The sequence below is a fragment of the Nocardia sp. NBC_01388 genome (assembly GCF_045040085.1).
GTDB lineage: Bacteria > Actinomycetota > Actinomycetes > Mycobacteriales > Mycobacteriaceae > Nocardia.
In genome coordinates this window covers 2,284,632-2,506,589 of the sequence record NZ_CP109553.1, presented here as the reverse complement: position 1 = coordinate 2,506,589, position 221,958 = coordinate 2,284,632, and the positions used below count along the sequence as shown (strand labels likewise).

At 65.7% G+C, this 221,958-nt stretch carries 260 protein-coding genes, 2 tRNA genes, 3 pseudogenes and 1 riboswitch (1 of these 266 cut by a window edge); of the genes and pseudogenes, 148 read left to right on the top strand and 117 right to left on the bottom strand.

What is annotated here, in order from left to right:
- Positions 1–62: 62 nt before the first annotated feature.
- A complete protein-coding gene (locus OG716_RS12215) occupies positions 63–992 on the bottom strand; it encodes a LysR family transcriptional regulator (RefSeq protein WP_405137746.1) in 930 nt (309 codons plus the stop codon).
- A 130-nt stretch (positions 993–1,122) separates the two neighbouring features.
- Here OG716_RS12215 and OG716_RS12210 point away from each other — a divergent pair, with 130 nt between their 5' ends.
- Positions 1,123–2,115, top strand: a complete 993-nt coding sequence (locus tag OG716_RS12210; protein ID WP_405137745.1) for a YeiH family protein — start codon at positions 1,123–1,125, stop codon at positions 2,113–2,115.
- A gap of 714 nt (positions 2,116–2,829) precedes the next feature.
- Here the strand turns inward: OG716_RS12210 and OG716_RS12205 are convergent.
- The 4 genes from OG716_RS12205 to OG716_RS12190 form a co-directional block, all read right to left on the bottom strand.
- Positions 2,830–3,207 carry a DUF2784 domain-containing protein gene (locus tag OG716_RS12205; RefSeq protein ID WP_405137744.1) on the bottom strand — a complete coding sequence of 126 codons (378 nt, stop codon included), beginning with the start codon at positions 3,205–3,207 and terminating at the stop codon, positions 2,830–2,832.
- A 355-nt stretch (positions 3,208–3,562) separates the two neighbouring features.
- Positions 3,563–5,023 carry an SDR family NAD(P)-dependent oxidoreductase gene (locus tag OG716_RS12200; protein ID WP_405137743.1) on the bottom strand — a complete coding sequence of 487 codons (1,461 nt, stop codon included), beginning with the start codon at positions 5,021–5,023 and terminating at the stop codon, positions 3,563–3,565.
- Positions 5,024–5,198: 175 nt separating this feature from the next.
- Positions 5,199–6,731, bottom strand: coding sequence for a hypothetical protein (locus OG716_RS12195; protein ID WP_405137742.1), 1,533 nt, complete (start codon positions 6,729–6,731; stop codon positions 5,199–5,201).
- Entirely contained in the window at positions 6,728–6,943 is a 216-nt protein-coding gene (locus OG716_RS12190) for a hypothetical protein (protein ID WP_405137741.1), read from the bottom strand. The genes OG716_RS12195 and OG716_RS12190 overlap by 4 nt, the downstream gene beginning before the upstream one ends.
- A gap of 250 nt (positions 6,944–7,193) precedes the next feature.
- Between OG716_RS12190 and OG716_RS12185 the strand changes: the two genes are divergently transcribed.
- The 3 genes from OG716_RS12185 to OG716_RS12175 all read left to right on the top strand — a co-directional run bounded on the left by OG716_RS12185 (position 7,194) and on the right by OG716_RS12175 (position 9,787).
- The gene (locus OG716_RS12185) at positions 7,194–7,883 is read left to right on the top strand and encodes a TetR/AcrR family transcriptional regulator (RefSeq protein WP_405139647.1); all 690 of its coding nucleotides are present in this window, start codon (positions 7,194–7,196) and stop codon (positions 7,881–7,883) included.
- An 82-nt stretch (positions 7,884–7,965) separates the two neighbouring features.
- A complete protein-coding gene (locus OG716_RS12180; protein WP_405137740.1) occupies positions 7,966–9,111 on the top strand; it encodes an acyl-CoA dehydrogenase family protein in 1,146 nt (381 codons plus the stop codon).
- 52 nt (positions 9,112–9,163) lie between these two features.
- The gene (locus OG716_RS12175; protein WP_405137739.1) at positions 9,164–9,787 is read left to right on the top strand and encodes a TetR/AcrR family transcriptional regulator; all 624 of its coding nucleotides are present in this window, start codon (positions 9,164–9,166) and stop codon (positions 9,785–9,787) included.
- A gap of 57 nt (positions 9,788–9,844) precedes the next feature.
- On the opposite strand, the gene OG716_RS12170 is transcribed toward OG716_RS12175, so the two are convergent.
- Entirely contained in the window at positions 9,845–10,762 is a 918-nt protein-coding gene (locus OG716_RS12170) for an NADP-dependent oxidoreductase (RefSeq protein WP_405137738.1), read from the bottom strand.
- Positions 10,763–10,921: 159 nt separating this feature from the next.
- On the opposite strand from OG716_RS12170, the gene OG716_RS12165 reads away from it, so the two are divergent.
- Positions 10,922–11,323 (top strand): winged helix-turn-helix transcriptional regulator, encoded by a 402-nt coding sequence (locus OG716_RS12165; protein WP_405137737.1) that lies wholly within the window; start codon positions 10,922–10,924, stop codon positions 11,321–11,323.
- Here OG716_RS12165 and OG716_RS12160 read toward each other — a convergent pair.
- Positions 11,320–11,529 (bottom strand): hypothetical protein, encoded by a 210-nt coding sequence (locus OG716_RS12160; RefSeq protein WP_405137736.1) that lies wholly within the window; start codon positions 11,527–11,529, stop codon positions 11,320–11,322. The genes OG716_RS12165 and OG716_RS12160 overlap by 4 nt on opposite strands.
- 34 nt (positions 11,530–11,563) lie before the next feature.
- On the opposite strand from OG716_RS12160, the gene OG716_RS12155 reads away from it, so the two are divergent.
- Positions 11,564–12,433, top strand: a complete 870-nt coding sequence (locus tag OG716_RS12155) for an LLM class F420-dependent oxidoreductase (protein ID WP_405137735.1) — start codon at positions 11,564–11,566, stop codon at positions 12,431–12,433.
- Positions 12,434–12,794: 361 nt separating this feature from the next.
- Here OG716_RS12155 and OG716_RS12150 read toward each other — a convergent pair whose 3' ends face one another.
- The 6 genes from OG716_RS12150 to OG716_RS12125 all read right to left on the bottom strand — a co-directional run bounded on the left by OG716_RS12150 (position 12,795) and on the right by OG716_RS12125 (position 17,181).
- On the bottom strand, positions 12,795–13,046 hold the full coding sequence (locus tag OG716_RS12150) for a hypothetical protein (RefSeq protein ID WP_405137734.1): 252 nt from the start codon (positions 13,044–13,046) through the stop codon (positions 12,795–12,797).
- Between the two features lie 39 nt (positions 13,047–13,085).
- A complete protein-coding gene (locus tag OG716_RS12145) occupies positions 13,086–14,159 on the bottom strand; it encodes a DNA polymerase domain-containing protein (RefSeq protein ID WP_405137733.1) in 1,074 nt (357 codons plus the stop codon).
- Entirely contained in the window at positions 14,156–15,271 is a 1,116-nt protein-coding gene (locus OG716_RS12140; RefSeq protein ID WP_405137732.1) for an ATP-dependent DNA ligase, read from the bottom strand. Before OG716_RS12140 ends, OG716_RS12145 begins: the two co-directional genes overlap by 4 nt.
- Positions 15,272–15,385: 114 nt before the next feature.
- Positions 15,386–15,784: a cold shock domain-containing protein gene (locus tag OG716_RS12135; protein WP_327139086.1), complete on the bottom strand. Its 399-nt coding sequence runs from the start codon at positions 15,782–15,784 to the stop codon at positions 15,386–15,388.
- A gap of 43 nt (positions 15,785–15,827) precedes the next feature.
- Entirely contained in the window at positions 15,828–16,928 is a 1,101-nt protein-coding gene (locus tag OG716_RS12130) for an SPFH domain-containing protein (protein ID WP_405137731.1), read from the bottom strand.
- Between the two features lie 19 nt (positions 16,929–16,947).
- On the bottom strand, positions 16,948–17,181 hold the full coding sequence (locus tag OG716_RS12125) for a hypothetical protein (protein WP_405137730.1): 234 nt from the start codon (positions 17,179–17,181) through the stop codon (positions 16,948–16,950).
- A 236-nt stretch (positions 17,182–17,417) separates the two neighbouring features.
- Between OG716_RS12125 and OG716_RS12120 the strand changes: the two genes are divergently transcribed.
- On the top strand, positions 17,418–18,950 hold the full coding sequence (locus tag OG716_RS12120; protein ID WP_405137729.1) for a DHA2 family efflux MFS transporter permease subunit: 1,533 nt from the start codon (positions 17,418–17,420) through the stop codon (positions 18,948–18,950).
- Between the two features lie 125 nt (positions 18,951–19,075).
- Here the strand turns inward: OG716_RS12120 and OG716_RS12115 are convergent, their stop codons facing one another.
- The 4 genes from OG716_RS12115 to OG716_RS12100 all read right to left on the bottom strand — a co-directional run bounded on the left by OG716_RS12115 (position 19,076) and on the right by OG716_RS12100 (position 23,431).
- On the bottom strand, positions 19,076–19,597 hold the full coding sequence (locus tag OG716_RS12115; RefSeq protein WP_405137728.1) for a nuclear transport factor 2 family protein: 522 nt from the start codon (positions 19,595–19,597) through the stop codon (positions 19,076–19,078).
- Positions 19,598–19,674: 77 nt separating this feature from the next.
- Entirely contained in the window at positions 19,675–20,991 is a 1,317-nt protein-coding gene (locus OG716_RS12110) for a nitrate/sulfonate/bicarbonate ABC transporter ATP-binding protein (protein WP_405137727.1), read from the bottom strand.
- A gap of 11 nt (positions 20,992–21,002) precedes the next feature.
- Positions 21,003–22,733, bottom strand: coding sequence for an ABC transporter permease (locus OG716_RS12105; protein ID WP_405137726.1), 1,731 nt, complete (start codon positions 22,731–22,733; stop codon positions 21,003–21,005).
- The gene (locus OG716_RS12100; RefSeq protein WP_297625519.1) at positions 22,730–23,431 is read right to left on the bottom strand and encodes an MgtC/SapB family protein; all 702 of its coding nucleotides are present in this window, start codon (positions 23,429–23,431) and stop codon (positions 22,730–22,732) included. Before OG716_RS12100 ends, OG716_RS12105 begins: the two co-directional genes overlap by 4 nt.
- Before the next feature lie 197 nt (positions 23,432–23,628).
- Positions 23,629–23,802, bottom strand: a riboswitch (M-box (ykoK) riboswitch).
- A gap of 94 nt (positions 23,803–23,896) precedes the next feature.
- Between OG716_RS12100 and OG716_RS12095 the strand changes: the two genes are divergently transcribed.
- Positions 23,897–24,304 carry a helix-turn-helix domain-containing protein gene (locus OG716_RS12095; protein WP_405137725.1) on the top strand — a complete coding sequence of 136 codons (408 nt, stop codon included), beginning with the start codon at positions 23,897–23,899 and terminating at the stop codon, positions 24,302–24,304.
- A gap of 103 nt (positions 24,305–24,407) precedes the next feature.
- Here OG716_RS12095 and OG716_RS12090 read toward each other — a convergent pair whose 3' ends face one another.
- Positions 24,408–25,763, bottom strand: coding sequence for an MFS transporter (locus tag OG716_RS12090; RefSeq protein ID WP_405137724.1), 1,356 nt, complete (start codon positions 25,761–25,763; stop codon positions 24,408–24,410).
- A 310-nt stretch (positions 25,764–26,073) separates the two neighbouring features.
- On the opposite strand from OG716_RS12090, the gene OG716_RS12085 reads away from it, so the two are divergent.
- On the top strand, positions 26,074–26,496 hold the full coding sequence (locus OG716_RS12085) for a VOC family protein (protein WP_405139645.1): 423 nt from the start codon (positions 26,074–26,076) through the stop codon (positions 26,494–26,496).
- Between the two features lie 127 nt (positions 26,497–26,623).
- On the opposite strand, the gene OG716_RS12080 is transcribed toward OG716_RS12085, so the two are convergent.
- Positions 26,624–27,109 (bottom strand): carboxymuconolactone decarboxylase family protein, encoded by a 486-nt coding sequence (locus OG716_RS12080; RefSeq protein WP_405137723.1) that lies wholly within the window; start codon positions 27,107–27,109, stop codon positions 26,624–26,626.
- Positions 27,110–27,194: 85 nt separating this feature from the next.
- Here OG716_RS12080 and OG716_RS12075 point away from each other — a divergent pair, with 85 nt between their 5' ends.
- Together OG716_RS12075 and OG716_RS12070 are read left to right on the top strand one after the other, a co-directional pair.
- Positions 27,195–27,491 (top strand): FAD-dependent monooxygenase, encoded by a 297-nt coding sequence (locus OG716_RS12075; protein ID WP_405137722.1) that lies wholly within the window; start codon positions 27,195–27,197, stop codon positions 27,489–27,491.
- A gap of 146 nt (positions 27,492–27,637) precedes the next feature.
- Positions 27,638–27,934 (top strand): hypothetical protein, encoded by a 297-nt coding sequence (locus OG716_RS12070; RefSeq protein WP_405137721.1) that lies wholly within the window; start codon positions 27,638–27,640, stop codon positions 27,932–27,934.
- Positions 27,935–27,945: 11 nt separating this feature from the next.
- Here the strand turns inward: OG716_RS12070 and OG716_RS12065 are convergent, their stop codons facing one another.
- From OG716_RS12065 to OG716_RS12050, 4 genes are all read right to left on the bottom strand, one after another.
- On the bottom strand, positions 27,946–28,569 hold the full coding sequence (locus OG716_RS12065; protein WP_355127915.1) for a TetR/AcrR family transcriptional regulator: 624 nt from the start codon (positions 28,567–28,569) through the stop codon (positions 27,946–27,948).
- Positions 28,570–28,646: 77 nt separating this feature from the next.
- A complete protein-coding gene (locus OG716_RS12060; protein ID WP_405137720.1) occupies positions 28,647–28,829 on the bottom strand; it encodes a hypothetical protein in 183 nt (60 codons plus the stop codon).
- On the bottom strand, positions 28,829–29,110 hold the full coding sequence (locus tag OG716_RS12055; RefSeq protein ID WP_405137719.1) for an alpha/beta fold hydrolase: 282 nt from the start codon (positions 29,108–29,110) through the stop codon (positions 28,829–28,831). The genes OG716_RS12060 and OG716_RS12055 overlap by 1 nt, the downstream gene beginning before the upstream one ends.
- Positions 29,111–29,240: 130 nt before the next feature.
- Positions 29,241–30,254, bottom strand: coding sequence for a YdcF family protein (locus tag OG716_RS12050; RefSeq protein ID WP_405137718.1), 1,014 nt, complete (start codon positions 30,252–30,254; stop codon positions 29,241–29,243).
- A 272-nt stretch (positions 30,255–30,526) separates the two neighbouring features.
- Here OG716_RS12050 and ilvD point away from each other — a divergent pair, with 272 nt between their 5' ends.
- Positions 30,527–32,206 carry a dihydroxy-acid dehydratase gene (gene ilvD, locus OG716_RS12045; RefSeq protein WP_405139643.1) on the top strand — a complete coding sequence of 560 codons (1,680 nt, stop codon included), beginning with the start codon at positions 30,527–30,529 and terminating at the stop codon, positions 32,204–32,206.
- A 150-nt stretch (positions 32,207–32,356) separates the two neighbouring features.
- On the opposite strand, the gene OG716_RS12040 is transcribed toward ilvD, so the two are convergent.
- Complete coding sequence (locus tag OG716_RS12040) at positions 32,357–32,983, bottom strand: TetR/AcrR family transcriptional regulator (RefSeq protein ID WP_405137717.1); 627 nt, start codon at positions 32,981–32,983, stop codon at positions 32,357–32,359.
- 240 nt (positions 32,984–33,223) lie between these two features.
- Between OG716_RS12040 and OG716_RS12035 the strand changes: the two genes are divergently transcribed.
- A complete protein-coding gene (locus OG716_RS12035; protein ID WP_405137716.1) occupies positions 33,224–34,129 on the top strand; it encodes an SDR family NAD(P)-dependent oxidoreductase in 906 nt (301 codons plus the stop codon).
- A 19-nt stretch (positions 34,130–34,148) separates the two neighbouring features.
- Here OG716_RS12035 and OG716_RS12030 read toward each other — a convergent pair whose 3' ends face one another.
- From OG716_RS12030 to OG716_RS12015, 4 genes are all read right to left on the bottom strand, one after another.
- Positions 34,149–36,008 carry a Na+/H+ antiporter gene (locus tag OG716_RS12030; protein ID WP_405137715.1) on the bottom strand — a complete coding sequence of 620 codons (1,860 nt, stop codon included), beginning with the start codon at positions 36,006–36,008 and terminating at the stop codon, positions 34,149–34,151.
- Positions 36,009–36,134: 126 nt separating this feature from the next.
- Entirely contained in the window at positions 36,135–36,470 is a 336-nt protein-coding gene (locus OG716_RS12025) for a winged helix-turn-helix transcriptional regulator (protein WP_405137714.1), read from the bottom strand.
- Positions 36,471–36,478: 8 nt separating this feature from the next.
- Complete coding sequence (locus OG716_RS12020; RefSeq protein ID WP_405137713.1) at positions 36,479–37,816, bottom strand: pyridoxal-phosphate dependent enzyme; 1,338 nt, start codon at positions 37,814–37,816, stop codon at positions 36,479–36,481.
- Between the two features lies 1 nt (position 37,817).
- Positions 37,818–39,308, bottom strand: a complete 1,491-nt coding sequence (locus OG716_RS12015; protein ID WP_405137712.1) for an alanine racemase — start codon at positions 39,306–39,308, stop codon at positions 37,818–37,820.
- An 87-nt stretch (positions 39,309–39,395) separates the two neighbouring features.
- On the opposite strand from OG716_RS12015, the gene OG716_RS12010 reads away from it, so the two are divergent.
- Entirely contained in the window at positions 39,396–40,547 is a 1,152-nt protein-coding gene (locus tag OG716_RS12010) for an RNA-guided endonuclease InsQ/TnpB family protein (RefSeq protein WP_405137711.1), read from the top strand.
- Positions 40,548–40,580: 33 nt separating this feature from the next.
- Here the strand turns inward: OG716_RS12010 and OG716_RS12005 are convergent, their stop codons facing one another.
- From OG716_RS12005 to OG716_RS11995, 3 genes are all read right to left on the bottom strand, one after another.
- Positions 40,581–41,843, bottom strand: coding sequence for a heavy-metal-associated domain-containing protein (locus tag OG716_RS12005; RefSeq protein ID WP_405137710.1), 1,263 nt, complete (start codon positions 41,841–41,843; stop codon positions 40,581–40,583).
- Entirely contained in the window at positions 41,840–43,099 is a 1,260-nt protein-coding gene (locus OG716_RS12000) for an aminotransferase class V-fold PLP-dependent enzyme (RefSeq protein ID WP_405137709.1), read from the bottom strand. Before OG716_RS12000 ends, OG716_RS12005 begins: the two co-directional genes overlap by 4 nt.
- A gap of 128 nt (positions 43,100–43,227) precedes the next feature.
- Complete coding sequence (locus OG716_RS11995; RefSeq protein ID WP_405137708.1) at positions 43,228–43,749, bottom strand: DUF2599 domain-containing protein; 522 nt, start codon at positions 43,747–43,749, stop codon at positions 43,228–43,230.
- Positions 43,750–44,051: 302 nt separating this feature from the next.
- On the opposite strand from OG716_RS11995, the gene OG716_RS11990 reads away from it, so the two are divergent.
- Together OG716_RS11990 and OG716_RS11985 are read left to right on the top strand one after the other, a co-directional pair.
- Entirely contained in the window at positions 44,052–44,495 is a 444-nt protein-coding gene (locus tag OG716_RS11990; RefSeq protein ID WP_405137707.1) for a hypothetical protein, read from the top strand.
- Positions 44,496–44,836: 341 nt separating this feature from the next.
- Positions 44,837–46,297, top strand: a complete 1,461-nt coding sequence (locus OG716_RS11985; RefSeq protein WP_405137706.1) for an MDR family MFS transporter — start codon at positions 44,837–44,839, stop codon at positions 46,295–46,297.
- A 93-nt stretch (positions 46,298–46,390) separates the two neighbouring features.
- On the opposite strand, the gene OG716_RS11980 is transcribed toward OG716_RS11985, so the two are convergent.
- Positions 46,391–48,115, bottom strand: coding sequence for a GMC oxidoreductase (locus OG716_RS11980; protein WP_405137705.1), 1,725 nt, complete (start codon positions 48,113–48,115; stop codon positions 46,391–46,393).
- 101 nt (positions 48,116–48,216) lie between these two features.
- Here OG716_RS11980 and OG716_RS11975 point away from each other — a divergent pair, with 101 nt between their 5' ends.
- A complete protein-coding gene (locus OG716_RS11975; protein ID WP_405137704.1) occupies positions 48,217–48,903 on the top strand; it encodes a MerR family transcriptional regulator in 687 nt (228 codons plus the stop codon).
- 84 nt (positions 48,904–48,987) lie between these two features.
- On the opposite strand, the gene OG716_RS11970 is transcribed toward OG716_RS11975, so the two are convergent.
- Positions 48,988–49,644, bottom strand: a complete 657-nt coding sequence (locus OG716_RS11970) for a GNAT family N-acetyltransferase (protein WP_405137703.1) — start codon at positions 49,642–49,644, stop codon at positions 48,988–48,990.
- Positions 49,645–49,861: 217 nt separating this feature from the next.
- Between OG716_RS11970 and OG716_RS11965 the strand changes: the two genes are divergently transcribed.
- Complete coding sequence (locus OG716_RS11965; protein ID WP_405137702.1) at positions 49,862–50,530, top strand: lysophospholipid acyltransferase family protein; 669 nt, start codon at positions 49,862–49,864, stop codon at positions 50,528–50,530.
- A gap of 10 nt (positions 50,531–50,540) precedes the next feature.
- Here the strand turns inward: OG716_RS11965 and OG716_RS11960 are convergent, their stop codons facing one another.
- The 6 genes from OG716_RS11960 to OG716_RS11935 form a co-directional block, all read right to left on the bottom strand.
- Positions 50,541–51,281: a hypothetical protein gene (locus OG716_RS11960; RefSeq protein ID WP_405137701.1), complete on the bottom strand. Its 741-nt coding sequence runs from the start codon at positions 51,279–51,281 to the stop codon at positions 50,541–50,543.
- A 147-nt stretch (positions 51,282–51,428) separates the two neighbouring features.
- Positions 51,429–52,763 (bottom strand): family 1 glycosylhydrolase, encoded by a 1,335-nt coding sequence (locus OG716_RS11955; RefSeq protein WP_405137700.1) that lies wholly within the window; start codon positions 52,761–52,763, stop codon positions 51,429–51,431.
- 158 nt (positions 52,764–52,921) lie between these two features.
- Positions 52,922–54,247 carry a glycoside hydrolase family 1 protein gene (locus OG716_RS11950; protein WP_405137699.1) on the bottom strand — a complete coding sequence of 442 codons (1,326 nt, stop codon included), beginning with the start codon at positions 54,245–54,247 and terminating at the stop codon, positions 52,922–52,924.
- 249 nt (positions 54,248–54,496) lie between these two features.
- Positions 54,497–55,015 (bottom strand): hypothetical protein, encoded by a 519-nt coding sequence (locus OG716_RS11945; protein WP_405137698.1) that lies wholly within the window; start codon positions 55,013–55,015, stop codon positions 54,497–54,499.
- Positions 55,016–55,094: 79 nt separating this feature from the next.
- Positions 55,095–55,358 carry an SDR family NAD(P)-dependent oxidoreductase gene (locus tag OG716_RS11940; protein WP_405137697.1) on the bottom strand — a complete coding sequence of 88 codons (264 nt, stop codon included), beginning with the start codon at positions 55,356–55,358 and terminating at the stop codon, positions 55,095–55,097.
- 14 nt (positions 55,359–55,372) lie between these two features.
- The gene (locus OG716_RS11935) at positions 55,373–56,239 is read right to left on the bottom strand and encodes a hypothetical protein (protein ID WP_297625422.1); all 867 of its coding nucleotides are present in this window, start codon (positions 56,237–56,239) and stop codon (positions 55,373–55,375) included.
- A 368-nt stretch (positions 56,240–56,607) separates the two neighbouring features.
- Between OG716_RS11935 and OG716_RS11930 the strand changes: the two genes are divergently transcribed.
- The 4 genes from OG716_RS11930 (at position 56,608) to OG716_RS11915 (ending at position 60,157) form a co-directional block, all read left to right on the top strand.
- The gene (locus OG716_RS11930; RefSeq protein WP_405137696.1) at positions 56,608–57,399 is read left to right on the top strand and encodes a hypothetical protein; all 792 of its coding nucleotides are present in this window, start codon (positions 56,608–56,610) and stop codon (positions 57,397–57,399) included.
- A 180-nt stretch (positions 57,400–57,579) separates the two neighbouring features.
- Positions 57,580–58,092: a peptide-methionine (S)-S-oxide reductase MsrA gene (gene msrA / locus OG716_RS11925; protein ID WP_355127886.1), complete on the top strand. Its 513-nt coding sequence runs from the start codon at positions 57,580–57,582 to the stop codon at positions 58,090–58,092.
- 77 nt (positions 58,093–58,169) lie between these two features.
- On the top strand, positions 58,170–59,006 hold the full coding sequence (locus tag OG716_RS11920; protein ID WP_405137695.1) for a thioesterase family protein: 837 nt from the start codon (positions 58,170–58,172) through the stop codon (positions 59,004–59,006).
- Positions 59,003–60,157, top strand: coding sequence for a DUF5925 domain-containing protein (locus tag OG716_RS11915; RefSeq protein WP_405137694.1), 1,155 nt, complete (start codon positions 59,003–59,005; stop codon positions 60,155–60,157). Before OG716_RS11920 ends, OG716_RS11915 begins: the two co-directional genes overlap by 4 nt.
- A 336-nt stretch (positions 60,158–60,493) precedes the next feature.
- Here the strand turns inward: OG716_RS11915 and OG716_RS11910 are convergent, their stop codons facing one another.
- Positions 60,494–60,943 (bottom strand): helix-turn-helix domain-containing protein, encoded by a 450-nt coding sequence (locus tag OG716_RS11910; protein WP_355127883.1) that lies wholly within the window; start codon positions 60,941–60,943, stop codon positions 60,494–60,496.
- Positions 60,944–60,989: 46 nt separating this feature from the next.
- On the opposite strand from OG716_RS11910, the gene OG716_RS11905 reads away from it, so the two are divergent.
- The 3 genes from OG716_RS11905 (at position 60,990) to OG716_RS11895 (ending at position 64,760) form a co-directional block, all read left to right on the top strand.
- The gene (locus OG716_RS11905) at positions 60,990–61,856 is read left to right on the top strand and encodes an SDR family NAD(P)-dependent oxidoreductase (protein WP_405137693.1); all 867 of its coding nucleotides are present in this window, start codon (positions 60,990–60,992) and stop codon (positions 61,854–61,856) included.
- A 135-nt stretch (positions 61,857–61,991) separates the two neighbouring features.
- Positions 61,992–64,145, top strand: coding sequence for an RNA polymerase recycling motor ATPase HelR (gene helR / locus OG716_RS11900; RefSeq protein WP_405137692.1), 2,154 nt, complete (start codon positions 61,992–61,994; stop codon positions 64,143–64,145).
- Between the two features lie 75 nt (positions 64,146–64,220).
- On the top strand, positions 64,221–64,760 hold the full coding sequence (locus tag OG716_RS11895; RefSeq protein ID WP_405137691.1) for an SRPBCC family protein: 540 nt from the start codon (positions 64,221–64,223) through the stop codon (positions 64,758–64,760).
- A gap of 24 nt (positions 64,761–64,784) precedes the next feature.
- On the opposite strand, the gene OG716_RS11890 is transcribed toward OG716_RS11895, so the two are convergent.
- A complete protein-coding gene (locus OG716_RS11890) occupies positions 64,785–65,378 on the bottom strand; it encodes a TetR/AcrR family transcriptional regulator (RefSeq protein WP_405137690.1) in 594 nt (197 codons plus the stop codon).
- A 96-nt stretch (positions 65,379–65,474) separates the two neighbouring features.
- Here OG716_RS11890 and OG716_RS11885 point away from each other — a divergent pair, with 96 nt between their 5' ends.
- From OG716_RS11885 to OG716_RS11875, 3 genes and pseudogenes are all read left to right on the top strand, one after another.
- Positions 65,475–66,398: a hypothetical protein gene (locus OG716_RS11885; protein WP_405139641.1), complete on the top strand. Its 924-nt coding sequence runs from the start codon at positions 65,475–65,477 to the stop codon at positions 66,396–66,398.
- 60 nt (positions 66,399–66,458) lie between these two features.
- A complete protein-coding gene (locus tag OG716_RS11880) occupies positions 66,459–66,572 on the top strand; it encodes a MerR family DNA-binding transcriptional regulator (RefSeq protein ID WP_405139639.1) in 114 nt (37 codons plus the stop codon).
- Positions 66,569–66,844, top strand: a pseudogene (locus OG716_RS11875) (alcohol dehydrogenase catalytic domain-containing protein); the annotation flags it as partial. The gene OG716_RS11880 and the pseudogene OG716_RS11875, both read left to right, overlap by 4 nt.
- A 60-nt stretch (positions 66,845–66,904) precedes the next feature.
- On the opposite strand, the gene OG716_RS11870 reads toward OG716_RS11875, so the two are convergent.
- Positions 66,905–68,146, bottom strand: a complete 1,242-nt coding sequence (locus OG716_RS11870) for a site-specific integrase (RefSeq protein WP_405137689.1) — start codon at positions 68,144–68,146, stop codon at positions 66,905–66,907.
- Positions 68,147–68,238: 92 nt separating this feature from the next.
- Between OG716_RS11870 and OG716_RS11865 the strand changes: the two genes are divergently transcribed.
- On the top strand, positions 68,239–69,483 hold the full coding sequence (locus OG716_RS11865) for an epoxide hydrolase family protein (protein WP_405137688.1): 1,245 nt from the start codon (positions 68,239–68,241) through the stop codon (positions 69,481–69,483).
- Between the two features lie 33 nt (positions 69,484–69,516).
- Here OG716_RS11865 and OG716_RS11860 read toward each other — a convergent pair whose 3' ends face one another.
- Complete coding sequence (locus OG716_RS11860) at positions 69,517–69,987, bottom strand: ester cyclase (protein WP_405137687.1); 471 nt, start codon at positions 69,985–69,987, stop codon at positions 69,517–69,519.
- 257 nt (positions 69,988–70,244) lie between these two features.
- On the opposite strand from OG716_RS11860, the gene OG716_RS11855 reads away from it, so the two are divergent.
- Both OG716_RS11855 and OG716_RS11850 read left to right on the top strand, forming a co-directional pair.
- Positions 70,245–70,766, top strand: a complete 522-nt coding sequence (locus tag OG716_RS11855; protein WP_405137686.1) for a DinB family protein — start codon at positions 70,245–70,247, stop codon at positions 70,764–70,766.
- A 141-nt stretch (positions 70,767–70,907) separates the two neighbouring features.
- Positions 70,908–71,615, top strand: a complete 708-nt coding sequence (locus OG716_RS11850) for a hypothetical protein (protein ID WP_405137685.1) — start codon at positions 70,908–70,910, stop codon at positions 71,613–71,615.
- Positions 71,616–71,924: 309 nt separating this feature from the next.
- Here the strand turns inward: OG716_RS11850 and OG716_RS11845 are convergent, their stop codons facing one another.
- On the bottom strand, positions 71,925–72,164 hold the full coding sequence (locus OG716_RS11845; protein WP_405137684.1) for a hypothetical protein: 240 nt from the start codon (positions 72,162–72,164) through the stop codon (positions 71,925–71,927).
- A gap of 352 nt (positions 72,165–72,516) precedes the next feature.
- Here OG716_RS11845 and OG716_RS11840 point away from each other — a divergent pair, with 352 nt between their 5' ends.
- On the top strand, positions 72,517–73,041 hold the full coding sequence (locus tag OG716_RS11840) for a hypothetical protein (RefSeq protein ID WP_405137683.1): 525 nt from the start codon (positions 72,517–72,519) through the stop codon (positions 73,039–73,041).
- 13 nt (positions 73,042–73,054) lie between these two features.
- Here the strand turns inward: OG716_RS11840 and OG716_RS11835 are convergent, their stop codons facing one another.
- Both OG716_RS11835 and OG716_RS11830 read right to left on the bottom strand, forming a co-directional pair.
- Entirely contained in the window at positions 73,055–73,693 is a 639-nt protein-coding gene (locus tag OG716_RS11835; protein ID WP_405137682.1) for a histone deacetylase, read from the bottom strand.
- A complete protein-coding gene (locus tag OG716_RS11830; protein ID WP_405137681.1) occupies positions 73,690–73,956 on the bottom strand; it encodes a TetR-like C-terminal domain-containing protein in 267 nt (88 codons plus the stop codon). Before OG716_RS11830 ends, OG716_RS11835 begins: the two co-directional genes overlap by 4 nt.
- Between OG716_RS11830 and OG716_RS11825 the strand changes: the two genes are divergently transcribed.
- The 4 genes and pseudogenes from OG716_RS11825 to OG716_RS11810 all read left to right on the top strand — a co-directional run.
- Positions 73,925–74,164, top strand: a complete 240-nt coding sequence (locus OG716_RS11825) for a hypothetical protein (protein WP_405140314.1) — start codon at positions 73,925–73,927, stop codon at positions 74,162–74,164. The genes OG716_RS11830 and OG716_RS11825 overlap by 32 nt on opposite strands.
- A gap of 31 nt (positions 74,165–74,195) precedes the next feature.
- Complete coding sequence (locus OG716_RS11820) at positions 74,196–74,390, top strand: ferredoxin (RefSeq protein ID WP_405137680.1); 195 nt, start codon at positions 74,196–74,198, stop codon at positions 74,388–74,390.
- Positions 74,391–74,472: 82 nt separating this feature from the next.
- Positions 74,473–74,766 (top strand): hypothetical protein, encoded by a 294-nt coding sequence (locus OG716_RS11815; protein ID WP_405137679.1) that lies wholly within the window; start codon positions 74,473–74,475, stop codon positions 74,764–74,766.
- Positions 74,767–75,112: 346 nt separating this feature from the next.
- A pseudogene (locus OG716_RS11810) lies at positions 75,113–75,343 on the top strand (WhiB family transcriptional regulator); the annotation flags it as partial.
- Positions 75,344–75,361: 18 nt separating this feature from the next.
- On the opposite strand, the gene OG716_RS11805 reads toward OG716_RS11810, so the two are convergent.
- Positions 75,362–78,454: an RND family transporter gene (locus OG716_RS11805; protein ID WP_405137678.1), complete on the bottom strand. Its 3,093-nt coding sequence runs from the start codon at positions 78,452–78,454 to the stop codon at positions 75,362–75,364.
- An 855-nt stretch (positions 78,455–79,309) separates the two neighbouring features.
- On the opposite strand from OG716_RS11805, the gene OG716_RS11800 reads away from it, so the two are divergent.
- From OG716_RS11800 to OG716_RS11740, 13 genes are all read left to right on the top strand, one after another.
- Positions 79,310–80,365 carry a polyprenyl synthetase family protein gene (locus tag OG716_RS11800; RefSeq protein WP_405137677.1) on the top strand — a complete coding sequence of 352 codons (1,056 nt, stop codon included), beginning with the start codon at positions 79,310–79,312 and terminating at the stop codon, positions 80,363–80,365.
- Positions 80,362–81,624, top strand: coding sequence for a hypothetical protein (locus OG716_RS11795; RefSeq protein WP_405137676.1), 1,263 nt, complete (start codon positions 80,362–80,364; stop codon positions 81,622–81,624). Before OG716_RS11800 ends, OG716_RS11795 begins: the two co-directional genes overlap by 4 nt.
- Positions 81,625–81,676: 52 nt before the next feature.
- Positions 81,677–82,693 carry a fatty acid desaturase gene (locus OG716_RS11790; protein ID WP_405137675.1) on the top strand — a complete coding sequence of 339 codons (1,017 nt, stop codon included), beginning with the start codon at positions 81,677–81,679 and terminating at the stop codon, positions 82,691–82,693.
- The gene (locus OG716_RS11785; protein ID WP_405137674.1) at positions 82,684–83,493 is read left to right on the top strand and encodes a methyltransferase family protein; all 810 of its coding nucleotides are present in this window, start codon (positions 82,684–82,686) and stop codon (positions 83,491–83,493) included. The genes OG716_RS11790 and OG716_RS11785 overlap by 10 nt, the downstream gene beginning before the upstream one ends.
- Before the next feature lie 75 nt (positions 83,494–83,568).
- A complete protein-coding gene (gene mvk, locus OG716_RS11780; protein WP_405137673.1) occupies positions 83,569–84,624 on the top strand; it encodes a mevalonate kinase in 1,056 nt (351 codons plus the stop codon).
- Positions 84,621–85,664 (top strand): diphosphomevalonate decarboxylase, encoded by a 1,044-nt coding sequence (gene mvaD / locus OG716_RS11775; RefSeq protein WP_405137672.1) that lies wholly within the window; start codon positions 84,621–84,623, stop codon positions 85,662–85,664. The genes mvk and mvaD overlap by 4 nt, the downstream gene beginning before the upstream one ends.
- On the top strand, positions 85,661–86,761 hold the full coding sequence (locus OG716_RS11770; protein ID WP_405137671.1) for a phosphomevalonate kinase: 1,101 nt from the start codon (positions 85,661–85,663) through the stop codon (positions 86,759–86,761). The genes mvaD and OG716_RS11770 overlap by 4 nt, the downstream gene beginning before the upstream one ends.
- The gene (gene fni / locus OG716_RS11765) at positions 86,758–87,852 is read left to right on the top strand and encodes a type 2 isopentenyl-diphosphate Delta-isomerase (RefSeq protein ID WP_405137670.1); all 1,095 of its coding nucleotides are present in this window, start codon (positions 86,758–86,760) and stop codon (positions 87,850–87,852) included. Before OG716_RS11770 ends, fni begins: the two co-directional genes overlap by 4 nt.
- Complete coding sequence (locus tag OG716_RS11760; RefSeq protein ID WP_405137669.1) at positions 87,849–88,907, top strand: hydroxymethylglutaryl-CoA reductase; 1,059 nt, start codon at positions 87,849–87,851, stop codon at positions 88,905–88,907. Before fni ends, OG716_RS11760 begins: the two co-directional genes overlap by 4 nt.
- A complete protein-coding gene (locus tag OG716_RS11755; RefSeq protein ID WP_405137668.1) occupies positions 88,904–90,076 on the top strand; it encodes a hydroxymethylglutaryl-CoA synthase in 1,173 nt (390 codons plus the stop codon). The genes OG716_RS11760 and OG716_RS11755 overlap by 4 nt, the downstream gene beginning before the upstream one ends.
- An 8-nt stretch (positions 90,077–90,084) precedes the next feature.
- Positions 90,085–91,563, top strand: a complete 1,479-nt coding sequence (locus OG716_RS11750) for a flavin-containing monooxygenase (protein ID WP_405137667.1) — start codon at positions 90,085–90,087, stop codon at positions 91,561–91,563.
- 90 nt (positions 91,564–91,653) lie between these two features.
- Complete coding sequence (locus tag OG716_RS11745; protein WP_405137666.1) at positions 91,654–92,217, top strand: hypothetical protein; 564 nt, start codon at positions 91,654–91,656, stop codon at positions 92,215–92,217.
- Positions 92,218–92,384: 167 nt separating this feature from the next.
- The gene (locus tag OG716_RS11740) at positions 92,385–93,068 is read left to right on the top strand and encodes a class I SAM-dependent methyltransferase (RefSeq protein WP_405137665.1); all 684 of its coding nucleotides are present in this window, start codon (positions 92,385–92,387) and stop codon (positions 93,066–93,068) included.
- A gap of 14 nt (positions 93,069–93,082) precedes the next feature.
- On the opposite strand, the gene OG716_RS11735 is transcribed toward OG716_RS11740, so the two are convergent.
- Positions 93,083–94,048, bottom strand: a complete 966-nt coding sequence (locus OG716_RS11735; protein ID WP_405137664.1) for a hypothetical protein — start codon at positions 94,046–94,048, stop codon at positions 93,083–93,085.
- Positions 94,049–94,262: 214 nt separating this feature from the next.
- Here OG716_RS11735 and OG716_RS11730 point away from each other — a divergent pair, with 214 nt between their 5' ends.
- Together OG716_RS11730 and OG716_RS11725 are read left to right on the top strand one after the other, a co-directional pair.
- Positions 94,263–94,637 (top strand): hypothetical protein, encoded by a 375-nt coding sequence (locus OG716_RS11730; RefSeq protein ID WP_405137663.1) that lies wholly within the window; start codon positions 94,263–94,265, stop codon positions 94,635–94,637.
- A 135-nt stretch (positions 94,638–94,772) separates the two neighbouring features.
- Positions 94,773–95,762, top strand: coding sequence for a diiron oxygenase (locus OG716_RS11725; RefSeq protein WP_405137662.1), 990 nt, complete (start codon positions 94,773–94,775; stop codon positions 95,760–95,762).
- 4 nt (positions 95,763–95,766) lie between these two features.
- On the opposite strand, the gene OG716_RS11720 is transcribed toward OG716_RS11725, so the two are convergent.
- Entirely contained in the window at positions 95,767–96,501 is a 735-nt protein-coding gene (locus OG716_RS11720; protein ID WP_405137661.1) for a TetR/AcrR family transcriptional regulator, read from the bottom strand.
- A gap of 99 nt (positions 96,502–96,600) precedes the next feature.
- Between OG716_RS11720 and OG716_RS11715 the strand changes: the two genes are divergently transcribed.
- Positions 96,601–96,849, top strand: coding sequence for a hypothetical protein (locus OG716_RS11715; RefSeq protein ID WP_405137660.1), 249 nt, complete (start codon positions 96,601–96,603; stop codon positions 96,847–96,849).
- Between the two features lie 215 nt (positions 96,850–97,064).
- On the opposite strand, the gene OG716_RS11710 is transcribed toward OG716_RS11715, so the two are convergent.
- On the bottom strand, positions 97,065–97,256 hold the full coding sequence (locus OG716_RS11710) for a hypothetical protein (protein ID WP_405137659.1): 192 nt from the start codon (positions 97,254–97,256) through the stop codon (positions 97,065–97,067).
- Positions 97,257–97,403: 147 nt separating this feature from the next.
- Here OG716_RS11710 and OG716_RS11705 point away from each other — a divergent pair, with 147 nt between their 5' ends.
- Positions 97,404–98,606: a helix-turn-helix domain-containing protein gene (locus tag OG716_RS11705; protein ID WP_405137658.1), complete on the top strand. Its 1,203-nt coding sequence runs from the start codon at positions 97,404–97,406 to the stop codon at positions 98,604–98,606.
- A gap of 4 nt (positions 98,607–98,610) precedes the next feature.
- Here the strand turns inward: OG716_RS11705 and OG716_RS11700 are convergent, their stop codons facing one another.
- Both OG716_RS11700 and OG716_RS11695 read right to left on the bottom strand, forming a co-directional pair.
- Entirely contained in the window at positions 98,611–99,012 is a 402-nt protein-coding gene (locus tag OG716_RS11700) for a hypothetical protein (protein WP_405137657.1), read from the bottom strand.
- 97 nt (positions 99,013–99,109) lie between these two features.
- Positions 99,110–99,769, bottom strand: coding sequence for a hypothetical protein (locus OG716_RS11695; RefSeq protein WP_405137656.1), 660 nt, complete (start codon positions 99,767–99,769; stop codon positions 99,110–99,112).
- Positions 99,770–99,998: 229 nt separating this feature from the next.
- Between OG716_RS11695 and OG716_RS11690 the strand changes: the two genes are divergently transcribed.
- Positions 99,999–100,454: an SRPBCC domain-containing protein gene (locus tag OG716_RS11690; RefSeq protein WP_405137655.1), complete on the top strand. Its 456-nt coding sequence runs from the start codon at positions 99,999–100,001 to the stop codon at positions 100,452–100,454.
- Between the two features lie 13 nt (positions 100,455–100,467).
- Here OG716_RS11690 and OG716_RS11685 read toward each other — a convergent pair whose 3' ends face one another.
- The 7 genes from OG716_RS11685 to OG716_RS11655 form a co-directional block, all read right to left on the bottom strand.
- Positions 100,468–101,475, bottom strand: a complete 1,008-nt coding sequence (locus OG716_RS11685) for a fatty acid desaturase family protein (RefSeq protein WP_405137654.1) — start codon at positions 101,473–101,475, stop codon at positions 100,468–100,470.
- 268 nt (positions 101,476–101,743) lie between these two features.
- Positions 101,744–102,589, bottom strand: a complete 846-nt coding sequence (locus tag OG716_RS11680; protein WP_405137653.1) for a MerR family transcriptional regulator — start codon at positions 102,587–102,589, stop codon at positions 101,744–101,746.
- A 138-nt stretch (positions 102,590–102,727) separates the two neighbouring features.
- A tRNA-Gln gene (locus OG716_RS11675) sits at positions 102,728–102,799 on the bottom strand.
- Between the two features lie 50 nt (positions 102,800–102,849).
- On the bottom strand, positions 102,850–104,064 hold the full coding sequence (locus OG716_RS11670; protein ID WP_405137652.1) for an ABC transporter permease: 1,215 nt from the start codon (positions 104,062–104,064) through the stop codon (positions 102,850–102,852).
- Entirely contained in the window at positions 104,061–104,939 is an 879-nt protein-coding gene (locus OG716_RS11665; protein WP_405137651.1) for an ABC transporter ATP-binding protein, read from the bottom strand. Before OG716_RS11665 ends, OG716_RS11670 begins: the two co-directional genes overlap by 4 nt.
- A gap of 58 nt (positions 104,940–104,997) precedes the next feature.
- Positions 104,998–106,407: an FAD-binding protein gene (locus OG716_RS11660; RefSeq protein ID WP_405137650.1), complete on the bottom strand. Its 1,410-nt coding sequence runs from the start codon at positions 106,405–106,407 to the stop codon at positions 104,998–105,000.
- 248 nt (positions 106,408–106,655) lie between these two features.
- On the bottom strand, positions 106,656–106,853 hold the full coding sequence (locus OG716_RS11655) for a hypothetical protein (protein WP_405137649.1): 198 nt from the start codon (positions 106,851–106,853) through the stop codon (positions 106,656–106,658).
- A 372-nt stretch (positions 106,854–107,225) separates the two neighbouring features.
- Between OG716_RS11655 and OG716_RS11650 the strand changes: the two genes are divergently transcribed.
- Positions 107,226–108,053 carry an acyl-CoA thioesterase domain-containing protein gene (locus OG716_RS11650; RefSeq protein ID WP_405137648.1) on the top strand — a complete coding sequence of 276 codons (828 nt, stop codon included), beginning with the start codon at positions 107,226–107,228 and terminating at the stop codon, positions 108,051–108,053.
- Positions 108,054–108,253: 200 nt separating this feature from the next.
- Here the strand turns inward: OG716_RS11650 and OG716_RS11645 are convergent, their stop codons facing one another.
- A complete protein-coding gene (locus OG716_RS11645) occupies positions 108,254–108,565 on the bottom strand; it encodes a hypothetical protein (protein WP_405137647.1) in 312 nt (103 codons plus the stop codon).
- A gap of 20 nt (positions 108,566–108,585) precedes the next feature.
- Here OG716_RS11645 and OG716_RS11640 point away from each other — a divergent pair, with 20 nt between their 5' ends.
- Positions 108,586–109,248, top strand: a complete 663-nt coding sequence (locus tag OG716_RS11640) for a DUF5753 domain-containing protein (protein WP_405137646.1) — start codon at positions 108,586–108,588, stop codon at positions 109,246–109,248.
- A 32-nt stretch (positions 109,249–109,280) separates the two neighbouring features.
- Here the strand turns inward: OG716_RS11640 and OG716_RS11635 are convergent, their stop codons facing one another.
- Positions 109,281–109,721: a nitroreductase/quinone reductase family protein gene (locus tag OG716_RS11635; RefSeq protein WP_405137645.1), complete on the bottom strand. Its 441-nt coding sequence runs from the start codon at positions 109,719–109,721 to the stop codon at positions 109,281–109,283.
- A gap of 64 nt (positions 109,722–109,785) precedes the next feature.
- On the opposite strand from OG716_RS11635, the gene OG716_RS11630 reads away from it, so the two are divergent.
- Positions 109,786–110,196 carry a cupin domain-containing protein gene (locus OG716_RS11630; protein ID WP_405137644.1) on the top strand — a complete coding sequence of 137 codons (411 nt, stop codon included), beginning with the start codon at positions 109,786–109,788 and terminating at the stop codon, positions 110,194–110,196.
- Between the two features lie 50 nt (positions 110,197–110,246).
- On the opposite strand, the gene OG716_RS11625 is transcribed toward OG716_RS11630, so the two are convergent.
- The gene (locus OG716_RS11625) at positions 110,247–111,206 is read right to left on the bottom strand and encodes a zinc-binding alcohol dehydrogenase family protein (RefSeq protein WP_405137643.1); all 960 of its coding nucleotides are present in this window, start codon (positions 111,204–111,206) and stop codon (positions 110,247–110,249) included.
- Between the two features lie 133 nt (positions 111,207–111,339).
- Between OG716_RS11625 and OG716_RS11620 the strand changes: the two genes are divergently transcribed.
- A complete protein-coding gene (locus tag OG716_RS11620; RefSeq protein WP_405137642.1) occupies positions 111,340–111,807 on the top strand; it encodes a MarR family winged helix-turn-helix transcriptional regulator in 468 nt (155 codons plus the stop codon).
- Position 111,808: 1 nt separating this feature from the next.
- Here OG716_RS11620 and OG716_RS11615 read toward each other — a convergent pair whose 3' ends face one another.
- Positions 111,809–112,996 carry an FAD-dependent monooxygenase gene (locus OG716_RS11615; protein ID WP_405137641.1) on the bottom strand — a complete coding sequence of 396 codons (1,188 nt, stop codon included), beginning with the start codon at positions 112,994–112,996 and terminating at the stop codon, positions 111,809–111,811.
- A 427-nt stretch (positions 112,997–113,423) separates the two neighbouring features.
- Between OG716_RS11615 and OG716_RS11610 the strand changes: the two genes are divergently transcribed.
- Both OG716_RS11610 and OG716_RS11605 read left to right on the top strand, forming a co-directional pair.
- On the top strand, positions 113,424–114,491 hold the full coding sequence (locus OG716_RS11610) for an FAD-dependent oxidoreductase (RefSeq protein WP_405137640.1): 1,068 nt from the start codon (positions 113,424–113,426) through the stop codon (positions 114,489–114,491).
- Positions 114,492–114,510: 19 nt separating this feature from the next.
- On the top strand, positions 114,511–115,365 hold the full coding sequence (locus OG716_RS11605; RefSeq protein ID WP_405137639.1) for a class II glutamine amidotransferase: 855 nt from the start codon (positions 114,511–114,513) through the stop codon (positions 115,363–115,365).
- Between the two features lie 13 nt (positions 115,366–115,378).
- Here OG716_RS11605 and OG716_RS11600 read toward each other — a convergent pair whose 3' ends face one another.
- On the bottom strand, positions 115,379–116,632 hold the full coding sequence (locus OG716_RS11600) for an FAD-dependent monooxygenase (protein ID WP_405137638.1): 1,254 nt from the start codon (positions 116,630–116,632) through the stop codon (positions 115,379–115,381).
- 104 nt (positions 116,633–116,736) lie between these two features.
- Between OG716_RS11600 and OG716_RS11595 the strand changes: the two genes are divergently transcribed.
- Positions 116,737–117,333, top strand: a complete 597-nt coding sequence (locus tag OG716_RS11595) for a TetR/AcrR family transcriptional regulator (RefSeq protein WP_405137637.1) — start codon at positions 116,737–116,739, stop codon at positions 117,331–117,333.
- A gap of 15 nt (positions 117,334–117,348) precedes the next feature.
- On the opposite strand, the gene OG716_RS11590 is transcribed toward OG716_RS11595, so the two are convergent.
- Positions 117,349–117,708 carry an Rv2640c family ArsR-like transcriptional regulator gene (locus tag OG716_RS11590; RefSeq protein ID WP_405137636.1) on the bottom strand — a complete coding sequence of 120 codons (360 nt, stop codon included), beginning with the start codon at positions 117,706–117,708 and terminating at the stop codon, positions 117,349–117,351.
- 97 nt (positions 117,709–117,805) lie between these two features.
- On the opposite strand from OG716_RS11590, the gene OG716_RS11585 reads away from it, so the two are divergent.
- The 4 genes from OG716_RS11585 to OG716_RS11570 all read left to right on the top strand — a co-directional run bounded on the left by OG716_RS11585 (position 117,806) and on the right by OG716_RS11570 (position 120,557).
- Entirely contained in the window at positions 117,806–118,324 is a 519-nt protein-coding gene (locus OG716_RS11585) for an ArsI/CadI family heavy metal resistance metalloenzyme (protein WP_405137635.1), read from the top strand.
- Positions 118,325–118,332: 8 nt separating this feature from the next.
- A complete protein-coding gene (locus OG716_RS11580) occupies positions 118,333–119,067 on the top strand; it encodes an aquaporin (protein ID WP_405137634.1) in 735 nt (244 codons plus the stop codon).
- On the top strand, positions 119,064–119,495 hold the full coding sequence (locus OG716_RS11575) for an arsenate reductase ArsC (protein ID WP_405137633.1): 432 nt from the start codon (positions 119,064–119,066) through the stop codon (positions 119,493–119,495). The genes OG716_RS11580 and OG716_RS11575 overlap by 4 nt, the downstream gene beginning before the upstream one ends.
- A gap of 141 nt (positions 119,496–119,636) precedes the next feature.
- Positions 119,637–120,557: an aminoglycoside phosphotransferase family protein gene (locus OG716_RS11570; protein ID WP_405137632.1), complete on the top strand. Its 921-nt coding sequence runs from the start codon at positions 119,637–119,639 to the stop codon at positions 120,555–120,557.
- Positions 120,558–120,804: 247 nt separating this feature from the next.
- Here OG716_RS11570 and OG716_RS11565 read toward each other — a convergent pair whose 3' ends face one another.
- Positions 120,805–120,945: a hypothetical protein gene (locus OG716_RS11565; protein ID WP_405137631.1), complete on the bottom strand. Its 141-nt coding sequence runs from the start codon at positions 120,943–120,945 to the stop codon at positions 120,805–120,807.
- 62 nt (positions 120,946–121,007) lie between these two features.
- Between OG716_RS11565 and OG716_RS11560 the strand changes: the two genes are divergently transcribed.
- The gene (locus tag OG716_RS11560) at positions 121,008–121,346 is read left to right on the top strand and encodes a nuclear transport factor 2 family protein (protein ID WP_405139637.1); all 339 of its coding nucleotides are present in this window, start codon (positions 121,008–121,010) and stop codon (positions 121,344–121,346) included.
- A 77-nt stretch (positions 121,347–121,423) separates the two neighbouring features.
- Here the strand turns inward: OG716_RS11560 and OG716_RS11555 are convergent, their stop codons facing one another.
- Complete coding sequence (locus OG716_RS11555) at positions 121,424–123,460, bottom strand: glycosyltransferase family 39 protein (RefSeq protein WP_405137630.1); 2,037 nt, start codon at positions 123,458–123,460, stop codon at positions 121,424–121,426.
- A 201-nt stretch (positions 123,461–123,661) separates the two neighbouring features.
- Between OG716_RS11555 and OG716_RS11550 the strand changes: the two genes are divergently transcribed.
- Both OG716_RS11550 and OG716_RS11545 read left to right on the top strand, forming a co-directional pair.
- Positions 123,662–124,615 (top strand): alpha/beta hydrolase, encoded by a 954-nt coding sequence (locus OG716_RS11550; RefSeq protein WP_405137629.1) that lies wholly within the window; start codon positions 123,662–123,664, stop codon positions 124,613–124,615.
- Between the two features lie 39 nt (positions 124,616–124,654).
- Complete coding sequence (locus OG716_RS11545) at positions 124,655–126,127, top strand: glycoside hydrolase family 76 protein (protein ID WP_405137628.1); 1,473 nt, start codon at positions 124,655–124,657, stop codon at positions 126,125–126,127.
- 11 nt (positions 126,128–126,138) lie between these two features.
- Here the strand turns inward: OG716_RS11545 and OG716_RS11540 are convergent, their stop codons facing one another.
- The 9 genes from OG716_RS11540 to OG716_RS11500 all read right to left on the bottom strand — a co-directional run bounded on the left by OG716_RS11540 (position 126,139) and on the right by OG716_RS11500 (position 132,847).
- Positions 126,139–126,783 carry a TMEM175 family protein gene (locus OG716_RS11540; RefSeq protein WP_405137627.1) on the bottom strand — a complete coding sequence of 215 codons (645 nt, stop codon included), beginning with the start codon at positions 126,781–126,783 and terminating at the stop codon, positions 126,139–126,141.
- Between the two features lie 58 nt (positions 126,784–126,841).
- On the bottom strand, positions 126,842–127,855 hold the full coding sequence (gene murJ / locus OG716_RS11535) for a murein biosynthesis integral membrane protein MurJ (protein WP_405137626.1): 1,014 nt from the start codon (positions 127,853–127,855) through the stop codon (positions 126,842–126,844).
- A gap of 210 nt (positions 127,856–128,065) precedes the next feature.
- Complete coding sequence (locus OG716_RS11530; RefSeq protein ID WP_405137625.1) at positions 128,066–128,968, bottom strand: IS5 family transposase; 903 nt, start codon at positions 128,966–128,968, stop codon at positions 128,066–128,068.
- A 228-nt stretch (positions 128,969–129,196) separates the two neighbouring features.
- Entirely contained in the window at positions 129,197–130,045 is an 849-nt protein-coding gene (locus OG716_RS11525) for a class I SAM-dependent methyltransferase (protein ID WP_405137624.1), read from the bottom strand.
- Between the two features lie 2 nt (positions 130,046–130,047).
- Positions 130,048–130,392: a VOC family protein gene (locus tag OG716_RS11520; RefSeq protein WP_405139635.1), complete on the bottom strand. Its 345-nt coding sequence runs from the start codon at positions 130,390–130,392 to the stop codon at positions 130,048–130,050.
- Between the two features lies 1 nt (position 130,393).
- Positions 130,394–130,570 (bottom strand): CopG family transcriptional regulator, encoded by a 177-nt coding sequence (locus OG716_RS11515; RefSeq protein ID WP_405139633.1) that lies wholly within the window; start codon positions 130,568–130,570, stop codon positions 130,394–130,396.
- Positions 130,570–131,838 (bottom strand): RNA polymerase sigma factor, encoded by a 1,269-nt coding sequence (locus OG716_RS11510; protein ID WP_405137623.1) that lies wholly within the window; start codon positions 131,836–131,838, stop codon positions 130,570–130,572. Before OG716_RS11510 ends, OG716_RS11515 begins: the two co-directional genes overlap by 1 nt.
- A 4-nt stretch (positions 131,839–131,842) precedes the next feature.
- Positions 131,843–132,190 carry a YciI family protein gene (locus tag OG716_RS11505; RefSeq protein WP_327139217.1) on the bottom strand — a complete coding sequence of 116 codons (348 nt, stop codon included), beginning with the start codon at positions 132,188–132,190 and terminating at the stop codon, positions 131,843–131,845.
- Between the two features lie 405 nt (positions 132,191–132,595).
- On the bottom strand, positions 132,596–132,847 hold the full coding sequence (locus OG716_RS11500) for a hypothetical protein (protein ID WP_405137622.1): 252 nt from the start codon (positions 132,845–132,847) through the stop codon (positions 132,596–132,598).
- Between the two features lie 201 nt (positions 132,848–133,048).
- Here OG716_RS11500 and OG716_RS11495 point away from each other — a divergent pair, with 201 nt between their 5' ends.
- The gene (locus OG716_RS11495; RefSeq protein ID WP_405137621.1) at positions 133,049–134,269 is read left to right on the top strand and encodes a serine hydrolase; all 1,221 of its coding nucleotides are present in this window, start codon (positions 133,049–133,051) and stop codon (positions 134,267–134,269) included.
- Positions 134,270–134,340: 71 nt separating this feature from the next.
- On the opposite strand, the gene dinB is transcribed toward OG716_RS11495, so the two are convergent.
- Positions 134,341–135,567, bottom strand: coding sequence for a DNA polymerase IV (gene dinB, locus OG716_RS11490; RefSeq protein ID WP_405137620.1), 1,227 nt, complete (start codon positions 135,565–135,567; stop codon positions 134,341–134,343).
- A gap of 419 nt (positions 135,568–135,986) precedes the next feature.
- Here dinB and OG716_RS11485 point away from each other — a divergent pair, with 419 nt between their 5' ends.
- A complete protein-coding gene (locus tag OG716_RS11485) occupies positions 135,987–137,168 on the top strand; it encodes a cytochrome P450 (RefSeq protein ID WP_405137619.1) in 1,182 nt (393 codons plus the stop codon).
- A 79-nt stretch (positions 137,169–137,247) separates the two neighbouring features.
- Here the strand turns inward: OG716_RS11485 and OG716_RS11480 are convergent, their stop codons facing one another.
- From OG716_RS11480 to OG716_RS11465, 4 genes are read right to left on the bottom strand one after another with little or no spacing between them, the layout of a single operon-like run.
- On the bottom strand, positions 137,248–138,270 hold the full coding sequence (locus OG716_RS11480) for a hypothetical protein (protein WP_405137618.1): 1,023 nt from the start codon (positions 138,268–138,270) through the stop codon (positions 137,248–137,250).
- Positions 138,267–139,100: a hypothetical protein gene (locus OG716_RS11475; protein WP_405137617.1), complete on the bottom strand. Its 834-nt coding sequence runs from the start codon at positions 139,098–139,100 to the stop codon at positions 138,267–138,269. The genes OG716_RS11480 and OG716_RS11475 overlap by 4 nt, the downstream gene beginning before the upstream one ends.
- Entirely contained in the window at positions 139,097–140,149 is a 1,053-nt protein-coding gene (locus tag OG716_RS11470) for a hypothetical protein (RefSeq protein ID WP_405137616.1), read from the bottom strand. Before OG716_RS11470 ends, OG716_RS11475 begins: the two co-directional genes overlap by 4 nt.
- Positions 140,146–141,153 (bottom strand): hypothetical protein, encoded by a 1,008-nt coding sequence (locus tag OG716_RS11465; RefSeq protein WP_405137615.1) that lies wholly within the window; start codon positions 141,151–141,153, stop codon positions 140,146–140,148. Before OG716_RS11465 ends, OG716_RS11470 begins: the two co-directional genes overlap by 4 nt.
- Before the next feature lie 354 nt (positions 141,154–141,507).
- Here OG716_RS11465 and OG716_RS11460 point away from each other — a divergent pair, with 354 nt between their 5' ends.
- From OG716_RS11460 to OG716_RS11450, 3 genes are all read left to right on the top strand, one after another.
- Entirely contained in the window at positions 141,508–142,908 is a 1,401-nt protein-coding gene (locus tag OG716_RS11460) for an FAD-binding protein (RefSeq protein ID WP_405137614.1), read from the top strand.
- Positions 142,909–143,038: 130 nt separating this feature from the next.
- Complete coding sequence (locus OG716_RS11455; protein ID WP_405137613.1) at positions 143,039–144,778, top strand: amidohydrolase family protein; 1,740 nt, start codon at positions 143,039–143,041, stop codon at positions 144,776–144,778.
- Positions 144,779–145,390, top strand: a complete 612-nt coding sequence (locus OG716_RS11450; RefSeq protein WP_405137612.1) for a TetR/AcrR family transcriptional regulator — start codon at positions 144,779–144,781, stop codon at positions 145,388–145,390.
- 31 nt (positions 145,391–145,421) lie between these two features.
- Here the strand turns inward: OG716_RS11450 and OG716_RS11445 are convergent, their stop codons facing one another.
- The 7 genes from OG716_RS11445 to OG716_RS11415 all read right to left on the bottom strand — a co-directional run bounded on the left by OG716_RS11445 (position 145,422) and on the right by OG716_RS11415 (position 153,208).
- Complete coding sequence (locus tag OG716_RS11445; RefSeq protein WP_405137611.1) at positions 145,422–146,918, bottom strand: MutS-related protein; 1,497 nt, start codon at positions 146,916–146,918, stop codon at positions 145,422–145,424.
- Complete coding sequence (locus OG716_RS11440; protein WP_405137610.1) at positions 146,915–148,390, bottom strand: MutS-related protein; 1,476 nt, start codon at positions 148,388–148,390, stop codon at positions 146,915–146,917. Before OG716_RS11440 ends, OG716_RS11445 begins: the two co-directional genes overlap by 4 nt.
- Before the next feature lie 310 nt (positions 148,391–148,700).
- A complete protein-coding gene (locus OG716_RS11435) occupies positions 148,701–149,813 on the bottom strand; it encodes a serine hydrolase domain-containing protein (RefSeq protein WP_405137609.1) in 1,113 nt (370 codons plus the stop codon).
- 7 nt (positions 149,814–149,820) lie between these two features.
- Positions 149,821–150,693, bottom strand: coding sequence for a helix-turn-helix domain-containing protein (locus OG716_RS11430; protein ID WP_405137608.1), 873 nt, complete (start codon positions 150,691–150,693; stop codon positions 149,821–149,823).
- A gap of 29 nt (positions 150,694–150,722) precedes the next feature.
- Positions 150,723–151,196: an NUDIX hydrolase gene (locus OG716_RS11425; protein WP_405137607.1), complete on the bottom strand. Its 474-nt coding sequence runs from the start codon at positions 151,194–151,196 to the stop codon at positions 150,723–150,725.
- A complete protein-coding gene (locus tag OG716_RS11420) occupies positions 151,193–151,801 on the bottom strand; it encodes a hypothetical protein (protein WP_405137606.1) in 609 nt (202 codons plus the stop codon). The genes OG716_RS11425 and OG716_RS11420 overlap by 4 nt, the downstream gene beginning before the upstream one ends.
- 114 nt (positions 151,802–151,915) lie before the next feature.
- Positions 151,916–153,208 (bottom strand): lipase family protein, encoded by a 1,293-nt coding sequence (locus OG716_RS11415; RefSeq protein ID WP_405137605.1) that lies wholly within the window; start codon positions 153,206–153,208, stop codon positions 151,916–151,918.
- A gap of 194 nt (positions 153,209–153,402) precedes the next feature.
- Between OG716_RS11415 and OG716_RS11410 the strand changes: the two genes are divergently transcribed.
- Complete coding sequence (locus OG716_RS11410; protein WP_405137604.1) at positions 153,403–153,675, top strand: hypothetical protein; 273 nt, start codon at positions 153,403–153,405, stop codon at positions 153,673–153,675.
- A 218-nt stretch (positions 153,676–153,893) separates the two neighbouring features.
- Positions 153,894–154,034 (top strand): hypothetical protein, encoded by a 141-nt coding sequence (locus tag OG716_RS11405; protein WP_405137603.1) that lies wholly within the window; start codon positions 153,894–153,896, stop codon positions 154,032–154,034.
- A 155-nt stretch (positions 154,035–154,189) separates the two neighbouring features.
- Here the strand turns inward: OG716_RS11405 and OG716_RS11400 are convergent, their stop codons facing one another.
- Complete coding sequence (locus OG716_RS11400) at positions 154,190–154,618, bottom strand: hypothetical protein (RefSeq protein ID WP_405137602.1); 429 nt, start codon at positions 154,616–154,618, stop codon at positions 154,190–154,192.
- Positions 154,619–155,166: 548 nt separating this feature from the next.
- Between OG716_RS11400 and OG716_RS11395 the strand changes: the two genes are divergently transcribed.
- On the top strand, positions 155,167–155,346 hold the full coding sequence (locus OG716_RS11395; RefSeq protein WP_405140312.1) for a hypothetical protein: 180 nt from the start codon (positions 155,167–155,169) through the stop codon (positions 155,344–155,346).
- 74 nt (positions 155,347–155,420) lie between these two features.
- On the opposite strand, the pseudogene OG716_RS11390 reads toward OG716_RS11395, so the two are convergent.
- Positions 155,421–155,531 (bottom strand): annotated as a pseudogene (locus OG716_RS11390) (LysR family transcriptional regulator); the annotation flags it as partial.
- A gap of 154 nt (positions 155,532–155,685) precedes the next feature.
- Between OG716_RS11390 and OG716_RS11385 the strand changes: the two are divergent.
- From OG716_RS11385 to OG716_RS11370, 4 genes are read left to right on the top strand one after another with little or no spacing between them, the layout of a single operon-like run.
- A complete protein-coding gene (locus OG716_RS11385; protein WP_405137601.1) occupies positions 155,686–156,282 on the top strand; it encodes a hypothetical protein in 597 nt (198 codons plus the stop codon).
- Positions 156,269–156,799 carry a DUF6879 family protein gene (locus OG716_RS11380; RefSeq protein ID WP_405137600.1) on the top strand — a complete coding sequence of 177 codons (531 nt, stop codon included), beginning with the start codon at positions 156,269–156,271 and terminating at the stop codon, positions 156,797–156,799. Before OG716_RS11385 ends, OG716_RS11380 begins: the two co-directional genes overlap by 14 nt.
- 18 nt (positions 156,800–156,817) lie before the next feature.
- On the top strand, positions 156,818–157,054 hold the full coding sequence (locus OG716_RS11375; RefSeq protein WP_405137599.1) for a helix-turn-helix domain-containing protein: 237 nt from the start codon (positions 156,818–156,820) through the stop codon (positions 157,052–157,054).
- Between the two features lie 13 nt (positions 157,055–157,067).
- Positions 157,068–157,457: a Scr1 family TA system antitoxin-like transcriptional regulator gene (locus tag OG716_RS11370; RefSeq protein WP_405137598.1), complete on the top strand. Its 390-nt coding sequence runs from the start codon at positions 157,068–157,070 to the stop codon at positions 157,455–157,457.
- Between the two features lie 75 nt (positions 157,458–157,532).
- Here the strand turns inward: OG716_RS11370 and OG716_RS11365 are convergent, their stop codons facing one another.
- From OG716_RS11365 to rox, 3 genes are all read right to left on the bottom strand, one after another.
- Positions 157,533–158,678, bottom strand: a complete 1,146-nt coding sequence (locus OG716_RS11365; RefSeq protein WP_405139631.1) for an RNA polymerase sigma factor — start codon at positions 158,676–158,678, stop codon at positions 157,533–157,535.
- Positions 158,679–158,704: 26 nt separating this feature from the next.
- The gene (locus tag OG716_RS11360; RefSeq protein WP_355127786.1) at positions 158,705–159,112 is read right to left on the bottom strand and encodes a YciI family protein; all 408 of its coding nucleotides are present in this window, start codon (positions 159,110–159,112) and stop codon (positions 158,705–158,707) included.
- Between the two features lie 155 nt (positions 159,113–159,267).
- Positions 159,268–160,695 carry a rifampin monooxygenase gene (gene rox / locus OG716_RS11355; RefSeq protein WP_405137597.1) on the bottom strand — a complete coding sequence of 476 codons (1,428 nt, stop codon included), beginning with the start codon at positions 160,693–160,695 and terminating at the stop codon, positions 159,268–159,270.
- 119 nt (positions 160,696–160,814) lie between these two features.
- On the opposite strand from rox, the gene OG716_RS11350 reads away from it, so the two are divergent.
- Positions 160,815–161,393, top strand: a complete 579-nt coding sequence (locus OG716_RS11350) for a GNAT family N-acetyltransferase (RefSeq protein WP_405137596.1) — start codon at positions 160,815–160,817, stop codon at positions 161,391–161,393.
- On the opposite strand, the gene OG716_RS11345 is transcribed toward OG716_RS11350, so the two are convergent.
- The gene (locus tag OG716_RS11345) at positions 161,374–162,126 is read right to left on the bottom strand and encodes a hypothetical protein (RefSeq protein ID WP_405137595.1); all 753 of its coding nucleotides are present in this window, start codon (positions 162,124–162,126) and stop codon (positions 161,374–161,376) included. The genes OG716_RS11350 and OG716_RS11345 overlap by 20 nt on opposite strands.
- Positions 162,127–162,466: 340 nt before the next feature.
- Positions 162,467–162,964, bottom strand: a complete 498-nt coding sequence (locus OG716_RS11340; protein ID WP_405137594.1) for a heme-binding protein — start codon at positions 162,962–162,964, stop codon at positions 162,467–162,469.
- A 49-nt stretch (positions 162,965–163,013) separates the two neighbouring features.
- Here OG716_RS11340 and OG716_RS11335 point away from each other — a divergent pair, with 49 nt between their 5' ends.
- Complete coding sequence (locus OG716_RS11335) at positions 163,014–163,466, top strand: MarR family winged helix-turn-helix transcriptional regulator (RefSeq protein ID WP_405137593.1); 453 nt, start codon at positions 163,014–163,016, stop codon at positions 163,464–163,466.
- A gap of 31 nt (positions 163,467–163,497) precedes the next feature.
- On the opposite strand, the gene OG716_RS11330 is transcribed toward OG716_RS11335, so the two are convergent.
- Complete coding sequence (locus OG716_RS11330; protein ID WP_405137592.1) at positions 163,498–163,851, bottom strand: hypothetical protein; 354 nt, start codon at positions 163,849–163,851, stop codon at positions 163,498–163,500.
- A 144-nt stretch (positions 163,852–163,995) separates the two neighbouring features.
- On the opposite strand from OG716_RS11330, the gene OG716_RS11325 reads away from it, so the two are divergent.
- The 3 genes from OG716_RS11325 (at position 163,996) to OG716_RS11315 (ending at position 167,075) form a co-directional block, all read left to right on the top strand.
- Complete coding sequence (locus OG716_RS11325) at positions 163,996–164,304, top strand: hypothetical protein (protein ID WP_405137591.1); 309 nt, start codon at positions 163,996–163,998, stop codon at positions 164,302–164,304.
- Between the two features lie 811 nt (positions 164,305–165,115).
- On the top strand, positions 165,116–166,021 hold the full coding sequence (locus OG716_RS11320) for a hypothetical protein (protein ID WP_405137590.1): 906 nt from the start codon (positions 165,116–165,118) through the stop codon (positions 166,019–166,021).
- A gap of 271 nt (positions 166,022–166,292) precedes the next feature.
- Positions 166,293–167,075, top strand: coding sequence for an SAM-dependent methyltransferase (locus OG716_RS11315; RefSeq protein ID WP_405137589.1), 783 nt, complete (start codon positions 166,293–166,295; stop codon positions 167,073–167,075).
- An 83-nt stretch (positions 167,076–167,158) separates the two neighbouring features.
- Here the strand turns inward: OG716_RS11315 and OG716_RS11310 are convergent, their stop codons facing one another.
- Together OG716_RS11310 and OG716_RS11305 are read right to left on the bottom strand one after the other, a co-directional pair.
- Complete coding sequence (locus OG716_RS11310; RefSeq protein WP_355127776.1) at positions 167,159–167,434, bottom strand: YggT family protein; 276 nt, start codon at positions 167,432–167,434, stop codon at positions 167,159–167,161.
- A 225-nt stretch (positions 167,435–167,659) separates the two neighbouring features.
- Positions 167,660–168,274 (bottom strand): GNAT family N-acetyltransferase, encoded by a 615-nt coding sequence (locus OG716_RS11305; RefSeq protein ID WP_405137588.1) that lies wholly within the window; start codon positions 168,272–168,274, stop codon positions 167,660–167,662.
- A 32-nt stretch (positions 168,275–168,306) separates the two neighbouring features.
- Between OG716_RS11305 and OG716_RS11300 the strand changes: the two genes are divergently transcribed.
- Together OG716_RS11300 and OG716_RS11295 are read left to right on the top strand one after the other, a co-directional pair.
- Complete coding sequence (locus OG716_RS11300) at positions 168,307–168,720, top strand: hypothetical protein (RefSeq protein ID WP_405137587.1); 414 nt, start codon at positions 168,307–168,309, stop codon at positions 168,718–168,720.
- Between the two features lie 200 nt (positions 168,721–168,920).
- On the top strand, positions 168,921–170,606 hold the full coding sequence (locus OG716_RS11295; RefSeq protein WP_405137586.1) for a hypothetical protein: 1,686 nt from the start codon (positions 168,921–168,923) through the stop codon (positions 170,604–170,606).
- An 88-nt stretch (positions 170,607–170,694) separates the two neighbouring features.
- On the opposite strand, the gene OG716_RS11290 is transcribed toward OG716_RS11295, so the two are convergent.
- Together OG716_RS11290 and OG716_RS11285 are read right to left on the bottom strand one after the other, a co-directional pair.
- Positions 170,695–171,162 (bottom strand): YbaB/EbfC family nucleoid-associated protein, encoded by a 468-nt coding sequence (locus tag OG716_RS11290; protein ID WP_405137585.1) that lies wholly within the window; start codon positions 171,160–171,162, stop codon positions 170,695–170,697.
- Positions 171,159–174,125, bottom strand: a complete 2,967-nt coding sequence (locus OG716_RS11285; RefSeq protein WP_405137584.1) for an alpha/beta fold hydrolase — start codon at positions 174,123–174,125, stop codon at positions 171,159–171,161. Before OG716_RS11285 ends, OG716_RS11290 begins: the two co-directional genes overlap by 4 nt.
- A gap of 285 nt (positions 174,126–174,410) precedes the next feature.
- Between OG716_RS11285 and OG716_RS11280 the strand changes: the two genes are divergently transcribed.
- Both OG716_RS11280 and OG716_RS11275 read left to right on the top strand, forming a co-directional pair.
- Positions 174,411–174,896, top strand: a complete 486-nt coding sequence (locus OG716_RS11280; RefSeq protein WP_405137583.1) for a DUF4232 domain-containing protein — start codon at positions 174,411–174,413, stop codon at positions 174,894–174,896.
- Between the two features lie 190 nt (positions 174,897–175,086).
- Positions 175,087–175,554, top strand: coding sequence for a hypothetical protein (locus OG716_RS11275; RefSeq protein WP_405137582.1), 468 nt, complete (start codon positions 175,087–175,089; stop codon positions 175,552–175,554).
- Between the two features lie 67 nt (positions 175,555–175,621).
- Here OG716_RS11275 and OG716_RS11270 read toward each other — a convergent pair whose 3' ends face one another.
- On the bottom strand, positions 175,622–176,572 hold the full coding sequence (locus OG716_RS11270; RefSeq protein WP_405137581.1) for an MBL fold metallo-hydrolase: 951 nt from the start codon (positions 176,570–176,572) through the stop codon (positions 175,622–175,624).
- Positions 176,573–176,678: 106 nt separating this feature from the next.
- On the opposite strand from OG716_RS11270, the gene OG716_RS11265 reads away from it, so the two are divergent.
- Positions 176,679–177,077 carry a MerR family transcriptional regulator gene (locus tag OG716_RS11265; protein ID WP_405139629.1) on the top strand — a complete coding sequence of 133 codons (399 nt, stop codon included), beginning with the start codon at positions 176,679–176,681 and terminating at the stop codon, positions 177,075–177,077.
- A gap of 6 nt (positions 177,078–177,083) precedes the next feature.
- On the opposite strand, the gene OG716_RS11260 is transcribed toward OG716_RS11265, so the two are convergent.
- The 10 genes from OG716_RS11260 to OG716_RS11215 form a co-directional block, all read right to left on the bottom strand.
- Positions 177,084–177,881: a cytochrome P450 gene (locus OG716_RS11260; RefSeq protein WP_405137580.1), complete on the bottom strand. Its 798-nt coding sequence runs from the start codon at positions 177,879–177,881 to the stop codon at positions 177,084–177,086.
- A gap of 1,318 nt (positions 177,882–179,199) precedes the next feature.
- A complete protein-coding gene (locus tag OG716_RS11255; RefSeq protein ID WP_405137579.1) occupies positions 179,200–179,421 on the bottom strand; it encodes a hypothetical protein in 222 nt (73 codons plus the stop codon).
- Complete coding sequence (locus tag OG716_RS11250) at positions 179,418–179,561, bottom strand: hypothetical protein (protein ID WP_405137578.1); 144 nt, start codon at positions 179,559–179,561, stop codon at positions 179,418–179,420. Before OG716_RS11250 ends, OG716_RS11255 begins: the two co-directional genes overlap by 4 nt.
- A 412-nt stretch (positions 179,562–179,973) precedes the next feature.
- Entirely contained in the window at positions 179,974–180,402 is a 429-nt protein-coding gene (locus OG716_RS11245) for a DUF6283 family protein (RefSeq protein ID WP_405137577.1), read from the bottom strand.
- A 230-nt stretch (positions 180,403–180,632) separates the two neighbouring features.
- Positions 180,633–181,097, bottom strand: coding sequence for a hypothetical protein (locus tag OG716_RS11240; protein ID WP_405137576.1), 465 nt, complete (start codon positions 181,095–181,097; stop codon positions 180,633–180,635).
- Between the two features lie 426 nt (positions 181,098–181,523).
- The gene (locus OG716_RS11235; protein ID WP_405137575.1) at positions 181,524–181,928 is read right to left on the bottom strand and encodes a hypothetical protein; all 405 of its coding nucleotides are present in this window, start codon (positions 181,926–181,928) and stop codon (positions 181,524–181,526) included.
- Positions 181,928–182,137 carry a hypothetical protein gene (locus OG716_RS11230; protein WP_405137574.1) on the bottom strand — a complete coding sequence of 70 codons (210 nt, stop codon included), beginning with the start codon at positions 182,135–182,137 and terminating at the stop codon, positions 181,928–181,930. Before OG716_RS11230 ends, OG716_RS11235 begins: the two co-directional genes overlap by 1 nt.
- Before the next feature lie 35 nt (positions 182,138–182,172).
- Positions 182,173–182,427, bottom strand: a complete 255-nt coding sequence (locus tag OG716_RS11225; RefSeq protein ID WP_405137573.1) for a hypothetical protein — start codon at positions 182,425–182,427, stop codon at positions 182,173–182,175.
- Between the two features lie 26 nt (positions 182,428–182,453).
- Complete coding sequence (locus OG716_RS11220) at positions 182,454–182,636, bottom strand: hypothetical protein (RefSeq protein WP_405137572.1); 183 nt, start codon at positions 182,634–182,636, stop codon at positions 182,454–182,456.
- A gap of 73 nt (positions 182,637–182,709) precedes the next feature.
- Positions 182,710–182,868 (bottom strand): hypothetical protein, encoded by a 159-nt coding sequence (locus OG716_RS11215; RefSeq protein ID WP_405137571.1) that lies wholly within the window; start codon positions 182,866–182,868, stop codon positions 182,710–182,712.
- A 96-nt stretch (positions 182,869–182,964) separates the two neighbouring features.
- Here OG716_RS11215 and OG716_RS11210 point away from each other — a divergent pair, with 96 nt between their 5' ends.
- The 10 genes from OG716_RS11210 (at position 182,965) to OG716_RS11165 (ending at position 186,867) form a co-directional block, all read left to right on the top strand.
- Positions 182,965–183,180 (top strand): hypothetical protein, encoded by a 216-nt coding sequence (locus OG716_RS11210; protein ID WP_405137570.1) that lies wholly within the window; start codon positions 182,965–182,967, stop codon positions 183,178–183,180.
- A 54-nt stretch (positions 183,181–183,234) separates the two neighbouring features.
- Positions 183,235–183,411: a hypothetical protein gene (locus OG716_RS11205; RefSeq protein ID WP_405137569.1), complete on the top strand. Its 177-nt coding sequence runs from the start codon at positions 183,235–183,237 to the stop codon at positions 183,409–183,411.
- Complete coding sequence (locus OG716_RS11200; RefSeq protein ID WP_405137568.1) at positions 183,408–183,809, top strand: DUF6221 family protein; 402 nt, start codon at positions 183,408–183,410, stop codon at positions 183,807–183,809. The genes OG716_RS11205 and OG716_RS11200 overlap by 4 nt, the downstream gene beginning before the upstream one ends.
- Positions 183,806–184,327: a hypothetical protein gene (locus tag OG716_RS11195; RefSeq protein WP_405137567.1), complete on the top strand. Its 522-nt coding sequence runs from the start codon at positions 183,806–183,808 to the stop codon at positions 184,325–184,327. Before OG716_RS11200 ends, OG716_RS11195 begins: the two co-directional genes overlap by 4 nt.
- Positions 184,324–184,581 carry a hypothetical protein gene (locus OG716_RS11190; RefSeq protein ID WP_405137566.1) on the top strand — a complete coding sequence of 86 codons (258 nt, stop codon included), beginning with the start codon at positions 184,324–184,326 and terminating at the stop codon, positions 184,579–184,581. Before OG716_RS11195 ends, OG716_RS11190 begins: the two co-directional genes overlap by 4 nt.
- Positions 184,571–184,804, top strand: a complete 234-nt coding sequence (locus tag OG716_RS11185; RefSeq protein ID WP_405137565.1) for a helix-turn-helix domain-containing protein — start codon at positions 184,571–184,573, stop codon at positions 184,802–184,804. Before OG716_RS11190 ends, OG716_RS11185 begins: the two co-directional genes overlap by 11 nt.
- A complete protein-coding gene (locus OG716_RS11180) occupies positions 184,801–185,073 on the top strand; it encodes a hypothetical protein (RefSeq protein ID WP_405137564.1) in 273 nt (90 codons plus the stop codon). Before OG716_RS11185 ends, OG716_RS11180 begins: the two co-directional genes overlap by 4 nt.
- Positions 185,070–185,495 (top strand): hypothetical protein, encoded by a 426-nt coding sequence (locus tag OG716_RS11175; protein WP_405137563.1) that lies wholly within the window; start codon positions 185,070–185,072, stop codon positions 185,493–185,495. Before OG716_RS11180 ends, OG716_RS11175 begins: the two co-directional genes overlap by 4 nt.
- A 256-nt stretch (positions 185,496–185,751) precedes the next feature.
- Entirely contained in the window at positions 185,752–186,045 is a 294-nt protein-coding gene (locus OG716_RS11170; protein WP_405137562.1) for a hypothetical protein, read from the top strand.
- A 528-nt stretch (positions 186,046–186,573) separates the two neighbouring features.
- The gene (locus OG716_RS11165) at positions 186,574–186,867 is read left to right on the top strand and encodes a hypothetical protein (RefSeq protein ID WP_405137561.1); all 294 of its coding nucleotides are present in this window, start codon (positions 186,574–186,576) and stop codon (positions 186,865–186,867) included.
- On the opposite strand, the gene OG716_RS11160 is transcribed toward OG716_RS11165, so the two are convergent.
- The gene (locus tag OG716_RS11160; protein ID WP_405137560.1) at positions 186,861–187,016 is read right to left on the bottom strand and encodes a hypothetical protein; all 156 of its coding nucleotides are present in this window, start codon (positions 187,014–187,016) and stop codon (positions 186,861–186,863) included. The genes OG716_RS11165 and OG716_RS11160 overlap by 7 nt on opposite strands.
- 209 nt (positions 187,017–187,225) lie before the next feature.
- Between OG716_RS11160 and OG716_RS11155 the strand changes: the two genes are divergently transcribed.
- The 5 genes from OG716_RS11155 (at position 187,226) to OG716_RS11135 (ending at position 191,704) form a co-directional block, all read left to right on the top strand.
- Positions 187,226–187,453, top strand: a complete 228-nt coding sequence (locus OG716_RS11155; RefSeq protein WP_405137559.1) for a hypothetical protein — start codon at positions 187,226–187,228, stop codon at positions 187,451–187,453.
- Between the two features lie 652 nt (positions 187,454–188,105).
- Positions 188,106–189,707 (top strand): TROVE domain-containing protein, encoded by a 1,602-nt coding sequence (locus tag OG716_RS11150; RefSeq protein ID WP_405137558.1) that lies wholly within the window; start codon positions 188,106–188,108, stop codon positions 189,705–189,707.
- A 283-nt stretch (positions 189,708–189,990) separates the two neighbouring features.
- Positions 189,991–190,620, top strand: coding sequence for a vWA domain-containing protein (locus OG716_RS11145; RefSeq protein WP_405137557.1), 630 nt, complete (start codon positions 189,991–189,993; stop codon positions 190,618–190,620).
- Positions 190,621–190,720: 100 nt separating this feature from the next.
- Positions 190,721–191,371 carry a hypothetical protein gene (locus OG716_RS11140; RefSeq protein ID WP_405137556.1) on the top strand — a complete coding sequence of 217 codons (651 nt, stop codon included), beginning with the start codon at positions 190,721–190,723 and terminating at the stop codon, positions 191,369–191,371.
- Positions 191,372–191,470: 99 nt separating this feature from the next.
- Positions 191,471–191,704: a hypothetical protein gene (locus OG716_RS11135; RefSeq protein ID WP_405137555.1), complete on the top strand. Its 234-nt coding sequence runs from the start codon at positions 191,471–191,473 to the stop codon at positions 191,702–191,704.
- A gap of 111 nt (positions 191,705–191,815) precedes the next feature.
- Here OG716_RS11135 and OG716_RS11130 read toward each other — a convergent pair whose 3' ends face one another.
- The 3 genes from OG716_RS11130 to OG716_RS11120 are packed head-to-tail and all read right to left on the bottom strand — an operon-like array spanning position 191,816 to position 192,814.
- Positions 191,816–192,025 carry a hypothetical protein gene (locus OG716_RS11130; RefSeq protein ID WP_405137554.1) on the bottom strand — a complete coding sequence of 70 codons (210 nt, stop codon included), beginning with the start codon at positions 192,023–192,025 and terminating at the stop codon, positions 191,816–191,818.
- A complete protein-coding gene (locus tag OG716_RS11125; protein ID WP_405137553.1) occupies positions 192,012–192,200 on the bottom strand; it encodes a hypothetical protein in 189 nt (62 codons plus the stop codon). The genes OG716_RS11130 and OG716_RS11125 overlap by 14 nt, the downstream gene beginning before the upstream one ends.
- Entirely contained in the window at positions 192,197–192,814 is a 618-nt protein-coding gene (locus OG716_RS11120) for a hypothetical protein (RefSeq protein ID WP_405137552.1), read from the bottom strand. Before OG716_RS11120 ends, OG716_RS11125 begins: the two co-directional genes overlap by 4 nt.
- A gap of 110 nt (positions 192,815–192,924) precedes the next feature.
- On the opposite strand from OG716_RS11120, the gene OG716_RS11115 reads away from it, so the two are divergent.
- The 41 genes from OG716_RS11115 (at position 192,925) to OG716_RS10915 (ending at position 214,243) form a co-directional block, all read left to right on the top strand.
- Positions 192,925–193,170, top strand: coding sequence for a hypothetical protein (locus OG716_RS11115; protein ID WP_405137551.1), 246 nt, complete (start codon positions 192,925–192,927; stop codon positions 193,168–193,170).
- Between the two features lie 338 nt (positions 193,171–193,508).
- The gene (locus OG716_RS11110) at positions 193,509–193,823 is read left to right on the top strand and encodes a hypothetical protein (RefSeq protein ID WP_405137550.1); all 315 of its coding nucleotides are present in this window, start codon (positions 193,509–193,511) and stop codon (positions 193,821–193,823) included.
- Between the two features lie 204 nt (positions 193,824–194,027).
- The gene (locus OG716_RS11105; protein ID WP_405137549.1) at positions 194,028–194,441 is read left to right on the top strand and encodes a hypothetical protein; all 414 of its coding nucleotides are present in this window, start codon (positions 194,028–194,030) and stop codon (positions 194,439–194,441) included.
- On the top strand, positions 194,441–194,626 hold the full coding sequence (locus OG716_RS11100) for a hypothetical protein (protein WP_405137548.1): 186 nt from the start codon (positions 194,441–194,443) through the stop codon (positions 194,624–194,626). Before OG716_RS11105 ends, OG716_RS11100 begins: the two co-directional genes overlap by 1 nt.
- Complete coding sequence (locus OG716_RS11095) at positions 194,626–194,874, top strand: hypothetical protein (RefSeq protein WP_405137547.1); 249 nt, start codon at positions 194,626–194,628, stop codon at positions 194,872–194,874. Before OG716_RS11100 ends, OG716_RS11095 begins: the two co-directional genes overlap by 1 nt.
- 76 nt (positions 194,875–194,950) lie before the next feature.
- Positions 194,951–195,199: a hypothetical protein gene (locus OG716_RS11090; RefSeq protein ID WP_405137546.1), complete on the top strand. Its 249-nt coding sequence runs from the start codon at positions 194,951–194,953 to the stop codon at positions 195,197–195,199.
- A 78-nt stretch (positions 195,200–195,277) separates the two neighbouring features.
- A complete protein-coding gene (locus tag OG716_RS11085; RefSeq protein ID WP_405137545.1) occupies positions 195,278–195,583 on the top strand; it encodes a hypothetical protein in 306 nt (101 codons plus the stop codon).
- A gap of 338 nt (positions 195,584–195,921) precedes the next feature.
- Positions 195,922–196,158: a hypothetical protein gene (locus tag OG716_RS11080; protein WP_405137544.1), complete on the top strand. Its 237-nt coding sequence runs from the start codon at positions 195,922–195,924 to the stop codon at positions 196,156–196,158.
- Positions 196,159–196,527: 369 nt separating this feature from the next.
- On the top strand, positions 196,528–196,890 hold the full coding sequence (locus OG716_RS11075) for a hypothetical protein (RefSeq protein WP_405137543.1): 363 nt from the start codon (positions 196,528–196,530) through the stop codon (positions 196,888–196,890).
- Between the two features lie 17 nt (positions 196,891–196,907).
- Positions 196,908–197,297, top strand: coding sequence for a hypothetical protein (locus OG716_RS11070; protein WP_405137542.1), 390 nt, complete (start codon positions 196,908–196,910; stop codon positions 197,295–197,297).
- Positions 197,297–197,590, top strand: a complete 294-nt coding sequence (locus OG716_RS11065) for a hypothetical protein (protein ID WP_405137541.1) — start codon at positions 197,297–197,299, stop codon at positions 197,588–197,590. The genes OG716_RS11070 and OG716_RS11065 overlap by 1 nt, the downstream gene beginning before the upstream one ends.
- Before the next feature lie 142 nt (positions 197,591–197,732).
- Positions 197,733–197,948 (top strand): hypothetical protein, encoded by a 216-nt coding sequence (locus tag OG716_RS11060; RefSeq protein WP_405137540.1) that lies wholly within the window; start codon positions 197,733–197,735, stop codon positions 197,946–197,948.
- A complete protein-coding gene (locus tag OG716_RS11055) occupies positions 197,945–198,301 on the top strand; it encodes a hypothetical protein (RefSeq protein WP_405137539.1) in 357 nt (118 codons plus the stop codon). The genes OG716_RS11060 and OG716_RS11055 overlap by 4 nt, the downstream gene beginning before the upstream one ends.
- Positions 198,302–198,448: 147 nt before the next feature.
- Entirely contained in the window at positions 198,449–198,685 is a 237-nt protein-coding gene (locus OG716_RS11050; protein WP_405137538.1) for a hypothetical protein, read from the top strand.
- A complete protein-coding gene (locus OG716_RS11045; RefSeq protein WP_405137537.1) occupies positions 198,682–198,990 on the top strand; it encodes a hypothetical protein in 309 nt (102 codons plus the stop codon). The genes OG716_RS11050 and OG716_RS11045 overlap by 4 nt, the downstream gene beginning before the upstream one ends.
- Positions 198,991–199,111: 121 nt before the next feature.
- The gene (locus OG716_RS11040) at positions 199,112–199,303 is read left to right on the top strand and encodes a hypothetical protein (protein WP_405137536.1); all 192 of its coding nucleotides are present in this window, start codon (positions 199,112–199,114) and stop codon (positions 199,301–199,303) included.
- Between the two features lie 175 nt (positions 199,304–199,478).
- Complete coding sequence (locus OG716_RS11035; RefSeq protein ID WP_327139313.1) at positions 199,479–199,931, top strand: helix-turn-helix domain-containing protein; 453 nt, start codon at positions 199,479–199,481, stop codon at positions 199,929–199,931.
- Entirely contained in the window at positions 199,928–201,262 is a 1,335-nt protein-coding gene (locus OG716_RS11030; protein WP_405137535.1) for a PBSX family phage terminase large subunit, read from the top strand. The genes OG716_RS11035 and OG716_RS11030 overlap by 4 nt, the downstream gene beginning before the upstream one ends.
- A 116-nt stretch (positions 201,263–201,378) precedes the next feature.
- Positions 201,379–201,648 (top strand): hypothetical protein, encoded by a 270-nt coding sequence (locus tag OG716_RS11025; protein ID WP_405137534.1) that lies wholly within the window; start codon positions 201,379–201,381, stop codon positions 201,646–201,648.
- Positions 201,649–201,799: 151 nt separating this feature from the next.
- Positions 201,800–201,874 (top strand) — tRNA-Met (locus tag OG716_RS11020).
- 40 nt (positions 201,875–201,914) lie between these two features.
- Positions 201,915–202,280, top strand: a complete 366-nt coding sequence (locus tag OG716_RS11015) for a hypothetical protein (protein WP_405137533.1) — start codon at positions 201,915–201,917, stop codon at positions 202,278–202,280.
- 48 nt (positions 202,281–202,328) lie between these two features.
- Positions 202,329–202,586 carry a hypothetical protein gene (locus tag OG716_RS11010; RefSeq protein ID WP_327139316.1) on the top strand — a complete coding sequence of 86 codons (258 nt, stop codon included), beginning with the start codon at positions 202,329–202,331 and terminating at the stop codon, positions 202,584–202,586.
- Entirely contained in the window at positions 202,583–202,987 is a 405-nt protein-coding gene (locus OG716_RS11005; protein WP_405137532.1) for a DUF1003 domain-containing protein, read from the top strand. Before OG716_RS11010 ends, OG716_RS11005 begins: the two co-directional genes overlap by 4 nt.
- Positions 202,984–203,508: a VIT1/CCC1 transporter family protein gene (locus OG716_RS11000; protein ID WP_405137531.1), complete on the top strand. Its 525-nt coding sequence runs from the start codon at positions 202,984–202,986 to the stop codon at positions 203,506–203,508. The genes OG716_RS11005 and OG716_RS11000 overlap by 4 nt, the downstream gene beginning before the upstream one ends.
- Positions 203,509–203,614: 106 nt before the next feature.
- A complete protein-coding gene (locus OG716_RS10995) occupies positions 203,615–204,058 on the top strand; it encodes a hypothetical protein (RefSeq protein WP_405137530.1) in 444 nt (147 codons plus the stop codon).
- The gene (locus tag OG716_RS10990) at positions 204,051–204,587 is read left to right on the top strand and encodes a P22 phage major capsid protein family protein (protein WP_405137529.1); all 537 of its coding nucleotides are present in this window, start codon (positions 204,051–204,053) and stop codon (positions 204,585–204,587) included. Before OG716_RS10995 ends, OG716_RS10990 begins: the two co-directional genes overlap by 8 nt.
- A 176-nt stretch (positions 204,588–204,763) precedes the next feature.
- Entirely contained in the window at positions 204,764–206,476 is a 1,713-nt protein-coding gene (locus OG716_RS10985; protein ID WP_405137528.1) for a phage portal protein, read from the top strand.
- Complete coding sequence (locus OG716_RS10980) at positions 206,476–207,507, top strand: phage minor capsid protein (protein WP_405137527.1); 1,032 nt, start codon at positions 206,476–206,478, stop codon at positions 207,505–207,507. Before OG716_RS10985 ends, OG716_RS10980 begins: the two co-directional genes overlap by 1 nt.
- Positions 207,508–207,627: 120 nt before the next feature.
- Complete coding sequence (locus OG716_RS10975; RefSeq protein ID WP_405137526.1) at positions 207,628–208,425, top strand: hypothetical protein; 798 nt, start codon at positions 207,628–207,630, stop codon at positions 208,423–208,425.
- Positions 208,426–208,488: 63 nt separating this feature from the next.
- Positions 208,489–209,409: a P22 phage major capsid protein family protein gene (locus OG716_RS10970; RefSeq protein ID WP_327139323.1), complete on the top strand. Its 921-nt coding sequence runs from the start codon at positions 208,489–208,491 to the stop codon at positions 209,407–209,409.
- 12 nt (positions 209,410–209,421) lie between these two features.
- A complete protein-coding gene (locus tag OG716_RS10965; protein ID WP_405137525.1) occupies positions 209,422–209,700 on the top strand; it encodes a hypothetical protein in 279 nt (92 codons plus the stop codon).
- Positions 209,701–209,712: 12 nt separating this feature from the next.
- Positions 209,713–210,234, top strand: a complete 522-nt coding sequence (locus OG716_RS10960) for a hypothetical protein (protein ID WP_405137524.1) — start codon at positions 209,713–209,715, stop codon at positions 210,232–210,234.
- 44 nt (positions 210,235–210,278) lie between these two features.
- The gene (locus tag OG716_RS10955; protein ID WP_405137523.1) at positions 210,279–210,458 is read left to right on the top strand and encodes a hypothetical protein; all 180 of its coding nucleotides are present in this window, start codon (positions 210,279–210,281) and stop codon (positions 210,456–210,458) included.
- 79 nt (positions 210,459–210,537) lie between these two features.
- The gene (locus OG716_RS10950) at positions 210,538–210,885 is read left to right on the top strand and encodes a hypothetical protein (RefSeq protein ID WP_405137522.1); all 348 of its coding nucleotides are present in this window, start codon (positions 210,538–210,540) and stop codon (positions 210,883–210,885) included.
- Positions 210,885–211,193, top strand: coding sequence for a hypothetical protein (locus OG716_RS10945; protein WP_327139328.1), 309 nt, complete (start codon positions 210,885–210,887; stop codon positions 211,191–211,193). Before OG716_RS10950 ends, OG716_RS10945 begins: the two co-directional genes overlap by 1 nt.
- Positions 211,190–211,738, top strand: a complete 549-nt coding sequence (locus OG716_RS10940; protein WP_405137521.1) for a hypothetical protein — start codon at positions 211,190–211,192, stop codon at positions 211,736–211,738. Before OG716_RS10945 ends, OG716_RS10940 begins: the two co-directional genes overlap by 4 nt.
- Positions 211,739–211,780: 42 nt before the next feature.
- A complete protein-coding gene (locus OG716_RS10935) occupies positions 211,781–212,698 on the top strand; it encodes an Ig-like domain-containing protein (RefSeq protein WP_405137520.1) in 918 nt (305 codons plus the stop codon).
- A gap of 85 nt (positions 212,699–212,783) precedes the next feature.
- Positions 212,784–213,014: a hypothetical protein gene (locus OG716_RS10930; protein WP_405137519.1), complete on the top strand. Its 231-nt coding sequence runs from the start codon at positions 212,784–212,786 to the stop codon at positions 213,012–213,014.
- Between the two features lie 48 nt (positions 213,015–213,062).
- Entirely contained in the window at positions 213,063–213,398 is a 336-nt protein-coding gene (locus tag OG716_RS10925; RefSeq protein WP_405137518.1) for a hypothetical protein, read from the top strand.
- A gap of 167 nt (positions 213,399–213,565) precedes the next feature.
- The gene (locus OG716_RS10920; protein WP_405137517.1) at positions 213,566–213,844 is read left to right on the top strand and encodes a hypothetical protein; all 279 of its coding nucleotides are present in this window, start codon (positions 213,566–213,568) and stop codon (positions 213,842–213,844) included.
- 18 nt (positions 213,845–213,862) lie between these two features.
- Complete coding sequence (locus OG716_RS10915; RefSeq protein WP_405137516.1) at positions 213,863–214,243, top strand: hypothetical protein; 381 nt, start codon at positions 213,863–213,865, stop codon at positions 214,241–214,243.
- 60 nt (positions 214,244–214,303) lie between these two features.
- Here the strand turns inward: OG716_RS10915 and OG716_RS10910 are convergent, their stop codons facing one another.
- Positions 214,304–214,648 (bottom strand): hypothetical protein, encoded by a 345-nt coding sequence (locus OG716_RS10910; RefSeq protein WP_405137515.1) that lies wholly within the window; start codon positions 214,646–214,648, stop codon positions 214,304–214,306.
- Positions 214,649–214,915: 267 nt separating this feature from the next.
- On the opposite strand from OG716_RS10910, the gene OG716_RS10905 reads away from it, so the two are divergent.
- Positions 214,916–220,468, top strand: a complete 5,553-nt coding sequence (locus OG716_RS10905) for a transglycosylase SLT domain-containing protein (RefSeq protein WP_405137514.1) — start codon at positions 214,916–214,918, stop codon at positions 220,466–220,468.
- Between the two features lies 1 nt (position 220,469).
- Here OG716_RS10905 and OG716_RS10900 read toward each other — a convergent pair whose 3' ends face one another.
- The gene (locus tag OG716_RS10900) at positions 220,470–220,823 is read right to left on the bottom strand and encodes a hypothetical protein (protein ID WP_405137513.1); all 354 of its coding nucleotides are present in this window, start codon (positions 220,821–220,823) and stop codon (positions 220,470–220,472) included.
- A gap of 272 nt (positions 220,824–221,095) precedes the next feature.
- On the opposite strand from OG716_RS10900, the gene OG716_RS10895 reads away from it, so the two are divergent.
- Positions 221,096–221,958 carry the 5' portion of a phage tail protein gene (locus OG716_RS10895; protein ID WP_405137512.1) on the top strand. It continues 34 nt past the right edge of the window, so 863 of the gene's 897 nt are visible here — the first part of the coding sequence; it begins with the start codon at positions 221,096–221,098; its stop codon lies beyond the right edge, outside the window.

Here is a 221,958-nt window from a genome sequence, read left to right as displayed (position 1 = left end):
CGCCAGTTACGAACCGGGTCGAAAGTCCTCTACCTGCGCGAATTCCGCACAAGATCGGAGTATCACCAGTTGTTCGGGCTTGCGGACTCCACGCGCAGCGCAATTTCGACCAGAAAATCGGCCGGCCCCGACGGTGGGGACTGCCTGCGCCAGATCACTCGGAACTTGCGGGTCAGCGCCACCGGCACGGCCAGCCGCACCTCGACGAGGGCGCCGGTCGACAGCATCGGCGCGGCGATCAGCCGGCTCAAGACCGCCGGCGCGACCCCGTGGCAAGCGGCTGCGTTGATGGCGATAGCGGAGCCGAGTTCGGCTGCCGGCGCGGCCGGTTCACATTCCGCGCTGAGCGCCTCCCATACGGTCTCCCGTGTCCCCGATCCGGGTTCACGCCACAGCAGGGCGGTATTGGCGAGTTCACGCAGTGTCACCGCCTTTCGCCGATTCGCCCACTCATGCGACGGCGAGACGACCACCACCAGCTCGTCCGCACTGATCACCCGGCTACCGAGACCGGGCGGAGAATGCGGGCCCTCGACGAATCCGAGATCGGCCGCACCACTGCGGACGAGCACCTCCACCTGCCGGGTGTTCTCCACCTCCAACGCGACGGTCACCTCGGGACAGGCGGTGTGCAAGGCCTCGAGCCACTGCGGAATCCGGTGATCGGCAATGGTTTTCGACGCAGCGACCCGCAGCCGCGAGACGTCGGCGGCGTGCAGTGCGCTCACCCCCTCGACGAACGATCGGGCCGCCGCCAGCACCGGTAGGGCCTGGGCGAGGACCGCCCTGCCCGCGTCGGTCAGCTGGGAACCGGTCGGGCTGCGATCGATCAGCCGCAACCGTAATCGCCGCTCCAGCGCGCTGATTCGCATGCTCGCCGCAGGCTGAGTGATTCCGTGCTGCCGGGCGGCCGCACCGAGGCTGGCGAACTCCGCAACGGAGACCAGCAGATCTAGGACATCCAGATCGGGCATTCCGGGCGGCAGGGTCATAGCGGCACATTATGAGCCGATCCCGGCTCAACGGCACCCCGAGTGGCCGGCCCCACTACTCAGCGCCGCTTATGAGGTCCTACCGCACTGGCGGCTACCGGCTCAGCCGCCCCACCGCGATCGTGAGGAGATGATCTGGCTTCGCCGTAATATCCCCGGCCTCCTCCTGGTGGCCGCTCTCGCCACCGCCGCCACCCTGATCGGCGCGAAACTGCCGATGGTCGGCGCCCCGATCATCGCCCTGCTCGGTGGTGCCATCCTCGGCACCCTCGCCCGCCGATCCTGTGCTGAGACAGGAATTTTCGCGAGTGGGACGGCACTCACGCGCAAGCACGTCCTCGGCGTGGCCATCGTGCTCCTCGGGCTCGGCCTACCGGTCGGATCGGTGCTGACGGTCGGCCGCCGCACCGCCGTAGTCCTGGTAGGAACACTGATCGTCGGTGCCATCGCCGCGGTCGTCATCGGCCGAATGCTCGCACTGGATCGGGAATCGGCGATTCTCGTCGCGGTCGGCACCACGATCTGCGGCGCCTCCGCGATTGCCGCCGCGACGACCGTGATGAAACCCGACAAACAACGAGTCGCCTATGCGCTGGGCACCATCTTCATCTTCAATATCGTTGCGGTACTGGCCTATCCGCCTCTCGGTCGCCTACTCGGCCTCTCTCAGGAGGCCTTCGGCCTCTGGGCGGGCACCGCGATCAATGACACCTCCTCTGTCCTGGCGGCAGGCGTCATCTTCGGCCCGGCCGCAGCCCATTTCGCGGTGATCGTCAAACTGATCCGCAGCCTGATGATCGTTCCGATGTGCCTGGGACTGCACTTCAGCCGACGCGAACACTCCGCTAAAGCCCCACTCCGCCAAAGCTTCCCACTCTTCGTCGCCTTCTTCCTCGCAGCATCGGTCATCGCCGGCCTCGGTGCGGTGCCGGACTCCTGGTCCGCGGCACTGAGTCACCTCAGCGCCTGGCTGATCGCCTCCGTGCTGGCCGCCATCGGCACCTCGCTCACCTGGCAGCAGATCCGCGCCACCGGTCCCCGCCCCCTACTGTTCGGCGGCGCACTAGGCCTGGTCCTCGCGCTCAGCAGCCTTGCCCTTCAGACGGCAACCGGTTGGCGTTGAGCCGCGAGTGGCCATAAGCGGATCTGGTGCGTATCCGCTGGTAGACGGCGTCTTCGGACGAGGGTTGGGCATCCCGCACGTGACCGTTTTCTGCGTGACGAGCCGGAATTTGGGCTGATCCCAGTTATGGATGAGGCCCCGCTCCGGGTGCTTCCGGTGCGGGGCCTCGGGCCGTAAAGAGCTGCTAGGCGCTGCTCGCCGGTCAGGAAGTTTTTGCCGCGCAGGACGATCCGGCGCTCCTGGAAGAACACCGGGAACTCCCGGACAGCGCTCGGTCGGCTCCTACCCGGGCCCCAGATCTGGTGCGGCACCGCGGTCTCCACCGTCGGCTATTCGCCGGGTATTGCTCGCGTGGCACCCGGCTGTGGCTTTGCCGATCGTGGGGGTGTTGGTCTTGTGCGGATTCGACCCATCCACTCGGTGGTTGAGACGGGCGAGCCGGGTTGCCAAGGAGTCTCTGTTCGGCCAGTTCAGATACGGTTTCCATCTTGCCAAGAAGTTGCCAAGACAGCGCCGAACAGGCCGGACCGAACGGTACAGGACGGACGGAACGCCTCCGGCGCGCCGGCGATCCGCGACGCCTCCGTATCCCGAATCCGGGGCTCGCGGCGGTGATCCCTAACTCCGGATCACCGCCCATCGAGGCTGGTGCCCTCAGCCCGCGAGAGGACAGAATGATGTCTCTACCTGCGTAAACGTGCCCATGGTGGCCGCCTACCTGACGGCCCGACCGTATCGGCGATGCGAGGCTCGGAACCAGAACCCGACCCAGGAGGCGAGCACGCAGACGGCAACCAGCACCCGGACCAGATCCAGGGCGCTGCGTGGATACAGGACGCCGGTGATGTAGTGATCGATGAATCCGGTCGACGGCAACCCGGCCTCGCCGGCCCGATGCCGCGACCAGTTCTCCAGATCCGTCAGCGGGCACTCGAATCCGAACAGCACCGTGCTGAATCCCCATGCGAAGGCAAGGATGTGCAGCCAGATGGTGTGCGGCCATCGCCAGGCGATGAAGCCGCCCACGACGACATAGGCCACAAAGAGGAAGTGCACGATCGCGGTGGCATCGGCGAGGAGCCGGTACTGCATAGCTCCAGGATAGGGGCGATGGGAAGGTGCGCGGGGGAGTGAAGGCCATATGTGGACGTAGATATGCGCATCTATGTAGGTGAGCCGGGGGTTTGACCGCACGCGAAAGACCAGCAGGGGGTGGGGGAGCAGCTGCGGGACGGCTTGATGGCCGATGCCTAGCGCAAGGGCGGCGCGTCGACCATGCAGGGACATCCAAGTCCAGGGCAGTTGTGACTGAACATATATCTGTACGTAGATATGCGCATTCAACTATGTATACAACTTTTGCAGCCGCCACAGCAACCTGGACCTCACTATTTAGAAATTCAAAAGGCAGCCAAGAGGAGAGGGGCCGAGCCGCGGCCCCTCCGCGTCACCAGTCGGAAGGCTTGTAGTCCTTGAGGAAGACGCCGTGGACGTCATCGCCGCTTTCGCCGCGGACGATCGGGTCGTACACCCGGGCCGCGCCGTCGACGAGATCGAGGGGAGCGTGGAAGCCCTCCTCGGCGAGGCGGATCTTGGTGTAATGCGGGCGCTCGTCGGTGATCCATCCGGTATCGACCGCGGTCATGAGAATGCCGTCGGCTTCGTACATTTCGCGAGCGCTGGTGCGTGTCAACATATTCAGCGCGGCCTTCGCCATATTGGTGTGCGGATGGCCGGCACCCTTGTATGCCCGGCCGAAGACACCCTCCATGGCGGACACATTGACCACGTACTTGCGCCGTCCGGCGGCAGCGGCCATGGCGGGCCGCAGTCGTGAGATGAGAATGAACGGTGCCGTGGAATTGCACAGCTGCACTTCGAGCAGCTCGGTCGCATCGACCTCACCGACGGTCTGCACCCAGCTGTTGGTATGCGCCAGATCCGGCACCAGCCCGCCGGCGTCGATGGCCACACCCTGCGAAATGCGTTCGGGCGTAGCCGAACCCGCGAGCAGGGCCAGATCGGTGATATCGGCTGCGGTCAGGCTGGGGGTGAGGGATGCGGTGAGTGCGGTCGGATGTGCCTGCATCGTCTTGCCGAAGGTGATGACCTCCGGCAGTTCACCGGCGGGCAGCGGCCCGGATTCGGCGTCGATGAGCGCGCTGTACGAGCCTGCCGAGCGCCGCACGGTCTGCGCGGCATTGTTGATCAGGATGTCGAGCGGACCTTGTGCGGCAACATCATCGGCGAGGGCGAGCACCTGTGCGGGGTCGCGCAGATCGATGCCGACCACGCGGACCCGGTGCAGCCAGTCGGCGCTGTCGGGCTGCGCGGCGAAACGGCGGATGGCGTCGTTGGGGAATCGGGTGGTGATGGTGGTGTGCGCACCATCGCGCAGCAGCCGCAGCGCGATGTACATGCCGATCTTGGCGCGTCCACCGGTCAGCAGTGCGCGCTTACCTGTGAGGTCGGTCCGCGCATCGCGCTTGGCGTGGCTGCGTGCCGCGCATTCGGGGCACAGTTGGTGGTAGAAGGCGTCGACCTGCGTGTACTTCTGCTTGCAGATGTAGCAGGGCCGGGCTCGCAGCAGCGTTCCCGCGGTGGCGACACCGCTGACGCTGGAGCTGATGGGGATTCCGGCGGTCTCGTCGTCGATCCGGCTGGGTGATCCGGTGGCCGTGGCCGCGATGACCGCACGGTCGGCCTCGGAGATGGTGTCGCGGGCTTGGATTCGCCGCCGCTGCTTGAGCTTTTTGAACATGTGCCCGACGGCGCGCTGCACGGTCATCGAATCGGGGTGCTCTTTGTCGAGCTGCGCCGCCTGTTCGAGTACCCGGAGGCAGATCGCCAGCTCGTCGGGGGCGATGGCCGGGGATTCGGGTGCTTGCTGCGTGCTGTGCTCGACCATCGGGGGGTGCGGGGATCCTTCGTGCGTGCGGCGGTTGACCGAGTCATTCTCTCATCGCGGCAGGCGGGTCCGGGCCGTCGGGGGCTGTGACCTGAGCCGGGGGCCGGTGCAAGGGTGACGCGGGGCCCGGCCGCTGAAATGCGGCCGGGCCCCGCGTGGGGATGGTGCGTGTGCGCTATTCGGCTGTCGCGCCGACGGGTTCGAGCCTTTCGGCGTCGTCGTCGCGGTCGAGTTCGCGGGCGCGCCCGGCCAGCAGGCCGAGCAGTCCGGCGGGGATTTCGGCGCGGACTTCGATGAGTGCGTGCCACACCACATCGGGGGTTTCGGTGGTGAGGGCGGCGAGGAATTCTTCGACGTCGTCCATGCCGTCGATGAGTTCGAGCACGCGGGCGCGGCCGGCCTGGTCCTGGGCGAGGGCGATATCGACGAGGGTGTGGATATTGTCGCTGCGCGAGGCGGTGAGGACCGCGGCGAGCAGTTGGTCGCGGGTGAGGTCACCGATGGTGCTCGCGAGTACCGGTTTCACCGCGTCCGGTAGTGCGTCGACCAGCGGCAGTGCCTGTGCCCACAGGTCGTGTTCGGTGGTGCTGGTGATGACGGCTCGCAGGACGTCCGGGTCCTGCATGACGGGCAGTGCGGCCATGCGGCGGCGGTTGTCGTCGGTCATGGCCAGGGCGAGCGGGATGAGTGCGTCCCACAGTCCGGCGGTATCGGCTTCGCGGACCAATTCGCCAAGGCGCTCATCGGGTTTCGCGGCTACGCGGGCGGCGATGAAGGCGAGTTGCGCATCGGGCAGGTGTGCGGCGAGGGGTAGCAGGTTGAGCCAGTGCCCGCCGTCGAGTGCGGTGTCCATGACGGCCGCGAGGACGGGTTCGGCGTGTACCGCGGGTCGTTCGGCGAACAGGCGCAGGCTGTCGTGGCTCATGGCGCTGGTGATGGGTAGCAGGGTGGTCCAGGCGTCGAGTTCGTAGACGGCCTGGACGAGGGCGTCGAGGACGTCGGGGCCGAGGCTTGCGGTGATATTGCCGATCCAGGCGCGATTGTGCGGTGCGATGGAGTCGAGCAGGTCGATGCCTTCGGCCCACATGCTCTGTTCGGCGGCGGCGCGGATGACGCCGGGCACCCGGTCGGAGACGATGTGCAGCACATTGTCGATGGCGGATTTGTCTTCGAGCAGGAAGGCGATGCGCAGCAGGTCGACGTCGCTCATGACGGGTGCGGCGGCGCGCAGTGCGGGTTCGGGGACGACGTGGACGAAGCGGCCCATGGTGATGTGGTCACCGACGGCGAGCAGTTCGCGCGCGGCGTCCACGACCATGCGCGGCGGGACGGCGGAGATGATGGCGGCTGTGCGGCGCGGGTCGAGCTGCACAGCGATTTCGGCGAGGAACGACGCGGGCAGTGATTTGGCGATGTCGATGGCCTTGCCCGGGTCGACGGCGCTGGCCACGGCGGCGCACAGCACGGGTCCGAAGGCGCGTTCGGCGACTTTGGCGCTGATGGCGACGGGTACGAGTTTGGCTCCGGCGGCAACACCCTTGAGCCGCTTGGTGTCTCGGTCGAAGAGCCGGTCGGTGACACGTTCGCGGAATTCGCGGATGGCCGCGGGCGGCAGGTCGACGAGGAAGTCGAGTTCGGTGGGGTCCGTGAGGCCGAGAATGCGTGCGAGTTTGGTGGTTTCGGCGACGGCTACGAGATGTTCGCTCACAAGCCCAGTGCTTTCTTGACGGCCGGGCGCATGAGGCGCGGCACGAAGTCGAGGGAGGATCCGATGGCGGCGTCGAGGTTGGCGCGGCGGCGCGTCATGGCCTGCTGCAGGAGCCGGTCGAGTTCGGTGTGGTCGGCGTCGGTGAGCCGGTCGAAGGCGTCGGGGAGCGGGGCCCGCAGGGTGTCGCTGAGGTGGCTTGCTGCTTCTGACATCGGGTTCTTTCCGGTTCGGTGTCACGTTCGACGGGGTTCCGCGCCCGGGGCTTCCCTCTGCGCCACGGGTTCGTACTGCCGGTACGCCTAACGATACTGGCAGTACGTTTCAGGTGAAAGCAATGCCGGGCAGTTGACCTTGGTTGTGGTCTCCATCACTTGACCCACCGGTAACAAGCATTTTTCCGGTCTCGAATCGAAGCCTGTGACGCGTACCGCCGGTACGTGTAGGCTCCTGGCCGTGGTTCGTATGAGTGCCGGGGCGGCCCCGCGGACAGTGACCCGCGACGACATCGTGGACGCGGCGATCCGGGTGATCGATCGGGACGGCCCGCGCCCGAGCATGGAGGACATCGCCCGCGAGGCCCGCATCACCAAGCCCCGGCTGTATCGGCAGTTCGCCGATAAGGGTGATCTGTTCACCGAGATCGCCGATCGTATGGCGCGCCAGGCGTTTTCGGCGGCCGGTGGCGATATGACGCTCATGCTGCAACCGCCGCGTGCGGCGCTGCGCCGGATATTCACCGAGTACGCCCACGGAATCCTGGAGCATCCCAACGTCTTCCGCTTCCTGGGTCAGGCGCCGGTGCTGCAGCAGTCCGGAAACGGTGTGCTGCAACTGGATCTGGGCCGTGAGGCGGCGGGGCGGTTGACGAAGATTTCCCGTTCGGTCGCCGAGGCTGTGCCGCTGAACACCGACGGCCTGGACTATCTCTCGCGCGCCCTGGTCGGTGCGGTGGTGGCGATCACCGATCTGTGGCTGTCGGATTCCGACACCCCGACCGCGGCGCAGACGCAGGAGTTCATCGGCCAGGCCACCGAGCTGGTGTGGGGTCTGATCGACGGTTTCCTGCGCCGCCAGGCGATTGTGGCCGATCCGGACACGCCGATGTTCACCACATTCGCGGAGGTCAACCATGCGCGGGCTGGTGAGAGCTGACCGCTTGTTGACACTCTGCCAATAGCGGTGCACTCTGGTGCCCAGGCGCGAAAGCGCGCGCCTGGGAAGCGAAGGAACTTTCATGGCACGCCCCGCATGGAGCGACGACGAGGTCGAAGCGGTACGAGGACTGGCGCACACCTTCTTCGAGAAGGAGGTGATCCCGCACGAGGAGAAGTTCATCGCGCAGGGTCATCCCGATCGTGAGCTGTACAACCGGGCCGGTGAACTGGGCCTGCTGTGCGCGGCCATTCCGGCCGAATACGGCGGTGGCGGTGGCACATTCGCGCACGAGGCCGCCATCATCGAGGCGCAGGCGCATCTGGGTGACGGTGCGCTCGGCATGTCGGTGCACTCCTCGATCATCGCGCCGTACATCCACCAGTTCGGCTCCGAGGAGCTCAAGCGGCGGGTGCTGCCCAAGGCCGCCAGCGGTGAGGTGCTGCTCTCGATCGGCATGACCGAGCCGGGCACCGGCTCGGATCTGCAGAACATCAAGACCCGCGCGGTGCGCGAGGGCGATGAGTACGTCATCACCGGTTCGAAGATCTTCATCTCCAACGGCTGGCTCTGCGACGGCATCATCCTGGCCGTCAAGACCGATCCGACCCAGGGCGCCTCCGGGGTCTCGCTGATCTTCGCCGAGGTCGGCGACGACGTGCCCGGCTTCACCCGCGGCCGCATTCTGTCCAAGATCGGTGGCAAGGGCCAGGACACCGCGGAGCTGTTCTTCGACGGCCTGCGGGTGCCGGCCTCGAATCTGCTGGGGGAGGCCGAGGGTCAGGGCTTCTATCAGATGATGCAGATGCTGGCCCAGGAGCGCCTGGTCACAGCGATTCTGGCGGTGGCCATGACCGAGAAGGCCGTCGAGCTGACGATCGACTACACCAAGGGCCGTGAAGCGTTCGGCAAGCCGCTGTTCGCCATGCAGAACACGCGTTTCGAGCTCGCCGAGTGCGCGACCGTCGCCAAGGTGGGCCGCGTTTTCCTCGACGACTGCATCGGCAAACACCTGCGCGGTGAGCTCGATATTCCCACCGCTGCCATGGCGAAGTACTGGTTGACCGACCAACTCGGTAATGTGGTGGATCGCTGCCTGCAGTTCTTCGGCGGCTACGGCTACATGACCGAGTACCCCATATCCCAGCTGTACACCGGCGCCCGGATCCTGCGGATCCTCGCGGGCGCCAACGAGGTGATGAAGGATCTCATTGCCCGCTCACTCTAGTAACCCAGCCCCGTCGAAGCCCGGCGGTAACACTGACACCACGCTCGAGCCGGTGCCCGCCGACGACACACCGTCACGGCGGCGCCGCCTCGAGCCGGACGAACGCCGCGCGCAGATCCTGTCCTGCGCCATCGACATGTTCGGCGAACGTCCGTACGCTGCTGTCTCCACCGCGGAGCTGGCCCAGCGCGCCGGGGTGGCGCGCGGGCTGATCAATCACTACTTCGGCAATAAGCGCGACCTGTATCTGGCGGTCGTGCGCCGCATGGTGACCCTGCCGCGGCTGGACAATATGCTCGTGCCCTCCGGCAATATCCGCGAGCGGGTGGAGGCCAGCGTCTCCTGGCTGCTGGACACCATCGGCGAGCACGGCACCACCTGGGTCAAGGTCACCGGCCTGGAGGGCATCGGTGACGACCCGGAGGTGCAGCGCATTCTGGACGAGGCCGACAATGCCGCCGCCGAGCGCGTCGTGCAGATGATGGGCCTGAGTGATTCCCTGCACAGTGACGAATTGCGTGCGCTGGTGCGCTGTTACGGCGGTCTGGTCAAGGCAGCGGGCCGGGAGTGGATCGTGCGCGGCGCCCTCGACCGCGCCCAGGTGCACGAAATGCTGTCGGACACCCTCACCACCCTGATCGCGGTGTCGTTTCCGAAGGTCAACGGCACCAGGTGAATTCACGCTGAACCCCGGGGGCGGAAAGTTAAGCCGCGGGGTTCAGCGCTGTCTGTTCTAGGGGACCAGGACCAGTCGTCCTCGCAGACCGCCCTTTTCGAAGCGGGCGTGTGCGGTGGCGGCCTCGGTGAACGGGAGGGTTTCCGCGACGCGCAGGGTGAGGGTTCCGGCTTCCACCAGGGCGACCAGTGCGGTCAGGCGCGGACCGTCGGGGGCCTGGAAGACCGTGGTCACCGTGATATCGCGTTCGGATGCGGGGAGCGCCGGCGGGAGCACGGCGACGAATGTGCCACCGTCGCGGACCACCGGCAGGATCTCGGCGCCCAGTTCCGCGGCGTCGATCACGGCGTCGATGCCCTGTGCGCGGATACTGTCGACGCCGGTGTCGCGAGGGATGAAACCTGTTGCGCCCAAGGACAGTACGAGCTGCTCATCGCCCGCACCGGCCATGCCGAGCACGTGCGCGCCGGCGGCGGCCGCCAGTTGCACCGCGTATCCGCCGACACCGCCCGCCGCGCCGGTCACCAGTACTGTCCGCCCGGCGAGCGGGCCGAGTTCGCGCATCACCAGATCCGCGGTGATGCCGTTGAGCGGAAGGGTCGCGGCCGCAACGAGATCCACGCCCCTGGGGGCTGCGGCCAATGCATCGGCGGCGGCCACGAGGTATTCGGCCGTGCTTCCGACCGGGTCCGAAAGCCACGGCAGCAGGCCGATGACCGGCTGACCGAGGGCGAACCCACTGACCTCGGGGCCGAGCGCGTCGACGTGCCCGGCGAATTCGACACCGGGGACATACAGCCCGCGGGCCGGCAGCATGGACCCGAACACACCGGCGCGGGCACGCACATCGACCGGATTCACCGGGCTGGCGGCGACCCGCACCCGGACCTGGCCGGGACCGGGGGCGGGGACGGGTGTGTCGATGAGGCGCAGCACGTCCGGTCCACCGAATTCTTGAAATGCGACAGCACGCATGGGAATGCTCCTGAGGGCGTGAACAGTTGGAAGATCCACCGGTGGAACGCCTTCCGCCGGAGTTCGACCGGCGGCGGGGCGTGTCATCAACGTACGGCGAGCGGGTGCCCCGCGAGAAGAAGGCACCGGAAAGTACCTAGCTCACCACCAGGAGTGCACATGGCCACCACCACCGTCGCTCAGCAGCGCGAACAGCGAAAAATCGCCTACAACGCCTACGTCGCGGCCTGCCCCACCAACAAGCTGCTCGATACCCTCAGCGACAAATGGACCGGGCTGGTGATGTCCACCCTCACCGGCGGGCCGCGCCGGTACGGGGAGATCTCCGCCATCGTCGCGGGCATCAGCAACAAGATGCTCACCCAGACCCTGCGCATTCTCGAACGTGACGGCCTGCTCGAACGTCACCTGACCGCGCAGGTGCCGGTGCGCGTGGACTATTCGCTCACCCCGCTGGGGTCCACCCTCATTCCGATCCTCGGCATGCTCAAGGACTGGGCCGAGCTGAATATCGAGGATGTGCTGGCCGCCCGCGCGGCCTTCGACGGTGAGTACCGCTAGGCGGCGCCGCCGTTGACTCGCAGCACCTGCCCGTCGACCCAGGAGGCGTCGGGTCCGAGCAGATACACGAGGCGGCGGCGATCTCGTCGAAGTCGCCGAGGCGATGCAGCGTTGACAAGTCTTGCGGCATCGAACAGTGCCCGCGCATCAGTTCGCTCGGCCACATTCGCCCGCACCGCCACCGCGTGGATGAGCCGCGACCTCATCCGCCGCGCTCGGCTGAGAATCGCGTGATCGGGAATGCGGTTCGCGCCGGCGCTGTTGGCCGCAGGTATGGCCAATGAACAGTTCGGGAAGTTCGGTGTGTGGCAGCCTCATTTGCTGGTGACACCCGAGGCGGTGCGGGAGCTGGAAGAGCTCGGCTACGGTGCGGTGTGGCTGGGAACCTCCCCGCCCGCGGACTGGGACGGGTACGACGCGCTGTTCGCCGACTCGCAGTCCATCATCATCGGTACCAGCATCGTGAATGTGTGGGCCACCCCCGCCAAGGCCTCCGCGGACCTGTTCCACCGCCTCGAGAGCAAATACCCCGGCCGCTTCCTGCTGGGCATCGGCGCCGGTCACCGCGAACACAACGACGGCTACACCAAACCCTATGACGCCCTGGTCAACTACCTCGACGAACTCGACGAGGCAGGCGTCCCGACAAACGGCCGCGCGCTGGCCGCCCTCGGCCCCAAGGTGGCGAAACTGGCCCGCGACCGCACCGCCGGCGCCCTGCCCTACCTCGCCACTCCCGCGCACACCGCCGACCTGCGCGCTCTCTTCGGCCCCGACACCCTGCTCGCCCCGGAGCAAAAGGTCGTCCTCGAGGAAGATCCGCAGCAGGCCCGCACCATCGCCCGCGAACGCGCCGCCTTCTACCTCAACCTCGCCAACTACGTGAACAACCTGCGCCGCTACGGTTTCGACGACCAGGACCTCACCTACCCCGGCAGCGACCGCGTCATCGACGCCATCGCCCCCCACGGCACCCCGGACCAGATCGCCGACGCGCTCACCGCCCACCTGACCGCCGGCGCCGACCACGTAGCCATCCAGATCCTCGGCGGCGACTACGTCCCGGCTCTGCGCACCCTGGCCCCCTACCTCGCCGCCCGCACCAGCTGAGCGCTGTCGCCTGCCCGGCCCATTGGCGGACCGGGCAGGCGACCAACTATCAGCGCGCTACCGCCCTCACCCCGGCCGCGAACCGGCGGACGCCCGCGCGAACAGCGTGTCGCGAAGCCGTCGAGAATCTCGGCCCCGAAACAGGGCCTGCGCGAACACCTCCCGAATCGCTGCTCGCGACCGGGTGAGCACACCACCGACGAAGTCGGTTACGCCGATCACCCGCAGTGGGCACGTTCGCGTGCATGCCGCACAGGGATGTCCGGTGTCTCGGGGCGGGCGGGTTGTGCTCGCCGCGGTCAGCAGGCCGAGGGATCGCATGTGCCGCCTATTCGGTCAGCATTCTGCGACGGCGGCCGGTCTAGAGGCGTGGGTCGTGGACCAGCAGGAAGCCCGAGAGGGTGAGGGAGTCGTCGGGGGCGTGGTCGGCGTCGGCCCAGAATTCGCGGCCGGGCAGTTCGTTGGCGGGCAGGCCCGCCTGGGCAGCGATCTGGGCTGCGGGCCAGCTCAGGGGGGAGCGGGCGGGATGCCAGGGGGTTTCGAGGTAGGCGAGGGCGCCATCGCTGTCGCCGAATACCAGGACGCACCGCACTCGCACCCGCTCTGTTGCCACAGTTCCATCATCGTCCTCGGGGGCAGTGCCGCGCACCGGTCATTCGGCAGCCGGGTCACTGTCCTTGCGGGCGCGGCTGGGCTGCACGCGGGAGGGCTCGTTCGGCATCTTCGGATACTGCGGCGGCCAGGGAGCGTCCATCAAGCCTGCGGCCATATTTTTTTCGGACATTTCCAGCAGGGGAGCGAGGGATTGGGGGGTGCGGTCGGCCCAGGGATCACCGAGTTCGGCCAGGCGAGCGGGCACCGTGGCGATGGTCATCTCGTCATTGGTGACCTCCGGCAGTGTGTCCCAGCTGATCGGGGTGGAGACCTGCGCGCCGACCTTCGGGCGCACGCACCAGGCGCCGAAAACTGTTTTGTGGGGCGCGTTCTGGTTGAAGTCGACGAACACGCGCGAGCCGCGCTGCTCCTTCCACCACTGGGCGGTGATGGTGCCGGGGTGGCGGCGTTCGAGTTCGCGGGCCAAAGCCACCGCGGCCGAACGCACTTGGTAGCCATCCCATTTCGGCTCCAGCATGGCGTACAGGTGCAGGCCGCGCGAGCCGGAGGTTTTCACCCGCACATCGATGCCGAGTTCGGTGCACAATTGGCGGGTGTGCACGGCGGCGGCGCGCAGATCATCGAAGCCGATGCCCGGCGAGGGATCCAGATCGATGCGCAGCTCATCGGTGACACCGGTGGGCGGCAGCACCGCACCGGCGGCGTCGTGCACGGGCGGGGCGGTGCTCACCAGATCCGCCCCGGCATGGGTGGGCCAAACGTGAAAACCCAAGCAGCCCAGGTTCACCGCCCACAGAATGTGCGCCATATCGGCGGCGACCAGTGCGTCGCTGGTGGTGCCGTTCGGGGTGGACACGACCGTGGTCTGCAACCAGTCCGGCACCGATTTGGGCACCCGCTTCTGAAACCACGACTTGCCGCCCGCCCCTTCGGGATAGCGCTCGAGCAGTACCGGGCGATCCTTGATGGTGCGCATGATCGGCTCGGCGACCGCGAGATAGTAGTTCGCCAGATCCTGTTTGGTCTCACCGCGTTCGGAGAAGTAGATCTTGTCCGGGCTCGACAGGGTGACACCGCGCCCGTCCACCTCGATCTCGATGGAATCGCTCATCGCGCAGTACCTTTCGCCTCATCGAAGATGGCCGAGAGTTCGGCCGGGGCGACCTCGTCGAGCTGGGCGTAGGTGCACGAGGCCGGGGTGCGGTCGGTGCGGAACCGCGCGAGCCGCCCACCGTGGCGGAACCGCCCGGCCATCACATGCTCGTAGCGGACCTCGGCGACCAGTTCCGGCCGCAGCGGTTCCCAGGACAGATCCTTACCGCCGGTCCAGCGGCTCACCCCGCCCGGCATCTTGCCGTCGGCTCGCGCCTGCGCGGCGGCATCGGCCCACTCGCGCCACGGATGGTTCTCGAGGGCGTTGACGCGCAACGGTTCCAGCTCGCCGACCAGCTCCTTGCGGCGCGCGGCGGTGAAACTGCTGGCCACCCCGACATGATGCAGATTGCCCTCGGCGTCGAAGAGCCCCAGCAGCAGCGAGCCGACCCCTTCGCCGTCCTTGTGCCAGCGGAATCCCGCGACCACACAGTCGGCGGTGCGTTCGTGCTTGACCTTGAACATCACCCGCTTGTCCTGCAGATAGCCCAGATCCGCGGCCTTGACCATCACCCCGTCGAAGCCCGCGCCCTCGAACCGGGTGAACCAGTCCTGCGCCACATCCGGGTCAGCGGTGAGAGGCGTGAGGTGAATGCGGGTCACGCCGCCCGCACCCGCCCCGTCTCCGCCGCGCTCGAGCACGGTCTCGAGCAGCCGCCGCCGCTCGGAGAACGGTTCCTGCGTCAGATCGCGGTCCCCGAGCGCCAGCAGATCGAAGCCGACAAAACTGGCCGGAGTCTGCACCGCCAGCTTGTTCACCCGCGACGCCGCCGGATGCAGCCGCTGCTGCAGAGTGTCGAAGTCCAGTCCCTGATCGGTGACCACGACGATCTCACCGTCGATCACACACTGCGGTGGCAGCGTCGTGCGGAAGATCTCCACCAGTTCCGGAAAATACCGGGTCAGCGGGCGATCATTGCGAGATCCGAGTTCGATCTCGTCCCCGTCGCGAAAGACGATGCACCGGAACCCATCCCATTTGGGTTCGTAGCGCAGTCCCTCCTCACGCGGCAGGGCCGAGACCGATTTCGCCAGCATCGGTTTGACCGGTGGCATGACGGGCAGCTTCACGCGACCTCCTAGGGTTGGGTTCACCCAGGTAGACGGCGCGACCGGCCGAAACTCACCGGTCGGCTGCCTCCCACGAAGATCGTACGGGGCCAGCGGTCTGTTTCGCGGTACTGCTCAGCTTTCGAGCCAGCCGTGCTGATCGGCGAATGCCGTCAGCCTGTCGCGGATGGTCAGTATTTCCCCGGCCGTGAGCGCGGGGCTGGCATCGAGCAGCAGTTCGGTGATGAGCCGGCGATGTTCGGCGGCACTGAGCTGTCCGGCGCCACCGGCCCGATCCTTGACCTTGTGGGCGCGCACCGGCGGCGGCGCACCGGCGACCAGGGCGAGATTGATGGCCTTGGGCCCCCGATCACCCTCGGTCACGTCGAATTCGAACACCCGCCCCTGCCGCAATTCGTCTTCATCCAACCCGATGTCGTTCACATGAACGAACACGTCCGGCCCACCGTCTTCCGGACGGATGAAACCGAACCCCCGAGAGCTGTCGAACGACACCAATTTCCCGATGGACACCTAAACACCTGCTCCTCGTCGCCGCGTCCCTCTTGCGGCAAGCCTAGTCCGCAGCACGATCATTATTGGAAGAAAGTGCCTTTTGTAACGAATTGAAAACAGTGAGGCCCTGACCCACCATGCCGTTGACGAGTTCGCCCACGCCCTCGGGACCGTTGAGCACCGTCAGGTTGGCATTGGCCAGCCCCGCCGAGGCCGCCTTCACGATCTCCGGCAGCTGTTCGATGAGCAGCTGATCGAGCGCGATGCGGTTGTTGGAGGAGGCCGCCTCGGCCTGGATGCGCGTGCGATCGGCCTCGGCCACCGCCAGGATGCGCACCCGTTCCGCTTCTGCCAGAGCGGGTTTCACCACTTCGGCCTGCAGCTGCTGCTCGCGCAGCTCGGACTGCTTGCGCGCCTGCTCGGCCTGCGCGGTCAGCACGCCCTGCAGGGCGACGGCCTGCGCGAGCGGACCCGACTGTGCTGCTTCGGCATTGGCCTTGTCGATGTCCTGCTGATACTGCGCCCGCAGGATCGAGGTCTCGCGGGCATATTCGGCTTGCCTGCGCAGCGATTCCTGCTCGGCCTGCGCGGCAGCCTGCGCGGCGGCGGCCTGGGCGATCTGCGCATCACGCTGGATCGCGGCATTGTGCGGGGCCGCGAGTGCGGTGATGTAGCCCAGATTGCCGTCGTCGATGGACTGGATCTGGAACGAATCGACCGACAGCCCGATATTGCCCATCTCCACCTTGGAGGCCAGCAGCACCTGATCGGCGAGCTTCTGCCGCTCCCGGATGATCTCCTCCACGGTCATCGAGCCGACGATCGAACGCAGATGGCCGGAGAAGATGCGCCCGGTCAGCACCGACATCTCCCGCTCCTGCTCGGACAGGAACCGTTGCGCCGCATTGACTATCGACTGCGTGTCATTGGCGACCTTGAACGCGATGACCGCCCGCACATCGAGCTGGATGGCCTGGGTGGTGACGCAGCGTTCCTGGATTTCCGATTCGAACATCGCCAGCGACAGGAAGCTGACCTTCCGGAACAGCGGCAGCACCCAGGTGCCGTGTCCGATCACCACACGAAACGGGGCGTTCTCCTTGGGCCCGCCACCGCTGACGAGCATGGCCTCGTCCGGATCGGGCACATGGTAACCCAGCACTGTTGTCTCCCTTGATGTCTCAGATATCCCCACGATGGTCGTCCGGGAGTGGAATCCACGGCACCACATCCACGATCCGCCCCGGATGCACGGCCACCACCAGCACGCTGGTTCCGGTGTCCAGTACCTGGTCGGCTCGTGCGATGTACAGCTCGGTTCCCCCTCGGATTGCGACCAGCACCTCTCCGAGCATGTGCTCGCCCCGGATCGGCGTCGTCAGCGTACCGGTCAGTCCCAGTACCGGGTCGGACATCGCGGGCAACTCCTTGTATTTACGGTGAAAGACCAGCGTAGTTGTCGTGGCGGCAAGTGGGCGGACCGTGCGGTCTGATTTTGCGACCGAATTGATAACTGAGGCTTTGCGACACCTCGGTATCATGTGGAACGGCCCGCCGCTCCCGCACTTGTGAAAGGTGCTGAGAATATGCCTGCGCGTGTCGATGTGAAATTGTTCTGGTTCCCAGGCGGTCGAGCTGGCAGGCTGAAGCGGTGACCACCCCTCCGGATATACCGGCCACAGATTCGGCCAACGATAAATTGGACGCCCGCGTCTTCAAGATCGCCGGCGTCGTCGTACTGGGCGCCATCATGTCGATCCTCGACGTGACCGTGGTGACCGTGGCAATACCCACCTTCCAGCACGACTTCAGCACCACCTACGCCGTCGCGGCCTGGTCCATGACCGGCTACACCCTCGCGCTGGCCACCGTCATTCCACTCACCGGGTGGGCGGCCGACCGATTCGGCACCAAACGCCTCTACATGGCGGCCCTGATCTTCTTCGTGCTCGGCTCCATCCTGTGCAGCTTCGCATGGAATATCAGCTCGCTCATCGCATTTCGCGTGATCCAGGGTCTGGGCGGCGGCATGCTCATGCCGCTGGGCATGACGATCATGACCCACGCGGCCGGCCCGCAGCGCATCGGGCGCGTCATGGCGGTGCTCGGCGTGCCGATGCTGCTGGGCCCCATCGCCGGCCCGATCCTGGGCGGCTGGCTGATCGACAGCTTCAGCTGGCACTGGATCTTCCTGATCAATGTGCCGATCGGCATCATCGCGCTGGCCCTGGCGTGGATCGTGTTCGACGCCGACCGGCCCGAACCGTCGGAGAGTTTCGACTTCCTCGGCATGCTGCTGGCCTCACCGGGCCTGGCGCTGTTCCTGTTCGGCGTGTCCTCGATTCCGGGTGAGGGCACCGTACTGGCGGCGAAGGTGCTCATCCCGGCGATCATCGGCGCACTGCTGCTGGTGGCGTTCGTCTTCCACGCACTGCGCACCGAACATCCGCTCATCGATCTGCATCTTTTCCAAAACAAATCGCTGCGCTACGCCGTCATGACCATGACGCTGTTCGCCATGGCGTTCTTCGGTTCGGGTCTGCTGCTGCCGAGTTATCTGCAGCAGGTGCGCGGGGAATCGACCCTCGCGGCCGGTCTGCTCATCGCCCCACAGGGTTTGGGCGCCATGCTGACCATGCCGATCGCCGGACGGCTGGTGGACAAGATGGGCCCGGGCAAGATCGTGCTCACCGGTATCAGCATCATGGTGCTGGGCATGGCCTTCCTGACCCAGGTCAAATCCGATACCCCGTACGCGGCGCTGTGCGCGGCGCTGTTCGTCATGGGGCTGGGCATGGGCTGCACCATGATGCCCACCATGACCGCCGCCATTCAGACCCTGACCCACGGTCAGGTCGCGCGCGGCTCGACGCTGATGAACATCGTCAACCAGACGGCCGGATCCATCGGCACCGCAACGATTTCCGTGGTGCTGACCACCCTGCTCAATCACCGGCCCCTGGCGGGTGCGGCCATCGGCTCGCGCTACAGTCCCGAGCTCGCGGGCAAGATTCCGCCGCCTGATCTCGATCGCGGATTCTCCGATGCCGCACAGGCTTTCGGCCACACCTTCGTGGTCGCACTGGTGCTGCTGCTGCTCACCTTGATCCCGGCGTTCTTCCTGCCCCGGGTCAAACCGAAGAATCCGGAGCTCACCGAGGCCCCGGTGGTCGTCGCGCACTGAGGCTTTACCGCCGTGCGCGCGGAGGCGTCGCCTCCCCGCGCATGGCGGTTTTCGCACACATCGCCCCCGCTCGGCAGTATCCGAGCGGGGGCGATGCGCGTCAGTCCGGCGGGCACAGGGGAGCGCTACCGGGCCGGGCTGCCGGTTACCGGCCGCAATACCCGTTCCACCAGAGCGGTGTCGCAGTGCTCGATGACCTCGGTGATCCGGCCGCCCGCGAGCCGGAAAACGAAGCAGTAGGTCTGGTGATACGGGCCGTGTGCGGTCGTGCCGTAGCCGCGAGCCTGGACCACCACCCGGTCGCCGTCGGCGAGCAGGAAATCGGGTTCGAAGCGGTAGCCATCGGTGCGGTAGCCATCGGTGAACTGGGCCATGATCGGGCGCAGCAGTCCGGCCGGCACCGCGCTTTCCATCATCCGCATCGACGATTCCGCCGCCCCACCGTGATGGTCTATCGCCGCACCGGACCCGCCGCGCAGCACCCCTTCGCCGTGGCGCTGCGCGACAGCGCCGCAGAGCTGGCCGCGGAACTGCGGCAACGACTTCGGCGCTAACGCCGGGGAGGCCGAGGGCGAGTAGGCGGACGGCATCGGATCGGTGGACGGCGGCCGACCGGTGGACGGCGGCCGACCGGTTGGTGCCGTCACCACACCTCAGGCGCAGCAACGCGCCCATTGTCGCAGGACTTCGGCCCTGGACGCGGTGGTTGTCCGGGAAGTGGCGGCTATGCGGTGGCCGACATACCCACCCGGTCGGCGGTGATACGGCCGGAATCGGTGTCGTAGTCGTACAACTCGCCGTAGCGGCCCCATTCGATGGCCAATTCCAGCTGCCGGCGCGCATCCTCGTCGGAGAAGCCGCGCCGCAGCAGGTCCTGGAAGAAATCCGCGCGGGCACTGCCGTCGGAACTGCCGATCAGCGCACTGCAGATGGTGCGTACCAGCGGCGCGCGGCGGCGCGCCTGGGTGGCGAAGAGGTTCTTGCTGGTCTGGATATCGGCGGTGGTGAAGTTCGCGCCGATATTGGTCAGGATCACATCACCGGAATCGGCGATCAGGAATCCCAGCAGGGCGGCCGCATCGACCAGGGGCAGTAGATCGTCGAGTTCGAAGGTCAGTTCGTCGGCGATCACCGGCAGATCGGCGCGACCGTCCTTGGCGTAGACCAACTCCAGCAGACCCGCGATGCCACCGACCGAGGCATCGGGCAGCGGGATGGCGAACGGGGTGCCGGTATCGGGTGTGGCAGCGGCGATTTCGGTATCGCGACCGGTGAGCAGCCCGTAGATCTGATCGACCAGGGCGATGAAACCGGGGGCGCGGCGATTACGCGGGCGCGGTTGATCCACCACGACCTCGGCGATGATGTGCCCGGGATTGGCGCCCAGCACCACCACGCGATCGGCCAGCTGCACCGCCTCCTCGATATTGTGGGTGACGATGCAGATCGCGCGGGTCGGAAAGTCCTTGGTGGACCACAGATTCACCAGTTCGGTGCGCAGATTCTCCGCCGTGAGCACGTCCAGCGCCGAGAACGGCTCATCCATCAGCAGCAGATCCGGCTCCAGCACCAGGGCGCGCGCGAAGCCCACCCGCTGGCGCATACCGCCGGAAAGCTCCTTGGGATAGGCGGTTTCGAAACCGTCCAGGCCGATGCGGTCGATCGCCTCGAGCGCTTGCTGACGGCGCTGCGCCGGCGGGACACCGCGCGCGGCCAACCCCAGTTCCACATTGTCCTGCACGGTCAGCCACGGCATCAGCGCGAAGGACTGGAACACCAGTGCCGCACCGGGATTCGCGCCGGTGAGCGGTGTGCCCCGGTAGCGAACCTGCCCGCTGGTGGGTGCCAGCAGTCCGGCGACCGCCCGCAGCAGCGTGGACTTGCCCGAGCCCGAGCGGCCCAGCAGCGCCACGATCTCCCCGTCGCGCAATTGCAGATTCACGTGTTCGAGCACATTGAGGCGCTCGCCGGACGCCCCGTCGAACGACATACCGACATCGTCGATATCGATGAGGACTTCGCCGGTGGTTGCGGTCGTCATATGAAGTCTCCTTAGAACGAGTAGCGGCGTTGCGCCAGGGCGTAGAGCCGCCGCCAGAAGAGTCGATTGAGGCCGACCACATAGGCGCTCATGATGAGCACGCCCACCAGAATGCGCGGGCCGTCACCGACGCTGGTGGCATCGGCGATATAGGAACCCAGACCGGTCGCCGTCAGCGTGGTGTCACCGAATTTCACGACCTCGGCGACGATGGCGGCATTCCACGCCCCGCCGGCCGCGGTGATCGCGCCGGTGACGAAGCTGGGGAAGATGGCGGGCAGGATCAGCCGCCGCCACCACAGGGTGCGGGGCAGGCGCAGACTGGTCGCGGCCTCGCGCAGATCATTGGGCACCGCCGAGGCGCCCGCGATCACATTGAACAGGATGTACCACTGCGCACCCAGGGCCATCAGCACGATGCCCGCCCACTGCAGGCTCGCATTGGTCGCCAGCAGCACCGCGCCGATGAGCGGGAACAGGAAGTTGGCGGGGAAGCTGGCCAGCACCTGCACGATCGGCTGTGCGATCCGGGACACCTTGGGGTTCAACCCGATCCACACCCCGACCGGCACCCAGATGACCGTGGCGAAGAGCAGCACCACGATCACCCGCGCCAGCGTGATCGCGCCCAGGCCCGCGGCATGGGCGAGTTCCTCGAAACCGACCGTGGACCGGATATAGCGCAGCATGAGGAAACAGCCCACCGCCAGCGCGGCCGAGACGATGAGTGTGAACACCAGATCATTGGCGCGGCGGCGCTTGTCGGGCACATACAGCTGATATTCGGCCAGGCCGAACACCCGCATCATCCGGTCGATCGGATACACCAGCGGCCCGAAGACCCGCCCCAGCAGCACCGTGATGTGGCTGCGGCGCAACAGATTCAGCACCAGGCTGCGCGGGGCCTGCGCGGATTTGCTGTCCTCGAAGCGAAAACGCTCCACCCACACCGTGATCGGCCGCCAGAACAGCACATTCAAGCCCACCACCATGACGACCATGGTCACGATCGCCAGCAGCACCTTGCCGGTATCACTCTCGGCGGCCGCACTGGCGACATAGGAGCCGATGCCCGGCAGCGCGTACTCACGATTGTTGACGCTGATCGCCTCGGCCGCGGTCAGGAAGAACCAGCCGCCGCCGAAACTCATCATCGCGTTCCACACCAGCGGGAACATGCCGCTGGGCACATCCAGTCGCCAGAACCGCTGCCAGCGCGACAATCTCAGATTGCGGGCCGCCTCATCGAGTTCCCGCGGTTGCGAAACGAGGCTGTGGTGGAACGCGAACGCCATATTCCAGGCCTGGGAGGTGAAGATCGCGAAAATCGACGCGGCCTCCAAACCCAGTGTGGAGCCCGGGAACAGGGCGATGAATCCGGTCACGGTCACCGACAGGAAACCCAGGATCGGCACCGACTGCAGAATGTCCAGCGCCGGGAGCATGAGCTTCTCCGCGCGCGGCAGCCGGGCCGCGGCGGTGGCGAACACGAAGGTGAACACGATCGACAGACCCAGCGCCAGGAACATCCGCAGCAGCGACCGCGCCGCGTAGTAGGGCAACTCGGCGGGATCGGTGGAAATGCTCGACGGTGCGGACGAATCGTCGAAAGGCACATTCATGCCTTGCGAGACCCGCACCACCAGCCAGATCAGGACCGCCGCGCCCGCGAAGACCGCGATATCGGCCCAGCGCGAACGCGGGCGATCGAGCACACCGCGGGTGGGATAGGTGGTGCTCATGCCTCCACCTCCGGTTGCGGCACCGTGCGCCAGCCGACACTGGTGACCGACGGCTCCAAGCTCAGCCGGCTCACCGCGGACTCCATCTGCCGGTCGTCGCGGCGGTCACCGGTCAACTCCGCGCGCACCTCCACCCGCCCAGGCACGGTGTTGTGACTGGAGATGGACACCAGCCGAAAGTCCGTGCGCGTCAAGGACTGCACCAGCAGCGAGCGCACCGCGGCCTCGTGCGCGTCATCGGTGACGGCGGTGAACGCGTACAGCGCGTCCTGATCGCGATCGACCGGCCGATCCACCGCGCGGGCGGCGGTGCGCAGCGCGGTATTGACCACCACGACCGCGACCGTGCCCGCCGCGGCGGTGGTGTACATCCCGGCGCCGGTCAGCGCGCCGACCGCGGCCGCACACCACAGCGTGGCGGCGGTGTTGAGGCCGCGGATATTGAACCCGTCGCGCATGATGACACCCGCGCCGAGGAAGCCGATACCGGAAACAATCTGTGCCGCAACGCGAGTCGGGTCAGCGTCGCTGCCGCTGAAACCGTGTGCCGACAGCAGTACGAACAGGGTGGCTCCGGCGGAGACCAGGGCATTCGTGCGCAATCCGGCCATGCGTGCCCGGTACTGCCGCTCGAAGCCGATCACCGCACCGAACCCGACACCCGCGCCGAGCCGAAGCAGCATTTCCCACGTGGTCATGACGCCCTCCACTAAGAGGTCGGCGCACTCGTGAACGCACGCTACAGGGGGAAAAGCACCGCGCAGCGGAGAAAGGGAGTGTCGCCTGGTGAACGATTGGCTAACGGAACTTTGTCCGGTCCATCGGGCATGACACTCACCTCCAGTTGCGTCTGCGAGCGCGCCAGGGGAGTGGTTTCCGGCGCGAATCGCCGAACGGTGACCACCCCTCGTAAGACCTTTGGCACTCCACGGCGTAACCCGCACCAGGGGCGGGAGCCGGTCGGGATCACCCCTTGATCCGGGGAGACCTGTCCTGACCCGGGGCGTCTCTCGACGTTCGGGGTCGCCGGCCTGTATCCGCAGAGGAGCCTCAGCTAACGACGGCACCTTGCGGTTGCGAGTAAACACCCTGGTCGGTGCATGAGGCAACCCGGTGTGGCGCCCGTCGCACCCATGTCGCCGCGGGGCGGCATACTCGGGAGCGTGGTTTCGGTACCGATCGCACGGCATCTGCTGCGGGCGAAAGATCTCGCCGACGCGCGCTACGGCGAACCCCTCGGGGTGGTCGATATGGCGGCGGCGGCCGGACTGTCGCGCGCGCATTTCAGTCGCGAATTCCGCCGCGCCTTCGGCGAGTCACCGCACAGCTATCTGCTCACGCGCCGGATGGAACGCGCCGCGGCGCTGCTGCGCTATACCGACCATTCCGTCGCCGATATCTGCTTCCGGGTCGGCTGGCTGAGCGTCGGGTCGTTCACCACCACCTTCACCCGCACCTTCGGACGGTCACCGACGATGTACCGCGCCGCCTATCCGCCCGCCGCCCAGCACGTGCGCGTGCCCGCGTGCATGGTGCGCTTTTTCGGCCGACCCCAGAACAGCCCGTCCTGACGGCACACCCTGTCCGACGGCGGGAAAGCGCTCCTCCCGAGTGGGAAGGAAAGCCGTTCTCCGGCAGGTGAATTGGACCCTCGTGTGCCGGACTTCCCGCCGATCACGCGCCGACGGCCGCACCGCGCGCATCCGGGACCGCGCCGGCCTTCGCGAGGACCGGCATCTCTCCGGAATCGGGCACATCGGTGCCGCGCAGCGAGGCGCCCGCGGTCTCGCGCAGGAAGAACCAGGCGATCAGGCCGATACCGCAGCCGAAGACCATGTACAGCGCCGGGAACAGGGTCCAGCCGGTGCCGTCGATGACCGCCTCGTTCACCAGCGGTGCGGTGCCGCCGAAGACGGCGGTGGACACGTTGTAGCCCAGCGCGAATCCCGCATAGCGAACCTGGGTGGGGAAGATGGCGGGGAAGGTGGCCGTGATGGTCGCCAGCTGCGGCAGATACAGCAGGCCCAGCGTCACGAAACCGACGACGGCCCAGGCGGTTCCACGGCCCATCAGCCAGTACATCGGCACCGCCAGCACCGCCAGGCCGATCAGCGAATACAGCCACATGGGCCGGCGCCCGACCCGGTCGGACAGACGGCCGAACCACGGCAGCGCCGCCATCATGATCACCTGGCCGATCAGCATCATGGCGGTGGTGGTCGATTCCCCCATGCCGAGGGTGTGCTGCAGATAGGTCGGCTGATAGGTCAGCAGGGTGTAGTTCGCGATATTGAGCGCCACCACCAGTCCGGCCAGGGTCAGCAGCTCGCGCCGGTAATCGGTGAACAGCACCCGCAATCCGGTCGGCGGCTGCTTCTGGGCCGCCACCTCGGTGAAGACCGGCGATTCCTCCAGGCGTGAGCGCAGATACCAGCCGATCAGCCCCAGCGGCACCGCCAGCAGGAACGGAATGCGCCAGCCCCACGCGTACATGGCATCCGAGCCCAGCGCCAGCTGACAGGCCAGCACCACCGCCGAACCGCCGACGAAACCGCCCAGGGTGCCGAATTCCAGGAAGCTGCCCAGGAAACCGCGCCGGCGATCGGGGCAGGTTTCGGCGAGATAGGTTGCGGCGCCGCCGTATTCACCGCCGGTGGAGAAGCCCTGCACCACGCGCAGGGTGATCAGCAGAATGGGCGCCAGCACGCCCGCGGTGGCGTGGGTGGGCAGGATGCCCAGGGCGCCGGTCGCGCCGGCCATGAGCAGAATCGTGGTGGCCAGCACGGTTTTGCGGCCGACCCGGTCCCCGAGCGGGCCCCACACCATGCCGCCGAGCGGGCGCAGCAGGAACGACACCGCGAAACCCAGCATCGTGCCCAGGGCGCCGAGGTGTCCGGGGAAGAAGGCGGCGGTGATGTAGGTGGCGGCCGCGGCGTAGACGCCGTAGTCGAACCATTCGGTGGCATTGCCCATGGCCGCTGCGGCCACCGCACGGGTCTGCTGTGCGGATTTCGGGTCGCGGGTCGTCATGAGCGGCTCTCTTCCCTGGTCGCGAGATCGGTGGTGCGGCACGGCTGCGGTGCCCACACGAAGAGTCGACATACCCGGGGGTTTGTTCGAGCAAACTCGCGGTGCTGACCGCCGCGTCGCGAGCACCGGCGATCACCAGCGGGTTCAAGGGGTTTGTGACATGGATCGCACTGGTTCGAATGTGACGGGCAAACGAGAGGCCATCGCGCTGCCCGCGCGCGGGCAAAACAGCACGTTTCGAGAAGACCGGGCGCATCCGGGCCGGTTAGCGTTCAGGACAGTCCGCAACAGGTCCGATCAGGGAGAACCGATAATGAAGATTTCCAGCGTGCAGCTGTGGGTGCACGACCAGGCCGCCGCGCTCACGTTCTATACCGACAAGGTCGGTATGGAATTGCGCAGCGATGTGACCATGCCGGAGATGGGCGACTTCCGCTGGCTCTCGGTCGGTCCCGTCGGACAGCCCGAGGTCGAAATCGTCCTCATGGCCGTTCCCGGTGCGCCGGTGATGGATTCGGAGACCCAGGCCCAGGTGCGTGACCTGATGTCCAAAGGCTATGCCGGAGCGGTCTTCCTGACCACCGACGATGTGCGGCGGGACTTCGAGACCCTGCAGTCGCGCGGGGTGGAATTCACCGAGAAGCCGCAGGAGCAGCCCTATGGCATCGACTGCTCCTTCCGCGACCCGTCGGGCAACAATCTGCGCCTGGCGCAACTGCCCGCGCAGGGCTGATCCGGTCGCAGCCGGCACACCATCGCCGGTGCGGGTGCCCTGAGGACATCCAGCGGGAAGCATCGGCGCTCGGGCGGGCCCGGCCCGGGACGAATGATTCTGGGCCGGGCCGGGATTCACCTGCCGGTCAGTCGACCGTGGCCGCGAACGCGCCGGGCTCGTAGGACCCGCCCTGCTGGCGCAGGATCACACCGAGCCGATTGGCCGCATTGATCTGCGCGACCAGCGCGACCAGCGCCGCGAGCTGCTCATCGTCGTAATGCTTGCGCGCCTGCGCCCAGGTCTCATCGGAAACGCCGTGGTGGGCGTCGGTGAGACGGGTGCCCTCCTCGGCGAACGCGAGCGCCGCCCGCTCGGCCTCGGTGAAGACCGTGCTCTCGCGCCAGGCCGCGACCAGATTGATCCGCACCGCGGGTTCTCCGGCATGCGCGAGATCCTTGGCGTGCGCATCGGTGCAGTAGCCGCAGCCGTTGATCTGACTGACCCGCAGCATCACCAGCTCCTGCGTGACCTTCGGCAGCGCCGACCCGATGATCACCATCGCCGCATGGGCGAACCGCTTGGCGAACTTCGCGCCGACCTCGGTGTCGAACAAATTCAACCGTGATTCCATGACATCGTCCTCACTCGTAGCGCTGCGCTGTGCAGCGGACGACCATGAGATGCCGGTGACCCGTTTTCTGTGACAGCGCCTCGCTGTGGCGGGCGCCACACCCCCGCGCACCGCGCGCGGTATCGGCGGTCCGATCGGCATCGGCGCCACGATCGACCGACCGGGAATCGTCCACACCATGCCGCCCGCCGGCGGCGTCGGCGCGAACACCGCACTGCCGGACGCGCAGACCCTGGCCACCGAACTGCTCACCGCGGCGCGCGGGGAGCAGTCGCTGATCGCCGCCGTCGGCGCGTACGAAGTGGTCATGCTGCCACGAGGTTTCGCCACCGCCGACGCCTCCCCGGAGATGGCCGCACAATTGTTCGGCAGCAGCGTCTGAGGCCCGAATTGTCGTTGCCGCACCAATTCAGGATGCCGACGCGCCGTCGATTCGCGGGTTGCCGTGATGGCAAAGGGCGTGGAGGACAATGCGTTAGGCAATGGTGTGGTGTGCGGTCTCGGGTCCTGGAGTGGCGGGGAGAAGCAATGGGCGTGACGTATGAGCAGGCGCGGCAGAATATTCGAGATGTGTTGCAGCCCGAATGGCGCTGGGGCACATTCTGTTTGGACGACCGCACTATTGTCGAAAACGACGAGGTGTTCGTTTTCAACGTAGGGGCGCGCGAACTGCTGGTGGATCGGGACCTGTCGTATGCGGTCGCGAGCGGAGTGTCGGTCGTCTACAAGGACGACGGTCGCCTGGGCGCCCTGCCTTCGACGATGGTGGCCACCGACCCCACCGTCCGCATCCGCCCCAATCCGAGTCCGACCATGCACGACTGAATGCGCAGGGCTCAGCGGTACATGCCGCGATAGGCCGCGATCGTCTGCACCAGGTGATCGACGATCTGATCGCGCGTCGCGCGCAGCGTGCCGTTGAGCCAGGCCGAGAACATGCCCGCATTGCCACTGGCCATGGTGACCGCGGCCAGACGGCGGCGGGTGGGATCGGCGATATGGGCGAACAGATGATCCTGGATCAGCCGGGTGAAGGCGGGCATGACCGCGATGGTGGTCTGGCCCAGGCCGGTGGAGGAGTACGGCTCGACCAGGAATAACCGGGATTTGCGGGGATCCTGCAGCACCTTGTCGACCAGCACCTCCGAAAGTGCGCGATCGCGCAGCGGATCATCGCCCACCGCGAACGCGGTCATCGGCTCCAGGAACTCCTCGGCGATCTGGCGGTACAGCACATCCAGCAATTCGTCTCTGCTGGTGAAGCTTTCGTAGAAATAGCGGTCCGTGAGCGTGGCCTTGCGACAGACCGCGCGCATGGTCACCGCACCCGCGCCGGACTCCCCGATCAGGTCGAGGGCGGCGTCGAGCAGCGCGGCGCGACGGGCCTCACGGCGTTCGGTGAGGGTCGTTCCGCCCCAGATACGGGGTTCGGCGTCGGAGGGAGGTTGCTCGGTCTGCACCTTCTGAAGAGTAGTGCCCGGCCCCGGGTGGCGGCGCACACCCGGGGCCGGGCCGCCCGATCACGCGGCGCGCACGCTCAGCTGACCACGCAGGCGCTGCCCAGATTGATGCCCGTGCCGACCTGCGCCTGCGCCCAGGCGGCATGCTCGTAGAGGTTCTCGGCGCTGTCCTTCAACAGTGCCGAGAACGCCGGGTCCGCACCGTCATCGCCGGACGGATGATCGTCTCCACCGTCCACCTGATCGGCGTTGCGGCACATCAGCTTTCGTTCACAAAGTCGATAATCGCCGCCGCCGTGAGTTCCGGTGCGCTCAACTGCGGGTAGTGCCCGATCGCGTCCAGGGTGACCAGGGAGCTGCCGCGGATCTCGTCGTGGACGAACTGGCCGACCTCACGCGGAGCGATCGCGTCCTGCGCGGTCTGGATCACCAGCGTCGGGACCGCGAGCTCGGGCAGATCGGCGCGATTGTCCGACACGAACGTGGCCTGGGCGAAGACCTGCGCGATCACCGGGTCGGTACGGCAGAAGCCCTCGGTCAATTCGTCGCCGAGGTCGGGGCGGTCCGGAGGCCGGTGACGACCACGTTGTTCCTGCTGCGCACACTCATCTGTTCTATCCGGAAGGTGCCGGCTCTGCGATCTACAAGCAAGGACGTCGCGCGCGGGGGCTTCAGTAGCTCATGGGTACCTTGCCGGTGACCAGGGCCAGGACCAGTGGCACCGCCGCCAGCACCAGGCACGCGACGATATTGGTCCACTTGTAGGCGACCAGGAGTGCGACGAATTCCCGCAGGATCGCGCTCGGCAAGAAGTAGAACGCCGTCCGGGAGCCGGTGACCTCCGCGTCCAGCTTCAGGCGGCGGGCCATGATCGCCGTGCGCAGCACATGGAAGTTGCTGGTCACCAACACCATTCGAGTGGAGGCGCCGCGCTCGCCCAGCAGCCGCTTGATGAACAGCAGATTCTCCCGGGTGGTGGTCGAGCCTTCCTCCAGCGCCACACTCTCGCTGGGCACACCCCGTTCGGTGAGGTAGGCGGCCATCGCGGACGCCTCCGAGACCGCCTCGTCCGAACCCTTGCCGCCGGAGGTGATGATCACCGGACTCCGCCCCGCGGCGACCTCCTCCCAATAGATCTGGATCGCGCGATTCAGACGGCTCGCCAGCAGCGGCGGTACGCGCGCGCCCATGAGCCCGCAGCCGGGCACCACGATCGCGTCCATGCCGGGCTTATAGGGCAACCAGCCGTAGATCAGCGCGTACAGCGCGAAACTGGCGAACACGAACCCGAAATAACCGACCGCCATGATCAGCGATGCCAGCGCGGTCGATCGCAGATTCCCGGTGGCCGCGGCGACACCGAGCAGCACATACGGGACCAGCAGCACCAGCCCCGGCGCGATCGACATCAGGTTCCCGCTGCGGGCCCCTTCGCGCCGAATCATTTCCCGGCCGTTGCCGATCAGCAGACCGGCCAGCGCCAGCACCACCAGCGGCGGCAGCACGACGAGCAACCGCACCAGCACCAGCGCCAGATCGACATCGCCGCCGTTGCCGACCAGCCACACACCGGTGCACGCCAGCGCCAGCATCAGATACACGCCATTGCTCACTCGACGACGATCCATGTGGAATCGCACTGCGAACACACCGAGCAGAGCCAGTCCGACCGTGAGCAGAATCACGGGGACACCCTAGAGCCCACTCGAACCCCCACTCGAATGCGGTCACCTCGAAGTCCGTTTTGCGAAATGCGGTCATGGCCGGTCATACAGCGGGCAGTACCCGGTGGGCGGCCGGTATTACCAAGTGGGAGGGCGGATTACCGCTGGCGCGGTGCCCCCGCTCCGAATGGGCTCGCCGCTGGTGGCATGCGGGACCCGCGTGGTGATGCTGCTGCTCGGATCCGGCCGGGAGATGATGGTCAACCGTGACCGATGATCGCAAGACTCCCGATATGAAGCCCCGCAGTCGCGACGTCACCGACGGACTGGAGAAGACCGCCGCGCGCGGCATGCTGCGCGCGGTGGGGATGGGCGATGCGGACTGGGTCAAACCCCAGATCGGCGTGGCGTCCTCGTGGAACGAGATCACCCCGTGCAACCTTTCCCTCGACCGCCTCGCGAAGGCCTCCAAGGACGGCGTCTTCCAGGGCGGCGGCTTCCCGATGCAATTCGGCACCATCTCGGTCTCGGACGGCATCTCGATGGGGCATGAGGGCATGCACTTCTCGCTGGTCTCGCGCGAGGTGATCGCCGACAGCGTCGAGACCGTGATGCAGGCCGAGCGGCTGGACGGGTCGGTGCTGCTGGCGGGCTGCGACAAATCGCTGCCGGGCATGCTGATGGCGGCGGCCCGACTGAATCTGGCGAGCGTATTCCTCTATGCCGGTTCGATTCTGCCCGGTATCGCGAAGCTGTCGGACGGCAGCGAGCGCGAGGTGACGATCATCGACGCATTCGAGGCGGTCGGTGCGTGCTCGCGCGGGCTGATGAGCCGCGAGGATGTCGATGCCATCGAACGGGCCATCTGCCCGGGCGAGGGCGCGTGCGGTGGCATGTACACCGCCAACACCATGGCCAGCGCGGCCGAGGCGATGGGCATGTCGCTGCCCGGCAGCGCCGCGCCGCCGGCCACCGATCGCCGCCGCGACGGATACGCCCGGCGCAGCGGCGAAGCGGTGGTGGAGTTGATCCGCCGCGGCATCACCACCGCCGACATCCTGACCAAGGAAGCCTTCGAGAATGCCATCGCCGTGGTCATGGCCTTCGGCGGTTCCACCAATGCCGTCCTGCACCTGCTGGCCATCGCGCACGAGGCGCGCGTGGATCTGGCGCTCGCCGATTTCGCGCGCATCGGCCGCACGGTCCCGCATCTGGCGGACGTCAAACCCTTCGGCAAGCATGTGATGACCGATGTGGACCGCATCGGCGGCGTGCCGGTGATGATGAAGGCACTGCTGGATGCCGGTCTGCTGCACGGAGATTGCCTCACCGTGACCGGGCGGACGGTGGCGCAGAACCTCGCCGATATCGCCCCGCCGGACCCCGACGGCAAGGTGCTGCGGGCCATGTCCGCGCCGATCCATCCGACCGGCGGTATCACCATTCTGAGCGGATCGCTCGCACCCGGTGGTGCGGTGGTCAAGTCGGCCGGTTTCGACTCCGATGTATTCGTCGGCACAGCAAGGGTTTTCGATCGCGAGCGGGCGGCGATGGACGCACTCGAGGACGGCACGATCGCGGCTGGTGACGTGGTGGTCATCCGCTACGAGGGCCCCAAGGGCGGGCCCGGTATGCGCGAGATGCTCGCCATCACCGCGGCCATCAAGGGTGCGGGACTGGGCAAGGATGTCCTGCTGCTCACCGACGGCCGCTTCTCCGGCGGCACCACCGGACTGTGCGTGGGGCACGTCGCACCCGAGGCGGTCGACGCCGGCCCGATCGCGTTCGTCCGCGACGGTGACCGGATCCGGCTCGATGTCGGCACCGGCACTCTGGATCTGCTGGTCGAGGACAGCGAACTGGCCGAGCGCCGTATCGGCTGGGAACCGTTGCCGTCCCGGTACACCCGCGGTGTGCTGGCGAAGTATTCGAAGCTGGTCGGCTCGGCGTCCTACGGCGCCGTCTGCGACTGAGGTGGCACGCGCCGCCGGGGCAACGGCTGAGCGCTCAGGTCCCGAGAGAGCTGGCGTTCGGTATCGGGGGGCTGAGCGCTTCGGCGGCTGCCGGTGAGCGCTCAGTGGCGGGCGCGCCGCGCGCTCGTCACCTCGACCCGAGGTCCGCGATCACGGTTGCGATGCTTCGGGGTCGGCGAGCATCAGTGTGATCGGTTGCAATGTGGTCCTGAGGAATTCGGTGAGCCAGGCACCGGACGGGTGCGGCTCGGTGACCCCCTCCAGGGCGATTCCCCTGCCCAGAGCCAGGATCAGTCTCGCCAGGGTGGGGGGATCGATCGGGAGTGTGATCCCGATATCGGTCATGACCCGTTCGATGAGCACGGTGACGGTGGCGCGCGCCTGCTCATCGCGGGCGGCCAGTTGCCCGAGCAGTGCGGGACTGCGGCGCGCGGCCAGTGCCAGTTCGGCTTTGAGCAGCGCCCACTGCTGCTCACCCAGTGTCTGGTCGAGCCACTGCTGGAATTTGGCGAACCGGTCGGCCACCGTGCCGTGATCCAGCGCGAACTCGACCGCCTCGAACTGCCGGGCCATGTGCTGATCGAGCACCGCGAGCGCCAGCTCTTCCTTGCTGGCAAAGTTCGAATACACCGCGCCGCGACTGTATCCGGCGGTTTCGGCGACCTGATCGTTGGACGTCGCGGCGAATCCCTCACGCAGATACAGCGTGGTCGCCGACTCGATCAGCTGAGCGCGCGTGCGAGCCTGGGACTCGGAACGACTCAACCGCTTGGACACCCGCCGGAGTATACCGAGGAAATGCGAGCGACCCGGCGCGCTGCCACTCACCGCCGCAGCCGCCAATCTGCTTGCCGCTGTTGACAACTCCCGCACCGAGCCGAATATCCTGGGAAGTACAGATGTCAACGACATCTGACTGCTGAGAGCATCCGAACACCGTGGCCGAGGCGCCGCGATGCGGGACCGGCCTTCGGATCGATTCCTCGGCGTTCCTGATCCGGTTAGGAGCATGTCCTCATGTCCGACTACCCCCAGCGCGCGGTCACCGGCCGCCGAATCATCGTCACCGGCGCGACCAACGGAATCGGCAAGGAGATCGCGCGAGCGCTCGTGCGCCGCGGCGCCGCCGTGACGATCCTCGCGCGCAATGCGACCAAGGCCGAGGCCACCGCGCGCGAACTCGCCGACGAGGACGGCGCCGCCGCCACACCGGAGGTGGTCCTCGCCGATCTGTCGGATCTGGCCTCGGTACGCACGGCCGCCGCGGAGCTGGCCCGCCGATACGACCGGATCGACGTCCTGGTCAATAACGCCGGCATCCACTCGATCCCGGCCGAAAGCTCCGGCGACGGCTACGAGCTGATGATGGCCACCAACCACCTCGGCCCGTTCCTGCTGACCAATTCGCTACTGCCGCAACTGGAATCAGGCACCCAGCCGCGCATCGTGGTGACCGCCTCGGAGGCGCACCGCATGTGGCCGCGCGTGGACCTGGCCGAATTCGCCGAACCGGCCCGGTACAGCCCGGTCGGCTCCCTCTTCGCCTACGCTCGATCGAAGCTGATGAACATTCTGTTCACCCAGGAGCTCGCCCGCCGCCTGACCTCAACTCCGTTGACCGTCAACAGTTTCTGCCCCGGCATGGTGGCCTCGGGCCTGACCCGCGACAGCGGCATCCTCACCACCGCCACCCGGGCGCTCTCCCGCACCCCCCTGGTGCGCACCCCGCAGCAGGGCGCGGCCATGGGCATCCGCCTGGTCCTGGATGCCACCCTCACCGACAGCACCGGCCACTTCTTCTCCTCCACCCCCGGCGCGCACCTGCTTCCCCCCGTACGCATCCGCAACGACGAACCCCTGCAGCGCCGCGCCTGGGACCGCTCCGCCGAACTCGTCGGCCTCGCCTCCGGCGAGAGTCGATGACCGGCGGACCGTCGAGGTATCAGCCCAGAAGTTCGTCGAGGTAGCACCAGCGCCAGGATTCGCCGGGTTCGACGCTGCGCATGACGGGGTGGCCGGTGTTGTTGAAGTGTTTGGTGGCGTGGTTGCCGGGGGAGGAGTCGCAGCAGGCGATGTGGCCGCAGCCCAGGCACATGCGCAGGTGGACCCAGACCAGGCCTTCGTCCAGGCATTCGGAGCAGGCGTCGGGGTGGTCGGGGACGCGCACGCAGGGGGCGTCGCGCAGGTGTTCGCAGCCCCCTGCGATCGGGGCGGCGAGGGGGTCGCCGGAGTCGGTGGCTTCCTCGACGCGATCGATGACCGATTCCTCGAGGTCGAGGGTGGCCATCACCTGCTGCAGGACCTCTTGATCCAGGGTGCCCGAATCACGTACGCGCAGCACGGTTTCGCGTTCGGCCGCCAGCATGACCAGGCGCAGGCGGCGGTATTCGCCGCTGGGGGTGACACGCTGGGATTCGGAGCGGCCCAGCAGTTCCCACGAGGACTGCGCGCGCTGGTTGACCCGGTGGCGCAGCGAATCGACGATCTCCGGCGGAGTGTCCTCGCTGATATTGTCTTCCAGCGCTGCCAGACCCGCGGAGGTGGCCTGCTGCAACAGGTTCGCCTCCTGCAGCAGATCTTCGGCATGGCTGGGTCCGCGCAGGCGCAGCAGGCGCACCAGCCACGGCAGTGTGATGCCCTGTATCAGGGTTCCGGCCACCACCACGACCGCGAGCAATCGAAGTGTCGCCAATTCCGGTGTGTCCGAAGGCAACAGCAGCGCTGCCGCCAGCGTCACCACGCCGCGCATGCCCGCCCACGACACCACGGTCGGCCCGGTCCACTGCGGTTTGAGTTTGCCCTGGCGGCGGCCCTCGATCTGCCAGGCCAGATAGGTGGACGGGAACACCCACAGCGGGCGCGAGACGATAACGGTGACCAGCACCGCCGCACAGGTCAGCAGCAGCGTCGTATGCGGCAGATCGCTGTTCCAGGCGTCCTCGAAGATATGGCGCATCTCCAGGCCGATGAGCAGGAAGACCGCGCTCTCGAGCAGGAATTGGATGGTGCGCCAATTGGTGTGCTCGGCAATGCGCGAGGCCGCGCTCTGCCAGCGCGGTGCGCCGTAGCCCAGGATCAGCCCGCAGGTCACCACCGCGATCACCCCGGAGGCGTGCAGCGCCTCGGCGGGCAGATACACACTCCACGGGGCCAGCAGCGAAACACTGGTATCCAGAACGGGATCGGTGATGCGGCGGCGCAGGAACGCCAGCACCATCGCGGCCACACCGCCGATGAGCGCACCACCGCCGGCCGCGCCCAGGAAATCCGCCCCCGCCTCCCACATGGTGAAGGTGCCCGCCATGGCCGCGATCGCGGTGCGCAGCGTGACCAGCGCGGTGGCGTCGTTGAACAGCGATTCGCCCTCGAGCAGGGTCACGATGCGGCGCGGCATACCGACCCGGCGCGCCACCGCCGTCGCGGCGACCGCATCGGGCGGGGCCACCACGGCGCCGATGGCCACCGCGGCCGAGAACGGCACCGGCAGCAGCCAATACACCACCCCGGCGACGGCGAAGGTCGTGAACAGCACCAACCCCACCGACAGCAGGGCGATGGACACCTTCTTGGGCCGGAAGTCGATCAGCGAGGTGCGAATGGCGGTGGTGTAGAGCAGCGGTGGCAGCAGTCCCAGCAGCACCAGTTCGGGATCGACATCGAATTCCGGCACGAACGGCAGGTAGGAGGCGATCACGCCCGCGATGGTGAGCACAAACGGCTCGCCCACCTCGAACCGGCGTGCCAGTGCCGCCAGTGCGACAGCTGCAGCCACCAGTAGGACAAGCCCGAACGCCACGTTCACGAGATCATCGTGCCAGGACGAGTGTCCGAATCGCGCATCGGCCGCGCCGATCGGCATCGCCGGCCCCCGGCGGCCGCGCACCCGATATTCCGGTGACGACGGCCCTGACCATGCGAAATCCGGGGATCAGCGTTCCGCGTCGTAGTCTTCGCGGGCCGTCAGCACCTGGTCCATAGGAGTTTCGGCCCAGCCCTTGATGGTGCGCATGACCGGCAGCAGGCTCGCCCCCAGCTCGGTCGGCTCGTAATCGACCCGCACCGGCACCGCCGCGGTGATCGTGCGCTCGACGAGTCCGTCGCGTTCCATCGCCCGCAAGGTGTGCGTGAGCATTTTCTGGCTGATGCCCGCCACCCGCCGGGACAGGTCGCCGTAGCGCTGCGGGCCGTCGGCGAGGGCATTGATCAGCACACTGACCCATTTGTTGGCAATGCGGGCGGGTCTGCGCGGGCGAGTGGTCCTCATCCCGTGAATCACCCTGTCCGGGGCGCGGATTCCATCGGTGTGCCGCTGTCCCGCCATGCCGCCATGCCGCCCGCCAGACTCGACGCGTCGTAGCCCGCGCGCCGTGCCAGCGCGGCGAAGCGCAGGGACACCTCCCCGACCGGGCAGACGAACACGAGCGGACGCGAGCGGGAGAACGGGATGCCGTGCGCGAGCATATCGTCGAGTTGATCGTCTCGAATATTGATCGCGCCAGGAACATGTGCGATGCGATAGGCCATGGCCCCGCGCGTATCGATGATGGTGGGGCGCGCGGTGCGATCGAGCTCCTGCAGCTGCTGCGGTGAAAGTGCCGGGGTGGCGGCCAGTTCCGCGGCCGAGGGCGGGGCGGGGCGGCTGCTGCGGCCGAACAATTCGGGGCGGCGCTTGCGGATATAGGACAGATACGGCTCGATGCGGTCGCAGACGATGAAGACCGCGACCAGCGGCCGATCCGCGTCGATCGCCGAATGATCCAGTGCGCTCAGATGTTCCAGCGCCGCCGCGTACGTGGCCCCGCTGGTCGGGCCGGCCAGCACGCCGTAGCGGGTGGCCAGCTCCACGGTGGCATCGACCGCCCGACCGGCCTCGACGGCAATGATGCGATCGTAGAAATCGGGCTGGAACAACCCCACATCCCACAGCTCGGTCTCCGACCGAATACCCGGAATGAAGTCGGTGCGCTCGGAAACCACCGCGAGGGTGCGCAATTCCGGGTTGTGCTTGCGCAGGAACGTCGCCGCACCCCGCGTGGAACCGGTGGTGCCCAGCCCGCCCGCGAGATAGTCGACCCGGGTGATGCCGTCGCGGGCCAGATCCTCGTGGATCTCCCGCCCGGTGCCCTCGTAGTGCGCCTCGATATTCTTCTCGCTGGTGTACTGCGACGGATGCACCCACGCACCGGGTGCCTTCGCCATGGTCGCGTCGATCACCGAGTACACATCATTGGGCGCGGTCGGATCGGGGCATTCCGAAAGCCCCGGCAGCTCTTCGATATCGGTGCCGAACAGCTGCAGCAGTTCCCGCACCTCGGTCACCTTGATCCGATTGGTCACCGCGCGCAGCCCGACCCCGTGCATAGCGCCCAGAATGCGCAGCGCCTTGGCGGTATTGCCGCTGGAGGCCTCGATGAGCGTCTGCCCGCGCGCAACGATGTCATCGAGATCGTCGCGGATCATGCCCCACGCCACCCGATCCTTGACCGAACCGAACGGGTTGTAGAACTCCAATTTCGCGTACAGCTCGATATTGCGCAGTCCGTGCACGGCCGGATCCAGCCGCAGCAGGGGAGTATTGCCGATGAGTTCGGTGATGTGGTCGTAGCGCATCTCACTGCACCCCGTGCCATTCCGGGCCTGCGAATCGTGATGGACCGCCGGCGATCAGCTCGGGTTCGTAGTCCTCGTCCCGGCAGATCTCGTACTTTCCCTGCTCGGAGAAATCGCTGGACCGGTGCACCACCGCGAGTTTGGGTGGCAGTCGATGCATCGAGGCGCGCGCTGCCGACAAATCCATATGGTAGGCAGCGGTATTGGGAAACACCATCAGATCCCCGGGGCGCGGCCGCTGCGGAAACCACACCTTGTGATTGGTGACCAGATCGCGTTCCAGGCACAACCGCCCCGCCACGAACACTCCGACCGGATCGTCCTGTGCGCGCACCACACCGGGCAGCAGCAGCGGATCCACCATCACCTCCTGATCGGCGGGGGTGACGGTATCGCGGCTGATATCCACATTGACCAGCACGCTGCCGTCGGCGGTCTCTTTCACGAATTCCACCCGGGCCAGGGTGATTCCGGCGTGGTCGACCAGCGCCTTACCCGGCTCCAGCCACACCTCGAGCAGATTCTCGGCCGCGATCTGCGCGAAACTGCGCCCGCCGTGCCCCTCCAATTCGGCCGCGAGCAGATCGGCGAGCATCCGATCGGCGGGCACGGTATTGGCATATTTGTGGAATACCGGGGTGCCGTGCACCGCGCCGCCCTCGAGCTGGAATCCGAAGGTATTGCCGCCCCACGCCATCGGTTCCCCGTGCCCGAGCAGCGATTCGCGCAGTGCGTGCACATACGCGTCGAACGCATCGGCGTCCGCGGTGAACACCTGCCTGAATCCGCCGCCGATATCGAGCACCGCCGGGGAAAGTCCGTGCGCGTAGGCGCGTTCGGTCAGTTCCAGGCAGGCCTCGACCGCGCGCAATCGCTCACCGGGCTCCCCGGAATCGATATGAAAGGCGAAGCCGCGGAAATCGATCCGCCCGCGATGCGCCGCCAGTGCCGCCAGAATTTCCTCCGCCTGCCCCAGCGGCACCCCGAACCGGCTCACCGGCGTGCCCGCGAACCCCGACAGCCGCACCAGCACCGGCACATTGGCATACGGACCCGCGAGCTCGGCCACCCGATGCAGCTCCCAGAGGTTGTCGATATTGATCGTGACACCGGTGGCGACGAGCTCGCGCAGGAACTCCTCACCCTTGGGCCCGGTCACCTCGATCCGCGCCGACCCGAATCCGGCCCCCATCGCTCCGGCCAGCTCCGCCTCCGACGCCACATCGATGCCGACCCCCGCCTGCTCGGCGGTCCGCACGAACGCCCGCGACTGATTCACCTTGTGCGCATAGCAGATCCGATACCCCGGCAACCCCGGCTCCAGCACCGCCCGCAACCGCGCCAGATTGTCCGCGAACACCTGCGGGAACACCAGATGCGCGGGCGACCCGAACCGCAGGAGCGCCTGCTCCGCCGCACCGGGCGCCCCCAAGAAGGCGCGCACCAGCGGATCTATTTTTGCCGGCAGTCGCGGCGGAGCCCAAGCCGTCATCTGATGTTCGGCGCGGATACCCCTCGTTGGCGAAGGGGAGGAAGCGCCTTCCTCCTTTTGTCGGTGGGGGCAGATATGTTGCCAGTTGTGGATGAGGTGGTGAGGTATAGCTTTCGGCTGCGGCCCGGCCGCACCGCGTTGGCAGCCCTACTGGAGGAGTGGCATCGCTGCCGCTTTCTGTGGAATGAAGCCGTTCACCAGGAGAAGTCGGGGAACAAACCGACATTCAGCAAGCTCAGCAAGCTCCTTACCGAAGCTCGCGCGTGTAATGGTTGGTTGCGGGAGGGTTCGCAGGTCGCGCAACAGCAGACGCTGCGGACTTACGCGCAAGCACACGCTCAGTCGTTCACAGTGAAGGGTCGAGGGCGGCCGAAGTTTAAGCCACGCAAAACCACTCAGGTGTCGCTGGAGTACACGCGTCGTGGCTTCACCCTCAGCGATGGTCGTCTGGTACTTGCCAAGGGCGTCAGCATCCCAGTCGTGTGGTCGCGGGAATTGCCGTCCGAACCGACAAGCGTTCGGGTGAATCAAGATTCGCTCGGGCACTGGTACGCGTCGTTCGTCGTCCGCCGAACTGTCGAACCGGGACCCACCATGGTGGAGAGTATCGGCATCGACTGGGGGGTGAGTGTGACTGCCACTACCACGGACCTGTCGTTCGATCTGCCACACTGCGGGTGCCGCATGCGCTGTGCGGCGGAACTGGCTCGGGAGCAACGCAGGATGGCCAGGCGGCGCATCAAACAAGGCCCACAGTCGCGAGGGTATCGACTGGCCGCACACGCGGCCGCGAAGTTGCACAAAAAAGCGGCCCGGCAAACCCAGCACGACTCGCGGGTGTGGGCGAAAACTGTTGTCGACAACCACGGGTTGATCGCGGTAGAGGATTTCAAGCCGGCGTTTCTGGCGAAGTCCACGATGGCGCGCAAGGCGGCGGACGCCGCGATCGGTGCGGGTAAACGAGAGTTGATCGAGCGTGGCGTGCGGGCTGGCCGGAAGGTGGTGTTGGTGCAGCCCGCCTATACGAGCATGACGTGTTCGAGTTGTTTCGCGAGAGCCAAGCAGCGACTCGAACTCGGCGAACGAACCTTCCGATGCCACCGTTGCGGGTTTACCGACGATCGGGATCGGAACGCTGCCAGAGTGATTCTGGCTGTGGCAGAGCGCGGCCACACACGTGTCGACGACATCAGACATTCGGATCACCTCCTTCGGGCGGTTGGCTCGGGTGCGGTCTGAGCGTGAAATCCTCTGCCTAAGACAGAGGAAGCGTTAAACCGCGGTTTCCGACGTCGCCGGGGCGGGCACATCGGTGGTCGGGTTGTAGCCGCCGTCGCGCAATGCTTCGAAGGCGCGATGGCGATTGCGCGGGCTGCGGAATTCGGCGGCGACGCGTTTGCTGATCAGGTCGATATCGTGCACGGCGATATCCATCGATTCCAGCACCCCGGTAATGGTGCGCACGCAGTGTTTGCAGTTCATGTCGGGGACGTAGAACACCTGGTCCTCGGCGGTGAGTTCGCCGGTGGCCGTACCGGTGTCGGCGGGCACCTCGGCGATGGTCAGGCGTTCGGCGATCGCGGTGAACACCTCGGTGAAGCGGTCCAGCACCACCGGCAGAATGCTGTAGTGCGCGCCGTCGAGCTGATGCGGCATGGCGGCCAGGCAGGCCGGGCGGGTGCCGGGCGGCAGCAGCGCGTACTGGCGGGAGATCAGATCGAGCTCATCGTGATACTTGGCGATGGCGTCGGGGACGCTCAGGCCCTCGGAGACGGTGGCGCGGCGCATGATCCGGTGCGCGTCCTCGATGGTGGAGTCCTTCATCGAGCGCAGGATGGCGACGGTATCGGCGGAGTAGCGCACGGTGCCGTCGGGCTGGGTGCTCAGCGTGACCGCGATCATGCCGCGCCGATAGCTCGAGGCCTGCAGCTCCCAGTACCAGCGGGTGGCCACCGCCCCGTAGATCCCGGAATCGCGCATACCGGCGGCGAATTCGGCCGGGGTGCGATACGGCGTCCAGCGCGCCAGCAGCGCGTGCTGTGCCAGCGCCCGCCCGGCCGCCTCGATCCCGACCCGGAAGATATCGAGGGGTTCGTGATCGGTGGTGGTGCCCGCGAGCACATCCCGATCCCGCTCACTCAAACTCGAAATGCGGTGCGCCAGCCCGGTATCGGCGCCGAGCGCATGCCACAGCGTCAGCACCGCCTCCCGCATGGCGATCGGCACGATCGGCCCCAGCCCACCGGAATGGAAATGCCCGGTATTGGGGATCCCGGCGCTGTCGGTCCAGGCGATGCGATGGGTGGCGCTGGTGACCTGATCGGCCCGGCACGGGCGCATGAACCGTTCCAGATACAGCCGCTGCGACAGGGTCAGATGCGATCCCGGCTCCGGACGCAGTGGCGCACAGGTGTATTCGATGCGCTGCGCCTGCGCCGCCGCGGCCCCGGCGAACAATCCGGGCCGGGCCAGCACGGCCAGCACCCGGGAAGCAGCGCGCCGTTCGTAGCGGGGTTCGTGGCCATTCGTGGTCATGCGACCTCCTCGGCAATCGTGGCTACACAGTCGGTGAAGCGGTCGATCTCGTCGAAGGTGTTGTAGATGTGGGTGCTCACCCGCACCGAATCCTCGTCCTCGGATTCGCCGGGCACACAGTGCGCGCCGGTGCGCACCAGGAACCCGAGTTCGCCGAGCACGAACCCCAAGTCGTTCGCGCCGATACCGTGCAGTGTGAAAGAGACTATGCCGTAACCGGTTTCACAGGGGGCGTATGCGGGACCGGGCCGGAAATCCAGTCCCGGGACAGGGCGCAGCCCGGCGATGAGGCGGCGGGTCAGGGCACGATTGTGGGTGTGGATGGTGCCCAGGCCGATCTCGCCGAGCACCTCGAGGGCCGCGCCCAGGGCGAGGATGCCCGGAATATTGTGGGTACCGCCCTCGAGCAGCTGCGGCATCGGCCCGGCGTGCAGGCCGCGATCATCGAGGGACACACCGGAGTTGCCGCCGGGCAGGAACGGGGACAGCTCCGCGTGGCGCCGGCGGCGGCAGTACAGCACCCCGGTGCCCGGTGCTCCGAACATCTTGTGCGCGGCGAACACCGCGAAATCGGCGTCGAGCTCGTCCACCCGCACCGGCAGATGCCCGCCGCTCTGACTGCAGTCGAAACACAGCGCGATCGCCGGGTCGATGCGCCCGCGCAATTCCTCCAGCGTGCTCAGCGCGCCGAACACATGATGCAGATGCCCGACGGTGATGAGCCGGGTGCTCGGCCCCGCCTTCGCCAGGATGTCCTCGATATCGGCTTCACCGAGCGCGCTGATCCGGTACGGCACCAACCGGATCGTCCGCCCGAACCCGGCCAAGATCTGCCGCAGCTGCACCCACGGATACACATTCGAGGCGTGATCTCGTGGGCTGTAGAGGATTTCGTCGCCGTCGCGCAGATTCGCCAGCCCCCACGACAACGCGACCGCATTGAGCCCGGCGGTCGACCCGCCCGTGAAGACCACCTCGTCGGGATCGGCGCCGATGAATCCGGCCATACGCCCGCGCACCTGCTCGATCTCACGGCTGAGCGTGGTCGCCCACCCATACCCGCCGCGCCCGGCATTGGCGGTCCGCGAACTCAGATACCCCTGCACGGCAGCGATGACCGCCTGCGGCTTCTGCGTGGTGGACGCCGAATCGAGGTATGTCTCGGTACTTTCGCGCAGTGCCGGGAACATGCGCGCGGACACCGCTTCCGGGGCGGGAACCGGCCCGGCGGTGGACGCAGGCGCACAGGACCGCACCGTGCCGCTCCCTCCGAGGAGTACGCGCTGGACGCCACCAACGATACGCACATTTTCCCAGCGGCTCGAAGGTTCTCGCGGGCAAGCCCTTTCGCCCCCGCCGTCCCGTCACCGCGCGGAACGCACCCTCAGCGTTCGGGTCCACCCGGATTGCACAGCGCGTTCACGGTCTCCTGATAGCCGACCGCGGGCCGCCACGGCTCCAGATTCCAGCTCGGTTTGTTGGGCGCGACAATGCGCGCGAAATCCCAGTGGCACATGAATTGATCACGCATACCGGGGGAGTCGGCGTCCGGGGCGTCGACGAGGATTTCCTGCCAGGCGCGTTCACCGGCGGTGGGGAAGGTGTCCTGGCGGCCGGCGTCGGTCGGGTAGACCAGCAGACGGCGGCCGTCGACGGCATCGGTCCATTCGGTGCGGTCGATGAGCGCCTGATCGGCGTAGGTGTCCACGGCGGGGATCTGGGCGGCGGAGACGGCGATGGGATGGCCGGTGGCAGTGGTCGGCGCCGGCGCGGGCGCGGCGGGATGGGTCGAGGAGGTACTCAGCGAACCGACGATGACAGGAGAGGATTCCTCGGCGGCACCGCAACCGCCCAGCACTACCGTCAGCGCGAGCAAGCCACCTGATAGTTTCCAGCGCTGCCGCATCGGCCTCGCCCCTTTCCGTTCCTCGTTCTCGCATCCGGCCCGGTCACCGGTGATCACTACGCGATCATGGATACATCACCGGCACTGAAACGTAACCGTCTCGCATTTGCCAGCGCTGGTGTATTGGCCCAGACGGACCCTACGATGTCACGCGCGGGCGGTTCTCGGAAGTGGGGGCCGCCCACACCGTGGGACCGGAAGTGGTTGCCGCACCCGCTGTTGTGATCGAGTGGTACGGGTGCGGGCTGGACGACTGTAGGGGCAGGATGAACACACCGACAGTGAAATGTCTTGTCTGGGAGGTGGACAACTCCCTGTGGGACGGAGTGGTCTGCGATTCGACCGACGGCGCACTGCGCGCCGAGGCGGTGCGCGCGCTGCGCATTCTGCGGGAACGCGGAGTGATGCACGCGGTCGCCAGTCGTGGTGAATTCGCGTGGACGGTCGAACAGTTGCGTAAACACGGGCTGCACGACCGCTTCGCCGTCATCGAGGTCGGCTGGGGTCGCAAATCGGCGGCCATCACCCGCATTGCCGAGACCCTGGGAGTGAGCCTGGACCAGGTCGGTTATATCGACGCCGAACCACTCGAACGCAGCGAGGTCGCGCATGCGCTGCCGCAGGTGCGCTGCTATGCCGCGCGCCATGTGGATGTGCTTCCCGCGCTGCAGGAATTCCGGGCGCCCGTGGGTGCGGTGCCGCCGCCTACCTCTCCGATGGGGTTCGCGCACATTCACGCCCGCTGACTGTTGGTCGTGCGCGGTCGGGCGCCGATCGCAGGCGGGGGGTCGCGCACTGCCGGGTGGCGGTGCGAATTCCGGTGTCGGCTAATTGTGAGTGACCAGCCTCACTTTCAACTCTCATGGTCAATGAAAAGTGCTGGTTAACAGCCAATTTCGACTCCGCTGAGCCGCCTTCCGGGCGGAAAAATGTCTGAAGTTCGTCGGTGCGCCCGGGGATACTGACGCCCGACCGATGAGTTGTGCGAGCTGGTCCCGTCTGATCTGGTGTGGCGCCGGGACGCGGGAATGCGGCGACTCGGCATCGGGCCACACGTCCTACGCTCACGAACGCCCGGAGGTATCCGATGCACGCCGAAGTATCCACTCAGTCCACGGCGGGAGGCAGGACCCCCACCGTGATCCGGGTGCTGGTGCTCGCGACCTTCGTGGTGATTCTCAACGAAACCATCATGATCAACGCGATCCCGCGCCTCATGACCGATCTGCACGTCGGCGAACGCTCGGCGCAGTGGGTCTCCACCGCCTTCATGCTCACCATGGCCGCGGTCATTCCGACCACCGGGTGGTTCCTGCAGCGGGTCACCACCCGCCGCGCCTACTCCCTGGCCATGGGCATCTTCCTGGTCGGCACCGCGCTCTCCTCGGTCGCGCCGACCTTCTCGGTGCTGCTGCTCGGGCGCGTCATCCAGGCCTGCGGCACCGCGGTCATGATGCCGCTGCTGATGACCACGCTGATGACGGTGGTCCCCGAACAGGACCGCGGCCGGGTGATGGGCAATGTCACCCTGGCCATCTCGGTCGCCCCGGCCATGGGCCCGGTCATCTCCGGCCTGGTGCTGCAGATCGGTTCGTGGCGTTGGCTGTTCGTGCTGGTGCTGCCGATCGCGGCCGGTGTCACCTGGTTCGGCCTGCGGCACCTGGAGAATGTCGGCGAACCGCAGTCCGGTGCGATCGACGGATACAGCGTGGGCTTCGCGGCGCTCGGATTCGGTGGTCTGGTCTACGGGCTCAGCAAGATCGGCGGAGGCAATGACACCGAGGCCATCGGTATCGTCGCCGCCGGCGCGGTCCTGATCGCGGTGTTCGCGGCGCGTCAGATTCGCCTGCAGCGCACCGGCAGTCCGCTGCTGGACCTGCGTGTGCTGCTGATCGGCACCTACACCAAGGCGCTGGTGCTGATGGCGGTCGCGTTCCTGGCCATGCTCGGATCGATGATGCTGCTGCCGCTGTACCTGCAGAATCTGCGCGGGCTCAGCGCGCTGGAGACCGGTCTGCTGGTCATGCCCGGCGGTCTGGCCATGGGTCTGCTCGGCCCCACCATCGGCAAGCTCTTCGACCGCTTCGGCGGCCGCTGGCTGGTGATTCCCGGCTCGATCGGCATTACCGCCGCGCTGGCCGGCTTCACCCAGATCTCCCTGCACATGCCGTACGGGCAGCTGCTGGCCCTGCACATCCTGCTGATGGTCTCGCTGGCGGCGACCTTCACCCCGGTCTTCACCCTGGGCCTGGGCGCGCTGCCGCCGCACCTGTACTCGCACGGCAGCTCGATGCTGGGCACCCTGCAGCAGGTCTCCGCGGCCTTCGGCACCGCGCTGGTCATCACCGTGATGACCACCCGCGCAACCTCACTGGTGAACAGCGGCCACGACCCGATCTCCGCCCACCTGGACGGTATGCGCCTGGCCTTCGCGGTCTCCGCAGTCCTGGCCCTGGTGGTCATCGTCATGGCGATCCTGCTCCCGAGCCGCGCCGCCGCCTCCGCCCACGCGGAGGATCACGCCGCCACCGAGCCCGCGCTGAGCTGATCAGCAGGTCCGCAGGCAACGAAATTGCCCGCCCTGCCAATTGGCAGGGCGGGCAATCTTTTCGGTGGATGTCTGCTTCGGTGGATCTCGCCGTCAGGCGGATTCGATCTTGCCGCTGCGGATCTCGACGATCGGCAGCATCAAGGCTGCGGGCGCGCCGACCGGGACAACGGGCTGGTTGGGGGCCACCGGTGCGATGCGCTCATAGGCGCTGCCCGGCTCCGGGCGGGTGTCGACCTCACCCTTGTTGGGCCACATGGCCGCCGCGCGCTCGGCCTGCGCGGTGATCGTCAGCGACGGGTTCACCCCGAGGTTGGCCGAGACCGCCGCCCCGTCGACCACACTGAGGGTCGGGTAGCCGTACACGCGGTGGTACGGGTCGATGACACCGCTGTCGCGGTCCGCGCCGATGACCGCGCCGCCGAGGAAGTGTGCGGTCAGCGGGATATTGAAGACCTCACCCCAGGAGCCGCCCGCCACACCGCCGATCTTGTCGGCCACCGCGCGGGTGACCTCGTTGCCCGCGGGGATCCAGGTCGGATTCGGTTCGCCGTGGCCCTGTTTGGAGGTCAGGGAGCGGCCGAAGAGTCCGCGCTTGGTGTAGGTGGTGATGGAATTGTCGAGATTCTGCATGACCAGCGCGATGATGGTCCGCTCGCTCCAGTTCTTGACCGACATGAACTGCAGCAGGGTCAGCGGATGCCGCAGCACCGTCAGCAGGAAGCGCAGCCAGCGCGGGATACGGCCGCCGCCGTCGACCATGAGGGTCTGCAGCAGGCCCATCGAATTGGAGCCCTTGCCGTAGCGCACCGGTTCGATATGGGTGTCGGGCGTGGGGTGGATCGAGGAGGTGATGGCCACGCCGCGGGTGAAGTCGATGTCCGGGTTCACCTTCCGGGTGGCCGCGCCGACGATCGATTCGGAATTGGTGCGCGTCAGCACGCCCAGGCGGGCGGAAAGCTGCGGCAGCGTGCCCTTGTCGCGATTGGCGAACAGCAGCTTCTGGGTGCCGCGGGTGCCGGCGGCCAGCACCACGTGTGCGGCGGTGTAGGTCTTGGGCTGCTTGCGCACCCAGGCGCCGGTGCGCTCGGTCTCCACATCCCAGGTACCGTCCGGCAGCGGCCGCACGGTCGCGACGGTGGTCATCGGAATGACCTGCGCCCCCGCCGTTTCCGCTAGGTATAGGTAGTTCTTGACCAGGGTGTTCTTGGCATTGTGGCGGCAGCCCGTCATGCACTCGCCGCATTCGATACAGCCGGTGCGCTCGGGTCCCGCGCCGCCGAAGTACGGGTCGGCGACCTTCTTGCCCGGTTCGCCGAAGAACACCCCGACCGGGGTCTGCACGAAGGTGTCGCCGACGCCCATATCCTCGGCGACCTGCTTGAACACCTCGTCGGCGGGCGTCATATGCGGATTGCGCACCACACCGAGCATCTTCTGCGCCTGCTCGTAGTACGGCATGAGCTCATCGCGCCAGTCGGTGATCTCCCGCCACTGCGCGTCCTCGAAGAACGGCGTCGGCGGCACATAGAGGGTGTTGGCGTAGTTCAGCGAACCGCCGCCGACGCCCGCGCCCGCCAGAATGAGCACATCGCGCAGCGGATGAATGCGCTGGATGCCGTAGCACCCGAGCTTCGGCGCCCACAGGAATTTGCGCAGGTCCCAGCTGGTCTCGGGCAGCTCGTCGTCGGCGTAGCGCTGACCGGCCTCGAGGACGCCGACGCGATAACCCTTCTCGACCAGGCGCAGCGCGGTCACGCTGCCGCCGAATCCGGATCCGACGATGAGCACATCGAAATCGGTCTCGCGTTGGGTCATCGCAAACTCCCTGGTCGTCGTCGACACGTGTGGCGGCGGTTACGGTAATGCGGACAGTTGCCACTGTCAACGTTACTGCCCGCGTCTTCTATGCTGACCCGGTGCCCCGATACAGCCGCGCGCAACTCGCCGAACTCAGCGGGGTGCCGGCGCGCACCATCCGCTACTACCAATCGCTGGATGTGCTGCCGAAAGCCGGGCGGGCCGGAAAAGAGGCCGTCTACACCGACGAACACCTGGACCGGCTCCGCGATATCGGCGCTATGCAGGCGCGGGGCCTGCGACTGGACGCCATTCGCGAGGTGTTCGCGACCGAAACGGCCGGCACCGACTGGCGCACGGTCTTCGGCCCGAGCCAGCCCATGCCCGCGGAACCGGCGGTCGTGGTTTCCGATGAGCAACTCTCGGAACTGCTCGGCGATCGGCGGGCGGAAATTCTCGACGAACTGTGTGCCGCGCAATACCTCGAACCCTGCGGCGAAGGCTGGCGCATCCCGGATCAGCCCATGCTCAAAGGTGCGCTCATCCTCTACGACGTGGGCACCGACGTCACCCTCGCCGGCGCCCTGCGCAAACTCATCCGCGCCCGCATCGCCGACCTCGCCGACGACATGGTCCGCACCTTCGCCGACGCCGCGGCCACCAGCTACGGCGGCGAAGGCATCGGCACCGACCTCACTCGCTTCCGCGACCGCTACCGCGCCGCGGCCTGGGAAGTGGGCGGCGCGACGCTGGCCGACGAAATCGAGCGTGCCGTCAAGGAATTCGCCGGCGAGCAGGACAGCTGAGCGCGCCACTCCGATCGCGGAGTGATTCCACCCCGGCGGGGTAGCGATTCCACCCGGGCGGGGCGGACGGCTCATTTCCGGCGGTCAGCTGCGCAGATCGTGGATCAGCACATCGAATCTCGGTGCCTTGGGCCAGCTTTGGCGCAGCACGCCGACCCGGTACCAGCCCCAGCGCAGGTACGTGTCGTACGCGCGCGGGTTACCGGGATGAACCAGCAGGGTGGCGCGGCTCTCGGGGCGGCTGTCGAGCAATTCGTTGTGCAGCGACTGGGCGATGCCCTGCCCGGCCAGTTCGGAGTGCACCATGATCTCGCTCAACGCGAAGGTCCGCGTGCCGTCCTCGACGATGAACTCGTCGATATCGTCCGAGTCGAGCATCAGGCCGCCCCACCACGCGGTATTGCGCTGCAATGGCCACCCCCAGGCCTGGCCGCACGGTTGCTTGCCGCGGTGGGCGATGACGAGTTCGAATCCGGTGGGCCGGTTCGGGGCGGTGTACGCGTCGAACCGCTGCATGAAGGCCCGCGGTGATTCCACTGCCATACCGGAGTGGATCGCTTCGAGGTACGAGCCGCGGAAGATCGCTTCGACTTCCTCGCGGTGCTCCTGGGCCTGAATGGCGTCGAAATGCTCGAAGTGAAGTTGGTGAGTCGCTGACGTCAGGGGATCGGTGTCCATGATGTACTCCCACGCGCTGACGGGCAGTGCGGCCCTTGCCGAAACCGCAACGCTCGTACCCAAAAGCGTATTCCTTGTGCGCGTTTCCGGGGGACGAGATCGAAATATGCAGCGTCACACAACGATTCGGATACTTCCTGGCGAAACGCGGGTGTTCGGCGCGCTCATCGATCACTCGGCGGGTGTGCCCGCGAACAACTGAGGATCGCCGCGGGTGTCGGTCCCGCCGTCCTGGTGCCAGGATGGAACCAGTTCCAGGCCGGACAATCAGGGGGTTTTCATGAATGACGAATCCGCGCCGCGGCCCAAGGGCCTGGGCAAACGCGCTTGGGTGACCACGAAGCTGGTGCGGCGGGTGCTGCGCGGCCTGGCATGGTCGAACGTCGTGCACGTCACCGTGATCGGACGAGAACTGGTGCCGAAGGACGGCGCGGTGATCGTGGCGAGCAATCACATTTCGATGCTGGACGCGGTATTCCTCTGGGGCGCGTTGCGACGGCGGGCCGTCGCCATCGCGATGGCGGAGCTGTGGTCGTGGCCGGTCGTCGGCTGGCTGGTGCGGCGGCTCGGGCAGATTCCGGTCCTGCGGCGCGACAGTGAGTCCGGGCAGGCGGCCCTCTCGCAGGCCGAGCAGATTCTGCGGCACGGGGGCGTGCTGATCATCTATCCGGAGGGACGGCTGGTCCCGGCCGGTGAACGCGAGCCGTACAAGCCGGGTGTGGCGAAACTGGCGCTGGCGACGGGCGTTCCGATCATTCCGGTGTGCACCGCCGGCACCGACCGGGTGCTGCCGATGCGGCGGGTGCGCGGCGACGGCCCGGCCTTCGACCGCCGCCAGCGGGTGACCATTCATTTCGGTGCGCCCATCGACCCCGCCGATTTCGACGATTCGGACAAACTGCTCGATCACCTGCGGCAGCGCACCGAGGACCTGCGCACCACCGAGTGAGTCGGCACCGCTACGGATGCGGGAGCGTGCTGCGTTCGGTGGTCGTCGTACTCGACGTATCGCAGGCATAGGAGAGGCCGTACTCCGGCGTTGTCGTCTTGCTGAGGCAGCCGAAGGGCACCGCGCCCGAGGAACTCACCTGCAGTCCGGAACCGGCCGATTGATCGGCGCACAGCAACCCGGTGCTGTCCATCCGGCAGTCGTAGTCGCCGAACGTGATTCGACTCCCGTACCCCAGCGTATTGCCGGTGCCCGAGGTGAACTGGCCCGGATCACCGTGCAGGCTGCCCACACCCACCGTGCTGCCGGGGTAATCGACCCAGCCGCCCACCCAGTTCCCGTGATTGTCACTCGGCTTCGGCGGTGGGTTGTCGAGTTGGACCAGACACGACAGACCGGTGGATGAGGAGGCGGCCCGGTCGTCGGTCATGCATTCGATCTTCTTGGTCGGGCTGACGAAGGCGATATCGGATCCGAGATCGTTGACCGTCCCGTCCGTCGTGGTGGCGGTGTGGAACTTCGAGATATCGACGGTGCTGCCCGCATGGATCCAGGACACCACCGAGGACAACGGCGCACCGGCCGCGGGCGCCCCAGCGGGCGCGGCCTTCCCGGACGTTGTGGCCCCGCTCGCCGAGGAGCTGACGGTGGTGGGCGCCGCGACATTCGACCCGCTCGGACCACATCCGGTCAGCAGCAGCGGGATCGCCGCCGCTCCCACTCCGTACCTCGCCCAGCGGTGCAGTCTCATCCGATGTTCCACCCTTTCGCGCCCGGCGGCGACGGCGCTCCGAAGCCGGTCAGAGTGTGGCACAACAAATTTGCGCAACCCGCTATGGGTGGTAAAACGCGCGGGCGCGGGCGGTGATCATGATCCGGCGGAGCCCGGCCGGAGCTGCTACGGAACCGAGACGGGGGTGTCGCAGCTGGCCGGGGGATCGACCAGCCCGCAATCGGAGGGGCCGCGCACCGGCACATAACTGGCGGGCACACCGTTCCTGGCGACGATCTGCCGGTAGGTGTCCACCGCCTCGGTGGGCTGGCGCGTCAGATTCCCGTCGGCACGCACGTCCACCGTGTAGAGGCCGAAACGTGGTGCGTACGAGCCCCATTCGTAGTTGTCGGTAATGCTCCAGTAGTTGTAGCCGACCACGTTCATGCCGTCGGCCTTGGCGCGCTGCAGCCAGTAGACGGTATCGCGCATGTGATCGGAGCGGGTGTAGCCGTCCGCCCGCGGATTGCCCGCCTCGGTGGGCATCCCGTTCTCCACGACCCACAGCGGCTTGTTCGGGAACAGCTTCGAATAGTGTTGTAGCGCATAGTAGATGCCCTCGGGCCGCACCGGCAGATTCCACATGCCCACGGCCGTCGGGGCCGAGCCGTCGGGCTGGGCGACGGCATTGGATCTGGGCGGCTCGTAGCCGAAGTAGTAATCCACGCCGATGAAGTCGAGCTTGTCGCCGATGCGATCCATGAGCGGCCCGTTGACCTCGGACTCGGCCCCGGCGACATAGCCGACATTGCTGGTCACCTGCGCATTGGGCTGTACCTGGTGGATGTAGTCGTAGATCTGATTGTGCGCATCGGCGACCCGGTCGAGCATGGTATCGGCGTCGGTATTGTTCAGCCGCACCTCGTGCATGATGTAGGCGACCGGCTCATTGATGGTGACCCACACCGGGTTTCGCACGGCGTACCGGTCCACCACCTTGCGCATATTGGTGAGCCAGTCCGCCACGATGCCGGGATTGTTCCAGCCCCCGCGGTCGGCCTCCCAGCCCGGATACACCCAGTGATCGAGCGTCAGCATGGGCTGCATTCCGGCCTGGACAATGTCGTTGACGACCGAATCGTAGAAGGCGAACGCATTCTCGTCCCAGGCGTCGGGGGTGGGTTGCAGGCGCGCCCATTCGATGCCGACGCGGAAGACCTTCACCCCGAGCCCGGCGGCGAGGGCGATATCGGAGGGGTAGCGCGAGCGGAAATCGATGGAGTTCTGATACGGGTCCCAGCTGGGATTGGCCGCGATATAGCGCAGCCAATTGCTGTCGGGCGCGTGGCCCTCGGATTGGAAGCCCGAGGCCGCGACACCCCATCGGAAGTTCTCGCCGAGCGACCCGTGCGCGGCGGAGGCCGCCGCCGGCGGGGTGGCGTGTCCGACGGCAGCCACCGGCAGCAGTGTCGAGGCCGTGGCTATCCCGGCCAGGACGAGTCGGCGCAGGCGTCTGTGCATCGGTGCTCCTCCTCCGGGACGAGCGGTCGAAATGTCCCGTTTGGAGGTTAACTGTTGGATTGCTGAAACTCGGTGCAGCAGGATGCGTGTCGCGGGACGGGCCGGTGCGGCTGGTCACATACCGCCGGTCGAGGTCCGGGGCGCAGTCGCCGCGCCGGTTACCGCGGCAGCGCCACCGGATCGGTGCAGCTCTCCAGCGCATCCACCAGTGAACACGTGGTCGGCGCCCTCGTCGGCAGATAATCCGCCGGAACACCCCCGTCGTGCGTGATGCTCCGGTAGGCCGCCACCGCATCGGTCGGGCGTCGGGTCCGCGCCGGATCGTTGCGTACATCCACCGTGTACAGCCCGAAACGAGGTGTGTAGGAACCCCATTCGTAATTGTCGGTCAGACTCCAGTAGTTGTAGCCCATGACGTTCATGCCGTCGGCCTTGGCGCGCTGGATCCAATACATGGTGTCGCGCAGATCATCCGCGCGGCTGTAGCCGTCGAAGCGCGGCTGCCCGTTCTCGGTGGGCATGCCGTTCTCGATGATGTAGAGCGGCTTTCCGGGGAACAGCTGCGCGAAATGCCGCAGCGTGTAATAGATGCCGTCGGCCTGCAGCGGCAGCTTCCACAGCGCCGACTGCGCGTACGCGGTGTATTCGGCGGCCACCTCGGCGGACATGCCGTAGTAGTAGTCGATCCCGACGTAGTCCAGCTTGGCCGCGATCTTGTCCAGGATCGCGCCGTTGACCACCGGATCCGCCGCCGGAATGTAGGCGACATTGCTGGTGACCATCGCGCCGGGCTGCACCTGGTGGATGTAGTCGTAGATGCTGTTGTGCGCGGCGGCGAGCCGGTCCTGCATGGTGAGCAGGCCGGTGATCGGCAGCCCGCCGTTGCGCACCTCGTTCATCATGTACGCGGTCGGTTCGTTGATGGTCACCCACAGCGGATCATCCCCCGCGTACCGGTCGACCACGGTGCGCATATTGCTGAGCCAGTCCGACACCATGCCCGGATTGCCCCAGCCGCCGCGATCGGCCTCCCAGCCCGGATACACCCAGTGGTCCAGGGTCAGCATGGGCCGCATGCCCGCCGCGCGGATGGCGGCGATCACCCTGTCGTAGAAGGCGAATCCGGCCTCGTCCCACACCCCCGGCTGCGGCTGCACGCGCGCCCATTCGATGCTGAGGCGGTACACGTTCACGCCCAGGTTCTTGGCGAGCGCGATATCGGAGGCGTAGCGGGTGTAGAAGTCGACGCTGTCGCCGTAGCGGTCGTAGTCGGCGTGCGTAGTGCTGTAGCGCAGCCAATTGCTATCGGGCGCATGGCCTTCGGATTGGAAGCCCGCGGTGGCCACACCCCAGTAGAAGTCGCCGCCGAGCGCGGGCAGCGTGGCCGGGGCCGGGCGGGCCTGGGCGGGAACGGCGCTCGCGAGCAGTGCGGTGGCGACCACGGCCAGGGTGGCCAGCGCGTGACGGCGGGTGTGCGGTCGCAAGGGGACTCCTCATCGGGCGATCATTGAACTGGGCGGCCGTCCAGCATTATGGCGGACCCGGGCCCGCGGGACACGGGGTTCGCTCGAATGCGTCGATCCGATCAGGCGATCGAGATAGCGGGAGGCTAACTCCCGGGGCCCGAGATCCTCCAGCAATTCGAACCCCGTGTCGTTCGGCGATGTCAGGGGAGAGGTGCGGTGCGCCGGATGGTCGACGACGATCTCCGGAACCTGTACGCGCGCAATCGATCACACGTCCGATGGCGGCCGCTGACCGGGCTGCGGCGGCTGACCCGGCTGACCGGGCTGCGGCGGCGGGCCGGGCCGGGGTGGCTGGCCCGGCTGCGGCGGCCAGCCCATGGCCGGCGGGGTGGGTGGCCAGCCCGGAACCTGCGGCATCTTCGGCATTTCCGGCGGCGGCGGCATCTCGGGCATGGTGTGGAACGGCGCCGGGGGCGGCGGCACGATCGGCATCCCGCCGCCGCCCCCGCCGAATCGCTGGAACGCGGCCTGCCGGGAGGTCCCGAAGATCTCGCCGACCTCGGCCCAGGTGCGGCCCTCGTCGCGAGCCTGCTGCACCAGCGAGCGCAGGACATCGTCGACCACATTGTCGAGACTGCGCGCGGCCCGCAGTGCGGCCATGACCGAGGGGGTCGGTGTGCCCTCGGCCGGGTGCAGTACCTCGGAGACGAACGTGGCATTGGCGGACAACATTTTTGCCAGGATGGCCCGCTCATCGGCGGGGTCCCTGTGCTGTGCATCGGTCATGTGTAAACGATGCATTTACAAGCGACACCTTGTCAAGGAACGATTTACATTCCGCCGCTGCTCGGAGGTTGCCGAACCGCTATGCGGTCGCGCCACCGTCGATGACCAGATCGTGGCCGACCATGAAACTCGACTCCGCGGAGGCCAGCCAGAGCACGGCGGCGGCGATCTCGGCGGGTGTGCCGACCCGTGCGACCGGGACGGCGGAACTGATTCGCGCGTCGCGATCGGCCCGGGTCTCATTGGGCCGGAAGGACATCGGAGTGTCGGTGGCGCCCGGGCTGACGGCATTGATCCGCACGCCGTCGGCAATGTGATCGCGCGCCGCGGTGCGGGTCAGCACGCTGACGGCCGTGCTCAGCGGAGCAGGTTGACGATCTGGCGGTACGCATTGCGGGTCGGGGGCGCCAGCTGCGACCAGGTGACCGGGCCGCCGCCCGCGAGGTGGGCGTCGTACGGAATCTCGGTCACGGCGCGCACGAACTTGCCCAGGTAGGTGCGAATGTGTTTGGCGACGCTCGGGCCGTCGCTGGGGTGCTGCCTGGTCACCACAATGACCGACTCGGCCAGATGATATTCGCTGTAATTGTCATCGAGCCAGATCAGAGCGGGTTTGAGCCGATTCACGGCATCGGCGCGCGCGGCCAGCGTGATCACCAGCGCGATCCGCGAATCCGACAGCAGCGGCGCGATCATCGGATTGGTGACCGGGGACCCGCCGTCGTACACCGGCAGGCATCCGGCATCGCAGAGGCTGCGGTGCACCGAGGAGTAGCTCTCCCGTCGCGGCAGCGCCTCGGGCCCGCGCGGCAGGATGCCCACGCTGGAGCTGTTCTCGCCGCAGCTGTCGAGCACGGTGGAGGCCAGGCCGCGGTGGCTCATGTTCAACCAGGTCTGCACGGTGCCCGCGGGATCGATGGCGTCGCAACCGCGCCGGGCCAGATCGCCGCCGGTGGCGGTGGCATCGACCACGATCGGGGAATGCTCTCGATAGTTGTAGGACGCCGCGGTGGCGACGCCGAGGGCGGTGGTCGTGGTGCCGGCGCCGCCGGAGCTGCCCACCACGAGCACCGGCGGTAGGTCGGCCCACATCAGAAAACCATTGCCGCCGTGCAGGCGAACCAGATCGGTCGGCGCTCCGGGCGGGGCCGGGCGTAGCAGCAGGGACAGATCCGTCGGCGTCGAGGAAAGCCGGGCCGGGTGATCGGGGAAACGGTCGAACACTCGAAATTCCTTTGTGCGAGCGGCATTCGATTCTGCGGAATCGGGACGGTCGGCACGGGTCGATTCGACGGTGAATTCAGCGAGAAAACAGTTCTTCTGTCATCGACTCGCCTCTCATCGACACCCACACCGTGCCGACGAGATACCCCTGCGCTACGACATCTTCGATGAGTCCTTCGGTTCCTGCTCCGCATACCCCCTACAGTCGCGCACCACCCTGTGCAGCTCTCAAAAGAACTGCCGTGCAACGTCTTTCAACTGCGCAAGATAATACACCGATCACCGCAGTGTGAGGGTTCGATGCGAATCACCGGCACCGCCGGGCCGGATCTGTTCCCGCACGACAGTTCGTCGTTAGCATCGTAGTCGTGATCAAGTGCAGAGCGCGCGGTGAATTGGGTCTGATTCTGCTCGCGGCATGCGCGCTTCTGACCGCATGCGGTGGCACAGAACAGCACACGCGGCATTCCTCGTCAGTCGCGCAGCCCACGATATCGGCTCTGCCGCAGCCGAGTTCGACGGTCGATCCCACTCAGCCCACTCCGGCCGCACCGGTCGCGGTCGGAGAGGTGCCCGGCAATCCGCGTGCCGCGGCGGCCCTGCGGCCCTGGGTGCGGGATCTGATCGGCACCGATATCGATCAGCTGATAGGCAAATGCTGGACCATCGAACCCGCGCATGCGCGAGAGATGTACGCCGGCAAGGCCGATATTCTCGCCGCTGTCACACAACCGGGTATCGACGGACAATTCGCGGTGATCTGGAAGGGGCCGGTGCGGTCGGTGAGCGTGAAACGCGCCGAAATCGTTTCCGGATATGCGTGCCCCTATGTCTACCCGGCCGGATCGGTGAACTTCTACACCGAGGCCGATGCGCGATACGCCGTGCAGCGCTACCTGTCCCGCTGGGTCGGTAAGCCGGTGGACGCCGGCGACGTCGAGGGCAGGTATCCGCTCGTCTGCCCCGGATCGGTGCTGGCGAACAATCCCGGAAGGCTCACCGGCGTCACCGCATTCGGCGCGCTCGCCTCGAAGTCCACCGGTGATACCGGCGTCGAAGTCTCGGGGCCGGTGACGAATTCGTCGAACGTCACGCAGTCGATGACCTTTACGCTGTCCATCGGCTCCGGCGGCTACTGCATCGACAACATCAGCGGCTGACGGTTGCCGACCCCGGGCCCGATCGCGCGATACGGATAATGGGGGAGTACCGAAAGCGCCGATAGCGCGCCGCCGGGCCGATTCATGACCGAAGTATGACGTCCCGGCAGGCTGGGGACTTTACGAGGCGTACCGCCCGTTGTATGGGCGGTACGAGACTCTCTTCACGAAGGAGGACGCGTGAGCGACACGCGGAAGGCGATTCTGGCCGGTGGCTGCTTCTGGGGCATGCAGGACCTGATCCGCAGGCAGCCGGGGGTGCTGTCCACGGAGGTCGGCTACACCGGTGGCCGCAACGACCACCCCACGTATCGCAACCACCCGGGCCATGCGGAGGCCGTGGAGATCACCTACGACCCGGCCCGGACCGACTATCGGGCACTGCTGGAGTTCTTCTTTCAGATCCACGATCCGTCCACGAAGGATCGGCAGGGCAATGACGTCGGCACGAGCTATCGCTCGGCCATCTTCTACCTCGACGACGAGCAGAAGCGCGTCGCCGAGGACACCATCGCCGATGTCGACGCCTCGGGCCTGTGGCCCGGCAAGGTGGTCACCGAGGTGACCCCGGCGCGTGATTTCTGGCGGGCCGAGCCCGAGCACCAGGATTACCTGGAGCGCTACCCCCAGGGCTACACCTGCCACTTCCCGCGCGCGGGCTGGAAGCTGCCGAAGCGCCAGACAGCGCAGTAGGACCGCCGAACGGAGACCTTTTCTGAAACATGTTCTAATTCAGAAAAGGTCTTCGAACTGACAAGGGGTCCGCCGCCGTGGTCGCATTCTTCACCGAGGTCGATGGTCGATACCTCGCCACCGAACTGGCGGTCAGCGCCTGGGCCCCGACGCAGGTCGCCGGCACCTCGGTCTGCGGGCTCCTGGCCCGCGAGCTGGAAACGCACAGCCCCGGAGCGGCCTTCATCCCCGCACGCTTCACCGCGGACCTCTTCCGCCCGGTGCTGAACGAGCCGATCGCGCTGCGCAGTGAGGTCGTCCGGGACGGCACCCGGGTCCGCGTGATCGATGCCTCGATCGTGCAGCGCGGCGAGGTGCGGGCGCGGGCGAGCGTCATGTATCTGGCCGTCGCTCAGCAGCCGCCCGGACAGGTGTGGCAGGCGGTGCGGCAATTGCCCACGCCCACAGACAAACTGGATGGCCCGCACGGCAATCCGCCGCTGTTCAAGGTCGGCGACCTGGACTGGACCGGCGACTTCGCCGCCGGCCAGAACGGCGAACGGAAATCCGTGTGGCACAACCTGCCCGCCCTGGTGGAAGGCGAACCCATCTCGCCGTTCCAGCGCGCCGCGTTTGTCGGTGATGCCACAAACCTGGTGTGCAACTGGGGAACCGAGGGCGTCGGCTATATCAACAGCGATGTCACCGTCACCATGTCCCGCCTGCCCGAGGGCGCCGAACTGGGGCTGTTCGCCCAGGATCACGTCGCCGCGGACGGGATCGCCGTCGCCACGGCGACGCTGTACGACCGTCGCGGCCCGCTGGGCACCTGCGTGGTTACCGGCATCTCAAATGTGCGCCGCCAGGTGGATATGGTCGCTTTCGCCGAAAATCGCTTTACCGATGCCGAGTCGGCGTCGATCATCGTGCAGTGACTTCTACCCCGCAGGAACGCCTCAAACTGGTCGGCCGCGCGGAGCCCGCGGCTGCGGCGCTCACGTGGGCGATGAATCTCGACGACTCCGATTCGCCACGCGATGTGATCGATGCGCTGGCGCTGGCGCTGTATGTGAGTGGCGAACAGCCGCACGCGGTTTCGCTCGAACTCGAGCACGTCAAGCCCGATGCCCCGCTGTGCCCCGACGATGCGCGGGTGCTGCGCACCAGCGATGACGACGGTATGCGCGCCACCCTGTCCGTGGGTGACGGCTGGACGCTGCGCGTCATCCGCCGCACCAACGGCACCGCGGTGCTCACCGTCTGCGCGATTACCGAGGCGCTGGCCCGCGATGTGCTGGCCATCTGCGCCGCCGATGCCACGGTGGAACCCGAATCCGATGCCAGCCAGGTGTCGATGGGCTTCTGGCACAGCGGAGCTCACGGCCCGCAGCGGCGCGAACGCCCCATTACCGCCGCCTCCTGGTCGGAGATCCACGGTAATTACGGCACCGATATCAGTGCGGCCATGCAGCGGCTGATGGCGCTGCGCGCCGACGATGTGACCGGCCGGCTGCTCCTGCTGCACGGTCCTCCGGGCACCGGAAAGACCTCCGCGCTGCGTGCGCTGGCCCGCGAATGGGCCGAGTGGTGCCAGGTCGACTGCATCCTCGATCCGGAGGTGCTGTTCTCCAATCCGGGGTACCTCATGGAGGTCGCCATCGGCGTCGACACCTACGACGAATCCAAGCGCCGCTGGCGACTGCTGGTGCTGGAGGACTGTGATGAACTCATTCGCGGCTCCGCGAAAGAGTCCACCGGACAAGGGCTTTCCCGCCTGCTCAATCTCACCGACGGCATGCTCGGCCAGGGCCGCGATGTGTTGGTCGCCATCACGACCAACGAGAACCTCTCCCGCCTGCATCCGGCCGTCATCCGCCCGGGCCGCTGCCTGGCTCAGCTGGAAGTGGGCCGACTCTCGCCCGAGGAAGCCACCGCCTGGCTGAATCGCGAACTCGCGGACCGGCCGAAGCCGGTGGCGGGCCCGGAGGGAATGACGCTGGCGGAACTGATCGAATTCCGAGACGAACGCTCTCGAATTCAAGCGACCCCAACGCCTTCGGCCTCCGACACCGTCGGCTATCTGTAGTCTGCGCCCCGTCGAGGTGTAATCCGATCTGCCGCCGGAGGGTTCGGCCCGCTTCCCTTGACGGGCCGAACCCTCCGGATCGGCTGATGGCCTGGCGCTGAATCTCGGTATTCAGTGTGTGATTTCCGAGTGGGCAGTGTGGTATTCGCCTTCTGGGGATGTCCCGATGCGGCTAGGCGAAGCTAGCATTCGTGTTCTGTGCCAGCCAATGACAATGCGTGCCAATCCATTCATGGAATGCGCGGCATCGAATGCCCGATGCGGCTCGGTATTGAGGAATAGGTTTCGCGGTGCTGCCGAAGCGAATTCGATATGTCGCGCCGGTGTGAGGGGCTCTCACGAATCGGTATGTGAGTCCGGGCCGTCGGCGCGCAACAGTTCGGCCAGCTCGTCCAGTAATTCCGAAACGCGTTGGCGCTGTGCGGGCATCAACTGCGGCAGCTCGGCGGCCAGGGCGGCGTCAATCGGCTTCCGTCCGCGTTTGCGCAACACATCCACCAGCATCACCGGATCCACGCTCACCCGGACCCGGCGGCCGTCGGACGGATCGGGTTCGGTGCGCAGCAAACCGTCGTCGCGGTAGCGGGCCACGATGCGCGACACCAGACTCTGCACGATGGCGGTGCGGTCGGTGATTTCGCGAATCGATGATTCCGGGTGCAGCGCAACATCTTCGATGACGGCGAATTCACTGGGCGCGAAGCGGCGCGAGCCGGTGGTGCCGGTGGCCGTGAAGGCGATGGTCCGCAGGCGGCGAGCGATGAGGTGCAGGCTGGCGGCGTCCATGATTGGCAATGTACATCACTAGTTATGTAATTTAGGATTCATCACTATGTATGGAATTGGTGAGCTTCCGCGTCTGATCAAGTACAGCCTCGACACTCAGATAAGCCTGGCGCGGCTGCGGCGGTCGCACACCCTCGAGGATCGGGTGGCGGGACGAACCGTGCTGGTCACCGGTGCTTCCTCCGGGATCGGGCGGGCCGCGGCGATCCGCATCGGAGCGGCCGGCGCGACCGTGGCGCTGGTCGCCCGGCGGGCGGAGGAACTGCGCGAGGTCGCCGCGGAGATCGAAACCGCGGGCGGCAAGGCCTCCGTGTACCCGTGTGACCTCAATGATTTCGATGAGCTCGATGCGATGGTGGCGCAGGCGCTCGCCGATCACGGCGGCGTGGACATTCTGATCAACAATGCGGGCCGTTCCATCCGGCGCCGGCTCGACGAATCGTACGAGCGGTTCCACGATTACGAACGCACCATGCGGCTGAACTACTTCGCGCCGACACGGCTGATGCTCGCGTTCCTGCCCGGTATGCGCGAACGGCGCGACGGTCAGGTCGTCTCGGTACTGTCCCTGGCCGTGCTGTTCGGCGGCGCGGGATACAGCGCCTACATCGCCTCCAAGGCGGCCCTCGACTCGCTCACCGACAGCCTGCAGGCCGAAACCCTCACGGAGAACATACGATTCACCACGATCTACATGCCGCTGGTCCGTACGCCGATGATCGCGACCAATTCGCTGTACGTGAATGCGGTGGCACTCACGCCCGAGCAGGGCGCGGCGGCCATCTGCGACGCCATCATCGATCGGCCGCGTCGCATCGGCCCGGTGCGGGGGCGCATTGCCAATCTGCTCGATCGCGTCGTGCCGGAGCGTTTCGACATCGTTCGGAATGCGCGTTTCCAGCAAGGTATGTGAGCGCACAGAAAAGGGAAGGAGAGCGATTACTCCTTCCCACTCTCAACTTATATCGCACCCGGGGGCTTGCCGCAAGACCCGGGTAATGGCGCAGAATCGCTCATCAAGGCCGGAACCTGCAGAAATAGGAGTTGCGTGAAACCCTTGATGACGAGTGCCTTCGACCTGCCCGACCGTTTGGCCGCCAAGGCCGACCCGGCTTTGATCGCCGAGGACGAGCGGCATTTCGCGGCGATCGGGGCGAGTCTGGAGCAGTCCATCGCGGATCTGTCCGCGCGCCTCGACGCCGTGCGCAAGGCGCCTGTTTCCCTGGGTCAGGAGGCGGTGGAGCGGGATCAGGAGGTCCGTCAGCTGACCGCTCGGCTGCGTGCCCTCAGCCGGTTCGGGCTGGACCTGTGCCTCGGTCACATCATCAGCGCGGACAATCCCGAGCCGGTGTACGTCGGCCGGCTCGGCCTGACGGACAGCGCGGGTGAGCGACTGCTGGTGGACTGGCGTTCTCCGGCGGCCGAGCCGTTCTTCGGAGCGACACACGGCAATCCGATGGGTCTGGTCCGCCGCCGCAGGTATCGCTGGACCCTCGGCCGAATCAGCGACTACTGGGACGAGGTATTCACCTCGGACGGTCTGGAGAGCCGCGCCGCGCTGGACGATCAGTCCGCCTTCATCGCCAGCCTGGGCAGCAATCGATCGGCCCGCATGCGCGATGTGCTCGGCACCATCCAGGCTGATCAGGACGCCATTGTGCGTGCGGGCTCGCGCGGCGCGCTGGTCGTGGACGGCGGTCCCGGCACGGGCAAGACCGTTGTCGCCCTGCATCGCACCGCCTATCTGCTCTATTCGGATCCGCGACTCGCGCATCGCCGGGGCGGCGTGCTGTTCGTCGGCCCGCATCAGCCGTATCTGGCGTATGTCGCCGATGTGCTGCCCAACCTCGGTGAGGAGGGTGTGCAGTCCTGCACTCTGCGCGCACTCGTCGCCGAGGGTGCGACGGCAAGGGCCGAGATCGACCCGGAGGTGGCACGCCTGAAATCCTCCGCGGATCTGGTTCGGGCGATCGACACCGCGGTCAAGTTCTACGAGGAGCCTCCGGCCAGGGGCATGACGGTCGCGACCGACTGGGCCGATATCCGGCTCAGCATCGACGATTGGGCCGAAGCCTTCCGGGCGCCGGATCCGGGCACTCCGCACAATGAGGCGCACGAGCAGATCTGGCAGGTGCTGCTCGAGATCGTGAAGGACAAGCACCAGGACGACGTTCCGGCCGACGAGCTCTGGAATTCGTTGCGGCAGAACAAGGAACTGCGCACCGTGCTCAACAACTCCTGGACCTTGCTCGAAGCGGCCGATCTGGTCGCGGACCTGTGGTCGGTGCCGGCCTACCTGCGTAAGTGCGCGCCCTGGCTGAGCCCCGATGAGGTTCGGACGCTGCAGCGCGCAGACGCTAAGAACTGGACAGTGTCCGATCTGCCGCTGCTGGACGCCGCCCGGCAGCGCCTCGGTGATCCGGATGCGTCCCGGCGCAAACGTCGGTACGAAGCCACGGTGGCGGTCGAACGCACGCGCATGTCGAATGTCATCGACAACCTGATCGCCTCCGCCGAATACGACGACGGTGAGGGTGTGATGACAATGCTGCGCCAGCAGGACCTGCGCGACAATCTGGTCGACGAGACCGCACTACCCACCACCGACCCGGACCTGCTCGCCGGTCCCTTCGCCCATATCGTCGTGGACGAGGCGCAGGAGTTGACCGACGCGGAATGGCAGATGTTGTTGCTGCGCTGCCCTTCCCGCAGTTTCACCATTGTCGGAGATCGGGCGCAGGCCCGCCACGGCTTCACCGAGTCGTGGCAGGAAAGGCTCGAACGGGTCGGCGTCGATCGAATCAGCCTGGCGTCCTTGAGTATCAACTACCGGACACCGGAGGAGGTGATGGCCGAAGCCGAGCCGGTCATTCGCGCCGCGCTTCCGGATGCCAATGTGCCGACGTCGATTCGCAGCAGCGGCATTCCCGTCGTCCACGGTTCCACTGCGGATCTGGGCTCGATCCTGGACGCCTGGCTCGCCGCGCACGACGAGGGAATCGCCTGTGTCATAGGCGATCCGGAGTTCCCCTCGACCTCCCGCATCCGATCCCTGACCCCGGAACTGGCCAAGGGGCTCGAATTCGACCTGGTCGTCCTCGTCGACCCGGAGGAGTTCGGCGAGGACATCGAGGGAGCCGTCGACCGCTACGTCGCAATGACCCGGGCAACCCAGCAACTCGTCATTCTCGCCAGTCCCTGACGCCCCCAGCGGATCTTGCGGTTGTGCGGCGATCGGCGATACGCTGACTTTCGTCTCAGACGGTAAGGATCAGCCATGGTCGGCGCGGTCAATGCAACACTTCGGCGATTCCTGCGCCCACCCGAAGGCGTGGTCCGCACCCGCACCGACCATGGCATGACCGATGAGATGGCAATCGTCATCGACGCAGCGCCGCAAGAACTGTGGGATCTGATCACCGACGTCACCGGCATGGGCAGATGGAGTACAGAGAATCGCCGCGGCCGATGGCTCGGCGGCGCATCAGGTCCGCAGGCGGGCGCCTGGTTCGTCGGCGTCAATCGCATTGGTCCGGTCGTGTGGGTCACGCCGTGCGAGGTCACCGTTGCCAAGCCCCTCGAGCACTTCGAGTTCCAGGTCCACATCGTGGGCCCGCGCTGGGGTTACCGCCTCGAGCCTGATCCGGGCGGGACGCTGATCACCGAATATCGTGACTGGTCCTACTCCTCCGGATTCAATCGTCTCCTGCGCTGGTCCGGTCCGCTCGGCAAGCCCCGGGACAACCATGCGCTGCACGGCATTCCCGAGACTCTCCGAGCACTGAAACAGCACGCCGAATCACGATCCCGGACGTAGCAGCATTGCGTACTGGGCTGGCGCTCAGGCTTTTACGGCGTTCCAGGCCGCCTGGCCGAGGGTCGGGGCGGCGCCGAGCATGTCGAAGTCTGCTGAGCGGGCGAGCCAGAGGCGGGCGTATTCGACGCAGGGGCCCATCCACAGCGCCTGGCACAACCTGGGCGGTAGCGGTTTGATGCGGCCCTTCTCCACGTGTGGCTGCAGCCAGGCGGTCGCTTCGCCGTAGAAGCGCTCGTTCAGGGCGTTGATCACCGGCCGGGATTCGTCGATGACCTCGTACTCGCGGCAGTGGAACAGATAGCGCGCTCGCAGCTCGTTGGCGGCGACCCATTCCAGGTGGGTGCGAACGGAGCCTTCGATCCCGCCGCGTGCGGTCGAATTGCTATGCAGGGCAGCGAGATAGGCGTCGAAGTAGTCGCGCAGAGTCTCGACGTACAACTCGGCGGCCACGCCCTCCTTACTTCCGAAGAAGTGATAGATGCTGCCCACGCTGGCCCCGGACGCGCGGTGCAGCACCTCGACGGTGGTGCCCGCCACCCCGCTTTTCAGATAGACGGTCAGCGCGGCGTCGAGGATGGCGCGCCGGCGCACAACGCCGGCATTCGAGGAAGTGGGCACCCTCGAACGATACCGAACCGGCCCTGAAATTAGAAAAATGTTCTAGAATATCGTTCTAGTGTGACGAGATTGTCTGAGCCGGAAGGGCTGTGGCGTATGAGCACGAGTACCAACGACCGCACGACGGAGGAAGCACGGCGGGTGAATCCGGTCGATGTGGCACTCGGTATCGCCTGCGTGGTGTGGGTGGTGATGACGCTCTGGTCGGGAATTCAGACCGGCGGCAAGGGCTTACCGGTGATCCCGCAGACGATCACGTCGCTGGCGCTCGTGGTGGCGGTGTTCGGCCACATGCTCAAGCACCTCGGCTTCAAGCTCGCCGCTGCGTATTTCGTGATCGGGTCCGTGATCGAGTGGTCCTTCGAACAGGCCAATATCTCGTTCAGTGGATTCGTCTGGGGCGATCTGCGTTACGGCGATCTGGCGATGATGGGTCCGCATATCGGGAGTGTCCCCCTCTTGGTTCCGCTGGCGATGGTCGCGCTGCTGTGGCCGGTGTACGTGATCATCAATGTGGTGCTCGACGGGAAGATCGTGGTGAATCCGCGCTCGCTGCGGCCGTGGCAGGTGGTGTGGCGCTGCGTGCTCTACGGCATGCTGCACGCCTGGCTCGCCTTTCTCACCAATGGTTTCTGCACGAAGTTCGGTGTCTACGAATGGGTCGGCAAGTCCAAAGCTCTCGCGCCGCAGGACTCCTTCTTCGGCGACCCGCAATTGCCGATAGGATGGACGGTCTGGGGGTTCCTCACCACCCTTGTCGTCTCGTTCGTACTCATCCCCGCCTTCGGTAAGGAAGCCCTCGTCCGATCGGAGACCCGTCCACTCAGCTGGGTCGACGCCGCCCCGATCGTGGTCATCGGCTCGTACGCATTCGCACTGTTCCTCAACCCGGTGAACAAATCCGTCGGCAGCGTCATCCTGTTCATGTTCGGATTCATCTCGCTGCTGGCGCTGTATCGCTTCGCGGCGGTCCTGCTGGAGCAGAGCCGATCCAGTCGAGAAGTCGCGACAGCCGAGTAGGCACGTCGGATCAGCGACCCTCGCTGGAAGATCGTGGTGTTCCTGGATGTTTCCCTCGCCATGCGGATCAGTGAAGCGTCCAGGGTCACCGGTGTGAGTGCCCGATCGTTGCGCCACTACGAGGCGGAGGGGTCGATCGTCTCCGGCGGTCGGATCAGGGTCCGAAGGACTTGACCCTCACGACCGACAGACTGCGCCCCGCCCCGGGGCCCGGCGAATACTTGATCCGCGTGCTCGCCGCCGGGATCAACTTCGCGGACGTCATGCAGACGCACGGAACATACGACGGCGGCCCGCAAGCGCCCTATGTGGCCGGGTTCGAAGCCGCAGGCGAGATCGTGGCCGCCGGCCCGGGTATCGAGATGCCGCATCAGGTCGGCACCCACGTTGTGGGTAGCGGTCCGGGCGCGTTCGCGCAGTACATGATCATGCCCGCTGCCGGTGTGCTCCCCGTGCCCGCCGGCTGGAGCGATGCCCAGGCGCTCGGCCTGGTGCTGCTCTGCGCCTCAGAGGCCGAGTTTGGTAACGGCGTTGTCTTCCAAGGGGTTTGCGGTGCGGATGTAGCCGTGGACGGTGCGGGGATTGGACCAGCGGCCCTGGCGCATGATCTCTCGATCGCTGGCCCCGCCGAGGGCGGCCTGGGTGGCGAAACCGGCGCGGAGGGAATGGCCGGAGAAGAGGTCGGGGTCCAAGCCCGCGCGGGCGGCATAGCGTTTCACGAGTTCGGCGACGGCCCGGCCGGACATGGGGTAGTCGGCCAGGCCGCCGTGGCGAGAGATGGTGGGGAACAACGGAAGTACCGGATCGGTGAGGGTGGTGCCGGTGAAACCGTGACAGCGGTGGATGTGGGTATCGGAGGACGGGTGGGCGGTGACCCAGGTGCGCAGGTCGTTATCGGCGAAGTGGGCCTCGCGCAGGCGAATCCAGTCGGCGAAGGCGCAGACGGGACAGGTGTGCGGGCGCTGACCGCGGGGGAGGACCACCCGCTGCTCGTTGACACCGGTGGGGTCGGTTTTGGTGGTGGGGAGGTGGATGAGCAGCAGGGGCTCACCACTGGCGTGATCGGTGTCGACGCGGACATCGGTGATGCACAATCCGGCGATCTCGCTGCGGCGCAGCGCGCCCGCGAAACCGACCAGCAGCAGCAGCGTGTCGCGGCGGCGCGCGGGTTCGGTGGGCCAGCCCGGTGCCGGGAGCTCGGCCAGCAACTGGTCGAGGGTGTGCAGGAGTACGGGCCGTTTGCGCTTCGGCAGAGTGCGCCGGGTGCGGCGGATACCGCGCAGGGTCAGGCGGACCACATCGGCTCGGGTGGGAGACGGGAGGCCGTTGGCGGCATGCACGGCTGCCAGCGCCGCGGACTTGCGTTCGAGAGTGCCTGCGCTGAAGGCCCATTCGCCGTTCGGCCGCCGGGCGTCCGCGGCGGCCGCGAGGTAGACCGCCACATCCAGGGCGTCCGCGGGCAACGCCTGCCGCCCCTCGGCCAGACACCATGCGGCCCAGGCGATCCAGTCGGTCCGATAGGCGCGCAGCGTATTCGCGGACTGGGACGCCTCGAGATAGCGGCGCAGCGATCCGGCCTGCTGATCGTCGAACCGTTCCCGAACCAGGTGCAGCGCCGCGGAATCCACCAGCACACTGCGCACGCCACGCCGCAATTCGGTGCGCACCGCCTCGGGCACCGCGATAACAGCGCCGTGCAGGGTGTCATCGGGCTGCTCGGTGGGCTGCGCTGCACTGCGACCGGACATGGCTGCGACCCTACGGCACCGCGCGCTGTCGGCCCGCCGCACACGACAGTAGTGTCGGGTGGCGAATATCCCCGGCGACTCAGGAGACGAGTTTGCACATCGAAGCCACCTCGGAAAATCGTTCGTTTCCCCTGCTGCAGCAGCCGATTCACGTGCCCGACAGCGTGCTGGAGGATCTGCGGCAGCGGCTGGCGCTGACCCGCTGGTCCGATGATGCGGGCAATTCGGACGGCTCCTACGGCGTGCCCAAGGCATATCTGCAGCAGCTCGTCGAGTACTGGCGTACCGAGTTCGACTGGCGCACCGCCGAATCCGCCATCAACGCCTACGAGCACTACCGGGTCGAAATCGATGGTGTGCCGGTGCATTTCATGCGCAAGCCGGGTGTCGGACCCGATCCGATCCCGCTGATCCTCACGCACGGCTGGCCCTGGACGTTCTGGCACTGGTCCAATGTCGTGGACGCGCTGGCGGATCCGGACGCGCACGGCGGTGATCCGGCCGACGCCTTCGACGTGATCGTCCCGTCCTTCCCCGGCTTCGGCTTCTCCACGCCCGTCCCCGACCGCCCCGACCTGAACTTCTGGAAGGTCGCCGATATCTGGCACACCCTCATGACCGAGGTGCTGGGCCATGCCAAATACGCCGCCGCGGGATGTGATGTCGGCGCGCTGGTCACCGGCCAGCTCGGCCACAAATACGCCGACGAGCTGTACGGCATCCACATCGGCTCGGGTCAGCGCCTGGACCTGTTCAACGGCGAGCGGGCCTGGGACATCACCGGTGGCCGCCCCATCCCCGAGGGTCTGCCCGCCGATGTGCACGCCCGAATCGTGGAGCTGGAGAAGCGCTTCGCCGTCCACCTCTCCGCGCACATGCTCGCCCCCAGCACCCTCGCCCACGGCCTCTCCGACTCCCCGGCCGGCATGCTGTCCTGGATTCTCGAGCGCTGGACCACCTGGAGCGACAACCACGGTGATATCGAAACCGTCTTCAGCCGGGACGAGTTGCTCACCCACGCCACGATCTACTGGGTAACCAATTCGATCAGCACCTCAATGCGCATCTACGCCAACCACAATCGCTACCCCTGGGAGCCCTCCCACGATCGGCATCCCGCGATAGAAGCCCCCACCGGCATCACCTTCGTCGCCCACGAAAACCCACCCGGCGTCACCACCGCCGACCGCGTCTCCCACTTCCTGACCACCGACCGAGCCGACTGGTACAACCACGTCAACCTCACCGCCCATGAACACGGTGGCCATTTCATCCCCTGGGAGATCCCGGACGAATGGGTAACCGACCTGCGCCGCACCTTCCGCGGGCGGCGTTGACACGGTCGCCCGACAAATTTGCATCGGGTGGCGTCAGGAGGTCGCGCTCGGTGACAACCAGTCCAGTTGCCGAGCTCGGCCCAGATCGTCGCGGGCAGCCCAGTGTTCGATCACCATGCCGTCCGACATGCGCATCCAATGCGTTTGCGCGACCGAGAATCTCTTCCCGGTGCCGGGAAACACCTGATCTACTTCGCCCTCGGTGTCGTAGACGACGAACGAACCGACTTGTCGGCCAGCCATAATGGTGTCCAGGCACACCAGATCTCCATCGGCTACAGCGTGCCGGATCTCGTGACGCATATCGGTGAAAGCCGCCCGCAGCCACAACGCCGTGGAGTAGAAACCGTGGGGCCCTCGCAGCCGGGTCGTCGGTGGCTCATGCAGGCTCTCGCGATTCCTCGCATCGGGATGAATGACAGCCTCGAAGTCTGCGCGAGTTCCGGATGACATGATCTCGAGACTGCGCACAGCCACGGCCTTCGAGTTGGTAGGTGCGCTCATGCGGCTCCCAAAAATCAGTAAACGAGATCGGGTCCGGTGCCAGCGACACCGCACTCCGATCAGCGACGCCTTTCCGCTCGGTCTGTCGTTGTCGGCATGTTATTGACGATGACGGATCCGGGCGGCGCGTTCATTCCCAGCCAGGGGAAGGCCATCCGTCGACGTGGTGGAGAGAGCCTCCGACAGCCAACACGACACCGATGATCCGAAACCGCCAGTGTGGCAACCCAATCCGAACCGATAGAATTGAGCCAGCAATGACGTGGTCGATACCGCAGGTCACCACCGGTGCAGAGCGTCGTCTGCTCGAGTACATGCTCGACCGCAACCGTGCCGAATTGATCAATACGGTGCGCGGGCTGTCCGAACACGATGCCCGCCGCCGCCTCGTCACATCCCTGACTACTCCGATCGGACTGCTCAAGCACGCCGCGGTCGCTGAACGGATCTGGTTCCAGCACGTCTTGGCCGGTCTCCCCGAGAGCGAATGCGACGGTGGCACAACGCCGGGCGACGCCAGCTTCGTTGTCGACGACAACGAGACCTTGGCCGACGTGATCACCGAATTCGAAAGCGCCAGTGCGCGTTCCCGCGCAATCGCGGCCCAATTCGACCTCGACGACATCAGGACGCACCCCCGCTTCGGCGACGTCAGCCTCCGCTTCATCTACCTGCTCGCGCTCGAGGATTTCGCGCGTCACGCCGGTCACGGCGATATCCTCACCGAGCAGATAAACCACCCCACGCCACCGGGCATCGACAGTCCAGGACCCTCTTAGCCGAGTTCACCGCCGGGTTCACTGAAAAGCCCTGTCCGCCATGGAATGTCCCATCTTGCGGCGTGCCGTCCAGTCCGAAACGATTGCGAGACAGCGCCGGCGGAAAGTAGGTTCCGGTGAGCATGGGGGAGGCGCAATCACATGGCTGCACAACCGAACTGGCGGGAAACCTGGATCGGCCAGCTCGTCACCGTCGCGGCACTTCTACTCGGCATAGTCTCGTCGATCGGAATATTCCTCGGATGCCAACGCGGGCAGTGGTTTCTGGTTGTGTTGGCGGCAGTAGTGCTAGCGGCCTGCATCGCGATCGTCATACCAGCGGTAATCGCAGATCTTCTCGGTCAGGCCATGCTCGCCGTGATGATTCTGACGCTGCCAATGCTGCTCGTCCCGCGCGGCAGACGCTGGTGGCTAAGGACGTGGGGCCCCGCACTCGCGGGCTTCCGGCCCCGAAAACCATCTCCTGACAGCGAACCCATTCCTGTAGTCGCCGATAGCGTCCCGTCGCAGAAAGAGCTCGAACACCTCCTCGAAATGATGGACGCCGCCGACGCGGCCATCTGGCCGAAGACTGCGAGAGACCAGCTTTCGGTCCCGAGATTCCTGGAACTGAACCCAGAATTCCCAGCCAATGCCAGATCCCAGTTCTCGCACCTTCTGGAATCCCGATCGATGACCACAGCCCACTACCTCGACCTGACGGGCGTCCTGATCGAGGGTGACGACCTGCTCTACGACTTCCTTGAACGGTCCTATCGATACATCTTCGAGGCCGACAACCCTGCCGCCCCACCCAGCCCCACCGTCTCAGACCGCACCAGTGGGGGCCCGAAACGGTCGGCCGGCTAAATGCGGTGTGGCCCGGGGTTTGATTTCAGGGTCGGAGCTATGACACATGCGGGGGATTCGCCAACCCGAACAATCGACCAGGCCGAGGTGCTGCAAAAAGTCGGGCAAGCACTGGTAGATGCGGCTCCTGTCGGCTGGAAGCAGATTCGATTCGAGTTCTCGGCGACGATTCAGATCGACGCCTCCAAGAACGCACCGCGCTCTGTTCGTACCTCACGGTGCACATCCGAAGAACGAGTTGAGATCCAGTAAAGCTCCGGATGTCGAGGAGCGCCGTCAACGTGATCGGCAGTATGGGTTGTGCGGGGGTTACGGCATCAAGTTGCAGGATTGGCCGGACATCAGGCCCAGGCCGCACAGGACGATCACTCGCAGGGTGGCCAGTTCGGAGGAATTGATCGAACCTGTTGACGCTGAACCGGAATCGGCGATGGTGGTGGTTGGGCTGGGGGTGGCGGGGGCGGCTTGTGCGGCGCCGGCGGCTAGTGCGCCGGAGATCAGGCAGGCGGCCAGGAGGTAGGGGAGTTTCGGTCGCAGAATCGAATTCATTGTTGTCTCCTCGAAGTCGTGCTTCGTAGCACTCTAGGAGGGGGCCGACTCGGAGGGATGCCACGAATTTCGGGGGCCTGCGGTGGGGTTCCGGTCGATCGTCGTTGCCTGGTCGGTAGCTCGGCATTGGCCGCCTGAGGCCGCGAGGGTTTGTGTAAGCGCGGTGAGTGGGGACGCGTGCAGGATGGGGTCCTGTGGACATTAACCGGCAGTTTCGTCTCGGCTGACGGCACGCGCGTCGTCTTTCATGCGCTCGGCGACGGGCCGCCGCTGGTGGTGCTGCACGGCAATTTGCGTCAGGCCGACGTCATGGGGTGTTATGGCGGAGATCAGGGGTTCGAGGGGGAAAACTATGAAGCGCATCGGATTTGGCGTGGCCGTGCTGGCCGCTGTGATCGTCGTGTCGGGGTGTTCGGACGGCGTCAAGGAGTTGAAATTCGGTGAGAGTGCCGATGTTTCGGCCCTCGAGGGCGGCACGATCGGCGTGAGCGTCACGCGAATCGACACCGGGAGCAACGCCGATCTCGCCAGCCTGGAGAACGCCTCGAAATACGCGGGGCAGACGCCGTATTACGTGCACTACGCGGTCGTGAAGAAGACCGGCGACCTGCGCGAGGACGGTGACTATGCCGCGTATGACGGCGACAAGCAGCTGACACACCTGTCGGTGCAATCCGCCCTGGACTTCAGCAGTCCACTCGATCCCAAGGTGCACAAGTTCGACAAGTGCACCGACCAGGGCAGTTGGGCGCAGACCGCACCCGGTCAGACTCTGGAGGACTGCATGATTTTCCTCGCCGACCCGGGTACCGGCCGGCCGACGAAGATCGAACTGGTCTCGAGCGGCGATCACAAGACGAAGGTTCGCTGGAGTTGATCACGAGAGTCGCCTACGCGGGTGGCCCGGCGAGTCCGTACAGCTCCGAGGGTTCCCAATATCCCCGAACGCCAGGGAGTTCGGACAGGTAGCCGAATATTCGGGCATGCCCCCATCCGTGCGATTCACGCAGACCCGCGGCCAGCATACCGAGATACCGCGCGGAGGGTTTCTGCAGCACAACGGTCGCGGGATCCCAGGGAGAGGTAAAGGTCAGAACAGGAAACCCATCGAGGTCATCGACGTGGACAACGGTCTCGTACCGGCCCGGCCCGAACTGCACACGGCCGGTGTCCAGTACTGCGTCGATGTCGAAATCTGTTGTCCGGCTGGGAATTCGATGCATCTCCTGGGTGAGGAGATCGCTGAACTGCTGCCGAGTCAGCAGGTAGCCGCGTGCCGCCGCGCCGCGCGGCCAGCCGGGTTCGGGCCGATCGGTATAGAACGCCACACCCCCGGTCCAGACGAGACTCTGCCAGGCGAAGTAGACGGTCCCCGGCAGTGTGAGGGGAGTGGTCTTCAATGGTGGTGTGCGGTCACGGAATCCGGGATAGGTGTGCGTCGTGCCCGGGGGAGTGCCGCCCTCGGCGTAGTACGCGAGCCTGCGAGCGTGCAGGTTGGAGCCGTAGGCGCAGTACCAGACGTGCGTCATCGTGCGCGATCGGGACGTAGCACCAGCGGCAGATACACCTGATCGACGATATCGATGATGACCGCGTCATCGATCGGAGTGCCGAACATCAGGAACTCGTTGCGCAACAGGTCGATTGCCACCATGGCCCGCCGGGAGTCCAGGGTCGAGCGGTCGACCTCACCGCGTTCCACAGCACGCTGCAACAGCATTCGGATCGTCGCGGGCCCGGCTCCGTGCACCCGTTCCCTGATGAGCCGCCCGAACTCGGGATCGCGGTTCATCTCGGCGATCAGGCCACGCAGCAGGCCGCCGAACGGCGTGGTCCACCAGTGCCTCGGTCAGAATCTGGCCCGCCTGGAACTCGAGATCATCCTCGCGGCACTGTTCGATCGCATTCCGACACTGCGGCTGGCGGTCCCGGTGGATCGACTGACGCTGCGGCCCGGCACCACGATCCAGGGTGTCAACGAACTCCCGGTCACCTGGTGACCGGTGTACCTCCGATCGGAAAGGAGTACGCATGCGAGTGACTGCCGACCGGAATATCTGCATCGGCGCCGGCCTGTGTGCGCTGACAGCCTCCGCCGTCTTCGATCAGGACGACGATGAAGGCCTCGTCATAGTCCGAGATGCCCACCCGGACACCAACACCCAGCCCGCCGTCCGCGAAGCGCTCAACATTTGCCCATCCGGCGCCATCGCTCTCACCGAGTAACACCCAGTGCCGTGTGCGGCCTCGGGGACTACCAGGCCATGGCACACCCCGCGAGCACCCGGACCCGCGCGGCCATCAATACTTGACAGCGATGAGCCCTGATCCTGACGCACGCAACGAGGCCCGATCCGCGGCCGACCCGATTACCGCCATCCTGGACAACCTCGTCCATGTCGGCCGGCAATCGCGAGAGGTGCTGCGCGCTGCCGTGATTCAACATGCCGAGATGGCTGAATTGCTGACCATGCTCGTCCGATTCCGCGCGCTCGCCATGGCGTCGGTGACTGCCACCCTGGCCGCGTCGATCGAAGCGACCGTCGAGTTCACGCTGGCCGGCTATCTGGCTGACTCTCTGAAAGCTTCGAGCGGCAAATAGCCCTGCCCGCAAGGGGTCTGCGGGTGTGCGTGTTCTTTGCTGCCGCAGATTGTTTGGGTGTGCTGGAATCGGCGGATTCCCAGGATGGTTCCGATTCGGCTCCGTGGGAAATGCTGTTGCACTCGGGGTTTGTCAATGGCAATCTGCCAGATATCGGTACGTCTTTGCTGTGATTCTCCAGTTGCCGATGATTAGCTTACGCGGTAGGTTCAGCTCACCGAGGGGTCTGCGGCACGGCATATCCGAATGTCCTGCAAGCGATTCCAGCCATGTCGGTAATGGTCTGACTGAGGGCGTGGATATGAAGCAGCAGTGGGTTGGCCAGGCATGTTTCAGCAATGACGATTCCGAGTCTTGGCGTGAGCGAGCGCTCTGCGCCCAGACCGATCCTGATTCCTTCTTCCCCGAAAAAGGGAGTTCGAGCACTGCCGCCAAGCGGGTGTGCCATTCCTGTGCGGTGCGGTCGGAGTGTCTCGATCATGCCCTGCTCCACGATGAGAGATTCGGCGTCTGGGGCGGAATGTCGGCGTACGAGCGGCTCCAGCGTGGACGAAGAACCGCCGACGGCGGAAGTTGAACGGTCAGCGGCTGACGATCAGGTGTGTACGGTGTCGGCTTTCGGGGTGGGGTCGGCTGTTCGCGGCTGGGCGGGGTTGCGCGACATACGGCTCGGCCACCAGTTCCACCGTCCGACCAGTACCGCCATTGCCGGGATCATGACGGTGCGGACCACGAGCGTATCGAGCAGCAGCCCCGTGGCGATGGTGAACCCGATCTGGGCGATATTGGTGATGTCGGAGAACATCAGCGCGAACATGGTGATCGCGAAAACGATTCCCGCCGTAGTGATTACGCCGCCGGTGCGGCTGAGCGCCCGGGCTACGGCCGCGCGCAGGCCCGCGTCGGGCGCGGCACGTAACTCGTCGCGGACCCGTGACATCAGGAGCAGGTTGTAGTCGGCGCCGACGGCGGTCAGGGCGATGAAGGCCATCGACGGCACCGCCCAGTGCAGCGGCTTGCCCAGAATATGCTGCCACAGCAGCACACTGAGCCCGAGCGCGGCGAGATACGACAGCAGCACCGTACCGAAAACGTACAGGGGTGCGATCAGGCTGCGCAGCGTCACCGCCAGCACCAGCAGGATCAGGATCGATGCCGCGGCGATGATGGTCGCCAGATCTCGGACGGCCATCGCTCGCAGATCGACATAGGCCTGTGACATACCGCCGGTCTCGAAGCTGGCGCCGGCCAGTGAGGTGCGGGCGGACGCCGCTCGCGCGGCATCGGCTACCTGCTGGGTCAGCGCCAAGCCCTCGGCGCTGAACGCATTCGCCTTGCCGAACACCATCATTCGTGCGGCATGCCCGTCCGGAGACAGGTAGATCTTGGTGGCGGTGGCCAGATCCTTGTTCGTCATCGCCAGGTCGGGGAGGTTGAATCCGCCCGCCGCCGGCGCGATGGTCGGGTTCTGCGCCAGGCCGTTCAGGAAGCCGACGGCTTGATCGAGTCCCGCTGGTAGCTGGTCGTATACCTGTGCCACCTGCGTGACGCCGTCGTGCAGCTGACCGGTGCCGGCGGCGAGTCCGTCGGCGCCGGTCTTCGCCTGTCCGATACCGGATCCGAGCGCACCGATTCCCTGCTGCAGCCGAGTCTGACCGTCGACCAGAGCGGTCGAACCCGCCTGTGCCGTTTGCAGACCGGTAACGAGCTGGGTGATCCCGGTCGCCAGCTGTGCCTGGCCGTCCGACAGCGCCCGCACGCCCGCACGCAGCTGCGCCAGCTCGCTCACGGCATTGCCCGCCGAGCTGCTGTCGAAGGCCGCCAGTGCGGCCTGGGCCGTGGCACACATCGGCGTGGCCGCGCACTGCGGATCGGCCGACACCATCGCCCGCAGGCCGTCGATGGCCGACAGTGGCCCCTGGACCGGGGCCAGTGCGAGGTCCACCCGATTGGCGAGATCGGCGCTGCCCGTTCGCAGGCGCTGCGCGCCGGAGCTGAGTTGCACTGCGCCACCGGCCAATTGATCGATGCCATCGGCGAGCGTGTGCGAGCCGTCGACAAGCTGGGCGGCGCCCTGCCCGGCTTGCGCGGAACCGCTTGTGAGACTGCCCATTCCGGCGGCCAGCGCCTGTGCTCCGTCGTTCAGCTGCGCCACACCGCTCGACAGCCGCTGCACATCGGGCCGCGCGGCCGAGAGTTGCGTAGCCGCCGCGCCGAGCTGATTGCTCACCGTGCCGATCTGCTTGTCGACCGCGGCCTCCGGGATGGGGACTCCGAGCGGTCGCGAAATCGACCGCACGGCAGCAACTCCGGGCAGTCGGGTGATCTCGGTGGAGAGTGTTTCGATCGCAGCGTAGTCCCGGGCGGTGCGCATGTCATGATCGGAGCGGATCAGCACATAGATCGGCAGCAGTTCATTGGCCGGGAAATGCGCTGCGGCAGCGGCATATCCGCGATTGCTGGGGGTGTCGGACGGCTGCGTCGCGCGTTCGTCGTAGCTGATGACCAGTGTGGGCAGCACCGCCGCGAGGGCGGCGGTGACGGCCAGCGAGGCGGCCAGCATGCGGACGGGGTGGCCGGTGACCGCCGCGGCCATCCGTTGCCAGTAATTCGCGGTCGGCCGCGCAGCGGGTTCGGCCAGACCCCAATCGGCGGCGATCGTCAATAGCGCCGGCGTGAGGGTTATCGCCGCCGCCACCGTGATCAGCACACCGATCGCACACGGGATGCCGATGGTGCGGAACACCCCGATGCGCGTAAAAGTCATGGTGGCACAGGTCAGGACAACGATGAGACCGGAGGCCAGGATGATCGGCGTGATCCGCCGGTAGGCGACCCGATACGCCTCGTGCGGGGACAGCGCCTCCCGGCGGCCCTCGTGATAGCGACTGATCAGGAAGATCGCATAGTCGGTGCTCGCGCCGAGGATCATCGCCGACAGCAGCGCGACCGAGAAGATCGAGGTCGGCAGGCCGTGGGCGCCGAACAGGGACACCACCGGCCGCGCGGTCGCCAGCGCCAGACCGATGGTGAGCAGCGCGACGAAAACGGTGGACAGTGACCGGTAGGTCGCCATGAGCAGCAATGAGATGAGCACGACGGTCATCAGCGTGATGATGGCCAGCGCATGGTGAATGCCGTCGAGCTCGTCGGCGAATGTCGGTCCGGGACCGGTGATATCGGCCTGCAGACCCGGTGGCCGCGGGATAGCTGCCACTGCGGCGCGCACCGCGGCGATCGAGCGGGTGGCCTGGGTGGTACCGGTATCGCCGACCAGGCGGATCTGGGTGTACACGGACTTCTTGTCCGCGCTGACGACAGATCCGGCGGTGGCGGGGGAGGCCCACAGATCCATGACCGAATCGACGTGCTCGTGATCGGCGGTCAGGGCGGCCACGATCTTGTCGCAGTAGGCGCGGTCGGTCGCATCGAGCGGTTGGGCGCCGGTCAGCATCAGGTAGGCAATCCCCGAACTGCTCGATTCCCCGAACTGCTTACCCATCTCGATCAGCATGCGAGAGGCAGGCGTGTCCTGCGGAATCATCGGCGTGGAGTTGTCGAAAACCGTCGATTCCAGCTGCGGCACCACAAGATTCAGAATTCCGGCCGACAGCAGCCAGAGGGCCACCACCACGTACCGGAATCGCTTGACCAGTGCACCGAGTTTGTCGAGTCGGTCGGCCTGCATCCAGAAGCCCCTATCGTCACATCGTTGCCAGGATCATAGGCACAGGCGCCGAGAATTCCGCTACGGAGGCAATCTGCGCTGCATTGTTCGAAAGGCGTTCGGCGCGTGCGGGCTTGGTATCGCCGGTAGCACGTGCGGTGCGTCACCGACAGGGAATGCGCCCCGCTCGGACGCGGAGTCGAAGGGGGTGTTCCGGCCCCCCGGAGAGGGCTTCCGAGGCCGTTCAGGGCGGACCTGATACCCCGAAACGTACTCGGCGGTAACGTCTCTCGCGATCCGACCCGCCACCGTCGGCAATCGTTATCGATGCCGGTACATGCCATATCGGGGCGATTCAGCAGTGCGTGGGCTATCCTACGGTTTTAGTGGCGCTCGTCACTTCGCGAGGCATGGACGCTGGGTCCACATGTAATCTCTTCGGTACCTGTTACCTTCAGTAACTTCCAAAGATTGCTGGGGGACAACGGTATTGAGGCAATTGACGCGCCGTGGGCAATGTGGCTCGCTATGACGATGGTGTCGACCCGGTTGCGGTGAATCCAATTCCATTTTCCCGCTGTCGATTTCGTGTCGAGTCGATGTGCGAATACGAGACATGCAGTCCCCCAGTGCTATTACCGAACTCATTGACAATCCGGTAATCCGAACGATCGCAACTGTGGCGTCATTGGCGACGGCACTGTCCGGCGAAGCCCCCCTTTTCGCGGCGTCCGGGCCGAACCGGATCGGCCTCGCGGCGCCGACACTGTCGTCGGCTTTCTGCCAACCACCTCCCATTGACCCGGCCCCGACGGGCAGGGGGCTGCCCGCTGCCCCTGACCGTCCACCGTGACCATGCCAAAGGAGTTCAGCGCCATGGACAACCCCGCGCTACCGTCCGTACAACGCCAGAGTGTCGGCCTGGCTGTGCGCCCAGAGTTCTCGGCGGATCCAGTCGAGCAGCACGCTCCTTCGCCGGTCGACCAGCTGACCTCGGTCACCCACAGATTGCGCGAAATCCTGTACACGGGTGAGGAATTCGACTCCGTGTACCGTCACGTGCTCGCGGCTCCCGGTAAGCGGGTGCGCGCCCGTCTGGTGCTGGCCTGCTCCGGCTTGCTTCCGGGCGCCGTCGCGGCGCCGGTGGATGATGCCGTCGACCTGGCCTGCGCGATGGAGATGTTCCACGAGTCCTCGCTCGTGCACGACGATATCTGCGACGGCTCGCTGCTGCGGCGAGATGCACCGTCGGTCCCCGCGGCCTTCGGCGTCCGCACCGCCGCTCGTGCCGGATTTCACTTGGCGGGCATAGCTTTACAGGTGGTCGCACGGGTGCTGGCCGACAATCCGGTGGTATTCGAGCGGGTCGGCGAGGCTCCCGGCATCACCTACGCCGACCGGCTCTCGGACCTGTCGTTCGGTCAGCTCATCGAGACTCTGCCACCCTCGGTCGACGACGCCGCGCTGCGCCGCCACTACGAACTGGTGGCCGGCGCGAAGACCGGCACCCTGTTCCGGCTCTCGTGTTCCTACGGCGGTACCGCCGGTGGCGTCGACATCGAGCGATTGCACGCCCTGATGGAGTACGCCGACCAGCTCGCTCTCGCCTTCCAGATCATGGACGACGTCCGGGACATCGAGGGCGGTCCGGCGCTGGGCAAGGATGCCGGCGGCGATCTGGAACGCCGGGTGCCGACCTGGCCGGTGATCGAGTGGCTGTCCAGCCGGCCCGGCGCTCGCGAAATGTGGCTGTCCGAAGACACTTCCAGCGTCACGCTGCAGGACGATCTGATCGACAGCGGCGCGACCCAGGTCGCCCGGGCGGTCGCCGTGCGGGCCACCGAGGCGGCCGACAAGGCGCTGGATGTGTTCCCCGCTTCACCCGCGCACGACGATCTGCGAAACCTGTTGCAGCAGGTGATCTCCCGATGAGCGGAACCAGACTCGGCACCCTGGCCTACGGTCTGCGGCACCTGCGCCGCGCACCCGATATCGCCGCACTGCGGGCGGCCCCCACACCGGACGAACTGGCCCGCCTCGCACTGATCCCCGCAGGCCGAAACCTCGGCATCGCAGTCGGATTCCTCGCGCCCGGACTACGCGCCGAGGCCACCGCCGCCCTGCTGTGCTGCCGCGTGCTCGACGCGTACGAGGACCTCATGGACCGCGCGGTGGCCAGCAGTGCCGTGCGCGCCGCGGCGGCGTACCTCGCCGGCGACGACACCCCGCCACCGCCACTGCCCGCGGTCACCGTCCGCGACAGTGAGGCGGTCGATCTGGTGCTGGCCGAACGCATTGCCGATGTGCGGGCGCTGCTGTCGGCGCTGCCCGGCGACGGGCGCGAACGCGTCGGCCGCATGCTGGTCGACATCGGCGACGTCATGGCCCGAAATATCGATTCGCCGCTGCCCCGCTTCGCCTACGGCGAGGGCGTACTCGGGCGAGTCACGCACTACGCATGTGCCCTGGCCGCCGAAGACGCCTTCGCCGAGGCGGATCTGCGTGAGCTGACCGCCTGTGTCGGCGTCATCGCACAGTCGGCCAACGACCTGCGTGACGGCGAACTGGCCCTCTACGGCGCCGCCGATGACGAAGAACTGACCCGCATGGTGATGCTGCGGCTGCTGACCCCGGCGCTGGGCGGCGTCGCGCTGCTGGCCCGTATGGGCCCGCGCACCAGGAGCCGGGGAGCGCGCGCCGCGATGGCGTACATGACGATCACCACGGCCGGATTCCTCTGCCGCGCAGTCGATGCGCCCGCGCCCTATCGGCGGCCGATCGGCGCGGCGGCCCTGGCGGCATGTTCGGCCACGTACTGGAACAAGATGCTCGAACGGGTGCGGAACTCCGCCGATGCGGCGATTCACTTGGTGCTCAACGGATCTCCGCATCCCGAGGGCGAGCCGGGGCCGGCGACGGATGTGCTGAGTTCGGGGGATGCCCGGACGATGTCCTCCTCGATCGTGCCGCTGATCGTGGACACCACCTTCGCGCTGGTGCGGACCCTGCCCGACGAACCGCTCACCGGCAAACTCCCGGACCCCGACGTGCGCGCCATGATGATCGCCGATCACCTGGCCTTCGGTGCGCTGGAGCGGTTGCCGGCGCACCGCCCCGACGCGATGGCCGCACTCGCCAAGACACTTCAGCTCGCCGCTCTCGACACCTCGACCCAAGGAGCCCGACCGTGAGCACCCTTCGCGCACCCCGCCCCCTCGACACCACTACCCAAGGAGCTCTGCGATGAGCACCGCAACGCCTCCCTCTCGCACCGGAACACCCGTAACAGCCTCCGAGGCAGTACCTTTCAGCAAGCGGGTGCTGAAGCTCGAGTACCCGTCGAATGTCGGCCCGCTGCTGCACATCGCGCTGTGGCTCGGGTTCCTGTCCATCGGCCTGTTCGTGCCGATCGCCACCAACTGGTACCTGGCCGTGCCGCTGATCATCCTGCTGTCACTGCTGAATCTCTCGCTCACCATCGGTGTGATGCATATGCACACCCATCGGCCGCTGTTCGTCTCGCAGCGACCGAACCGGGCGGTCGACATTCTGTGCTCGCTGCCGGGCAATCTGACCGCGGCGGAGATGCGCGAGGTGCACGTCCTCAATCACCACCGCTTCAACGATGGCCCCGGTGACGTCACCACCACCGTCGGATACGAACGCGGACTCTCCGCCATCTGGTACTGGGTCAGGTACGGCGCGATCGTCAAATACAACACGATGCGAACGATTTTCGCCGCCGATCCCACGCCCCGCCGCCGGAAGACGCGCCACCAGTTCATCTTCGATCTCGCGCTGTACGTGGCGATCATCGGAACCACCTGGTACTTCGTCGATTTCAACCGGTTCGTGCTCTTCTACTGGGTCCCGTTCTTCATCACCCAGGTCAACGCCGGCTACTTCGCCTGGCTCAGCCATGCCCCCGCGCGCGAATACGAGGACGATCCCAGCACCTCGCTGAACAATGCGGGCAATATCCTCAACTTCCTGATCTTCAACCAGGGTTACCACAGCGTGCACCACCGCTACCCGGGCATCCATTGGAGCCAGATCCCGGACAAGCTCGACTACATGCGCAAGGTCGATCCCGGCGTCATCGTTCCCTATTGGATGGTGGCCCAGTCCGGATGGCGACTGGCGGTGCCCGGGGGCTTCCTCAACGAGCGCTACGGCAACAAGTGGAAGGCGCGGCTGGAGACCCGGCTCGAGACCGACACCGTCCGCAATCGTTTTCTGCCGTGGTTCGCATGGATCTGATCACGCAGGAACAGGCACGGGGCGTGCTGACGACTCGTTCTCGGCTCGTCCCGTTCCTGATCGCCTTCGCCGCATACGGTTTCGCCGGCATCACCGTGCCGATCATGCTGCTGTTCGCCGGCGGCTGGTGGCTGCCCAAGACGGTGGACAAGGGGCCGCACCTGGCGACGCTGCCCTCGATCGTCATCGATGTGCTGCTGCTGGCGCTGTTCGGCCTGCAGCATTCGGGCATGGCGCGGCCCTCGTTCAAGGCGTTCATCACCCGCTGGGTGCCGGAGGCCCTCGAGCGGACCGTGTACATCGTCATGGTTTGCGCTGTGATGTGGACGATCTTCCTGTGCTGGCAACCGATTCCGGCGCAGATCTGGTCCACACACGGTTGGGCCGCAACGGTTTTGGACGCCGGTTTCTGGCTCGGCTTCGTGCTGGTCTACGCCGCCACCATCCTGCTGAACCACTTCCACCTGCTCGGCATCAGTCAGGCCTACCGCCAGTATGTGATCCGGGTGCCCGATGCGACCGTCGACCGGCTCCAGGTGCAGGGGCCGTACCGGCTGGTGCGGCACCCGCTGATGACCGGCCTGCTGATCTCCTTCTGGTTCGCCAGCACATTCACTGTCGGACATCTGATCTGGGCGCTCGGGGTCACCGGGTACATCCTGCTCGGCACCTTCCTGGAGGAGCGTGATCTCATCGCTCGCTTCGGTGCGGCCTATCGCGCCTACGCCGCCGAGGTTCCGGCCTTCTTTCCCGCGGTGCTCAGCCCGGCCGCGCGGGCCCGTCTCCGTGTGCGGTCGTAAGAGCCCCGCTACCTGGCACTTTCCCCGACCAGGGAACACGCAGGCGACCGTTTCCGAGTGAGGAGAGGAATCGACGTGAACAGTCATCGAGTTCGCGAGCGCGGCACCCGCACCACCGCCCGGACGGGCATCGCCCGAGGAACCGGGCGCGCCCACAGTAAGGCGATTCTGCTGGGCGAACACACTGTCGTGCACGGCACGCCCGCTATCGCGTTCCCCGTTCCCGCCCTGTCGGTGAGCGCTATCGCCTGGCGGGGGCGACCGGTGACAATACCGCAGCCCACCGATTCGCCTGCGGGACTGCGCTTTACGGCGGGCAACCCGCTCACCGCCGACACCGAGATGTCCGGGCCACGTGTCGCGGTCGACGAGGCATTGCGGAGGTGGGGGCTCGCCGAGGAGGTCGTCGAGATCGTTCTCGATTGCGGCGATATCCCACCGGCGCGCGGCCTGGGGTCCAGCGCGGCGTGCGCCGGCGCCGCGGTGCGCGCGGTCGCAGAGCTTTACGGCAGGAGTATCGACGCCGAGACCCTCTACGAACTGGTGCAGTGCGGTGAACAGGTCGCGCACGGCCGGGCCAGCGGCGTGGATGCCAGCGCCGTGCTCGCGTGCGGGCCGATCTGGTTCCAGCAGGGTGCGGCCCGCCCGACGCGGGTCGGCCTCGACGCGGTGCTGGTGCTCGCCGACACCGGAATGCCCGGCGCCACACAGCATGCGGTGGCCGCGGTCCGCCGCACACTGGATCGCAACCCCGTCGATGCCGGGCGGATTCTCGATCGCGCGACAGAGCTGGTCGAGTCCGCCGCCGACGACCTGGAGGCGGGGCGCGTACAGCCCTTGGGCGCAACACTTCTCGACTTCCAGGACCTGCTCACCGAACTGGGCGTCAGCACCCCGGAGATCGACACGCTCGTCTCCGCCGCTGTCGGCGCCGGAGCGCACGGCGCCAAGCTCACCGGCGCCGGACTCGGCGGCTGCGTTCTCGCGCTCACCGACATCGGCGGTGCCGCTGCGGAGGTGAGCGCGGCGCTGCGCCGGGCCGGTGCCGTGCAGACCTGGATCGTGCCCGTCACCTCTGGCCAGCACCCATTCCCTTCCCGTACGAGACCGGAACGCGGTACCCGCCAATGACATTCACACCTGTAGAGCTGGAAGTCGACACCCGCGTCGAGATCGGCAGCGAGGCGGTCGCGGTCGCCCATCCGAATATCGCCCTGGTCAAGTACTGGGGCAAACGTGATGAAACACTTGCCCTTCCCGTCACGGGCAGCCTGTCGATGACGCTGGACATCTACCCGACCACCACCACCGTGCGGCTGATCGAGGGGCCGTCGGACGTGGTCGAGCTCAATGGCAGCACCGCCACCGGAGCGTCGTACGCCCGAGTCGCGCGTTTCCTGGATCTGATCCGCGCCCGGTCCGGCCGCAGTGAGCACGCCCTGGTCGTCTCCGCGAATACCGGGCCGACCGGTGCGGGCCTGGCCTCCTCGGCAAGCGGTTTCGCCGCACTGGCCGGCGCGGCGGCGGCTGCCTACGGGCTCGGGGCCGATGCCCGCGCACTGTCGCGGCTGGCCCGGCGCGGTTCCGGTTCGGCCTCCCGATCCATTTTCGGGGGATTCGTGGTCTGGCATGCGGGGGAGGGCGAGGGCGAAGCAGGCGATCTGAGCTCGTACGCGGAACCGATCGGCGGCGAGGCACTGGACCCGGCGCTGATCGTCGCCGTCACCGATCACCAGGAGAAGGCGGTCTCGAGCCGCGAGGCCATGCGGCGCACCTGCGCGAGCTCCCCGCTCTACCCGGGATGGGCCGGCGATTCGGCGCTCGCGCTCGACGAGATGCGTAAAGCGATTGAACGCCGAGACCTTCCGGCCGTCGGCGAGATCGCCGAGCGCAATGCCCTGGGCATGCACGCCAGCATGCTCATGGCCAGGCCGCCGATCCGGTACCTCTCGCCGCAGTCGATCGCGGTGCTGGATGCGGTACTGGCGCTGCGCGCCGACGGCATTGCCGCCTACGCCACGATCGATGCCGGACCCAATGTGACCGTCCTGTGCGCCCGCGCCGACGAGGACCGGGTGGCCGCGACCCTGCGTGCGGTCGGCGACTTCGTCGATACCCGCACCGCGCATCTCGGACCGGGCGCGACGCTGGTCCCGGGAGGTGATCGATGATCACCTCCCGCGCCCCGGGCAAGCTGTTCATCGCCGGTGAGTACGCCGTGGTCGAGCCGGGTCATCTGGCGGTTCTCACGGCGGTCGATCGCTTCGCGGAGGCTACGGTGAGCAAGTCGAAAGACGCTGATACGCAGCTGCATTCGGATCTGGACGGCGGTGTGAGGCTATCGTGCCGACGCGTCGACGACCGCATGATCCCGGCGACCGCCGACGGTGCCGTGCCGGCGTCGTTCGCATACGCCTTCGCGGCCGTCTCGGTGCTCGATCGGTTGCTCGTCGAGCGCGGAATCCCCGCGCGTGCCTACCGGCTCGATATCAGCAGCGGCCTCGGCGACGCGGACGGCAGGAAGTTCGGCCTCGGCGCGAGCGCGGCCGTGACCGTGGCGACCGTTGCGGCCCTGGGGCGCTTCTACGGGCTCGGGCTCAGCGCGATGGACCGGTACCGATTGGCGATGCTGGCCACCGTATCGATCAATCCGAAGGCGTCCGGCGGCGATATCGCCGCCAGCACCTGGGGCGGCTGGATCTCCTACCGCTCGCCCGACCGCGCCCTGGTCTCAGAGGTGCTCGCGCACAACGGGGTCGATGCCGCACTGAGTGCGCCGTGGCCGGGACTCGCGGTGCACCCGCTGCCGGCGCCGACCGAGCTCACCATGCAGGTCGGCTGGACCGGAGAACCCGCATCCACACCGGCATTGGTGGCCGGACTGGGCAACAGCTCGCGGCAGCTGAGCGACCGCACCGCTTTCCTGTCGCACAGCAACGCATGCGTCGAACGACTCACCGCCGCCCTCGAAGCCGGCAACTCGAACGGCATCAGTGACGAGATCCGCTGCGCCCGCGATCTTCTGATCGACCTCGACACCACTGCGGGGTTGGGCATCATGACGCCGCTGCTGGAGGCGCTGTGCGAGGCGGGGGAGGCGGTCGGCGCCGCGGCCAAACCCTCCGGCGCCGGCGGCGGTGACTGCGGTATCGCGCTCCTCGACCGCACCCGCGCCGCCGCGCTGCACGAACTCACCGACCGCTGGGTCACCGCGGGTATCCGGCCGCTGCCGCTGCGGACACATCCATCCGAAGGGGAGTGTCGATGATCGCCGACCGCAAGGACGACCATGTGCGCCATGCCGTGAGCCAGCGCCGCCAGGACAGCGGCACCAGCGATTTCGACTCGGTGACCTTCGTGCACCATGCGCTCGCGGGAATCGACAGCCAGGACGTTTCGCTGGCGGTCGAGTTCGCCGGAAAAAGCTGGGACACACCGCTTTTTGTCAATGCGATGACCGGAGGCAGCCCCCGGACCGGAGAGATCAACCGGCTGCTGGCCATCGCCGCCCGCGAGACCGGGGTTCCGATCGCCTCCGGATCGATGAGCGCCTATTTCCGTGATCCCGAGGTCGCCGGCACCTATCGCGTACTGCGACAGGAGAATCCGCACGGCTTCGTCATGGCGAATGTGAACGCGACGGCAACCGTGGATCAGGTGCATCGTGCGATCGATCTGCTCGAGGCCGATGCCCTGCAGATCCATCTCAATGCGGTGCAGGAGGTCGTCATGCCAGAGGGCGACCGGTCCTTCGGGTCCTGGCCCGGCCAGATCGAGCAGATCGTCGCGCACAGTCCCGTTCCGGTGATTGTCAAGGAGGTCGGATTCGGTCTCAGCAGGCAGACCGTCACCTGGTTGCGCGAGGCCGGGGTCGCGGTCGCCGATGTCGGCGGCCGGGGCGGCACCAATTTCGCCCGCATCGAGAACGACCGGCGCCCCGCCGCGGATTTCGGCTTCCTCGACAGCTGGGGTCAGTCCACGCCGAACTGCCTGCTGGACTGCACAGGAGTCGCGGGAATCGATATCGCCGCCTCCGGTGGCATTCGCTCGCCCATCGATATGGCGCGGGCATTGGCCCTGGGCGCGAAGGCGACCGGCGTCGCCGGAGCCTTCCTCGAGATAGTGGTCGGCCGCGATGAGGCGGCGCTGGTCGAGACGATCCATACCTGGCTCGGGCAACTGCGGCAACTACTGACCGTGCTCGGCGCCCGCACACCCGCGGATCTGGCCGGATGCGATCTGCTGCTCACCGGTGACGTGGCCACATTCTGCGGGCTGCGCGGTATCGACGTGGATTCCTATGCCCACCGGAGCTCCTGGTGGAGCGAATCGAAGAATTCGAGAAGGAGTCACCCATGAACGACATGTCCTATGCGGCAGTCCCGATGCAGTGGGTGGGACCGCTGCGGATTACCGGCAATATCGTCGACGACAGCGTGGACGTACCCCTGGCGACCTACGAAACGCCCCTGTGGCCCTCGGTCGGGCGCGGCGCGCGAATCACCACGCTGACCGAAAAAGGCGTGGTGGCAACACTTATCGACGAGCGCATGACCCGCTCGATCCTGCTCGAAGCCGATGACGCGTACACCGCGCACACCACCGTCACGCGGCTCAAGGCCGAATTCGCCCAATTGCAGGCGGTGGTCGCGGGCAGCAGCCGATTCGCGGAACTCATCGATCTGCACCACCAGATCACCGGAAACCTGCTGTTCCTGCGCTTCGAATTCACCACCGGCGATGCCTCGGGCCACAATATGGCCACGCTCGCCAGCGATCATCTGATGGATCACATTCTCGAGACGATGCCCGGCGTGCGGTACGGCTCGATCTCCGGGAACTACTGCACGGATAAGAAGGCCACCGCCGTCAACGGAATCCTGGGCCGTGGCAAGAACGTTGTCACCGAACTGCTCATACCCCGGGACGTCGTGGAGAACCGACTGCACACCACCGCCCGGCAGGTCGTCGAGCTGAATATCCGCAAGAACCTGATCGGCACGCTGCTGGCCGGTGGAATCCGTTCCGCCAATGCGCATTACGCCAATATGCTGCTCGCGTTCTATCTGGCCACCGGGCAGGACGCCGCGAATATCGTCGAAGGATCCCAGGGCATCACCCATGCCGAGGATCGCGGCGGCGACCTCTATTTCTCGTGCACGCTGCCCAATCTCATCGTCGGCACGGTCGGAAACGGCAAACACGCGAGCTTCGTCGACGAGAACCTGACTCGCCTGGGTTGCCGGGCGGAACGCGAGCCGGGCGGCAATGCCCGCCGGCTCGCCGTCCTCGCCGCGGCCACTGTGCTGTGCGGCGAACTCTCGCTCATGGCGGCGCAGACCAATCGCGGTGAATTGATGCGCGCGCACACCCAATTCGAACGGCCCACCTCGAGCAACGGAATACAGCGATGACCACACAGCCGGTCGGGATACACGACCTTTCGTTCGCCACCACCCACTACGCCCTGGATCACGCGGTACTCGCCGAACGGCTCGGCGTGGACGTGGACAAGTACTACCTCGGTATCGGCCAGGAAAAGATGAGCGTGGCCGCCGCCGACGAGGACATTGTCACCATTGCCGCGGCGGCCGCGCGGCCCATTCTGGCCCGGCACGGCACCGACGATATCCGGACCGTGCTGCTGGCCACCGAAAGTGGTGTCGATCAGTCCAAAGCAGCGGGCCTCTACCTGCATTCGCTGATCGGCCTGCCCAATACCGCCCGGGTCGTCGAAATCAAACAGGCCTGCTACGGCGGCACTGCCGGGCTGCAGTTCGCCGCCGGGCTCATTGCCCGCGATCCGTCGCAGCGAGTACTGGTCATCGCGACCGATATCGCCAAGTACGAGCTCGATTCCCCGGGAGAGCCGACGCAGGGCGCCGCCGCGGTCGCCATGCTGGTCAGCGCGAATCCGGCTATCCTGCAACTGGATCCGCAGTCCGGGCTCTACAGCGCCGACATCATGGACTTCTGGCGGCCCAATTACAGCACCGCCGCCATGGTCGACGGCAAGACCTCCGTCAACGCCTATCAGAAGGCCGCCCAGGAGGCGTGGACCGATTACCGGCGCAAGGGTGGCCGGGAGCTCACCGAGTTCGCCGCGTTCTGCTACCACCAGCCCTTCACCAAGATGGCGTACAAGGCGCACCGCCACCTGCTCGAAAGCCAGGGCCACACCGCGGATGCGGCCGAGATCGACGCCGCGATCAAGGACACCACCCTCTACAACCGCACGGTGGGCAACAGCTACACCGCCTCGCTCTACCTCGGGCTGATGTCGCTGCTCGATCACGCGGGGGACTTGACCGACCGGGCGCTCGCCTTCATCAGCTACGGCTCCGGCAGTGTGGCCGAATTCTTCAGCGGCACTGTGCAACCCGGATACGCCGAGCATCTGCGCACCGATGCCAATCGGCAAGCCATCAGCACAAGGGAGACGCTCGATTACAAGCGCTATCGCGAACTGCACGAGGCGCACTCGCCGACCGACGGCATGTACCACCCCACCCTCGAGGAGACCAGCCGCCCATACCGGTTGTCCGCCCTCTCCGGCCACAAGCGCATCTACGAATCCCGGTGAGGGGCACCATGACACACAAGCATGTTCTGATCATCGGCAGTGGTCTGGCCGGGCTGGGCACCGCCATCCGGCTCAGCCAGGAGGGGTACACCGACTTCGTGGTGCTCGAACGCGGTAATGACGTCGGCGGCACCTGGCGGGACAATACCTATCCGGGTGCGGCCTGCGATGTGCCCTCGCACCTGTACTCGTACTCCTTCGCGCTGAACCCGGAGTGGACGCGATCGTTCTCACCGCAGGCGGAGATTCACCGGTACATCCGCGGTATCGCCGACCGGTACGACGTCCGGGACAAGCATATCTTCGGGTGCGAAATGACCGGTGCCAGCTGGAACGAGACCGATTCCCGGTGGGAGATCCAGACCAATAAGGGGCAGTTCACCGCCGACATCGTGGTCTCCGCGGTCGGGGTGCTCTGCGAGCCGAGTCTGCCGGATATCAAGGGAATTCACACCTTCGAGGGGAAGATCTTCCACTCCTCGCGCTGGGATCACGAGACCGATCTGGCGGGCAGCCGGGTCGCCGTGATCGGCGCCGGGGCCTCGGCCGCCCAGATCGTGCCGTCCATTGCCTCCGAGGTCGCGCACCTGGACGTCTACCAGCGCACTCCGCAGTGGGTGCTGCCGCATTTCGGACGCCGGTACCTGGCGTTCGAGCGCTTCGCCTTCAAACATGTTCCCGGCCTGCAGCGTTTGATCCGTGCGGCCATCTACGCGAACCGTGAGCTGTTCGTGGTGTTGCAGACCAAGTTCCCGCAGGCAGCGGTGCTACTGGAGCTGATCGCACGCATCAAGATGCGGTACGAGGTCCGTGATCCCGAGCTGCGCAAGCGGCTGACCCCGGACTACCGCCTGGGCTGCAAGCGCATGCTGATTTCGAATCAGCTGTACCCCACACTGGTTCGCGACGATGTCGATCTGGTCAGCGATGGCATCAAAGAGATTCGGGGGCACTCGATCGTCTCGGAGGACGGCACCGAACGTGAGGTGGACGCCATTGTGCTGTGCACCGGCTTCCGGGTCACCGACTCGCCGACATGGGAGGTGTTCCGCGGCCGCGATGGGCGCACACTGTCCGAACTGTATGACGCCGAGGGTATTTCGGCCTACAAGGGGACGGTCGTCGCCAACTTCCCGAACGCCTTCGTCATGCTCGGCCCGAACTCCGGGCTGAACTACACCTCGCTGATCTACATCATCGAATCCCAGATCAACTACGTTCTCGACGCGATCAAGACGATGGAGCAGCAGGGTCTGCAATCGGTCGAGGTCCGAAAGGACGTGCAGGACAACTACCATCAGCAATTGCAGGAGAAGATGGCCGACAGCGTCTGGGTGACCGGCGGCTGCACCAGTTGGTTCCTGGACAAGAACGGCAAGAACGCCACGCTGTGGCCGGACTTCAGTTTCCGCTTCCGGCAGAAGCTTCGGAGGTTCGATGTCGAGTCCTACGACACCAGGCCCCGCGTAGCCGAGGTGAATGCTTGACGTGGTGATAGCGGATTCGTCGCTGGTCCTGTGAGACGATGCCCGTTGTCCGGCAACACGTCTGGACGGGGTCGATCGGCAGGAGTGAACGTGGAGTCGGGGGCTTTCCGGCCGGATCTGTCACATCGGCATCTGGCGCGATTCACCGAGCAACTGCGTGCGGCGATGCCGCCGGCGCTGTGGCAGGTGATCGAACCGTGGTCGCACCGGCCGCTGCACTGGCACGACGGCACGGGCGACAATACGGGCGATGTCTACGGCTTGGACCGGGCGCAGGGGAGTGAGCTGGCCGTGTGCCAGGTCCATGCGCCGATCGCCTGGCACCGCGTCATCGCCGAACTTCCCGAGGTGTACTTCCGTCATCCGTCTCCGAGTGCGGCGCAGTTGGGCGCGCTATGGGAGTTGTTGGCTGCCAGGGGACTTCGCCCCGCAATCCATGTCAAGCTGATGCCCTGGCTGCCGACCTGGACGCACGAGAATGTGACGCCGGGGGCGTGGGCGGTGGATGTACTCGGCGTTGCCGCATCGGGAGGCGAGATCGACCCTGCGGAAGCCGATGAGCTGGCAAAAGTACTCAACGGTCCCGGTTCTGAGCTGCCCGTGCACCCGACCTTGTTCCGCCCTCATCAGTGGACGTACTGGCCGACCGCTTGAGGGATTCGGTCAAATATCAACGGGCGAAAGCTGTTTGAGTCGCGACCGGCAGTGTCGGCGGTTATGATTCGAAGCGCATCGGGCCGGAGAGAGTGCTCCCGCGCCCCAAGCAGAGCTACCTGTGCCGAGCGGTTTCGCGCCGCGTGCTTCACGGAGGGTCACCTGCTATGGGGATCGATGTCACCACCGCCGAACTAGCCGGGGCTCGCGCGTACTCGCGCACCTGGCTGAACATCTACGACCTATATGTGCTGGGCTTCAACAACCATCTGGTGTGGCGTTGCCCCACAAGACATTTGCGGGCACTCTACGACAGCAATATCTCGAACGATCATCTCGATATCGGGGTCGGCACCGGCTATTTCCTGCGCCGTGCGACCTACCCGAGCACTCATCCCCGGCTCACCCTCGTCGATCTGAGCGAACCCGCGCTGGCCGTGACCGCCGACCGCCTGCGCGCCCGCGGCCTCGATCCGGAGGTGCATATCGGATCCGTACTCCAGCCGCTGCCCGTCGAGCGCCGCCGATACGGTTCGGTCGCCGCGAGTCTGCTGATGCACTGCGTACCCGGAGGCTGGGACAGCAAGGGCATCGCATTCGCGCATATCGCAGACACTCTCGCCGGCAGCGGCGTGTTCTTCGGGTCGACCGTGCTCAATGTCGGTGTGCCCACCAATTGGCTGAGCCGGGCCACCTCGCGAGCGTTCAACTCCAATGGCATCTTCCACAATGAAGACGATGACCTCGAGGGCCTGCGGGCTGCTCTCGAACGCGAATTCAGCCTGGTGGACATCCAGATGCGGGGATCGATGGCCCTGTGGACCGCCAGACATCCACGGCGCGAACGCTGATCGGGCCGCTGAGGTCAGGCCGCTGTACCGCCCTCGGTGTGCAACATGATCGCCAGTGGATGCACGGGCCGCTTCTGTGAGGTGGGCATGAGGAAGGCCGAGGCGTGATAGCGCCCGCCGCCGGCGAGCGTCACGGTGTCCTCGATCAGCGCGGACGCATCGGCGCTGATCTTGTCGATATCGAGCTGGCCCAGCAGTTCGGCCACCACACCGTCGTCGGCGAGCAGATCGGTGAGCTTGCCCCACACCGTGACCGGCACCCGAGTGCCGGGGTCCACGATGACCAGGGTGCCCCCGCCGGTGATCATGCCGCGCGTGGATTGCGGGGTGTACTCGCGGTGCGCGAGCTTCACGGTGATGCCGTGGACGAACAGCGCACCGGCTTCCGGGACTATCGCCGAGGACCAGAAGTGGGTGAATTGGTCGGTGCCGGTGGGGAGCACCGACCAATACGCCTCCGCCCGTATGCCTTTCGGCCCGGTCCGGGCGTCGTAGTACAGACTCAAGAACGCTTGCACGTCATCGGGGTTCATGAATTTGAGTAGCTCGCGGATCGGCCGGTACTCACCGACCCGGCGTCCGTCGCCGATGCTCGCGAGATCGTCGCCGGCGCTGGAGGTGGCCACGGCTTCGAGATCCATTATCCAGCTGTTGTAATCGGTCCGGGGCGGGACCGGCCCGGGGCCCAGCCATACGACCAGCCCCACCGGAACCTCGTCCGGTGTCAGCACCCAGTGGGTGCGGAATTCGATCGACCCGGCGCGGGACTGCCGGTCCGCACGCGGGCCGAAGGTGAGCGCCTCCCGGACCAGCTGCTCGAACAACACCCGGCCCTCTTTGTTGAATCCGAGGGCCATGTCCGCCCTGCGTAGTCTTTTGGCCACCCGTAGCCCCGCTGCGCTGTGAATGATGATGTCCTCCGCCGCCGCCAATCGTGTCGCGATGACGTCCACACAGAGCCAAGATCCCGGAAAGCGCACGCCAGAAACACTAGTCAATCGGCAATGACGTGTGTCAATCGCCGAAAGTGTTGCGGCACAGCAGGTTTGCTGTCCGGTTACCACGGGCTCCGTCATGCGGTTGTGCTATAGTTCGAAAGGCACCGGCTGGAGAGAGATCGCTCCCATTTCGGAAGCAGAGTCCCGTTTCTGGGACGTAGCTTTCGGTTGCATGTGATGAGAAGGATCACCAGCAATGTCCGTGCAAAACATTGATCACCGGCGCGTCGTCGCGGCCGCCGAGGGTGATGCGCTCGATCCGGCGGCACTGCGCCGGCAGATCGGCTGCTATCAGCATCTGGCCGCCATTACCGCCGAGTTGCAGACGCGCCGATTCGGCGGTGTGTGGAGCCCGCCGGAGCGGGGAGCTCTGCACCGTATCGCTGCCGACATCACCATGCGCCGCAAGGCGCTCGGCGCGGGTATCGACTACGAGCAGTTCACTCTCGAGGACGTCCCGGCGCCGGTGCGGGCGCAGTGGCGTGATGCCTCCGATGCCATGCTCGGGGCCGCGTACGCCATCTATGCCGGTGCTGGATTATTGGCCGCACTCAAGAGCGTTTCCCGGTGAATTCGGCGCCGAACGGGGACGATCTGGTCCCGGTCCGGTGCCGACGGGCCGAAACTATTGTGTGGGACCGCGAGTCCCATATATCCTCGGAACGGGTGGCGGTCCTGCGCCGCCCCACTGCACGAGGAGACATCGATGACGCTGTCCGATTCGGTTCGCACCGAGTTCTTCGACGCCGACTATCGCGCGGCGCTGGCCACCCTGTCCGACGGATCTGTGCACCGCAGATTCGATCCGTATCTCGATATCGATTGGGATGCACCGGATTTCCAGCTGGATCCGCACGATCCGCGCTGGGTGCTGGCCCCCGAATACGATCCGCTGGGCGCCACCGAGTGGTACCGTAACCTGCCGCTGGACCGGCAGATCGAGATCGGCCGCTGGCGGATCGCCAATGCCATCAAGGTCGGCGCGGCCTTCGAGAGCGTCCTCATTCGCGGAATGATGCAGTACATCATGAAGCTGCCCAACGGTTCTCCGGAGTTCCGCTACTGCCTCCACGAGATGACCGAGGAGTGCAACCACATCCAGATGTTCCAGGAGCTGGTCAATCGGATCGGCGTGGATGTGCCCGGCATGCGGCCGCTGTTCAAGATGCTCTCGCCGTTCATCGGTGTCGCGGGCGGCTATGCGCACGTCATTCTGTTCATCGGCATTCTCGGTGGTGAGGAGCCGATCGACCACTATCAGAAGGCGCTGATCCGGCAGGGCGGCAATGTGCCGCCGGCGGTGTTGCGCACCATGGAGATCCACGTCGCCGAGGAGGCGCGGCACATCTCCTTCGCCGGGGAATTCCTCGAGGCGCATCTGTCCCGGATGGGTAAGGCCGGGCGCGCGGTCTCCTCGGTGGCGTTCCCGCTGGCCATGCGCTGGCTCGCGAGCGAGATCATGGCCCCGCCGCGGTCGTTCGCGGCGCAGTTCGACATCCCGGAAGAGGTGATGCGCGAAGCCTTCTGGGAGGGCCCGCATTCGCGCCGCATCCTGTCGGGCTACTTCGGCGATATGCGTGCGCTCGCCCGCGATCTGGGGATGATGAATCCGGTGTCGCGGCGACTGTGGTCGATGCTGCATATCGACGGCGTCGCCTCGCGCTACCGCAGCGAACCGGATCGGCGCGCGGCGTAGCGGATCATTCCAGCGGGAGCGAGCTCGCCGCGAGTTCGCTCAACACCGTGAGCAGCGGACGCTCCGGGTCGAGCGTCAGCCCGTGCCCGCGCGCGACTCCGTCGAGCACACTCCACGCGTAACCCGACACCGCCGCAACCAGTTCCGCACGCGTCAGCGCCGGATTCGGGTCGCGGGTCCACCGGTTCACCGTCGTCTCGGTCATCGACACGATGGCGAAGGTCATGGTGTCGACCGCCGGCTCATCAACGACGCCGACCACCCCCGCCAGTCCCGACACCAACCTGCGAGCCCGCCCGGCGATCTCCGCCTGCAGTCCGACCATCGCCGACAGATCGTCCGGATCCCCGACTCCTGGCCCCCTGCGGACGAATTCGTCACGGCGCGGATGCTCGGCGATCCAATCGACCACCGCCCCGACCGCCCGCGACAGAATCGTGCTGATCGACCCGTCGCCGACATCCAGTGCCGCATCCACAGTCGCCGCGAACTCGGCACAGATGGCACTGCGCACATGCCGATCCAGGTCCTCCCGCCCGGAAAACTGCCGATACACCACTGATTTCGCGAGCCCGGCCTGCTCTGCGATCTGCTGCATCGGCAGCTCCGCGCCAGCCGTACTCGCATCGAGCAATTCGATCGCGGCCCCGATGATCCGCTCCCGCCGCTCATCATTGTGCGGCTGCCAGCGCGCCTGCCGCCCCCCGACCGCGGCGGCGACTGACTCGGCACTGGACACGCCGCCGAGTCTAGGCCGCCGACGAACCGGGCCGCAGCGGGACGTCGTACCGCCTCGAATGTGCCTGTCGATATCTCGATCATTCATATAATTCGTGTTGTGAAAGCTAATACGTCGCTGAGTGTGGACGGCACCGTGCTCGCGCAGTCCCGGGAACTCGCCGCCGCGCTCGGCATCACCTTCTCGGCGTTCGCCGAAGAAGCGTTGCGGGACAAGCTGCTCACTGCCGCGGCGCATATCGCCGCCGACTATGAACGCGCCCGGGGCCGCGACAGCGCTGAGCATTTCGCCGAGGTCGAGCGCGCAGCCATGGCCGAAGCGATCCACGCCGGGCGGCGCTGCCCATAGGTAGTCAGCCATCGCCTTCCTCGGCGAGCAACGTTGCCGCCATTAGATGTACAAGGCAGTCGTCGGGTCGGTGATGGCGGTGGATGTACAGCAGCTGCTCGGCACGCTCTCGGGTGAGGTCCAGGAGGTGAACGTGGCACCAGCATTCGGCGAGTGCTCCGTCGGCTCTGACAAAATCTCGATGATCCAATGGGTCCACCCCACCTCAGGTTTCGTCAGTCCCAGAGTTCAGCGCACGGTAGCTTCGGTAGGTCTGGAGCTACGTTGTCGTCCACGGTGATCACGACGCCTGTATCGAGGCTCAGTTCGGCTATGACGTCGTCGATCTGTTCCGCGCCGGCCTGATAGTCCAGCGTGAGGGCGCCGGATTCAATGCGGATGTGCCGGACGCGCGGAGGCGATTTCATGGAGCCGACCGTAAGTCCGTAAACCGTCTATTCCGGACCGGATATTCTGAACCCTTCTGAGACATACGGATATCGGTATAAAATGCGTTACCGGCGTGAAACCCCTTGACGGACAACGCCGATAGCCACGAAGCGGGGTAGCCCACCATGCTCACCACGGGCGGCACCATCCGACGGATGCGCAAAGCCATCGGCATGACGCAGGCGGAGCTCGGCACTCTTATTCACTTCACGCAGCCTGCCGTCTCGCAGTTGGAGCATGACGGCCCGGCCGTCTACGACGTTCGCGTTCTCCGCCGGGTGGCGAGGGCGCTGCAGGTACCGCTTGCCACGCTGCTGACGGAACCGGATGATGGTGCGGACATGAACAGACGCCAATTCTTCAAAACTGGGGCGGCTGGTACCGCCTTTCTGTCGGGTAGGCGCGGGAATTCGGATGTGGCTGTATCCAGGGGAACGCAGGTCGGCCGAGCGGATATCGAGCGAATTACGAAGAGTGTCAACCAGATCCATGAATTGCAGCTCATAGTCGGCGGTGATCGGCTGTGTGACGTCGCGGCCAACGAGGTGTACTACGTCGAGCAGTTGCTCGATCTGGGCAGTTACACCGACACAGTCGGCAGATCCTTGACAGCCTCCGCTGCCGGGGTGATGACAGCTGCGGGCTGGGTTCACTACGACGCCGGTCGTTGGAATGACGCCAGACGCTACTACGCCGATGCCGCCCAAGCCGCGACAGCCTCGGGCGACAGCATTGCAGCAGCCCACGCGTGGATCAATGCCTGTCTACTGTCATTTCGGGAAGGCTCGCGGCCGAAGGAGGGAGTTCAGTTGGCCGAAGCCGCACAGCTCGCGGCACGGCGTGCGGGTGGACCGAAGCTGCGGGCATTGGCTGCTATTCGGGAGGCTGAGGCGCACAGCGTGATCGGCGATCGCGCCGCCACAGTGGCTGCGGTGAACCGAGCGCACCGGGCGTTCGATTCGACCGGGGGACAGGATCCGGACTACCTGGTGAACATGTCCGAAGCCCAGCTCAGCGGCTTGACCGGGCTGACTTTCATGAGCCTCGGCGAGCACCGGGGCGCGGCGACATATATACGAGCCGCGATTGACGGCGCCGCAGCATATCCTCGTGAACGCACCGCCTGGCAGATCCGGTTGGCGCAGAACTCTATTCAGGCTGCGGAGATCGCCGATGGCTGTGACATTCTGTCGAACCATTTTGAGGCCATGACCAAAGTCGCCTCAGCCCGACTTCGAGCTGCGCTCAGCGGGATTGTCGACGAGCTGCGACTGTATTCGTCGGTGCCGGAGGCCGAGAACTTTCTCGGAATGTGGATTGCACGCTGACAACTTATCGGTCCCCAGTGGCGAGGCATTCGGCAACCCGTCCGCTCAGTACGTCGTATCTTCGTCTGGTGTGGTCGTATGACAGACAGTATTCCCGGGTCGAAGCGAAGTGTTCCCTCTTCGGCATTGGATCAGAGAACAGAGTGCCGTCAGGAAACTGCTGCCGAGTCAGGTCGACGAGCTCGTCGTCGATGACATTGAAATAGTGCGAGACAGTGCCACCACCGGGCAGTTCGGCATCTGTATGGATTATCTCGCCACCAAGGTAATCCTGAACCACGCATGCGGTGACGGCGCACTGTCCCTTCGCCGGGTTGGATTCCATCCAGCCGGAGCCAGCAGCCGTCTCCACAGACCACGACCGTTCCACCGCGTTGGTCAGAGTCTCGATGGCGACCGTGCTCATAGCGTTCAGAGTAACAATCGACCGGTTGGCGCTCAATGTACTCATGGACCACTGATCGTCGCCGAGCGCTGGTTCGTAGGCAATTTCGCTGCGAGTGTCAAACCAGGGCGGCTCGGAAATGGGCGTAGGCGCTGACGTCTTCGGCGTATGCCGATGTGTCACGTTCCGGGAAGCGGAGCAGTTGGTCGAAGGCGTCGTCGAGTTGCGGGCTGGGGCCACGGTCGGCGAGCAGTACGACGATTGCCTCCCAGGTTCCGATGTGCGGATTGGGTTGTGCCAGCAGCTCATCGAGGTACCGGTCCGGTTCGAGCAGGCGCAGTGCGCGGCGGGCGTAGGCGTGCACGCGGCGGGCCAGCTCGCCGCGGATCGCGTCGATATCGCTCTTGTGGACATGACCCTGCAGCTCGGGATCGAGTCGCAGGGACCACATCTCGGTCATCGCGTCCGGTAGCTCGGCGTCGGTGAGCAGACCGGGACCGGTGGCCTCCTCGATCGGAACGGCGGGCAGCGCCAGTCGTTCGGCACGCCATTGGCAGAATTCCCACCAGGCGGCCGGGGTGGCGCTCAGGCTCAAACCGAAGCGGAGCACCTGCTGCCCACCGGTCCAGGTTCGGAATGTGCGGGTGCGGCCCACGGTTGCCACGCCGCCCGGCTCGACCCGAACCCAGGTGGGCTCGTCCCCGTGAAAGCCGTACGGCTGCAGCAGCGTTCCCGTATCCCGCATCAGTCGGCGCAGGGCCGATTCCGGTTTGACCATAGTTCGCACATTAACGGCGTCCGCCGACAGAACGCCCAAACCGCCCGCCCGCCACGCCCTGCAAAATTGCGGAACGGGCCGCGATGGCATCCCATGCCGACACGGCGGGCGAGATGTACTGCTGCCCAGGAGATCCCACTGTGACGAAACACCGTCTGCTGCGCTGGATTATCGGCGGTCCGCCGTGGAAAGGTGGGGAGATGTTCGGATCCGTTGAGGTGGTGCACCGGTGATATCTGATTCGGAATTGAATCCTGCCGCAGTCGAAATCGGCAGCTTCTTCCCCCAGTCGCCGGAGGCGGTGTGGCATGCGCTGACCGAACCGACCCTGGTCGAGCGGTGGTTGATGCCGTCGATCGGATTCGTCCCGGCCATCGGAACGCACTTCATCTTCGCGGTGCCCAGCGGCCGGAACGCGACGCAGCCGACCGATGAGATCGCCTGCGAGGTCCTGATGGCCCGGCCCGCCGAGCAGCTGACCATCACCTGGGTCGATCTGCGCGCCGACTATCCGGCGCGCTGGGTGGTGGATTTCACGATCCAGCCCCAGGGCCGCGGCACCCGATTGCTGCTGACCCAAACCGGTTTCGATATCGAGAACCGGCGGCAGAAGATGGCCCGCAATGCCATGGAACGAGTCTGGAAGGGCGCCCTGTCACGACTGCGGCAGGTGCTGGACGACTGACGGGTCGAGCCCGTCAGCTCACCGCTACTGGTTCCCGAGCGGCCTGCTTGCCGACGGTATTGAGGTGACGCAGCGCCTGCGCGTAGGAGTCGAACAGACTGGTCTCGCAGTAGGGCAGTCCGATTTCCGCGCAGAACTCCTCGACCAGCGGCTGCACCCGCAGCAGGCACGGCCGCGGCATGGACGGGAAGAGGTGGTGCTCGATCTGATAGTTCAAGCCGCCCAGCGCGGTATCGGTGAGCCAGCTGCCGCGCACATTGCGTGAGGTCAGCACCTGACGGCGCAGGAAGTCGGTGGCATCGCCTTCGGAGAGCACGGCCATGCCCTTGTGATTGGGCGCGAACGTGCAGCCCATGTACAACCCGAACAGACCCTGCTGCACGGCGATGAACACCAGCGCCTTGCCCGGCGACAGCACCAGGAACACCGTGGTCAGATACCCGAGCGCGTGTGCGCCGAGCAGCACGCCCTCCCAGACCCGGTGCGGGATCGGCCATTTCACAACGGCCCGGACACTGGAGTAGTGCAGGCTGCCGCCCTCGAGCAGCAGCATGGGGAAGAACAGCCAGGCCTGGTAGCGGAAGATGAACCGCCGGAGGCCCTTTCCGGCCGCCGCGCGCTCGCCGGAATGCGCCAGCACACCCGAAACATCCGGGTCGGCGCCTTCGGTATTGGGGTGCGCATGATGCCGGTTGTGATTGCTGGTCCACCAGCCGATGCTCAACCCGATGCCGAGATTGCCCGCGATCACCCCGAACAGGTAGTTGGCCCGCCGGGTGGCGAAGATCTGCCGGTGCCCGGCGTCATGGCCGAGGAAGGCGATCTGGGCGAACACCGCCGCCAGGAACACCGCCGTGACAAGCTGCCACCACGAGTTGCCGAGCGCGATGAAGACCGCCCACCCGCCTACGAACGCCGCTGCGGTGACGGCGATCTTCCAGCCGTAGTACCGCAGCTTCCGATCCAATAGCCCGGCCTGCCGTACTCGTCGCAACAACACCGCATATTCACTGCCGCGCATCGGTACGGAATCGGACGCCGTCGGCGATCCGGTCTCCGCCGTCGACGCAGACCGAAGTTGCGCCATATCTACCACCACGGGCTCTGCACATCCTGCCGTCGCTGTTGTAATTGAGCAGTCGGTGTGCCAGCGTATGCCGCTGCACGCGATATCCGAAGTCGGCGCAGAACCGCCGGCCTGCCTCGACACCAGCATGTCGCATCGGAGCCACCATCGGGTGAACGGATGTGCGGAACAGCGACACATCTGCGTGACGATTTCGCCCGGGTCAGCGTACGGACGGCACGGTGGTCCGGAAGACCGGCCAGCCGACCTCGGTGCGCCAGCGCGCGGTGTCCGAGGTATCGCGCCGGCCGACCAGGTAGTACTCGCGCAGCGGGCCGTCGACGGCGAGCGCATGGCGGGAAACGAATTCGGCCAGCGCCCCGTAGGCCTGATCGACATCGGCCGGCGATCCGGCATGTTCGATGATCGCCATCTCCACCGCCGGGATTTCCAGCGCGACAACCCGGCCGATCGGGCGCACCTCGCCGGTGCAGGGCAGGAAGATCGTTGCCTGGCCGAGGTGTTCGGTGAAGATGCTGTCGCCGAAGATGCCGCCCGGCGGGCCGTCGATCTGCAGCTGCTGCGCATGGAGTGTGGCGGTCAATTCGCCCAGCGCGCCCTGCGACCAGGCCGAACCGCTCGCGGCATCGACGATATCGGTGATCGCGGCCGCGGGCGTCGCGGGCAAACTGCGCAGCTCGATACGCGGTTCCTGCTGGGATACACCGGGGGAGAGCAGGTTTCGAAGTGACGACACCGCGCACTGGGTGCGGCCGAGTTCGACCTCGAGCCGGGCCAGGTGGGCGGAGATCCGTTCATTGCGGGTCATCAGATCCGGTGCCGACAGCACCGCCTGGATTTGTTCGAGAGGCATATCCAGATCGCGGAAGCGCCGAATCACCTGTGCGATCGGAATCTGATCGGCGGTGTACTGGCGATACCCGGTATTCGGGTCCACTCCGGCCGGTTCGAGCAGCCCGATCCGGTGGTAGTGGCGCAGCGTCTTGACGGTCATGTGGGTGGCGCGCGAGAAGTCACCGATCGACAGATACGACAGCATGGCGTTCATTCTGGATGCTCCCCTCGGGGGAGAGTCTCGCTGCCCGCAGCGCCCGGCAGCGGAGAGCGCAGGAGTCGGACCCGAAACGCGCAGCGTTCGATCCGCTCAGCAAGCGGTCCCGCGAACCGTCGCGGATCACTCTCCATGCTGGGGTACGAGGATTCGAACCTCGATTCACGCAGTCAAAGTGCGTTGGCCTGCCGGTTAGCCGATACCCCGGTGTGGGATGACGGTCTCATGAAACCGGCAGGGCAGCAACGGATTTACTGTCAGTCCTCCACGCGCAGGGCCTGGCGAATGGTCAGGCGGCCCTGGGTTTGCATGAGGGAGCGGCGGTAGAGCTTCTCGGCGATCGATACCGTGCCGTAGGTCGCGGCCGCTGTCAGCAGGAGCGCGATGATGGGCTCCCACCACGCGGCGGTGCCATCGGCGAGGCGGCTGGGCATGGCGACGACGGAGACGAGCGGTATATAGGAGGCGATCACCCGTGCTGGGCCGGAGAGGAAGATTCCGGCGAACAGCACGATCATGATGACCATCGACAGTGGGGTAGAGGTGGATTGGAGATCCTCGCTGCGGGTGGCCAGCGCGCCCGCCACCGCCCACAGGCTCGCCAGCGCGAGGAAGCTCACCACGAAGAACACGATGAACCAGCCGGCGGCTCCGGCGATCGGCGCGAGCTGATCACCCTTGCCGGTGGCGACCAAGCCGATCAGGCCCGCACCGACGAACAGGGCGAGCTGACCGAAGGCCATGGTGGTATTGCCGACCACCTTGCCGATCAGCAACTGCCGCAGCGGAATCGCGCTGGCGAGGATCTCGACGATGCGATTCTGCTTCTCCTCCACCACGCTCTGGGCGATGGCGATGCCGAACAGCACCGACGCCAGGTAGAACAGCAGGGCGAAGACGATAGCCGCGAGTTTCGCGAGCCCGGGATCGACGGTCGCCTTTTCGAGCAGAATGTAGTTCACCGTGCTGCCGCGGCCGAGTTGCTCCAGTGACGTACCCGCGGCAGTGGCATTGTGCTGCAGCGTGATCTGCTGGACGGCGGCGCTGAGATAGGTGGAGGCGTCGTCGTTCTTCGCCGCCTTGCCGATCAGCTGCCAGCCCGAATCCACGGACAGCAGGCCGACATCGACGGTGCCGTCGCGAACCTGCTGGTCGAGGGTGGCGGCATCGGTCACCTCGTGCGTGGTGAAATCGATCTTCTTATTGGCGCTGTGCGCCAGGCTGTTCGCGGTGGTGACGATCTGAGCGGTATCGCTGCCGACGATCGCCACGGCGACATTCGTGGTGCGACCGCTGATAATTCCGCTGATCGTCAGCGAGGCCACGATGGCGACAATCGTCACGATCGTGGAGATGAGGAAGCCGCGGTCCCGGAGCTTCACCGCGATTTCCCGCTGGGCGACGATGCGCCAGACGCCCGCGGGGGCGGATTCGGCTGTGCGCTGGGCCGATTCGGGTGCTGGGGAACTCATGCCGTCACCTCTCGGTAGATCTCCGACACCGTCGGCCGCACCTCGGTCAGCTCCCGTACCGAGCCGCGCGCGAGCGCGGCGGTGAGCAGATCGTCGGTGCTGGCCTCGGTGAGTTCCAGGAGTACGCCCGCGCTGTTGTTCTCGATGACATGAACTCCGGCGAAGTCGTCGAGCCACGCGCTGTCGCCGCCGACGACCAGTCGATACCGCGCAGGACCCGAATTGCGCAGCTGCGCAGCCGGTCCCTGCGCGACCACACGACCTTTCGCGAGAATGACCAGATGGTCGCACAGGCGCTCGACCAGATCGAGCTGATGCGAGGAGAACAGCACCGGGACGCCTTGCGCGGCATACTCGCCCAGCAGTTCGGCCATGGCATCGACGGCGACGGGGTCCAAGCCGGAGAACGGCTCATCGAGAATCAGTGCGGCAGGCTGGGTGATGACGGCCGCCGCGATCTGCACCCGCTGCTGATTGCCCAGCGACAATGACTCGAGCTTGTCTTTCGCCCGATCGCCGAGCTGGAATCGTTCCAGCAATTGCAGCGCATGCTTTCTGGCATCGACCGCCGCCAGCCCGCGCAAACGCGCGAGATAGACGAGTTGGTCGAGTACCGGCTGCTTCGGATACAGGCCGCGTTCCTCCGGCATATAGCCGAAGGATCGCCGATCCGCCGCGGTCACCGCCCGGCCCTGCCAGTTCACGGTGCCGCCGTGGGTTGCCAAGACGCCCATGATCATTCGCATGGTGGTGGTCTTGCCTGCGCCATTACCGCCCACAAATCCGGTGAGCGCACCGGGCTGCACGGTGAAGGACACATCGTCGACAGCGACATTGTCACCGAATCGGCGCACCAAATGCGCGACTTCCAGCATGAATTCTCCCCATACGGTTCGACCGGCCGACTCGGGCCGGCCGGGTTCTCATCTACTGCTAGCGGCGTCCGGTACCCGGTTCGTCGGCGACCAGATGCAGTCGTCGATCCATATCGGAGACGAACACCCGCTCCGGGTCGACGGAATCGCGGATGCGCCGCCATTCTTCCAGTCGCGGATACATTGCCCGCACCATCTCCGGTGAGGTGCGCGAGTCCTTGGCGAAGTACAGCCTGCCCCCGGCCGCCAGCACCCGCTCATCCAATTCCGTGCAGAACTCGTGCAGTCCGGGCGCGATCGGAAAGTCCAGGCTGAGCATGAATCCCGGATGCGGCCACGACAGCGGCGCGCGGTTGCCCGGGCCCATGCGCTTGAACACATTCAGGAACGAGGGATGCCCCGAGCGCGCTATCGCACGCACCGCATCGGCCAATTGGTCCTCGGTCCCGAACGGCATCGACAGCTGGTACTGCAGGAAACCGCGCTTGCCACAGGCGCGATTCCATTCCCCGAGCAGATCCAGGGGGTGATAGAACTGCGTCAGATTCTGGATCCGCCCGCGTGCATGCTTCGGAAGCGCGTGATGTGCGGCCTCGGCGAGGATGCGGGCCGTGAACCTGTTGACCATCCCGCTCGGGAAGATATCGGGCACCGTGAACAGCTGCGGCGCATCGAACTTCAGTGGATCGGCGCGCATTTCGACCGGCAACTGGTCCAGTGTGGCAAGCGATCCCCGGCTGAACCCGGCTCGCCCGAGCTTCGCCCCGGTGCTGATGGTGTCGGGCACCGACATCGAGTATTCGTAACCGTCGTCCGAACCGCCCGTGAGCAGTTCCATGGTCTCTTCGAGTGATTCGGTGCGGTCGTTGTCGACAATGAAATACGCGGTCTCGGTGTGCTTCATCCGCACTCGCGCCCGCACGACGATCCCTGTCAACCCCATCCCGCCGATGGTCGCCCAGAACAGCTCAGACCCCGCACCCTCCGGCTCGAGCCTGCGCACCGAGCCGTCCGCTGTCAGCAGCTCCATCGACACCACATGATTGCCGAAACTCCCATGCGAATGATGGTTCTTCCCATGGATATCGCACGCAATAGCCCCACCCACGGTCACCTGCCGCGTCCCCGGCAACACCGGCACCCACAACCCGTGCGGCAAAACGGCTCGCATCAACTTGTCGAGGCTGACCCCCGCATCCACATCTACCACACCACTATCCGGATCCACACTGTGAATCCGATCGATAGCAGTCATATCGACAACCAGCCCACCCCCATTCTGCGCCGGATCCCCATAACTCCGCCCCAGCCCCCGAGCAATAACCCCCCTGGGCCCCACCTCGCGCACCGCCCGAGCCACCTCATCGACATCAGCCGGCGAAAGCACATCCGCCACGGTGGAAGCCGTCCGACTCCACCCACTCAAAGGCCGCCGATCGATCACCGTTCCCCCTGAAGTGATAGTCACCCGGCCACGGTAACCCCGCTTCCCCCACCTTGTCCGCCCCGCCCCTAACCGGCCCCTAACCAGGGGGTGCTCCGCGAGCATCGTGCTCTGCCCATCCGGTGGGGGGCCGGTTGTAATCGCCGACAGCCGGAGGGTTCGCGAGGTCATCGCCGTCGTCGAGGGAAACCACATTGGCATCACATGTCGCCCCCGGAACGCAGGTTCACAGAAAGGCGCAGACGTACGTCCAATGTGTGAAGATCACAGCGTCACGTACGAATCATGTTGACATACGGGGGAATTGAATGGCATTCGCTGAAGATGCGGCGCGTCAGCTCGTTGAGCGGATCGGCGGTGGGGCGAGGCAGCGGCTCGGGGCTGTCGGCCAGCGCGTCTCCCACAAGATCGGACTCATGTTGGCAGGGAACCCGCAAGCGCTCGGGGAGGCGCTCGGTGACGAGAACCATTCTGCCGTAACCGATCCCGTCGTGGGAAACAACTGACGAGGGACCTCGGTCTGGCCGGTGCCGACGAGAGTGGTGGCGCCCTCCGGTCGTCACCGTTGATCCAGCCCGAACCGGCTCCAGCACTCCGGTGACCGGCGCCGCAGACAGGGGCATCGGCGCCGAAATGCGGCTCGCGCAGCGGTGAAGTATCGTCCTCGGTGTCGGCGAAGATTATGTCGGCATGGCGCGAATAGTCATGCGTGCCATCGAGATTGGCGTGGTTACCAAGGGGTGCAGAGTGAGTCGTCGGCGCCCGCCGGATCTGCCGTTTCCACCCATAGTGAACTCCGAGGATCGCGCTGTCCCGGAAAGATTCTTCCCGCAAGGAGACAGATGATCACCGTTCCTGCGTTCTTCGAACGATCAGGCGAGGAGTTCCGGCCGTTACCACTCGCCCGCAGCCTCTGGTCAGACCAGGCTCTGCTGGGTCCTGCGGTGTGCGGGTTACTCGCGCACGAACTCGAGCGTCAGTGTCTGCCGGAGGGCTTCAGCCCGGCGCGGTTCTTCGTTGAACTACACCGGCCCGTGCCTGCGGTCCCACTCTCGGTGCGTACCAGCATCTCTCGCAACCAAGGACGTCTGTGTGCCGCCAGCGCGGAACTCATGGCAGGGGACAAGCCCGTGGCGCGAGCCACTCTTGCGTTCCTACGGAAGTCGGGGCCACCGCCAGGTGAGATGTGGACCAGCACTCGCAAACCGCCAGTCCCTCCGGACGACTTTCCCGACGACCAACAGCTCTACGCAAGTGACGAGTTCGGCGGATGGTCAACCGAACTCGGCGACCACATGAACTCATCGCGTAAAAGGACGTGGATGCCGCGGGTGGGCGAGCTTGTCGCCCGCGAGAAACTGAGTGCCTTCGTAGCCGCGGCGATCCTCGGTGACCAGGCGAATCTTGTGTGCCACTGGGGGACGGAGGGGGTGGGCTACATCAACATTGATCTGTCAATGACGTTCGCCCGACTACCTGAGTCCGTTCCGATGGGGATGGGGATCGAGGTGGACAGCCAATTCGCCGCCGAGGGCATCTCCTCCGGAACCGCGATCGTCTACGACCATGATGGTCCGATCGCCACCGCGACGGTCAGTGCTCTCGCTAACCCGCTCCGTCAGGTCGATCTGGCATCCCTAGGCAAGGAATCGGTCGCCGAGGCCTCCTGAGCTTGATCTCACCCCTGGGTGGTGTGGCGGTTCGAGTCGCTGGTCCACCACAGCGACGGCGAAGTCCTGCCGACACGTATTGCGTGCCCATTATGTCCACAGTGACCGATTCGCGACGTCCGCATCTGCCCCCGGGGTCCGTGTCCACGACGACAGGCGGTGTCGGTCGTCGCGGACACGGCTTGTGGGGACCCCGGTGGCTACGCCCTGTGCCCGGTGAAGTTATCCGGATACGGCGATGTCGGCCGTCGTGTGTGGGTCTCCTCGGGGCTCACAATTATCAAGTCGAGTTGCCTGATCAAGGATTGTGGAACCTGTCCGCCCTCGAAATGGTCGGGTCCGGGAGCGATCACAGCCTGCGCGTCGAGGCGAGTGGCCTGAGCCTTGAGCCGGGCCAGCGGCGGCCGTCCCGACAGCGGGTCGTAGCGGACCATTCCGGAGAAGTCGTATCCGAGGCGAGCCGCGAGATCGCGAATCTGCGATTCGTCCCAGAACCGGTTGGTTCCGGACACATCGGTCCGTAGAAAGCCCAATGCTGTTGGCTTGTAGCGCATTGCCTCCCCTTGCGGTCCCCTCGCTCGGAGCCGGCATCCGCCGAGCGCAGCAGAAGGTCAACGAAATCGAGTCGGCCACTACGCTCATTCGTGGTTACGATCCTGCTCTGATACCCGGTCTGCTCCAGACTCCGGAGTACGCGGAAGCGATATTCCGACAGGTCGCGGACTTCAATCGAACCCCGAGTGATGCCGAGGAAGCGGTCGCGGCACGGATGGATCGGCAGCAGCGATACCTGTATCGAGGCAACCGGCGAGTCCACTACCTCATCGGCGAACAAGCCCTGTACACGACGGTTGGCGACGACGATGTCATGTTCGGGCAGCTCGACCGGCTCCTGACCGCGATGTCACTTCCCAGAGTGCTCCTGGGCATCATCCCAGCGATGGCTCAGTACCTGGTTTCCTCAACGAATTTCATCATCTACGACAACCGCCTGGCAGTCATTGAGGGCGTGACCGCAGCAGTGACCATCACACAGCCGCGTGAACTGGTGGCATTCGGGCGCGCCTTCGAGGTGCTCGCCGATCAGTCAGCAACGGGAGACGGTGCACGCAAGTTGGTCACCAAGGCATCGGAGGCTCGACGAATTGCTGTCACCAGTGGCGAGAGGGATTTCCGGCTGCCACTTGTTGAGTGAAGCCTGACAAATGCCCCCGTTCGATCGCGGTGCTACACAGTGTCGACAGATCGGGTGAGGGTGATGAGGGGGATCTCCCACTGGACTTGGGATTGGAACTGGGTGATGGACTCGGCGACCGCAGGGGAGGAGTCGACAATTCCGTGCCAGACGCGGGTGCGGACGTCGCCGGTGGCGACTGTTGCTGAGACAGGCCAGGATTCGGTGCCTACCTCGATGGTGGCGGTGGGGTTGGCGATCAGGTTGAAGTACCAGCCGGGGCGGTTGGGGCGGCCACCGTTAGCGGCGAAGATGACCACGTCCTCGCCGCGCCGGACGTAGGCCAGGGGCCATGTGCGCGGTTCACCGGTGCGGGCGCCGACTGTGGTCAAGAGCAAGAGATCCCGGTCGGTGAACTGTGCCACCTTTCCATCGTTGGAGCGGAATTCGTCGATGATGCCTTGGTGGAGCTGCTGGCGTGCTAGATCGGTCATGCGCCTACCAACTGATCTGGGCTGCAGGATATTGCCGGAACTGCCGTATCACTCGAGGAGAATCATGGAATTGCTGAGCCCTGTGCCCACCATCAAGGGTCCGGACACACTCTTCACGGGCCACGTTTGGATCGACACCATCTATCGCGGTGAAGACCCGTCCCGTACCCGATTGAACTCTGTGCGCTTCAGCCCCTGCGCTCGCACTGCCTGGCACACCCATTCCGTTGGCCAGACCCTGCACGTCACCGAGGGTATCGGGGTGGTCGCGACTCGTGACGGGCGAGTGATTGTCATGCGACCCGGTGACACTGTGTGGACGCCGCCGGGTGAGGAGCATTGGCATGGTGCGACCGCGGAACACTTCATGACACATCTCGCGCTGTGGGAAGGCGACGAGGTCACCTGGGGCGTGCACGTCACCGATAAGGAGTATGCCGACGCGCAGCCGACAACGAACGGCGAATCGCACTGACTGTCAGCACAATCGGGACCTCGAAGGCACCGGTGACGGCGCGCATGGGGTCAGGGGACCAGCACGATGCGCTGCCCGGGGGCGGTGGGGGTTTTCCACGCCTGCTCGACCTGATCCAGTGGCATCGGGAGCGGATTCACTGCCAGGGTGCCGGAGGCGATTTCTGTTACGAGGGAAGGTAATTCGGCGAGGATGCCCGCTGTGGTCACTGAACCCTGGCCGCTGCCCATGATATTCAGATTTCCCGCGCGCAGCAGGAATGACGGGAGCGTGATGTCGGCGCCGGCCATCGAGCCGATCTGTATCCAGGCCAATGCTTTCGAGCGGTCGGTGCGGGCGGTCAGTAGTGCGGGCATGGCCAGTTCGGTGGGGTGACCCCACAGGTAATCGATGACGACGTCGACATCTGCGGCCGCCCGGGCGAGACGGTCGGTGACCTCGGTGTCGCTGCCATCCAGGCTCACCACCTCGTCGGCGCCGAGGCTCTTGACCAGTTCCAGGCGTTCCGCATCGCGGCCCGCGCCGATCACCCGGGCGGCGCCGAAGTGTTTGGCAATCTGGACCGCAAGCTGTCCGGCATTGCCGGTCGCGCCCATGACCAGCACGGATCCGCCCGGTTGGAAGGCGACGCGGCGGCGCAGCGCCACCCAGGACGACATGGCGGGATTCATGGCGGCGGCCACGGCAATCGGATCGGTGCCCGCAGACAGGGCGATGGCCCGCCGACGGTCAACGACGGCGTATTCGGCCATGGTCCCCAACGCGGTGTCCTGGGCGACGAAGTAGAGCAGTTCACCCTCAGCCGTGCGACCCACCGCGTCGACGCCGGGGATCATCGGCAGAGAACCGTCGGAGCTGTAGTGACTGCCGTCCGCTGCTGAGCGGACTCGTGGATGTAGCCCTGCCGCAACAACATTCACGAGGACGTCGTGCTCGCCCGAGGCGGTCGGCGTCGGGAAGGTGTCGAAGGTGGGCGGGCTGTCGAAGGAACGGACAACTGCGGCATGCATGAGGTCTCCTGATTCTGCGCCGGCGGGATGTCGGCCGGCGGCCGGAAGGTGTCGCCGCCAAATTGGTTCGCGACACGTACTAATTTCCTTCAGATTAGTTTGTGTCGCGTACTAGGTCAAGTAGGCTGGCGGTATGACCACTGATCCCGTCTCGACGGTGTTCACCGACAGCAAGCCGCTGAACACGGTGGATGCCCTGGTCCAGCTGTCTTTTCTCATCCAGCGCGTACTCGGCGCGGTCGGTGCCGAGCACGACCTGTCGATCATTCAGATCAGGCTGCTCGGCGTCCTGCGGGACCGTCAGCCCGGAATGCTCGAACTCGGCGCTCACCTCGGCCTGGACAAATCCTCCATGACCGGCCTGGTCGGTCGCGCCGAGAAACGCGGCCTGGTCCAGCGCTCGCCGTCCCCGCGAGACGGCCGTGCGGTCCTGGTCTCCCTCACCCCGGCGGGCAGTGCGCTCGCCGAGCGGTGCACCACGGAGATCGGCCGCCGAATCATCGGTCTCACGGATGGGCTCAGCACTCCCGAACTGGTCGAACTCACCCGGCTCAGCGATGCCGTCGTGCGCGCGGCCGGAACCCCGGCGGTGAAAGACTAAGTCACACAGCGACTCCCGAGTCCGGCACCCCCGCATAATCGGGCAGTTCGACACCGTTGATCGCGTGATCGATCAGCTCGGGGTCCCACTCGGGCTCGGCGCTGGGCTCGGCGTCCGGGTCGGGGACGGCGAGGCTTCGAACGTGCAACCGGCCGATCTCCTGATTGGCCTCGACGAACGAGCGCATCCGCTTCTCGTAGCCCGCGAACCCGGCCTCCGGATCCCACCCGGACGCGGCCAGCTCTCCGGCCAGCAGATAGGCGCCGACCAGCGCCAGCCCGGTGCCTTGACCGGACATCGGCGACGGGCTGAACGCCGCGTCCCCGAGCAGCACCACGCGCCCATTCGACCAGCGGTCCATGACCACCTGCGCGACTTGGTCGAGGTAGAAGTCAGGGGTGTCGTCCAGATGCGCGAGGATGCGCGGGGTCAACCAGCCCATATCGGCCGTCCGCTCGCGCAGTAGGCGCTTCTGGGCCTCGATATCGCGGTAGTCGACCTCGAAATCCCCGGCGGAGAAGGAGAGCATGGCCATCGCCCGGGTGGTGTCCCGGAGGGGCCGCAGCCCAGCCGAGCGACCGGACTCCTGGAAGTCGATGAGCCAACGGTCCAGCCCGAATTCGTTTGGCACACTGTAGAAAGCCAGCACAAGCCCGAGATGGCGGATGAACCGCTCCCGCGGCCCGAAGACCATCTCGCGTAGCGATGAGTGCAGCCCGTCCGCCCCGACCACCAGATCGAAGCGCCGCCGGTCACCGCCGGCGAAGGTCACATCGACCCCGTCCGCCTCCTGGGTGAGCTCGGCGATCCGATCGCCGAAGAGGTATTCGACCCCATCGCGGGTGTCGTCGTACAGCACGTGGGACAGGTCTCCGCGCAGGATCTCGATCTCCGAGATGTACCCGTCGCCGCCATCGTCCTCCGCACGATAGGTCTCGAGCACTTTCCCGGCCTCGTCCACGGTGTACGCGCCGGCGGTCTGAGTCCTAGCCGCGCGCACCGCGTCGTCCAACCCCATGCGCCGGATGACCTCCTTGGTCACCCCGCGCGCATCCACCGCCTGCCCACCGGGACGCAGCTCGGGAGCTCGCTCGACCACGGTCACCTCGGCCCCTCGCCGGCGCAGCCAGTGCGCCAGCGCGGGTCCCGCGATGCTCGCTCCTGCCACCAACACTCTGGTACCGCTCACTGCGCCTCCCTCACCTGTCCGGATCACGCCCGGAACGTTTGCTCTGTCCCACCTCTATCGGTGTATTCAGTGGTATGGACGCCGGATCCACCGAAAATTCATCGGTGCAGCCGAGATCATCTCCACGCTATTGCGAACGCCCGGAGCCCACGGACATGTTCGGATATTGGCGGACCACGCGTTGCCGAGTGGCTTCACACCCCCGTCTGGCCGTCGATCCGAGCAGCGACAAACCTCGATGGCTCCACGGCCCGCAGGCGAAGCTGATCGGCGGTGAGTCCGGAACACTTCCGGGCCAAAGTTTCTCGATGGAATTCCAGGATGCTGCCGAACTGATCTCGACCCGTTGATCTTCAGACATGCCGTGTGGCCGCATGATGGAATTGCGGTGGGGGTCCCGGCGAGAACGTTGATTATTCGGTGGCGAGTGCGCAACGACCGGGAGTGGCAGATGGTGACGATCATCGGTGGCGGAATTGCGGGTTCGGCGCTGGCGGGAGCGCTTGCGCGGCAGGGGAAGTCGGTGCGGTTGTATGAGGAGCGCTCCGCCGGCTCCGGTGGGGGCGCATTCCTGTTCATCGATGATCGCGGGCATCGTGCGCTTGCGAGCCTCGGAGTGGATGCTGCTGCGGTTGATGCCGGGTCCTATCCGGTGACCGGGGGCATCACATCAGCGAACAACCTCGGGCGGCGGGGTGCGGCAAACGGTCGCGGACACCGGTTTTGGATGCGCCGCAATCTGATGGCGATCCTGGAAGACTTTGTTGCCACGTCCGGCGCGGAGGTGAACTACGGCAAGCCGGTCACCGATATCGTTTTCACGCCGGGCAGATACACCCTCGTTCAGGGTGATTCCCGCACTGCCGCAGACGATCTCATCGTAGGCGCTGACGGCACAGATTCGGTTGTGCGAGCCGCCTTCGAACCCGATCGACATCCGGAGTACGCCCGCGATGTGGTGGTGTACGGCATGACGAGTGAGCCCGTCACTCTGCCGACCGATCCGTCGACCCTGCATTTCTATGCGGAAATCGCGGCCGACGGCAGCCCCTTCAGCACCTTCGGGCACATCTGGCGCCCCGGAGACAGCGCAGCGGTCTGGTTCGTGCGAATAGCTCGCGCCCCACTGACTTCCGGCGATGACATTGGTATGCGGCCGATCGCTGACTGGGCGGATGCGATTCGCGACGCGACACCGTCGAACAAGGTGCTGATCGACGTGTTCCTGGCAACCACCGAGGGGGTCCACGTGAGCAATGCACGCAACGTCCCTCTGGCCACGGCCTCGGCGCCGTCCGAGCGGGCACTGCTGGTCGGGGATGCCGATCACGCCATCACCCCGGCTGCGGGCGTCGGCGCCCGCGACGCCCTGGAAGACGTGCGCGCGGTCTACGATGCGGTGGTGGCGGGTACCTCGCCCGCAGTCGCCATGGCAGAGCGCCGCCGGCGGATCATCGCGGACCGGGAACTCGTCCGCCGCCGCAGCGCCCGATAGCCCTTTTCAGGAGGTTGCTATGTGTCGCCTGTTCGGAATGTCGGCCGCACCGCAGCGGGTGCGCGCCACCTTCTGGTTGCTGAACGCGCCGGACAGCCTCGTGCAGCAGAGCCATCGGGAGCCCGACGGGGTCGGTCTCGGCACCTTTTCCGCCGACGGTTCGCCGCTGGTGGAGAAGCAGCCGATCGCGGCGTATCAAGCCATGCAGTTCGCACGCGAGGCCAGAGAGCGCGAGTCGGCGACTTTCATCGCGCACGTGCGGTTTGCCTCCACCGGCGGTCTGGAAACACGCAATACGCATCCGTTCGAACAGCGCGATCGGCTCTTCGCGCACAACGGGGTGTTGCAGGGTTTGGACGAGCTGGACGCCGAGCTGGGGGAGTACCGCAGCCTGGTCCAGGGCGATACGGATTCGGAACGGTTCTTCGCCCTGATCACGCAGCGCACCGATAGGCGCGGTGGTGAGGTGACCGCGGGCATCGCCGATGCCGTGCACTGGATCGCCGACCGGCTGCCCGTCTACGCGCTCAACCTGATTCTGACCACGGCCACCGACATGTGGGCGCTGCGCTACCCCGATACGCACGATCTCTTCGTCCTGGAACGCCCCGCGGGCGGTCAGCATCTGGACCATGCCGGTCACGCCGGAATCCGTTCGCACAGTGGACAACTCGCGGACCACCCCGCCGTTGTCGTCGCCACCGAACGCATGGACGCTGACCCGGGGTGGCGGCCGATGGCCTCCGGTGAACTACTTCATGTCGATGGCGCGCTGGGCGTGCACTCGACCATCATCATGAATTCTCCACCGCGCCATCTGCTTTCACTCGCAGACCTCGATCCTGCCGCAGCCGCCTCGCAAGCCGCGGTATGACGGATCCGCCACGTCACGCCACCTCGGAACCGCTCGCGAGGCCGACCCGGCCCTCTGATGTGGCGGGCGATGGGCGGTAGTCCTCGATTGTCATGGAGTTGTACAGTCGTGCGGTTTTGGAGACGAGCCGGATGAAGGCCCGGCTGGGCCCCGTGGGCAGCGCGGAGATCAAGCGTGTGCCCTGGACCAGCCCCGACACTCCCGGCCGCGACGCGGGGACCAGAGTCTTCGCCGCGCTCAATGCGGCTGCCCGGCTGCCACGCACGTGCTCCGCCATCGCGCGCTCGTAGGCGGGGAAGGCGCGCTCGTGGTCACCGCCCGCCCGCGCCAGCTCCCCGGCGAGGATGTACGCGCCGGCAACCGCCAGGGTGGTGCTGCCGCCGACGGCTGGTCCGGGGCTGTAACCCGCATCCCCGACGAGCGTGACTCGGCCCCGGGACCAGGTGTCCATATGGACCTGGGTGATCGAGTCGAAGTAGAACGCCGAGGTGCGGTCCAGCTCATCCAGGCAGCGGTCCACGTCGGCATGAAAGCCGCCGAATGCCTTGCGTAGCAGCTCTTTCTGCCGGGACACGTCACGATGGCCGAGGTCGAGCTCATGCTCGCTGCGGTACAGGAACAGTGCCCGCGCATCGCCCAGGTGCCGCGCGCCGTAGATGCCGACGGTGCGGCCGACGCCGACGTGAATGCGGAGCTCGCCATCGAGGCCGAAGGTGTTGGGCAGGGTCAGCACTCCCAGATAGGCCCCGATGAAGGAGCTGAAACGGGACTCCTCACCGAAGACGAGGCGGCGCACATTGGAATGCAACCCGTCGGCGCCGACAATGAGGTCGAAGTGTCGCGGCGCGGTGTGCTCGAACCGCACCTCGCCGTCGGGCGAGATCGCTGTGATCGAGTCGCCGAAGAGATACTCGACATCGTCGCAGGTGGCGTCGTAGTAGATCTCGCTCAGGTCGTCGCGCATGATCTCGAAGTGCCGGTCGGACGTGGCGCCGAAGATCTTCGAGAGGTCCACCCCGACGGGTCGCCGTGCGCCCTCCCGGCGGAGTGTCATCCGCTTTGTCCTGCTCGCCCATTCCTCGACGCGCGGGAGCACGCCCATCTGCTCCGAGATGTCCACCGCGGGCTGGAACAGGTCGACCGCGTGGCCGCCGGTTTTCCGCGGCACCGCCGCCCGCTCGACGACAGTGACCGAGAAGCCGTGTCTGGTGAGCCAGTACGCCAGCACCGGACCGGCGACGCTGGCGCCGGAAATGAGAATTCGCATGAGCCTGCTCCTTGGAACGTCCGAGCTGTTCTTTGACACGTTGTAAGAGTTCGCTATCTCTTACAACGTGTCAAGGCTATGGCCGAACGCCTAACATTCTCGGAATGGCCGACTCGCATGACACCGCCGCGCCGCCGCGCCGCCCTCGATCCGACGCCAGGCGCAGCATCGACGCCATCCTCAATGCGGCCCGGATGGTGCTCGGTGAGCGAATCGACGCGAGTATGGAGGACATCGCCGCCGCGGCCGGCGTCACGCGCCAGACCGTCTACGCGCACTTCTCTTCACGCGACGCCTTGATCGCCGCCCTGGTCGCGGCCGCAGCCGCCGAATATGACGCTCTGCTCGACGACGCGGGCCTCGATACCGCCCCGCCCGCCGAAGCGCTGGCCCAATTCCTCAGCGCCGGTTGGCGATTCCTCGGCCGCTACCCCATGCTGCTGAACGCCACGGCGGCCGCGATCCCGCGGCCCGAAAGTGACCCCCACGACTTCGGACCCCCGCGGCTCGAACAGCTCATCGAGCGAGGCCAGCGCACAGGGGATTTCGATCCGTCACTCCCTGCGGCATGGCTTGCTGCTGTCATCTTCGGACTCCAGCACACCGCCGTGGCGCAGGTCGCCGCCGAGCGCCTCGTCACCGATGAGGCGGAGGCGCTGTGCCTGGAAACTACCTTGCGTCTCTGCGGCGGAGCACTATAGCGCTGAGTCTCGAATTCAGCTGCAGCAGTTGGGATCCAGTACCAGGCAGAGCGCCGAGAGCGCTTCCCTCCGGGCCCGGTGATAGATATTCATGCCCCGCCGCTCGGACTCGATCAGTCCGGCCTTCTTCAGCTGTCCGAGGTGGTGGCTGACCGTCGACTCGGCCAGTCGCACCGCTACCGCGAGCTCGCCGGTGTTCTCCTCGCCTGCCGGGCTGGTCAGTAGCAGTGACATGAGCTTGACCCGCACCGGATCGGCAATCGCCTTGAGGCGCAATGCCACTGCCAATGCGGCATCGTCGCCGATCGGCCCGGCGGCCACTGGTGAGCAGCAGACCGGAGCGGACATATCGATGATCGGCAGTGCCTTGGGCATGAAACCCACCTTACCGACTGCCTTGACATATGTCGAAGAGGTAGCAGAAACTGGACCCACCAGTGATTCGACATATGTCTCACAAGTGGAGGTTCTGATGTCTCGTGTTCAGCTCGCCCTCAATGTCGACGATCTCGACCGTGCGGTCGCGTTCTATTCGACCCTGTTCAACACCGCTCCTGCCAAGCGGAAGCCCGGATATGCCAACTTCGCCATCGCGGAACCGCCGCTGAAGCTGGTGCTGCTGGAGAATGCGGGTGCGGGCGGCACCATCAACCACCTGGGCGTCGAGGTCGAGGCCTCCGAACAGGTGCACTCGGAGATCGCCAGGCTCTCGGCCGCCGGAGTGTTCACCGAGGAGCAGATGGCGACAACGTGTTGTTTCGCGACCCAGGACAAGGTGTGGGTCACGGCTCCGGATGCTGAACGCTGGGAGGTCTACACCGTGCTGTCCGACAGCGAAACCTTCGGCGTGACAACGGAGATCGGACTGGCCGGCGATGGCGGACAAGGCCCATGCTGTGGAACCGCCGACGAGGCTGCCGCCGTGAGCGCCTGCTGCGGCAGCACGGCAAAGGCTGATGCGATCGCGTCCGGCTCCGGCTGCTGCGCCTGAATACATCGATGACCATAGTGAAACGGCGGCTGCTGGCCGAGTTCCTGGGTACTGCGCTACTGGTATGTGTAGTCGTAGGTTCCGGTATTGCGGCACAGCAGCTTTCGCCCACCGACATCGGCTTGCAGCTGCTGGAGAACTCGACGGCGACCGTGCTGGGGCTGGCTGTGCTGATTCTGGTGTTCGGACCGGTATCGGGTGCGCATTTCAATCCGGTTGTCTCCGTGGCGGACTGGTGTGCGGGCCGCCGCCACGGCACCGGCTTGACCGGCGCGGAACTGGTGGCATACATCCTCGCGCAGATCGCGGGCGGAAGCCTCGGCGCCGTGCTGGCGAATGTCATGTTCGATCGGTCCGCGATCCAGATCTCCACCCACCATCGTGTCACCTCGGGACACCTGATCGGCGAGATCGTCGCCACCGCAGGCTTGATCGCGGTCATCTTCGCACTGGCCCGCAGCCATCGCGGCGGGCTCTCTGCGGCCGCGGTCGGCGCGTACATCGGTGCCGCGTACTGGTTCACCAGCTCCACATCCTTCGCCAACCCCGCAGTGACCGTCGGCCGCATGTTCTCCAATACGTTCGCCGGTATCGCTCCCGCCTCGGTACCGCCATTCCTGATTGCCCAATTCATCGGCGCCGGAATCGGATTCGCACTCATCAGCGTCCTCTACCCGAATACTCCCGCTGCGGCCGACGACGTCGTCGTGCCCCACCCGCCGAACGGAGCGGACCTCCCATGACCGACAGCCCCAGCGTCCTTTTCGTCTGCGTGCACAACGCCGGACGTTCACAAATGGCTCACGGCTTTTTGAACCACCTAGCCGGTGACGCGATAGAGGTTCGTTCCGCAGGCACCGCGCCCGCCGAATCCCTGAACCCGATAGCCATCGAAGCAATGGCCGAACTCGGCATCGACATCACCACCCAACAACCCAAAATCCTGACCCCCGACACCGTCCAAACCAGCACAGTCGTCATCACCATGGGTTGCGGCGACGCCTGCCCCTACTTCCCGGGCATCGACTACCGCGACTGGCAACTCGCCGACCCCGCCGGCCGAAACCTGCCCGCAGTCCGCCTCATCCGCGACGAAATCCAGAAGCGCATAACCGATCTCATCACCGAACTGCTCCCTGATCTGGAACAGGGACACCACCGCACCAACTGAACCGGTGCCGCGAAACCGGCCTGAACGGTCAATCTTTCGCCCCAGGCGGCAATTTTCACCGCCCCAGCGAAGTTTGTGACCGCTCAGGCCGACTCGGCACCGACCAGCCGCAGCACTGCGATCTGACTACTGTTGATCCGCATGACGCACAGCGCGATCGAGCTCACCGCGGAGTTGGTCCGGACCCTCCTGCGTGACCAGCATCCCGACCTGGCCGACTACCCTGTGTGGCTCGGCGCCCGCGGCTGGGATAACCAGCTCTGGCGGCTCGGCGACGATCTGGTCGTCCGATTACCCTGGGCGACAGCGTCTGCCGACGCCCTGCTGTACAAGGAGTACACGTGGGTCCCCATCCTCGCCCCGCGTCTGCCACTACCGATTCCCGTTCCGCAGCGCTTCGGTGAGCCCTCCGAGCGTTTTCCGCATCCCTGGATCGTCACAACCTGGGTGCCCGGCGCACCGGCCGACCGCGCTCCCGTCACGTGTCCCATCGAATCGGCCACCGCCCTGGCCGCTTTCGTGACGGCATTGCACCAACCCGCCTCCGAACAGGCGCCAATCGGCCGAGACCGCGGAGGGCCACTGGCCGACTATTCCGCAGGGTTCGCCAAACAGCTTGCCGCAGCCACCGAACTGGGACTCATCCACGATCCGGACGCCGTCCGTGCAGTCTGGGAACAGGCTGTCGCGGCGCCCAACTGGGATGGGCCGCCACTGTGGCTGCACGCCGACCTGCATCCCGCGAACGTTCTCACCACTGCGGGCACCATCAGCGGCGTGATCGATTTCGGCGACCTGTGCGCGGGCGATCCGGCCTGCGACCTCGCTGCCGCGTGGATTCTGCTGCCCGACAACGCCATTGACCTCTTCCGCAACGCCTACCGACCGACCCCGGACGCTGCGACCCTGCTCCGCGCCCGCGGATACGCCGTCCTACGCGCCCTCGCCGGCCTCCTGATCGGCGACGCCGGCGTTCGCGGACTCCCGGGCGGCAAGCCCACCTGGGGACCACCCGCTCACGCCGCACTGCAACGCCTCATCTCCACTGCCGACCACCGATAACGTGCCGGGAGGAACTGCGAAGTAGCAACGTGGCGAATGCATCTCGGGCAGTGCTCGTGCTACCCCCGCAAGTGCGCGCGGGACGACGCGACCCCGTGCAGACCTCGGCAGCGGACGACCGCCGCCAGGATCGATGTGCCGGTACTTCCAGGTGCTGGAGGTGCGGACCGAGGGTGCGGTGGAGCATATCGAGGCGCTTGCGCAGCGCTACCTCGGCGGGCCGTATCCGTGGTTCGGGGGGACGGGATCAGGTGCGGGTGGTGTTGGTCATCGAGCCGGAGCGGATCAGGGGGATCCGAGTGGGCGAGATCGCGGCGTCCGAATCTCGCCAGCCTGGTGAATCGGTCACCGCGAGGATCGGGAGCATGACAGTCGATGTGATGACCACTCTGCGAGCCTTCTACGCGGCCGAGGCGGCATACCTCACCGAGGGGGCCGAATTTCGAGCAGCTGGCCGCGCACCTGGCCTCGGACGTGGTCATGTACCAGGCTTCCAGCCTGCCTTACGGCGGCGAATGGCGTGGGCACGAGGGCTTTCGCGCATTCATCGTCGCCATGGGTGAGAACTGGGGCGGCTTGTGGTTCGACGAGCAGCAGTTCGTCAGCGATAACGATCGGGTCGTGGTCTACAGCCGCGGCCGCCTGCGTGCTCGGCGCACCGGGCGAATGCTGGAAACGTCACTGCTGCAATGGATCAGCTTCAAAGATGGTCTGATCACCGAGTTCCGTCCGTACTACCACGACACCTCCGCAGTGCTGGCCGCACTGACCACAGAATCGAATCCCTGATCCGCGCCACAACCTTACGGACGACGAACGGGCGTCAGCTGATCCGAAATCAGCTGACGCCCGTCATCGAGAGCGAACTAGTGCGCTGCGGCGGTCAGATCGAACACCGCGAGCCCACCGACATGCTGTTCGGTGTAATGCGCCATGACCCAGTCGAGGATTTCCTTGTTCCCGGCGGGCCGCCAGATGCCGGCGTTCTTGTCCACCGGGGGAACGGGCTTCGGATCCTTGCCGTCCGCCGGCGCCTGATCGGTGCGCCAGGAGTCGGGCAGGTGCACCTCGGGGACGATGTAGTACCCGATCTGGTGGTTGCGGACGTCGTCCTGGAACTGCGGGAGCGTCGGGACGGGATCCTCGGAGATGAAGCCGCCGATGGCCATGACCGAAGTGTGCGTGGCCAATTCGAGGCCGGCGGCCGGGCCGGATCGGTCGATGGCGGCCGACCACTTGGTGGTGGTGGCGCGCAGCAGATCCGCCAGCTTGGGATCGACGTCACCGCTGCCCATCATCATGCTCATCTGACCGCGGAAGGCATTGAGCGCGCCCATATCCCGAGGCGGAGCCGGGGGACCGACGGACGGTCCACCGCCAGTATGCGATTCGGGCAGCGTGGCCGCGGTGTAGGCGATGGACCCGGCCAGGCCCGCGAGCATCCCCGCGACCAGCAGCACCGACGTCGCCCGGGTATCGAGGCGGGCCAGGCGCGCCGCCACCGGAACAGCCGCCAGCAGCAGGCCGATCGCGGTCAGCACGGTGATCGCCAGAATCGTCCAGCGCAGCCACGACTGCCAGTCGGCATTACGCTGCAACACCACGAAGGCCCAGATCCCCATGCTGAGAATCAATGCGGCGCTGCCGATTCGGCCGAACCTATCGGCCCGGCGCTGCCAGAGCTCATGCACGCCGAGCGCGAACACACCGGCGATGGCGGGGGCGATGGCCAGCGTGTAGTACGCGTGCATGCCGCCCTTCATCTCGGAGAACGCGATTCCGTCGATGATCATCCAGAGCCCGAAAACCAGTGCCGCGCCGCGAACGATATCGGTGCGCGGGGCACGACCGCGGGCGATGAGCACAAGTACGAACGCGAGCAGTGCGGCCGGCAGCAGCCAGGAGATCTCGAAACCGATCTCGCCGGTGAACATCCGGTCATGTCCCTGACCGAAGCCGCCGAAACCCTTTCGCACGCTGTGCGGGATCTCGTAGCCCTCGGGCATCTGGAACGGATTCTTGCCGCCCATATGGTTCTGCCCCAGGTAGCGGGCGAAACCGTTGTAGCCGAGCACCAGATCCATGAAGGTGTTGTCCTTCGACCCGGCCAGATACGGCCGCGACGATTCCGGCCACGCAATGGTCAGCAGCACATACCAACCCGAGGACACGATCAGCGCGGCCGCGGCGCCCAGCAGGTGCACCACACGATTGCGCAGCGTGGTGGGCGCGACGACCAGATAGGCGAGACCCAGCGCGGGCAGCACCATCAGACCCTCGAGCATCTTCGCCAGGAAAGCGAAGCCCAGCGCGACACCGGCCAGTGCCAGCCAGCGCCAGCTCGCGTGCGGCAGTGCGCGAATGGTGCAGTAGGCGCCGGCGGTCATGAGCAGCACCATGACCGCGTCTGGATTGTTGAACCGGAACATCAGGGCCACAACGGGTGTCACGGCGAGCACCAGACCGGCGAGCAGACCGGCGGTGCGGCTCAGCGTGACCCGGGTGATCGCGCCGTACATCAGCGCGACCGCGGCCACCGCCATGAGCCCCTGCGGCACCAGCATGCTCGCGCTGCTGAATCCGAAGATCTGCCCCGACAGCGCCATGACCCATTGCGAAACCGGGGGCTTGTCGACGGTGATGAAGTTGTTCGGATCCAAGGATCCGAACAGCAGCGCCTTCCAATCCTTCGATCCCGACCAGACGGCGGCAGCGTAGAAGCTGTTGCCCATCTGATTGACGGTGATGTTCCACAGGTACGCGATGGCCGTGCCGAGGATCAGGACGACCAGCGCGACCCGCTCCCAGCGGCGGGCGGGTGGCAGTGCGGCCGGTGCGGCAGCGACCGGGGTTGTCGATTCGGGTGGAGCGGACTCGGCGGCCTCAGCGGTGGTGACGGTCACCGCGGGAGTCTCGCGCGCGAGACGGTGAGGAGTCTGGCCCGGAGCTGGGAGAATCCTGTGAATTCCGGTCAGCGATCGCGTTGCCCGAGCGTGGAACGCTTTCCATTCACCGCGCGTTGGACGGGCGGTTCCCGCAGCGAAACGTTAGGTGATCGGATGAATGTGCACCGTCGAAGCAGTCTCTGGCGATGGGCGGCAGCAATGTCGTTGTCCGTGGTGATGTCGGGCCTGCTGACCGGGCATGCCTCGGCGGATCCCGCCCCACAGGCTGCGAACGATGGATCACATATCGACCGTGTGGTGCCGATCGACGCGCGACATTCGACCGTGTACGTCTACTCGGCCGCCATGAACCGGGTGATCGCCATGCGTGTGATGCATGCCGCGGATACGAGCGCGCCGCAGCCGACGCTCTATCTGCTCAACGGCGCGGAAGACGGCATCGCGGACAACGGTGTCGAGACCTCGTGGGAAACCAAGACCGATGTCGACGATTTCCTGTCCGACCAGAACGTGAATGTGGTGACCATCCTCGACGGCCGCTACACCTATTACACCGACTGGGCCGCCGACGACCCGCGGCTGGGCCGCAACCGTTGGACGACCTTCCTCACCCAGGAATTGCCCCCGCTGCTCGATGCGCAGCTCAATGCCTCCGGTCGCAATGCCATCGCGGGCGTATCCATGTCGGCCGGTGCGGCTTTGTCGCTGGCCGAGGACGCACCCGGTTTGTACAGCAGTGTCGGTTCGTTCAGCGGCTGCGCCGAGACCAGCACCGATCCGGGCCGCCGGTACGCGCAGGCCGTCGTCCTGTCCGGTGGCGGCAATCCGTGGAACATGTGGGGCGTCGACGGCTCTCCGGGCTGGGTCGAGAACGATCCCTCCACGCCCGCGAATCTCGAGAAGCTGCGTGGAGTGAATCTGTACATCACCGCCGGTGATGCGGGAGACGCTGCTGCCGGACGCACCAATGCCGCCGGGGGCATCCTCGAATCGGTCGTCAGTACCTGCACGCACGAACTGCAAACACGCACCGAGCAATTGGGCATCCCCGCGACGTACAGCTATACCCCGGGCGGTCAGCACGCCTGGCCGTACTGGCAGGACGCCCTGCACGAGGCGTGGCCCAGCTTCGGCAAGTCACTGCGGGGCTGATGCGGGGTTCCCGGTCTCGTCCGCTATAACGTGGCAGGTGTGATCGGACGCAACGGGGTTCGGTGGGGCGCGGCTCTCGGCGTCGCCGGACTCGCGATCGCGACCTACCTGATAGTGCGGCAGGAGTCCGCACCCGATGTGAGCATGCAGCCACTGCCGGAGGCTCCCGGCGGTATCCAGGCGGTGAATCCGCAGGTTCGGGTGTGGACGCGCACGATCACGCTGGTCCGAGGGGACGGCGCCGCTGCCGCGAGCATCGAGAACGGGCAGCCCGGGGACTCGGCCTGGCTCGATCGCAGCGACAGCAGGTTTCACCCGCGAGACGAGATATTCGGCGCCGCAAGCATTCCTGCATCGACTGCCGCGCAGCGCGGCCCGTTCTACCGGTACGCCGGTGGCCTGCTGCGGGCCTGCGGGAAGGCCGCAGATCGCCCCGAGATCCGGTGCACCCGGTGGGCCGGGCCCGCCGATCCGCCGCCCGATCAGCGCATGCGGGCCGTCGAGCGATTGCTGGAACGCTACGACCACGGCACCGGACTATGGGAACAGGACGCGAGCACCTGGCAGAGCGCCAAAGCCCTGACCACGGTGATCGACTATATGAGTCGCACCGGTGACCGGCAGTACCTCGGCTATGTCGACGAGACGTATCGGCACGGCGATATCGCGCGCACGGGTGTCCCCGTCCAGACCGGATACAACGACGACGCGCTGTGGTGGGCGCTGACCTGGATCCGTGCCTTCGATCTCGCCCACGAGCCGCGCTATCTCGACGCCGCCCGAAAGATCGTGGACGGACTCGGTGACCAGCGGGCATCGTTCTGTGCTGGTGGACTGGCTTGGGCGCGTACGGGAATCGACCCGGACCTGCATCCGTGGACCCAGGTGAACTCGATCACCAATGGGCTGTATCTGACCGCGACCGCTTTGCTGAGCACGCGGGTCGAACCCTCGGACCGCTCGTCCTATCTCGCGCGCGCCACGACGACCTGGGACTGGTTCACCACCGGGGCGGGGCGAGCACTGCTCGGCCCGTCCGGTGTGATCAACGATCACCTCGACCAGTACGGCGGCACGTGCGTGCTCGTCGACGAGAACCGTCGATGGACCTACGACCAGGGCATGCTGATCAGCGGACTGGTGGCGCTCCACCGGGCAACGGGAAACGGCGCTCTGCTCACCTCCGCCGACCGGATCGCCGCGGCCGCGACACACGACGGTTCCGTATTCATCCAGAATGGAATCCTGAACGAGCCCAGCGCAACAACCTGTCCCGGGCCCGACTGCCATGACGCCGAAACATACAAAGGCGTCCTCGTCCGCGGTTACCGAGAACTGGAGGACACCGGCCGTTCCACGGTCGCCACAGCCGAATTCCTCACCCGCCAGGCACAGTCGTTGCGCGACACCGCCGATGAGTACGGCTTCCGCTGGCAGGGGCCGCCGCGCGACGACGACCATCCCAATTTCGCCACCCAGACAGCGGCATTGGATGCGCTCAATGCCGTATGAACAACTTCGAGCTAGTCGGCCGGGGTGGTGCGGGCCTTCTTTCGCCGGTGCGCGAAGGCTTCCAGTTGGCCGGAGACCACCAGGATCAGTAGTGACCACAGTCCAATTTGCGGCAATGCCACCGCGACGACCAGCGCGATGGCGGTGGCCGCCACATTGATCCAGCGCACGGCGAGATCTTCGGCGGTGATCCGCTCGATGTCGGCGAGCATGCCGGCTCGGTAGAGGATGAACTCCTCGATCCGAATCGTGGCCTGGGCGACCACCAGGACGCCCACGTAGAGGCCGACCGCCAGGCGATCGTGGCGCTGCGAGTAGACGTCGAGGACCGTCGCCACCGGGAGGGCGACAATGCAGAGCAGCCACACCATATTGACCCGCAACAGGCGCGGGGTGTAGCCGGTGGCGCGCTCGAACAAGCGGTGATGATCCCGCCAGAGCACGCTGATCACCACGAAGCTGACTCCGGCGGCGGTCAGCGCATAGCTGTTGTCGGACAAGAACTTCGCGGTCGACGAGGACGCGACATCTCGTGCGCTGTCGACGAGGGGGAGCGCGATCAGCGTTATGGCGATGGCGACTACGGCATCGCTGAAGTAGATCAGCCGCTCGAGTCCTCGCTGGGTCCGTAGCGGGCCTGCTTCGGGGGCGGTCACCGCGTTGACACTACCGGTTCGCGCTCGCGAGGCAGGGTTCGCCGATCTGAAGCTGCCGTCAAGCGGTCAGAAGAGCCCGCGCGCGGCGCACCTCGGGAATTCCGATTGCCTTCGCGGCGAGCAGGAATGCCACAGCTCCGCCTGCCGCGCCGCCCGTCAGCGTGACGATATGCGCGAAACCATGACCGGAGACGGTGTGCTGTGCGATGGCCATGACGGCCGCGCACGATGCGCCCGCGATGGCGGTCGCCCACACCACCCGGGTGAATGTCTCACCGACAGCGGTGAATCCGAGCAGTCCACAACGCTTGCGCAGCAGCACATGCCCGAGCGTCGCACCGACAACGTAGGCGAGCGAGCTGGAGACGCTCAGCAGCACGACGACGATATGGTCGGGAAAGACCGCCGCCGAGACGGCGATGACGGTGACCTTCGTGACCACCATCGCGACATTGATCACCGTCGGGGTGCGAGTGTCGTTGTAGGCGTAGAACACTCGCATCTGGAGCATGACCAGCGCGAACGGCGCCAGCCCGAAGGCCGAGCATGCGACGGCCGTTCCGATCAACCGGGCCGCCACCGGATCGAGCCGCCCGCCGAATACCGTGCCGGCCAGCATCGGGCCGAGCAGCGCCATGGCCACCGTGATCGGCACCAGCGCCACTGTCAGATACCGCGCTCCGCGCCCGAGATCCGCGATCACACCGCGCAGATCACCGAGGGCGGCGAAACGGGAGATCCGCGGCATGAGCAGTGTCAGCAGCGACGCCGCGAGAATCCCGTAGGGGACCTGAAACAGCAGATCCGCGTACGAGGAGATGGACATCCCGCCGTGGTCGAACGCCACGCGCATGGTGACGGCGACACCGACCTGGCTGATCGCGGCGTACCCGAGGACCCAGCCGAGCACCGGAAGTCCGGCGCGCACCGGACGCCAGGTATAGGGGAGAGGGCGAGCGTGCCAATTCCAGTGGAATCCATTACGGCGCAGAGCAAACAAGACCCACGCGGCCTGCCCGACGAGTCCCGCGGTAGTGCCGAGACCAATTGTCAGAATCTGTGCGGTGGTCATGGCTGTCGGAGTCAGGGTGACCGGTCCGGGCGCTACTTGCGCACGCGCTGGGCGTGCTGCACCGCGATGGGATAGGCCCGGCGTACACCGAGGTGAACGAATCCAACACCGCGGCAACGGCATTGTTCGACGGTGTCGGTGCCCGGCGCGTCGAGAGCAATCTAGAACTAGGCAGTGTTTCGAAGTGAGGGCGGGCCGGACGGCCCGCCCTCACTCTTGTCGTAGCCATTGATTGATCGCAGCGACATGCACCGTCGCCAGATACCTGACCGCGAGCTTGTCATAGCGAGTAGCCACCGCCCGATGCTGTTTGAGCTGGTTGATGCCACGCTCAACCGCATTACGGTCCCGGTAGACAACCGGATCGAACGCCGGAGGCCGACCACCGGCCGCACCGCGGTTACGGCGATGCCCGGCCTGATCCGCCGGAACCGGGATCGTCACCCGAACCCCACGCCTACGCAGCCAATCCCTGTTCCCACGACTGGAATACGCCCTGTCGGCCAGCACCCGAACCGGCCGCGACCGCGCCCGGCCACCACCGAGCTTGGGCACGGCGATCGCATCGAGCACCGCCGTGAACTGGGGACTGTCACCAGCCTGACCAGGCGTGATCAGCAGCGACAGCACCCGACAGCCTTGTTCACAGGCCAGATGCAACTTCGTCGACCAGCCACCCCGCGACCGGCCCAGCCCGTGATCGACCGGCTCCGCAACCACGCCGCCAGGCGGCTCGACCTGCCGGTCACCGTCACGACGGGCCCCGGCAGCATGCTGATGGGCCCGCAGAATCGTCGAATCCACACTCACCTGCCACATGATCCGACCGCCGGCATCAGCGAACGCCTGCAACAACTTCAAAATCAACACCCACACTCCGGCGCGCTGCCAGCGCCGGAACAGCCCATACACCGCCAGCCACGATCCATACACCCCTGGCACGTCCCGCCACGGTGATCCGACCCGGGTCCGCCACCGGATCCCGTCGATGAGCTGCCGTTTCGTCCATTGCGGCGGGCGTCCCGCCTTCTTGTTCCGGGGCAGCAACGGTTCCAGCCGAGCCCATTGGGCATCGGTCAGGTCCGCACGCCCCGCCACCGCTACGCTGGCCACGAGGTCTCCGGTATTGAGGGTTCTTCTTCGACAGCTGAACCAACTACCGGAGGCCTCACCTATACGCCAACGCGGACAACGGTTTCCGCTGAAGTAGTTGATGGGGTGGCACCGCTGCGCGGTGCCACCCCATCAACTACTTCGAAACACTCCCTAGTGCTGCGATGACCGGCCCCGGTGGGTGGCAAGTGCCGTCCTGCGGCGCCTGCCACCCACCGTAGGCGTGAATTACGTTGTGGCGATGAGTATCTGCTCCGAGCTGGACGGACGGAGGTTGTCCGTGCGACCGGAGAAGTAGCGCGCGGCGACGTCGTCCGCGGATACGTGCCGAGCTCCGGAGAATCCGGATTCCGCTGCGAGCGCGATGATCTCATCGGGGGAGTAGAAGATGATGAAAGGATTGCCTGCGGCTCGGGCGAGGCGTTCGGTATTGCTGCGGCCGGGCTGTTCTTCGGATTCCACCAGCTCGAGAGGGAGGGTGAAGGTGGTTGCGAAGGTGGAGCCGGGTGCGAGTTGGGCTGCCTGCCGGAAGGTGCCCGCATTCGCCTCGGCGCTGAGGTACATGGTGACGCCGGTGGAGGCCACCACGGCAGGGCGATCGGCGTCGAAACCCTCGTCCGCCAAGCGGTCCCACCACGATTCGGCCTCGAAGTCCACGGGCACCAGTGTGAGGTGTTCGGGGAGGCCGTAACCGAGGTCGATCAGCCGGTGGCGTTTCCATTTCTGCGGCCCGGTCTGGTCGACTTCGAAAATCCTTATGCCGGAAGCGATATCGGGTCGTCGCTGGGCGAAGGTGTCCAGGCCCGCGCCGAGAACCACGTATTGGTCGATACCGAGCGCGGCCTGTTCCTCGACCAGGTCTTCGATCAGCCGGGCCCGCGCCACGATGGTGGCGCGAATGCGGGCCATGATCGCCGGGTCCATATCGGGCCGTTCGCGCCAATTCCCCTCGGGCGCAGCCAGCTTCAGCCCGATGTCATCCTCGAGCACATGCGGCTGCGCATCGACCCGCAGGTGCAGCGCGCGCCACAGCGCGACGCGCAGCGCAGTGTCCTCGGGAGCGATGGTGTGCAGCATGTTCAGTCCTTGCCCGGTGCCTGTAGGTTCCAGAGCCGGCCGTCGGGATCGCGCACGAGCATCTCCCGGGTCCCGTAGTGGGTGTCCTCGAATTCGTTCAGCACCTCGAGCACCGCATCGGGCTGGAACGCCTGCTCATCGGTCACCTTCAGCACGAATTGCGTCCGCGCCTCCTGATCGGCGGGAACCTCGACGAGGAATACGTATGGCCCGGTGTGGTGCCGCAGCAGCCCGGAGCCGTGGTCGGTGGCGAAATCGAGTTCGAATCCGAGTGCCTGGTAGTACTTCGCTGCCTGGCCCCAATTGTGGGTCTCCAGGAATATGCCGTCGATGCCTTCGATGGTCACGTCAGTCCTCATTCTTCGCTGAATTCCGCTGCTGCTGTGGGCTTTCGAGGTACGCCCGGAGTGCGTCGGCCACCAGGGCCGACAGGGACATACCCTCTTCGACGGCATGGAGTTTCACCTGCTTGATCAGACTGATCGGCAGGTACACATTGAATTGCTTGACTCCGCCAAGGGAAATCAGAGCGTCGGCAGCGCCTCCAGGCGATCCACCAGATACGCGCGCTCGACCGCGTTCTCGGTGAGCAGCAGTGCGGCTTCATAGGCGGACTTCGCCTCCGCCGTGCGGCCGAGCTCGGCCAGGAACGCGGCGCGAGCGGCCTCGAAATACCCGTAGGTGGCTATCGCCGGCTCACCGGAAAGGTCCTCCAGCAGCACGAGTGCACGCTCCGGCCGACCCGAAAGACCCACGGCGATCGCATAATTCAGATGCACCACCGGCGACGGCCATTCGCGGCGCAGCAGCACATACAGTCCGGTGATCTCCCGCCAATCGGTCTGCTCCCAGGTCGGCGCTTCATCGTGGACAGCCGCGATGGCCGCCTGCAGCGTATACCGATCCATATGCGGCAGAGCCTGTTTCACCAGAGCGATACCCTCGTCGATGGCCGGCCGATCCCACCGGGACCGGTCTTGATGCTCCAGCGTGAGCAGCCGCCCGTGCTCGTCCACGCGGGCAGCGCGGCGCGCATCGGTGAGCAGAATCAGCGCCAGCAATCCGGTCACCGAGGGATCGTCGGGAACCAGCGCATGCATCATGCGCGCCAGCTGGAGTGCGCGAACGGTGAGATCCGGCCGTACCAGCACATCACCGGAAGGAGCGGTGTGACCGGTCGTGAACAGCAGATGGATGACCGCGCTGATGGCGTCGATGCGGTCTGGAAGCTCCCGCACCGACGGCACCCGATACGGGATGCGCGCCAGCGCGATCTTCTTCTTGGCCCGGGTGATTCGGGCCGCCATGGTCGATTCACTGGTGAGGAACGCACGCGCCACCTCGGCGGTGGTGATGCCGCAGACGAGCCGCAAGGTCAGCGCCACCTGGGCGTCCCGCGACAGCGCGGGGTGGCAGCAGGTACTGATGAGGCGCAGTCGATCATCGGGAATCGCGGACTCCGCATCGATACCGTCGAGTGCGAGATCCGCTGTGTCGGTATCGGTTTCCTCGGTGACCAGCAGTGGCAGCGTCCGCTTCATGGCCGACTCGCGGCGCAGCAGATCCAGCCCCCGGCGTTTGGCGACGGTGGTCAGCCATGCGGCAGGCCGGTCCGGCACACCGTGCGCCGTCCACTCGGTCAGCGCCTTCGTATAGGCGTCCTGCACGCATTCTTCGGCGAGGTCGAAATCGCGGACCAACCGCACCGTCGCGGCGAGCACAAAGGCCCATTCGCGACGGTGCGCCTGCTCCACGGCCGCGGTGACGCGCGCGGCCGGGTCGAGAATTGTCATCGGACTATTCGAACGCCATGATCGGCCGGACCTCGACGCCACCGAACGGTGTCGGCACCTGCTTGGCCAGCGCGATCGCCGCATCCAGATCCGGCGCCTCCAGCAGGTAGTAGCCGCCGAGCACCTCCTTCGCCTCCGCGAACGGCCCGTCGGTCACCGTCACCTCACCGCCTGCGCCCTTGCGAATGGAGGTGGCCGTGCCACTCGGCTGCAATGCTTCCCCGCCGAGCCGAGCCGCACCCGCGATCTCCTGGAAGGTCACATGCTCCTGATAGATCGCCCCCAGCTCCTCCTGCGACGCGGCGGCGTACCCGGCTTCGTCCTCGTACAGCAGTACCAAATACTTGCTCATCGTTTCGCTCCTTGGGTTCCGGCGGCCCGATGTTCGGGCTGCTCTACCTCTCCGACGAGCGGGTTCGCCGGAAATCGACAACTCTGCGGAAAATCTTTCCACTACCGCGCGCTACTGGGAATTGCCGATCTCTGTTCTGTAAAGCAGGAGGGAATGCCGGGGCTCGATTGGCGACGGGTGATGGCGGCGACGTAACACCGCGAATAGTAGGGCGATTGACCAGCTGAAGCCCTGGCACGAATCCCCCTACGGGTCAGGGCTTCGTTTATGTGAGCGGGCGTCTACTCCATACGTGCAGTGCGGTCCGGCCAGTGCCGGCCGTCGAAATCCGGAGCAAGCCAGAGCGGTCTGGTCAGGAAGCCGGCCGGCCCCTGCGCGAGATCGGTCGCCCAGTCGCCGAGAGGGTTACGGGGCCACAAGGTTCTCGCCGGCGACCAAATGAATTATCACGGTGGGGGTTTCGCTGGAGCGGGCACGCACAGCGGCCAGCACCAACCCGTCGGCGGCGACCTCGACGCGGTCGGTGCCGAGGCTGGAGGCCACGGTCACGGCGGCCGCGTCTTCAGCGGCGTACCCGGTCAGCCCGTACCAGCCGATCTCACTGTCGGTCCTGCGGTAATCGTTGGTGCGTTTGCCGTTGCTCGTGGTGAACTTCACTTCGGCGTGTCAATAACCGATTGGCTGGTTGGCCTCGCACGGTTCGGCGTCGTGTTCCGGGTCGGCCGTAACCGCCAAAGTTCGCAGCGGCCCGGCTGGCCTCAGATCGGCAGGGATCACGAACGCCCGCCCCGCGGTCTTTCTGGATGATCATCGCGTCGCGCGCCGCGCCTTGCGACGATATCTCTCTATCCTGGTCGAATGAGCCCAGTTGCGACATCGATGGTGCAGGTAGGACCGGATCTGGACGCGGTGACGACGGTTGGCTACGAGGACGATCCAGCGGGCGCGGCGCATGACATAGCGTCGATCTGGGAGTCGGTGCGCTCGTGGTACCTGATGGGGACCACGCCCGCGATCCAGGTCTGCCTGCGGCGGGACGGGAAGGTCCTGCTGAATCGGTCGATCGGGCACGGCTGGGGCAATGCGCCCGCGGACGGTCCCGATTCCGAGAAGCGGCTCGTCACGCCAGATACGCCGTTCTGCGGCTTCTCCACGGCCAAGGGCGTCGCGGCCGCGCTCATGTTGATGCTGATCGAGCAGGGCGCGTTCGCGCTGGATGATCCGGTGGCCCGGCACATTCCGCTGTTTGCGGCCAACGGCAAAGACCGGATCACCATCGGCGATGTGCTCTCGCATTCGGCGGGCGTACCGTTCATCACCCCGCCGTATCGCGGCGTCGACCTGGTGCTGGACGAGGAACTGGCGGCGCGGGCGCTGTCCGATTTGGTCCCGAGCTGGCGGCCCGGCCTGTTCCGGGTGTATCACGCCATGACCGGCGGATTGATCCAGCGCCTGCTGGTGCAGCGGACAACAGGTAAGGCGATGCGTGAGCATCTGCGCGAGCAGGTCTTGGACCCGCTCGGATTCCGCTGGACCAATTTCGGTGTCCGTCCCGAGGATGTGGACCAGGTCGTGCCGAGCGTGAAGGTCGGCCCGGGGCCCTCCCGTATCTGGCGGCATCTGGCGGGCAGGGCACTCGGCGGCGGACTCTCCGGACCCACCACCGCCGAGGCCGAGCGCGCCTTCCTCACCGCGGAACTTCCCTCGGGCAACCTCGTCACCACCGCCTGCGAACTCTCCCGCTTCTACGAGATCCTCGCGCGCGGAGGCGAATTGGACGGCGTCCGGATCATGCGCCCGGAGACACTGCACACCGCCATCCAGCCCGCCCGCTGGATTCCCGGCGTGGCCGGTCGAGTCTCGGTAGCGGGCTACGAACTCGGCGCCCGCCGTTCGAAGTTCGGCCGCAATACCGAAACCCATTTCGGCCGAAGCGGATTGACCACCCAGTACGGCTGGGCCGACCCGTCCCGCGGCCTCTCGGGCGCAATTCTCACCAGTGGCAAAGCCGTCGCCGATATGTCGCGCCCCTGGGAATTGGTCGCACAGATCTCAAACTCCATCAGTCGGCACGAGTAGTCCGAAGAAGGCAGCCTGCGGTATCGCGACCGCCGACATCGGATTTCGGGTCGTAGCGTCCGGGTGCTCCCTCAGTCGGGGAGCATCGGGATCGAAAATCCTTCTCCACGACCGAGGAGGGCGGCGCGGGTGACGGCGCCGGAGCCGAACCGAGTGTGCAGCGCATCCAGGGTCGAATCGAGAGTCGAGTCCGCGCGGGATTCGAGGGGGAGCGCCAGCTGCATGGTGTCGGCATTGTCGAGGTTGGTCAGAGACAGGCCGATGAGGGTCACGCCCCGCTCGTGAATGGTGGGCAGCGCGGCGGTCAGGAGTGTGCGGGCGGCATACAGGACAACCGCGCTGTGGTCGGTTGCCTGCGGCAGGGTGTGCGATCGGGTCGCCCGGGTGAAATCGTCGAATCGCAAGCGCAGCACCACGGTTCGGCACACGCGGTCGGCGGATCGCAGGCGGCGGCCGAGCCGATCGGCCAGCCCGTGCAGATACGCCTCGAGTTCGTCGTCGGCACGGGCGCGCCGCCCGAGGGCGCGCTGCGCGCCGATGGATCGCCGGCGTTTGCCGGTATCGACCCGGCGCGGATCCCGCGCCCACGACAGGGCATACAGATGCCGCCCCGCGCCCTGCCCGACCGTCGCGGCCAAAGCTTCCTCGCCCAATTCCGCGAGCTGCCCCACCTTGGTGATGCCCCGCTCGCGCAATTCCCGAGCGGTCACCTCGCCGACGCCCCACAGTCGCTCCACCGGCAGCGGATGCAGGAACTCCAGCTCCCGATCCGGCGTAACCTCCAGTAGCCCATCGGGTTTCGATACCGCACTGGCCACTTTGGCAAGGAATTTGGTGCGCGCCACACCGACCGAAATCGGCAGTCCGGCCTCATCACGCACCCGCGCGCGCAGCCTCCGAGCGATCTCCACCGGGGTCCCCGCGATCCGCCACAGTCCGCCGACATCCAGAAACGCCTCATCGATCGACAGGCCCTCCACCTCCGGCGTGGTGTCCCGGAAGATATCGAATACCGCCCGGCTCGCCTGCGCATAGGCATCCATCCGCGGCGGCACCACGATCGCGTGCGGGCACAGCCGCAACGCTTGCCGCGAATTCATCGGCGTGCGCACCCCGAACGCCTTCGCCTCATAACTGGCCGCGAGCACCACGCCGGACCCCACAAGCACCGGCTTACCGCGTAGCCGCGGATCGTCCCGCTGCTCGACCGAGGCATAGAAGGAATCGAGATCCGCATGCAGAATCGACGCCCGCTCGGGGCGACTCGGTTTCTCGATCTCGGCACCGGACACGAACATATGTTCGCATACGCTTCGGCGTGTCTGCCTCGCCGCGCCGGAAATGATGCTCTGACGCGAGGTTCAGGCCAGACCGTGCTCGAGGATGTCGAAGGTTCGGTTGATCAACCCCAGCGCTCGCTCGCGGATCCAGGGTCCGGGGATTCCACTCTGGTCCAGGCGTCCACCATTCGCGCGGTCACGGCCGACATGGCGGGCAGTCGTCGGCACTCCTCATATCACTCGGCTGACCCCGGACGTAGCTCGGTGCCATCGAGTTCGATTGCGGGACACTGTGACCGGCCGTATGCGGCGCCCGGAGTGGCGGCGCAGCGGAGGGCGTTCAGTGTTGATCTCCGGTTAACAAGCAAGTGCTTGTTTAGTTCGACCCGGCCGTTGATGATCATTGCATCGTGTCGGTGATCTGCGGGGAGGGCCCAGTGGGGCTGCGTTTCGATTTGTACGACTTTTCGATCAACCAGGACCCGTATCCGGTCTATGCGAGATTGCGGGAGGAGGCGCCGGTCTTCCGTAATGAGGAGCTGGACTTCTGGGCGCTGTCTCGGCACGCGGATGTCACTACGGCGCTGCGGGATACGCGGAGGTACTCCAATTCGCACGGCGTGCTGTTGGAAGAAGGAGCGTGGGATCCGGAGGTAGCCCCCAAGTTCCTGTCGTTCCTCGCTATGGACGCACCTCAGCACACTCGGATGCGGTCTCTGGTCTCTCGCGGATTCACTCCTCGTCGCATCGCGGCGCTGGAAGACCGGATTCGGGGCATTGTGCGCGGGTATCTGGATGAGGCCCTGCAGTCCGACGAGTTCGACCTGGTGAAGGATCTGGCGGGGAAGGTGCCGACGGATGTGATCTGCGAACTGAGCGGAGTGCCCGAGTCGGATTGGCCGGCGGTCGGGCGGATGATGACGAATGTGATGTACCGGGTGGACAATGTCCCCGGCATTCCGCCCGAGGCGATGGAAGCGGCCGTGGGGCTGTACGGCTACTACGCCGCGCTCGTCACCGACCGGCGCAGCAATCCGCGTGACGATATGGCCTCGACCCTGGTGCAGGCCTCGGCCGACGGCGACAGCCTCACCGACGAAGAGATCATCGGCTTCATGTTCCTGATGATCGGAGCGGGCAATCAGACGACCGCGCATCTGCTAGGTAATGCCTGGTACTGGGCTTGGCGCAATCCGGATCAGCGCAAGGCCGGACTCGGCGGGCGGATCGCCGACTGGGTCGAGGAGTCTCTGCGCTACGACCACCCGTCCCCGGCCTCGGCCCGATTGCTCACCGAGGACGTCACCCTGCACGACGTGACCATCCCCGCCGGGGAGCGCGTCCTACTGCTCATGGGGTCCGCCAACCGGGACCCCCGAGTCTTCCCCGACCCCGAGCGCTTCGATCTGGACCGAGATACCAAGGCAATGGCCACTTTCGGCGGCGGACCGCACTTCTGCCTAGGTTCCCCCCTTGCCCGCCTGGAATCCCGGGTGGTCCTCGAGGAACTGTCGGCCCGCATCACCGACTACGAAATCGATGAGCAGCGAGCCGTGCGCACCCACGCGGCGAGCGTCCACGGATTCACGGCTATGCCAACCACACTCACCCTGCGTTGACCCCGATCGCCCGCTGCGGCGATCGGGTCATCGCCACCGACTTCGCTGTCCAATCACCCTCTTGTGCACAGGGATACGCTCAGTCCTCCGGGCCCAGTTCGACCACGGTGCCCGGGTGGGCCAGCGAGGCGACGGTGATGTGACCGCCCTTGGCCTGGTCGATGACCTGGCCTTGCCAGGCGACCAGGCAGGAGGCGGCCTCGCTGTTGTAGGCGTGATCCAGGATCGGGGCCAGGGTCTTGGCGAAGTCGCCCTCCGCGGCGATGAGCTGCGCGCGGTAGGGGCCGTAGTAGGGGAGTATTGCCTGCAGCACAACGGCTTCCACCGCTTGCACATTGGCGATGATGGGATCGATCAGCGGCTGGTTCTGGGTGATCACCGGTGCGATCTCGGCCAATATCGGCCCGGCCAGCTGCAGGATCGGCTGATAGACCGAGCCGAGCGCGAACGCCTCCGACGAGAACGGGCCGGCCAGCGGAGCCAGGCCGATCAGCGAGGCCAGTCCGCCCTGCTGCTTCGGCGCGGGCCAGCCCAGCGGGCAGACCGGCTGGGATTCGACCGGCCGGGTGGCGAACGGGTTGCCCGCCGCGAGCGGTATCGAACCATCCTGTCCGGGAGCCTGATTCAGCGGCACGGACGCATTCGGCGAGGTGCCTCCCCCCAGCGGGACGGACGCATTCGGTGCGGTGGCTCCGCCCAGTGGCACGGAGGCGTTGGGAGCAGTCCCTTGGCCGAGCGGCGCCGAAGCAGCCGGCGCTCCACCCTGACCCAGGGGAACGGCGGCGCCCCGGACCTGACCGATCGGAACTGCGGCATTCGGCGCCTGACCCAGGGGTGCGGGGGCATTCGCGCCACCGGGGGCTACTGCTTCGGGAGCAGCGCCGTCGGCGACCGGTGCGGGCGCTACCTCCACCTTGCCGGACGCGGCGGATGTTGTTGTGGTGGAGGTCTGTTCGTTCGCGACCACGGTGGTCGTGGTGTGGTCATCGGCGCGAACCGTCAGAGTGGTGACCGCGGCGGCGCTGCCGACGACGGTCAGCGCGGCGATCGCACGGATGGCAGCGACCACCGCCGGTCGGCGATTCTTTTCGGCGGAAGTCATCGGCCGGTACTCCTCGGTGTTGTCGCGGGCGAGCCCGCGGCGTCGGGTTCGTAAACGCCTTCCAGATGCCAGACGCCGGTGAAGCCGTTGAACGGACCCCCGACGATCAGGCTGGTCCACTGGAGGGTGAAGGCGCGGGACTTCGGGTCGTAGGTGCCGGTGGCCGAAGGACCTTGGGCGGCGTCGGAACTCGGTCGATCGAACCAGCGCTGAGCGACCCAATCCCAGGCCTTCTGCACCTGCTCCGCGCCGGCGACCTGCGCACCCTGCTTCTCCGGTGGCTTGGGAGCGCCCTGATTGAATTCCTGATCGTTCCAGGACGCGGCCCACGCGGACAGGTCGGCGGTCAGCTTCCCGTGATTGTCGGTCACGGTCGGCGGCGGCACCGCGCGCTGGGTTTGCGGATCGACCGCATTGGTGGAGGTGCCGAATTCCACTGCGAAGAACTTGGCCGGCTTGGTGATCGAGGCCGCCAGTGAATTGCCCTTCGCGAAACTGGGATTGGGCTCACTCTGATAGCCGCCGACGCGCAGTCCGCCCGCCGTTCCCGGTTCGAGCAGCGTGGTCGAGCCGCCCTGTGCGGGCGAATCGCCATTGGGCATGTACGGCCCGTTCTCAGGGGTGCCGCCCGGCTGCACCATGCGGAACCAGGTGCCGGTCACGGCGTTTCCGTTCGCCGCGCCGGGTGTGAAGCGCAGTAGTCCGACGAGCTGCTCCGGTCCGCTCGCGGATTTGGCGGAATCATCACTGCCGCAACCGGTTGCGAGCACCGCGGTGGCGGCCAGCAGGACCGCGAATGCGCGGCCGATAGTACGTCCGAAAATCCTCACTTCGAGGTACCTCCCTTGGAACCGCCGCGGCGTGAACCGATCAGTGCCGGCCGCAACCCCGCGGCGGCGACCGCCAGGGCGAGGAATCCGGGTATGACAAAGCCCCAGCCCAGGCCGCGGAAAGCGGTGATGCCCAGCGGCTTCGTCGAATCATTGAGTGCGCCAACGGCATCGAAATTGCCGACATTGTCGTTCAGCACGCCGACCAGCGCCGCGAACCGAGCCGTCATCGGCTGCCAGCGCGCTTCCAGCGCCGTGATGCCGGTGCGATCGGCGTCCGGGCGGGCGGTCTTCAACGCGCTCACATAGCGACTGTTGAGCTCCCCGTCCGCAGCGACGATGGTGACGAAATAGCCCTGGACCGTGCGGACTTCGTCGTGGGTGAGAATCGGCCGGAAATCATTGATGAGCGGCTGCGCCGCCGGCGCGGCCTGAAACAGGCCACCGGTGAGGGGCACCGCGATCAGGGCAACTCCGGCCAAGGCCGCCGCTCCGTGCCAGAACACGCCCCGCTTACCGTTTCGCGCGGCCCGCAGCCCGAAGCCGCCCGCCGCGATCAATACCAGTCCGGGCAGCGCCAGCAGCCAGGGCAGAACTCCGAAAGGCGCGGTGCTGGAAAGCTTCCGGTAGTTGTCCTGATTGGCGTCGATGCTGTTGACCATGCCGGTCAGGCTGGCGTTGATACTCGGGTAGTCCTGAACGAACTTGTCGACGTATTCGAACTTGCCCGGCTCTCCGCCGTTCGCCTGAATAGCGAGGACGTTCGTGCGGGCCTCGTCGAGGACATGCAGGTCATCTCGATAGTCCTGAATGCTTTTCGAGGCGATGTAGGGATGGAAGGCGTCGATCATGGCCTCGCCCTTGATCGCCCGGGGGAACATGCCGGTGATCAGAGGTGCGGCCACCAGCAGCACGCCGAGCACGATCAGCGCGACGAACGGCCAGCGGGCCGCCACCCGCTCGGGCGCGCGTTCGATGGTGGAGACGAATTCGCTGTACGCGGGCAGTGCGGACGAGGGTGGTGCGGACGAGGGTGGTGCGGAGGTCATCGCCGGATCCGGATCTTGGCGAGGCGTCCGGCGCTGAAGAACGCGGCGGTACCGACCACGGCGACCACGAACAGCACCGGTATCAGCCACGAATTGCGCTGATTACTTGGAATTTCCACGCTCTGTGCGACGGGAGCAGGATCGGCCTGTGCAGTTCGCGGGCCGGCCGCGGCGTTGATGGGCGCGGGATCTGCGTTGACGGCCGCGGCATCAGCCGGTGCAGGTGGGGCGGCGACCGGCGGTTGCGCCGGACCAGCGGCGTGCACGGGCGCTGCCGCCTGCGGCGCGGCCGGTGCGATCGGGGCCGCCGCAGGCGCGGCCTGCAGCCCGCCACCGCGGTACTGCCCCGCCAGATGCCAGAGTCCGGTGAAGTTGTTGAACGGCCCGCCGACGATCTGACTCGTCCACTCGATGACGAAATTGCCTGTCCCATCGATGCTTCCGCTGATCGGGCTGGTCTTGCCCGGCAGCCCGCCGCCGGGCTTCGGGGAGCCCTGATTGAAGAGCTGGTTGTTCCACGTCACGCCGAGGCTGCTCAAGTCACCCGACAGGTGCCCGCCGTCGCTGTAGATCTGCGGCAGGCCCGCGCCCGTACCGGTCTGCGGATCGGTCGCATTGGTGGCCGTCGCGAAGTCCACGCCGTAGAACCGCACCAGTGTGGTGACCCGTCCGGACACCGCATTGCCCGCTCCATCGAATGCCGCCGCGGGTTGTGGCTGATAACTGCCGCTGACCAGTCCGCCGTCACTGCCCGCGGACAGTGGAGTCACCGTTTGATCGCTGCACCGCGAATCGCTGTTCTGCAGATACGGCCCGTTCGCATCGCCGGTGGGCAGGATCATCCGGAAGAAGCTCCCGGTGACCACCCCGTTCGCGCACACCCCGGAGGAGAGCGCGAACAGCCCGTTGAGCGGCGCGGGTTCCGCATGCGCGACCGGCGCGGCCAGGGCGGCGAGCCCGAGCGCGGCCAGGCCCGCAGCACACCGATACGAATTCCGTGCCATAACTTGTCCCTCGATTGATTCGGTGCTGATGTACTCCAAGTGTTCGGACAGCACACACATAGCAACTCGAGTCGGCCGAAAAGTAACCCCTTGAAGTCACGGTGAACGGAATCCGGTAAAACCCTGTCAATTCGCTGTGAGAAGTGTGTGCGGCCCGATCGCGGGGCGACTATTGGTGAGTACGAGATCCGTTGTGGTCGTGCGTCAGCGGCCTGACGGAACGACCGATCTTGTACTGCACCAACCAGTAACGTGGGGAGGTCGTACCAGATGAGGGATAGGAGCCGAGCGATAGATACCACCGATATCGCCATTTCACGCAGCATGTTTCTGCGGGGAGCACTCGGGATCGCAGTGGCTGGTTGGGCATCTGCCAGCGAGTTGCCTGCGCATGCCGACCCTTCACCGTCGTCGGCCGAGTTGGCCGCCGCAGCGGATTGGGATGAGTTGCAGAACCACATCGAGGGCCGCGTGGTGCGGGCCGACGATGCGGATTATGGGATGGCCAAGCAGATCTTCAACACCCGGTTCGACGATGAGACGCCGTCGGCGGTCGTCCAGGTGGCCACCGCGGACGATGTCGCGGCGGCAGTGTCATTCGCGGCGCAGAACAAGTTGCGCCTGGCGGCCCGTTCGGGTGGGCATTCGTACGCGGGGGTGTCTTCCGCGACCGGGGTGATGATCGTTGATCTGCGTGGCTTGACGGGTGTCAGTTATCAGGACGGGACCGCGGTGGTGGCGCCCGCTCTGACATTGAGTGATGTGTACCAGGAGCTCGATCAGTACGGGCAGACCATTCCGGCCGGGATGTGCCCGTCGGTGGGCATTGCCGGGCTCGCACTCGGCGGTGGCCTGGGCTTCGAATCGCGCCGCTACGGCATGACCTGCGACCGGCTCAGCGCGGCGACGCTGGTGCTGCCCGACGGCACGGTCACCGAGGTGTCGGCGACTTCGCGCCCGGATCTGTTCTGGGCGTTGCGAGGTGGTGGGCACTTCCTCGGAATTGTCACGTCCTTCACCTTCAAGACTTGCGAAGCGACCTCGAAAGATGTTGTGGCGCTGACGTTCCCCGGGAACCGGGCGGCGGATGCCATTGCGGGATGGGCGGAATGGGTGCGCGGCGCCGACCACGAGCAGTGGGCCGATATCAGCGTGGACGCCGACGGTCAGGGCGGGCTGCGCTGCTGGGTGCAGCTGGTATGTCCCGCGGGTTCCGGCGCACTTGCCGGTGCGGCGCTGGCGAGCGCGATGCGGATGTTGCCGCTGACGGTGGAGGCTCGCACGCTGTCGCACATGGAGGCGGTCACCTATCTCGCCGGCGGCAGCAATACCGAACCGCGCGCGAGCTTCAACAACGGTTCCGACATCGTCAAGGAGCTGTCCTCCGACGTGATCGCGGTGATCATCGAGGCGATCACCATGTTCTCCCGGGACGGCAATACCGGGTGGGTGCAGATCAATACGCTCGACGGTGCGATCCGCGACACCACACCCGCCGATGCGGCGTTCCCGTGGCGCAATCACGCCGCGATGGTGGAGTGGGGTTGCTACGAACCGACACCGACGGACATAGCACGGGCCTGGGTGCTGGAAGCCCATCAACTCATCAAATCCGCCACCTCCGGCGCCTATGTCAACTACCTCGAGCCCGGCGATCCGGTCGACCGCTATTTCGGAGACAACTTCACCCGGCTCGATGCGATCCGCACCAAACTCGACCCCAACAACCGGATCTACACGGCGCTCGTCAACTGACCTGCGGCCGACCGGTTTCGAGGGGCAACGGCACTCACGTGATTGCCGTTGCCTGCTCGGACCGGTCGACGCCGATCATCCCCGGTAATCGATCCTTGACAGTTAGTGACCGATCGGTTGCAATGTGGGTGTGGGCTATGACACGATCATCAAGGACGGCCGCTGGTTCGACGGCGCCGGATCCCCTTCTGCCATCCGTCATCTCGGTGTGAGTGGGGATCGCGTTGTCGCGGTGTCCGCGGAGCCGCTCGACGAGACCGACTGCCCGAACATCGTCGATGCCGCGGGCAAGTGGGTGATGCCGGGGATGATCGATATGCACACCCATTACGACATCGAGGTTTTGCAGGCGCCGGGGCTGACCGAGTCTGTGCGGCACGGGATTACGACGGTGATCCTCGGCTCGTGTTCGCTGTCGACGGTGCATGCCTCGGCGACCGACGCGGGCGATCTGTTCGGCCGCGTCGAGGCCATTCCGCGGCAGCACGTGATCGCGGCCGTGGAGGGAAAGACCTGGAAGTCGGCACATGAGTATGTCGCCGCCCTCGAAGAGCTCCCGCTCGGGCCCAATCTCGGTGCGATGATCGGGCATTCGGATATTCGGACCGCCCTCATGGGCCTGGATCGGGCCACCCGCAAGCAGGTGCGCCCCACCGCATCCGAGCAGGCGGCGATGGAAGCCGCGCTCACCGAGGCGTTGGACGCGGGGTTCGTGGGGATGTCGGCGCAGCAGTTGCTGTTCGACAAGCTCGACGGTGAAGTAGCCCGCTCCCGGACGCTGCCCTCGACCTACGCCCGGGCGCGGGAACGGCGGCGGCTCAATGCGATTCTGCGGCGGCGCCGGCGCGTGCTGCAGGGCGGGCCGGACGTCACCTCGCCGCGCAGTATCGCCGCGATGACGTTCAGCAGCGTCGGCCTGTTCCGGCGACAGCTGAAGACCACCCTGATCTCGGCCGCCGACCTCAAGGCGAATCCGCTGCTCGTGCACCTGATGGGCGCCATCACCCGGGTCGTGAACGGGCTGGGCGGCGACTTCCGCTGGCAGCATCTGCCGATTCCGTTCGAGGTGTACGCCGACGGCATCGATCTGGTCATCTTCGAGGAGTTCGGTTCCGGCGCGGCCGCACTGCACCTGGCCGATCAGGTGGAGCGCAATGCGCTCATGCGAGATGAGGCGTACCGCAGGCGATTCCGCAGGGATTACGACTCGAAGTTCGGGATCCGGGTCTGGCACCGGGACTTCTTCGACGCCGAGATCGTCGACTGCCCGGATGCGAGTGTCCTCGGCAAGACCTTCGGGCAGGTGGGTGTCGCACGCGGTGGTCTGCATCCGGTCGACGCATTCCTGGACCTCGTCGTGGAGCACGGCACCAAATTGCGCTGGCGCACCACGATTTCCAATCATCGTCCCGAGATGCTCAACAAGCTCAGCGCGCATCCCGGGGTGCAGCTCGGGTTCTCCGATGCCGGTGCGCACCTGCGCAATATGGCCTTCTACAACTTCGGCCTGCGCTTCCTGCACCGGGTGCAGCGCGCGGAACAGGCCGGAACGCCGTTCCTCACACTGGAGCGCGCGGTGCACCGGCTGACCGGTGAGCTCGCCGACTGGTACGGCCTGGACGCCGGTCACCTGCGCGAAGGCGATCGCGCCGATGTGCTCATCGTCGATCCGTCCGGCCTGGACGATTCGCTCGAGGCGTACGCCGAATGCCCTGTGCCCACCTACGGAAACCTGCCACGTATGGTCAATCGCAATGACAGAGCCGTGTCGGCCGTGTTCATCGGTGGTCGGTACGTCTTCGGCGACGGAGTGCCCGCCGAGGTCCTGGGCACCGGCCGGACCGGGCGATTCCTGCGAGCTGGAGGCTAATTGACGACCGCGCGACGAACTCAGGCCGAGCGCCGCGCCGCCACCATCACCAAACTCGTGGCCGCCACCATCGAGGCCATTGCCGAGATCGGCTACCACAACACCTCACTGGGCGAGATCAGCAGTCGTGCCGGGGTTTCCAAGGCCGCCATCTTCCGGCACTTCGAATCCCGGACCGATCTGGTGGTGGCCGCCGCGGACGAGGTTCGCCACCGGCATATGGTCGCGGTCGCGGACCTGCGGCTGCCGGAGAACACCAGCCATCCGGTCGATCTCACCGGGCTCATGCACTTCATCCGCCGCGAGATCCGCGACACCACCAATGTGGTCTGGCTGGAACTGCTCGTCGCCGCCCGCACCGAACCGGAATTGCGCACCCGCCTGGAACCCGTCCTGCGCGGCCTCATGAGCGAGGTCGAGGAGGTCGCGGTGGCCACCCTGAGCCCCGATGTCTCGCCGGAGGTGGCCCGGCTGGTCACCACCTCGCTGCTGCATATGTTCGACGGCGAGGCGATCTTCCGGCACACCTACCCACGGCCAGATCTCGAGGAAGCCCGAATCGACCGGATTGCCGATGCCTTCCGCCAGTTGACGAGCGCCCGCCGCAACTGAGCCGGATTCAGCTGCCGCGCAGCGGGTTCGATCAGCCTGCGGTCCGTGCGCTGTCGAATACTCGCCGGAAGATCTCGTCGGCATGACTGCCCGGTTCCGGCGTCCCCGGCGTGATGTGGAAGGTGCGGCTGCCATCGGGCAGACGTCCGGCGCGCAGGAAAAGGTCGGTCGAGTGGGCGGCTCGGTGACGCTGGTGTGCGAACTCGTACAGGTGGGTGACGAAGACAATCTTCACGCCGGCGTCGACCATGGCTCCGATGAGCGGGGCCGCGATTCGGGAGGCGTCTCGCTCGCTGGTCGAGGCGAACGATTCATTGCACAGCAGCAGGGAGTTCGGGCCGATCCGGTCGACGATGGCGCTCATCCGGATCAGCTCGTCGACAAGTTTGCCGTGTGCCATGGTGCGGTCTTCGTCGGTGACGAAATGGGTGAAAACGCCGTCGCGGATATCGGATTCGAAGCTGTCGGCAATGACGAACATGCCGGCCTGCATCATCAATTGCGCGGCGCCGAGACTGCGCAGGAAGGTGGACTTGCCGCCGTTGTTCGCGCCGGTCACGACAATGAGCGAGCGTGCGTCGGCTGCCACATTGTTGCCGATCACCGCTCGATCGGCGGTCACGGACAAAGTGATATCGCGCAGTCCGATGCAACGAAGTGCTGAAGTACCGGCCGGGTGAATGATCGGAAGGCAGGTCGGCAGTCCCGCCAGTGTCAATCGATCGCGCAGGTTGAGACAGCCGATGTAGAAGCCTAGTTCGGTGCGCAGCCGCTGGAAGAAATCGTGCACGTGGTCGGCGGCATAACTCACGACTTCCGCGATCTCTGTGAGCGCGCGGTCCTTCAGCTGCTTGACGGGGTTCAGGCCGGGATTGGATCTGGCTTCGGGGTCTTCGATGGGCTGGAAGGCCCGGCTGGAACGCCGGTCGAGTCCGAAGCGGCCGCGCCGCGGGCGAATCGGCTCGTGCAGCACGATATTCGTGATCTTATTGCCGGTCCCGAGCCCTGCGCTGAGATGTACGCCGTGCTCGAAATACATTGTGTCCAGCCGTGCTTCGACGGCGTCGAGATAGGCATCGTCGAACTGCTCCGTCACTGTCGCCAATAGGTCGGTGAGGCCAGCCGAGTTGAACAGCGACGCGTGCCGCTCACACAGGGTGCGCAGCCGCCGCACGCAGGCAATGAGATCGGTGAACGGCTGCAGCGCGAGCATGAGTTTGCCGCCTGATCGGCGACCGCCGCCGACCGGCCAGCGCTGGATCCGGGTGGGCTCGACGGAGATTTCGAAGAGTTCGCGAATCACGGCCGGATGGGCGCAGCAGTCGGTCAGCACGGCTTGCCGGTGACGAATCACCTCGGGATCGACAACCGTCGCGGGCAGGATTGCCCGGACCGAATTCAGGACTATCTCGTCCTCGGCTGCCATTGCGGCATACAGCGATTCCATTCCCAGATCACCGAATGCGCGATCGCCGTTGACAGCGATGCTGCGAACCCCGTCGGCCGGATACAGCAGGTTGACTCTCATTGCGCGATCCTTGCTGTGACGAGGTCGTACGTCAGGCCGTATCGCTCGGCGAGCACCACCGCGTGGGCATTGCCGTCGGCCGGTCTGCGTACGATCCGAAACGTGCGCTGCGAGGGGTCGTCCGAGTCGGTGGCGGCGACCATGCTGACCGTGGCCGGTCCCGCGTGGGCGAGTTCGTCGAAGAAGGTCACCCATACGGCAATCGACCCGTGCGCGATGATCTGATCGAGGACTTCGAAGCCGATCTGCACGCCGTCGACAGTGCTCGTCGAGCTGAAGCTTTCGTTCAAAATGATCACACTGTCGGGCGTGGCCTGGTCGAGTGTGTCGCGCATTCGCTCGAGTTCGGCCAGCAGGCGGCCGTCGGAATCGGTGGCCTGTTCCGCGCGTTCGAAATGCGAGCAGATTCGATCCGGTAGTGTGAGCCGGGCCGAGCGGGCCGGAACCGGGCAACCGAGCGCGGCGAGGTAAACGAGTTGCCCGAACATGCGCGCGAATGTGGTCTTCCCGCCCTGATTCGGGCCCGTCACCACCAGTACCCGCTCCGTGCCCGACAGTTCGAAATCGTTGCACACCAAAGGTTGTTCCGTTCGACGCCGACCAGCGAGCGCCAAGTCGAAGGCCTTTACGGCGCGAATGTCATCGGGCGGAACCACCACCTGCGGCAGGCACATCGTCCGGCCGTCGCCGGTGACGCTCCGGGCGAAGTCGAGGTACAGCAGATAGAAGTGAATCTCCCGGTCGAACGTCGCCACCGCTGATTCGATGAAATGCTCGTGTCGTTCCGAGAACTCGGCCAGCCGCCCGAAAGCGCCCGGATGCAGGGCGACAACCCGATCGAGGATCTGCTCCTCCATCTGATTCATATCGGCCCATTCCGGTTCCTGCGGCAGCGGGGGAGGAGCACCGGATCCGAAGCGCGCGAACAGATCCGCGATCGTTGCACTGTAGTTCTGTTCGTCGGTGTCGGCGCCGACTTCGATGGTGTTGTCGACGATCCGGATGCTGTAGCGAACAGTGGCCAATGTTTGCTGTACGTTTCGCACGTCGTTCACCAGACAACCGAAATCAGTTTCCCCGGTGTAGAACTCGACGAAATCGCGCCACTGTACCAACGCCTGTGACGACAGCGGCAACCCGGTCATCGCATCGGCTATCCGCGTGATCGCCATGATGTAGTCCGCGGCCGCGTCGAGCAGCGAGCGCTGTTTCTGAAGTGGATGCGTCAGCCCAGCCGCCCCCGCCAGCCGTCGCCGCACGCGCCGCATTCCTCCGGAAAACTCCACGACTACGGCGCGTACCGCGTCATTTCCCAAGTCGCCGAACACTTCCTGGCGGTAGCGCACCGTATCCCCATCACGAACCGGCCGCCGAAAGAACGACTCAAGTTCGTGTTCGTCCCCATCCCGGAGCACCGCGGCGATCACCTGATCGATATTGAGGTCGGTCAGGGTGTCGCCATCGACGATCACCTCCGCGACCCTCGCCGACCGTTCCGGCCACAGAACACTGCCTGCCCGCATCCCCACCTCCGTAAGCCTGTGCCTCTCTTGCAGATTAGGGAGATACCTAGCCGGTCGTCAAGCTATCATGGTGGAGTGAGCTGTCCCGGACCCCGCGAAGTACCCGACCTGCCCGGCCGCTTCCAGTCGCCCCGACGACTCCGGCGATGAGTCCAGGTCCGCCTCCGCGGCCTCCAGTACAGAATGAAACTAATCAAACCTGGAGAGTGTTAGTTTCAAACTGCAACTCAGCACGACTCATCCGCGAGATCGATGGTGCTCATCGCCTCAGCGCGAGCTGGGTGAACGCCTCGAGCGCATTGTCGATGGGATGCGGCTGCGGTAGGGAGCCGAATCGGTTCCAGCGCTGCAGGTTTACCGCGAGGGACAATTGCCGAATGCCGTCGGCGCTTGTCATCGACAGTGCGCCGCCGCCCCAGACGGAGCCGTCATGGCCCCAGTGGATGCCGTGACCGGGCACCGTCCGCTTGTGCAAGCCGAGGCCGTAGTCGATGGTCTTGCCCTCGAAGGAGATGACCGGAACGGTGCGCTGCATCTGCGTCAGCGACGAACGGCTGATGATTTCGCCGTCCAGCAGCAGGCCGAAGAAGCGGTTGAGGTCCGTGACGGTCGATATCAGCGAAGCCGCGGGCCCCACCCACGACATGTCGTAGACGCTGTAGTCACGCGGTGGGTCGATCATGCCGAACCACACCTCGTAGTGGTGTGAGTGGGGTCCGTTGATATACGGTCCGGTAGGGAGCTCGGTGCCACGCAGGCCGGCGCGCTCGATGATGTTGCGAGTTATGCATTTCTCCGCCGAGGTTCCGCTCACCAATTCCAGAAGTTGGCACAGGAGCAGGTAATTGGTGTTCGAGTAGACTCCCGGCGTCTCACCCGGGGCCCTGGTGGCAGGCGCCGAGACCCCCATCTCGATCAGCTCGGTCGGAGGAAATTTTCTGAACCGGTTGTCGTCGAAGCTCTTCGGTGTCGTTTCGGACAGGGGAGGGGATGCCGCGAGGGACGGGAAGGCCTGCGGAAGATAGTCGGCGAGTCCGCTGGTGTGGTTGAGCAACATCCGGACCGTGATCGCCGCACCTCGTTCTCCGGGAACCAGCCGCGGCAGGTAGTGGCCGATCGGTGTGTCGAGGGCTATTTCGTCATTCTCTACCTGCTGCAGCACAGCGGCGGCGGTGAAGGCCTTGCTGATGCTGCCGACGCGGTGCCGCATATCGGCCGTGACAGGCCGGCGGGTGGCGATATCGGCGAATCCGGCTGCGCTGCGCCAGATTTCACCGTCGTCTCGCACCTCGGCAAAAATTCCGGGCATACCCGCGTGATGGACGGCATCCAGGGCGGTTTGTAGTTTCTCGGGATCGAGGGTGGTGGTCATGAGACCACTATCGAGAGAGCGACCCCGCGCGGTATTGGAAAAATTCTCCCCAGGCACGGTGCCGTTGCCGTGAAATGGCGGGGAGGTACAGCTGCGGCAGCGCCCCCGGCGTGTGATCCGTGAAGATCGACACATCCCGGGACAGATGCGCCTGATCGGTATACCCGCTGTCCACCGCGACGTCGGCAATAGGGCGCCCCGCCAGCAGACCGTCGACCGCGTGCCGGAATCGAACCAGCATCGCCGCCCGCTTGGGCGCCAGCCCGATCTGCGCTTCGAACCGCGCCCCCAGCCGCTTATAGCTCCATCCGAGCGATTCGGCGAGCTCGCCGATCCTCACCTGACCACGGGACGTGAGTATGCGATTCCACCCGGCGAGCACCTCCGGATCAGGTGTCCGCAGCGGCCGCTCGCACTGCGCCAGAAACGTTTTCGTCAATGCGAACCGCTCGTCCCAGGTCCGGCTGTCCGCCAGTTGCTCACGCAACCGCAGAGCTCGCGACCCCCACAGCTCCTCCAGATCGACAACACCCCGCCCCAGATCCGCCGGGGAAACGCCCAACCGCGAATACGCCTGTACCGGCGACAACCGCACCTCGATGCACTCGGCCCGCCGGCAACGAACGCGCATAGCCTCGATGGGAAGCCCGACAACAAACCCGCCGAGTCCCCGCCGCCCCACCGCATCGTCGACGACGACTTCCTGATCCCCGAATCCGATCACCACAGTCACCGCCGCGGTCCCCGCAATCCGAAGGTCCAGCCCACCACCACCCACATCGCGGTAACCGATCATCGCGGCGCCCAGCGGCCCGGCATCGGCCGCGGCCGCGAAATCCCAACCCGCATCAGTCTCGCGGCCGAAGTCCACAGCTCCCACCCGTCCAGGCTACGGACATACGAGCGGCTTCAGCCCAGATAGGGCAGCGCCCGCTGCTCGGCATGATGTCGCAGCCGCAGCCGCACAGTGTCATGAACCGGAAGGTCTGCAACCTCATCCAGCCCCACGAACCGAACCTCGGTCGACTCATCACTCACCGCGACCTGACCCCCACAGACCCGCCCGTAAAACGTGACACTGAACTCCTGCCGAATCTCACCATCGGCATACGCGATGACATGCTCCGGATCGGTGTAAATCCCAAGCAGCCCGGTGATCTCGATATCCAGCCCCGACTCCTCCTTGGTCTCCCGCACCACACACTCCTCGAGCGTCTCCCCGATCTCCATAATTCCCCCCGGCAACGACCAGTTCCCCGAATCCCTTCGCCGCTGCAGAAGAATCGCCCCCTGAGCATCGACAACCAGCGCAGACCCACCCGGCACAAGACTGTTTGCCTTGGGCGCATTGGGATCTCGGTAATAGTCATGCCGTCCGCTCATCGAAAATCTCCTTGAATATAGGGAGTCGTTGTATCCCATATCTGTTCGACCTGATCGGCAAAGGAAGCGAATATCCCGTGTGGAGAAAGGTTTCTCAGGTGTAAGGCGGGGTGCTGATAGCCGCGTGCGTGCACGAGGTAGGGCGTGACGATCATCTGATCGTCGAATCGGAACACCGAGTTGTAAAGATGCATTGTGTGCAACCCGATCGCGCATCCCGGCGTAGCCCTCAGCTGGCCAAGCATGCTCAGCGCGTTGCGGATTCGCCCCGGCAAGGTGCCGTGCATCTGTTCGAGGTTGTCTCGCTCGATTACATGGGTGCAATCCGGGTCAGCGAATGCGAGCCGCACCCGAGCTCCATCGCGGCACTTCGCTGCGATGATGTCGGCCGCGTTGGGGAGCAACTCGAGGACGAAGGGGTACGCGTAGCCGACGAGATCGATCTGCTCTGTCGCTTTGAGGAGAAGTGATATCCACAGCTCGTTCGGCATATCGCTCATCGTCTTCGAAAAGGTGGCTTCGATGTCGTTGACGGAGATGATCTCCGCGCAACTGGCCGAGCACTCTACGCGGTAGTCACCTGCCCGGTCGTCCGCCGCAGGCACTACAGGATGTGGGCAGGGCCGGATCGGTCGAGCACGTCCGTCAACCTCACCCCCTCAAAGCCTGCCCAGATCTTGACGCAGGACACAGTGATGGGTCGTCGCGGCGCCATCGGCCTACATGGACGGCACCGTACTCGTCGAGCAGCCAGCCGGTGCGGGCCGGCCCGCCATGCGGTCGTCGATCCAGCGCAGGGCTGCGGGCGTCCCGGTGATCGCGAGGCTGACGTGGTCGCTCAATTGGTCTCGCATATAGGTGATTTGCGCCCCCGCCGCGCACCACTGTGCCACCGCCTGATCGCTCACCGCGATGTCGACGATTTCGTCGTGCACGGCGTGGTAGTGGAGCATCGGCGCGGTCGGTACTACCGGGCCGAAGTCGAGATCGGCGAACAAGGGCTGTACCTCCTCGAGCAGTTGCGAGAAGGGGATCGTCAGGTAGTCGTCCATACGCAGAAACGGGTACTGGCCCACGTTCGACGTCACGCATTCGCTGTCACCCGCGGCCATCAGGGCCTGCCCGGCGGGCGTCAGATACTTGTCGAATACGGCCGCCAGACGCGGATCGGCGCGCAACATGCCGGGCAGAAGCGCCGGTATGAAACCGGAGAACGGACCGGAATTCAGCGCCTTCAGGTAGCTGCCGAAGTCCGTTCGCCAACCGCCGATGGCAACCCCGGCCAGTCGTAGTTCGGGCGCGTAGATCGGTTGCATCTGCACGGCCGAACTGGTGCCGAGCGACCCGCCGGAGTAGCCCATCGCGGCTACCGGAGTATCGGTGCCGGACAGGCCGAGTGGCGCGAAACCCTCGGCTGCCCGCATGCCGTCGAGCGTGAGGTAACCCGGCTGTCTCGCGGCGATCAACGTCCCTTTCGGCCCCTCCCAATCGGGGATGGAAATCGCGTGACCGGTCGACAAGATCTGGTCGACCGTCATGAGATCCAGACTGGCGTCGTACTTGTTCCGAACCGGTGCTCCTTGCCGGAGTGTGAACGAGGGAGCGCACTGTGGAGCCGAGGCGTCTTCGGCGGCCTGATAGGAGATCAGACCTTTGACCTGCCCGTTTCGCGGGCGCAGCACCGTCGTCACGGTCGCCATGGGGTTCCCGTCGACATCGGTCGTTCGATACAGCAGCTGCCAGGCGTCGGCGTCCTGCGCCTGCGGCCCCATCGAGGCCACCTCGACAGGTCGCGAATTCAGAATGGTGCCAGGAGCCTGCGAGTCCCACCCGGCGGGTGGGGTATAGAACGGGTCGCTCTGCGGAGTCAGCACCGGATCGGCACTGCCGACCGCCGTCGGTGTTCCGGCCAAGCACAACACGGCCGAAGCCGCGATCAGGGCCGAGCGCAGCTGGCTGCGCTTGAATGCCGAACTCTTTGCGCCACAGCTGGATACGGCAGTGTCTACCACTTGACTTCCCCTCCCCGGAGGGGGCGACTCCCTAGGCCCCCAAGATGGCAGTCACGGTACCTCCTCAAACTGGAACAGGTATCAGAAACGGCGGCAAAGATCGCTCGATGACGGTTAGACGTCCGAGGCGGCGACGAGAGTCATTGCGCGGCAGGATCGGTCGATGGCGACGAGTTTGCGAAGGCGTCGTTGACGTGGTCGATCGCGGCCATTTAGGTTTCGGCCCAGGTGCGCAACGCCTCAAAGACACCAGCCGCCAGGGCCGTTGGCACAACGAGCGATACCGCGCCCTCGGTGAAGAACTCGGGCTCACTCTGGCGCACCAAGACAAGATCGGATGGTCGATCACCACCGTGCCGGATCAGACCCGCGAACTTTATCGAGACGAGTTGGACGAGTTGGCGCGGAGACATTCCACAGCATCACGGCACCGAATCATCCTGTGGCGCGCCACCTTCAGCACGTAGGCGTGCCGGAATCTGACCGGTTCAGATAACGCGGTATGCGGCAATTGAGGATTTTGCTGATGGTGTCAGTCGCTCAGGAATCAACAGGACTCGGGGAGGTATCACACTCGAGCTGTGGCGAAAGTGAGTATCTGCCGCCAGGCGGTCGGCTCGCCATGCTGATAGGGTCCGGATTCCAGGGAGGGTACATGGGATCCGATGCACGGCAAGGTGATCCGGTGATCACTGTAGCTTGGCGTATTGCAAAGGCATGGGTCCTCGTAGCACTGGGACTTGTATTGATGATCGGGTTGATTCTGGTCCCGTTCGCGTTCGTGGTGTACGAACTCATGGGCCTGGTGGTAGGCCACATGTCATAGTCACGAATCTGTCGGTAGATGTCATCGGCAATAGCGGACGTCTCGGACGCTCAAACCAGCACGGGCGGTAGATCTTCCACCGCGCCGCGCTGACCGTTCCACTCAGCGCGGTATGCGGCAGAAGAGTGCGTTGGACGAATCGCATTGAGGGCTGCTCATTCGCCCCAGATAGCGACGATGTCCTTGCCTGCATTCTTGGCTTCTCCACAACACCAGACATATTGCTCGACCTCGTTGAGCAATTCCTGATCCAAGGAGTTGACTACAGCAACGTCAGCGGTTTCCCGCTGCGTGACCGTAAGCACGCAGTCCTCATTGCTCCAGTAGCCGCCACCCGCCGGGACATCCAAGGCCCCGATCTCGGGAAGTCCTAGTAAGTATGGGTAACGCTCCAAGATGTCGTACGTTTCGATCGCCAGCGCCATGTCGTCGAAAGCACGATTGACCCGAGATATCCAGCCAGAGTTGAACGTAGGATCGTCGAAGGACTCGCCACCGAGGTGAACGCAGATGTTCTCCACGGCCTCCAGATAGTCGATCGCGTGCTCTTCTTCGAATGGCCCGCCGTCGATGACAGCCCGCAAAGCTTCAATGGCGGACAGTCTTTCGCTCTCTGCCGGGCCATCGAGGCCGAACGGGAGTCCGGCAAGGTGGCGGCGACCGCGTGGAAGAGCTCACTGCTCTTGGATCCGATCGTTGCCTTCAACGCTTCATGATCGACCAGATACAGCCGAATGTTGTAGTTCACGCGGCAGGATAGCGAACCCCGATGACACTGACACCCTGACTATTTCGTGCTGTCGATCGACGGGCCGATCTCACGACGTGCTCGCTCATCGGCATTTTGGTGCTTTGTCCAGCTTGGAGATCCATTCGGTTCGCTAATCGCCCGATTCCGGAGGCAGCCACCCTATCGCCGCTACTGCTTGTCACGCAGAAGTCGTGGCTACGCCGGTGAACTTTGACGCTCGTTGTCGGTGAACTCCGACCGCAGACGGCGCGGCCGAGGTCGGCTTCTCCGAGAATCGAGCTAGCGAACGTGGACACGCACCCAATCAAATACCGGACCATCGACACCGGGGGCCAAGTAGATGGTCCGATACCCCGCCACGCGAGGAGTCCAGACGACAGATTGGCCGACGACGTTGTTGACCGGGTGGACCAGGCCGTCGATCGTAGCGTGGGTGTCCTTGTCCCAGAAGACAACCGATCCATTCCCACGCAGATCCCGCAGTTCGATGTGGTAGGTGGAACCTACCTGCAGATCCTCACCGATAGCGGTGAACAATCCATACTTCGCCTGCAGAAGTGAACTTCTCGTGCAACTTGCGCGTGGATTGTCGAAATCCTGTCGGTGAGGGCGATCGATTGCACGGAAAGTTCACCCTGGATCGCCCGTGACAGCGGTGGTTGCGCCATGGCGAGCCGCTGCGCCGCCCGCCCGAAGTGCAACTCCTCCGCGACGGCGACGAAATAGCGCAGCTCCCACGTCTCCACCGCGTCATCGCATCCAGCGCTGACCGCGACCGATACCCGTGCGGTATCGCCGCCCACCCAGCGGTCTTGGACGCCCCACCCGAGTCCGCACCAAGATCGATGGCGTGAGCAAACAGAAGATCGCGCTGGTGACCGGTGCGAACAAAGGGATCTGATGCGAGATCACGGCGGGGCCTGGGCGCCCTCGGCTGGCGACTCTGCGTGGGCGCGCGGGATCAACAGCGCCGCGATCACCGGCAGCATGCCGCAGACGCCCAGCACGGCCGATCCCCCGACCGTGCGAATCGTCGTGGAAACCAACGCGATCGGGGTCATCCGGGCCCGAGAGCGAGCGCTGACATCGACTGCGGCCGTTAGGTTATCGGGGTTGATCCTCCAACGCCACATGCCGGCTTCGACGCAAACGGTTCCCCGAATATGTAGAAGCTCGAGCATTGATGGCGCGAGCTTCAGAGGGCGTATGGAGTTGCCGCTCATCGGCATTACCGTGCACCCGGAAGCGCTGTCGGCCAACCCGTTTGGACGGCCGACCAACGCCCGGGTCGTCGAAATCCCGCATGTGCTACTGGGATTCGCCGAACACGACCTGTTCATCGGTGTGCCGCTCACAGACACAGGGCGAGGCACGTTCACCCTCAGTGGGCAGCAAGTCACCGATGCGGAGACCCTCGCGGTGCTGAAACTCGAGGAGAATGAAACCGCGATCGTGGTTCCCCGCCGCCAGAGGACGTATTTCGGTGCAGCAGCTTGACATTGCAGAGGTCAACAATCTGATTCGCAGCAGCAAGACCGAGGCGTTTCACCTCGAGTTGCTGGACGACTACGAGTCACCTGGAGGTGATCAGCCGTATCGGAATTGGCTGGCCGGAGGCATCGAGGACGATTACGCCTGGTTCCAGGACTGGCTGAGCCTGGTGCGAGAGATCTCTTCTCGCGGCGCGACGATGCGCCGGGCTCAGGTCGTCACAGTCCCGCTCACCGATTACCAACGGTGGATGCTGGAGATCACCCGGCACAATACTGACGCAGGGGAGGAGATCCGATACCTGCCAAGGCATCTGGCCGACCGCCTCCAGCTCGGTACAGATGACTGGTGGCTGTTGGATGATGCGATCGTATCGTTCACCACGTTCGATCCGGCCGGCAATTGGGTGGGAGGCGCCGTCACGAACGACCCTCGAATTGTGGCCTATTGCCAGGGAATTCGAGATTACGCCTGGGGTTTGGCCGTCCCCTATCTCGACTTCCGCGAGTCGGGGGCGCAGTGACCCACGGCGGTGCCGCGCATGAACAACGGGAAGCTCTCGGGGCCACGTCTCCGGGAGCTTCGCCGTGACGCCGGACTCACCGGGCGCAAGCTGGCGGATTCGGCCGGCTGGCACGAGTCGAAAACCAGTAAGATCGAGTACGGCAAGCAAACTCCGTCAGAGGCGGACCTTCGGGCCTGGTGCACGCTAACTGACAGCCTCGACGAATTCCCGGATCCTCGGCAGATTCATCCGCTTCTACGACATCCCCAATGACATCGAAGAGGGTGTGACGGCGCGGATCGAGCGCCAGCAGGTGCTGTACCGCGGAACCCGCCGCTTCTCGTTCGTGATCGCCGAGCAGGTGCTCCACACGACTGCGGGACAAGACCCGGTGATGGTCGAACAACTCGATCGACTTCTGACGGCCATGGCCTTGCCTCGCGTGCAGTTGGGAATCCTGCCCAGCGCGGCCATCTACGAAGGGCCGGCAACGAACAGCTTTGTCATGTACGACAACAAGTTGGTGATTGTCGAGACAGTCACCGCCGAACTGACAATCACCCAGCCGCGAGAGATCGCGCTGTACGGCAAGCTGTTCGATCTGCTCCGTGCACAGACCAGCTACGGCGAGGCCGCCCGCATTCTGATTCAAAAAGCGATAGCGCAGCGTCGCTGATCCCCTGCGCTCCATAGGTGGTTTGCCATCCGTACCCCGCATTCTGGCTGAGCGATACCTCCGTTCGGCGACCGCTCAGCCGCGGAGCTGGGCTTTGAGGCGGGCGGCTTGGCGGGTGAGGTGGTCGCGTTCGGGGAGGTTGGGGGCTGAGTGGGCGGCTTCGGTGTAAAGGGTTGCGGCGGTTGCTGGGTCGCCGGCGCGTTCGTGGAGGTAGGCGGCGACGGCGGTGTAGCGGGGGAGGGAGGGGTCGAGGGGGGTCAGGGCGGCCAGGCCGGCTTGGGGGCCGTCGGCTTCGCCCACTGCTACGGCGCGGTTGAGGTGGGCTATGGGGTTGCCGGTGAGGCGGAGTAGTTCGTCGTACCACTCGACTATCTGCACCCAGTCGGTTTCGTCGGCCGTCTGGGCGTCGGCGTGGAGGGCGGCTATGGCGGCTTGGGCTTGGAATTCGCCCAATCTGTCTCGGGCCAAGGCTGTTTGGAGGATGTCGATGCCCTCGGCGATCAGGCGGGTGTCCCAGCGGGTGCGGTCCTGTTCGGCCAGGGGGACGAGGCTGGCGTCGGGGCGGGTTCGGGCGGGGCGGCGGGCATGGTGGAGCAGCATCAGTGCGAGTAGGCCCGCGACCTCCTCGTGTTTGGTTTTGCGAGCCAGTTGGCGGGTCAGGCGGATCGCTTCGACGGCGAGGTCGACATCACCGGAGTAGCCCTCGTTGAAGACGAGGTAGAGCACGCGCAGGACGGTGCCGACATCGCCGGGCTGGTCGAAGCGGATGCCTGAGACGGTTCGCTTGGCTCGGCTGATGCGTTGGGCCATAGTCGTTTCCGGCACGAGGTAGGCCTGTGCGATCTGCTTTGTGGTCAGACCGCCTACCGCGCGTAGCGTCAGCGCGACGGCGGAAGCCGGTGTCAGTGACGGATGCGCGCAGAGAAAATACAGCTGGAGTGTGTCGTCCGCTGCTTCGGTCGGGCCGGGAGCTGGTTCGGCCTCGACCCGCAGCTCCCGGTCGCGACGCGCGGCCTCGGAGCGGTGGGCATCGAGGAACTTGCGCCAGGCGACGGTGACCAGCCAGCCCTTCGGATCGGCGGGCTGCTGGTCCGGCCAGGACAGCGCGGCCTGGATGAGTGCTTCCTGCACAGCGTCTTCGGCCGTCGCGAAGTCGACTCCGCGACGCACGAGGACGCCGATCACGGTGGGAGTCAGTTCCCGCAGCAGCAACTCATCCAGCACCTGATCTGCCCCGGCCGGTCCGGTCACTCGGTGATCGTCGGAGCGTGGCCCAGGAACGGGCGCAATTCGAGCCATTCGTGAATCGGCTTCCCGCCCGCGCCCGGAGCCGCCGACAATTCACCGGCCAGCTCGAGCGCCCGCGCGTACGTATCGACGTCGATCACCATCCACCCGGCGATCACGTCCTTGGTCTCGGCGAACGGTCCGTCGGTGACCGGCGGCCGCCCCTCGCCGTCGAAGCGGACGAACGTCCCCTCCGGAGAGAGCGCCTGACTGTCGACGTACTCGCCGGTGTCCTCGAGCCGGGCGGCGAAGTCGTTCATGTACTGCACGTGGGCCGAGATCTCCTCCGGAGTCCACTGATCCATCGGCACATCGTTGATCGCCGCGGGCGCGCCACGGTAGTGCTTGAGCAGCAAGTACTTAGCCATCATTTCTCCTTGATGCGGTACAGCCCATTGCGGCCGCTTCACCTCGGGGACGGAGCCGTGTCCGGGATCTCGACATCCCGTCACGACATTTTCCGGCGATCCTGCAACACAACCCGCTCACGAGCATATGACCACGCCGCGCCATGGCCGCGGCGTCAACCGGCAGCAGCGCCGAACCATTTCGGTAGGTGGTCGAGCAGGTCCTGCTGATCGTCGCCGACCCACGCCACATGGCCGTCCGGCCGCAGCAGCACCGCGGGCACGTCCAGTTCCTCGCTGACATCGATGACACGGTCGACTCGATCCGCCCAGCCCTCCACCGATAGCAACCCGGTCTGGTCGAGCAGCAGTCCGCGACCGTCGTGCAGTAGCTCATACAGGCGACCTCGCTTCAGCGCGATGTCCCGCAGCCGCCGCCCCAGCAGTTCATGCCCCTCACCGAAGTCGTAGCGGATGCCGATCGCGACGATGTTCTCGATCAGATACCGGTTCACCACATCGAAGTCCATCAGCTCCGACAGCAGTCGGCGCACCGCCTGCGCGCCAGGCTCGAGAGACATCAGTTCCATCTGCGCGCGGGTGTTGCTCAGCACGTCGGCGGCGACCGGATGCCGTTCGGCCTGATAGCTGTCCAGCAGCCCGTCCGGCGCCCAGCCATTGATCGCGGCAGCGAGTTTCCAGCCGAGATTGAACGCGTCCTGGATACCGAGATTCAGCCCCTGCCCACCCATCGGCGGGTGCACATGCGCCGCGTCACCGGCCAGCAGCACTCGGCCGACTCGGTATTGCTCGGCCTGGCGGGTGGCATCGCCGAATCGGGACAGCCAGCGCGGTGAGTGCACACCGAAGTCCGTGCCTGCGGTCGCCAGCAGCTGCTGTTTCACCTCGTCCAAAGTCGGTGGGACGCTGCGGTCTTCGGCAACACCGTCGGCGGGCACGACCAGCCGGAAGATTCCGTTCCCGAGCGGCATGGCGCCGAATCGCAACTGCGTCTTGCGGACTTCGGTCATCACGGAAGTCAGCGTTTCCGCCGAGGCGGTGAGCTCCACCTCGCCCAGTAGGGTATCCACTGTGCTGGATTCACCGGGGAATTCGACGCCGAGCAGCTTGCGCACCGTGCTGCGGCCGCCATCGCAACCGACGAGGTAGCGCGAGCGCAACTGGGTGCCGTCAGCCAGTTCGACGGTCACTCCCTCGTCGTCCTGAGTGAACCCGAGTAGTTCACTGCCACTGCGAATTTCGACGCCGACCTCGAGGGCATGTTCGGTCAGCAGTCGGACGGTGACCGGCTGCGGAATGCTGAGGACGTACGCATGCGAGGTGTCCAGCCGCTCGGGTTGCGGCTTGCTGATGCCGGCGAAGAAACCACCGAGCGGGTATTGCTTGCCGAGCGCGAGGAACCGATCCAGCAGACCGCGCTGGTCCATCACCTCGATGGTGCGCGCGTGCATGCCCAGCGCCCGCACAATCTCGGTCGGCTCAGCATCTTTCTCCAGCACGAGCGCCCGCACTCCCTGCAGCCGCAATTCGGTGGCCAGCATCAAGCCGGTCGGCCCGCCACCGGCAATGATCACATCAATCATCAAACCCCCTGTTTCCGCTGGTTATGGCTTCGGCTGGAGATTCTGCAGCACCACCGGGGTCTTGCCGCAAGCCCCCGGGTGCGCTATATGTTGAGAGGGGGAAGGGCATACATCCGGACATGGACACTGAGCAACCGGCAGCGCTCGCACCCGGAATCGCACCACCGCAGCACATCGACCTGGGCGATCTGGTGCTGCGAAACTGGCGGCCCGAGGACTTGATTCCACGGTTCGAAGCAATCACCGCTTCCTTCGATCACATACATCCCTGGATGGACTGGCTCGCCGAACCCATGACACTGGAGCGGCAGCGCGCGTTCAGCACTGCGATGGCGGAAAGCTGGCCGAGTCCCGGGGGCAGTTGCAACTACGGCATTTTCGATGCCGCGGGCACCGTGCTGGGTGCGATCGGCATCCACGACCGCGTCGGCCCGCGCACGCTGGAAATCGGTTACTGGTGTCACGCCGCGCATACCGGTCGCGGCGTGATCACCCGTTCCGCTGCCGAGCTGACTCGAATCGCTTTGGCGCTGCCCGGTATCGATCACGCCGAAATCCGTTGCGATGCAGCCAATATCCGCAGCGCCGAGGTTGCTCGACGGCTCGGCTACCGTCTCGACCGGATCGAACCACGCGAGGTTCGTGCGCCCGCGGAGTCGGGCCGCGGCATGTTCTGGATCAAAGACCGGCAGGGCTGAGTTTCGATGATCGGTTGCCGTTCGATCCGGTGGTCAGGTTCGAGGGCAGCGGGCCGTGCGGAATGATCGAGGCGCCGAGATACGGGTGCCCGCCGAAGATCTGGATTGCGGCGTAGACCGGTTCGATAATGGCCTTGCCGTCGGTCGTGGTCCCCTTGTAGTTGCCGATCACGGTGATGCTGCCGTCGGGCTGGTAGCTGTAGGCGGGCGAACCCGAGTCGCCGGGACCGCCGATCCAGCTCCCGGCCGGGGGCGCGACCAGCAGTACGCACGTGCTGGTTCCGGTGCCGGCGGCTCGGCATTTGGCGGTCGGCCCGATCGAGTCCGCGACGCCGCAGGCCTCGTGCATGGCCGCCGTCGTGGGGTTCCATCCCGAATGACACACTCGCTCACCCGTTTTGACATCGCCTTCGGAGGCGTAGCCGGACGCGGTCAGCACCGTGCCGTCCGACAGGGTGATCGACGAGGACAGATCCGCCGACACCGGCGACACCACGGACAGATCGGCGTCATGCGTGCTCTTGAGCGTCGTCATGGTGGTCGCGGGGACACCGTTGAACGCCGTGGACGTAACCTGCTGTCCCACTTCGGAGACCAGATGTGCGACGGTGACATGCCCTACCGGGGCGCCGGAATCGTCGGCCCAGGCATAGCCGATAGTGCCGCAGGCCACCGCGGTACAGGCTTGGAACCCGCCACCGGGTGCGGGCAGACCAGGCTGTGCAGAGGCCACGGGCAACACCATCGACGCACTCAGGGCCACGGTGGCGACGGCTAATTTGCGAATTGATAACGGTGCGGTCATAGCGCTGATATTTACACCAAAGAAGGAGCAGCATCTCACAACGCGCAGAGCCTGATTCAAATGTTTGCTGTGCATACGCTGTCTGGATGATTGCGCCTGTTGCACACATGCTGTTGCTGCAGATTGCCGCTGAAGTTCGGGCTCTCGGCGGAGGGCGATTCATCGGCCCCGGAAGTGTTCCGTGAAGGGGTTCCGGTGAACTACCGCTATCTGGAATGTGCCGTAATGCGCTGGAGGCCAGTGCGTTACGGCACATTCGCCGTTTCCGCTACTCGGCGAAGCTCGCCTGAGCGGACACCGGTGTCGACGTAGCGAGCGTGTGGGCATCAACCCCAACGTCGACGCACTCGTCGTCCTGATCGAGCGTCCCTCCAGCGACTGCGATCGCACCGAGGACGACACCCTGGCGTCGGAGTAGCCGAGCTGCCCTGCCTGCCACGATGGGTGTTCCCGCTACCTCGACTATTTGCGCGAACACCGCGGGGTAAGCCTCCGCCAGACCTATGAGGTCGCTGCTGTCACGGTGAAACAGTGCAACGCCGGCTGCCTTCGCCGGGGCGATTCGGGCCGACAGGGGATTCGCACCGTCCATTCGATCGAGAATCTGCAGGTGCCCGCCGGCGTCGACGATCGCGATCGTGACCGTCGCACCGAGCGCTTCGGCGTGCTCGCGCGCCCGAAGGCTGACAGCACGGGCTTCGTTCAGAGTGAGTGACATAGCTCCAACTTCCATTATCCTTGGGTCAACCAAGCTTGGCTTGACCAAGAATAGCGGGATTAGTGGGAGCGACCAAGCGATTGGCTAGAATTCGTCCATGGAGATGGACGCCCCTACCCGATTGCGCAGCAAACCCAGCTGGCTGCTCAACAAGGCTTCGACAAGGGCACATCAGCTCGTCAAAGAAGCGATGGCCGTTGCGGGCGCCCACGCCTACCACTTCGCGATCCTCGCCGCGGTGGAGGAGTTCGGCCCGAGCAGTCAAGTGCAGATCGGCCAGCGGTGTGGAATCGACCAGAGCGATATGCACGCCATGGTCGCTGAACTGGCTGAGCAAGGTTACGTGGAACGTGCACCGGACCCCACCGACCGACGCCGCAACCTGGTCACCCTCACCGAAGCGGGGCGACGGCGACTCGACGGATGGGACGTGACGCTGACCGCGGTCCAGGACAATCTGTGCCACGCATTATCGGCGACCGAGCGAGACAGTCTTACTGTGCTGCTGAGTCGTGTTCTGGGACTGGCGGAACCGATGCGGACCGGTTGATAAGGGAACGTGACAGCGGTCATGGATCAGACTAGGCGGTGGCCCTGTCCAGCTTCTTGCGGGCGGCGGCAAACCAGCCCTGGGTGCCGACCAAGCCGGACTCGATCTCCTTGCGCGCGCCCTGGAATCCGTAGAGTTTCCCGGCGTAACGAGTCAGCACCGAGCCCTCGTGCTCCTCGAGTTCCTCCAGGAGCGCGGTGTCGCCCAGTAGATATGCGACACCGGCGACGTCCCCGGCCGACCAGATATCGCGATAGTCGTCCCACCCGCGCTGCTTCACCGCGACAGCCCGCTCGATCAGCTCTGCTTGCAGCGCAGCACGTTCGGCGTCGCTGGGCTGCCGCGACTTCAGATGGTCCCAGCTGATCGGTTCTGCCTCGGACAAGTCGGATTCCGTCCCTGTGGTCTGGGTGTCAGCGGTGATGCTCGAGTCCAGCTTTGCACGGGGGAGCAGGGCGAAAGACTGCGGGTGACCGTGTCGGGTAGGCGAAACTGCCTGTGAGAGCGATGTTCAGCCACCGTGCGCGCGATGCGGCGGCGCACGGACTGGATGTCCATCCAGTCCGCCCACAATGTCTCCGCCCACAATGTCACTGTGACGGCAGACCTGCGTGCCCAGTTCTTGGACGGCGTCGCCGCCGGCGGCGGCACGACTGTGGTCCACGCCGTGCCGCCGGAATTCGCCTCGGCGACTCCACTATCGACCGATACCGCGCGTGCGGCGTCCATCGAAGGCCAGTACGCGCTGTTCACCCACGTCACCGAAACAGCCCTGGCCGCCACCATTGCCGCCGCAGTCTTCTTCGCGGCCGGGAAGTGGTTCGCTACCCGCCCATAGAGTTACCGAGCCCGGACGCGTCAACGACGGTGGGCTGCTGCCAATCCAGTGGGCAATCGGCGGCATCGAAGTACAGCGACAATATCTCAGCCGAGGCCGCGGGCACCACCGAATGCGGTGTCCCACCGGGAATCCATAGTGCCCGCGCCCGCTGCACGACCACCGCCAGTCCTCGGCCACCATCGTGAGCACACCTTCCGGCGCCCAGGTCAGCTGATGCTGCGGGTGTGCGTGCGTCACCAGCCCGGTCGCGGACTGCAGCGGAATCACAATGCTCGGAAAATCCGCGTTGTCCAGAGTGGGGTAGAGATCCTGCCGCATAGGACCAAAGTAGTGGCCCTCATTCGAACTTCTCACTCCTGCGACGGAAATGGGACGGGTGTACAGGGGTGCACAGTTTTTGAGTGGTTCCGTTGCGGTTACGTAGCGTGTGGGCAACCAAACGCAACGTAATAGATTATGGCGTTGACGGGGGATATGGGGAAGCCTGACAACCGATAACGTTCACTTATCGGGGGTCAGGAAGGCGGGGTTTGGTTTGGGGGGCAAAAGGATTCGTTTCGTGTTGTTGCGTTGGAAACGACGAAACCAACGCTACGATTTGCCGGTGGCGAGCACCTGTAACTACCCGGGCTGTACCCGAACGATTACGCGCGACGGGACCCCCGGACGACCCTCCGAATACTGTGATCACCCGGACCCCACCCGTTGGCGGGCCTGGCGAGAACGCCAGCGGATACAACAGGGGGAGGTCGAGGCACCTACCGCGAACGTCACTGTGACGCAACAGGGTCCGGCTGGAGTCGCTCGAATGCGGGCCGATGAGCTGCTGATTCAGTTCCGGACGCTGGCGGACCAGCTGGGGAACACCTTGTCGGGGGCGGTGGCGGAACTGTCCACGCTCGCAGATCCCTCGGTGGCCGAGGCGCAGATTCAGGCCGTGCAGGCCGATGCGGCACGACGGATTGCCGAGTCCGAGATGGCGGCGTCCGCCGCGGAGCGACTGCGCCGCGAGGCCGAAGAGTCCCGGACGGCAGCGGAGGCAGCGGCAGAGGACGCCGCGGCGGCAGCCGAGGAGGCCGAGGCGCGAATCGCGGAGGCGCACAGCTCTCGCGACGATGCACTGCGGGAAGTCGAGCGCATGACCAAGCAGGCGGCCGAGGATGTCTTCGCCGCCCGCACCGATGCGGACGCCGAGATCCGTACTGCCCGAAGCGAGGCCGCCAATGATATCGAGCGTGCCCGCCAGCAGGCGACCGAGGAGATCGAGAAGGCGCGGTCCAAAGCGGTGACCGAGGTCGAGCAGGTGCGGCGCGACAGCACCCAGCGCATGACGGCCGCGGCCGCCGAACGCGATCTCGCCGTACAGCGCGCCGCCGATGCCGAGCGTGCCATCGAACGCGCGGAACAGGCTGTGGCCGAACGCAATCAGGTGCTCGCCGAGACTCGCGACGAGGTCAGGCGGCTGCGCGAAGAACTCGAGGGCTCCCGTACCGAACTTGCCGATTTCCGCCGCCAGGCGGCTGCCGATATTGCTACGGTGCGTACCGAATCGGCGACGGCCCTGGAGAAGGCGAGCAGGGAGTCCGCCGCCCGGCTGGCAACCCTCGACGATGCGCGCTCACAAACCCTGGCTCGGGCCGAGCGTGCGGAAAGCCAACTCGACAGTCTGCTGGCCGAACGGACCAAGAAGGCGGTGGAGACCGAGCGGGTATAGGCGGGAAAGCCCAGCTCGCGAGTGTTTGTCCGGTTCAGCACCTTTCGGCGTCTCGCCCAACTGTCCAGTACATCTGAAAAGACATCGGAACGTGCAACGATGCGGCAGATTTCCTGGGGTGTGCAGCTGTATCGTCAGGGTGAAAGAGCGCTCAGCGTGGACCTGATCTGGAATGATCTTCAGGTAAAGGTTCTGGCCGACAGGACTACCCGTGCCACCGGCGACCGCCGGCGCACGGAAGGTAAAGGGGTGTCACTTGAATATCAACGCCATGCGAGCGCGGCAATCCCGGCCGAGTGTGGCGCGCGTGTACAGCTACGTGCTCGGTGGACGAGACAACTACGGCGTCGACAAGAATGTCGGCGACTACTTCATGGGCGACTTGCCCGGGTCCGAGCAGCTCGCGATTACCAACCGGGAGGCTGTGCTCCGCGCTGTGCAAAGTATGGCGGCCGACGGCATTCGTCAGTTCATCGATATGGGGTGCGGGCTGCCCGCGGAGGAGAACGTCCATGAGGTGGTCCGCCGGCAGCAGCCGGACGCACGGGTCGTCTACGTGGACAATGATCCGTTTGTGGTCGCGCACGGGCGCGCGCTGCTCGCCGTGGACGACGGCATCGAGATGGTCGAAGGCGATGTCAGCAAAACGTCCTGGATTCGCGAACATCCGGCCGTCGCACGCCTGATCGACTTCGAGGAGCCGGTCGGGCTCCTCTTCGCGGTCACGCTGAGCTTCCTGGAGGATGAGGAAGACCCGGCGGGCGTGGTGAAGTACTGGGCTGCCCAGGTACCGGCCGGTAGCCGGATCTACCTCTCGCACTTCCGTTCCGGCCGTACCCGCGAGGCCGTCGCCACCGAACGGAAGATTCTGGAGGCCTTCGGTCACGGTCGCTGGCGCACCGATGAGGAGATCGACGCGTTGTTCGGCGATCTGGAACTGCTCGAGCCGGGCGTGACCCCGTGCGTGAAGTGGCGTCCGGTATCCGATGCGACCGTGCACGAACTCAGCATCTGGGAGGAGATGATCGTCTCCGGGATGGCCCGTAAGGGTTAGTCCGGCACGGGCACAAGAGAGTTCGGCCCCCGGTCCGGCGATATCGCCGGACCGGGGGCCGTTTCGTTTACTCGCGTGGTCGCCTACAGACTGAATGCCACCGACCGCAGCACCAGCGCGATGATGAACACGATCGTGAAGGCCAGATCGATCGCCAACCCGCCCGCGCGCAGTGGCGGCAGGACCCGCCGCACCGGTGCGAGAATCGGCTCGGTCAGCCGATGCGTGATATCGCGCGCCTTCACCGCCCACTCCGGCAGATTTCCGGACATCGAGATCCAGTCCAGCACCATCCTGGCCAACATCACCAGCACGAAGGCCGTCAACAGGTATCCGAGCACCGCCCCGATGAGACTCATGACCAACTCCTTTGTGGTGGCCGCGCCGGCCGCCCTACCTGTATCAACGCGGGCGGTCGGTGTGAAAGTGCCTGACGAGCCGTCTTCTCAGTGGACTGTCAGGTCGAGCCTGCACGGTCCGAATCCGGACATACCGTTCAGGGTCGACGTTCCGCCGATCGTAGCGCGCAAGATCACGGCCGACCGGCTTCTGACCGGCGTGTTAACGCTCTCCGAACGGTAGGTTCATTCGGTGCGGGAGGCGCGCCACATGGGCCAGAGCAGCGGTCCGCCCTTGGTCGCGTCGAGTTCGCCGGTCTTGTCGAAGCCGAATCGCTCGTAGTACGGCACATTCTCGGGCTTGCTGGATTCCAGGTAGGCGGGGGAGCCCTCCGCATCGCAGCGCTCCAGGCGCGAGTTCAGCAGCGCCTGACCGTAGCCGCGCCCGCGCGCACTCGGCAGCGTCCCGATGATCGCGAGGTACCAGTGCGGTTCTCGCGGATGAGCCGCGGCCATGCGATCGGACATCCGGCCCGCCTTGATCAGGCGATGGCGGAATACGCGCAACAGGCTGGGGAACTGGCGGAGCAAATCGGACTCGGAGGCGTGCCACTTACCGGGTGGCGACCATACCGCTGCGCCGACGATCGCGCCGGTGTCATCCAGTGCCACCTCCACCGCGCCGTCGGCCAAGTACTGGTGTCTGACCAGACTGTCGAACATGATGGCCGCTCGCTTTGTGCGAGTGGCGGTTTCGGGAATCAGCCAGGCGATGAGCGGATCGTCGGTGAAGGCCAGTCCGAGCACCTCGGCGAGTGCGGGAATGTCCTCTTGCAGTGCCGGGCGAACCGTGACGTCCATGCGTTCACGGTACTGGGTGGACACCGCGGCGGTTGCCATCAAGCGCCGGTGGTGTCGCCTGGTTGCGCGGCGAGGTGGCGGGCTGCCGCGCAAATCGCGGGGCGGAGCGTGTCCAGATCCGCATTGGGGCCCAGCATCATGCAGCTCTCGCCGAGCGCTCCCCGAGCGTGCCGATCATCGTCGGCGCACTCGGCGGACTCAATGCCATGGACCTGATCGACCTGGCCGTCGCCCGTCCGAACCTGTGCATCGACTTGTCGAGTGCGCTACAGGTTTTCATGGTCAAGTCGGCGGCGCACGCGGTTCCGGAGCAGTGCCTGTTCGGATCGAATACGCCGTACGGTGATGTGCTCGCGGCACGTACCACCGTGGAAGCCGCTATCGCCGACCCCGATGTGCTGCGCCGGGTGCTGGGAGAGAATTTCGATCAACTGATCAACCGCTGACTCGGCGTGGGATTCCGGCGTGTGTATGCGGCTGCGCCGATTCCCCGCCTTGGGAACAGCGCTCGCATGAACCGGCCTGCCGGACAGTATTGTTCGGCGCCGAGCGCAGTCTGCCTGCCTCATGACAGGAGCTTGAAGGGTGGCGACCGTAGCCGGAACCAAGATCGTCATCGACTGGGATCAGTCGGTCGCATGGTGATATGAGCGAGCCCCTGGACGTGGATCCGAACGCGCTCCGCGCGTCGCTTCCGGAATTGCGGTGGCTCGCGGATGAGGCCGCGTCCGCTCTCACCGAGCTCACCGGCGCCGTCGATCGGGAGGGTGCGTGCTGGGGGAACGACGCCGGCGGCAAGGCCTTCGCGAAGAACTACCTGCCCGACGTGGAACAGGGGATCCGCAATCTGACCGGGCTTGTATCCGGTATGAGGGCACTTGGTAGCGAAGTATCGAATGTGGCAAACGAGTTCGACAACCAGGACTCGGATAGTGCTGCCCTGCTGCAGAACTCGGAAGCGGCCACAGCTGTCGACATTGCGCCCGACGTGAGCCGCGCAACTCCGAACGGCCTCGCAAGAACTCCGAACGGACTCTCTGGCACTCCAAACGGCGTTCTGCCCACCTCCTTCGCCAGCCGGAGTGAACCGGCAGCGCGGTCACTGCGGCAGCCGGCGTCGCTGTCGGAGCAGGGCGGATCGGGACAGGCAGGCGTACCGCACCTTTCGTCAGCATCGAATTCGCCGGAGACGACGTCCAGCCCCGGCGCCGTATCACTGCCCAGTGCCGTGGCCGGGCCTGATCTGCCAGCGCCCGTCCCGTCCCATGGCGCGGCCACCTCGGCCGATTTCCCTGGCGCCCTCGATGCGGGCCGATCCGGAGATTCTCGGTCCATGGGTCCCGCCGAGGTTGATGCGAAAACCGGCTATTCGCCTGCGGATTCGGCCAATGGCGAGGTCGACCGGCAGTCCGGCGTCCCTGCCGCGTCACCATGGATGCCCGCGGAGCGGTCCTGCACACCCTCGCCGCCGACCTCCGCGAGGCCCGGCGTAGCCGCACCCGAAGGCACGCCTTGGTCGCGTTCATCCGTCGACACACCGTGGTCCAAACCCGGTCCAGCGTCCGACGCGCCGGCCGGCAACAGGCCGCCGCGTATCTCGGCGCCGAAAGACACTCCGCCGCGCGCCCGACCGCCGGTCAAATCTGTGCCGCCGCGACGCCGTGCGAAAGCCCTCGGCCGCCCGACGCCGATTGTCGGCGCGGAGGCCGAGGCGCTGGGGATCGTCCGTGAACTGGCTGCCAGGCATCGACTGGAGCTCTCCGGTTTCGAAGCCTCCGGCATGGACGAGCCCGCGGCAGTGGAGCTTGCATCGGCCGTGGACTCATTGCTCGCCAGATACCTGGTGTCACTGGACGGTATCGAGATCCGGGTCCCGCAACCGGCGACCTCCGGGGCGAGGGAGCCGCGTCCGTGGATCATTCTCGATCAGGCCACGATCAGCTGTCGCCGTCTGGGCGCAACGGCCGTCCCGGACCGCACCGCAGCTGCTCTGGATCGCCCGATTCAAACTGCGGTGGTCCTCGAATTCGCCCGGATTCTGGACCTGGCCGGTGCCGGCCGGGCGCGCCGAACCGCCCAGCGCACACTGATCGCCGAGTATCTGCGAATCAGCGGCGCCCGCAGCACCGATCATATGGCCACCGTGGTCACTGGCTACCGGCGGTGGCGCGGGCAACTCGGAGCGTCCAGCACCGGATTCGATCCGATGTCCGCCCTGGCCGCATCGTTTGCCGCCGCCGAGCTGGACGAGGCCCCCTCTCGCGCGGCAAAGGTCCTGCATCGCTTGCTGGTCGAGTCCGCAGCTGCTTCCGAGCCGTCGCGATCGCCCTGAGGTATCCGCTACGGCTGTGGGTCGCACCGATCGGACGTCGCCGATTGCGGCCCGGGAACGCTGAAGCCGACCCGGGACGCACTGCGCTTCAGGATACCGGGGCAGGGCCGGGCGGGTCGCCATCGCGGCGGAACAGTGCTCGAATGTCGTGCAGGCTGGGCGCTTCCGAGGCGAGGTCGGGTAGGTCGGGCAGGGATTCGAGACCAGCGGTGATCACGGCCGCACGGGCGGCTGTCTGCTGCTGCGCCAGCCGCGTGGCAGCGCGGGCGGCCTCGACGATGGATCGGCCGAGTTGCTCAGGTGCGGTTCGCATGGCTGCGGCGGTCAGGCGCACCTCGACGATCTCGCCTGCGCCGTCTGCGACGATCTCGACCAGCTTATCGGCCGAATCGGCCTGCACCCGTGCGGTATCGAGGTGATGGAACAGTTCTGCCAGTTCGGATTGCTGCCGCTCGTAGGCGTCCACGGTGTCCTCGATCTGGTCGCGCAGACCGTTGTCGGCCGAGCGCAGGCTTTCCCTCTTCCAGCGGTCCATCGGCAGCACACCCCATTTCATGTTCTGAGAAAGCCTTGTAAATCATCGTTTTCAAGCAGATACGCCCAATCGGGCAGGGGGAGAGGCAGTGACTCGGCGATTCCAATCGATTCCGCCTTGGCAGCATTGCGGAATTGTGCGGATTCCGTGGCGGGAGGGCGCGCGAGATACGCGTCCCGCTCGGCTCGAAAGTACTGCGTAGCAACAGGAGTCACATCCATGGCCATCATGTGGGAGACCTCCGGAAGCAGATGAAGTCTCGCCGTGCGAACCAGACCGGCCAGAACGGTTCCGTGCGCGGGCGGCGTGAACGGATCATTGAGTCCCTGGACGACATCGACCGGTACTCGGTAGTTGGTGAAGTCGATATGCGAAGCCGTTGTCAGCTGGGCCGAATCGTCGGTCCATGCGCGCTCATTGACGCGTAGCGCTCGCTCATATCCGCGGACGTATGCATCGAACCCATGCATCAGCGGGGGATAATCATTGCGGGCATACGAATCCGCGTTCGTACGGATCAATGATCCACCGTCTCCGGCCGTGTCGTGGGACATCTTCCGAACAGTCTCGAGCCCCCGCTGTGCGAGCGCGGCGCGGCGTTCGGCCACGGAAAGCTCCGAGTTCTCGCCACCCTGTGGTCTCGTGTACGCGAGACGGTTGGACTCGCCCATTCCGGAAATCCATTGCTGCAGATCGCCCGGGACAGGCGCCGTTCCGCCGACGGTGACGACTCGCTCGCAATGCTCGGGGTCCAGGCTGCCGAGTGCGTATGTCACCATTCCACCGCCGGACCGGCCGATGGCGCCGTATTTGTCGACGGCCAGCAATTCGGTCATGACGTAGCTGATATCGCGGGCGCAGTCCGAGACTGATCGCCCCGGTAGGGGGGTCGAGTTGCCGTAGCCGGGGCGCTCCACCACGATGAGGGCAAATCCCCTGTCGGCCAGAATATTTGCGTTCGGCAGCAGGCCATCGACACCGACCGGGGTGCCCGGTGAGAGTACGAGGGGATACCCGTGCGGGTCGCCGAGTATGCGAATATCCACTCTGCGCCCATCGGGCATCTGCGTGGCATGCAGTGTCGAGTAATACCCGAGGTCCGTGGTCTCCTTCGGTTCGGGAAGTTGGCGGGCAACGGAATCGGGAAGTTCGTCCAGTGCGGCGCGATATCCCCGCACGCTGACCTCCGATGCTTCGCGCCGCGACTCGATCGAGGCATGAATGGCGCGGAACTGTGTGTGATCCGCGATATCTGACCAGTGGGGGGATGCGGTTTCTCCCGGATCGATAGAGGCGAGCAGTTCGGCGGACGGGCGCGGGATGCCGTCCGGGCCGTCCGGGTCGACCAGTTGATGGCTCGGGTCCTGATCGGTCCAGGTGATTGCCGCCGCCAGGGTGGTCAGGTCGAAAAGGTCGCCGGGATGGGCTGGGTCCAGTATTGCCGCGGCGTCGGAGAGCATCCGGTGGGCGGCGCGCAATGTTTCCTGGGCTCGATCCGACCATGGGCCGATTTGGCCGCGCTCGACGATCGAGGCAGCCAAGGCAGTGCGAGCCAGCCCGACCACATGCGGATAGGCCTGTTTCGGTTCGAACAGCCACTTGAGTGCCAGCGTATTGTCCGGGCCCGCGATGATCGGGACATCCCTGATCACTGTGCCGGTACTGCGTAAACGCTCCATCTCCTGATTGATTCGGCTTTGCGCATCCTCGATCAGTTCCGTCCGAGGCGATCTGCCTGCACGGAAGTAGTGCATTGTTGCCGCCTGCATCGTCACCGTGCGGTCTTGCAGCAGTTGCAAGCGCTCGATCACGTCCGGACCCAAGGGGGCGGGTGGATGCGGGTCAACAGCGCGGATATCGCCCGAATCATGCTGTTCCACAGCATCATCAGGCACTCGCGTCTCCGGATCGGGTGTGTGTGCCGTCGGCTGATCGAATCGCCCGCGTACGGGTGGTTCGACGCCGAGGGGATGCGTTTCGCCAGGTACCTTGCCGAGTGCATGTTCGCGTTCAGCGATAGCGCGGACTTCGGGACTCTCGTGCGCCGTCGGGGTGAGGCCGGCGTGGACGGCATGCGCGGTGCCGCCGAGTGCGCCTCCGATCAATCCGCCGGCCATGCCGGAAAGGAACTCGCGGTCGAACAACGAGGGTAGATGCCCGGTGTAGATCCCGGTCACCATGGCCGAGGCGAGCGATCCGGTGACGGCGCCGCCGACTCCGCCGAGACCGCCCAGCAGCAGGGTGGAGCCGATCGTGGCGCGCGCCGGTGTGCTGAAGCGCTGCAACATGAATCGGCTGAGTGCGGGAGCCACCGCGTGGGCCAGAGCCGCGCCCCCGAGTCCGCCGAAACCACCGCTCACGGCTGCGGTGACAATCGACTGGCCGTCGAGGTGGCTACGGTGTCCCTGCGCCTCCTGGACCAGTTGCGCACCGGTGGCGACGAGCGTGTTCACGCCCGCGCCCTGTGCGGCGGCGGCCATGAGCAGGCCGCGGCGCGTCACCGTGAAGGTGACCCCGGCGCCGCTCAAGCGGTCGAGCAGTTGCACCAGGAAGCGTCGCCAGCCTTCCCGCGCGGCGGCTCGATCTGCCACGGCTTTGACGGCGCCGGCATTGAGAAGCATTGCGTCGGCGATCAATTGGGCGACGGTGACGACGGCCATGCCGTCCCAGGTCAGCTGACCCAGATCAATGGAATTGGCGCCGTCGTAGGTTTGCTCGGCGAAACTGTCGCAGGCGTCGGCGGTCCGGGTGGTGTCGGCGGCGCACGATTCATAGCTTGCGGCGAGCTGGTCGACGGTGGCGCCGCTACCCGAGGACCGAAGTGCCGTGGCCAGTTGGGTGTAGGAGTCCGCGACAGTGCGCAGGGTGTCGGCGCTACTGGACCAGGTGTCGCCGAGGCGGCGCATTTTGTCGGGTCGGCCCTCCGGTCGTGGACCGAGCACCGCCTCGGCCAGCGCCAGCGGGAAATTGCCGGGCAGCGCCATGGATAAATCTTCATTCACCCGAGCCCGAGGGCCCTTCCCATAGTTGGGAGACGGTGTACCCCGAAGGAAGTCGCCCAGGGTGCAACGCCGAGCCGATGCCGCGCGAAACTATGGGTATCGCTGAGTTGCTCACTCGATGGGGGATACATGGGCACGACGACAGCTCTATTCGCAGGAATCGTGACCTGTTGCGCGGTTGCGGGGCTCACGGGCTGTGCAAGCGGTACTGGTGATTCCGGACAGCAGGCTTCCGCTGTCACCACGGTTGCCACCGCATCCGCGGTGATGACATCGATTGCGGCGGGAACCGGGCAGCCAGGTGAGAGTGCACCGGCACAGACGTCGCCATCGCCCGCGCCCTGTGGTGCGGGTCAGGTGATCGTCGGCGGCACGGTCATGTCTCCGGGGATGGGGCATCGGGGCGTGCGACTGAGTTTCTCGGTGGTCGACGCCAGCCCGCCCTGCACGCTGAGTGGATATCCGGGTGTCGATTCCGGCAGCGGTGGCCCGCTGCTGCACGCCGAGCGGACACCGCGCGGATACCTCGGCGGGCTGCCCTCGGGCGAGGACGCGAACCCGGTGATCGTTCTCGACCGCACGCACGGCGCGCAGGCCGTGGTCGAAGGCGTGGCCTTCGACGACTCGGGGAATCAGTGCCCCACTTACACCGATCTTCTTGTCACTCCACCGAATACCACCGACACCATGACGGTCGCCGCGCGAATCGGCACCTGTCGATTACAGATCCACCCGGTGACCGCTGCGCAGTAGCGTGCTGGGACACAACGTGATCAACGGCCGACCACTTCGGGTGGTTCGGATGGGAGGTAGGGACGTCGGAGTTCGGTCAGGGCCAGAGCGCATCTAAGATCATGCTCCATGACGTCACCGAGGTCATATGCCTCGTAGGTCTCCGCGCGTGGTACGCGCCACCCTGACTGGTCGTTCAGGTTGCCCCTCCGTGAGCACGTTGCTGATCAGCGTCTGCTCCGGACCATCGATGTGCAGCGCCGTGCATACCTACCTCTTTGTTGATGGCCTCGACTTCATCGCCCGCAGCAACAGCGGCGCGGTCGGCGGCCACCCGAGCCGGTTACTCAGGCCGGGAGGACCGCTTTATCCGACCGAGCACGCCCGGATCGCACAGGTAACTGAGCAGGATGAAGCGTCCAGCGGCTCCTCGGGAGTCGAAGTCCGGGTCAAACTCCGAGGCCAGACTGTCATCTGGAGCGATCTGACGTACCCCGGCGCCGACGACCGGGTCGTTGAGGAAGTCCGCTTCGACCTGAGCCAGTACCTGGCTGAGATCGAGCGAGGCTACCGGTGTTGGGGCAGAGCCTGTCTGGGTGTGGTGCACCGCTCGTCGCGGGGTCCCCGTGACGAACACGCCAGCTGTCTGGGTGTTTGTCACGGGGATCCGGAGAGGTGACGGCGAACGTCACGAATACGCAGGGCGTGGACGGAAATGATTCACACGGCGACAGCAGTAGTCGCTGTCAATTCCGTGACGGCTGAATCGATTCGGTGGCCAGTTGCCGGGTCGCCTCGTGATCGTGGGTGGGTATGACGGTGGCGAAATGCTTGGCCAGGTGCAGGCGGTGCAGCGTTTTGAAGGTTTCCTCGCGGTCGGTGTCGACGAAATTGCCTGGGAAGCTGGACTTCTGACGGATCTTGTCGATTTGCAGCGTGTGCCAGGCGGCGTCGCCCGCGAGCAGGACCCAGCCGCGCTGGGTGTGGGCGAGTACGCCGATGCTGCCGGGGGTGTGGCCTGCCAGGTCGACCAGCACAATGCTGCCGTCGCCGAACAGGTCTCGGCTGCGGGTGAAGGTCAGGACGGGCGGGCCGTCGAGGTCGTATTCGATGACCGGCCGATCCAGCAGGGAGTCGCGCACGCCGCCGACGGGAGCGATGGGTCCGCTGCTGACCCACTCGCGCTCGGTCCGGTGCATGTGGATCGGCAAGCCGGGCATATCGAGCAGTCCGCAGACGTGGTCCCAGTGCGCATGGGTGGGTAGCGCGAATTCCGGTGCGGGAAGCGCGGGTTCGAGGCCCAGCGCGGTAATGGTCGCGAGGGTCTCGGCGGGTGGGCGGACCACGCCGCGCAGTGCGGCGGGCAATTGTGCGATCGCGCGGTCTTCCGCGTCGAGGCAAACACTCGGATCGACGATGAAGGCCGCCTCCGGATGCTGCACGATGAACGAGGTCAGCGAGTTGGTGATGCGCCGGGGCGCAAAGGTTCCCTCGACGACCATGGCGGTCGGCACCACACGCGGGGCCTGGGCCAGCGCGGTCACGCGTACCGTGCGGCGCGGAGTGGGCAGGCCCGCATCGGTGAGGGACCGCAGGAATCGCTCATCGACGGGTCGCGGTCGCACCGCGCCTCGCAGCAGGCCGGTTGCCGCAGCGCAGCATTCGAGAAAACTCGGGCCGTGTACTGGATCGGACATGTTCTCGCTCTCCGTTCTCCCTGCCCGGCGGACTGGTGTGGCGCCGGGCTCGGTGGAAGGCTAAAACTTAAGGTCGACATGAAGTAAAGGGGAAATCGTGAGCACAATGCAGGATATGAAGATCGGGGATGCCGCGGCCGCGCTCGGCATCGAGGCGCATGTGCTGCGGCATTGGGAATCGGTCGGCCTGCTGCAGCCGTCGCGCAGTGCCTCGGGGCATCGCAGCTATGACGAGAACATTCTCGACGTTGCCCGGTTGATTCTGAAGCTGCAGCGAACCGGGCTGTCGCTCGGTCAGATTCGGCAGCTCGGCGTCGGTGCCCACGACGAGCGGCTGATCTTGATCGCGGAGAAACGCGCCGAGATCCAGGAGCAGATCGTCCTGCTGCGGGCGACGGATCGCTTCCTGAAGCACCTCGCCGACTGCCGGCACGGGGTTGTGGCCGAATGCGCCGAATGCTCGGACTTCAGTCGGGCGAATCGCAGACGCCGGCCGTTGCGCTGATTCAGCTCACAGCGTGGTGGCCACCACGGGTGCGCCGTGGGCGGGCACATGGGTGATATTGCGAATTCGGGACTGCTCGTCCGTGGTCCCGGCAGGCAGCGATAACCGGTAGTGGGTCAGCAGTTCACGCAGTACTGCGGTGCCCTCCATGAGTGAGAACCCAGCGCCGATGCAGCGGCGCACGCCGCCACCGAACGGCAGCCAGGTATTCGCGGCCACCGAACCGTCGAGGAAGCGCTCGGGCCGGAAGTCGGTGGCATCCGGGAAGCTGTCGGTCCGCTTGTGCGCCAGCAGAATCGACGTCGAGACGACGGTGCCGCGCGGCAGGTCCAGGCCACCGATCGTCATATCGCGAGTTAGCCTGCGACCGGTGGCGGCGATGACGGTGCGCAGTCGCATGGATTCCTTGAGCACCGCCTCCAGATATTTGTCGTCACCCTCGTGCGCGGCGGCCCGGGCGGTGTCCTGAATATCGGGATGCGCGGCGAGTTCGTGGCAGGCCCAGGACAGCGCCGAGGCCGTGGTCTCGTGCCCCGCGAGCAGCAGGGTGATGAGCTGGTCGCGCAGCTCCACATCGGTCAGTGCCGCGTCGGAAGGATTCTCACCGGATCCGACGGCGAGCAGCCGGGAGAGCACGTCCGCACGCTGATCGAGATCAGGATGCGCGCGGCGCTGGGCGATCTCGGTGTAGAGCAGCTCGTTCATGGCGTTCTGGTTGTCGCGGAAGCGCTTCCACGGCCCGAAGCCCTGCAGCCGCGGATACTTCCAGCCGAAGAAGAGTTGCATTCCCGCATATCCAGGCATCGAGGTACGGAATTGCCCTGCGGCCAAAGGGTTTCGGCCTACGGCCACCTTCCCTACGATTCCCTGAGTTTCCTGGGGATTCCCACCTTGCGGCTCGAAATTCCGAAATTCCGGCCCTCATAGTTGGAGCCGAAGATGGAGCGACGTTCCCGCACATTCCCGGAGATTCCCGCGCGACGAACCTGCTCGCCCCGGCATCCGCAGCGGCTCTCGCGGTCGGCCGAGCACGGCCGTCGCGCCCGAGCCGGCGCCGCGGCAGCCCAGCGTGTCGACTCATCGACACGCCAGCGAGATTCCGAACCCCGCAACCGATCGGCAACCCCAATCGGGGGCGGCATCGATGCAAGGAACTCTCCTCGTGAGCGCCCCACACATGCGCGAATGCCAATGGTGCGGGAACCGATTCGAACTCGTGTCCAGGCACTCCCCGGCTCTCTACTGCCGACGAACCCACAAGACCGCCGCCGAGAAGCGCCGCCACCAAAACCGCATCCGAGGCATCCGACCGTGTCCGGAGCCCGACCTGCCGACCGAATCCCACCGCGGCCATGCGATCGCCGCCGCAGGGCGCCTCGGCACCCGCTACGACGAATGCGTCTGCGGCAACTACCACGTAGCAGAAAGAGTAAGCCAGTGAGCGAAACCCAGATCCGCCGAGCGCGGCCCGGTGAGCGATGCACGTGCGGCCGGCAGGCCGTACAGGTGTTCCTCACCGACCACGGCGAGACCGGCTACTGCGGTCAGCCCGACGGCGGCAACCCCGGGCCGTGCGTGTTCTGCGGAAGCACGGAGCGGCACCAGGGTAGATGCCCGCAGTACGTGATCGCGGGAACCGCCATATGACCGCACGCGCCAAGCCGCCGCACGACAGTAGGCTGGTTCGTGGCGGTGGGGTGGCGAGGGGAAGCCCGTCGTAAGTCCGTGGGGTCGGGGGCCGACCGGGTCATGCCGCGCCGTAGCCGAGCGACACTGCGACTCCACCCACCGAACCCCACCGCCATCCACTGTTGGATTGGGCGGCCGCTATTTTCGCTGTTCAGAGCGCGGAAGAAATATTATAACCGGCTGATTAGCCGCCCCGCCGGGCTACGTCAGTGCGACGCCAGCCCTCGGCGCTCATTCCCGTCGCGGTCGGTCCACTTCCCGCCGGTGTGCCGGGGGCTGGTGCGCAGATGCTCTGCGTAGTCCGCTTGTGCCTTCTCAGGTCTGCCCGCGTGTACCGCCCACCGGCAGGCGGCCGTCTCGCAGCGAACGGTATAGACGGAGCCTGTCGCCTCGGCCAACGCCGCAGCGATATCAGCGATCGAGGCCTGGTCACTCATGGGTTCGATGCCCCGTAGTAGCCGTCCAGCATGACGTTCAGCTCTGCCATGTCGGGATGCTCGGCCATATTCCGATCCACTCCAGACTGGAATGCGTCGTGCAGACTCTTGCAGCTGGCGTGGAACTCGATCGCCGAAGCTTTGAGCCTCAGGGCCGCGGCGTGCATCTCGAACAGCTGCGCTTGGAGTCTCAGCAAGGCTGGGATCGGGTCGCTCATGGCTTCGATCCTGCGGGGTTGGTGTCGTGGTACTGGTGGCAGTTGCCGCAGTAGCGGTGCGTGATGTCCTGCGGGTTGTAGGACGTCCACTGGCAGACCGGGCAGGTGATCGAACACCGGGTGGTCGGGTCGTGCTGCATGGGTACCGCCTGCGCGCGTGGGAAGGGGCAACGGTGCCGCCCCGCGAGACCTTGCCAGGAGCCGGGGCGGCGCCGCTCTCATCGAGTGGATACGAGGATCCGCAACGATCGTACGGTGAACCGGCCCGGCCCCGAAACCTGTTACGCGGCGGCGCGGATGAACCGCACCTTGATAACGTGCACCGGTCAAACATGCTGATGTGATCGGTGTGGGTGATTACCCCCGAACGAGCCCCGGACCGACGCACGCGGTCCGGGGCTCGATTGGTGTGTGAGGGGCGGACGTAACACCTTGAGTAGCAGGGCGATTGACCAGCTGAAGCCCTGACGCGCATCCCCCTACGGGTCAGGGCTTCGCTCATGCGACTGGCAAAGTCGCATCGCCCGCTGGAGAGACGTCCACGAGACTCGGCTAGTACAGGTCCTGCCGTCGGCGCGTGATCTTCACGATTGCCGCCTCTGCCTCCGGTCCTGGCTGGGCGATCTCCGCCATTCCAGCCTTGGCGGCCTCATTGCCCGACCCGAACAACGGGACTGGTGAGGTGTAGTCGCGGATCGCCTCCGCGGTCTCGATGCTCAGTGTTTGGTCCATTACCCCGATGCGCACCGCCAGGAGCTCATCTCCGTCGTGGCAACCGGCCCAGCCGGCGCACACCCGACTCGCAGACGAACCGGAATCGTTCTGGTGACACAGGAATACGCCGGGTGGTTGTTCCATGGTCGGCCGGTCGTACGCGGCAAGCTTGGAGTACTCGGTGGCAGCCCAAATGCCGGACGGAACGTCCCGCCGGTAAGGACAACTGGCGCATGGGCGCGGCGCTGGCGCCCCGATGGCGTTCATTTACGGATTCTCTCTTCGGAGGGGGCCGCCCTGCGACCGAGTCGGAAATTCGGATTGGACCGGAAGCTGGGCGTTCCGTGAAGTCGTTGTGCCTCACGGGTGCCGCGCCCCGGCGCGTCTTGCGGCAGTCAAGCCGCGAAACGCTCGGCGGTGCGCTTGTAGGTGCGTCACCGGCCGTGACCTCCTCGAACCCATGCCGGTCGGCAAGATATGCGTATACCTCGATCGGCTCAACCTGCGGCGAGCGCGATCAGCGCCTGCGCGGTGCGCTTGTAGTGGGTCAGGCCGTCCCCGAGCGCCTGCCGGTCACGCGAGCTGTCGAGGTTGTACACCTTGACCTCGATCGGGTAACCGGTGTCGGCGACCTTCCATGCAGTGCGCGGTTCGTCGCCGTCATTGAGGGCGCGGAAGGCTTCGGTGACAGCGCGCCCGGCCGGGGAGGAGAAACGTGTGGCCAACTCGAGCTCACCGGTCGGGTCGATAGCGGCCAGGACGGGGGTGATGGTGGTCAGGGCGCCGGTGCGCAGCGCGGTGGTGGTGCTCAGCCCGTTGCGGGCCATGCACTCCGCCGGCGCCGCGAACATGCGCGCCTTGGTGATCATCTTGCGTCCCCTGGGAGTTGCCGCGGCGCGAGCGACGGCCGCTCGGGCGGCAGTGGCGGCACGACGAGCGAGAATGGCAGCGAATTTGGGCATGACAGAACCTCAATCAGGTTGGGGGAGTGGTGAAACGGCGTTCCGAGTGGTCAACACCGCGCCCGGGGTGTGCCGGACGCGATATTCACTACTGGGAGGTGGGGCGAGTCAGTGGGTTATCGCGACCTCAGTTCGTGTACCCAGTCCACAGCGACCAGGCCGGGGCCGAACACCTCCCACTCGCGGCGCCGACTCACTACCCCGAAGATCGGATGCTCACGTTCGTCCGAAACGATGACGAGTCCACGGGGGTATCGGGCCACTTGTTCTCCGGAACGGGTCCTGTTCAACCCGTAGCGACGGGTCGCGTTGACCAGATTGCGTACGGCGGCATCCTTCGAGCTGAATGGTGTGACAGTGCTTCGAACCTCGCCGTGGTTCGCGGAAACGGTGTCGACTACTGCCCATCCGGCTGTGAGGGTGTGGTCACTCATCCTCATCCCACCCGACCGGCCGCTTGTCCTCCGGCAGTGCCTCCACAGCCCGCGCAACCCGGCGGGCCGCAAGGCACATCAGCTCTTCGGTGTGCTCGACCTGCGCGGCCGAATGGGCGTGCTCACGCGGATCGAGCTGCGCCTGCACGTAGCAGAGGGCAGCATGCGCCAACTCGTCTCGGGCGGTGACGAACTCATGCATCGCCGCAGCGTTGCGCTCGTACGCGTCCTGGGCGGGAACCAGGACACGGTCGTTGTAGGCCAGGGTCAGGGCTTCGTCACCCGGCTGTTCCTCCCCATAGTCGACGCGGTACTGGGCGTCCGCGAATTCCTCGGCGGTGGGGGTCGGGATGTTCTGGTCGGATCGGTCGCGGTCGAACATGTCGGCGAAGGTCATCAGGACTCCGTGCGCAGGATGTCGATGATTGCCAGGTAGTCGCCCCGGCTGAGCTTTTCCTCGAACTTGTCGACAGTTACGTCGTAGAGGTAGCTCTCGTCCGGTTCGCCCTTGGCGATGACGTCGTTGTACCAGGCCATCACCGGTGCCACGACGGCCCGCAGTTGGTCCAGCTTCTGTTCGGCTGTCGCATCATTCTTGGTCGGCATACTCGTATCTCCTTGTGTGGTAGAGGTTTCCGTTGTCAGAGGGCGGGGCGGATGACCCACTCGAATTCGGGTGCGGTGACGCTGCCACCGATCTGGGCGCACATGACCCCTTCGGTGTTCGCGGGCCATACCTGCAGTCGTGCGCCCTCGAGGTCCTCACGGACGATGTCCATACGGTCGCGCATGCTGTGCGCTGCGGTCAGCCAAGGCAGGTGGTAGGCGACCGTCTCGAAGGTCTGGGTGAACCGGTCGTATTCGAGCAAGTCGAAGACGGGCGCGGCGGTGGTCATGCGAATCTCCTGGCGCGAGGCGGTTTCTAGCGGTCGAGGATCTGGCAGGGCTCGATGCTGGCGGTGCGGTGCCCGACTGCGACCCAGACACGCTCCAGTTCCCCGTTGTCGTCGTAGATGGGGTACACGATCTCTCCTTCGACCTCAAAAACACCGTGGATCCGATCGTGGTGGTCGAACCGGATGCGGTCGCCGATGTTGAGGGTCATCTGAGTCTCCTTGCGTGGGAATCGGTTCTAGCGGGCAACGCTGCACCCGCCGGAGCGGGCATGACGCAAACGATCAGAAACTGGTTTCCAGGGCGAGCATGCGCGCCCACCGGCGGAGGTTCCGGCTGGTGAGGGGGAGGCTGAGCCGCTGGATCTGGGCGATGACCTTGCTGGCGAAGGCGCTGTCGTATTCGTGGCCGGTGAGGAACCAGTGCGCCTCGCTGAAGTCCATTTGAATCCCCTTGCCTCGCTTGCTGATACGACTACCTTACAACGTCACGTTGCATATCGTCAACATGGCGTTGCAAAGTTGGGATACCGTTGTGGGGTGACGGAGTACATGAGCGCCGCAGACTTCGCGAGGTACCACGACCTCGACCCGGGAACCATCCGCCGCTACAAGCACGACGGCCGGCTGCCCGAGCCCGACGCCGTGATCGGCATGGAGGACACCGAGCGTCAGCATCACGGCTGGCTCCCGAAGACCGTCGAGGCGTGGCAGCGCCCAGGGCAAGGCGCGAGAACAGACCTTCAGCAAGAGTGAGCTCGTGAACGACAAAACCGACCGCAGTACCATCTACCGCATTCTGGAGAAGCCATGACCAACCCCGACGAAGGCGTCACGTTCCTCGTGAACCGCCAAATCGGCCGTCACACTGGCCCATTCACTACACGCTTGGATGCCCTGCTGGCCTTGAGCATCGTTGAGCGGTCGGGCTGGACACCGATGGGCAGCAGCGAGTTCGACGCATATCTCGAGGAGCCACGCTCGTGACTACCCCGGACTTCCTGTCCCGGTTGACCGCCGGCCTCGCCGAGGAGGAACGGATCGCGCACTGGTCAACCCAGGGTCCAGCACGCCTCGAATACGACTGGGAACCGGTCATGTACGAGCACCCGCGCGACGGGAACGTGGAGACCGTCGCGGACTCCAGCGGCGTATTCATCGCTGAGGGACTCGGCCGCACCTCCGACCACGTTGCCCGCCAAGATCCTGCGTCCACGCTGCGCCGGGCGGAGGCGATGCGGAAGGTGCTCCGCCGATACGAGGAGGCGGAACGCGATTCGGTCCTGTCGGATCGCGACGCGGGCTTCGAAGCTGGGATGTATGCGGCGATCGAGGCCCTGGCCGACATCTACCCCGAGGACACCGGCCAGACGGAGGAGTCATGAGCGCCACGGACATCGACCTCGCCGAGGTGCGTGATGCTGTGCAACGCTTCTACGACGAATCGGAAGACGGTGAGCAGATCGCCGAGATCACCAACGTCACCGAAGGCACCGATACCAGCGGCTCGTGGATGTTCGCGATGTGGCTCAACACTGACGGCGAGGTGGGGATCTTCCAGCGCCGCATGACCGTGTCGGAAGTGCTTGGCGGCCCGGACATCCCATGGCACGAACGGCAGTACCGTCAGCGTATGGCGGACAAGCTGGCACGCCGTGAGCGGGCACTCGCCAGCGTGGAGGCTGGACTTCCGGGTGTGGACGCTGCGGCTGCGTTGCGCAGGCTGGCCGAATACTTGCGGCGGCAGATCGCGGATGACGCCGCGGCTGAAGAGGATTACGCGAATTGGGCCTTCGGCTCGCCCGCGCCCGCACCGAAGCGCACGACCAATGATGCCGATCGGTCCGGCCTTGAGTTGGCCATGCTGATCCTCGCCGACGAGACGGAAGGGACGAACTCGTGAGCCCGGTCGGCAAGACCGGCAGCGAAGGGCGGGCCTGGGTGAAGCTGGAGCAACCCAGGCCGCCGAAAGTGGTTGACGAGATGACGTATTGGATCGACCCGCCGCCCGAGCTGTCCGCGCGCTGTCAGTACTGGGCGCGCCAAATCCATCGCGGCTGGCTACCGAACCGGCGCATCTCCATGCACGGTTACCACCCTTCGGCGGACTGGTACGGCGTCTACAGCTTCGGAGAGGATCAGCAGCATGACCGGTGACCGCAGCATCGAGAAGACACTGGGCATCGTGATCGGTGAAGCCCGGCAGACCGCTGGCCTCACCATCCAGGAAGCCGCCGACACTGCCGGGATGGACCCCATCGTCTGGCAGATGATCGAGGAAGGGCTATCTCGGATCGACACGCAGCAGCTCACGTTGATTGCGGAGGCGGTCAGGGTTCCGGCAGAGGATTTATTGCGGGCGACCGGAGGAATATCGTGACCATCGAGGAGTTCATCGAGGCCCGAGCGACCGCGCGGGCAGCGGACGTCGACACGATCACCTCCGCGCTGTTCCACGCCGAGATGGACCGCCGCGGGACAGGACCGGGGTGCGCCAGCTTCGGCAGCGTCTGGTCCCGCTCCGAACGCACCGCAACCCAGCTGCTGGCCATGCCCTCGACGGCTCGCGAGCTACCCGAATCCGATCAACGTGCCCTAGCCGCCATCTGGTCCGAACACCCGGACTACCGGCAGGATTGGACAGCATGACGATCGAGGAGTTCATCGAGGGCCCGCGCTCCGTCACCGCGCCTTCCCCGGTCCACCTCCTCCCGGGTGGCGCGTTCACTCTGTCATCACTTCTGCCGCCTGTTTATTACTGGAAGCCAACTGCGAACCGACAAGTGGACGTCCGTCTGGGCTGTCGATGGGGGAGGATCGAAGCCATGAGCTTCAATCTGTCGTGCATGTACTGCGGTGGAGCGATCGCGGTGTGTGAGAAGCACTGGACCATCGATGGCAACATCATGGAGGTTGCCGGTGCCACGTCGACCGGGTATCGCCACATCGAAGGCCCGGACTCGCCTCGTGATCACGGCGCGTACCCAGGCGATGAGGTTAATCGTCGCAGGCTGTCCGATCAGCCGCCAAGCACCGCGCAGATCCGGCGAGGCCCCACCGGGCGGCGCTGAGCGGGAGGATTCAACCCATGAACGACCAGACCTCGATCGCTGAGATCGCCGCGGCGTTGGCCGAGGCGACAGGTTCCGTCTATACCGTTCGCTGCGAGACGGCCGCCTGCCGGTGGGCGGTACACGCGGGCAGACCTGAGAAGGCACAAGCGGACTACGCAGAGCATCTGCGAACTAGTGCTCGACATACCGGCGGTGAGTGGATAGACCGTGACGGGAATGAGCGCCGGGGACTCGAGTTCATTGGGTCGAATCCATGAGCGACGAGCCAAACTACGCCGCGACCACCAACGACCTGGACCTCTCGGGCGTCTTCCCCAAGAGCAGGACGATCGACGGCGCGTGGTGCACAGTGGATTTACTGGAAGCGTTGCAGGGCAGGGACATTGAGACTGCAAAGGGTGTGCTGAACGACTGTGATGCGCAGGCTACGGCCTTGGCCTGCGCGGCGTTGGTGGTGATACTGGCGAACCGTGATCCCACACCGATGGACGAGATACTGGCTGGCTTGCGCACAAACCTTCCCGTCGAGGGTATCGACAGTCCCTGAGGTCAGCGGCGCCCAGTCGTACGCCAACGCCCGGCCGCCGCACGATCCATTCCCGCTGCGCCCGCTCGCGCTCTTCGTACATCACCGCCACGATGGCCGGCGGTGGTTCGGCGGCCGCGGTTGTGTAGGGCCGGAACTCGATTGGTTCATCCATAAATGATCTGACGCGCCATGTAGGCAACGGGTTCCGCCCGCGCGCGATTCGCTACCATTCGCACGTGAGTTCGAAGCGCCGCCTCTGGTTCCGGCACCCCGACGGCACCGCGATCGACTCCGACGACCTCGTTGAAACCGAGAACGGCTGGGTCCGACCGGCCCCGATCTTCTGCCCCCGCGGCCATCTCTACCTGCCCGGTCGAACTGTCGTCGGTTGGCAAGCATGCCGCGGAACCAACACGGACGGCAGCAGCTGCGACGGTCATATCGGATACCGGTGCGCGGAGTGTGGTGAGTCGATCCGCCGGCCCGAACCAGGACCCACATGCGAAGCGGTCACATTCGACGAACGGCGACCTCGAGGTGGTGACAGTGGATGACGACGAACTAATGTCTCCGCAGCAACGCGAGCTGCTGCGCGAGGTCATCATCGCGGTGGAAAACGGCGCCAGCGACGTCTATTCGGCGGTCGCCCGAAAGTTCGATCCACCGCCATCTCACGAGGACGTTGACACCATCCTGCGGATCCTCGGCCTCGAAGCGGTCGACTACCAGCAGGGGGAACCGGTGGCCGCTGTAGTGGGCCGCATTCTCGACCTCCTGGAAGCCGTCGCGGAGGGCGAGGACATCGAACCGCGACCGTCGGATATGGACGACCGCTACTGAGCGGTGTCCTCGGCGCGCTGATCCATCCAGCCGTACGGGTTGTTGCGGGCTGTGTCGTCCAGGCGCGCGAAGCACGCCGGGCACAGCATCCAGTTGTCGCCCGTCGGGTTCGTCTTGCAGTTCGTGCACAGTTTCACATCGTCAGCCACCGGAGGATCGTAGCCAACCGCGGTGAAGCGCTCAGGCACCGAATTCGGCGCGGCGCGGGGACAACCCAGCACACACCGACCGGCGGCCTGATGAGCGACGACCGGCCGCGCCCCGCGAATAACAGCGCGCCTCGCCACTCCGCGAAAACGGCTCAGCAGGACAGTCAGCCCTCCAGCGACGGTCAGTGCCGCCGACTAGGCTGCCGATCATGGAAGGGCAGATACCTGTCCCGCTGCGCACGCTGATCTTGCTGGTGACCGCCGCCCGCAACAGCGGCACCGACCCCTGGACGGCGGTGCAGGCCGTGGTGCGCCCAGCCCCGTCGGCGGAGGTCGTGGCCGCGATCGAAGCACTGCTCGATTCCCCCGAAGTGGCCCACGAGCCGGGGATGCCGGCGCGCGTCGTCTTCGCACGCATCGCGCTACCTGCAACTTAGGCGCGACTCGAGATCTGCGGCGTATCGGCGTACTCTCGCATCCGAAGTCGAAATATGTGGTCCCAAGCAACGACCTGTAGTCGGAAGCCGGTCCGGAAATCCCCCCTCCGCGCCCGGCTTTCGGCGTTTCTGGGGCGACGACTGGGCGCATCGGCGACTCGGTGGAATCTGGTTGGCGCGTGAGGGTGTAATCGTTTACAGTCGCGCCGATACAGCGAGCAACGGTGTGGGCGGGCCGGATTCGGTCGGTTACCACTTCTAATGGAGAGGTGCGGGTTCGAACCCCGTCAGGAGCTTGCTCCTGTAGCTCAATTGGCAGAGCACTTAAACCCGGTCGGAACACCACGACCGCCTCACCTACGCTCGCTCGGACGATTGAGGACGGGCCGGAGCGCATCGGTTACCTGCTGTGGACCCCCGGTGCACATTCACATGCCCGTCTCTTAGTCCCGAAAGTAATGGTCAGCTGAAGGCGGGCCGGAGTTGATCGGTTAACTCAAACGGGTATTCGCAGGTTCAAATCCTGCCGGAGAGCTCGCTCTTCGTAGTCAAGCGGCCAAAGACGCCTGTCCCAATCCCGGTCGGTGACAACACGCCCGCCTTCTCTGCCTACCCACATGCCCTCTGTGGAGGGCCGAGCCCGAGGAACGCCATGGACGCACTGGCAGCGATCAACCTTCGCGCGACCCCGCAGACCGAGCGGGCCGATACGCGGCAGGTCCCCAACAGTGCCGGCGGTTTCACCTTCGAGGTGACACCAGAGGTTCGGCTGCGCCGGTTCCTGACACTCGGCACCGACGGTGGAACGTACTACACCAACGCTGCGGACCTGACGAAGGAAAACGCCGCTGTCGTGCTGGATTTCGCGCGGAACCGTACCGCGGACCTGGTCGCAGAAATCGTCACCATCTCCACCGCTGGCCGGGCACCGAAGCAGAACACCGTGCTGTTCGCACTCGCCGCCGCAGCATCCCTGGGTGAGGTCGACGGCCGCCGCACCGCGCTGGATGCGCTGCCGTTGGTGGCGCGCACCGGAACCCACCTGTTCCTCTTCGCCCGGTATATCGAGCAGTTCCGCGGCTGGGGTCGAGGCCTGCGCCGCGCAGTCGGAAACTGGTACATCGACAAGACAGTCGATGACCTGGCCTACCAACTGGTGAAGTACCGGTCGAGGGAAGGCTGGACCCACCGGGACCTGCTGCGCCTCTCGCACCCGGAAACCACCGACGACACACGCGTTCGCCTGTTCGACTGGGCGTGCGGTCGCGGCGAGTCCCTCGATGGGCTGCGCCTGGTCGAGGGGTTCCAGCGTGCGCAGGCGGCCACCGTCAGCGAGATTCCCGGACTGGTGCGCGAATACCGCCTGTCGTGGGAGATGCTGCCCGACGCCGCGTTGAACGAAGCTGGCACGTGGGAGGCACTACTGGACAACGGGATCCCGCAGACCGCTCTGATGCGGCAGTTGCCGCGGCTGACTCGGCTCGGCCTGCTCACTCCGCTCGGCGCGCGGACCGGGAAGGTCGCCGCGCAGCTGGCCGACGCTGACCGGCTGAAGAAGGCGCGCGTGCATCCGGTGAATGTCCTTGTAGCGCAGCGCACCTATGCATCCGGTCATTCGGCGCGCGGTGAGAGCACCGGGGATCCGTCGCGGCCGATCGTCGACGCCCTTGATGCCGCCTTCTATGCGGCGTTCGACGCGGTCGAGCCAACCGGGAAGCGGCACCTGCTCGCCTTGGATGTGTCCGGGTCGATGACCGCAGCCATCTCCGGGCTGCCCCTCAGCGCCCGGGAAGCATCAGCGGCATTGGCATTGGTGACCGCGTCCACCGAGCCCGAGTACGACATCGTCGGATTCACCTCGGCGCGCGGTTTCATGTCGGGCCACGGAGTCAGTCTCACCCGGTTGCCGATCAGCCCACGTCAGCGCCTCGACGACGCGATCCGCACGGTGAGCAATCTGCCATTCGGTGGCACCGATTGCGCACTGCCGATCCTGTACGCGCTCCAGAACAAGGTCCAGGTCGATGTTTTCGCCTGCTACACCGATAACGAGACCTGGGGCGGCCAAATCCATCCGCATCAGGCACTGGCGCAGTACCGACGCGAGGTCAACCCGGAAGCGAAGCTGGTCGTCGTCGGTATGACCGCAACGAATTTCACGATCGCCGATCCGTCCGACGCCGGCATGCTCGACGTCGCCGGATTCGACTCTGCGGTTCCGAACCTGCTGGCCGACTTCGCCCGGGGGCTGTGAGGCGTCCCTGTGGTCTCTGATATCCGGGCACAGCAAGCCCGAGAACACCACCGCCTCAGCATCGAGACCGGCGAAGTGGCCGACCGGCACCGAACCGCCCGCAACGCTCTGATCCGGGTGTTGCGGGCTGACGACCCGACACGGTGGACATATGACGCTCTGGCGAAGGCCGTCGGCTGCTCCCCGGAATTGGTTGCCGCCGTGGTGAAAGGGCGAGTTCCGTGAACGCGCCGGATTCCTGATCAACATCGTTGGAAGCGCTCGACCGAGGGAAGGAAACGCCATGACGGACACGGGCAAGACTCTGATCGCTGTTCTGCTGGACCGCTCAGGCTCGATGGCCGCGGTGCGCAGCGACACCGAGGGTGGTTTCGATCAGTTCATCCGTGATCAGCGGGAGAAGCCCTGCACCGCAGCGGTGACGCTCGCGCAGTTCGACAACGAATACGAACTCGTCTACTCCGATGTCCCCGTCGCCGATGTGGCGCCGTTGAAGCTGGTGCCACGCGGCATGACCGCGTTGTACGACGGGATCGGGAAGCTGACGACCGACATCGGTGCGAAGCTCAGCGCAACACCGGAAGACGAACGCCCGGGATCGGTCCTGGTGGTGGTGCTCACCGACGGGCACGAGAACGCGTCCAGCGAATGGACACACGACGCAGTCCAGGCATTGATCCGACAGCAGCAGGACCAATGGAAGTGGACGTACCTGTTCCTCGGCGCGACCCTCGACGCGGTCCAGACCGGTGTGAGCATGGGAATCGCGCGCGCCAATTCGATGCATTACTCGACGAACTCCACCCGGGAGACCTTCGATGTTCTGTCCCGGGCGGCGACCAATGTCCGAGGCGCCGGCGCATTCACCGGATTCTCCGACGCCGACCGTAAGGCAGCTGCAGGCGGAGAGTGACACGCACATGAACAGGCCCTACGGCCCACCGCAATCCCCGCGGTGGGCCGTAGTTGTGTGGCGGCTCGGAACCGTCAGCGAAATCGCTTAGCCTGCGGCCATGGGCAATCGCATCGGTCCGTGTACCTTCCCGAACTGCGCTGACCACCACGGCGCCCCGTACCTGACCAGCCTCGGCATGTGTGAACCGTGCCAAGCCCGGTTCGCGCGGACGCTCGGCTGGTTGGTCATGGACTGGGTGGGCATCCACACCGCATTACCGATGCCCGCGCGCCGCGGCCGGCAGGAACGGCGAACCGCGCAGAAGGTGTTCGGGCATCCCGCCGAATGGGCGTCCGACACTGCTGCCGAGATCGGTGCGGTGCTCAACGAAACCCACGACAGCCTCGCTGAATATCTCGGTGAAACCCCGCCACCTCACCCGGGGATCACCGAGAGGTTGCGGGTGCGTGCAGCATGGAACTACCTCGAATGCCGGATCGACAAGCTCGCTCTCACCGACTTCGGTGGGGATGCTGCCACCGAAATGCGGGACCTGCACAACCAGGTGCGTTCCCGGCTCGGCTTGACCCGTCCACGGCAGCTTCTGCCGACCCCGTGCCCGGTGTGTGAACTCCGAACATTGTTCCGGTCGATCGATATCGGGCGCGATTACATCGAGTGCGGTGGTTGCGGGCATGTAATCGGTGAAGAGCATTACCCGTTCTATACGCGGATGGTGCTCGACACGATCTTGGACAGTGCCGCCTGATCCACTACACATGTTATCTTCGTGCCAGAGCAATACGTATGCCCCAACGAACCCCAGCTGCCTGTCCAGCTGGGGTTTTGCCGTGAAAGGGGACCTGGATTGGCTGGCGCAGCACTCGACAACACGGCCGGAATCGAAGACCTCATCACCGCCGCGCAAGCCGCGAGCTTGTGTGGGGTGACCATTGCGGCGATAACCAACTGGGTAGCGCGCGGACACCTCAAAGAATCTGGTCTCGATGAGCGAAACCGCAAGCTGTACAAAGTGATCGACGTCGCGAAAGCAGAACGTGCCACCCGCGACCATCCGGCTGCACGTAACCGTTGGGCGTAGCCTCCGGCGCCCCGCAGAATCTTGCAGCGTGTCAGCAGTCCATCGAACCTGAAGTCCCTGCCCGGATTCGGCTCGTACCCTGCTGCACGCTGCAACACCTCGATCCGGACCTCAATCGGCAGTGCCATCCTGTGTCGCGGCCGGCCGGACGATCTTCAACGCACTCGGGCGTGACATGACCGGCGCGACGCGCGCAGCAACCTGATTGGCGCTCATGTGCTGCCGTGCGGCACGCATGGTGCGCCGTAGTCGTTCGTCGGCCGCCTGCACTGCACGCACAGCAGCGTCGAGGTCCAACTCGGCGCGGTCATGGTCGTTCATCATCGGTTCCGATCAGTTCGTCGATGCGGGTCTCGCGACCCTTGACCCACAGCTGTGCCAGCCGGTAGTTGTCCGATGTTTCGTCGGCGCCGGCATACGGGTTGCTGGCGGCCGGGTCGGTCGCGGACTGGACGCCTTCCCAATACGCGTGGCGCATGTCCTCTGCGCGGCTCACCGCAAGAAGTCCGCACGGGCGGCGCGCAGCGCGTTGGCGCGTGAGGGAGACAGGAACTCGGCCCGGTACTCCGCAAGCGAGGTACGGCCGTTGGTGTCCCACCAGGCGCGCAGTTCTTCGCTGGCCATCTTGGTGGCGCGAGCCTCGCTGCCGTTCCACAGGTCGCGCGGGTCCATGTCGGCGCGCTCACCGGCAGCCGACAGCAGGTAGCCGTTGGTCGCGCTCTCGGCACGCAACCATTCGGTGTACACGTGGTCGCGGAATGCCTTGCGGGACAGTTCATCGAACGAGCGACCGGTGTAGCCCTGCGCGCGCAGGTGAGCGATAGCGGTGCGGCGCCGCTGAGTTTCGACACGCACCCCGTACGCGCGCTCGGTGGCTTCCTCACGCGAGGTACCAGCGGCGATCAGCTTGTCGTAGGCAGCCTCACGACGGGCCACGCGGGCGGCGCGCGCCTTGGCCAGCCGGATGCGGTGCTGGTCTTCGATGACGAGCCGGTCGAACAGCTCGTAGTCCTCGGTGCGCAGCGCGCCCTCGATAGCGGCGACGAACTCCTCATCGGTGAGGTGAGCGAACTCGCGGGTCTTGCTGGCGGGGGCGGTCTTCGTTGTCATGCCATTAGACTACGGTCAAAACATTGACCAGTCAAGAAATTGACCAGTAAATCTGTTGACCACACTCGCCCGGATGGATGTTCCGGCATCAACCCGACACAGGAGCATCCATGCAAAACATCTCCATCGGCCGATACAGCGACAACGAAGGCATCGTCCACCGCGGCGAGTCCGGCGAGATCGAGCGCATCGAGAAGAATTACGCCGGCTGGATCGAAGGCGCTCGAGACGACGGCTCGACCTGGATCATGTGGCTCGATGCTCATGGCAATCCCGAGTGCTACTGGGGCCGAAGGGACGCTGATGGTGGCGTGATCGGCGACCCGGTGTTGCTCGCTCCCACCCTTCCGCAGTAGTCGGATCCCACCGAAGGCCAAACGAAAACCCAATTTGGCCCAAGTTTGGGGATGCCGATTCCTCACGATCCTGGAGCCGTTATGCCGGGAATGATGCGCTGGTCCTGCTCGCGTGGCTGCTGCGTACGCGGCGGCCGGAGCCGCGAGAACCGGGACTGGCCACGCACCGAGCGAGCCCAGCTCGCACCGTGGGAGTCCTGGGCCGGCGACGTTCGCAATCCGATTGGCCCGCATTGGCGGGAACCGCAGTGGCTTCTGTGTGGGTACTGGGGGACCGTCCGGGAGGCCGACGAATTCCTGAACCGGCAAGCAGCCGAGTGGCTATCGAGGAGTGCCTGATGTCCGAGTACGCGACCGGCGGAATCATCCCGGGTTCGCACGACCGCGGCGATGACGCGATTCCGGCGCTCCTCACCGTCGGCTGCACGTACTACTGGCCGGCCGACTACCGATCGCCCGGCTACATACCGCCGAAACCACTGGCCGACTGGATGATCAACGGCCGCCGGTACCGGCAGGTCGCATGCACGCATTCCGGAATTAACGCAGATGGAATCGAGTGCCACGACATGGTTCTCGCCCGCGTAACCGAAGTCCAACCGCCAACGGCTATTTCGGAACCATCCGGGAATTACGGACCGTTGCCGCACTGACCTGCGGCGATCTATTTCAGATGTATCCGGAGGAGTCCTGATGAAGATGGCCGGCGCGCTCAAACGCGCACAGGACATCGCACTTGCCCAAGGCTGGACCGATCGGGGATGTCTCCCTGAGCCGTTGGGGCAGCTTGTGCGGGACTACTACGGCTCAGCCAATCCGGCACCACTCGATTGGCACGATGCCGCAGGAGATCGCTGATGACGCAGGAGATTGGCCCGGACACCTCCGACGGCTATCACACCTTCGCTGAGCTGTACCACTACCGAATGCTGTACAACGCCTTGCTGTTCAACGAGTGGGCGGCCGCCGGGAAGTTCGACGTTCACAAATCAGTCCGGCACTCTGATGGATCGGTGTGCTTCGACGGGCGATGGTTCGTTGTCGTCGCACAGCTGCCGACTGGGCAGATCACCAACCATTATCTGATCGGCGACAACAGCGTCGACTGGTACAAGTTCCGCATCCCGATCCGCAATGCCGCCGCCGAGTGGGATGGCCACACCCCGCAGGAAGCCGCGGAGCGGATGGCCGCATGGCTGGACCAAATGCCAAGCCCCACTTTCCCGGACGTGCCGGCTGATCTCGTTCACGTCAGCACCAAGGAGTCCTGATGGCTGCAACACCTTCGGAGATCACCGCCGAGCTCCTGATCCGATTCCCAGGCTCGAAGGAACCCACGGTGGTCGGCACGGTGACGATCCCCGTGAGATTCGAGCTCGCAGAGGACGGCAGCGTGAACGTCACCACCGATCTCAGCGTTTTCGCGCGCATCGCAAAAGCAGCCGAGGAGTCCTGATGTCGATCGAAGGCTTCGCTGCCGCATGCGAACTGATCGAGAAGAACATGCTCGAAGCCATCGAGCGGGTCGCCACAGACCTCACCGCCCACCTCGGCCTGCCGCCGGAGGTCCGGGATCACATCCACGCGACGCTCGCGCCGTACGTCTCTGCCTTCGCGATAGCCCTCGGAACGTCCCTGGCCGCCGGTGAGGCGCCGGAGCAGTTCGAGGCCCGGATGGCCGCCATCAAGATCGAGGAGCCCTGATGCCCTGTCTCGCCTGGATTCAGTCCCTGTTGCACCCACCGGTCCGGAGCTTGGAGTTCTGGGCGCCGCTCCACGTATGGCCGCTGTGAGCGAATCCGCGAAGCTCCCCATCTCCAGCCCGCGCAGCGACACCATCTCGCGTGACCGGTCGAAGGACATGGTGCTACGTCAGATCGGGTGGCTCGGTCACCATGACGGCACTGTGTACGCGCTCGGTGATGACCCGCTGTCCGACGGCCGCGAGCGTGGCGGCATCTCGCCGCTGTACGAGACCGTCGGCATCTGGAAAGACTTGGGCGAAGGTCACTATGGCATCAAGGACTGATGTGAGCGAGGTCGTCCTGATCGGTGTCGATGGATCGCGCTGGGTGATCACGGGCAGCGACGCTGAAGGTGTCCAGCTGTGCGAAGGCGGATGGTCGTCGTGATCGAGGCGACGGTGGGCGCCGGTGAATTCGTCATCCGCGCGGAAGACGCCAAGCGTGCGCGTTTCGAGTGCGACCACTGCGGGCGCACCGCTGGCGACTTCGAGGGCGGGTCGTCCGGGATGAGCACGGGCGCGGGCGAGGTGTACCGCTTCTGCCATCCCAACGCCCACGACCGCCCGGACTGCTACCGCCTGGTGACCGTGTACAGCGAGCAGATCGGCAGCCGTAAGCCTGGCGGTGCGAACCGCGATGAGCCGGACTGGAGCCGCCCGCATGCGTGAACCACGTAGGTGGTTAGCCGGCCGCCTGATCCGCCTCGCGCAACGCATCAACCCGTCCAAGCCCACCGAATACCCCGTGCAGGACTTCGACATCCACATCGGGTCGCTCGGTGGCGATCTGAGTAGCTATGAGACCGCGATACGGGCGACCAATCTTGGATACGGAAGCCGGTCCCGGTGATCCATCCAGAGCCGGATGCCGAACTACTGGTGTCTCAGTTCCGGTGCGAGATCGAGGCAGCCGATGCGCAACGCGGTTTGCGTGCAGCATATTTCGACGCCGACGAGCAGTTGACTGAATTGAACCGCGATCTCCGCGAATCCCGAGGCTGGAACTGATGCCGCAAACACGTACCAAGGAACTCGAAACCGAGATCTGGGCGGCGATCGGCGAGCTCCTCGCCAACCGCAGCCGCGGCGAAGTCCTGCTCGACACATCCTTTTGGACCGCAAAGGATATCCGCGCCTACAACAGTGCCTACGAGGCAGTGCGGCTGGCGATCGAGGAGAAGGCCGGCGCCGCACCTGATGCCACCGCCCCGGGCTACAAGACCTGGAGCAAGGGCAAATGGTGACCGGAAACCATCTGGACGCGTTGGTTGTTCGCGAGGAAGTCCTACGCGCGGGCGACCACGCCGCAAAAGCCCAGGAAAGTACTCGATAACTGCAGGTGGCACACATGCGTGACCGTCTCGACTCCGTGTGGCTCCGGCTCGTCTCCTACCTGGTTCACCGCTGCGGCATCACCGGCCGCTGACTCAAGCCACGTTTAATCCCGGCGGCCGCCATTAAAGGTTTCGGCCGTTTTGTTTAATCCCGCTCTGGAGGTCCGTCATGGCCGCTCTGCTCCCCATCATCGCGAACGCACTCTGGGATGTGGTGTCCGCGAACAACTTCGCGATCGTCCGCGACGCCTTCAACCTGATCTCGACCGGTTCGGGCGCATGACCACGACGGAACCGACTGAGAAAGGTCGTGTGTTCACTTCCACGATCGAACTCGTCGAATTCGCCGATGGCATCTATCTGCGCCATCTCCCGGTGAAGGCGCCGAAGGGGTTTCGTGACATCGACATCCGGTGCGCCCACGCAATCCCCACGATGATCTACAAGCCCGATGTCGGCTACCGGATGCATTGCAGTCTGGTCGGTGAAGTTATCGTGCAACGCTGCGCCGCAGAGGGTGACGCGCCGACCTGTGGCTGCTGGGTTCTGATCGCACACGGTGAGATGGCCATGGGCGGCGATTCGTATCTCAACGGAGTGCAGGTCAACATGACCTCGATGATCATCGGTACAAGGCCGTAGCGGAGTACGCAGACCCCATGGCTGAGTCGTTCGGTGGGCTCATTACACGGGTCCAAAACCTCCTCTTCGATGGAGTCGAGGAGCCGATACGCGAATTCGCCGAAGCCGTCGCAACAATGGCGCCGCTCCACCACACGACACTGCGGTTCGAAGCATGGTGCGAATGTCCTGAATGCGAACGGCATGCCTGCCACTGGCTGCGAGCGCCACGCACGGATCCGATCCCTGATCTACCCGAAGTCGCGCCAGCGCCCAGCGGCATGGCGCTGTGGTCGTCGCTGTACTCCAACACGGTGCTACTTCCGTTGCCGGAGCCTTCCGAGCCCCGGATGAAACCCAACCCGGAAGCCGCGTTCGAAGTGATTCGAACCTGTGTGGCCTGCGCACATGAGTGGGGGATGACCTGATGGATGGCTTCACGATCGGTGACCGCCTCGACGCCGACGCTCTGAACGTATTGCGAACGAAAACCGCCTCCGCAGAATGCAACCCACGCGATGAGGGCATCCAAGCCCGCCAGAATGCCGCCGTCGCGACATATATCGACTTCACCCAGCTCGTGGACAGCGCTCGTGCTCCGAACTGGTTCGAGGCGCGCTGCGGGGTCTGCGGAAGGTCCGCCACCGGTTCGGAATCGGCTGTCGAGGACTGGGCGAACGAACATGTCGCTACTTGCGATCATGCGCTCACCTGCGATTAAGGGCGAGCCGTCTCCGAATTGAACGGGGATCGAGGAGCTACCTCGGGCTCCAAACGCCACACGCGGATTTGAACCGCACCCACCAGGGGACTCGCCGCACCGAACATTACGCCTCCAAAAACGCCTCCCAGAAAGATCTTCCATGCCGACCAAAACCGAAGTGTCCAACACCGCCTCCTCGGGCGGCATCGGCTTCACCGGCGCGCTATTCATCGCATTGCTGGTGCTGAAGCTGACCCATACCGTCTCGTGGTCGTGGTGGTGGATCACCGCGCCCGTCTGGGGATCCACCGCTCTGGTCGCACTGCTGCTGACCCTCACCGTCGCAGTGGCTTTGGTCGCGAAAGCTTCGCGTTGAACGGATCGGCGACCGGCAGCATTGCGGCGGAACCCGATTGGTGGACTACGCCCTGGCATCGAAACAACCCCAAGGCGCCGATCGGCCCCACACAGCGCCGGCTACTCGGCTACCTCGCCGCCCACAGCGACCAGGACTTCATACTCGGCGCTCTGGCCAAGGCACTCGAAATCCACCCATCTCGCGCCTCTTCAGGATCACACGGCCTGGTCAACCGTGGCCTCGCCGAGGTCACCACACCCGCAGGTCCGGGCAGCGTACGGAGAGTGCGGATCACTGCCGCTGGCATCGCCTACGTGCAGGCCAAGGACGCGACACAGGAAAAAGGACGTGCCTCCCATGAACATGCTTGAGACCCGCTACGCCCAGCACATCCTGAGCGGCCTCCAGGGCAAAGCGGTCTACCAGGGTTCAGTGCCCGAAGGTGTTGTCGCCCAGCGGCGGGCCGTGAACCGCCGCGCTCGGGCAGCGCGCAGGATCAACAGGTAGCAGCGGGCGCCGTGATCGCGAACCCGTTCCGTGCCTGGCGTCAGCGCCGGGAGTATCGCGCCTACGAGGCGCGGCAAGCCCAGTACACGGTGTTCGCTGCCGATCTCACCGGGTGGACGAACACGCAGCTCATCCGCAGTGCGATGACGTTGTCTGACCCGCACGAAGCCGAACTGTGCATGGCGGAGTGGGGTGCGCGGCTACAGGATCGCGTGGTGCTTGTGCGTCATGCGGCGGCCGACTCGTGACCGCCGACAACGCGAACCGGGTCGAGGTCGCGTCCGGCCACGACCGGGCCGCAATAGTCCGGGAACTTCTGCAATTCCAGGAAGTCCTGGATGTGGTGAACCATTCGGGGGTGGTGGGGTTTGAGCCCGACAGTCTCGAGGTGTCCAAGGCCTACGCCGATGGTCTGCTGGGCTGTGACGTTTCCACGGTCTCGGCAGTTCGGCTGGTGCCGGGGGTAGTGGGAGGTCTTCGAGCGTATGTGCCGCTCGCGTTGCTGAAATCCATGGTGCGCGTGTCGGACGACACGCCGAAAGGTGCTCTGTAGACGCCCAGTTCACAACGGATTCGCCGGTATGTTTTGTGACAGATGAGGTTTCAGACATGAACGCCTGGTTCATCTACCTACTCATTCAACGGCTACTGCACCTCGTGCCGACCGGTGGCCGATGACGCCCTGGGAAGTCACCTACGACAACCGATCCCAGAACCCCGAAACATGGTCCGAAGGCACCGACAACCTCGAAGCCGACACCATGCTCATCCGCGACGGCGCCCTCAAATTCACCAACGAAGACAGTGACGCTCCTGTCGCGGTGTACGCGCCCGGGTACTGGCAGAAAGCCAAACGCACCACCTAACCCCCAGACGGCCTCACCCCTCATGTGTGTCTCCCGGTCGGAGGCGTCCGGTTGCAGACCACACGGGTGAGGTCCGGCCCCATCCCGCTGGTGGTCCGGCGGGGTGGGGCCACCCCACAACACCAGTGCCCCCGATTCCGGTGTCTGGCACCGAATCCGAAGGGAGGCGCATCGGTTGGGCAATGTCCAAGGCAGTTCGACGCCCCCAATTCAGCAGACGCACTCCGCGGAGAAGATCGAACGCGCCGAACGGATCGCGACCGCACTGCGGATGCGCGTGGCAGGCAAATCACCGGATGACGTCGCAGCTCACTTCGGGATACACAAGTCCACCGCGTACCGGCTGATCAAAGACGGAATCGATCGCACCATCCGTGAGCCGGCCGAAGAACTTGTCGCCCTGCACATGCTGCGCCTGGAGACGATGCTGGCCGGAGTATGGCCCGATGCCCGCGCCGGCGACGTGAAGGCCATCAACGCCGCGCTCGCCATCCTCGCTCGCGAAGGCAAACTCCAAGGCCTCGACCTGCACGCCGCACAGAAAGCACTCCAAGAAGGGCGCGAGCTCGCCGCAGTCGACAAATGGCTCGAGCACATGGTCGGCAAAGCCATCACGGACGCGATGTGACCGACTGGCAGCCGTTGGTCGGCAAACAAGCCCTGGCAGTGCAGTACTCCACGGCGCGCATCAACGCCTACGACGGGTCGGTACGGTCCTCCAAGACCGGCACATCGCTGATCGACTGGATCCGCTACGTCCGCCGCGCACCCCCAGGTCTGCTGCTGATGACCGGCCGCACCGAACGCACCGTGTTCAACAACACGATCGAATTGTTGATGGAGATGCTCGGCACCGGCCGTGTCTCGATCAACCGCGGCAACGGCACCGTCAACATCTGCGGCCGCAACGTCCTCGTGGTCGGCGCGAACAACGAAGCCGCCCGCACCAAGATCCAAGGCCTGACCCTGGCCGGCTCCTACATCGACGAAGCGCCCACACTGCCCGAGTCGTACTGGAACATGCTGGTATCGAGGCATTCTGTGCCGGGCGCGCAGATGTTCGCCACCGGCAACCCCGAAGGCCCACGGCACTGGTTCAAAAAGAACTGGCTGGATCGAGCCCGGCTGTGGATCGACCACGACAGCGAAATCCATGACCGCACAGAAGAGTTCGAGCTCCTCGAGGAAGGCGACCCCGACCGGCCGCTGAACCTGCACCGGTTCTCCTTCACCCTCGACGACAATCCCGCTCTGGATCCGCAGGTCGTCTCCGACCTGAAAAGCTCCTACACCGGTGTCTGGTTTCAGCGGTTCATCCGCGGAATGTGGGTCGGAGCCGAAGGCGCGATCTACGACTGCTGGGACCCCGACAAGCACGTCATCCCATGGGCGTCGCTGCCGAAGATGCTCGAGATCCTCGGTGTCGGTGTCGATTACGGCACCACGAACCCGACCGTGGGAATCTTGCTCGGCATCGGTGTCGATCACCGCCTGTACCTGATCGATGAATGGCGGTACGCACCACGCACCGACGCCGAACGCTGGAGCGACCCGAAACTGTCGACCGGGTTCCGTGAATGGCTGGCCCAAGACCACCTGCCACACCGCAACGCCCGCGAACACGGCCATGTGGTGGTGGACCCGGCGGCGGCATCGTTTCGAGTGCAACTGCGCGACGACGGCCTGCACACTGATCCCGCCGAAAACGAAGTCGTCTACGGCATCCGCACCGTCCACAGCCTGCTGGCGACCGGGAACCTGCTCGTATCGGACCGTTGCCGGGGCTTCATAGGCGAAGCGCCCGAATACAGGTGGGATCCGAAGGCCACCGAGAAGGGCGAAGACGCCCCGATCAAGCTCGATGATCACAGCGCGGATGCGACCCGATATGTAATTGCGACGACCGAGCGGCTCTGGCGGCCATACGTGGCCCTGACCAGCCCGATGAAAGCCGCCTGAAACCCCCAGCAGCGGCGCTGGGCTACCAATAGCCGCACCACAACTACATAGCGCCGGCCGAGGACGCGCGCCTCGGCCGGGCACAACACCATCCGCATGCGGACCGAAGGAACCCAATGCCCCGCACCGCGGAACAGACCGCCGCCGACGATGCGCTCACCGAAGCGATCGACCGACACCACCGCGCCTGCTACCCAGGTGACATAGAAGGCGTGCTCACCAAATACGTGGTTGTGGCGCAAAGGCAATGGTGGGACGACGACGGTGAGCAGATCACCGCGCATCTGATGTCGCCCCGTGAGGGAAGTTTGCCGTTGTCGGACGTGCTCGGGCTGATCGAGTTCGCTGCGACCCGGATTCGCCGCGATATCAGCGAAGACGACTGATGCGCATCGTTGTTCGCGCCCGGCACTGGCTGGCCCCGGTGATGCTGCGGTTCGCGATATGGCTTGCCCCTTCCGTGCTGCCGCGTGCGACGTCTTCGAGTCGGCACGACTCTGGGTGGGTTCGGCCGGTGCCGAGCGTGCCGGGGATTTGAGCGGCGTGGAGCAGCTCGGTAGCTCGCCTGCCTCATAGAGCAGGAGGTCGCCGGTTCGAATCCGGCCGCCGCAACAACTTCGATCACCATTGCCCCGAGAAGGACGTGCCAGAGTTGAACAACGACAAAGCCCGCGGAGTGGACCTGGACGTTGTGGAACGTCAAAGCACTGAGCATCTGGCCGCCCTGGCCGAGCTCGGGGTCATCAAACCCAATGAGATCCGCATCAACGGGCAAGCCGTGCTGGTCCCGAAGAACACGAGCATCGACTTCGAGACCGGCGAAGACGGGGTCGCGGTGGTGCGGCTGTCGATGTTCGTGCGGAGCCTGCGTGTTGGTCTGGAGGACAGTGCTGACCCGAATGTGCTGCATACCAACGATGAACGCCTCGCCGAATTGGTGAAGGTGGGTACGAAAATCAACAGTCGGGACGGCTTGAACTTGCGCGACGCCCCGTCAGCGCAGACCGCCGCCGAATAGCGGAAACCCTAAACCCTGTTCTGCCACAACTGAATAGAGGAGCCGATCATGGCTGATGCACCGTTGCGCACCAAGTCCGGTGCACCGTCCGCGATGGCCCGGAAGATGTACGGGATGGACGACGGCAGCTCGCCGGTGTTCGACCCGAAGTCCGCCGAAGACGCCATCCGGTTGCGCGGCAACAACCAAGCCCAGAACCCGGCGCAGGTGCTCAACCATGTTGCCAAGCAGGCCCGTAAGCACGGTCTCGGCCCGGACGTGCTGGACAAGGTAGCCGCAGCCCGGAAAGAGGACCGCAAGCGGTGACGTACCGGCACCCCGCAAACGTCGCGCACCGCGCCCGCATCGCGTCCAGTCTGCAACTGCGGGTCGCGGATTGGATCACCAGATTCGCGGGCTCGATGCCGTTCCTCTACCTCCACGCCGCGGGTTTCGCGGCCTGGATGGTGTGGTTCGAGCGCTCACCGTGGCCGACGCTCACCCTGATCGTGTCGCTCGAGGCGATCTTCCTGTCGACGTTCGTCATGATCGGCCAGAACCGGCAAGCCCAGTTCCAGCGTGAAAAAGCTGATCATGACTTCGGTGCGCAGACCCTCGAGCTGCGCAGCAACACCGAACTCACGCAGGCCATCCACACGATGACCGCAGAGCTGCACAAGCGGCTGGTGCCCGCCGCGAATTTGTCACGGCCGGGCGAAACGAAATGAACCGAACACTTTCCTTCGACGGCATGAACCGGCTACGCGCCGCAGTGCTCGGCGCCAACGACGGCATCGTGTCCGTCGCCGCGCTGATCATCGGTGTCGCTGCTGCAGACACCAGCCGGTCCGCGCTACTGACCACCGGGCTCGCTGCACTGTTGGCCGGCGCTGTGTCGATGGGGCTCGGTGAGTACGTGTCCGTCGCGACCCAACGCGATGCCGAACGCCCTCTCGTCCAAACGGGGGAGATGCGCGCCGACCAGCTGGTGCGCCCGTGGTCAGCAGCGAGCGCTTCCGCAGTGGCCTTCACCGCCGGTGCCCTGCTGCCCCTGGTCGCGATCCTCACCGTCCCGGTAGCGCAACGGATCCCGGTCACTGTCGCGGCCGTCCTGGTGGCGCTCACGATCACCGGAATCGCAAGTGCGCACCTCGGTGCCACCCCATGGTTACGCCCGACCGCCCGGATCCTGTCCGGCGGCGCCGCGGCGATGGCCATCACCTACCTGGTCGGCTACCTCGCCGCCTGAATTGCCTTGTCCTTCACAACAACCGGAGAAAGGAAAACAATGATCGCCGTTCTGTCGACCCTGCTCACCACTCTCATCGCCGCCATCGTTTCCGCTTCGGCGTGAGATGAGCTACAGCGACGTGTTCGCGTGGCTACGCGCCGAACACGAACAAGTCCGCCGTTACAACGCATCCCACCAGTTTCTTCTCAACCTCATGGAGAACATTGTGACCATCATCGACACCATCAATGCCGCGCGTGACACTCTCGCTGCCGACGCTAAGACCATCAGCGATGGCGTAGCCGGTCTGAAGCAGCAGGTCGCCGACCTGCAGACCGCGCTGGCCAACAACGACCCGGCTGCCGTCGCCGCTGCGGTATCGCAGCTGCAGACCAGTGTGGACGCCGTCCACACCGACGCGCAGACCTTCGCTGCCGCAGCGACTCCGGCCCCCGCTCCGGCTGACCCGGCCGCTCCGGTTGTGGATCCGACTGCCGCACCGACCGGTACCGCGACCGCCGATGTGCAGGTCGCCCCGGCACCCGAGGCTTCCGTCCCGAATGCCTGATTCGGCGCTGCGTCTGGAGTTCAAGCATGTCGCTCCAGACGCGGTCGCCCGCCGGTGTCTGATCCTGCTGCGCGAGGCGATCAAACAACCGCTGAACGGTGACCCGTTCACGCAGTTCGCACCGCAGAAGCCCGGCAACACAATCCTCATCGGTGCGGCCGGCACCACCGACCAGGTGGTGCCGGTGACGCTGGACAAATACGAGGACGTGGCCTTTGCGGTCACTAACGACGATCTGCAGCTCCCGCTCAAGGAGCTCAGTGACCAGCACCTTGTGCCCGCGATGACGGTCCTGGCAAGGAAGATCGACCGGTCGATCGTGGATGCGGGGCCGGGCGCACACTTCGCGTCCGCACCGACCGAGCTCCACGAGGGCGCACTCGAGGCCGCCGAAACATTGGACGGTATTTCGCTGTGTGCACGGTACGCCTACGACCTCAGTGCGCGCCTGATGATCCTGTCCATGGACGTCTTGTACGGGGTGGCCCCGGACGTCGCGCCGGAACCGACCGCGGAAACGGGGGCCTGACCGTGGCGAGCCTCAAGAAGCTGTCCAAGCCCCGACCGCCCGACCCGTCCACCGCCGCGAGTGGCACGCCGGCGACCGGGCCCAAGCCCGGCGCCCTCGGCCCGAATGTCGGTGGCGGTCAACGCGGATCGAAATAGCTCGATTTTCGACAACTAAATAGAGGAGGGCGGGAATACGTGACGAATCCGTTCGATCCGACGCCGATCGCCATGTATTCCTCCCCACCTCCGGCAGTGCCTGACGGCCCGTCCACGAAGGGCATGCCCGATTACGGGCAGCTGTGGCCGCCGCATCCGTTCGACATCGCGCAGCGCCAAATGAGCGTTTTCGATGCCTGGTACAGCTCGAATGTTCCTGCGCTGGAGATGATTTACGTCCAGCAGAACCGGGTTCGCCAGGGCGCGTTCACCGGTGGGCTGATCGGGAGAATTCAGCGTTTTTTCTGGGGCCGGCCGAACCTGCAAGACAACCCGCGCCTGCATGTGCCTGTCGCCGCGGATGTTGCCCGTACCAGCGCGGATCTGCTGTTCGCTGAGCCGATGACCGTCGCTGTCCCTGATGGTGGCGCGAACAACCCCGAGCTGGCTGACGAGCGCCTGCAAATGGTGTGCGGTGGCGACGACACTGTTGCTCTGCTGCTGGAAGCGGCCGAGCTGTGTAGCGCTTTCGGTGGCGTGTATCTGCGGTTGTGGTGGGACTCGGCGATCTCCGACCACGTCATGATCGACAAGGTGTCCGCCGACGCCGCTGTGCCTCAGTGGAAGTACGGCAAGCTCTATGCGGTCACCTTCTGGACGGTGGTGTCGGTCAACAAGGACCGCTACGTCCGCCATCTCGAACGGCACGAACCGGGCATGATCATCCACGCCCTGTACGCCGGTGACGAACAAGAACTCGGCGAACCGATCTCGCTGGCCGATTCCCCCGAAACCGCGTGGGCCGCTGACCTGGTGGATGCCAACGGTGCCATCCCCACCGGCGTCAACACCCTCACCGCTGCCTACGTTCCGAATGTGCGGCCGAACCGGTTGTGGCGGCGCATGGTCGGGTTGGCCCCGTTGGGTCGCTCCGATTATGACGGTTTGGAGCCGTTGTTCGACCAGCTCGATCTCGCATATTCGTCGTGGATGCAGGACGTGGAACAGGGCAAAGCTCGCATCTTCATCGACCGGTCCCTGCTGACGAACAACGGCCCCGGTAAGGGCGCCTCGTTCGACTCCGAGCAGTCGGTGTTCGTGGCCGTCAACGGTGGCCTGAAATCCTCGGCCAACGACTCGGGTATGCCGATCCAGGCCAACCAGTTCAACATTCGCTGGTTGGAGCATTCACAGACGTGCGCGGAATTGCTGAACACCATCCTGCGCGCGGCCGGGCTGTCGACCGGGTCGTTCGCTGACTCGTCCCTGACCGTCGGAGTACCGACCGCCACCGAGATCAATTCTCGCGACAACCTTTCCGAGCGCACCAGAACCAAGAAGATCAACTACTGGAAAGCCGCTCTGGGGCCGCTGATCCAGACAGCAATGGAATTGGATGCCAAGGTCTTCCAAACCGGCGTGACCCTCACCGAGGCCCCGCACATCCAATTCCCCACGCGCACAATGCAAAACCCTGTCGAGATGGCTCAAACACTGGCCGCGTTGCGTGCGGCACGGGTGATCAGCCTCAAACAGTCGATCATCGAACGGAAGCCGAACTGGTCGGAAGCCGAAATCGACGCGGAAGTCGCCGCCATCGAGAAGGAGATCGGCGCGGCCGGCCAGGTGAGCATCGACAACCCCGACGAAAACCCCGACGACCCGGACGCCAACCAGGGTGCACCGGGTCCGGAAGATGACGAACTGCCCACCCTGAAAATGGATGCCGGCGACAAAGCCGCCGCGGCCTGATGGGGATCTCGTGGCGGAACCTCAAAACCACCACACCCCCGGCCGAGCTCGAGCAGCAGCTGATCGCGACCGCCGCGGACGCGGTGCAGAAGGCGGCACAGGACTCCGGTGGCTGGTGGCGGCTCAATCAGCTCCGCAACCGTTCCAGGGAACTGATCTCCACGTTCCTCACACGCACCGCGCAGAACGCCCGCGCGGTGGTGACCGGTGCGGCACAAGCAGGCAGGTTGGCCGCCGAACAGGATCTACACGCAGCGCTGCTGCCGGTGGTGGCCGCGGACGCCGATATCGAGGTCGCCGCGAACGCACGCCGGGAAGTGACCGACCGTATCGCCGCGACCGCCCCGACCGCGATCCGTTCGGGCGACCGGCTCTATTCCCAAGCGCTGGCGGCGATCATCGCGCAACCGGCCGCGTCACGCGCACACCGTCTACGTGTGGCGCAAGGGGTTCTCGACGACCTGAGCGCGGCCGGGATCACCGGGTTCGTCGACAAGGCCGGCCGCAATTGGAACCTGGTCAGCTATGTGGAGATGGCAACTCGCGCTGTGGCGTTGAACGCCGCCATCGATGCGCACGTCGGCACCCTCGCTGCCAACGATCAGCATCTGGTGGTCGTGTCGGCCGCCACCGCCTGCTGTGACCTCTGCGCGCCATGGGACGGGTCCGTCCTGGCCATCGATGACAGCGGCTCCAGCGGTGGGGAAGTGGCCGGCACCCTCGCCGAGGCGAGAGACGCAGGGCTTTTTCACCCGAACTGCCGGTGCGTCATCGACCGCTGGTCAGAAGGCGATCCCATTCCCGAGGTGATTGCGCCCGACCCGGAAGCGTATGCGGCCACCCAGCGCCTGCGCAGCCTCGAACGTCAGGTGCGTGCGAGCAAACGGGTTCGTGCCGCCGCACTCGATGATCTCGCCACCCACGCCGCGAACACCCGAATCAGGGTGTTGCAGAAACGAATCCGCGAGCACATCGGCGCGACCGACGTTCGCCGCCAGCGCCACCGCGAACAGATCGGGCGCGCGCTCTAACGCCTCCCAGTTTTCCGTGCCCGCCGGCCTGGTGCCGACGGGGCGGGTTGCCAGAAGCCCGAGACCTGGTGTCTCCGGTCAGCACATCCGAGGCGGCCAGGTGCCGCGAGGAGAAATCCAATGACCAACCCCGTCGAACCGCCCCCTGTCGCAGCCGATCCCGCCCCGGCGGCCCCGACACCGGAATTGTCCAGCATTGCGGCACCGCCCCTGTTCCCACCGGAACCGGTTGTCGCGCCCGCCGCACCTGTCGCTGACGTGGCAGATGAGGCACCCCCGGCATGGCGCAAGCACATCGAAGAGCTCCGCAAGGAGAACGCCGCTGCTCGCGTCAGCTCCGACGCCAAAGCCGAGCAGGCCGCCCAGGTGGCAGCCGACAAGGCGAAGGCCGAGATCCTCGGCATTTTCAAGAAGGCGATCGACCCGGACTCCGACGTCGCGAACCTCACGCCCGAGCAGCTCGTCGAACAGGCCCAAGCCAAGACCGCGCAGGCCGAAGCCGACGCCGAAGCGAAGATCGCTGCGGCCGAAGCACGCGCCACCGCCCACGAAGCGAAGGCCCGCGCCACCGATGTGGCTTTGGCCGTGCATCGCCGTGCCGGTGACGGGGTGGACAGCGACGCACTGCTGGACTCCAGCAGCTTCGCTACCCGCATGGGTGCGCTCGATCCGACGGCCCCCGATTTCACGTCCCAGGTGGACACCGAAATCGCGTCGTTTCTCGACGCCAATCCCGGCAGGTACCGCAAAGCGACCGGTTTGGTGAACACGGTCCCACGCTCGGGCGGCAGTTTCGAGGCGGGCAACGCCCAGCAGCCGGCAGGCGAGCCGACCGTGGAGTCCCTGCTCAAGCAGGTACAGGACGGTCGCGGTCCCGGTCGAGCGTCACGCGGATTCCGCAATGGCGGCTCCGCATAACCGGTAATCGGCCGCACTTCATACGGGTGCGGCGACCCACAGACAATTGAATAGAGGCCCAGGGTGAGCAATACCCTTCTGACTCCGTCGCTGATCGCGAAGCAGGCGTTGGCGACGCTGTACAACAACCTGATCATGCGGCAGCTCGTGTACACCGACATCAGCTCGGAGTGGACGGCGCAGAAGCCGGGCAACACGATCATGATCCGCAAGCCGGCGGTTTTCACCCCGCAGCGGTTCATTCCGAATACGAACGGCATCGTCGTCCAGTCCGCGGTGGAAGGTTCGGTCGCGGTCACCCTGGACAACCATTGGGATATTTCGTTCGGGATCACGTCGCAGGAGTTGACCACCACGGTCGTCGACTTCAACAACCAGTTCCTGGCTCCGGCGATGATGGGGTTGGCCGAGCAGATCGACCAGTCCATTCTGTCGCTGCGGTCGAACATCACCCAGACCGTCGGTACCAACTCCGGCTACCTGTGGAGCGCTCCTGGTGCTCTGATCGACGCCGGTCGCGTCCTGAAGTTGGCGAAGGTCCCCGCGGCCGGCCGTTCGGTCGTGGTCGGCCCGACGACCGAGGCCAACTGGTTGAACTCCAACCTCCTGACCACCGTCCTGAACAGCGGTAACACTGACGCGCTGCGTGAAGCGTCGCTGGGCAACCGTCTATACGGGTTCGCCCCGTACCAGACCCAGAACGTGGGCCAGGCACCTTCCGACACCCAGGCCGGTCTGCCCAGCACCGAAATCAGCGTCGCCTTCCATGAGACGGCGTTCGCCTTTGCCAGTGCGCCCCTGGAACTTCCGGCCGGTGCTATCGCGGCGAGTGTCGAGTCCTACGACGGCATCTCGATGCGTGTGGTGTTCGCCTACGACCAGGACGAGAAGACGATGGTGTGCTCCGTCGACACCCTGTATGGCGTCACCACCCTCGACGCGTCGCGTGCCTGCCTGATCCAGGGCGCGCTCACCTCTTCGTAAGGAGTCAGCCGAATGGCGAAATATCAGAACGTCAACAGCGGTCAGGTCGTGGAAGTCCTTCCCGGGGCCGAGCACGAGCATTGGACCCCTGACCATCAGGGGCACGACCCGCAGTTCGCCCGCGATCACCCGAAAATGTGGCAGCCGAAGCCGTGGTGGGCCTGGGATCAGTGGACCCCCGTCCACGACAACACCCCCCTCACCCCGCCCGTGCAGGTACCGGCGCCGGTCGTGCCTGCGGAGCCGGATGTGCCGGCCGAGCCGGACGCGAAGGCGAAGACAACCAAGTAGGGCGGTGGCTTCGTGTCCAACCCCTACAACCCGTCGCCCTACCCGGTGGGGATGCTCGTCTACGCGCAAGTCTCCGACCTCACCACAGTGTCGGCGACCACCGGCATCCAGTGGATGAGTACGGCACCGGCGAATGCGGCCGCGCTGATCCGGCGGGCCAGCGACCTGGTCGACGAAGCCACCGAACAGGACACGTATTACACGTACCCGTTGCCCACCGGGCAGGCCGAGCCGTCGTCCGCGCCGTGCGGGAGAGCAGCCGGGATGCCGGTGTTGCCGTATCAAGCGCAGGCCTTCAATGACGCGGTGTGTCAGCAGGTAGTGGAGTGGTCCACCGGCGGTGTCGACCCCGACGCGGGTTTGGTGGGGCAGCCGCAAGTGATCGGCCAACAGTCCGTCCCCGGTGGGGCGGTCACCTACATCGCTGATCAAACGCAGCAGTGGCAGCGAGATTCCGTCGAATGCCTGTGTAGGGCGTCGCTGCGGATTCTGCGGATGGCGGGTCTCGCGCTCAACCGCCCCTACACCCTGTGACATCGCATTCCCTGCAGTATCCCTCTCCAGAAAGAAGATCCGCCATGGGCATGACCGCTATCCCGGCCCCGAACGTCACCGCGAGCCCGATCACGTCGGTGGCTGCGGCGACCGTCAACACCCGGCCCGCCGACGACACCCTGTCGAAGTCCCACGACTCCGACGCGGTGCCGTCCCCGTCGGCGCCGGCAGTGTCGATCGTCGGCACCGACGGCTCCATGTGAGCGCTGTGCACGCCTGCTAGGGGTGTCTCGTTCTCGCTCCTAGCAGGGCACAGGCCCCGACCTTCGATGTGAGGCGGCCATGACGACAACCTCACTGGCGCTGGAGTTCCCGGCCGGTTCCATGCTCGGGGTGGTGCGCGCCCCGACCTACGACCCTTTCGGTGATGGTGAGCGGGTCCTCGACCATGAGATCGGCCCGTGTGACATCCCGTATCTGGCGATTCGGCCGATGCGCGGCGCCGCCGACAGCCGGGCACACACCTACGTCGACATTCGCGCCCCCGCCACCTCCGATGTCCTCAAATCCGATTGGCTGCAGTTGCCCAACGGGCTGTGGGTCAAGGTGACCTCGATCCCCAACACCCCGCGCAATCCCTTCACCGGGTGGAGCCCTTTCACGCATTTCCAGGTCGAGAGGGTGAGCTGATGCGTTACGACCCCGCTGGAAACGATTTCAGGGAAGTACCGCGCACTTCCGAGCATGTGCGCACCATCCTGCGTCGCAAAGCCCGTGCGGGAGCGGACTACTGGCGGTCACATTCGGTGGTCGACACCGGGTACAACGCCGCCCATGTGGAGGTGCTGGACGGGTCCAGCGGCTCCGGGGAGTTGCAGGCGATCATCTACTGCTCCGGCTATTACGCGAAATGGCGTGAAATCGGCAGCAGCAGAGCCGGGCCGCGCGCACCGGAATGGGTTCTGCGCCGGTCGATTCCCACGATCGAGAAGTCGTGAACGCCGCGTTCTCCGGGACCGGGACACTCACCAACGGCACCCCGGCTTGGTTCTCCGGTGAAGGTTCCCTCGCTGACGACACCGTGTATCTGAGTGCTCCCGCCGCCGGGGCCGGCGCGCTGACGGTGGTGACGGGGGAGCCGTATCCGGAGCCGGGGGAGTTCCCCGACTTCGAACGGGTCCTGGTCGACCTGCTCACCCCGATCACCTACACCTGCCAGGTCCTGCCGCCCTCCGACGATCTGCTGCAGGCGGCGCTGCCGCTGCTGTTGGTGCGCCGCGACGGTGGCGGCCTGGACTTCAACGCTGTCACCGACACCGCGAACATGCGGGTGGTCGCGTTGTCGCACAAGCGTTCCGATTCGTGGCGTTTGGCGCGGCAAGTGCGTGAGGCGGTCCTGGCCTGCCCCGGCACCGGCAATGCCGGTGTGCTGGTGGATTGGTGTGAGGAGATCACCGGGCAACTCGAGATCGGTGACCTCGATCCTTTGAACCGGTCCGTCGAGGTGGCATTCCGGATGATGGCACGCCGCCAATTCCCTTAGAGCACAGCACAACTGAATCCCACAATCGAATAGAGGCATCGCATGACTGCGACCACCCTGACCGCGTTGAAGGCCGCCAAAACGAGCCTGCTGCTCAAGCCACTCGACGCCGCAGTGTTCCTGGCCCCCTGGCCGACAGCTGCGCCTACCGCGTTCACCGACACCTCGTCCGCGTTGCAGCCACTCCCGGTGGCGTTTCAGAGTGTCGGCTTCATCGACAAGAAGACCGGTATCGCGTTCGCCCGCAACATCACCGACGACCCGATCGAGTCCTACGGTGAGCTGGAACCGACCCGTGATGATGTGACCAGCGATATCACCACGATCGAGTTCGAACCGCAGGAAACCCGGCTGGCGACGCTGCAGCTGACCAACAACGCCAATTTGGCTGCGGTGCTCGCCAACGGTGCGTCCGGTGAGTACTTCTTCGCTCAGCCGCTGTACCCGCAGATCCAGTACTACTCCTGCATCATCATCGGCAAGGACGGCAACGACGCCGCCCCGATCTACGTGTACAAGGTGATGCCGAAGGTCGCGGTCACCAAGTACGGCGGGGAGCAGTGGACCCCGACCACCACGCTGTCGCAGAAGCTCACCCTGACCGCGTTCAAGGACGACGCCGCCGGTTATGCCGTCGGCCACGGGTTCGCCGGCACCGGCTGGAAGAACCTGCTCGTAGCGGCCGGTATCCCGTACACGGTCACCGGCATCAACGTCACCCCGGCCACCGCGAGCCTGGTGCATTCACCGGCGGGCACCCAGCAGCTGGTCGTGACCGATCAGCTCGGCGGCACGCTCACCACCGGTGTCACCTACGTGTCCTCGGTTACCGCGACCGCCACTGTGAGCGGTTCGGGTCTGGTCACCGCTGTGGCGGCCGGTTCCACCGTGGTCACCGCCTCGTTCACCCCGGCCGGTGGTTCGCCGCTGACGGCGACCTGCACGGTGACCGTCACCTAGGAAGTTCGTGGGCGGTGCGGGTGTGTGTCTCCGGTCGCGCCCGCCCGCTCACGGTTCAACCACCGGAGAAGAGCGGAAAACAATCATGTCGATCCCGACCGAATACCCGGTCACGATGCTCACCCCGGACGGCCGCGAATACGAGGCGGCCAGTCCGTCCGCCTACGTCACCTCGGTCTTCGAGCTCGGCCACACCCGCAAACCTGTTCCCGCACCGGTGGTTCCCGCGCCAGCGCCCGCACCGGTCTTCACCGCTGCGGCCGTGGTGAAGCCGGAACCCTCGAAGCCTGCGGAAATCCCGAAGTCCCTCACCTAGGAGTGGACGGCGCGCTGCGCATCCCACTCACCCTCGACCGGAGAATCCATGCCCCCACGTAAGAAGACCGACGACGTATCCGAAGTGCCGCAGGGGCGTTTCTACGACCTGGCGCAGGAACTCGCGGCCAAGCGGCGCGGCCCGTACCGGCTCACCGCCGACATCGAGATCTCGATGCCCACTCGCGGGCAGATCAAGCGGATCTCACAAACTAACGACTATGACGAACAGTTGGCGATCCTGCTCGGGGGCCATGTCGCCGCTGTCGAAGAGCTGTACGAGGACCGGCCGCTCGATGAATGGGCCGCGTTCCAGACCGACCTGCGCGCGCACTTCTTCGGCCAAGGCGCTGCGGAGCTGCCGGGGGGATCGGAGGGCTCGTAGCGTTCTGGGACAAGTTCGGTCGCGCACTCGATTACGACCTGCTCGAGCGCGGCATCGACGTCCGTGAATGCTTCGGGCCACCGCACTATCGGGACCGGGACTGGCGCACCATCTGGGCGTTCAAAGACCGTCTGCCGCGCGGCTCCCACTACAAATCGGCCCTCGCGATGGACCCCGATCTGGCTGCAAGGCTCATCGAAGTCGAGGACGACGAGGAACCCTCATCCACACCAGAGGGGTACACGATCGACACCTACCTGCTGCTGTCGGTGATCGACGCCTTGCAGGGTGTGCAAGCCGCGGTCATTGCCGCGGCCGGTGTGGATCCGCCGCGCATGTCACCGATGCCGCGACCGGCCACCGCGTTGGACGAGGCCCGCGAAATGCGGCGCATGCAGTCCATACAGACATTGATCGACCAATTCACCACCCCGGAGCCGGGGTGAACCTCGAAAAGGACCCTCATGATCCTCAAGGCCGTTCTTCCCGCCCAGTCCGCAGGCGGCGGTACCTCTGTGACCGTTGCCGGTACCTACGAAATGGAAGCGAACAACCCCGACACCATTGGCGCTGTCGTGATCGTCGCACCGTCGGCGGTCACCGGTGTGGCGACCAACAACTTCACTCTGAATGTGCGGCAGGTGCGTGCGGGTACTGCGTTGTCCACGATCGCCACCCAGACCTTCGCGCTCGGCACCAATCTGGCGGCGGAAACCCCGTTCACGCTCACCGTCCCCACCCAGCCGCTGCTGTCCGCCGGTGATGTGGTGGACGTGCAGCTGGTGCAGAACGGCACCGGCCTCGCTGTTCCCGTCGGCGTCGAGGTCGAAGTCCACATCGGCTGAGACCGGCAGGTACCCGGCACCCCGACCCGGTGCCGGGTGAATCCGGTCAGGTCTCAGCGATCAGTGGGCCGAGCACAACGCGGTTTCGGCGGCCGCACGCGCACCGGCCGTATTCCGCTTGGACTGGTTGTAGTTGGTTGTGACCCGTTGGACATCCTGATAGAAGTACGCCAGATCGTTCGAGGTGTACGACGGGTCGCGTTGAAGTTGGGCATACCACGTGCGGTACCCGCTCAGAGCCAGCGCATTGGCGCCCTGGTCCTCCTGGGCTCGCTGCAGATCGGCACTGAACGCACCGCACGATGTGAGGCCATCGGTGGCCGGGCCGGCGGAGGCCACCGCGCCGCCGGCGACGGAAACAACAGCGCCAGCCAGAGCTGCGGCGGCGCACATACGAATCGACATTCAAGTTCCCTCGGGCCATAGCAGCCCACACAGGCCGCATTGCGGCACACGTTAACGCCGGTACGCAGGGCGCACCAGGTGAGTGGGCGGATTCCGGAACATCTCCACAGGCGCGCCGTGCGACGCGCCCGACGCGCCGACCGGGGCATTGAAAACAGCACTGCACGTTGGTGAATCGTCCTGTAGCGCAGAGCTGTTCACTGACTCGCGTGCACGAACCTTCGAATCATGTTGTGACACAACTTAATAGAGGTGGTGAGCCGCGCCATGGCAGAGTCCGATTCGTATTCGGCCGGCACGGCCTATCTGGCCATTGAGGCAGCGCTGGCTGAGGGTTTCGAGGCAGACCTTGCCGCCAAGCTCGCGTTGATCAAGCCGCTCCCGATCTCGATCACTGCAGATCTCGAGCAGTTCGCGAAGGACCTCGACAAGGGCTGGTCGGACCTCGGTCACACCTTGAAGATGCAGGTCGAGCCGGTCATGTCCGGCAAGCCCTTCGGCGAAGGCCTCGAACCCGTTGAGGTACAGGCGGAGCTGAAGACCGACAAGGCTGACGCGCAGCTGCGTGACTTCTTCGCGATGGTCCCGATCTACGAGATCCCCGTGGTCCTCAACACCGCGGCCGCCGACGGGCAACTCGAGGACCTGCGCCGGCGTGCCTCGGAACCGATCACCATGAACGTCAACCCTGCCGGGCAGCGCGGCGATCAGGCGCAGGGTTTCGCGCCGGGTATGGCGGCCATGCATCAGTCGCAGGCCGATGCCGCGCGGCGTGTGCTGAACGCGGCAGCCCAGCAGGAACCAGAAGTCGCCTCCCAGCAGTTGCTGGCCGGCGCCGCCCGCAACGCCCCAGACGCAGCGCAACAACTGCTGCTCAACGGCTCGCACCAGAACCGCGCCTCAGGGTCTCCGTACGGTGAGGACACCAAGGCTGCCGCGCTGGAGTTGATGCGGCAGGCCTATGCGCAGGGGATGTCGCAGGCCGCGGCGAGCCGCTCGGCCGCGGCCGGCTTCGAGAACGGGCCCGCCGCTGCCACGGTCGCGGCGTGGGCGCGTGATGCGGGACTGACACGACCGCCGCGCGGAAGCACCGCCAACGCAGGTGGCGATGATCGGTCCGCGTCGAAACCTGATGTGGTTCAAAAGGATCTGCTCGCTCGTCTGGCGAAGATGCAGGACGATGTCGAGCGCCGGATTCCGCTCACCGCTGAGGGTGAGCAGGTGCGGCGCAGCATCCGCCAGGCCGGTGCCGGGATCGCCGGGATCGTCGGCTCCCCACTGCCGGAGGATGCGGCGGCCGCCGCGGAGCATCGGCGTGCGTCTGCGGAATCGGTCGGCAACTTTCGTGGTGACGCCGAGAAGGACCTGCGTTCGGTCGGGGTCGACAGCAACGCGCACGGCCTCAATCAGCTCACCAGCTTCCTCAAGGCGCTCGGCAGCGATGTCGGCATCGGGAGCCTGTTCAAGGCGATCCCGAACCTTGGCGGCCACTCCTCGTGGACATCGATGCTGCAAGGCTCCGGCGGCGGTGCGGGAGGCGCGGAGGCCGGTGCTGCGGAAGGTGCGGCCACCGGTCTGGACGCGCTGAGCGCGGCCGCCGGTCCCGTCGGTGCTGTGCTCGTCGGATTCGGGGAGGGGCTGAAGACTGCGCTCGGCGCAGCGGTCGAGTTCTCGATGAAGGTCTCCGAGGCCGCGCTGAAGATCGGCGGCATCGCCTTCGCCGGTGGTTTGCTCGCCGATGCCGGTGCCGCCGGTCTGACCGGCATGTTCGGTGCCCACAACGTCGGTGGCGCCCTGCAAGCCCAGGACGCGGTCCACGAGTGGCAGATCGACCCGAATGCGCAACGCGCACAGCAGTCTTCGGTGATCTCCGCCCAGCAAGGGCAGGTGTCCGCCGGTGAGGGTGTCGAGCACTCCCAGTGGGGTGCCCAGGACGCCCTGTTCAGTGCGAAGGCGGCACAGGAGCAGCTGACGATGGCGCAGGAGTCCGCTGTCCTGGCGCAGCGCTCCCTCAACGACGCCTACCGCGAAGCCTCCCGGCAGGTCCGTGACATGAACACCGCGCTGCAGGACGCGAAGTTGAACCAAGAGGGTGCGGCGCTCGCGGTGGCGCAGGCGCGCACCAATCTGCTGCAAACCGAGCTGTCGCCCGACTCGACGGTCATCGACCGCCAGCAGGCCCTATGGCAGGTCGACTACAGCAAGCAGCGATACGCCGAGTCGAAGAACAAAACCTCCGACGCGTCGGTGGATGCATCGATTGCCAACCAGCGCGGTGTGAACGATTCCACCGGGGTGCTGCAGGCCACGCAAGGTATGCAGCAGGCCAGCCTCGGTGTGGAGCAGGCCGCGCACGCCCAGGTCGACGCCGGTCATCAGATCACCGCCGCCTCCGAGCAGATCGCCGCCGCCGCGGTGCAGGTGCAGTTGGCGGGGTTGGCGATGGAGCAAGCGCTCAATCCCGCACCGATCGACGCCTACAACATTGCGCTGTCGAAGCTGTCACCGAATGCCCAAGATTTCGTGAAAACACTCGGCGATATGGCACCGGATATGCGGGCTCTGCAGCGCGCTGTCCAGGATCAGTTGTTCGAGAATATCGGGGCGTCTATAAAGAAATTCGCTGACGATCAAGGTATCGCGATCGCCGGTGCGACCACCGGTATCGCACATGCCCTCAACACCGGTATGCGTGATGCGCTCAGTGGCCTGGACACACTGTTCACCCGAATGCAACGGGACGGCACCTGGGATGCGTTCCTCAAGGGTGTCGAAGATTTCGCGAAGGGTATCGCCCCCGTCATCGTGGGTGTCGTCGACCTTTTCATAACCCTGGGTGCGAAAACGTCACCCATTGTGGGGCCGTTGATGACCCAGCTCGGCGACAGCCTCACCAAGATCGCTGGTCCGCTCGGTGATCTGGCCAAATCCTTCGGTCAAGCCCTCGTCGATATTCTGCCGTCGCTGACGGACGGGTTCATTGCGTTCGCGAAGTCGGTCACCGACTCGGGCATGCTCGATTCATTGTCCAAGGTCTTCCAGGAACTCGCTCACATCTTTATCGAGCTGGCCCCCGATATCGGCCCGCTGGTGAATGCGCTCGCCAACGATTTCCTGCAATTCATGAAGGGATTCGACAAGGGCGGCGGCACCGGGACAATCAAAACATTGGCCGACGGTTTCATCGATCTGGCCAAGGCTGTCGGACCGTTGATGGAACCGCTGGGCAGTTTGATGGCAAAGGTTTTGCCGCTGCTGATCGGGTATGTGATCGACCTGATCCCGTGGGTCGAAAAAATGGTGCCCAAGTTCGAGAACTGGTGGCACGCAGCGCAGCCGCTGGTCGAGCAGATCGGCAAGCTGATCGACCACATCCCGGGCCTGATCAAGGCCTCCGGTGACGTGCTCGGCCCCATCGCCGCCATCGCGGGCGCCTTCCTGGACGTGTGGAAGGCGATCGACAAGGTCGTCACCAGGTTCGACGATTTCGTGCGCACGGTGACCGGGGGCAAGAAGGGTGGCCTGACCGACGGCATCCTGCACGGGCTCACCGGCATGCTCGGGCTCAACGTCATCACCGACCTCGGCCACGCCGCCGGCGGTCCGATCGCCGGCGCCGGAACCGGCACCTCCGACAGCATTCCGGCGATGCTGTCGGACGGGGAGTACGTCATCAACGCCAAGTCCGCCGCCGCGCACCGCCCACTGCTCGATTCCATCAACTACGGGGCTCAGGGTTTCGCCGGCGGTGGCGCGGTCGGCGCGTTGAGCAGTCTGCGCAATGTGGCGTTCATACCGCGCCAGCTGGCCGGAAACCCGAAGAGCGTCATCGCGAAGGCCACCTCGATGGGCATTCGCAAGTTCGCGACCGGCGGCCCGGTCAAGGCACAAACCTGGGGCATCAACCACCCGAACATCCCGTACGTGTGGGGTTACAGCGGCGCGGACGGCGCCGATTGCTCCGGGTACGTGGGAATGCTGCAGCAGGTCGCGACCGGTATCGCGAACCCGACCAAACGTATCGGTGTCACCGGTGACGTGGTGTCCGGGACATGGCCGCAGCTCATCAAGGGTGCCACCAAGAACGATCCGTTCGTCATCGGCGCGAATGCCACTCACATGGCGGCCTCGATCCTGGGCACCAATTTCGAGGAACGCCAACCCGGTGAGGACGCACGCATCGGCACCCGCGCCACCTCCCCGTTCGATCCGCAGTTCACCGTGGTGGCGCATGTGAATCCGCAGGCGTTCAACCCGGCCTACGTCGCGGACGCCACCGACACGACAGGCAACGACAGCACTGCCCCGGACCCAGACGTGTCCGCCCTGGGCAGTACCACCGACCAAACGTCGGGGGAGTCGGCACTCACCGGGTACAAGCCCACCACCTGGTCGGATTGGGCGGGAGACAACACCACCAAGGGCATCGAGAGTCTCGCCCAGTTCGGGACGTTGTTCCCGCCGCTGACCGGCGAGGCCCCCCAGGGGCCGATGGATGCGCTGAAAACCCAGCTGACGCAGGCGACATCGGATGCCCCTGCCGATCAACAAGATTGGCTCAAGAAGTTCCTGTTCGGGCTGACCGACACCGCAACCGGAAAGGGGACAGGAGCACGCGGGGATCTGGCGACCCCCACCGGAACCGACACGGGCGACGGGACCGCCGCGGCGACCACCCCGTCGGACACCACGAGCGCAGTGCCGTCGAAGGGCACCGACCAGCTCGCGGCAGAAGGCGCGTCCGGAGGACTGCTCGGGGCCGTGTACCACGCGCTCGGAGGGTTTTCGAAAGCCGCGGGCAAGTTCGTGTCCGGGCAGGTATCGAGTGCGCTCAACGTGGTCGGTGGCAGCAGTCTCGACACCGTCCCGGGATGGGTCAAGGGCGCCTACGAATACAACACGCTCCTGATCAGCCAGCAGTCGCTGCAGCAGCAAACAGATCTGAAAAACCAAGCCCAGGCTGCGCTCACCCCGAGTAAGCAGCCGAACACGCAGGACACCACCACCACCGATAGTGCCGTTCCCGCACCGGATGTCACGACCAGCACAACGGGTGGTGGCGGAAACACCGGTGGCGCTACCGATCCGACACTCCATCACGACGCGCACCCGCAAACCTCGCCGAACAACGACTCGACGCTGAACCACGACGCGCACAGCAGCGGGGCATGGTCGGTCGACCCGTCGGTGTTCTCCGCGGTCAAGGGTGCGGCAGCCCTGTACGGGTGGTCCACCGGGGCGGAGTGGGCGGCGCTGTATCAGCTGATCGGGAACGAATCGTCGTGGAATCCGAATGCGTCGGCCGCGCCTGCGAGCGACGCCTACGGGTTGTACCAATTCCTGTCCACGACCTGGGCTGATGTCGGCGGTTACAAGTCGTCGGATCCGAAGGTCCAGGCGGTGTACGGGGACAAGTACATCAAGCAGCGGTACGGGGATCCGGTGAACGCGTTGGCGGCCTGGAATTCGAGGTCGCCGCACTGGTACGCCTCCGGAGGTGACGTGTCCGGAGACGGGTCCAGCATCGGGGACATGATCCCGGCGATGCTGTCGAACGGCGAGTTCGTGGTCAACGCGAATGCCGCGGATCGGCATCGGTCACTGCTGCATGCGATCAACACCGATGCCGCCGGGTCGCAGGCTTTGCAGCTGCGGCAGGTGATCCCCTCGAAAGGTTTGGTCGGAGCGGGGGTTTCGCGCGGCGGCCCGGACAACAGCACCACGATCAACGTCCACACCGCCGATACCGAGCAGGGATTCCAGCGCGCCCAGCTGTACCAGCAGCAGCGCGCCGCCACCTACACCAGCCGGTGGCGGTGAGTCACATGCTCACCGATCGTGCGTACCCCACCCGGGACATCACGCCCACATATGTTTGACGGTCCTGCGCGGGAATCAGCGTTTGGTGGTACCGGCCACCATTGCCGACACCGACCTCGATATAGCCCGTGGTTTGCGCTTCCTTGATCAGCAGGAAGAACAGGCCGATGAAGCACAGCGGGAACAGCAGGATCGCCAACACGATCGCGTAAGCCGGGATCTTCGTCTCGGTGCGGGAGTTGTCGACGGTCGTCCAGGTCGCACCCTTCAACGGCATGCGCGCTGACGGGGTGACGATCATGCCCGGGAACACGGTGATGTCGCCGATGCTCACCAGCACTACCGCTGGTGTCACAGGCGCTTGCACGGCCGGTATCGGGGCCGGCGCTATCGGGGCTGGCAGCCATTGCCTGGGGTCGGTCATGAGGTCTCGAATTCGCAGAGGCGGGTGAGCCGCAAGATCTTGGCCCTGCGTGCAGGGTGCCCGGGTCGGCGAGCAAACACAATGCCCTGCTTGGGGATGGCACGCGATGTCACGGCGTCGGCACTCCTGCGGGTGGGTGCCCGGTACTTCAGCACCGGCCGAACCCGCCATCAGAACCCCACAACTGAATACAGGAGACGACTTTGGCGACGCCCGCATTGATCCAGCTGACCGGCGTCGACAACTCCTCGTGGACGCTGGCCGGTCCCGGGCAAGCCCAGCAGGGTGTGGAGTTGGCGACCAACCCCAGTGGGATCTACGACGCACCGGTCACCACGATCTGGAACCAGTCCGCGTTCCAGATCGGGTCCACGTTCGCCGGGTACAAGATTCCCAAACGCGATGTGGTGTTCGGGCTCAACATCTACGAAATGCCCGGAATGTCCTGGCAATCAGTGGATTCGGCGTGGCGCAAGGCGTGGGCGTACGACCAGGACTCGACACTCACGATCACCACCGAGACCGGCACCCGGTCACTGCTGCTGCGGATGTCGCAGCAACCGTCCATGACCTCGGTCCACGATCCGCACCTCAAGTTGTGGGCGCAGGTCACGATGACCTGCACCGCAGGTATCCCGTGGTGGGTGGAGCAGGACTCCACCCAGACGTGGGTGTCACCGGCCGACACCTCCGGCGGCGCTATCGCGCGTGGCAGCGTGCTGGTGGAGAACCCGACCGACCAGCCCATGTATTTGAAGTGGGTGTGCTCGGCGCCGGGCCAGTGGACGCTACCCGACTTCTCTTGGGGCAACACCTATTACGGGCGGGCGGTCGCTGACGCGAACCGGGTTGTCACCTTGCCGCTTACCACCACCGGCCAGGACTTGACTGTCGATACCGACCCGATGGTGGAGATGATCATCGCGGCCGACGGGTCACTGATGTGGGCGCTGATGGACGGGGTCAGCTTCGAATACGCCGTCCCCGCCTACACCCCCTCCACTGCTGTGCCGGTGTCGGTCACCGGCGCACCGGCGGGGGCGTCGCTGCTGTGTGTGCAACCGCG

What these genes read in the sequence shown, in the direction of transcription:
- OG716_RS11070 (WP_405137542.1), top strand. Translation starts at nt 196,908, where the DNA reads ATGGCTGAGTCGTTCGGTGGGCTCATTACACGGGTCCAAAACCTCCTC.
- OG716_RS11785 (WP_405137674.1), top strand. Translation starts at nt 82,684, where the DNA reads ATGGATCTGATCACGCAGGAACAGGCACGGGGCGTGCTGACGACTCGT.
- OG716_RS11790 (WP_405137675.1), top strand. Translation starts at nt 81,677, where the DNA reads ATGAGCACCGCAACGCCTCCCTCTCGCACCGGAACACCCGTAACAGCC.
- OG716_RS10920 (WP_405137517.1), top strand. Translation starts at nt 213,566, where the DNA reads ATGGACCCCGATCTGGCTGCAAGGCTCATCGAAGTCGAGGACGACGAG.
- OG716_RS11000 (WP_405137531.1), top strand. Translation starts at nt 202,984, where the DNA reads ATGAACCGAACACTTTCCTTCGACGGCATGAACCGGCTACGCGCCGCA.
- OG716_RS11505 (WP_327139217.1), bottom strand. Translation starts at nt 132,190, where the DNA reads ATGAGCAAGTATTTGGTACTGCTGTACGAGGACGAAGCCGGGTACGCC.
- OG716_RS11245 (WP_405137577.1), bottom strand. Translation starts at nt 180,402, where the DNA reads ATGAACGCCATCGGGGCGCCAGCGCCGCGCCCATGCGCCAGTTGTCCT.
- OG716_RS12205 (WP_405137744.1), bottom strand. Translation starts at nt 3,207, where the DNA reads ATGCAGTACCGGCTCCTCGCCGATGCCACCGCGATCGTGCACTTCCTC.
- OG716_RS11175 (WP_405137563.1), top strand. Translation starts at nt 185,070, where the DNA reads ATGACGATCGAGGAGTTCATCGAGGGCCCGCGCTCCGTCACCGCGCCT.
- OG716_RS11570 (WP_405137632.1), top strand. Translation starts at nt 119,637, where the DNA reads ATGACGCACAGCGCGATCGAGCTCACCGCGGAGTTGGTCCGGACCCTC.
- OG716_RS11960 (WP_405137701.1), bottom strand. Translation starts at nt 51,281, where the DNA reads ATGAGACTGCACCGCTGGGCGAGGTACGGAGTGGGAGCGGCGGCGATC.
- OG716_RS10950 (WP_405137522.1), top strand. Translation starts at nt 210,538, where the DNA reads ATGACGACAACCTCACTGGCGCTGGAGTTCCCGGCCGGTTCCATGCTC.
- OG716_RS11480 (WP_405137618.1), bottom strand. Translation starts at nt 138,270, where the DNA reads ATGACTTCCGCCGAAAAGAATCGCCGACCGGCGGTGGTCGCTGCCATC.
- OG716_RS12185 (WP_405139647.1), top strand. Translation starts at nt 7,194, where the DNA reads ATGAGTGCCGGGGCGGCCCCGCGGACAGTGACCCGCGACGACATCGTG.
- OG716_RS11120 (WP_405137552.1), bottom strand. Translation starts at nt 192,814, where the DNA reads ATGACAACGAAGACCGCCCCCGCCAGCAAGACCCGCGAGTTCGCTCAC.
- OG716_RS11860 (WP_405137687.1), bottom strand. Translation starts at nt 69,987, where the DNA reads ATGAGCGCACCTACCAACTCGAAGGCCGTGGCTGTGCGCAGTCTCGAG.
- OG716_RS11985 (WP_405137706.1), top strand. Translation starts at nt 44,837, where the DNA reads ATGCACGCCGAAGTATCCACTCAGTCCACGGCGGGAGGCAGGACCCCC.
- OG716_RS11315 (WP_405137589.1), top strand. Translation starts at nt 166,293, where the DNA reads ATGCGAGCGCGGCAATCCCGGCCGAGTGTGGCGCGCGTGTACAGCTAC.
- OG716_RS12215 (WP_405137746.1), bottom strand. Translation starts at nt 992, where the DNA reads ATGACCCTGCCGCCCGGAATGCCCGATCTGGATGTCCTAGATCTGCTG.
- OG716_RS11835 (WP_405137682.1), bottom strand. Translation starts at nt 73,693, where the DNA reads ATGACGCACGTCTGGTACTGCGCCTACGGCTCCAACCTGCACGCTCGC.
- OG716_RS11090 (WP_405137546.1), top strand. Translation starts at nt 194,951, where the DNA reads ATGGCCGCTGTGAGCGAATCCGCGAAGCTCCCCATCTCCAGCCCGCGC.
- OG716_RS11845 (WP_405137684.1), bottom strand. Translation starts at nt 72,164, where the DNA reads ATGAATTCGATTCTGCGACCGAAACTCCCCTACCTCCTGGCCGCCTGC.
- OG716_RS11220 (WP_405137572.1), bottom strand. Translation starts at nt 182,636, where the DNA reads ATGACCCTCAACATCGGCGACCGCATCCGGTTCGACCACCACGATCGG.
- OG716_RS11870 (WP_405137689.1), bottom strand. Translation starts at nt 68,146, where the DNA reads ATGTCCGGTCGCAGTGCAGCGCAGCCCACCGAGCAGCCCGATGACACC.
- OG716_RS10975 (WP_405137526.1), top strand. Translation starts at nt 207,628, where the DNA reads ATGACCAACCCCGTCGAACCGCCCCCTGTCGCAGCCGATCCCGCCCCG.
- OG716_RS11145 (WP_405137557.1), top strand. Translation starts at nt 189,991, where the DNA reads ATGACGGACACGGGCAAGACTCTGATCGCTGTTCTGCTGGACCGCTCA.
- OG716_RS12015 (WP_405137712.1), bottom strand. Translation starts at nt 39,308, where the DNA reads ATGACGGCTTGGGCTCCGCCGCGACTGCCGGCAAAAATAGATCCGCTG.
- OG716_RS11740 (WP_405137665.1), top strand. Translation starts at nt 92,385, where the DNA reads ATGGGGATCGATGTCACCACCGCCGAACTAGCCGGGGCTCGCGCGTAC.
- OG716_RS11320 (WP_405137590.1), top strand. Translation starts at nt 165,116, where the DNA reads ATGCGGGCCGATGAGCTGCTGATTCAGTTCCGGACGCTGGCGGACCAG.
- OG716_RS11155 (WP_405137559.1), top strand. Translation starts at nt 187,226, where the DNA reads ATGGAAGGGCAGATACCTGTCCCGCTGCGCACGCTGATCTTGCTGGTG.
- OG716_RS11110 (WP_405137550.1), top strand. Translation starts at nt 193,509, where the DNA reads ATGTCCGAGTACGCGACCGGCGGAATCATCCCGGGTTCGCACGACCGC.
- OG716_RS11215 (WP_405137571.1), bottom strand. Translation starts at nt 182,868, where the DNA reads ATGGACTTCAGCGAGGCGCACTGGTTCCTCACCGGCCACGAATACGAC.
- rox (WP_405137597.1), bottom strand. Translation starts at nt 160,695, where the DNA reads ATGATTGATGTGATCATTGCCGGTGGCGGGCCGACCGGCTTGATGCTG.
- OG716_RS11115 (WP_405137551.1), top strand. Translation starts at nt 192,925, where the DNA reads ATGCAAAACATCTCCATCGGCCGATACAGCGACAACGAAGGCATCGTC.
- OG716_RS12190 (WP_405137741.1), bottom strand. Translation starts at nt 6,943, where the DNA reads ATGTCAGAAGCAGCAAGCCACCTCAGCGACACCCTGCGGGCCCCGCTC.
- OG716_RS11235 (WP_405137575.1), bottom strand. Translation starts at nt 181,928, where the DNA reads ATGACCTTCGCCGACATGTTCGACCGCGACCGATCCGACCAGAACATC.
- fni (WP_405137670.1), top strand. Translation starts at nt 86,758, where the DNA reads ATGATCGCCGACCGCAAGGACGACCATGTGCGCCATGCCGTGAGCCAG.
- OG716_RS10915 (WP_405137516.1), top strand. Translation starts at nt 213,863, where the DNA reads ATGATCCTCAAGGCCGTTCTTCCCGCCCAGTCCGCAGGCGGCGGTACC.
- OG716_RS11650 (WP_405137648.1), top strand. Translation starts at nt 107,226, where the DNA reads ATGATCACCGTTCCTGCGTTCTTCGAACGATCAGGCGAGGAGTTCCGG.
- ilvD (WP_405139643.1), top strand. Translation starts at nt 30,527, where the DNA reads ATGAAGCCCCGCAGTCGCGACGTCACCGACGGACTGGAGAAGACCGCC.
- OG716_RS11680 (WP_405137653.1), bottom strand. Translation starts at nt 102,589, where the DNA reads ATGAACGCCATGCTGTCGTATCTGTCGATCGGTGACTTCTCGCGCGCC.
- OG716_RS11670 (WP_405137652.1), bottom strand. Translation starts at nt 104,064, where the DNA reads ATGAGTTCCCCAGCACCCGAATCGGCCCAGCGCACAGCCGAATCCGCC.
- OG716_RS12100 (WP_297625519.1), bottom strand. Translation starts at nt 23,431, where the DNA reads ATGACCACGTGGGAAATGCTGCTTCGGCTCGGCGCGGGTGTCGGGTTC.
- OG716_RS11605 (WP_405137639.1), top strand. Translation starts at nt 114,511, where the DNA reads ATGTGTCGCCTGTTCGGAATGTCGGCCGCACCGCAGCGGGTGCGCGCC.
- OG716_RS11550 (WP_405137629.1), top strand. Translation starts at nt 123,662, where the DNA reads ATGTCGTTGTCCGTGGTGATGTCGGGCCTGCTGACCGGGCATGCCTCG.
- OG716_RS11385 (WP_405137601.1), top strand. Translation starts at nt 155,686, where the DNA reads ATGCGAGATCACGGCGGGGCCTGGGCGCCCTCGGCTGGCGACTCTGCG.
- OG716_RS12005 (WP_405137710.1), bottom strand. Translation starts at nt 41,843, where the DNA reads ATGACCACGAATGGCCACGAACCCCGCTACGAACGGCGCGCTGCTTCC.
- OG716_RS11100 (WP_405137548.1), top strand. Translation starts at nt 194,441, where the DNA reads ATGGCTGCAACACCTTCGGAGATCACCGCCGAGCTCCTGATCCGATTC.
- OG716_RS11080 (WP_405137544.1), top strand. Translation starts at nt 195,922, where the DNA reads ATGCCGCAAACACGTACCAAGGAACTCGAAACCGAGATCTGGGCGGCG.
- OG716_RS11635 (WP_405137645.1), bottom strand. Translation starts at nt 109,721, where the DNA reads ATGACCGATCTAGCACGCCAGCAGCTCCACCAAGGCATCATCGACGAA.
- OG716_RS11770 (WP_405137671.1), top strand. Translation starts at nt 85,661, where the DNA reads ATGATCACCTCCCGCGCCCCGGGCAAGCTGTTCATCGCCGGTGAGTAC.
- OG716_RS11580 (WP_405137634.1), top strand. Translation starts at nt 118,333, where the DNA reads ATGACCATAGTGAAACGGCGGCTGCTGGCCGAGTTCCTGGGTACTGCG.
- OG716_RS10980 (WP_405137527.1), top strand. Translation starts at nt 206,476, where the DNA reads ATGGGGATCTCGTGGCGGAACCTCAAAACCACCACACCCCCGGCCGAG.
- OG716_RS12160 (WP_405137736.1), bottom strand. Translation starts at nt 11,529, where the DNA reads ATGAGGTCGCGGCTCATCCACGCGGTGGCGGTGCGGGCGAATGTGGCC.
- dinB (WP_405137620.1), bottom strand. Translation starts at nt 135,567, where the DNA reads ATGTTCGTGTCCGGTGCCGAGATCGAGAAACCGAGTCGCCCCGAGCGG.
- OG716_RS11885 (WP_405139641.1), top strand. Translation starts at nt 65,475, where the DNA reads ATGAGCACGAGTACCAACGACCGCACGACGGAGGAAGCACGGCGGGTG.
- OG716_RS12105 (WP_405137726.1), bottom strand. Translation starts at nt 22,733, where the DNA reads ATGAGCACCACCTATCCCACCCGCGGTGTGCTCGATCGCCCGCGTTCG.
- OG716_RS11820 (WP_405137680.1), top strand. Translation starts at nt 74,196, where the DNA reads ATGCGAGTGACTGCCGACCGGAATATCTGCATCGGCGCCGGCCTGTGT.
- OG716_RS12035 (WP_405137716.1), top strand. Translation starts at nt 33,224, where the DNA reads ATGTCCGACTACCCCCAGCGCGCGGTCACCGGCCGCCGAATCATCGTC.
- OG716_RS11855 (WP_405137686.1), top strand. Translation starts at nt 70,245, where the DNA reads ATGACGTGGTCGATACCGCAGGTCACCACCGGTGCAGAGCGTCGTCTG.
- OG716_RS11425 (WP_405137607.1), bottom strand. Translation starts at nt 151,196, where the DNA reads ATGAGCGGACGGCATGACTATTACCGAGATCCCAATGCGCCCAAGGCA.
- OG716_RS11665 (WP_405137651.1), bottom strand. Translation starts at nt 104,939, where the DNA reads ATGCTGGAAGTCGCGCATTTGGTGCGCCGATTCGGTGACAATGTCGCT.
- OG716_RS11260 (WP_405137580.1), bottom strand. Translation starts at nt 177,881, where the DNA reads ATGCCTGGATATGCGGGAATGCAACTCTTCTTCGGCTGGAAGTATCCG.
- OG716_RS11185 (WP_405137565.1), top strand. Translation starts at nt 184,571, where the DNA reads ATGACCGGTGACCGCAGCATCGAGAAGACACTGGGCATCGTGATCGGT.
- OG716_RS12070 (WP_405137721.1), top strand. Translation starts at nt 27,638, where the DNA reads ATGGGCGTGACGTATGAGCAGGCGCGGCAGAATATTCGAGATGTGTTG.
- OG716_RS11575 (WP_405137633.1), top strand. Translation starts at nt 119,064, where the DNA reads ATGACCGACAGCCCCAGCGTCCTTTTCGTCTGCGTGCACAACGCCGGA.
- OG716_RS11240 (WP_405137576.1), bottom strand. Translation starts at nt 181,097, where the DNA reads ATGCCCAAATTCGCTGCCATTCTCGCTCGTCGTGCCGCCACTGCCGCC.
- OG716_RS11140 (WP_405137556.1), top strand. Translation starts at nt 190,721, where the DNA reads ATGGGCAATCGCATCGGTCCGTGTACCTTCCCGAACTGCGCTGACCAC.
- OG716_RS12025 (WP_405137714.1), bottom strand. Translation starts at nt 36,470, where the DNA reads ATGAGGACCACTCGCCCGCGCAGACCCGCCCGCATTGCCAACAAATGG.
- OG716_RS11335 (WP_405137593.1), top strand. Translation starts at nt 163,014, where the DNA reads ATGGAGATGGACGCCCCTACCCGATTGCGCAGCAAACCCAGCTGGCTG.
- OG716_RS11280 (WP_405137583.1), top strand. Translation starts at nt 174,411, where the DNA reads ATGACATCGATTGCGGCGGGAACCGGGCAGCCAGGTGAGAGTGCACCG.
- OG716_RS11225 (WP_405137573.1), bottom strand. Translation starts at nt 182,427, where the DNA reads ATGACCACCGCCGCGCCCGTCTTCGACTTGCTCGAATACGACCGGTTC.
- OG716_RS12110 (WP_405137727.1), bottom strand. Translation starts at nt 20,991, where the DNA reads ATGACGACCGCAACCACCGGCGAAGTCCTCATCGATATCGACGATGTC.
- OG716_RS11725 (WP_405137662.1), top strand. Translation starts at nt 94,773, where the DNA reads ATGACGCTGTCCGATTCGGTTCGCACCGAGTTCTTCGACGCCGACTAT.
- OG716_RS11360 (WP_355127786.1), bottom strand. Translation starts at nt 159,112, where the DNA reads ATGGCTAAGTACTTGCTGCTCAAGCACTACCGTGGCGCGCCCGCGGCG.
- OG716_RS11295 (WP_405137586.1), top strand. Translation starts at nt 168,921, where the DNA reads ATGAGCGAGCCCCTGGACGTGGATCCGAACGCGCTCCGCGCGTCGCTT.
- OG716_RS11170 (WP_405137562.1), top strand. Translation starts at nt 185,752, where the DNA reads ATGAGCGACGAGCCAAACTACGCCGCGACCACCAACGACCTGGACCTC.
- OG716_RS11760 (WP_405137669.1), top strand. Translation starts at nt 87,849, where the DNA reads ATGAACGACATGTCCTATGCGGCAGTCCCGATGCAGTGGGTGGGACCG.
- OG716_RS11850 (WP_405137685.1), top strand. Translation starts at nt 70,908, where the DNA reads ATGGCTGCACAACCGAACTGGCGGGAAACCTGGATCGGCCAGCTCGTC.
- OG716_RS11640 (WP_405137646.1), top strand. Translation starts at nt 108,586, where the DNA reads ATGCTGTTGGCTTGTAGCGCATTGCCTCCCCTTGCGGTCCCCTCGCTC.
- OG716_RS12165 (WP_405137737.1), top strand. Translation starts at nt 10,922, where the DNA reads ATGGCCACCACCACCGTCGCTCAGCAGCGCGAACAGCGAAAAATCGCC.
- OG716_RS11955 (WP_405137700.1), bottom strand. Translation starts at nt 52,763, where the DNA reads ATGCACAGACGCCTGCGCCGACTCGTCCTGGCCGGGATAGCCACGGCC.
- OG716_RS11795 (WP_405137676.1), top strand. Translation starts at nt 80,362, where the DNA reads ATGAGCGGAACCAGACTCGGCACCCTGGCCTACGGTCTGCGGCACCTG.
- OG716_RS11025 (WP_405137534.1), top strand. Translation starts at nt 201,379, where the DNA reads ATGCCCCGCACCGCGGAACAGACCGCCGCCGACGATGCGCTCACCGAA.
- OG716_RS11325 (WP_405137591.1), top strand. Translation starts at nt 163,996, where the DNA reads ATGCGGCGGCGCACGGACTGGATGTCCATCCAGTCCGCCCACAATGTC.
- OG716_RS10905 (WP_405137514.1), top strand. Translation starts at nt 214,916, where the DNA reads ATGGCAGAGTCCGATTCGTATTCGGCCGGCACGGCCTATCTGGCCATT.
- OG716_RS12020 (WP_405137713.1), bottom strand. Translation starts at nt 37,816, where the DNA reads ATGCGCTACGACCACATCACCGAACTCATCGGCAATACTCCCCTGCTG.
- OG716_RS11710 (WP_405137659.1), bottom strand. Translation starts at nt 97,256, where the DNA reads ATGAAATCGCCTCCGCGCGTCCGGCACATCCGCATTGAATCCGGCGCC.
- OG716_RS11060 (WP_405137540.1), top strand. Translation starts at nt 197,733, where the DNA reads ATGCCGACCAAAACCGAAGTGTCCAACACCGCCTCCTCGGGCGGCATC.
- OG716_RS11205 (WP_405137569.1), top strand. Translation starts at nt 183,235, where the DNA reads ATGACCAACCCCGACGAAGGCGTCACGTTCCTCGTGAACCGCCAAATC.
- OG716_RS11255 (WP_405137579.1), bottom strand. Translation starts at nt 179,421, where the DNA reads ATGAGCGACCCGATCCCAGCCTTGCTGAGACTCCAAGCGCAGCTGTTC.
- OG716_RS11250 (WP_405137578.1), bottom strand. Translation starts at nt 179,561, where the DNA reads ATGCAGCACGACCCGACCACCCGGTGTTCGATCACCTGCCCGGTCTGC.
- OG716_RS11010 (WP_327139316.1), top strand. Translation starts at nt 202,329, where the DNA reads ATGGCTGATGCACCGTTGCGCACCAAGTCCGGTGCACCGTCCGCGATG.
- OG716_RS11910 (WP_355127883.1), bottom strand. Translation starts at nt 60,943, where the DNA reads ATGGACGCCGCCAGCCTGCACCTCATCGCTCGCCGCCTGCGGACCATC.
- OG716_RS11265 (WP_405139629.1), top strand. Translation starts at nt 176,679, where the DNA reads ATGCAGGATATGAAGATCGGGGATGCCGCGGCCGCGCTCGGCATCGAG.
- OG716_RS11800 (WP_405137677.1), top strand. Translation starts at nt 79,310, where the DNA reads ATGGACAACCCCGCGCTACCGTCCGTACAACGCCAGAGTGTCGGCCTG.
- OG716_RS11065 (WP_405137541.1), top strand. Translation starts at nt 197,297, where the DNA reads ATGGATGGCTTCACGATCGGTGACCGCCTCGACGCCGACGCTCTGAAC.
- OG716_RS11075 (WP_405137543.1), top strand. Translation starts at nt 196,528, where the DNA reads ATGACCACGACGGAACCGACTGAGAAAGGTCGTGTGTTCACTTCCACG.
- OG716_RS12200 (WP_405137743.1), bottom strand. Translation starts at nt 5,023, where the DNA reads ATGGTCGAGCACAGCACGCAGCAAGCACCCGAATCCCCGGCCATCGCC.
- OG716_RS11435 (WP_405137609.1), bottom strand. Translation starts at nt 149,813, where the DNA reads ATGACCACCACCCTCGATCCCGAGAAACTACAAACCGCCCTGGATGCC.
- OG716_RS11750 (WP_405137667.1), top strand. Translation starts at nt 90,085, where the DNA reads ATGACACACAAGCATGTTCTGATCATCGGCAGTGGTCTGGCCGGGCTG.
- mvaD (WP_405137672.1), top strand. Translation starts at nt 84,621, where the DNA reads ATGACATTCACACCTGTAGAGCTGGAAGTCGACACCCGCGTCGAGATC.
- OG716_RS11655 (WP_405137649.1), bottom strand. Translation starts at nt 106,853, where the DNA reads ATGGTTCTCGTCACCGAGCGCCTCCCCGAGCGCTTGCGGGTTCCCTGC.
- OG716_RS11620 (WP_405137642.1), top strand. Translation starts at nt 111,340, where the DNA reads ATGACCACTGATCCCGTCTCGACGGTGTTCACCGACAGCAAGCCGCTG.
- OG716_RS10990 (WP_405137529.1), top strand. Translation starts at nt 204,051, where the DNA reads ATGCCTGATTCGGCGCTGCGTCTGGAGTTCAAGCATGTCGCTCCAGAC.
- OG716_RS11525 (WP_405137624.1), bottom strand. Translation starts at nt 130,045, where the DNA reads ATGCTGCACACCATCGCTCCCGAGGACACTGCGCTGCGCGTCGCGCTG.
- murJ (WP_405137626.1), bottom strand. Translation starts at nt 127,855, where the DNA reads ATGACCACCGCACAGATTCTGACAATTGGTCTCGGCACTACCGCGGGA.
- OG716_RS12145 (WP_405137733.1), bottom strand. Translation starts at nt 14,159, where the DNA reads ATGAGCGATTCCATCGAGATCGAGGTGGACGGGCGCGGTGTCACCCTG.
- OG716_RS11095 (WP_405137547.1), top strand. Translation starts at nt 194,626, where the DNA reads ATGTCGATCGAAGGCTTCGCTGCCGCATGCGAACTGATCGAGAAGAAC.
- OG716_RS11945 (WP_405137698.1), bottom strand. Translation starts at nt 55,015, where the DNA reads ATGACCGATGCACAGCACAGGGACCCCGCCGATGAGCGGGCCATCCTG.
- OG716_RS11195 (WP_405137567.1), top strand. Translation starts at nt 183,806, where the DNA reads ATGAGCGCCACGGACATCGACCTCGCCGAGGTGCGTGATGCTGTGCAA.
- OG716_RS11285 (WP_405137584.1), bottom strand. Translation starts at nt 174,125, where the DNA reads ATGGCGCTGCCCGGCAATTTCCCGCTGGCGCTGGCCGAGGCGGTGCTC.
- OG716_RS10995 (WP_405137530.1), top strand. Translation starts at nt 203,615, where the DNA reads ATGAGCTACAGCGACGTGTTCGCGTGGCTACGCGCCGAACACGAACAA.
- OG716_RS11040 (WP_405137536.1), top strand. Translation starts at nt 199,112, where the DNA reads ATGACGCCCTGGGAAGTCACCTACGACAACCGATCCCAGAACCCCGAA.
- OG716_RS10945 (WP_327139328.1), top strand. Translation starts at nt 210,885, where the DNA reads ATGCGTTACGACCCCGCTGGAAACGATTTCAGGGAAGTACCGCGCACT.
- OG716_RS11310 (WP_355127776.1), bottom strand. Translation starts at nt 167,434, where the DNA reads ATGAGTCTCATCGGGGCGGTGCTCGGATACCTGTTGACGGCCTTCGTG.
- OG716_RS12170 (WP_405137738.1), bottom strand. Translation starts at nt 10,762, where the DNA reads ATGCGTGCTGTCGCATTTCAAGAATTCGGTGGACCGGACGTGCTGCGC.
- OG716_RS10910 (WP_405137515.1), bottom strand. Translation starts at nt 214,648, where the DNA reads ATGTCGATTCGTATGTGCGCCGCCGCAGCTCTGGCTGGCGCTGTTGTT.
- OG716_RS11470 (WP_405137616.1), bottom strand. Translation starts at nt 140,149, where the DNA reads ATGACCTCCGCACCACCCTCGTCCGCACCACCCTCGTCCGCACTGCCC.
- OG716_RS10965 (WP_405137525.1), top strand. Translation starts at nt 209,422, where the DNA reads ATGGCGAAATATCAGAACGTCAACAGCGGTCAGGTCGTGGAAGTCCTT.
- OG716_RS11980 (WP_405137705.1), bottom strand. Translation starts at nt 48,115, where the DNA reads ATGACCCAACGCGAGACCGATTTCGATGTGCTCATCGTCGGATCCGGA.
- OG716_RS11350 (WP_405137596.1), top strand. Translation starts at nt 160,815, where the DNA reads ATGGACACTGAGCAACCGGCAGCGCTCGCACCCGGAATCGCACCACCG.
- OG716_RS11880 (WP_405139639.1), top strand. Translation starts at nt 66,459, where the DNA reads ATGCGGATCAGTGAAGCGTCCAGGGTCACCGGTGTGAGTGCCCGATCG.
- OG716_RS11965 (WP_405137702.1), top strand. Translation starts at nt 49,862, where the DNA reads ATGAATGACGAATCCGCGCCGCGGCCCAAGGGCCTGGGCAAACGCGCT.
- OG716_RS11495 (WP_405137621.1), top strand. Translation starts at nt 133,049, where the DNA reads ATGAGCCCAGTTGCGACATCGATGGTGCAGGTAGGACCGGATCTGGAC.
- OG716_RS11595 (WP_405137637.1), top strand. Translation starts at nt 116,737, where the DNA reads ATGGCCGACTCGCATGACACCGCCGCGCCGCCGCGCCGCCCTCGATCC.
- OG716_RS10955 (WP_405137523.1), top strand. Translation starts at nt 210,279, where the DNA reads ATGGGCATGACCGCTATCCCGGCCCCGAACGTCACCGCGAGCCCGATC.
- OG716_RS11995 (WP_405137708.1), bottom strand. Translation starts at nt 43,749, where the DNA reads ATGCGGCAGCGCTGGAAACTATCAGGTGGCTTGCTCGCGCTGACGGTA.
- OG716_RS11600 (WP_405137638.1), bottom strand. Translation starts at nt 116,632, where the DNA reads ATGCGAATTCTCATTTCCGGCGCCAGCGTCGCCGGTCCGGTGCTGGCG.
- OG716_RS11465 (WP_405137615.1), bottom strand. Translation starts at nt 141,153, where the DNA reads ATGGCACGGAATTCGTATCGGTGTGCTGCGGGCCTGGCCGCGCTCGGG.
- OG716_RS11150 (WP_405137558.1), top strand. Translation starts at nt 188,106, where the DNA reads ATGGACGCACTGGCAGCGATCAACCTTCGCGCGACCCCGCAGACCGAG.
- OG716_RS11130 (WP_405137554.1), bottom strand. Translation starts at nt 192,025, where the DNA reads ATGAACGACCATGACCGCGCCGAGTTGGACCTCGACGCTGCTGTGCGT.
- OG716_RS11625 (WP_405137643.1), bottom strand. Translation starts at nt 111,206, where the DNA reads ATGCATGCCGCAGTTGTCCGTTCCTTCGACAGCCCGCCCACCTTCGAC.
- OG716_RS11905 (WP_405137693.1), top strand. Translation starts at nt 60,990, where the DNA reads ATGTATGGAATTGGTGAGCTTCCGCGTCTGATCAAGTACAGCCTCGAC.
- OG716_RS11730 (WP_405137663.1), top strand. Translation starts at nt 94,263, where the DNA reads ATGTCCGTGCAAAACATTGATCACCGGCGCGTCGTCGCGGCCGCCGAG.
- OG716_RS12090 (WP_405137724.1), bottom strand. Translation starts at nt 25,763, where the DNA reads ATGACGACCCGCGACCCGAAATCCGCACAGCAGACCCGTGCGGTGGCC.
- OG716_RS11700 (WP_405137657.1), bottom strand. Translation starts at nt 99,012, where the DNA reads ATGAGCACGGTCGCCATCGAGACTCTGACCAACGCGGTGGAACGGTCG.
- OG716_RS11270 (WP_405137581.1), bottom strand. Translation starts at nt 176,572, where the DNA reads ATGTCCGATCCAGTACACGGCCCGAGTTTTCTCGAATGCTGCGCTGCG.
- OG716_RS11105 (WP_405137549.1), top strand. Translation starts at nt 194,028, where the DNA reads ATGACGCAGGAGATTGGCCCGGACACCTCCGACGGCTATCACACCTTC.
- OG716_RS11840 (WP_405137683.1), top strand. Translation starts at nt 72,517, where the DNA reads ATGAAGCGCATCGGATTTGGCGTGGCCGTGCTGGCCGCTGTGATCGTC.
- OG716_RS12180 (WP_405137740.1), top strand. Translation starts at nt 7,966, where the DNA reads ATGGCACGCCCCGCATGGAGCGACGACGAGGTCGAAGCGGTACGAGGA.
- OG716_RS10935 (WP_405137520.1), top strand. Translation starts at nt 211,781, where the DNA reads ATGACTGCGACCACCCTGACCGCGTTGAAGGCCGCCAAAACGAGCCTG.
- OG716_RS12210 (WP_405137745.1), top strand. Translation starts at nt 1,123, where the DNA reads ATGATCTGGCTTCGCCGTAATATCCCCGGCCTCCTCCTGGTGGCCGCT.
- OG716_RS11230 (WP_405137574.1), bottom strand. Translation starts at nt 182,137, where the DNA reads ATGCCGACCAAGAATGATGCGACAGCCGAACAGAAGCTGGACCAACTG.
- OG716_RS11305 (WP_405137588.1), bottom strand. Translation starts at nt 168,274, where the DNA reads ATGGACGTCACGGTTCGCCCGGCACTGCAAGAGGACATTCCCGCACTC.
- OG716_RS11630 (WP_405137644.1), top strand. Translation starts at nt 109,786, where the DNA reads ATGGAATTGCTGAGCCCTGTGCCCACCATCAAGGGTCCGGACACACTC.
- OG716_RS11755 (WP_405137668.1), top strand. Translation starts at nt 88,904, where the DNA reads ATGACCACACAGCCGGTCGGGATACACGACCTTTCGTTCGCCACCACC.
- OG716_RS11830 (WP_405137681.1), bottom strand. Translation starts at nt 73,956, where the DNA reads ATGAACCGCGATCCCGAGTTCGGGCGGCTCATCAGGGAACGGGTGCAC.
- OG716_RS11805 (WP_405137678.1), bottom strand. Translation starts at nt 78,454, where the DNA reads ATGCAGGCCGACCGACTCGACAAACTCGGTGCACTGGTCAAGCGATTC.
- OG716_RS12080 (WP_405137723.1), bottom strand. Translation starts at nt 27,109, where the DNA reads ATGGAATCACGGTTGAATTTGTTCGACACCGAGGTCGGCGCGAAGTTC.
- OG716_RS12155 (WP_405137735.1), top strand. Translation starts at nt 11,564, where the DNA reads ATGCGGTTCGCGCCGGCGCTGTTGGCCGCAGGTATGGCCAATGAACAG.
- OG716_RS11375 (WP_405137599.1), top strand. Translation starts at nt 156,818, where the DNA reads ATGAACAACGGGAAGCTCTCGGGGCCACGTCTCCGGGAGCTTCGCCGT.
- OG716_RS12125 (WP_405137730.1), bottom strand. Translation starts at nt 17,181, where the DNA reads ATGTCCGACCCGGTACTGGGACTGACCGGTACGCTGACGACGCCGATC.
- OG716_RS11445 (WP_405137611.1), bottom strand. Translation starts at nt 146,918, where the DNA reads ATGAGAGTCAACCTGCTGTATCCGGCCGACGGGGTTCGCAGCATCGCT.
- OG716_RS10925 (WP_405137518.1), top strand. Translation starts at nt 213,063, where the DNA reads ATGCCCCCACGTAAGAAGACCGACGACGTATCCGAAGTGCCGCAGGGG.
- OG716_RS11895 (WP_405137691.1), top strand. Translation starts at nt 64,221, where the DNA reads ATGGTCGGCGCGGTCAATGCAACACTTCGGCGATTCCTGCGCCCACCC.
- OG716_RS11510 (WP_405137623.1), bottom strand. Translation starts at nt 131,838, where the DNA reads ATGACAATTCTCGACCCGGCCGCGCGCGTCACCGCGGCCGTGGAGCAG.
- OG716_RS11685 (WP_405137654.1), bottom strand. Translation starts at nt 101,475, where the DNA reads ATGCGCGGCAGTGAATATGCGGTGTTGTTGCGACGAGTACGGCAGGCC.
- OG716_RS12060 (WP_405137720.1), bottom strand. Translation starts at nt 28,829, where the DNA reads ATGTGCCGCAACGCCGATCAGGTGGACGGTGGAGACGATCATCCGTCC.
- OG716_RS11585 (WP_405137635.1), top strand. Translation starts at nt 117,806, where the DNA reads ATGTCTCGTGTTCAGCTCGCCCTCAATGTCGACGATCTCGACCGTGCG.
- OG716_RS11825 (WP_405140314.1), top strand. Translation starts at nt 73,925, where the DNA reads ATGAGCCGCCCGAACTCGGGATCGCGGTTCATCTCGGCGATCAGGCCA.
- OG716_RS10930 (WP_405137519.1), top strand. Translation starts at nt 212,784, where the DNA reads ATGTCGATCCCGACCGAATACCCGGTCACGATGCTCACCCCGGACGGC.
- OG716_RS11590 (WP_405137636.1), bottom strand. Translation starts at nt 117,708, where the DNA reads ATGCCCAAGGCACTGCCGATCATCGATATGTCCGCTCCGGTCTGCTGC.
- OG716_RS11705 (WP_405137658.1), top strand. Translation starts at nt 97,404, where the DNA reads ATGCTCACCACGGGCGGCACCATCCGACGGATGCGCAAAGCCATCGGC.
- OG716_RS11290 (WP_405137585.1), bottom strand. Translation starts at nt 171,162, where the DNA reads ATGAAATGGGGTGTGCTGCCGATGGACCGCTGGAAGAGGGAAAGCCTG.
- OG716_RS11695 (WP_405137656.1), bottom strand. Translation starts at nt 99,769, where the DNA reads ATGGTCAAACCGGAATCGGCCCTGCGCCGACTGATGCGGGATACGGGA.